The 230,686-nt window shown below is 38.4% G+C and carries 202 protein-coding genes, 4 pseudogenes and 2 riboswitches (2 of these 208 running past the window's edge); of the genes and pseudogenes, 123 read left to right on the plus strand and 83 right to left on the minus strand.

Annotation, left to right across the window (positions count from 1 at the left end; translation table 11 throughout):
• The 3 genes in view from GZH82_RS00760 to GZH82_RS00770 are tightly spaced (at most 13 nt apart) and all read left to right on the plus strand, a layout consistent with a single transcriptional unit that may run on beyond the window.
• Positions 1-1,038: the 3' portion of a BglG family transcription antiterminator gene (locus GZH82_RS00760; RefSeq protein ID WP_162682964.1), read on the plus strand. It extends 987 nt beyond the left edge of the window; the window shows 1,038 of its 2,025 coding nt (coding positions 988-2,025); its start codon lies off the left edge, out of view; it ends in the stop codon at positions 1,036-1,038.
• A gap of 13 nt (positions 1,039-1,051) precedes the next feature.
• Complete coding sequence (locus tag GZH82_RS00765; RefSeq protein ID WP_162680875.1) at positions 1,052-1,486, plus strand: PTS mannitol transporter subunit IIA; 435 nt, start codon at positions 1,052-1,054, stop codon at positions 1,484-1,486.
• Entirely contained in the window at positions 1,486-2,598 is a 1,113-nt protein-coding gene (locus tag GZH82_RS00770; RefSeq protein ID WP_162680876.1) for a mannitol-1-phosphate 5-dehydrogenase, read from the plus strand. The genes GZH82_RS00765 and GZH82_RS00770 overlap by 1 nt, the downstream gene beginning before the upstream one ends.
• Before the next feature lie 217 nt (positions 2,599-2,815).
• Here GZH82_RS00770 and GZH82_RS00775 read toward each other — a convergent pair whose 3' ends face one another.
• From GZH82_RS00775 to arcA, 5 genes are all read right to left on the minus strand, one after another.
• A complete protein-coding gene (locus GZH82_RS00775) occupies positions 2,816-3,529 on the minus strand; it encodes a Crp/Fnr family transcriptional regulator (RefSeq protein WP_162680877.1) in 714 nt (237 codons plus the stop codon).
• Between the two features lie 18 nt (positions 3,530-3,547).
• Entirely contained in the window at positions 3,548-4,489 is a 942-nt protein-coding gene (gene arcC, locus GZH82_RS00780) for a carbamate kinase (RefSeq protein WP_162680878.1), read from the minus strand.
• A 16-nt stretch (positions 4,490-4,505) separates the two neighbouring features.
• Entirely contained in the window at positions 4,506-5,936 is a 1,431-nt protein-coding gene (gene arcD / locus GZH82_RS00785) for an arginine-ornithine antiporter (protein ID WP_162680879.1), read from the minus strand.
• Positions 5,937-6,056: 120 nt separating this feature from the next.
• The gene (gene argF, locus GZH82_RS00790) at positions 6,057-7,064 is read right to left on the minus strand and encodes an ornithine carbamoyltransferase (protein ID WP_162680880.1); all 1,008 of its coding nucleotides are present in this window, start codon (positions 7,062-7,064) and stop codon (positions 6,057-6,059) included.
• 37 nt (positions 7,065-7,101) lie between these two features.
• A complete protein-coding gene (arcA, locus tag GZH82_RS00795; protein WP_162680881.1) occupies positions 7,102-8,337 on the minus strand; it encodes an arginine deiminase in 1,236 nt (411 codons plus the stop codon).
• A gap of 389 nt (positions 8,338-8,726) precedes the next feature.
• On the opposite strand from arcA, the gene GZH82_RS00800 reads away from it, so the two are divergent.
• Both GZH82_RS00800 and GZH82_RS00805 read left to right on the plus strand, forming a co-directional pair.
• Entirely contained in the window at positions 8,727-9,206 is a 480-nt protein-coding gene (locus GZH82_RS00800) for an arginine repressor (protein WP_162680882.1), read from the plus strand.
• A 117-nt stretch (positions 9,207-9,323) separates the two neighbouring features.
• The gene (locus GZH82_RS00805; protein ID WP_162680883.1) at positions 9,324-10,190 is read left to right on the plus strand and encodes an alpha/beta hydrolase; all 867 of its coding nucleotides are present in this window, start codon (positions 9,324-9,326) and stop codon (positions 10,188-10,190) included.
• 133 nt (positions 10,191-10,323) lie between these two features.
• On the opposite strand, the gene GZH82_RS00810 is transcribed toward GZH82_RS00805, so the two are convergent.
• The 7 genes from GZH82_RS00810 to tnpB (GZH82_RS00840) all read right to left on the minus strand — a co-directional run bounded on the left by GZH82_RS00810 (position 10,324) and on the right by tnpB (GZH82_RS00840) (position 17,668).
• A complete protein-coding gene (locus tag GZH82_RS00810; RefSeq protein ID WP_162680884.1) occupies positions 10,324-10,926 on the minus strand; it encodes a response regulator transcription factor in 603 nt (200 codons plus the stop codon).
• Positions 10,926-12,023 carry a sensor histidine kinase gene (locus tag GZH82_RS00815; protein WP_162680885.1) on the minus strand — a complete coding sequence of 366 codons (1,098 nt, stop codon included), beginning with the start codon at positions 12,021-12,023 and terminating at the stop codon, positions 10,926-10,928. Before GZH82_RS00815 ends, GZH82_RS00810 begins: the two co-directional genes overlap by 1 nt.
• Entirely contained in the window at positions 12,020-12,751 is a 732-nt protein-coding gene (locus GZH82_RS00820) for an ABC transporter permease (protein WP_162680886.1), read from the minus strand. Before GZH82_RS00820 ends, GZH82_RS00815 begins: the two co-directional genes overlap by 4 nt.
• Positions 12,748-13,620 carry an ABC transporter ATP-binding protein gene (locus GZH82_RS00825; protein WP_162680887.1) on the minus strand — a complete coding sequence of 291 codons (873 nt, stop codon included), beginning with the start codon at positions 13,618-13,620 and terminating at the stop codon, positions 12,748-12,750. The genes GZH82_RS00820 and GZH82_RS00825 overlap by 4 nt, the downstream gene beginning before the upstream one ends.
• A gap of 801 nt (positions 13,621-14,421) precedes the next feature.
• A complete protein-coding gene (locus GZH82_RS00830) occupies positions 14,422-15,621 on the minus strand; it encodes an IS110 family RNA-guided transposase (RefSeq protein ID WP_343236280.1) in 1,200 nt (399 codons plus the stop codon).
• 312 nt (positions 15,622-15,933) lie between these two features.
• A complete protein-coding gene (locus GZH82_RS00835) occupies positions 15,934-16,257 on the minus strand; it encodes a magnetosome magnetite crystal formation protein family (protein WP_162680889.1) in 324 nt (107 codons plus the stop codon).
• A gap of 268 nt (positions 16,258-16,525) precedes the next feature.
• On the minus strand, positions 16,526-17,668 hold the full coding sequence (tnpB, locus tag GZH82_RS00840; protein ID WP_162680890.1) for an IS200/IS605 family element RNA-guided endonuclease TnpB: 1,143 nt from the start codon (positions 17,666-17,668) through the stop codon (positions 16,526-16,528).
• A gap of 391 nt (positions 17,669-18,059) precedes the next feature.
• On the opposite strand from tnpB (GZH82_RS00840), the gene GZH82_RS00845 reads away from it, so the two are divergent.
• The 3 genes from GZH82_RS00845 to GZH82_RS00855 all read left to right on the plus strand — a co-directional run bounded on the left by GZH82_RS00845 (position 18,060) and on the right by GZH82_RS00855 (position 21,491).
• The gene (locus GZH82_RS00845; protein ID WP_162680891.1) at positions 18,060-19,031 is read left to right on the plus strand and encodes a chitosanase; all 972 of its coding nucleotides are present in this window, start codon (positions 18,060-18,062) and stop codon (positions 19,029-19,031) included.
• A 22-nt stretch (positions 19,032-19,053) separates the two neighbouring features.
• Positions 19,054-20,319: a glycoside hydrolase family 5 protein gene (locus GZH82_RS00850; RefSeq protein ID WP_162680892.1), complete on the plus strand. Its 1,266-nt coding sequence runs from the start codon at positions 19,054-19,056 to the stop codon at positions 20,317-20,319.
• Positions 20,320-20,657: 338 nt separating this feature from the next.
• Complete coding sequence (locus GZH82_RS00855) at positions 20,658-21,491, plus strand: peptidoglycan recognition protein family protein (RefSeq protein WP_162680893.1); 834 nt, start codon at positions 20,658-20,660, stop codon at positions 21,489-21,491.
• A 52-nt stretch (positions 21,492-21,543) separates the two neighbouring features.
• Here the strand turns inward: GZH82_RS00855 and GZH82_RS00860 are convergent, their stop codons facing one another.
• Positions 21,544-22,023 carry a YagU family protein gene (locus GZH82_RS00860; RefSeq protein ID WP_162682965.1) on the minus strand — a complete coding sequence of 160 codons (480 nt, stop codon included), beginning with the start codon at positions 22,021-22,023 and terminating at the stop codon, positions 21,544-21,546.
• Between the two features lie 335 nt (positions 22,024-22,358).
• Between GZH82_RS00860 and GZH82_RS00865 the strand changes: the two genes are divergently transcribed.
• The 5 genes and pseudogenes from GZH82_RS00865 to GZH82_RS00885 all read left to right on the plus strand — a co-directional run bounded on the left by GZH82_RS00865 (position 22,359) and on the right by GZH82_RS00885 (position 36,533).
• Positions 22,359-22,916, plus strand: a complete 558-nt coding sequence (locus tag GZH82_RS00865) for an NADPH-dependent FMN reductase (RefSeq protein ID WP_162680894.1) — start codon at positions 22,359-22,361, stop codon at positions 22,914-22,916.
• A 1,310-nt stretch (positions 22,917-24,226) separates the two neighbouring features.
• Entirely contained in the window at positions 24,227-31,747 is a 7,521-nt protein-coding gene (locus tag GZH82_RS14405; protein ID WP_162680895.1) for a Rib/alpha-like domain-containing protein, read from the plus strand.
• Between the two features lie 228 nt (positions 31,748-31,975).
• Positions 31,976-32,257: a hypothetical protein gene (locus GZH82_RS00875; RefSeq protein ID WP_162680896.1), complete on the plus strand. Its 282-nt coding sequence runs from the start codon at positions 31,976-31,978 to the stop codon at positions 32,255-32,257.
• A 287-nt stretch (positions 32,258-32,544) separates the two neighbouring features.
• Positions 32,545-35,676: a DEAD/DEAH box helicase gene (locus tag GZH82_RS00880; protein WP_162680897.1), complete on the plus strand. Its 3,132-nt coding sequence runs from the start codon at positions 32,545-32,547 to the stop codon at positions 35,674-35,676.
• Positions 35,677-35,822: 146 nt separating this feature from the next.
• Positions 35,823-36,533, plus strand: a pseudogene (locus GZH82_RS00885) (methyltransferase domain-containing protein).
• Positions 36,534-36,616: 83 nt separating this feature from the next.
• Here the strand turns inward: GZH82_RS00885 and GZH82_RS14090 are convergent.
• From GZH82_RS14090 to GZH82_RS00895, 3 genes are all read right to left on the minus strand, one after another.
• A complete protein-coding gene (locus GZH82_RS14090; protein ID WP_343236281.1) occupies positions 36,617-36,955 on the minus strand; it encodes an MFS transporter in 339 nt (112 codons plus the stop codon).
• On the minus strand, positions 36,940-37,857 hold the full coding sequence (locus tag GZH82_RS00890; RefSeq protein ID WP_238989604.1) for an MFS transporter: 918 nt from the start codon (positions 37,855-37,857) through the stop codon (positions 36,940-36,942). The genes GZH82_RS14090 and GZH82_RS00890 overlap by 16 nt, the downstream gene beginning before the upstream one ends.
• A 109-nt stretch (positions 37,858-37,966) precedes the next feature.
• The gene (locus GZH82_RS00895; RefSeq protein ID WP_162680898.1) at positions 37,967-39,574 is read right to left on the minus strand and encodes a PucR family transcriptional regulator; all 1,608 of its coding nucleotides are present in this window, start codon (positions 39,572-39,574) and stop codon (positions 37,967-37,969) included.
• 142 nt (positions 39,575-39,716) lie between these two features.
• Between GZH82_RS00895 and allW the strand changes: the two genes are divergently transcribed.
• Together allW and allB are read left to right on the plus strand one after the other, a co-directional pair.
• A complete protein-coding gene (allW, locus tag GZH82_RS00900; RefSeq protein ID WP_162680899.1) occupies positions 39,717-41,174 on the plus strand; it encodes an allantoin permease in 1,458 nt (485 codons plus the stop codon).
• Entirely contained in the window at positions 41,164-42,528 is a 1,365-nt protein-coding gene (allB, locus tag GZH82_RS00905) for an allantoinase AllB (protein ID WP_162680900.1), read from the plus strand. The genes allW and allB overlap by 11 nt, the downstream gene beginning before the upstream one ends.
• A gap of 94 nt (positions 42,529-42,622) precedes the next feature.
• Here allB and GZH82_RS00910 read toward each other — a convergent pair whose 3' ends face one another.
• Both GZH82_RS00910 and GZH82_RS00915 read right to left on the minus strand, forming a co-directional pair.
• The gene (locus tag GZH82_RS00910; RefSeq protein ID WP_162680901.1) at positions 42,623-43,867 is read right to left on the minus strand and encodes a M20 family metallo-hydrolase; all 1,245 of its coding nucleotides are present in this window, start codon (positions 43,865-43,867) and stop codon (positions 42,623-42,625) included.
• A gap of 12 nt (positions 43,868-43,879) precedes the next feature.
• A complete protein-coding gene (locus GZH82_RS00915) occupies positions 43,880-44,698 on the minus strand; it encodes an alpha/beta hydrolase (protein ID WP_162680902.1) in 819 nt (272 codons plus the stop codon).
• Between the two features lie 172 nt (positions 44,699-44,870).
• Between GZH82_RS00915 and allC the strand changes: the two genes are divergently transcribed.
• The 10 genes from allC to GZH82_RS14095 all read left to right on the plus strand — a co-directional run bounded on the left by allC (position 44,871) and on the right by GZH82_RS14095 (position 56,284).
• Positions 44,871-46,094, plus strand: a complete 1,224-nt coding sequence (gene allC, locus GZH82_RS00920) for an allantoate deiminase (protein WP_162680903.1) — start codon at positions 44,871-44,873, stop codon at positions 46,092-46,094.
• A 25-nt stretch (positions 46,095-46,119) separates the two neighbouring features.
• Complete coding sequence (gene allE, locus GZH82_RS00925) at positions 46,120-46,908, plus strand: (S)-ureidoglycine aminohydrolase (protein ID WP_162680904.1); 789 nt, start codon at positions 46,120-46,122, stop codon at positions 46,906-46,908.
• Positions 46,909-46,923: 15 nt separating this feature from the next.
• Positions 46,924-47,955, plus strand: a complete 1,032-nt coding sequence (allD, locus tag GZH82_RS00930; protein WP_162680905.1) for an ureidoglycolate dehydrogenase — start codon at positions 46,924-46,926, stop codon at positions 47,953-47,955.
• A gap of 17 nt (positions 47,956-47,972) precedes the next feature.
• Positions 47,973-49,022: an ureidoglycolate dehydrogenase gene (gene allD, locus GZH82_RS00935; RefSeq protein WP_162680906.1), complete on the plus strand. Its 1,050-nt coding sequence runs from the start codon at positions 47,973-47,975 to the stop codon at positions 49,020-49,022.
• A 26-nt stretch (positions 49,023-49,048) separates the two neighbouring features.
• Positions 49,049-50,803: an acyl-CoA synthetase FdrA gene (gene fdrA, locus GZH82_RS00940; protein WP_162680907.1), complete on the plus strand. Its 1,755-nt coding sequence runs from the start codon at positions 49,049-49,051 to the stop codon at positions 50,801-50,803.
• The gene (locus tag GZH82_RS00945) at positions 50,803-52,068 is read left to right on the plus strand and encodes a YlbE family protein (RefSeq protein WP_162680908.1); all 1,266 of its coding nucleotides are present in this window, start codon (positions 50,803-50,805) and stop codon (positions 52,066-52,068) included. The genes fdrA and GZH82_RS00945 overlap by 1 nt, the downstream gene beginning before the upstream one ends.
• Complete coding sequence (locus GZH82_RS00950; protein ID WP_162680909.1) at positions 52,065-52,844, plus strand: oxamate carbamoyltransferase subunit AllH family protein; 780 nt, start codon at positions 52,065-52,067, stop codon at positions 52,842-52,844. The genes GZH82_RS00945 and GZH82_RS00950 overlap by 4 nt, the downstream gene beginning before the upstream one ends.
• Positions 52,844-53,779, plus strand: coding sequence for a carbamate kinase (gene arcC / locus GZH82_RS00955; RefSeq protein ID WP_162682966.1), 936 nt, complete (start codon positions 52,844-52,846; stop codon positions 53,777-53,779). Before GZH82_RS00950 ends, arcC (GZH82_RS00955) begins: the two co-directional genes overlap by 1 nt.
• 120 nt (positions 53,780-53,899) lie before the next feature.
• A complete protein-coding gene (locus GZH82_RS00960; protein ID WP_162680910.1) occupies positions 53,900-55,117 on the plus strand; it encodes a CynX/NimT family MFS transporter in 1,218 nt (405 codons plus the stop codon).
• Between the two features lie 945 nt (positions 55,118-56,062).
• Positions 56,063-56,284 (plus strand): DUF418 domain-containing protein, encoded by a 222-nt coding sequence (locus tag GZH82_RS14095; RefSeq protein WP_238989605.1) that lies wholly within the window; start codon positions 56,063-56,065, stop codon positions 56,282-56,284.
• Between the two features lie 204 nt (positions 56,285-56,488).
• On the opposite strand, the gene GZH82_RS00970 is transcribed toward GZH82_RS14095, so the two are convergent.
• Entirely contained in the window at positions 56,489-56,845 is a 357-nt protein-coding gene (locus GZH82_RS00970) for a cupin domain-containing protein (protein WP_162680911.1), read from the minus strand.
• Between the two features lie 11 nt (positions 56,846-56,856).
• On the minus strand, positions 56,857-57,813 hold the full coding sequence (locus GZH82_RS00975; RefSeq protein WP_162680912.1) for an NAD(P)-dependent oxidoreductase: 957 nt from the start codon (positions 57,811-57,813) through the stop codon (positions 56,857-56,859).
• Positions 57,814-58,312: 499 nt separating this feature from the next.
• Between GZH82_RS00975 and GZH82_RS00980 the strand changes: the two genes are divergently transcribed.
• Together GZH82_RS00980 and GZH82_RS00985 are read left to right on the plus strand one after the other, a co-directional pair.
• On the plus strand, positions 58,313-59,119 hold the full coding sequence (locus GZH82_RS00980; protein WP_162680913.1) for an arylamine N-acetyltransferase family protein: 807 nt from the start codon (positions 58,313-58,315) through the stop codon (positions 59,117-59,119).
• A 21-nt stretch (positions 59,120-59,140) separates the two neighbouring features.
• Positions 59,141-60,094 carry an alpha/beta hydrolase gene (locus GZH82_RS00985; RefSeq protein ID WP_162680914.1) on the plus strand — a complete coding sequence of 318 codons (954 nt, stop codon included), beginning with the start codon at positions 59,141-59,143 and terminating at the stop codon, positions 60,092-60,094.
• Between the two features lie 370 nt (positions 60,095-60,464).
• Here the strand turns inward: GZH82_RS00985 and GZH82_RS00990 are convergent, their stop codons facing one another.
• Positions 60,465-61,706, minus strand: a complete 1,242-nt coding sequence (locus tag GZH82_RS00990) for an aminoacyltransferase (protein WP_162680915.1) — start codon at positions 61,704-61,706, stop codon at positions 60,465-60,467.
• A 301-nt stretch (positions 61,707-62,007) separates the two neighbouring features.
• On the opposite strand from GZH82_RS00990, the gene GZH82_RS00995 reads away from it, so the two are divergent.
• The 6 genes from GZH82_RS00995 to GZH82_RS01020 all read left to right on the plus strand — a co-directional run bounded on the left by GZH82_RS00995 (position 62,008) and on the right by GZH82_RS01020 (position 68,510).
• The gene (locus tag GZH82_RS00995) at positions 62,008-62,988 is read left to right on the plus strand and encodes a LacI family DNA-binding transcriptional regulator (RefSeq protein ID WP_162680916.1); all 981 of its coding nucleotides are present in this window, start codon (positions 62,008-62,010) and stop codon (positions 62,986-62,988) included.
• A gap of 184 nt (positions 62,989-63,172) precedes the next feature.
• The gene (locus GZH82_RS01000; RefSeq protein WP_162680917.1) at positions 63,173-64,249 is read left to right on the plus strand and encodes a Gfo/Idh/MocA family protein; all 1,077 of its coding nucleotides are present in this window, start codon (positions 63,173-63,175) and stop codon (positions 64,247-64,249) included.
• Between the two features lie 21 nt (positions 64,250-64,270).
• Positions 64,271-65,311: a Gfo/Idh/MocA family protein gene (locus tag GZH82_RS01005; protein ID WP_162680918.1), complete on the plus strand. Its 1,041-nt coding sequence runs from the start codon at positions 64,271-64,273 to the stop codon at positions 65,309-65,311.
• A gap of 15 nt (positions 65,312-65,326) precedes the next feature.
• On the plus strand, positions 65,327-66,295 hold the full coding sequence (locus GZH82_RS01010) for a sugar phosphate isomerase/epimerase family protein (protein ID WP_162680919.1): 969 nt from the start codon (positions 65,327-65,329) through the stop codon (positions 66,293-66,295).
• Positions 66,296-66,341: 46 nt separating this feature from the next.
• Positions 66,342-67,988 carry a glycoside hydrolase family 13 protein gene (locus GZH82_RS01015; RefSeq protein ID WP_203232864.1) on the plus strand — a complete coding sequence of 549 codons (1,647 nt, stop codon included), beginning with the start codon at positions 66,342-66,344 and terminating at the stop codon, positions 67,986-67,988.
• A 147-nt stretch (positions 67,989-68,135) separates the two neighbouring features.
• The gene (locus GZH82_RS01020; RefSeq protein ID WP_162682967.1) at positions 68,136-68,510 is read left to right on the plus strand and encodes a hypothetical protein; all 375 of its coding nucleotides are present in this window, start codon (positions 68,136-68,138) and stop codon (positions 68,508-68,510) included.
• A gap of 50 nt (positions 68,511-68,560) precedes the next feature.
• Here GZH82_RS01020 and GZH82_RS01025 read toward each other — a convergent pair whose 3' ends face one another.
• The 6 genes from GZH82_RS01025 to GZH82_RS01050 form a co-directional block, all read right to left on the minus strand.
• Complete coding sequence (locus GZH82_RS01025) at positions 68,561-69,400, minus strand: sugar ABC transporter permease (protein WP_162680921.1); 840 nt, start codon at positions 69,398-69,400, stop codon at positions 68,561-68,563.
• Position 69,401: 1 nt separating this feature from the next.
• Positions 69,402-70,670: a sugar ABC transporter permease gene (locus GZH82_RS01030; RefSeq protein WP_162680922.1), complete on the minus strand. Its 1,269-nt coding sequence runs from the start codon at positions 70,668-70,670 to the stop codon at positions 69,402-69,404.
• A 14-nt stretch (positions 70,671-70,684) separates the two neighbouring features.
• Positions 70,685-71,944: an extracellular solute-binding protein gene (locus GZH82_RS01035; protein WP_162680923.1), complete on the minus strand. Its 1,260-nt coding sequence runs from the start codon at positions 71,942-71,944 to the stop codon at positions 70,685-70,687.
• 12 nt (positions 71,945-71,956) lie between these two features.
• Positions 71,957-73,054, minus strand: coding sequence for an ABC transporter ATP-binding protein (locus GZH82_RS01040; protein WP_162680924.1), 1,098 nt, complete (start codon positions 73,052-73,054; stop codon positions 71,957-71,959).
• A gap of 793 nt (positions 73,055-73,847) precedes the next feature.
• Complete coding sequence (locus GZH82_RS01045; protein WP_238989606.1) at positions 73,848-75,008, minus strand: cation:proton antiporter; 1,161 nt, start codon at positions 75,006-75,008, stop codon at positions 73,848-73,850.
• A gap of 20 nt (positions 75,009-75,028) precedes the next feature.
• A complete protein-coding gene (locus tag GZH82_RS01050; RefSeq protein ID WP_162680926.1) occupies positions 75,029-75,514 on the minus strand; it encodes a cation:proton antiporter regulatory subunit in 486 nt (161 codons plus the stop codon).
• Positions 75,515-75,663: 149 nt separating this feature from the next.
• Here GZH82_RS01050 and GZH82_RS01055 point away from each other — a divergent pair, with 149 nt between their 5' ends.
• The 3 genes from GZH82_RS01055 (at position 75,664) to GZH82_RS01065 (ending at position 78,428) form a co-directional block, all read left to right on the plus strand.
• A complete protein-coding gene (locus tag GZH82_RS01055; RefSeq protein WP_162680927.1) occupies positions 75,664-76,107 on the plus strand; it encodes a (4Fe-4S)-binding protein in 444 nt (147 codons plus the stop codon).
• Positions 76,108-76,122: 15 nt separating this feature from the next.
• Positions 76,123-77,013, plus strand: a complete 891-nt coding sequence (locus tag GZH82_RS01060) for a VOC family protein (protein ID WP_162680928.1) — start codon at positions 76,123-76,125, stop codon at positions 77,011-77,013.
• Between the two features lie 224 nt (positions 77,014-77,237).
• Positions 77,238-78,428 carry an MFS transporter gene (locus tag GZH82_RS01065; RefSeq protein ID WP_162680929.1) on the plus strand — a complete coding sequence of 397 codons (1,191 nt, stop codon included), beginning with the start codon at positions 77,238-77,240 and terminating at the stop codon, positions 78,426-78,428.
• 871 nt (positions 78,429-79,299) lie between these two features.
• Here GZH82_RS01065 and GZH82_RS01070 read toward each other — a convergent pair.
• Positions 79,300-83,865: an endo-alpha-N-acetylgalactosaminidase family protein gene (locus GZH82_RS01070; protein WP_162680930.1), complete on the minus strand. Its 4,566-nt coding sequence runs from the start codon at positions 83,863-83,865 to the stop codon at positions 79,300-79,302.
• 439 nt (positions 83,866-84,304) lie between these two features.
• On the opposite strand from GZH82_RS01070, the gene GZH82_RS01075 reads away from it, so the two are divergent.
• The 10 genes from GZH82_RS01075 to nagA are packed head-to-tail and all read left to right on the plus strand — an operon-like array spanning position 84,305 to position 93,719.
• Positions 84,305-85,015, plus strand: coding sequence for a GntR family transcriptional regulator (locus GZH82_RS01075; RefSeq protein ID WP_162680931.1), 711 nt, complete (start codon positions 84,305-84,307; stop codon positions 85,013-85,015).
• Positions 85,016-85,043: 28 nt separating this feature from the next.
• Positions 85,044-86,159, plus strand: coding sequence for an SIS domain-containing protein (locus GZH82_RS01080; RefSeq protein WP_162680932.1), 1,116 nt, complete (start codon positions 85,044-85,046; stop codon positions 86,157-86,159).
• Between the two features lie 6 nt (positions 86,160-86,165).
• A complete protein-coding gene (locus GZH82_RS01085) occupies positions 86,166-87,104 on the plus strand; it encodes a 1-phosphofructokinase family hexose kinase (protein ID WP_162680933.1) in 939 nt (312 codons plus the stop codon).
• Entirely contained in the window at positions 87,098-88,039 is a 942-nt protein-coding gene (locus tag GZH82_RS01090; RefSeq protein ID WP_162680934.1) for a tagatose 1,6-diphosphate aldolase, read from the plus strand. Before GZH82_RS01085 ends, GZH82_RS01090 begins: the two co-directional genes overlap by 7 nt.
• Before the next feature lie 12 nt (positions 88,040-88,051).
• Positions 88,052-89,824: a glycoside hydrolase family 35 protein gene (locus GZH82_RS01095; RefSeq protein ID WP_162680935.1), complete on the plus strand. Its 1,773-nt coding sequence runs from the start codon at positions 88,052-88,054 to the stop codon at positions 89,822-89,824.
• 14 nt (positions 89,825-89,838) lie between these two features.
• Complete coding sequence (locus tag GZH82_RS01100) at positions 89,839-90,318, plus strand: PTS sugar transporter subunit IIB (protein ID WP_162680936.1); 480 nt, start codon at positions 89,839-89,841, stop codon at positions 90,316-90,318.
• Positions 90,319-90,339: 21 nt separating this feature from the next.
• Positions 90,340-91,239 carry a PTS mannose/fructose/sorbose/N-acetylgalactosamine transporter subunit IIC gene (locus GZH82_RS01105; RefSeq protein WP_019166807.1) on the plus strand — a complete coding sequence of 300 codons (900 nt, stop codon included), beginning with the start codon at positions 90,340-90,342 and terminating at the stop codon, positions 91,237-91,239.
• Positions 91,226-92,110: a PTS system mannose/fructose/sorbose family transporter subunit IID gene (locus tag GZH82_RS01110; RefSeq protein ID WP_162680937.1), complete on the plus strand. Its 885-nt coding sequence runs from the start codon at positions 91,226-91,228 to the stop codon at positions 92,108-92,110. Before GZH82_RS01105 ends, GZH82_RS01110 begins: the two co-directional genes overlap by 14 nt.
• A 21-nt stretch (positions 92,111-92,131) precedes the next feature.
• The gene (locus GZH82_RS01115; protein ID WP_162680938.1) at positions 92,132-92,530 is read left to right on the plus strand and encodes a PTS sugar transporter subunit IIA; all 399 of its coding nucleotides are present in this window, start codon (positions 92,132-92,134) and stop codon (positions 92,528-92,530) included.
• Between the two features lie 31 nt (positions 92,531-92,561).
• Complete coding sequence (gene nagA, locus GZH82_RS01120) at positions 92,562-93,719, plus strand: N-acetylglucosamine-6-phosphate deacetylase (RefSeq protein ID WP_162680939.1); 1,158 nt, start codon at positions 92,562-92,564, stop codon at positions 93,717-93,719.
• Between the two features lie 901 nt (positions 93,720-94,620).
• Here the strand turns inward: nagA and GZH82_RS01125 are convergent.
• Positions 94,621-95,136, minus strand: coding sequence for a YceI family protein (locus tag GZH82_RS01125; RefSeq protein WP_162680940.1), 516 nt, complete (start codon positions 95,134-95,136; stop codon positions 94,621-94,623).
• Positions 95,137-95,578: 442 nt separating this feature from the next.
• Between GZH82_RS01125 and ptsG the strand changes: the two genes are divergently transcribed.
• From ptsG to GZH82_RS01155, 7 genes are all read left to right on the plus strand, one after another.
• A complete protein-coding gene (ptsG, locus tag GZH82_RS01130; RefSeq protein ID WP_162680941.1) occupies positions 95,579-97,639 on the plus strand; it encodes a glucose-specific PTS transporter subunit IIBC in 2,061 nt (686 codons plus the stop codon).
• Positions 97,640-98,049: 410 nt separating this feature from the next.
• Positions 98,050-98,982 carry a lactate/malate family dehydrogenase gene (locus tag GZH82_RS01135; protein WP_162680942.1) on the plus strand — a complete coding sequence of 311 codons (933 nt, stop codon included), beginning with the start codon at positions 98,050-98,052 and terminating at the stop codon, positions 98,980-98,982.
• A 31-nt stretch (positions 98,983-99,013) separates the two neighbouring features.
• Positions 99,014-100,375 carry a YjiH family protein gene (locus tag GZH82_RS01140; protein ID WP_162680943.1) on the plus strand — a complete coding sequence of 454 codons (1,362 nt, stop codon included), beginning with the start codon at positions 99,014-99,016 and terminating at the stop codon, positions 100,373-100,375.
• Complete coding sequence (locus GZH82_RS14100; protein WP_238989607.1) at positions 100,376-100,648, plus strand: helix-turn-helix domain-containing protein; 273 nt, start codon at positions 100,376-100,378, stop codon at positions 100,646-100,648.
• A gap of 4 nt (positions 100,649-100,652) precedes the next feature.
• A complete protein-coding gene (locus tag GZH82_RS01145) occupies positions 100,653-101,216 on the plus strand; it encodes an IclR family transcriptional regulator (protein WP_238989608.1) in 564 nt (187 codons plus the stop codon).
• A 226-nt stretch (positions 101,217-101,442) separates the two neighbouring features.
• Positions 101,443-101,646: a helix-turn-helix transcriptional regulator gene (locus GZH82_RS01150; RefSeq protein WP_162680944.1), complete on the plus strand. Its 204-nt coding sequence runs from the start codon at positions 101,443-101,445 to the stop codon at positions 101,644-101,646.
• Positions 101,643-102,368 carry a DUF3169 family protein gene (locus GZH82_RS01155; protein WP_162680945.1) on the plus strand — a complete coding sequence of 242 codons (726 nt, stop codon included), beginning with the start codon at positions 101,643-101,645 and terminating at the stop codon, positions 102,366-102,368. The genes GZH82_RS01150 and GZH82_RS01155 overlap by 4 nt, the downstream gene beginning before the upstream one ends.
• Positions 102,369-102,502: 134 nt before the next feature.
• On the opposite strand, the gene GZH82_RS01160 is transcribed toward GZH82_RS01155, so the two are convergent.
• Together GZH82_RS01160 and GZH82_RS01165 are read right to left on the minus strand one after the other, a co-directional pair.
• A complete protein-coding gene (locus tag GZH82_RS01160) occupies positions 102,503-103,546 on the minus strand; it encodes a zinc-dependent alcohol dehydrogenase family protein (protein ID WP_162680946.1) in 1,044 nt (347 codons plus the stop codon).
• 299 nt (positions 103,547-103,845) lie between these two features.
• Positions 103,846-105,450: an L-lactate permease gene (locus GZH82_RS01165; protein WP_162680947.1), complete on the minus strand. Its 1,605-nt coding sequence runs from the start codon at positions 105,448-105,450 to the stop codon at positions 103,846-103,848.
• A gap of 465 nt (positions 105,451-105,915) precedes the next feature.
• On the opposite strand from GZH82_RS01165, the gene bioD reads away from it, so the two are divergent.
• The 4 genes from bioD to GZH82_RS01185 are packed head-to-tail and all read left to right on the plus strand — an operon-like array spanning position 105,916 to position 109,754.
• Entirely contained in the window at positions 105,916-106,593 is a 678-nt protein-coding gene (gene bioD, locus GZH82_RS01170; protein WP_162680948.1) for a dethiobiotin synthase, read from the plus strand.
• Positions 106,583-107,938 (plus strand): adenosylmethionine--8-amino-7-oxononanoate transaminase, encoded by a 1,356-nt coding sequence (gene bioA, locus GZH82_RS01175; protein WP_162680949.1) that lies wholly within the window; start codon positions 106,583-106,585, stop codon positions 107,936-107,938. Before bioD ends, bioA begins: the two co-directional genes overlap by 11 nt.
• Positions 107,935-109,062, plus strand: coding sequence for an aminotransferase class I/II-fold pyridoxal phosphate-dependent enzyme (locus GZH82_RS01180; protein WP_238989609.1), 1,128 nt, complete (start codon positions 107,935-107,937; stop codon positions 109,060-109,062). Before bioA ends, GZH82_RS01180 begins: the two co-directional genes overlap by 4 nt.
• Positions 109,062-109,754: a 6-carboxyhexanoate--CoA ligase gene (locus tag GZH82_RS01185; protein ID WP_162680951.1), complete on the plus strand. Its 693-nt coding sequence runs from the start codon at positions 109,062-109,064 to the stop codon at positions 109,752-109,754. The genes GZH82_RS01180 and GZH82_RS01185 overlap by 1 nt, the downstream gene beginning before the upstream one ends.
• A 209-nt stretch (positions 109,755-109,963) precedes the next feature.
• On the opposite strand, the gene GZH82_RS01190 is transcribed toward GZH82_RS01185, so the two are convergent.
• The 3 genes from GZH82_RS01190 to GZH82_RS01200 form a co-directional block, all read right to left on the minus strand.
• Positions 109,964-110,488 carry a DoxX family protein gene (locus GZH82_RS01190; RefSeq protein WP_162680952.1) on the minus strand — a complete coding sequence of 175 codons (525 nt, stop codon included), beginning with the start codon at positions 110,486-110,488 and terminating at the stop codon, positions 109,964-109,966.
• Positions 110,489-111,013: 525 nt separating this feature from the next.
• Positions 111,014-112,156 (minus strand): IS200/IS605 family element RNA-guided endonuclease TnpB, encoded by a 1,143-nt coding sequence (gene tnpB, locus GZH82_RS01195; RefSeq protein WP_162680811.1) that lies wholly within the window; start codon positions 112,154-112,156, stop codon positions 111,014-111,016.
• A gap of 189 nt (positions 112,157-112,345) precedes the next feature.
• Positions 112,346-112,972 (minus strand): FMN-dependent NADH-azoreductase, encoded by a 627-nt coding sequence (locus tag GZH82_RS01200; protein WP_019166837.1) that lies wholly within the window; start codon positions 112,970-112,972, stop codon positions 112,346-112,348.
• Positions 112,973-113,248: 276 nt separating this feature from the next.
• On the opposite strand from GZH82_RS01200, the gene GZH82_RS14105 reads away from it, so the two are divergent.
• The 3 genes from GZH82_RS14105 (at position 113,249) to GZH82_RS01210 (ending at position 114,636) form a co-directional block, all read left to right on the plus strand.
• Positions 113,249-113,488: a hypothetical protein gene (locus GZH82_RS14105; protein WP_238989610.1), complete on the plus strand. Its 240-nt coding sequence runs from the start codon at positions 113,249-113,251 to the stop codon at positions 113,486-113,488.
• Positions 113,489-113,493: 5 nt separating this feature from the next.
• On the plus strand, positions 113,494-113,916 hold the full coding sequence (locus tag GZH82_RS14110; RefSeq protein ID WP_238989611.1) for a CPBP family intramembrane glutamic endopeptidase: 423 nt from the start codon (positions 113,494-113,496) through the stop codon (positions 113,914-113,916).
• Positions 113,917-113,997: 81 nt separating this feature from the next.
• A complete protein-coding gene (locus GZH82_RS01210; protein ID WP_162680953.1) occupies positions 113,998-114,636 on the plus strand; it encodes an NAD(P)-dependent oxidoreductase in 639 nt (212 codons plus the stop codon).
• 245 nt (positions 114,637-114,881) lie between these two features.
• Here the strand turns inward: GZH82_RS01210 and GZH82_RS01215 are convergent, their stop codons facing one another.
• From GZH82_RS01215 to GZH82_RS01225, 3 genes are all read right to left on the minus strand, one after another.
• Positions 114,882-116,093 carry a putative multidrug effflux MFS transporter TcaB gene (locus GZH82_RS01215; protein WP_162680954.1) on the minus strand — a complete coding sequence of 404 codons (1,212 nt, stop codon included), beginning with the start codon at positions 116,091-116,093 and terminating at the stop codon, positions 114,882-114,884.
• Between the two features lie 100 nt (positions 116,094-116,193).
• A complete protein-coding gene (locus GZH82_RS01220) occupies positions 116,194-116,763 on the minus strand; it encodes an isochorismatase family protein (protein WP_162680955.1) in 570 nt (189 codons plus the stop codon).
• A 31-nt stretch (positions 116,764-116,794) separates the two neighbouring features.
• Positions 116,795-117,358 (minus strand): TetR/AcrR family transcriptional regulator, encoded by a 564-nt coding sequence (locus tag GZH82_RS01225; protein WP_203232827.1) that lies wholly within the window; start codon positions 117,356-117,358, stop codon positions 116,795-116,797.
• A 215-nt stretch (positions 117,359-117,573) separates the two neighbouring features.
• On the opposite strand from GZH82_RS01225, the gene GZH82_RS01230 reads away from it, so the two are divergent.
• Positions 117,574-118,041 (plus strand): Lrp/AsnC family transcriptional regulator, encoded by a 468-nt coding sequence (locus tag GZH82_RS01230; protein WP_238989612.1) that lies wholly within the window; start codon positions 117,574-117,576, stop codon positions 118,039-118,041.
• 259 nt (positions 118,042-118,300) lie between these two features.
• Here the strand turns inward: GZH82_RS01230 and GZH82_RS01235 are convergent, their stop codons facing one another.
• The 3 genes from GZH82_RS01235 to GZH82_RS01245 all read right to left on the minus strand — a co-directional run bounded on the left by GZH82_RS01235 (position 118,301) and on the right by GZH82_RS01245 (position 121,596).
• Entirely contained in the window at positions 118,301-119,716 is a 1,416-nt protein-coding gene (locus tag GZH82_RS01235) for a pyridoxal phosphate-dependent decarboxylase family protein (protein WP_162680956.1), read from the minus strand.
• Positions 119,717-119,984: 268 nt separating this feature from the next.
• Positions 119,985-120,287 carry an SPIN family peroxidase inhibitor gene (gene spn / locus GZH82_RS01240; RefSeq protein WP_162680957.1) on the minus strand — a complete coding sequence of 101 codons (303 nt, stop codon included), beginning with the start codon at positions 120,285-120,287 and terminating at the stop codon, positions 119,985-119,987.
• Positions 120,288-121,161: 874 nt separating this feature from the next.
• Positions 121,162-121,596: an Hsp20/alpha crystallin family protein gene (locus tag GZH82_RS01245; RefSeq protein ID WP_162682970.1), complete on the minus strand. Its 435-nt coding sequence runs from the start codon at positions 121,594-121,596 to the stop codon at positions 121,162-121,164.
• A gap of 326 nt (positions 121,597-121,922) precedes the next feature.
• On the opposite strand from GZH82_RS01245, the gene GZH82_RS01250 reads away from it, so the two are divergent.
• From GZH82_RS01250 to GZH82_RS01280, 7 genes are all read left to right on the plus strand, one after another.
• Positions 121,923-122,453: a YfiT family bacillithiol transferase gene (locus GZH82_RS01250; RefSeq protein ID WP_162680958.1), complete on the plus strand. Its 531-nt coding sequence runs from the start codon at positions 121,923-121,925 to the stop codon at positions 122,451-122,453.
• A 247-nt stretch (positions 122,454-122,700) separates the two neighbouring features.
• The gene (locus GZH82_RS01255; RefSeq protein ID WP_162680959.1) at positions 122,701-124,191 is read left to right on the plus strand and encodes a catalase; all 1,491 of its coding nucleotides are present in this window, start codon (positions 122,701-122,703) and stop codon (positions 124,189-124,191) included.
• Between the two features lie 220 nt (positions 124,192-124,411).
• Positions 124,412-124,735 (plus strand): hypothetical protein, encoded by a 324-nt coding sequence (locus tag GZH82_RS01260; protein WP_162680960.1) that lies wholly within the window; start codon positions 124,412-124,414, stop codon positions 124,733-124,735.
• 121 nt (positions 124,736-124,856) lie between these two features.
• The gene (locus GZH82_RS01265; protein ID WP_019166850.1) at positions 124,857-125,303 is read left to right on the plus strand and encodes a Dps family protein; all 447 of its coding nucleotides are present in this window, start codon (positions 124,857-124,859) and stop codon (positions 125,301-125,303) included.
• Positions 125,304-125,651: 348 nt separating this feature from the next.
• Entirely contained in the window at positions 125,652-125,759 is a 108-nt protein-coding gene (locus GZH82_RS01270; RefSeq protein ID WP_162680961.1) for a putative holin-like toxin, read from the plus strand.
• Between the two features lie 787 nt (positions 125,760-126,546).
• Positions 126,547-127,923, plus strand: a complete 1,377-nt coding sequence (locus GZH82_RS01275; protein ID WP_162680962.1) for a sodium:solute symporter family protein — start codon at positions 126,547-126,549, stop codon at positions 127,921-127,923.
• A 75-nt stretch (positions 127,924-127,998) separates the two neighbouring features.
• On the plus strand, positions 127,999-129,156 hold the full coding sequence (locus tag GZH82_RS01280; RefSeq protein ID WP_162680963.1) for an aminotransferase class I/II-fold pyridoxal phosphate-dependent enzyme: 1,158 nt from the start codon (positions 127,999-128,001) through the stop codon (positions 129,154-129,156).
• 164 nt (positions 129,157-129,320) lie between these two features.
• Here the strand turns inward: GZH82_RS01280 and tnpB (GZH82_RS01285) are convergent, their stop codons facing one another.
• Positions 129,321-130,463, minus strand: a complete 1,143-nt coding sequence (tnpB, locus tag GZH82_RS01285) for an IS200/IS605 family element RNA-guided endonuclease TnpB (protein ID WP_162680964.1) — start codon at positions 130,461-130,463, stop codon at positions 129,321-129,323.
• Positions 130,464-130,478: 15 nt separating this feature from the next.
• Entirely contained in the window at positions 130,479-130,883 is a 405-nt protein-coding gene (gene tnpA / locus GZH82_RS01290; protein WP_162680965.1) for an IS200/IS605 family transposase, read from the minus strand.
• A 293-nt stretch (positions 130,884-131,176) separates the two neighbouring features.
• Here tnpA (GZH82_RS01290) and GZH82_RS14115 point away from each other — a divergent pair.
• Positions 131,177-131,410, plus strand: a pseudogene (locus GZH82_RS14115) (ATPase); the annotation flags it as partial.
• Between the two features lie 207 nt (positions 131,411-131,617).
• Here GZH82_RS14115 and GZH82_RS01300 read toward each other — a convergent pair.
• Complete coding sequence (locus GZH82_RS01300; protein WP_162682971.1) at positions 131,618-131,881, minus strand: type II toxin-antitoxin system RelE family toxin; 264 nt, start codon at positions 131,879-131,881, stop codon at positions 131,618-131,620.
• Entirely contained in the window at positions 131,878-132,099 is a 222-nt protein-coding gene (gene relB / locus GZH82_RS01305; RefSeq protein ID WP_162680966.1) for a type II toxin-antitoxin system RelB family antitoxin, read from the minus strand. Before relB ends, GZH82_RS01300 begins: the two co-directional genes overlap by 4 nt.
• Positions 132,100-132,304: 205 nt before the next feature.
• Here relB and GZH82_RS01310 point away from each other — a divergent pair, with 205 nt between their 5' ends.
• The 8 genes from GZH82_RS01310 (at position 132,305) to merA (ending at position 139,571) form a co-directional block, all read left to right on the plus strand.
• Entirely contained in the window at positions 132,305-132,694 is a 390-nt protein-coding gene (locus GZH82_RS01310; RefSeq protein WP_203232828.1) for a hypothetical protein, read from the plus strand.
• 252 nt (positions 132,695-132,946) lie between these two features.
• Entirely contained in the window at positions 132,947-133,258 is a 312-nt protein-coding gene (locus tag GZH82_RS01315) for a P-loop NTPase family protein (protein ID WP_238989613.1), read from the plus strand.
• 157 nt (positions 133,259-133,415) lie between these two features.
• Positions 133,416-134,525, plus strand: coding sequence for an NAD(P)/FAD-dependent oxidoreductase (locus GZH82_RS01320; RefSeq protein ID WP_162680967.1), 1,110 nt, complete (start codon positions 133,416-133,418; stop codon positions 134,523-134,525).
• Positions 134,519-135,853, plus strand: a complete 1,335-nt coding sequence (locus GZH82_RS01325; RefSeq protein ID WP_162680968.1) for a ferrous iron transporter B — start codon at positions 134,519-134,521, stop codon at positions 135,851-135,853. The genes GZH82_RS01320 and GZH82_RS01325 overlap by 7 nt, the downstream gene beginning before the upstream one ends.
• 155 nt (positions 135,854-136,008) lie before the next feature.
• Entirely contained in the window at positions 136,009-137,058 is a 1,050-nt protein-coding gene (locus tag GZH82_RS01330; RefSeq protein WP_162680969.1) for an ABC transporter permease, read from the plus strand.
• 12 nt (positions 137,059-137,070) lie between these two features.
• Positions 137,071-137,739: an ABC transporter ATP-binding protein gene (locus tag GZH82_RS01335; protein WP_162680970.1), complete on the plus strand. Its 669-nt coding sequence runs from the start codon at positions 137,071-137,073 to the stop codon at positions 137,737-137,739.
• A gap of 80 nt (positions 137,740-137,819) precedes the next feature.
• A complete protein-coding gene (hypR, locus tag GZH82_RS01340; protein ID WP_238989614.1) occupies positions 137,820-138,245 on the plus strand; it encodes a redox-sensitive transcriptional regulator HypR in 426 nt (141 codons plus the stop codon).
• Positions 138,246-139,571: a hypothiocyanous acid reductase MerA gene (gene merA, locus GZH82_RS01345; protein WP_162680971.1), complete on the plus strand. Its 1,326-nt coding sequence runs from the start codon at positions 138,246-138,248 to the stop codon at positions 139,569-139,571.
• 388 nt (positions 139,572-139,959) lie between these two features.
• Here merA and GZH82_RS01350 read toward each other — a convergent pair whose 3' ends face one another.
• The 3 genes from GZH82_RS01350 to GZH82_RS01360 all read right to left on the minus strand — a co-directional run bounded on the left by GZH82_RS01350 (position 139,960) and on the right by GZH82_RS01360 (position 143,075).
• Complete coding sequence (locus GZH82_RS01350; RefSeq protein WP_162680972.1) at positions 139,960-140,064, minus strand: type I toxin-antitoxin system Fst family toxin; 105 nt, start codon at positions 140,062-140,064, stop codon at positions 139,960-139,962.
• A 368-nt stretch (positions 140,065-140,432) separates the two neighbouring features.
• Positions 140,433-141,392, minus strand: a complete 960-nt coding sequence (locus tag GZH82_RS01355) for an amidohydrolase family protein (protein ID WP_162682973.1) — start codon at positions 141,390-141,392, stop codon at positions 140,433-140,435.
• Positions 141,393-141,677: 285 nt separating this feature from the next.
• Positions 141,678-143,075: an MDR family MFS transporter gene (locus GZH82_RS01360; protein ID WP_162680973.1), complete on the minus strand. Its 1,398-nt coding sequence runs from the start codon at positions 143,073-143,075 to the stop codon at positions 141,678-141,680.
• A 125-nt stretch (positions 143,076-143,200) separates the two neighbouring features.
• On the opposite strand from GZH82_RS01360, the gene GZH82_RS01365 reads away from it, so the two are divergent.
• Together GZH82_RS01365 and GZH82_RS01370 are read left to right on the plus strand one after the other, a co-directional pair.
• Positions 143,201-143,992, plus strand: coding sequence for an arylamine N-acetyltransferase (locus tag GZH82_RS01365; RefSeq protein WP_162680974.1), 792 nt, complete (start codon positions 143,201-143,203; stop codon positions 143,990-143,992).
• A gap of 15 nt (positions 143,993-144,007) precedes the next feature.
• A complete protein-coding gene (locus GZH82_RS01370; RefSeq protein WP_162680975.1) occupies positions 144,008-144,583 on the plus strand; it encodes a TetR/AcrR family transcriptional regulator in 576 nt (191 codons plus the stop codon).
• A 126-nt stretch (positions 144,584-144,709) separates the two neighbouring features.
• Here the strand turns inward: GZH82_RS01370 and GZH82_RS01375 are convergent, their stop codons facing one another.
• The 6 genes from GZH82_RS01375 to GZH82_RS01400 all read right to left on the minus strand — a co-directional run bounded on the left by GZH82_RS01375 (position 144,710) and on the right by GZH82_RS01400 (position 149,307).
• Positions 144,710-145,105, minus strand: a complete 396-nt coding sequence (locus GZH82_RS01375; RefSeq protein WP_162680976.1) for an AAA family ATPase — start codon at positions 145,103-145,105, stop codon at positions 144,710-144,712.
• A 208-nt stretch (positions 145,106-145,313) separates the two neighbouring features.
• Entirely contained in the window at positions 145,314-146,456 is a 1,143-nt protein-coding gene (tnpB, locus tag GZH82_RS01380; RefSeq protein WP_162680811.1) for an IS200/IS605 family element RNA-guided endonuclease TnpB, read from the minus strand.
• 15 nt (positions 146,457-146,471) lie between these two features.
• Entirely contained in the window at positions 146,472-146,876 is a 405-nt protein-coding gene (gene tnpA / locus GZH82_RS01385; RefSeq protein ID WP_162680977.1) for an IS200/IS605 family transposase, read from the minus strand.
• Between the two features lie 157 nt (positions 146,877-147,033).
• Entirely contained in the window at positions 147,034-147,777 is a 744-nt protein-coding gene (locus GZH82_RS01390) for a P-loop NTPase family protein (RefSeq protein ID WP_162680978.1), read from the minus strand.
• A 165-nt stretch (positions 147,778-147,942) separates the two neighbouring features.
• On the minus strand, positions 147,943-148,482 hold the full coding sequence (gene ssuE / locus GZH82_RS01395; RefSeq protein WP_162680979.1) for an NADPH-dependent FMN reductase: 540 nt from the start codon (positions 148,480-148,482) through the stop codon (positions 147,943-147,945).
• A 330-nt stretch (positions 148,483-148,812) separates the two neighbouring features.
• Positions 148,813-149,307 (minus strand): isoprenylcysteine carboxylmethyltransferase family protein, encoded by a 495-nt coding sequence (locus GZH82_RS01400; protein WP_162680980.1) that lies wholly within the window; start codon positions 149,305-149,307, stop codon positions 148,813-148,815.
• 264 nt (positions 149,308-149,571) lie between these two features.
• On the opposite strand from GZH82_RS01400, the gene lip reads away from it, so the two are divergent.
• Positions 149,572-151,644, plus strand: coding sequence for a YSIRK-targeted triacylglycerol lipase (gene lip, locus GZH82_RS01405; protein WP_162680981.1), 2,073 nt, complete (start codon positions 149,572-149,574; stop codon positions 151,642-151,644).
• A gap of 55 nt (positions 151,645-151,699) precedes the next feature.
• On the opposite strand, the gene GZH82_RS01410 is transcribed toward lip, so the two are convergent.
• Together GZH82_RS01410 and lqo are read right to left on the minus strand one after the other, a co-directional pair.
• Positions 151,700-151,801, minus strand: a complete 102-nt coding sequence (locus GZH82_RS01410; protein WP_162680982.1) for an SE2200 family small protein — start codon at positions 151,799-151,801, stop codon at positions 151,700-151,702.
• A 13-nt stretch (positions 151,802-151,814) separates the two neighbouring features.
• Complete coding sequence (lqo, locus tag GZH82_RS01415; RefSeq protein ID WP_162680983.1) at positions 151,815-153,308, minus strand: L-lactate dehydrogenase (quinone); 1,494 nt, start codon at positions 153,306-153,308, stop codon at positions 151,815-151,817.
• Between the two features lie 756 nt (positions 153,309-154,064).
• On the opposite strand from lqo, the pseudogene GZH82_RS14555 reads away from it, so the two are divergent.
• A pseudogene (locus tag GZH82_RS14555) lies at positions 154,065-154,154 on the plus strand (KxYKxGKxW signal peptide domain-containing protein); the annotation flags it as partial.
• Positions 154,155-155,635: 1,481 nt separating this feature from the next.
• Here the strand turns inward: GZH82_RS14555 and GZH82_RS14410 are convergent.
• The 14 genes from GZH82_RS14410 to GZH82_RS14130 form a co-directional block, all read right to left on the minus strand.
• Complete coding sequence (locus tag GZH82_RS14410) at positions 155,636-158,965, minus strand: hypothetical protein (RefSeq protein WP_203232829.1); 3,330 nt, start codon at positions 158,963-158,965, stop codon at positions 155,636-155,638.
• Between the two features lie 39 nt (positions 158,966-159,004).
• Positions 159,005-159,283 carry a hypothetical protein gene (locus GZH82_RS01425; RefSeq protein WP_162680984.1) on the minus strand — a complete coding sequence of 93 codons (279 nt, stop codon included), beginning with the start codon at positions 159,281-159,283 and terminating at the stop codon, positions 159,005-159,007.
• Between the two features lie 39 nt (positions 159,284-159,322).
• The gene (locus GZH82_RS01430; RefSeq protein ID WP_203232830.1) at positions 159,323-159,634 is read right to left on the minus strand and encodes a hypothetical protein; all 312 of its coding nucleotides are present in this window, start codon (positions 159,632-159,634) and stop codon (positions 159,323-159,325) included.
• 21 nt (positions 159,635-159,655) lie between these two features.
• Positions 159,656-160,216 (minus strand): hypothetical protein, encoded by a 561-nt coding sequence (locus tag GZH82_RS01435; RefSeq protein ID WP_162680986.1) that lies wholly within the window; start codon positions 160,214-160,216, stop codon positions 159,656-159,658.
• Complete coding sequence (locus GZH82_RS01440; RefSeq protein ID WP_162680987.1) at positions 160,174-160,467, minus strand: hypothetical protein; 294 nt, start codon at positions 160,465-160,467, stop codon at positions 160,174-160,176. The genes GZH82_RS01435 and GZH82_RS01440 overlap by 43 nt, the downstream gene beginning before the upstream one ends.
• Before the next feature lie 88 nt (positions 160,468-160,555).
• A complete protein-coding gene (locus tag GZH82_RS01445; RefSeq protein WP_162680988.1) occupies positions 160,556-161,479 on the minus strand; it encodes a hypothetical protein in 924 nt (307 codons plus the stop codon).
• 234 nt (positions 161,480-161,713) lie between these two features.
• Positions 161,714-162,142: a hypothetical protein gene (locus GZH82_RS01450; RefSeq protein WP_162680989.1), complete on the minus strand. Its 429-nt coding sequence runs from the start codon at positions 162,140-162,142 to the stop codon at positions 161,714-161,716.
• A 39-nt stretch (positions 162,143-162,181) separates the two neighbouring features.
• On the minus strand, positions 162,182-162,334 hold the full coding sequence (locus GZH82_RS13825) for a hypothetical protein (protein ID WP_203232831.1): 153 nt from the start codon (positions 162,332-162,334) through the stop codon (positions 162,182-162,184).
• Between the two features lie 39 nt (positions 162,335-162,373).
• Positions 162,374-162,649, minus strand: coding sequence for a hypothetical protein (locus GZH82_RS13830; protein ID WP_203232832.1), 276 nt, complete (start codon positions 162,647-162,649; stop codon positions 162,374-162,376).
• A gap of 231 nt (positions 162,650-162,880) precedes the next feature.
• Positions 162,881-163,402, minus strand: a complete 522-nt coding sequence (locus GZH82_RS13835; RefSeq protein ID WP_203232833.1) for a hypothetical protein — start codon at positions 163,400-163,402, stop codon at positions 162,881-162,883.
• A 39-nt stretch (positions 163,403-163,441) separates the two neighbouring features.
• Complete coding sequence (locus GZH82_RS14415; RefSeq protein ID WP_203232834.1) at positions 163,442-163,717, minus strand: hypothetical protein; 276 nt, start codon at positions 163,715-163,717, stop codon at positions 163,442-163,444.
• Between the two features lie 39 nt (positions 163,718-163,756).
• Positions 163,757-163,927 (minus strand): hypothetical protein, encoded by a 171-nt coding sequence (locus GZH82_RS14420; RefSeq protein WP_275401866.1) that lies wholly within the window; start codon positions 163,925-163,927, stop codon positions 163,757-163,759.
• A gap of 21 nt (positions 163,928-163,948) precedes the next feature.
• Positions 163,949-164,575, minus strand: a complete 627-nt coding sequence (locus GZH82_RS14425; protein WP_162680991.1) for a hypothetical protein — start codon at positions 164,573-164,575, stop codon at positions 163,949-163,951.
• A 39-nt stretch (positions 164,576-164,614) separates the two neighbouring features.
• Complete coding sequence (locus GZH82_RS14130; protein WP_238989706.1) at positions 164,615-165,136, minus strand: MSCRAMM family adhesin SdrC; 522 nt, start codon at positions 165,134-165,136, stop codon at positions 164,615-164,617.
• On the opposite strand from GZH82_RS14130, the gene GZH82_RS13855 reads away from it, so the two are divergent.
• The 8 genes from GZH82_RS13855 to gtfB all read left to right on the plus strand — a co-directional run bounded on the left by GZH82_RS13855 (position 165,066) and on the right by gtfB (position 178,497).
• Positions 165,066-167,939, plus strand: coding sequence for an LPXTG cell wall anchor domain-containing protein (locus GZH82_RS13855; protein ID WP_238989682.1), 2,874 nt, complete (start codon positions 165,066-165,068; stop codon positions 167,937-167,939). The genes GZH82_RS14130 and GZH82_RS13855 overlap by 71 nt on opposite strands.
• A gap of 111 nt (positions 167,940-168,050) precedes the next feature.
• On the plus strand, positions 168,051-169,250 hold the full coding sequence (secY2, locus tag GZH82_RS01510; RefSeq protein ID WP_238989683.1) for an accessory Sec system protein translocase subunit SecY2: 1,200 nt from the start codon (positions 168,051-168,053) through the stop codon (positions 169,248-169,250).
• A gap of 10 nt (positions 169,251-169,260) precedes the next feature.
• Positions 169,261-170,811 carry an accessory Sec system protein Asp1 gene (gene asp1 / locus GZH82_RS01515; protein ID WP_162680998.1) on the plus strand — a complete coding sequence of 517 codons (1,551 nt, stop codon included), beginning with the start codon at positions 169,261-169,263 and terminating at the stop codon, positions 170,809-170,811.
• On the plus strand, positions 170,801-172,351 hold the full coding sequence (gene asp2, locus GZH82_RS01520; protein ID WP_162680999.1) for an accessory Sec system protein Asp2: 1,551 nt from the start codon (positions 170,801-170,803) through the stop codon (positions 172,349-172,351). The genes asp1 and asp2 overlap by 11 nt, the downstream gene beginning before the upstream one ends.
• Positions 172,335-173,243 carry an accessory Sec system protein Asp3 gene (gene asp3, locus GZH82_RS01525; protein WP_162681000.1) on the plus strand — a complete coding sequence of 303 codons (909 nt, stop codon included), beginning with the start codon at positions 172,335-172,337 and terminating at the stop codon, positions 173,241-173,243. Before asp2 ends, asp3 begins: the two co-directional genes overlap by 17 nt.
• Positions 173,243-175,630: an accessory Sec system translocase SecA2 gene (secA2, locus tag GZH82_RS01530; RefSeq protein WP_162682975.1), complete on the plus strand. Its 2,388-nt coding sequence runs from the start codon at positions 173,243-173,245 to the stop codon at positions 175,628-175,630. The genes asp3 and secA2 overlap by 1 nt, the downstream gene beginning before the upstream one ends.
• Positions 175,631-175,646: 16 nt before the next feature.
• Positions 175,647-177,155: an accessory Sec system glycosyltransferase GtfA gene (gene gtfA, locus GZH82_RS01535; protein WP_162681001.1), complete on the plus strand. Its 1,509-nt coding sequence runs from the start codon at positions 175,647-175,649 to the stop codon at positions 177,153-177,155.
• Positions 177,148-178,497, plus strand: a complete 1,350-nt coding sequence (gene gtfB, locus GZH82_RS01540; protein WP_162681002.1) for an accessory Sec system glycosylation chaperone GtfB — start codon at positions 177,148-177,150, stop codon at positions 178,495-178,497. Before gtfA ends, gtfB begins: the two co-directional genes overlap by 8 nt.
• A gap of 118 nt (positions 178,498-178,615) precedes the next feature.
• Here the strand turns inward: gtfB and GZH82_RS01545 are convergent.
• The 7 genes and pseudogenes from GZH82_RS01545 to GZH82_RS01575 all read right to left on the minus strand — a co-directional run.
• Positions 178,616-179,031, minus strand: a pseudogene (locus tag GZH82_RS01545) (acetyl-CoA C-acyltransferase); the annotation flags it as partial.
• The gene (locus GZH82_RS01550) at positions 179,018-180,178 is read right to left on the minus strand and encodes an MFS transporter (protein ID WP_162681003.1); all 1,161 of its coding nucleotides are present in this window, start codon (positions 180,176-180,178) and stop codon (positions 179,018-179,020) included. The gene GZH82_RS01550 and the pseudogene GZH82_RS01545, both read right to left, overlap by 14 nt.
• Positions 180,179-180,593: 415 nt before the next feature.
• A complete protein-coding gene (locus tag GZH82_RS01555; protein WP_162681004.1) occupies positions 180,594-181,646 on the minus strand; it encodes an acyl-CoA dehydrogenase family protein in 1,053 nt (350 codons plus the stop codon).
• A 19-nt stretch (positions 181,647-181,665) separates the two neighbouring features.
• On the minus strand, positions 181,666-182,430 hold the full coding sequence (locus GZH82_RS01560; protein WP_162681005.1) for an ABC transporter permease: 765 nt from the start codon (positions 182,428-182,430) through the stop codon (positions 181,666-181,668).
• A 5-nt stretch (positions 182,431-182,435) separates the two neighbouring features.
• Entirely contained in the window at positions 182,436-183,380 is a 945-nt protein-coding gene (locus GZH82_RS01565) for an ABC transporter substrate-binding protein (protein ID WP_203232836.1), read from the minus strand.
• A gap of 13 nt (positions 183,381-183,393) precedes the next feature.
• Positions 183,394-184,134: an ABC transporter ATP-binding protein gene (locus tag GZH82_RS01570; protein ID WP_162681006.1), complete on the minus strand. Its 741-nt coding sequence runs from the start codon at positions 184,132-184,134 to the stop codon at positions 183,394-183,396.
• Positions 184,135-184,314: 180 nt separating this feature from the next.
• On the minus strand, positions 184,315-184,827 hold the full coding sequence (locus GZH82_RS01575; protein WP_162681007.1) for a DUF4242 domain-containing protein: 513 nt from the start codon (positions 184,825-184,827) through the stop codon (positions 184,315-184,317).
• Positions 184,828-185,065: 238 nt separating this feature from the next.
• On the opposite strand from GZH82_RS01575, the gene GZH82_RS01580 reads away from it, so the two are divergent.
• Positions 185,066-185,521 (plus strand): P-loop NTPase family protein, encoded by a 456-nt coding sequence (locus tag GZH82_RS01580; protein WP_162681008.1) that lies wholly within the window; start codon positions 185,066-185,068, stop codon positions 185,519-185,521.
• Between the two features lie 500 nt (positions 185,522-186,021).
• On the opposite strand, the gene GZH82_RS01585 is transcribed toward GZH82_RS01580, so the two are convergent.
• On the minus strand, positions 186,022-186,537 hold the full coding sequence (locus tag GZH82_RS01585; protein ID WP_162681009.1) for a peroxiredoxin family protein: 516 nt from the start codon (positions 186,535-186,537) through the stop codon (positions 186,022-186,024).
• A 252-nt stretch (positions 186,538-186,789) separates the two neighbouring features.
• Between GZH82_RS01585 and GZH82_RS01590 the strand changes: the two genes are divergently transcribed.
• The 17 genes from GZH82_RS01590 to GZH82_RS01670 all read left to right on the plus strand — a co-directional run bounded on the left by GZH82_RS01590 (position 186,790) and on the right by GZH82_RS01670 (position 205,860).
• Entirely contained in the window at positions 186,790-187,758 is a 969-nt protein-coding gene (locus tag GZH82_RS01590; protein WP_162681010.1) for a LacI family DNA-binding transcriptional regulator, read from the plus strand.
• A gap of 1 nt (position 187,759) precedes the next feature.
• Positions 187,760-188,644, plus strand: coding sequence for a ribokinase (gene rbsK / locus GZH82_RS01595; protein ID WP_162681011.1), 885 nt, complete (start codon positions 187,760-187,762; stop codon positions 188,642-188,644).
• On the plus strand, positions 188,637-189,026 hold the full coding sequence (gene rbsD, locus GZH82_RS01600) for a D-ribose pyranase (RefSeq protein WP_162681012.1): 390 nt from the start codon (positions 188,637-188,639) through the stop codon (positions 189,024-189,026). Before rbsK ends, rbsD begins: the two co-directional genes overlap by 8 nt.
• A gap of 12 nt (positions 189,027-189,038) precedes the next feature.
• On the plus strand, positions 189,039-190,514 hold the full coding sequence (locus GZH82_RS01605; RefSeq protein ID WP_162681013.1) for a sugar ABC transporter ATP-binding protein: 1,476 nt from the start codon (positions 189,039-189,041) through the stop codon (positions 190,512-190,514).
• Positions 190,515-191,453 carry an ABC transporter permease subunit gene (locus tag GZH82_RS01610; RefSeq protein ID WP_162681014.1) on the plus strand — a complete coding sequence of 313 codons (939 nt, stop codon included), beginning with the start codon at positions 190,515-190,517 and terminating at the stop codon, positions 191,451-191,453.
• 18 nt (positions 191,454-191,471) lie between these two features.
• Complete coding sequence (locus GZH82_RS01615) at positions 191,472-192,383, plus strand: D-ribose ABC transporter substrate-binding protein (RefSeq protein ID WP_162682977.1); 912 nt, start codon at positions 191,472-191,474, stop codon at positions 192,381-192,383.
• 1,907 nt (positions 192,384-194,290) lie between these two features.
• Positions 194,291-196,738, plus strand: a complete 2,448-nt coding sequence (locus GZH82_RS01620; RefSeq protein ID WP_162681015.1) for an MMPL family transporter — start codon at positions 194,291-194,293, stop codon at positions 196,736-196,738.
• Between the two features lie 13 nt (positions 196,739-196,751).
• The gene (locus GZH82_RS01625) at positions 196,752-197,687 is read left to right on the plus strand and encodes a glycine betaine ABC transporter substrate-binding protein (RefSeq protein WP_162681016.1); all 936 of its coding nucleotides are present in this window, start codon (positions 196,752-196,754) and stop codon (positions 197,685-197,687) included.
• 150 nt (positions 197,688-197,837) lie between these two features.
• Positions 197,838-198,371, plus strand: coding sequence for a TetR/AcrR family transcriptional regulator (locus tag GZH82_RS01630; protein ID WP_238989615.1), 534 nt, complete (start codon positions 197,838-197,840; stop codon positions 198,369-198,371).
• A gap of 241 nt (positions 198,372-198,612) precedes the next feature.
• Positions 198,613-199,068 (plus strand): DM13 domain-containing protein, encoded by a 456-nt coding sequence (locus GZH82_RS01635; RefSeq protein WP_162681018.1) that lies wholly within the window; start codon positions 198,613-198,615, stop codon positions 199,066-199,068.
• 39 nt (positions 199,069-199,107) lie between these two features.
• Positions 199,108-199,566, plus strand: coding sequence for a DoxX family membrane protein (locus GZH82_RS01640; RefSeq protein ID WP_162681019.1), 459 nt, complete (start codon positions 199,108-199,110; stop codon positions 199,564-199,566).
• Positions 199,544-200,230 carry a response regulator transcription factor gene (locus GZH82_RS01645; RefSeq protein ID WP_162681020.1) on the plus strand — a complete coding sequence of 229 codons (687 nt, stop codon included), beginning with the start codon at positions 199,544-199,546 and terminating at the stop codon, positions 200,228-200,230. The genes GZH82_RS01640 and GZH82_RS01645 overlap by 23 nt, the downstream gene beginning before the upstream one ends.
• Positions 200,231-201,271 (plus strand): sensor histidine kinase, encoded by a 1,041-nt coding sequence (locus GZH82_RS01650; RefSeq protein ID WP_162681021.1) that lies wholly within the window; start codon positions 200,231-200,233, stop codon positions 201,269-201,271.
• Positions 201,272-201,802: 531 nt separating this feature from the next.
• Positions 201,803-203,737, plus strand: a complete 1,935-nt coding sequence (locus GZH82_RS01655; RefSeq protein ID WP_162681022.1) for a BglG family transcription antiterminator — start codon at positions 201,803-201,805, stop codon at positions 203,735-203,737.
• Between the two features lie 12 nt (positions 203,738-203,749).
• Positions 203,750-204,199 (plus strand): PTS sugar transporter subunit IIA, encoded by a 450-nt coding sequence (locus GZH82_RS01660; RefSeq protein ID WP_162681023.1) that lies wholly within the window; start codon positions 203,750-203,752, stop codon positions 204,197-204,199.
• The gene (locus GZH82_RS01665) at positions 204,196-204,480 is read left to right on the plus strand and encodes a PTS sugar transporter subunit IIB (protein ID WP_162681024.1); all 285 of its coding nucleotides are present in this window, start codon (positions 204,196-204,198) and stop codon (positions 204,478-204,480) included. The genes GZH82_RS01660 and GZH82_RS01665 overlap by 4 nt, the downstream gene beginning before the upstream one ends.
• An 18-nt stretch (positions 204,481-204,498) precedes the next feature.
• Positions 204,499-205,860 carry a PTS ascorbate transporter subunit IIC gene (locus tag GZH82_RS01670; protein ID WP_162681025.1) on the plus strand — a complete coding sequence of 454 codons (1,362 nt, stop codon included), beginning with the start codon at positions 204,499-204,501 and terminating at the stop codon, positions 205,858-205,860.
• A gap of 131 nt (positions 205,861-205,991) precedes the next feature.
• On the opposite strand, the gene GZH82_RS14560 is transcribed toward GZH82_RS01670, so the two are convergent.
• On the minus strand, positions 205,992-206,174 hold the full coding sequence (locus GZH82_RS14560) for a type I toxin-antitoxin system Fst family toxin (RefSeq protein ID WP_457853110.1): 183 nt from the start codon (positions 206,172-206,174) through the stop codon (positions 205,992-205,994).
• Between the two features lie 311 nt (positions 206,175-206,485).
• Positions 206,486-206,599, minus strand: coding sequence for a type I toxin-antitoxin system Fst family toxin (locus GZH82_RS01680; protein ID WP_162681026.1), 114 nt, complete (start codon positions 206,597-206,599; stop codon positions 206,486-206,488).
• A 488-nt stretch (positions 206,600-207,087) separates the two neighbouring features.
• On the opposite strand from GZH82_RS01680, the gene GZH82_RS01685 reads away from it, so the two are divergent.
• Positions 207,088-208,788, plus strand: a complete 1,701-nt coding sequence (locus GZH82_RS01685) for an IS1182 family transposase (protein ID WP_238989616.1) — start codon at positions 207,088-207,090, stop codon at positions 208,786-208,788.
• Positions 208,789-208,872: 84 nt separating this feature from the next.
• Here the strand turns inward: GZH82_RS01685 and GZH82_RS01690 are convergent, their stop codons facing one another.
• Positions 208,873-210,072, minus strand: a complete 1,200-nt coding sequence (locus GZH82_RS01690; protein ID WP_343236280.1) for an IS110 family RNA-guided transposase — start codon at positions 210,070-210,072, stop codon at positions 208,873-208,875.
• Positions 210,073-210,671: 599 nt separating this feature from the next.
• Here GZH82_RS01690 and nrdD point away from each other — a divergent pair.
• The 10 genes from nrdD to adcA all read left to right on the plus strand — a co-directional run bounded on the left by nrdD (position 210,672) and on the right by adcA (position 221,342).
• Positions 210,672-212,489, plus strand: a complete 1,818-nt coding sequence (gene nrdD, locus GZH82_RS01695) for an anaerobic ribonucleoside-triphosphate reductase (RefSeq protein ID WP_457853111.1) — start codon at positions 210,672-210,674, stop codon at positions 212,487-212,489.
• Positions 212,486-213,025 carry an anaerobic ribonucleoside-triphosphate reductase activating protein gene (gene nrdG, locus GZH82_RS01700; protein ID WP_162681028.1) on the plus strand — a complete coding sequence of 180 codons (540 nt, stop codon included), beginning with the start codon at positions 212,486-212,488 and terminating at the stop codon, positions 213,023-213,025. Before nrdD ends, nrdG begins: the two co-directional genes overlap by 4 nt.
• 199 nt (positions 213,026-213,224) lie before the next feature.
• A riboswitch (SAM riboswitch) is annotated at positions 213,225-213,323 on the plus strand.
• Between the two features lie 64 nt (positions 213,324-213,387).
• Positions 213,388-214,665 carry an O-acetylhomoserine aminocarboxypropyltransferase/cysteine synthase family protein gene (locus GZH82_RS01705; protein ID WP_162681029.1) on the plus strand — a complete coding sequence of 426 codons (1,278 nt, stop codon included), beginning with the start codon at positions 213,388-213,390 and terminating at the stop codon, positions 214,663-214,665.
• A gap of 163 nt (positions 214,666-214,828) precedes the next feature.
• Positions 214,829-214,929: riboswitch (SAM riboswitch) on the plus strand.
• A gap of 46 nt (positions 214,930-214,975) precedes the next feature.
• Positions 214,976-216,355, plus strand: a complete 1,380-nt coding sequence (locus GZH82_RS01710; protein ID WP_162681030.1) for an LLM class flavin-dependent oxidoreductase — start codon at positions 214,976-214,978, stop codon at positions 216,353-216,355.
• Positions 216,356-216,365: 10 nt separating this feature from the next.
• A complete protein-coding gene (locus GZH82_RS01715) occupies positions 216,366-217,862 on the plus strand; it encodes a sodium:solute symporter family protein (RefSeq protein ID WP_162681031.1) in 1,497 nt (498 codons plus the stop codon).
• Complete coding sequence (locus tag GZH82_RS14430; protein WP_275401867.1) at positions 217,862-217,990, plus strand: hypothetical protein; 129 nt, start codon at positions 217,862-217,864, stop codon at positions 217,988-217,990. The genes GZH82_RS01715 and GZH82_RS14430 overlap by 1 nt, the downstream gene beginning before the upstream one ends.
• Complete coding sequence (locus GZH82_RS01720) at positions 217,977-218,366, plus strand: tautomerase family protein (protein WP_162681032.1); 390 nt, start codon at positions 217,977-217,979, stop codon at positions 218,364-218,366. The genes GZH82_RS14430 and GZH82_RS01720 overlap by 14 nt, the downstream gene beginning before the upstream one ends.
• 1 nt (position 218,367) lies before the next feature.
• Complete coding sequence (locus tag GZH82_RS01725; protein WP_162681033.1) at positions 218,368-218,550, plus strand: hypothetical protein; 183 nt, start codon at positions 218,368-218,370, stop codon at positions 218,548-218,550.
• 189 nt (positions 218,551-218,739) lie between these two features.
• Positions 218,740-219,432, plus strand: coding sequence for a type 1 glutamine amidotransferase domain-containing protein (locus GZH82_RS01730; protein WP_162681034.1), 693 nt, complete (start codon positions 218,740-218,742; stop codon positions 219,430-219,432).
• A 290-nt stretch (positions 219,433-219,722) separates the two neighbouring features.
• On the plus strand, positions 219,723-221,342 hold the full coding sequence (gene adcA, locus GZH82_RS01735; RefSeq protein WP_162681035.1) for a zinc ABC transporter substrate-binding lipoprotein AdcA: 1,620 nt from the start codon (positions 219,723-219,725) through the stop codon (positions 221,340-221,342).
• A 641-nt stretch (positions 221,343-221,983) separates the two neighbouring features.
• Here the strand turns inward: adcA and GZH82_RS01740 are convergent.
• From GZH82_RS01740 to GZH82_RS01750, 3 genes are all read right to left on the minus strand, one after another.
• Positions 221,984-222,988 carry a M23 family metallopeptidase gene (locus GZH82_RS01740; protein ID WP_162681036.1) on the minus strand — a complete coding sequence of 335 codons (1,005 nt, stop codon included), beginning with the start codon at positions 222,986-222,988 and terminating at the stop codon, positions 221,984-221,986.
• Positions 222,989-223,269: 281 nt separating this feature from the next.
• Positions 223,270-224,160 (minus strand): fructose bisphosphate aldolase, encoded by an 891-nt coding sequence (locus GZH82_RS01745; protein ID WP_162681037.1) that lies wholly within the window; start codon positions 224,158-224,160, stop codon positions 223,270-223,272.
• A 359-nt stretch (positions 224,161-224,519) separates the two neighbouring features.
• Positions 224,520-225,278: a DeoR/GlpR family DNA-binding transcription regulator gene (locus GZH82_RS01750; RefSeq protein WP_162681038.1), complete on the minus strand. Its 759-nt coding sequence runs from the start codon at positions 225,276-225,278 to the stop codon at positions 224,520-224,522.
• A 202-nt stretch (positions 225,279-225,480) separates the two neighbouring features.
• Between GZH82_RS01750 and GZH82_RS01755 the strand changes: the two genes are divergently transcribed.
• The 5 genes in view from GZH82_RS01755 to GZH82_RS01775 are tightly spaced (at most 13 nt apart) and all read left to right on the plus strand, a layout consistent with a single transcriptional unit that may run on beyond the window.
• A complete protein-coding gene (locus GZH82_RS01755; RefSeq protein WP_162681039.1) occupies positions 225,481-226,935 on the plus strand; it encodes a CoA-acylating methylmalonate-semialdehyde dehydrogenase in 1,455 nt (484 codons plus the stop codon).
• 13 nt (positions 226,936-226,948) lie between these two features.
• A complete protein-coding gene (gene iolB, locus GZH82_RS01760; RefSeq protein WP_162681040.1) occupies positions 226,949-227,761 on the plus strand; it encodes a 5-deoxy-glucuronate isomerase in 813 nt (270 codons plus the stop codon).
• A 12-nt stretch (positions 227,762-227,773) separates the two neighbouring features.
• The gene (iolC, locus tag GZH82_RS01765; protein ID WP_162681041.1) at positions 227,774-228,736 is read left to right on the plus strand and encodes a 5-dehydro-2-deoxygluconokinase; all 963 of its coding nucleotides are present in this window, start codon (positions 227,774-227,776) and stop codon (positions 228,734-228,736) included.
• A 10-nt stretch (positions 228,737-228,746) separates the two neighbouring features.
• Positions 228,747-230,660 (plus strand): 3D-(3,5/4)-trihydroxycyclohexane-1,2-dione acylhydrolase (decyclizing), encoded by a 1,914-nt coding sequence (iolD, locus tag GZH82_RS01770; RefSeq protein ID WP_162681042.1) that lies wholly within the window; start codon positions 228,747-228,749, stop codon positions 230,658-230,660.
• A gap of 13 nt (positions 230,661-230,673) precedes the next feature.
• Positions 230,674-230,686, plus strand: partial view of a Gfo/Idh/MocA family oxidoreductase gene (locus tag GZH82_RS01775; protein WP_162681043.1) — the 5' end (the start) only. 1,007 nt of this gene lie beyond the right edge of the window; 13 of the gene's 1,020 nt are visible here — the first part of the coding sequence; its start codon is at positions 230,674-230,676; its stop codon lies off the right edge, out of view.

Here is a 230,686-nt window from a genome sequence, read left to right on the forward strand (position 1 = left end):
AGAGCGAATTTGATTGAAGGTCTCAAACTGCATATTCATCCGGCGATTAATCGATTAAGTTCCAACATTGAGACATACAATCCGCTCACCCAAATGATCCAATACAAGTATCCATTATTATTTAAACAAATTAAGCAGGCGCTAACAATTGTGTGGCCCGAACTGGCATTTCCGGATAGCGAAATTGCATTTATTGTTTTGCACTTTGGCGGCTCCATTAAGAGACACAAAAAAGCACCTTTAAATCTATTGGTGGTGTGTAGCAGTGGTGTAGGGACAAGTCGATTACTAGCAGCACGTCTTAAAAATACATTCAGAGATATTGATCGTATCACCCAAGCGTCGGTAAGTGATTTGAATCATCTCAATTTAGAAAGTTTTGCCGGCATTATTTCAACAGTCAACTTGGATATCAAACAACCTTTTATTACTGTGAATCCATTATTGCCTGAATCTGATATCACGTATGTTTCACACTTTCTAAAGTTAAATGAAACGCATCATTCGAATCATGAGACGCATACAAAAATATTGATGAAAGATAACGAAAATTTAATCAATACGATGCGTGATGCCGTGCATTTGATTGATTCGATGAAAATAGAGCATCGACAAGTCGATCACTGGTCGATGTACATTGCCAACCATTTATTGAATGAACAAGCAATTCAAGATGTGAATCAATTTAGCCAATACTTACAAGAAAAATTAGATAATCATCCGGGATGGCTATTAGCCCCTTATCCTGTCGCAATTCCACATTTGAGGGATTCTATCATCTTGAAACCGGTCATTTTAGTCACCCTTTTAGATACACCGATTAAGATGTCAAACACGCAAGCGGATGATTTCAAAGTGAAGTATATAATCAGCATGTTCATACCGGACAACGAGGAGATGGCGCAGTTAGTTAGTCAATTCATTGAAGAGGTGGGTGAACATCTCGAGGATATTGAAACGTTTATGAAAGAACCAGAAAAATTAAGGACAATTTTAAAATCTAAAATTTCAGAAAAGATAAAAAATAATTTTATGTAGGAGTGTTCGTAAAATGAGTGAATTATTTAGTAATGAGAATATTTTTATTAATGTCGCGGTATCGAGTCAGTCTGAAGCGATTGAATTAGCGGGACAAGCGCTAGTGGACAATGGATTAGTGACGCAAGATTATATTCAATCAATGAAAGAACGCGAAAAAGTAGTGTCTACATTTATGGGAAATGCTTTAGCCATTCCACATGGCACAGATGAAGCAAAAGAAAGTGTCTTACATTCAGGCTTATCTTTACTTCAAATCCCAGACGGTGTCGATTGGGATGACGAGGAAGTTAAAGTCGTCGTTGGGATTGCAGGTAAAGATGGTGAACATTTAGATTTATTATCTAAAATTGCGATTACATTTAGTGAAGAAGCCAATGTCGAACGTATTGTGAATGCCAAATCAGCTAATGAAATTAAAGCGGTTTTTGAGGAGGCAGATGTATAATGAGAGCGGTACATTTTGGCGCAGGAAATATCGGACGTGGTTTTATTGGTAAAATTCTTGCAGATAACGATGTGAAAGTCACGTTTGCAGATGTCAATACAGAAATTATCGACGCTTTAGAGAAAGAACAACAATATCATGTCACCATTGCCGATGAAAATAAAACGACGGAAAAGGTACAAAATATAGATGCGGTCAATTCTTCAGAGCCATCTGAAAAATTGAAGAAAGCGTTGTTAGAAGCGGATATCATTACTACAGCAGTAGGGGTTAATATTTTGCCTATAATCGCAAAAACAATCGCGCCGTACTTAAAAGAGAAGACGAATCATGTTAACATTGTTGCGTGTGAAAATGCGATTATGGCAACGGATATACTTAAGAAAGCGATTTTAGCGCATACAGGTCCTTTAGGTGAGTATATTCATTTTGCTAATTCAGCAGTCGATCGAATTGTCCCTTTACAAAAAAATGAAAATATTTTAGACGTTATGGTAGAACCTTTCTATGAATGGGTGATTGAAAATCAAGCATGGTATGGTGAAAAGTTAAATCATATCAATTATGTAGATGATTTATCCCCATTTATTGAAAGAAAGCTAATGACTGTGAATACCGGTCACGCTTATATTGCTTATGCAGGACAACATGCGCATTTTTCTACTATTTTAGATGCCATCAATGATCCGTCGATTGAAGCTGAACTTAGAACGGTATTATCTGAAACAAGTTTATATATGACTGAAAAGTTCTCACTTAAAGCTTCCGAACAACAAAATTACGTTGAGAAGATTATTCGTCGCTTTAAAAATGCATATCTTTCTGATGAAGTCACACGCGTGGGTCGCGGTACAATCCGTAAAATTGGACCTGAGGACCGAATTATAAAGCCTTTAATCTATTTGCACGACAACCAATTAGAATATAAAGGGCTTGTCCGTGCTGCAGCATTGTTATTGGCTTATGAAGATGATAACGATAAAGAAACATTACAAAAAAACCAATATATCAAAGACTATGGACCGGAGGCATTTTTAAAAGAATATGCACAAGTGAATGAAGCTATTGCGAAAGAAATTGCGCAACAATACAGAGATTTAGTTGTGGATTAGATTGTTTTAAGTTAAGCAGTCCAATTAACGATAAAGGCCTAGACAGATGCAATCCCATTTTGGAAGATTGTACAAGTCTAGGCCTTTTTGCAATAAACAAACCCCTATGAAGCCGGTTGCGTGGGCAATTGTAATTTACACATACTGCTTCAAGAGGCAGTTTATCTCAGTCGCACATCGTTAATATATTCAGTTATTTGGTATGTCTTTCGTCAAACTATTCAAGTATGGCTTTACTGATCATCCAATTCTTCTGATCTTTTAAAAGGAGGTTTTGTGCTTTCAGTTCGTTTACAATGTGTCCTGTTGTTTCTCGGGAAACACTAGCTAAATCGCTCACCATTTGGATCGTTAAAAACTGCTTAATTTCATAAAACTCTTCATGGTCCTCGCCAATCGTATGGCATAAATAAATGAGTACTTTCTCCACACGTGCTTTGGCGCTTTTAGCACTGAGTGCCATGTTATATTCTGTTAATTGTTTTTCATTTTCGCAAAGGTATTTATACATTTGAATAAACACTTTATCGTGATTTCGACATATATATTCAATCAGTTCAATCGGTACGGCCATGACAATACTATCGGTGAGTGCCGTACACATTTCATTTGTGGTTTTATCTTGAAAGAGGTTGTGAAGCGGGTATAAATGTTCACCTTTATTTAACACACGATAGACATCCCCATTCACACTATAATGTTCTCTTAATATATAACCATCGATTAAATAATAGATATGTGTCAGTTCATCAGAAGAATAGTAAATCACTTGGCCTTTATTGTATTGTCTGACGATAAATTCATTCTTATACGGCTGTAATGCAACCGTGGGTATATTGATAAAGGCAGCAAACTGCTCGAGATAGGTATTCACATTGTTTTTGATGAGTGAGTTATCAATTGTTGAGTGATCATACGGGTTTTGCCCCATAAATTCACCCCCTCATAGCTACTTATAAATTTGTGTGCCGACTTCTCCTTTAAAGGCTTCATAGGCTTTATCTAAGTTCGTGATGACCGCACGACGCCCTTCTCCGTTTTCAACAAAATCTATAGCCGCCTCAATTTTAGGCAACATAGAGCCTTCTGCAAATTTACCTTCTTGTGCATAGCGTTTCAGACTTTCGACATCGATGTCAGTAAGTTTTTCTTGGTTAGGTTCATTGAAGTTAATATAAACATTTTCAACGTTTGTTAAAATCATAAGGGTATTGGCATCGATGAGTTGTGCTAAACGTTCGCTTGCAAAATCTTTATCAATAACAGCTTCCACACCTTCATAAGTGTCGCCTCTTTTAACAACAGGAACACCGCCACCACCACAAGCGACAATAATGTTATTATTTTCAACTAAAGTACTAATTAATTCATGCTCTAAAATGGATACAGGTAGGGGAGACGGAACAACTTTACGGTATCCTCTACCGGCGTCTTCTTTATAAACGGAATCAGGGTATTGTGCTTTTTGTTGTTCGGCCTGTGCTTGTGTATAAAATGGGCCAATCGGTTTTGTCGGGTTTGACATTCTTGGATCATTTTCGTCAATTTCTACACGTGTTATCACTGTACCCGCTTTCCGATCACTGTTAACCTCTGCTAAAACACGGTTGACTTCCGTTTCAATCCAAAAGCCAATCATTCCTTGTGTCATCGCACCACAGGCATCTAGTGGCATCGCAGGTGTTTGTGGACTATCAGCAGTCGCTTGTTGAATTAAAAGACTGCCTATTTGAGGCCCATTACCATGCGAAATAACTATGTCATAATCTGTGTTAAATAAAGGTTTTAGTCTTTGCATTGTTGTACGTATCGCTTGTTTTTGTGTTTCTGCAGATCCATCTGTTGTTTGGATGGCATTTCCGCCTAGAGCAATTACAATTTTTTTATGCATATCATTTCACTCCTCATTAAAATACATCGACGGCACCGCTTAATAATCTCAAGATGCCGATAATGGCTAAAATAATAATAATGACAAAGAATAAATAATCGACTCGTTTTAATGGCTTTTGATTATTTCTTTGTACAATCATGTAAACAATGAGCCCTGGAATATAAAGCAGCATCGTTAATAAGAAGTAATCCAATCCCGCTGCGTATACGAGCCAGATTGTGTAAACAGAAGCGATGATACCAATCATCCATTGCTTTGTTGTTGCACGATGTTTCGTTTGAATTGTATATTTCACTTGGTAAAAAGCACTCAACATGTAAGGAATGAGAATGGCACTTGATGCAAGTGAAAAGGCAAATTGATAAGCGCTTTGTGTGAAAAGCATACTGATTAAAAAGATTTGAACTAATATATTAGTAACGAGTAATGAATGGACAGGTGCTTTATTTTCATTTTCTTTGGCAAACCATTTAGGGAATAGGCCATCTTTTGCGACGATAAAAGGTAATTCACCAGCTAAAAGTGTCCAACCTAACCACGCGCCTAATACTGAAATAATGAGACCAATATTAACGAGCACAGATCCCCAATGACCGACAATGTGTTCTAACACTGCTGCCATAGAAGGGTTAGAGAGTTCTGAAATATGATTTTGTTGAATGACGCCTTGTGCTAACACGGTCATTAAGAAATAGATGACCAATACAGAAACTAAACCAATGACGGTTGCGGAACCGACATCTTTTTTATTTTTAGCGCGTCCAGAAAAGACGACAGCGCCTTCAATACCAGTAAAGACCCACACAGTGACGAGCATTGTACTTTTAACTTGAGAAAGCGTGTCCCCCCAACTGAACATATGTGATGGGCCACTTGTCATGCCAAACATACCCGCTTTAAAAGTCTCAAAATTAAAAGCGACAATCATACACACGAGTACAAGTAAAATCGGAATCAATTTCGCGATTGTCACAATGCTATTAATCAATGCGGCTGTTTCGACACCTTTTAAAATAAGATAATGCACGCCCCACAATAAGATTGAGGCAATAATAATAGAAGGTAGGGTATTGCCTCCTTTGAACATTGGGAAAAAGTTACCTACTGCTGACATGAGCAACGTCGCATAAGCCACATTGCCTAAAAAGGCAGCAAACCAATAGCCCCAAGCACTTGAAAAGCCAATAAAGTCACCAAATCCTGCTTGGGCATAACTGTAAATCCCACCATCTAAATCTTGGCGTTCATTGGTTAAGTTCTGAAAGACAAAGGCAAGCGAAATCATGCCGACTGCGGTAATCAACCATCCAATAATGATAGCTAATCCGCCAGCTTCTTTACCCATATCTGAAATGATGTTAAATGCACCGCCGCCAATCATCGAGCCAATGACTAAACCAATTAAGGCGGTTTTATTTAATTTGTTTTCATCTGTTCCACCCATATGTCATGTCTCCTTTAGATAGATTAAAAAGTCCAGCATAAAACTTATTTTAAAATATTTTAATAGTATTTTATTGTGATAAGAATCACTGGACTTTTGTATCATATCATATCTATTGAATTAACCTAATGTAGCGGCCATTACAGCTTTAATTGTATGCATGCGGTTTTCAGCTTGATCAAAGATTTTCGCGTGTTTACTTCTAAAGATTTCGTCTGTCACTTCCATTTCAGATAAGCCATATTCATCTTTAATTTTTTGACTATATTCAGTATTTGTATCGTGGAAAGCAGGTAAGCAGTGTAAGAAAATCGTGCTGTCTTTACCTGTTTTATCAAATAATGCTTTGTTCACTTGATAGTCTTTTAATAATTTAATACGAGATTCAAATTCACTTTCTTCACCCATTGAAACCCATACGTCTGTATAAATGACATCCGCACCTTTAACACCTTCATCAATATTGTTAGTAATTTTAATTGAACCGCCGTCATGTTTAGCACGACGTTCAGCGATATCAATGTAGTCTTGCGCAGGGAATAAAGATTTCGGTGTACAAATCGTCACGTCGACACCTAACATAGGTCCAGCCACTAACAGTGAATTTGCGACATTGTTACGGCCATCGCCGACGTATGTGAGTTTAATACCATCTAAATGACCAAAGTTTTCTTTGATTGTCATATAATCCGCTAACATTTGCGTTGGGTGCCAAGCGTCAGTGAGTCCGTTCCACACAGGGACACCAGAATGTTGTGCTAATGCTTCTACAGTATCTTGTGAAAAACCACGGAACTCAATACCGTCGAACATGCGACCTAATACTTTTGCTGTATCTTCTACAGATTCTTTTTTGCCTAATTGGATGTCGTTTTTACCTAAAAATTCAGGATGTGCACCTAAATCGATAGAAGCCACTGTAAAAGCAGCGCGTGTTCGTGTCGATGTTTTTTCGAATAATAAAGCAATGTTTTTACCTTCTAAATAGCGGTGTGGGATGCCTTGTTGTTTATAAGATTTTAAAGTTATCGCAAAATCAATTAAGTCTGAAAATTCTTTTTTAGTAAAATCATCTTCTTTTAATAAATGTCTACCTTTTAAATTTAATGGTTTTTGAATGTCTGTCATTTTAAAAATCCTTTCTATATTTAAGATGATGAAGTATTTATATGTCTTCTCTGTATAAAGGTTGACTCATACATCTTGGGCCGCCACGACCACGCACCAATTCACTGCCTGTAATTTCTATCACTTTGACCCCTTTATCTCTTAACAATTGGTTTGAAACGTAGTTACGGTCATATGTTACGACGACACCAGGACGAATGGTTAATGTGTTTGAGCCGTCGTTCCATTGTTCGCGTGCACCATCAATAACATCGCCGTTGCCTGTTGGGATAAATTCAATATGATCCACATGTAAAGCATCTTCTAACGTCGCTTTAAGTTGGCTTGAATGTGAGATTTTAATATCGTTTGTTACTTCATCTTTTTCGATTGTAAAAATATTCATATGATTTTCTTCTTTAAAGATAGCCGCATGCATTGTGAATTTGTCATAATCAATCATGGTAAAAACTGTGTCTAAATGCATGAAACTTCGACTATTTGGTATTTCAATCGCTAATACTTTTGTAAAAGTGGATTGCTCATCAAACAAAATTTGACGTGCTAAGCGTTCGATGGCTTGTGCTGAAGTCCGTTCTGATATACCAATAGCCAAGACTTCTTTTGAAAGCACTAACTCGTCTCCACCTTCGATATTGAATGGTGAATTTCGATCCAACCAAACAGGGACATCTGCATCTTTGAAACGTGGGTGATGTTTAAGAATGTAGGTCATAAAGATAGATTCTCTACGACGTGCTCTCCAATACATACGATTAATTGTCACGCCACGTCCGATTGAAGCTTGAGGATCTCTCGTGAAATAAAGGTTTGGCATAGGGTCTAAATAAAATGGATATCTGTCATCCATATATTCAACAAGATGGTTGGTTTCGAGTTGGATTTCTTCTTTACGTACACCTGCCATGATTCTATCTACGAGGTCTTGATCACTTAATGTTTCAAAGAGTGCTTTAATTTCTTTTTCATGACCAAGTACTGTTTTTTGAGATTCAGATAAAATATCATCAATAAATTGATCACGTACCGCTTTATCTGCAATCGCTTCTGCGGCTAATTTTTCGAGGTAAACAACTTCAACGCCTTCATCTCTTAAAACTTGGGCAAACTTGTCGTGTTCTTCTTGTGCGACTTTCAAGTAAGGAATATCGTCAAATAATAAGCCACTGAGATGATCAGGCACAAGATTTTCTAATTCTTTGCCTGGTCGCTTGAGTAAAACGGTTTTTAATCTGCCAATTTCACTATTCACTTGGATGGGTCCTTTTTCCATTGTTATGCCTCCTTTAATTGATTACACCCAGATTATAAAGCGCTTTCAGTTATTGAGTTGTGAATGTTTTCTCAATTGATATGTCTAAAACTTCATGTAAATGATTTATTCAATACATAAAATTGATAGATTATGCATGCCGAGTACTAGAATAGTTCATACGGATGAATAATCATTGAATATGACACGAAGTACGCAATGAAAGATGGTGCTTCATTCAATATGATGTATGGATATCCAGTCGACTAGGTGGGTGCGTCTGATGAACAAGAAAAAGGGGGTTTTGAGAGGTGCCAAAAAGTTCACATCTGAGAATAAAATATTTTGTTATGATAATGATGTGTATGGTTGTCTGACTGACCTATCATCAGATTAAGGAGTTTAAAAGTATGAAGAAGAGTAAGAGATTAGACTTAGTATCGATGGTTGTAAAGGAACACGATATTCATACGAAAGCAGAAATTGTAGATTATATTGAACAGCATTTTGGAATCCGATATAGTCTTGCCACGATTAGTCGAGATTTAAATGAGTTGAAGATTTATAAAATGCCATCAGAAAACCAACAACGATGCTACAGACAATATAACGAAAATGCACAAAAAGAAGCGAAAGCAAGACTCATTGATTTGTATCAAGAGGAGATTATTTCGCTTAGTATTAAAGATACGTACTTAATTATTAAAACGTCACCTGGCTTTGCGCAAACGGTGAATTTTTACATCGATCAAATGAATTTAAAAGAAGTGATTGGTACGGTAGGCGGTAATGATACCATCTTAGTGATTACGCATTCGAATGAACTTTCGAAATTTGTACATTACAAATTGTTCAACCAAACGTATGAAGCGTCGCATGCGAAACACTAACCTTAATATATAGAAAAGTTGTGCAATATTGACTTTTCATGGATTTTACAATAGAATCAGGTAAATTTAGTAAACATCGATGAGACTGCATCGAGGGCGTATAAAGAGGTGACATCCATGAAAAAGTTTTGGAAATGGAGTATTGGCATAGTGGTGCTATTGATTGTCGGGTGGGTAACGTATTTAGGCATTTACCGTAATACATCTATCGCCAATAATCCAAAACATGTCAAGTATATTGATAGCGCAACACCCACGTTATTTTTGCACGGTTACGGCGGGACTGTGAACTCTGAACGGTTTTTAGTAAAACAAGCGGAAAATCAAGGTGTCACGCAAGATGTCATTACCGCGCACGTGGACGAAGCGGGTGAAGTGAAATTAAAAGGACATTTGGATAGTGACACGATTAACCCTATCGTACAAGTCGTATTGAAAGAGAATAAAGAAGAAGAGCCAGATGTGAATGCAGAATGGTTTAAAAATGTATTAGTCGCATTGCAAACAGAGTATCATATTAAAAAATTTAACTTTGTCGGACATTCAATGGCGAATATGACTTTTGCACAATATATGGCGACATACGGTAAAGATACCGCATTACCACAGTTGCAACGTCAAGTGAATATCGCAGGGACGTTTAACGGTGTGTTGCATATGAATGAAGAAGTGAATGAAATTACGCTTGATGCGGAGGGTAAGCCAAGTCGCATGAACCCGCCATACCAAGATTTACGCGTATTGAAAGAGGTCTACAAAGGGAAAAATATTGATGTACTGAATATTTACGGAGACTTAAAAGACGGGACGCACTCTGACGGCAGTGTATCGAATACGTCTTCTCGTTCATTAAAGTATCTACTCGGGGACAGTGCGAAGATGTATCGTGAATCCGAATATGTCGGTCCAAGTGCACAGCATAGTGAATTACATGATAATGAAAAAGTCGCACGTGAACTGATTCAATTTTTGTGGGGCAAATAACTGTGAGACACATTTAGAAACGATGACAACTGAATTAACATGAAACGACCACCGCATGCGTATCAAGCTGTGCATGGTCGTTTTTTAGGATATGTGGATGTATGGAAGGTATGCGCAAAAGGCAGTTCTCGCGCTATATCCATCCTTTGTCATGAGCTTTTTTCCATGCATCGAAGCGGTTGTCTGCTTGGAGTTTGTCAATAATAGTCGACGTATAATTGCGTATTGTTCCATCCGATAAATAAAGGGTTTGTGCAATTTCTTTACTGGTGAGCCCTTTTCCAATTTCTTTCAATACCCATTGTTCTTTATCAGTGAGAGGGTTGCGCTCTGTCACAAGCGAGGTCATTAATGCGTCACTGTATTCTTTTTGACCTGCCATAACACGATGTATCGTCTGAACGAGCTCATCGACAGAACGTTCCTTTAATACATATGCATCGACATCGTGTGCCACCGCTGTTTCAAAGTATCCTGGACGTTTAAATGTAGTGACAATAATGACCTTCACGTCGATGGCTTGTTCACGAATGTGTTGTAATACTTCAAGACCAGTCAATCCAGGCATTTCGACATCTAATATGACAACATCGACAGGCTCTGTTTGGACGGTTTCTAAAGCAGCTTGTCCATTGCCCACATCAGCAACAACATGAATATCGTCGTGAAGTTGCATCAGTTGGATCATTGCTTGACGTAACATCGTTTGATCTTCGGCTAAAACGATACGAATCATCATTGTCCACTCCTCGGTATTAGAATTTGTATGTGTAGTCCCTCATTATTTTCTACATATAATTGCCCTTTTAATACATCGACACGGGCTTGTATGCTTTGTAGATGTATAGGGGACTCGTCTTGAATGCCGCAACCATTATCTTGAATGTCGAGTTGCAAGCCGGTTGTCGTTTCGGATAAAGTCGCGTGAACGGTTGTCGCATCGGCGTGTTTAATAATATTGTTAATCGCTTCACGTAGCACCATGGCGAGTAATGCTTGTTTCGCTGGATTCAACGCGTGTGCGACATGTGCCCCTTCAAAGTGAAATTGTAAATTGGCATCTTGTAACAATGCTTCTACAGATGCGACTTCTTCCGCAAAGGACGCGATTTTCAAGTCGTTAATAATGACACGTATTTGATTGAGTGTCTCCTTTGAAATATCGTTTAGGCTTTGTATTTCAACTTTTGCACGGTTCGGTTCAGTATCAATCAACTTCAGTGCAAGCTCGGATTTTAAGCTTAACGCCGCAAAAACGTGTCCGAGCGTATCATGCAAATCTTGTCCGATTCGGTTACGCTCTTGTTCAGCAATTAAAAAGTTCAACTGCTTATTTTTAGTTTCGAGTTCATGTTGATAATGTGCTTGCTCAATCTTTTTAAAGTTTGCAAACATCATTAAATGAATGGCAGTGAAAAAAATTAACAAGGTGATGATATAGTAAATTTCTGGATAATAAATAAGCGTCACAATGATACAAAGCACCATCGTAGCGATGAAAGTGACATATTCTTTGGACCATAACTTTGCTTTAAAGACGTAAGGAATTGCAAAGGCACTATAAAACAAAAACAGTGCAGTCATAGGATTTAGCGCATATACGAAATAAATCATACCCGCATATTGAAAGACGAGTAACGTATACATCAGACCGTATGACAGTAATGGATGACCCACTACAAGAGCCGTATAGACAATGACAAAGAGACAAGTCACGACGACTAAAATATCGTGACGTCCAAGATGATATGGATTCCATAAGTTAAGTATCGGAAAGAGTAAATAAAGTAAACTGGATAAATTCAGATAATGTAAATCTAATTTTTTAATCATATCGTTTCACTTCTTTGTCGAATATAGAGTGCAAGTGTTAAGAAAATTATACTATATACCAACAATACGATTAAAGATGTCAGTGGAAAAGATTGATGCAAACTCACCGCGTAGGACAACTGTTTAAGGTGATAGGTCGGTGTTGCCAGTGCGAGATGCTGCATCAAGGTCGGAAATTGTGACACTGGAAACCACAGACCACCGAGAATGGCCAGTGCTAAATACAAAATGTTGCCAATACCACTCGCTTTTTGGACATCATTCACCTGTGCAAGTAGTGCCCCCATACTCAACATGAGACTCGCGCCACACCAGATTAAAACCCCTGAACCAACCCATTGCGTCCATTGCATTTGTACGCCTTTAAACTGTGCAGCTACCGTAAAAATAATGACAATCGACAACGCAAATTGACACATCGTTTTACCCATTTTTACACTGATGTAGTGCGCTGGCGTGAGTGGCGTACGCATGAGTCGCTTATACCAGCCACGTTTACGTTCGTCAATGATGTCAAAAGGGAAAGAAAACAAGCAAAAACTCATTAAACTAAATGTCGTCATACTGTACATATATTCTTGATTAAACTTTGCCATGATAGGTTGAGGTAGGTCAAGAATGGATGTAAATATTAAATAGAATGCGACTGGCAGTAGAACGGCAAGTACAAAGCGTGTTTTGTGTCGTGTGAGTAGGCGGAGTTCTGTCAAAAAATAATGCTTAATCATTGTGATGCCCCTCCTTTGTGTTGATTAAATATGATATCGAGCAGTGAATGGTGATGTATTTCGATATGCTGCAAAGGAATATTGAGTGCGAGTAACTCGATTAACGTTTGTTGCACATCTGCTGTTTCCATTTGAAGTTGCCCATCGTGAATCGGCATGATTTTGACATCAGTTAATTGTGATATGACTGCTTCGGCTGGTGGTGTCGGTAATGTGATGATGGAATGTCCTTGTTCACGTTTAATGTTTTGAGGTGTATCGTCCATCACTAAACGTCCTTGATTAAGGACAATGACACAATCAGCCATTTGTTCTACTTCTTCAATGTAATGAGACGTATACAAAATCGTACGTCCATCCGCTTTCAACTTGCTAATCATAGACCAAAAGTGTTGACGCATTTCGACATCCATTGCACTCGTCGGTTCGTCTAAAATAAGACATTGCGGTTGGCCGACAAGTGTTAACGCAAAGTCGAGAATGCGTTGTTGTCCCCCTGAAAGTTGAGTCGCAAATTGTTGGAGCTGTTTTTCTGTAAACTGTGTGATGGCTACCCATTCCTCAAAAGGGAGTGGCGATGGATAACAATGTGCAAACAAGTGATACAGTTCAATGACTTTCATGCGCTCTGGAAAACGACTTTGTTGAAACAATACGCCTAACCGTTCAGAGGTTAAAAGATGGTCAGGATCTTCAATCGTGCCTTGTACAGGATGACGGTCACCGATGATCATATCAATAAGCGTGGTTTTTCCAGAGCCATTCGGACCAATAAGCGCTGTACATTGGCCGGCATGAATTTGAAAAGAAACGTCATTCACAACAGGTTTTTGGTGATATGTTTGGGTTAAGTGGGCTATGCGAATCATACAAGTCACATCCTTTAGTCAGGTTATGTTTATTGTATGTCTGTAGTTGATAGCGTAGTAGTGAAGTTTGTCACGAGATTCATATGACATTTGTCACTATTTTGGAGTGAAAGCGAGGTTCAAATAATAAGGACAAATCGTAGGAAAGGAGATGGGACACAAAAATTTTTGATGCTATTGATGTAGTATTTTTGTTTAACTTGCTCTCCCTATGATTTGTGTGTGTTTTTGATTGCCCTCATGGCTGCCCTTTCTAGGGGCTAACTCTCCAACTCAATTCGTCTTGATTGAAGCATACATGAGATGGAAGACGAATTGGATTTTAGGCGCAATACAGAAATCTCATGTGCAACAAAGATTTCGTAGTACTGCCCCCGCAAGACTGACTAGACTTCTCAAAAGCATCCGTATTGAGAAGTCAGACAGCTACTGCGATAAACAGGAGCCACTATCAAAGTGACTAGATGTGATGTGGTATTTTCACTTTCCCCTTAGGAGTGTCAGCCTTCTGGGCAATCTTACATTCAATATAGTGAAACTGAGGGCAAGTTGATAAAATCAAGAAAACAATAGCATCGATTTTTTGTATCCCATTCACCCTCATTTTCGGACTGCTTTAAAATCATTAATGAATCATAAATCTATGAATGAATGGATTGAGGCTGGGAAAACTTAATGTCCCAGCCCCATTCCTACGATTTGTCAAGGGTTCAATAAGTGAAATTGACATTACTGAACTAGACCGTCCAATTTTTACTTTTTTGAATAAGGTGTTATGATGTATATGATTATGTGGTTTCGTTAGTGTGGTGCTTTCTGATAATCATATAATTTATCATTGACTATCAAGTAGTGAATGGTCTTTAATAAGCGATTGATACTCGCTATTACGGCAGTCTTGTGGGGTTTCCCATGAGGCTGCTCTCTTAATTTATAATAATAATCCACAATATGGCTTTGATAATGATTTCTTCCCCTAAGAATGTTCATAGTGATTAAATACAATAAACGCCTTGCTTTTTTATTTCCTCTTTTATTAATCGTATCTCGACTCTTTGAAGTTCCTGATTGGTAACGTTTAATATCAATGCCTACAAATGCATTCAGTTGTTTATTTGTTTTGAATTCTCTAATATCTCCAAGTTCCCCAATAAGCAATGTAGCTGTGAGTTCTCCGATGCCAGGAATTGAAATAATATTTTCAAACTCAGTTGTATTTTTAGCTAAATCAATCATTTCCTGATTAAATGCTTTCATTTCTTCTATCCCAATAAGCAGTTTGTCGCATAAGTATTGGACTTTTTGTAGGAGGAAAGAAGACTTGCGCACATTCGGAAAACTATTATTCTTTATTTCAATTAATTTTTTGGCATACTTGTGCGCTTTTTTAATTGAAATGCCTTTATCAGTTGAATGAAGTACTTTTTCCACCAATTCATCATGAGTCAAAATACTTACATAATCAGGATGAGGAAATGCTTTAGCTATATTTAATGCGATTTTTGAATATCTGTTAGTAAATAACTTTTCTAACCCTGGAAATGTTTGATGTAGTGTTTCGACTAACTCAACTTTGAGACAATTTTGGTTGATCTCCATTTCTAAGTGAAAGCGCGCACGTTCTCTCAGTTCAAAGTAGATCTCTTCAGGATGACGTTGTACCTTTGAATCTTTCATTCTAAAGGCAAGAAGTGCGAGTTTATGTGCGTCTGACTTATCTGTTTTCCATGATCTTAACGAATTTGTTTTAAACTTGGCTTCTAGGGGGTTCATTTCTAAGTAATTTATTTTGTGAATTTCACAAAAGTGTTTCATACCTCTTGAATAAACACCTGTTGATTCAAAGAGGATAAACAGGGAATCAAGATGCTTGATATAATTTTTAAGATAACGATAGCCATTTTGATTATTTTGAATGACCAATTCTTTAACGAAAACTTCATCCTTATAATGTGCGACCACACTTTCTGACTTACTGATATCAATACCAAAACAGTTAATAAAAATCATACCTTTCTCTATTGAATTGAGAAGATTTTAACTTTACTTAGCCTTTTTCATTTCATTTTCCTATACACGGTTTCTAAAACCCAACATACTTCAATCGAATTTCAAAAGGAGAGTAAAGCTGATCAGTTTACATTACGGATTCAAAGATCCAAGGGACTGCGCGATCTACTTCTCTCTACAACTATAAAAAATAGCTGTGAAGAAATCTATCGTCATAAATTTCTTCACAGCTAATCTTAGTATGTTTGAAATGAGGTCATGTCTCAATCATTGTCGCAAATAGAAATGGGATGTAGAGATCAATTAAAGTTGATCGACAACTAATACTTTAATACCAGAGTACAAGTTATACACTAAGTAATAAAGAGAGCCTACAATTGTAATAATGATGACAATCACGAGTAAAGTTGTCAGCAACGCACCGTTTGTATTGACAATCGCGATGAAACAAGCGAAAGCGATGATGGAAAACACAGTTGGCAAAATGTGATACATCAATGCTTTTTTACCATGTGTTGACACAGGCTGTGGCGCGGCCAACCATACGATAAGTGGAAATAATACCGGCGCAAAAAATACGCTGAAATATGAAAGACAAGCTAATAATTTTTCTGTTGTAGTTGACATTGTGTCAGCCTCCTTTTTGTCATTATAATCATAACTTTCTTTGAATTGAAATGATTATTTTAGAAATCAGAAAAATATAATCATTTTTATTTTCCTCAATATCATGCTAAGTGAACTACTCACCACTTAGCTAAAAACTAAAGGTTCTTAACGCTTGAAGTGGGAGCTTCTTGGGAATAGAGCGTACTTGTAAGTGTATTTCTTTACTAACAGAGGTTTCTCTTATTGACCAAGCTATCCCCGTAGACCCTACGGTTATCGGTCTTTTCTAAGCTAATGTTTGCATTCGTAGCCCTTCGGTCAAAATATTGATGCTCGCGTTTATATCTCGGTCATGGTGAGCATGGCAAATAGGACAAGACCATTCTCGAATTTTGAGATTTTTCTTGCCATCATTATGTCCGCACTCTGAACAGACTTGACTTGATGGAAACCATTTATCAATCTTGACTATTTCACGTCCATACCAGTCAGCTTTGTATTGTAGCTTAATCACAAAGCTAGACCATGACACATCAGAAATGCTTTTAGCCAGTTTATGATTTCGCAACATACCTTTTGTGTTTAAGTCTTCAATACAGATAATATCGTGATTTTTGATAATCTCTGTACTCAACTTGTTTAGAAAGTCAGTGCGTTGATTCATTACCTTTTCATGTAGTCGTGCAACTTTCTGTTTTTGTTTCTGGTAGTTTTTGGCTTCAAAGAGATTGATACCCTTCTTTTTGGCTAACAGGGCACGTCTCGACAACTTACGTTGTTCACGTTTTAGTTTCTGTGCCATTTTCGAAGTGAACTTATTATTATCAATCTTTTGACCGTCAGAAAAAATGGCAAAATGAGTGATTCCAAGGTCAATTCCAATTGCAGAATTAGTTTTAGGAAACTCGACAACTTCTTCTTTGCACAATAAAGAAACATAGTATTTACCGCTTGAACGGCGTGATATTGTAGCTGATTTGATAATACCTTTAGGTTGTCTATGAAGCTTTATTTTAACTGATGACTTCAACTTAGGAACTTTGATGAATTTATTATCAATCAAGGATATTGTGCCATTTTGATTATTAGTGGTATAGCTTTGAACGGGATTCTTCTTACTTTTGAACCGAGGAAATCCAACAGATTTATCTCTAAAGAAATTCTTATATGCCTTGTCTAAATTGAGTTGTGCATTAGCCAAGGCAAGGCTATCTACTTCCTTCAAAAATGGAAATTCATTCTTATATTTAGCTGGTGTCGGGAACTTCATTTTTTTAGAAGAAACATTCTTAGCTTCTTCATAAGCTTTCATTCGTTCATCAAGCATTAGATTGTAGACCTTACGGACACAACCGAAAGACTTAGCGAAGAAAATTTTTTGTTCTTCAGTTGGATAGATTCTAAATTTATATGCTTTGAGTCGTTCCATAAGCTATGCACCTCTCTATTTATGATTATAACCCTCATACCGAACGGCATTCATCACCCACCTATAGAGGATGGGAGACTTCTGCCTGAATTAAGTTAAATTTCTCCTCAAACTCTAATCTTCTCTTATGTTGAAATACATCCAAAGTTGTTTGCTGTTTTTTAAATATGTAAAAAAATATTTGTGATGATATGAAGAGTTTATTCTCAGTTTAAAGTTTCAATTAATAATGCACTTGAAAGCGTTTACTGCCATGGCGGAAATCATTGAAAAGGATTATGCTCTATTTGTTAGCTAGACTAACCTTATTAAGATGGATGTTGCACAGTTTTGATTGGGAATCGTAATTAATTGTGTAATGAACAGTTCAGTGATGCATAGGAGGAGAAAAATGAAAAACACAGTTAAGGTCATTTTATCTGGGGCAGTCGTCGCATCAAGTTTAGCGACTTACGGAAATGTAGCACAAGCAGCCACTCAAGAAGGTCAAGATGTGACAACACAAATTTCACAAAAAGCGAGTGATATTAATCCAGATCATTATATGGACAGTAATTATCATTTACGTAAAACGATTATGGCGTTAGTAGGTGCGGCCGAAAATACTGACAGCAACTACTCTCATAACTATGAATATATTGAAGATATTGGTGATGGAAGGGGCTACACAGCAGGGGTTATCGGTTTTACAACGGGTACGGATGATATGGTCCATCTTGTAGCACATTACAACAAGCTGAATCCCAATAACCCATTGAAACCATATGAAAGTGCATTGAAAAAACTTGCGCAAGAAGGGTCGGACTCTCATGAAGGATTAGACGGCTTTGAGGAAGCTTGGAAAGATGCAAATCAAAATGACAGAGATAACTTTGTGAAAGCGCAAAATTACGTTTTGAAAAAGGACTATATGGATAAGGCTGTGAGTGCGGCTAAAGAGGATGGATTATCACAATTAGGTCAATACATTTATTTTGATGCCATTGTTAAACACGGTCCAGGTGAATTCAAAAAAGGCGGTTATCATGAAAAAGACCCTGCTGAATGGAGCTTTGATGAATTACGTGAAAAGGCTATTGAAGAAAGTGGGGACAAATCGCCAAAACAAGGTGCAGATGAAGCGGACTTTTTAAACCACTTTATAGATGGACGTTTCACAGCGACACAAAAAGAAAATGAAGACAACAATAGTGATGATACGAATGTATTCGATCGCTTGAAAGTACAACAACAGTTCATTAAAGATCAAAACTTCGACTTAAACCTACCATTAGATTTCAAGATGAACGAAGAATCATTCCATTTAGATGAAGATGCAATCAGTCACTACAATGACCAAGACGTAGATTTTGAGCATGCATAATGAATGAAGGAAAGGTGATTGGATGAAAAAACGTGTAATCAGTTCAATTTTAGCCGCAACGACATTGATGACGCTTGCTTTACCAACACATCACGCCAATGCTGAAGAGATGAGTCAGCTTAAAACGGCAGGTAAAGCGATTCAAAAAGATGGAAAAGCGTTTCAACTTAAAGGTGTGAATGCAGGAAATGCGTTTACGACTGAAGGTTATTTAGGTGGTATTACAGGTGACCAGTATAAGGATTTTCCGAAACCCTATCAACATTTATCGTATAAAGCATTGAAAGATAAAATGGATGATGAATTTGGTCCTGATGAAGCGAGAAAAAAACTGAATACTTATGCAGACAATCATTGGAAAGATGAAGATTTTCAACGCGTAAAAGATATGGGAATGAATACAATTCGTTTGCCTTTGAACTATATTAACATCACTAATTATCAAAAAGGGATGAACCCAGACGATGTAAAAGTCGAAGCGGATTCATTTGATACGGTGGATAAATTTGTAAAAAAAGCGAAAGCACACGGGTTGTACGTTATCCTCGACTTCCACGGTGTACCTCAATCTCAAAATGCAGCGGAACACTCAGCTGATACGAACGGTGGCAACGAAGGCTATGGCGGCTTTTGGGAAGATAATAATGCACAAGGTAAAGCAAAAGAAATTTTATATCAAATGGCAGATCACTACAAAAATGAAAGTGCGATTGCCGGTTATGACATTTTAAATGAACCTAAAGGCGTGACACCTAAAAATAAGGATGATGGTAAGAGTGATGACCAAGTTCACGCATTTTATAAAGATGCCATTCAGTCGATTCGTGATACAGGTGACAAACATATTATCTTTTTAGAAGCGGTGTGGGACCCTCAAAATATGAAAGAGCCTTCTTATTATCATGATTCAGCCGACAGTCTTGTCTATGAATACCACAATTACGCGACTCAATTTGATGAAAGTGTCCAAGCATCATTTGATAAGAAGTTAGATAGTATCGAAAACAGTGATTTTGATGTACCAAGTTATTTAGGTGAATTCAACATTCAATCTATGGACGGTGGACCTGGCGTTAAACCGGGTGACCTTGAATATATTATGAATAAAGTGAACCATAATCATTTATCGTGGACATTTTGGAACAATGATGCACAAGGTGATGGTAATTGGGGCGTCTTCAATTATGACCATATGAATGAAGACCCAAACAGTCCAGACTTTGGTGAAAAAGAGGACGTGCAAAAAAATGGTGATATTTACAACACTTTAAAAGACGCTGCACAGTAAGAAAAGTACACGCCAATTCAATCAGCTAAGCAAGACACATGGGGCTAGGGCATGAAGTTGTCCAGCCTCTTATTTGGTGTAAGGATAAAGGGCGCATACCTAACCTCAAACGTGCAAATGAACAATAATATTTCAAATGCATATACATAAAACAGCGAAAAAAATAACCTAGAAACTGTTTTAAGAAAGGAAATTAAGCCACACCTAAATATAAAACAATACGTTGATTAACGATAGGAGCTTGACTTTAACAAGGAACGGCGTAATATCTATTGTATAAAAGTATTATAGCATACGTTATTATTTAATTAATAAAAAGGGAGAAAGGTGTGGTTAAAATGCTTAAAGGTATGACGACTATGGCACTGTCTGCTGTGATGACACTCACTTCATTATGCTTTGCAACTTCGAGTTACGCAAGTACTTTATTGGGAACAACGACTTTAGCTGCTTCATCTACCGCCCCTACTGCAATACAACAACCTCAACATGTACCGACTCATAAAAGTTTGATGTCCCAAAGTCAGCAAGAGCCACCTCAGTCATTATCACAAGACAGGGCACCCATTCCTTATCCTGATGTGAATCAATATATTATCAAAAACCATATTCAACATTCCCCAGTTGTCAAAGATACACGAATGAATACACTCCCTAAAATTCCGTATAAATATGGCACGTATATCGGTATCGTCATTCATGAAGTCGGTGAAGATTATCGTACGTTACAACAATGGGTCGATCGAATGTACGCCACCTATAATACTGCTTTTGTCCACGCGTTTGTAGATGCAAATCAAATTCATATTACAGCGCCATCGAACTATATCGCTTGGGGTGCAGGTAAACAAGCCAACCCTTACTTCTATCATATTGAACTCGTCCGGCTGTATAGCTTTGATGACTTTGCAAGGTCGGTAAATAACCAAGCATGGCTCGCAGCATACATGTTGAAACAGCAAAATATTGAACCAACACTCGCCGACGATCAAGAAGGGGTAGGTTCGATTATTAGTCATAACGCCGTTTCGAGATATTGGGGTGGCACAACGCATACAGATCCTATCGCTTATTTTAATAGATGGAATTACAACATGGAAAAATTCTTTGAGTTAGTGAAATATCATTATGATCAAATGGAAGATTACGAAGTTGTGACTGACAAAGAATAATGAGAATAAGAAGAGTGGGCTAGGAAAACGTAATGGTGTCCTAGCCCATGTTTCATTGAAGTTCGGATTGATGTTTATAAAAGTAAAGTTGACGGGCACCTTCAATCGTCATCATCCAAACGATATGTCCGAATAACTCAGATAAATGCTCATGGAAAGGTTGATTCCATGGTGCAGGAACGGTGTGCGTCAGTGGCATTAAAATCAAATGGAAGAACACCCAAACGACCACCCCGAAAACAGCCCCATACCCCATAGCGACAGCTGCGTACTTTTTCACTAACATGCAGTAAATGACAGCAATAACAATAGAAAAACTAAAATGTACGATAAAACTTACCCAAGGCATCGTCATTTGTGAAAATGTATAAGTTTGATGTGTAAAGTCATGACTAAATCCGAATTGTTGTAATAGCTCTTGTGGTGGATTTGTCGCATTTCTTTCTGGCGTACGCGGTGGAAACATGACTTCCCAACCGAGTTTAACGATTCCAGATAATATACCTCCAATAATACCTGTAAAGAGTAACATGCCCCATTGTCGTTGTCTCAATATCAGGACCTCCTTGTTGTATCAGATATTCAAAGTATAGTTGTATGTGAAAAATTTATCAATATATTATTTAAGAATACTTTTGAACATTTGATGGCGAAAAATGGCGTGAAATGCAGGATTCAATTGAGTTTGTGACCAGGAACTATAACGAGAAAGTATGGAGATAACTGCAGTGCTGTGTGATTCGCATTAGGGGATTTTACCTTTAGAGCTCATCGATATTGTTGGACTATACAACGCAAACAAGACGGAGCCCTGAACGAATGTGTTGTAAGTAGATTGGAAAAATGACTATCTAAAGGAGAATTAAGATGAAAAATATGGTATTTATATGTGGTAGCTTGAGGAAAAATTCTTACAATCGTATTTATATGGAGAAAATGATGCAACAAGTCCCTGAAAATTGGAATATTAAGGAAGTATCATTTAAAGATGTTCCCGTATACAACTTTGACCTTGAAGGCGATCAAGAGCCAGCAGCTGTAACAGAATTTCGTGATGCATTAGGCGAAGCAGACGGAATTGTCATCGTTACACCAGAGTACAATACAGGTACACCAGGTCCATTGAAAAATGCGATTGATTGGGCATCTCGTATTAAAAATAAAGGGGACCGTTCACCATTAATCGACCGTCCATTTGCGATTGCAGGTTGTTCACCAGGTGCAACAGGTTCTGCATTGTCTCAAGCACAATTAAGACAAACATTAACTGCGATGAATGCGCATATTATGCCAGGACCCAAATTGATTGTTGGACGCGTGCATGAATTGATTACAGATGCAGGGACAATTGAAGACGAGCGTACAATTTCTTATATGAAACGTTTTGTAAATGCGTTCGATGCGTATATTGATCGTTTAAATTAATATATATAAAAGTTCATGGTAGTGATGGCTATCATGAGCTTTTTTATTGATGTTCGTAGTTATAAGGAAAGAAAAGTGAACAGGTTATACATACCACAGATGCGTACAGGGCGATTTTTATCACATTTGATAGTTACATATTCTATAAAAAGAGTAAATTAACTTAACCAAACGTTTACAGTTTCATTACAAAATGATTGATTTTCTGTATAGAGTCAATAAATGCACAATGAGTTAGTTAGCAAAACTTATCAAAATAGGTCGCAAACAAGCGCTATGACCCATTAAAACGGACATAGTCAACTATTTTGACTATTAAATTTTTAAAGAAGAAAGGAACATATTCAACTATATGTATCATTTGAATGAAGAATAGCGTTGTACCAATGTTTATGCTATTTTTTCACCTAAAAACAAGTGGTATAAAAATGATACCACTTTGTTCAACAGTACAATCTATATGTTTTCATGATTTTTCATAGTGATTTTACGCAACGCTTGTCCTGATTGAGTTGGTCAGACCAATTCACTGAATGGGAGAGGCGTTTTTCGTTGTGAACTAGTGAAAACGTTTATCAAATATTTATGACATTTGTAGTTTCGGTGTTAGAATGGCGAAAGTTGTATGAAAGCTTTTCAAATATTTAAGGTTGATTATATTGTGAATGGGTCCATTCAGTGATCTATAGAGAGTAAACTTGGTAATTTGTGTTTGAGCAAATTAACAAAGATATCACTTTTTTAGAGAAAATAATATTTTTTTGTTACTTCGGTTTCATTTCCGTATGAATATGAAAAGATATTAAATTTAATTGCACAATCTTCTCTGTTTGTATTTGCAATTTGTTGGTACGTATATGCGCTTATGTTCAAATGGTTTGTCATAAACATAGTGTATTTACGTTCGTATAAAAAAGGATTTAAAACTACTGCGATATACTGTGCACGCATATATTCTCCTATTTATGAAAGTTAAGCATAATAAAGACTATAAATGTTAAAAGATTTTTTTAGATTTTATACATATAAATTATTTTTTGTAAATAATACACTCTTAAAAATAATTTATATTGTTTATCACTAGAGTTTGAAAAATATAAAGTGATAAAAGTCTATTTATGTTTAAAGTTTTATATTAATATTTTGAAAACCATACATTTTTAAAATTACAAACCAAAATAAAATACTATATTTAAAATATAGTAACACCTTAGTGAAAATTTTAAAAAATCTTTAGTTGTACAAAGTAATAGTTTGTTATATCGTTTAGCTGCAAGTGAATTTAAAATATTTTAGGAGTTGATAATTTCATGAACAAATCAAAAGAAAAACATTTTAACTTTTTGTCAAAACGTCAAAATCGGTATGCCATTCGTCGCTTTTCAGCTGGTATCGCTTCAGTGCTTGTCGGTACTGCTTTATTTTTCGGTGCCCATACGAGTGAAGCATCTGCTGCGGAACAAGATCAAACATCTGAAGCAAAGCAAACACCCCTTGATGCTTCCGATACTTCGGACACTTTAACAGAGACGAACGAAAAGGCAGCACAAGCTCCGACAACAGAAACAAATCCTTCAGTTGAAGAAATGAATCATAAAGAAGCAACTGTAAATGGACAATCAATAGCATCATCACAAACCGCAGAACAAAGTAATGAAGCAAAACCAACAGAAATGCCTACCAATGACACAGAAAACACAACCGAAGCCCCTGTGAAAGAACAAACGAAAGACGCACAAGCCACTGACGAAAATATCGATGTCACTCCGAAAAATGATACTGAACTACAAGCAAATAATGAAACATCAACTCGTAACTCTAAAACAGCAGAAGAAACGACAACTGAAGAATCAAAAACCGAAGCATCTACAAAAGAAAATGTAACCGAAGAAAAAACTACAAAAGAAACACCTCAAGAAGATACATCTCATAGCGAAGAAGTGTCTAAAAATGAAAAGCGCACAATAGAAAAGCAGGCAACAGAATCTTCGGCAAGTGAAAAGTCTACAACAGAAATGCCTACGCATCAACTAGAATCTCCATCTACAGAAATTCCAATAGATCAAACTCAAATGAATACAAAACAACCACAAACAACAGAACAACAATTTGAAAAGATATTAAAAGAAACAAATTTCGACAATATGGATCCAGCTACAAAAACACTTTATTTAGAACTTCTTAAAGATTATGCTGACAAACAAGATACGCTCAAAACAGCCGCAACAGTGAGTACGAGAAATAGACCTGAGAAAATCGCTGCACCTAAAAAGAGAACATGGTCAAGTGATGTCGTTCCAGAAAATGAAGTAGAGATACTTGCAGATGCAATCGCAAACGGTTATATCGGTTCTGCCACAGATGCGACGAATGCGGCACATACGTTGTCAGGTCGTGCATGGGTGTTCGGTCACGGTACACCGGCAACAATGGCAAACGGTTTAAAACCTGTTCCAGAAGGCACAAAAGTTCACCTACAATGGATAGATACAGATGGTGCAACTTCACCCATTTATACTGCGAAAACAACGAACAGACTCAGTTCTGTAGACGGCAGTCAAATGGGACCTGGCGCGTATGCATTTGATTTACGTGATGGTTGGACAGATGCAAATGGAAAACACCACTTATACAGTGCGGTAAAAGGTCAACGTTATAAATTGTGGATTGACGACTTCGAAACTAAAGATGGCAATGTCAATACGATGTTACGTGTATCAGGAGGCTTTCGCCCAGGAACGTTTGTTGATTCAGTAACGTATAATAATATGGGGCAATTCCCGTTAATTGGTACGAATATGCAACGTACAGGTATCTTTATGACAACGATTCCTTCAAAAAAATATTTAACTGCAAAACACGTCGTTACTGATACAAAAGGTGCGACTGCTAATCCAGCGGTGACAATGATTGAAGACGATTTTGTCAGTGGTAAAATTTGGGTTGAAACAGGTTATGGGGACTATGCCAACTCTGCAACAGGTCCAAACTATAATATGAAAGATGTTGCTGCAAATGGATACAAAGTGGTTATGACATCATTAACAGACCAAGGTGCTAAAGCGTATGATACGCAAGTGAATCATTTGCCAGAAAAAGATCGAGCAGAAGCAGCACGCAAATTATTAACGGCACATCCGGAATATATGTCAGTGACTGTGGAAGGGACAACCAATAAACGTGGTGAATACACATTACGTTTCCCTAAAGGTACATTGAATAAAGACCATCTTTACGGTTACGTGTTAAGTCCAGACGGTGAAATTGTAACAAGTTATTCAGGCTTTACTTCACCAGAGTTTCGTAGACCGAATTATGATTTAGCAACTGCACCACAAACGGCACCGTATTACAGACCGATTCGAAACGCTTGGAACAATGTCAACTTTGCGGTTGTTGAAACGACACAAACGCAAATCAATATTACAAATTTTGACGTGACATCTAACCCTGCACATCGTGGCCAAACAGCATACGTTAATATCACAGATATGCCTAACACTTCATTACTGACACGAGTACAATGGAAAGATTCATCAGGCAAAGTTGTTCAAGATAGTGGACCTGTGACTTCGGAAAAAGCAGCTGAAAGTAAAGCGAGATTTGTGATTCCGACTAACGCAAAATCAGGTGAAGTGTATACTGTACAAATGGTGGTAGGTGGCCATGTTATAGCTACGGATTCACTTATTGTACATGTCAATGAAGATGCAGCGAAATATCATCCAGTCTATCCATCGACAACAGTGGAACCGGGTCAAAAGGTAACCATTCCAACACCTAAAAATGCAAACGGTCGTCGATTACCGAACGGCACAACTTTTGAAAAAGGTCATCATGTCCCTAAATGGGTAACAGTGAATCATGACGGTTCGATGATAGTAAAACCTGGAGAAAAAGTAGAAGAAGGTGATTATGATATTCCAGTGATTGTGACTTATCCAGACGGTTCTAAAAATACAATTCTTGCACCTGTGACAGTTCAAGAAAAAGAACCAATGGCATCGGAATACGAACCAACAAGTGAAGGCGTAACGAAAAAATACGGCACACCAGTAACATCGGATGACGTGACAAATTCAATTCACGTTCCGAACTTCCCGGCAGAAGGGGAGCAACCAGTCGCAACGGTAGACGACGAAACACAATTACCGGACGGCACAACAGAAGGTCAAGTAGATGTCGGCGTAACGGTCACATACCCAGATGGAACAACAGACCATATTACAGTGCCGGTAGTAACACAGAAGCAACCAGATGGGGATAAATACGAACCAACAAGTGAAGGTGTAACGAAAAAATACGGCACGCCAGTAACATCAACTGATGTAACAGATTCAATTCACGTGCCGAACTTCCCGGCAGAAGGGGAGCAACCAGTCGCAACAGTGGACGATGAAACACAATTACCGGATGGCACAACAGAAGGTCAAGTGGATGTCGGTGTAACAGTCACATATCCAGATGGAACAACGGACCATATCACAGTGCCGGTAGTAACACAGAAGCAACCAGATGGGGATAAATACGAACCAACAAGTGAAGGTGTAACGAAAAAATACGGCACGCCAGTAACATCAACTGATGTAACAGATTCAATTCACGTGCCGAACTTCCCGGCAGAAGGGGAGCAACCAGTCGCAACAGTGGACGATGAAACACAATTACCGGATGGCACAACAGAAGGTCAAGTGGATGTCGGTGTAACAGTCACATATCCAGATGGAACAACGGACCATATCACAGTGCCGGTAGTAACGCAAAAACAACCGGATGGAGATAAATACGACCCGACAACAGGTGGAGTAACGAAACCATTCGGCACGCCAGTAACATCGGATGACGTGACAAATTCAATTCACATCCCGAACTTCCCGGTAGAAGGGGAGCAACCTGTGGCAACGGTAGACGACGAAACACAATTACCGGATGGCACAGTAGAAGGTCAAGTAGATGTCGGCGTAACGGTCACATACCCAGATGGAACAACAGACCATATTACAGTGCCGGTAGTAACGCAAAAACAACCGGATGGAGATAAATACGAGCCGACAACAGGTGGAGTAACGAAAAAATACGGAGAGCCAGTAACATCAACTGATGTAACAGATTCAATTCACGTGCCGAACTTCCCGGTAGAAGGTCAACAACCAGTCGCAACAGTGGACGATGAAACACAATTACCGGATGGCACAACAGAAGGTCAAGTGGATGTCGGTGTAACAGTCACATATCCAGATGGAACAACGGACCATATCACAGTGCCGGTAGTAACGCAAAAACAACCGGATGGAGATAAATACGAGCCGACAACAGGTGGAGTAACGAAACCATTCGGCACGCCAGTAACATCGGATGACGTGACAGACTCAGTGAAAATCCCGAACTTCCCGGTAGAAGGTCAACAACCAGTCGCAACAGTGGATGACGAAACACAATTACCAGACGGAACAGTAGAAGGTCAAGTAGATGTAGGTGTAACGGTCACATATCCAGATGGAACAACGGACCATATCACAGTGCCGGTAGTAACACAGAATCAACCTGATAATGAAAAATATGATCCAGTGGCAACGGGTATCTTGAAACAATTTGGTGATCCAACGACAGCGGAAGACGTTACGAAATTAGTGGAAGTTCCATACTATCCGGAAGATAAAGAACAGCCTAAGGTCACAGTAACTGACCCAACCACTTTGCCAGATGGACAAACACCAGGTAAAGCGGATGTTGATGTAACAGTGACATATCCAGATGGAACAACCGATCATATTCAAGTTCCTGTTTGGACGAATAAACAACTAGATAAACACAAATACGAGCCAACAACAGGTGGAGTAACGAAAAAATATGGTGTGCCAGTAACATCGGATGACGTGACAGACTCAGTGAAAATCCCGAACTTCCCGGTAGAAGGGGAGCAACCTGTGGCAACAGTGGATGACGAAACACAACTACCGGATGGCACAACAGAAGGTCAAGTAGATGTAGGTGTAACGGTCACATATCCAGATGGAACAACAGACCACATCACTGTGCCGGTAGTAACGCAAAAACAACCGGATGGAGATAAATACGAGCCGACAACAGGTGGAGTAACGAAAGCATTCGGCACACCAGCAACATCGGATGACGTGACAAATTCAATTCACGTTCCGAACTTCCCGGCAGAAGGGGAGCAACCTGTGGCAACGGTAGACGACGAAACACAATTACCGGATGGCACAACAGAAGGTCAAGTAGATGTCGGTGTAACGGTCACATATCCAGATGGAACAACGGACCACATCACTGTGCCGGTAGTAACGCAAAAACAACCGGATGGAGACAAATATGAGCCGACAACAGGTGGAGTAACGAAACCATTCGGCACGCCAGTAACATCGGATGACGTGACAAATTCAATTCACGTTCCGAACTTCCCGGTAGAAGGTCAACAACCGGTGGCAACAGTGGATGACGAAACACAATTACCGGATGGCACAACAGAAGGTCAAGTGGATGTCGGTGTAACGGTCACATATCCAGATGGAACAACGGACCATATCACAGTGCCGGTAGTAACACAAAAACAACCAGATAATGAAAAATATGAGCCAACTACAACAGGTATTACAAAAGCTTATGGCGTCCCAACGACAGCAGCTGAAGTAACAGGTTCAGTTCAAATCCCACATTTCCCAGTGGATGGAAAGCAACCTGTTGTGACAGTGAATGATCCAAGACAATTGCCAAATGGTAAAAAAGAAGGTCAAATCAATGTTCCTGTTACAGTGACATATCCAGATGGTACAAAAGATCTCATGACAGTACCGGTTATTACAGGTAAACAAGCAGAAAATGAAAAATACGAACCAATCACATTAGGCGTAACCAAAGATTATGGTGACCCTACAACTGCAGCTGATGTGACAGATTCAATCCAAATACCAACATATCCAGTAGGTGGACAACAACCAGTCGCAACAGTGGATGATGAAAATCAATTACCAGATGGAACAACAGAAGGTGAAGTGGATATTCCTGTCACAGTGACGTATCCGGATGGTACTCAGGATCATATCACTGTCCCAGTATTTACAAATCAACAACGAGATAATCAGAAGTATGAACCGACAAGTGAAGGTGTGACCAAAGATTATGGCGTTCCAACAGGTGTGGATGATGTGCTAGATACAGTCACAGTACCGAATTACCCAGCTGATCGCGAGGAACGTCCTGTGAAAACTGTAGATGCGCCAGACCGATTACCAGATGGTACGACAGAAGGCCAAGTCCTTGTCGGTGTGACAGTGACATATCCAGACGGTTCAAAAGATTATATTAAAGTGCCAGTCGTGACAAACCCACCGACAGATAACGTAAGATATGAACCTACAACTCAAGGTATTACAAAGCCATTTGGTGAACCAACAACAGCAGATGATGTGACAGGGGCGGTTAAAATACCAAACTTCCCAACAGATGGCGAGCAACCTGTTGTCACAGTCATTGATCCAAGACAATTGCCTAATGGTAAAAAAGAAGGCCAAACGAATGTCGGTGTAACCGTGAAATACCCAGACGGCACAACAGACTACTTTACAGTTCCAGTTGTGACAAATAAGCAATCAGATAGCGATAAATATACACCAACAACTGAAGGTATTACGAAATCATTCGGCATGCCGACAAATGCAGATGAAGTGGAAGATGCTATACAGATTCCAGGCTATCCAGAAGATGCGGAACCGCCTGTTGTGACAGTAAAAGACCCAATGCAATTACCAGATGGCAGTGTAGGTGCAACAGTAGATGTCGATGTGACAGTGACATATCCAGACGGTACAACAGATGAAATAAGTGTTCCAGTCACAACAGCAAGTTCAGATGATGGTGGTGGTAACGGTTCAAGCGGTTCATCAGCGGGAGGATCAGTGCCAGGCTCTAATGGTCCAACAGTTAGACCCTCTATCCAATTGACGGGGTTGAAAGGCTTTGTACCGCATTTCGCAGGACCAACAGACCATCATCAACAAGCAGATAGTGATAAGTACAGTCCAACAAGTGAAGGTGTAACGAAAGCACACGGCACACCAGTTACAGTGAGTGATGTGGAAGATTCTGTGTCCATTCCGAACTATCCAACTGACGATGCACAGCCTACTGTTACAGTAAAAGATGCATCACAATTACCAGGTGGCACAACAGATGGGACAGTAGATGTCGATGTTGAAGTGCACTATCCTGATGGCTCAACAACAGCGCTCACAGTACCCGTGACGATTGGAAGCGCACCGACGATTCAATTAGAAACAACTGATTCAAGTGGTGTTAAATCAACGCTAACAACGGTTGACGGAGTAGATACGCAAACAGAAAAAATATCAACAACGAAAGATGACACACCATCAGCAGACGACGTAACGACAGTCGCTCAAGGTCATGAAACAGATGCATCAGCAACGAAATATCAACGACCAGTGCGTGATAAAGTAGTCACAATCCCAACAGTTGCTCATGGCTCAAAACAAGCAAATCATGATGATGAAAATACATCACATGCATCAAACCAAACAAATGAGATGACTGAAAAAGTTACGCCTGTGACTACAACAGCAGCAAGTGTGGCAAATGGCGATGTTGTTCCAACGCATCTCGCTGCTGCACCACATACTCAAGTAACGCAAGCTGTAAGAACTTCAACTGAAACAACAGCTAAAGAAGAGGTGAAGCAATTACCAGAAACAGGTGAAAACAAGAAACAAGCAGGTGCATTATTAGGTGGATTCATTGCAGTGATTGGTGGTTTACTAATATTCGGTAGACGTCGTAACGAAAAGAAAGACTAATCCTTTGATTCACGTATATTTATTGATAAAGGCTTGTCCTCGTTCGTGAGGGCAGGTCTTTTTTTAAATCAGTATCATCACTCTGGATATTTTAAATGATAATATATGCATAAGTTAGTAGTTTTATGAAATATAGTTTACTTATTACATTTATTTTATTTATAATAGTTTTGATAGAGATGATTTCATTCAGCCAAATAGAGAAAAAGAGAGATTGGAGTGTATGAAATGAGTTATGCTGTAGGTATTAGTTTTACAATTTTAATTTTATTAACAGGTCTATGGTTTATTATTTTTAACCGCCATCAACCTATTATTTTCTTTTTTCCAGAAAAGGCACGTACGAATATATTAACAGGAAGATCTTTTCTAGTTTTAAGTTTGGTTTATTTTATCATTGTCATCATTTTACCCGTACGCATCTCGACCATGTTGTTACTTTACATAGGTTTGACGGCGTTGGATTTAATTGTCATGTACATATTATTGAAACTAGAAGTGATTGAATAATGAGCAATATGTGAGACGGCTTTGTGTGAAACAAGGTCGTTTTTTGTGTGATGTTTCACGTGAAAACTTACGGGTGAAGTAAAAGAAAGAATAAGTGATTTACACAAATGAGGTCATATGAATGAAATCGGATGTGTGGCATACATTAACAAGTGTGAGAGATACATGAAAGATATAAAGTGGTGACGCCATATGACTGGTTATATGATTCCAATAAAAAGTATAAAACCCCTAGTATTATTGATAAAATATAAGTGAATATTAAGACAATTTTGGAGGTTTATATAATGGTCGAATTAGTGAAGAATACACTGTCAGCTTGGTCATTATTAGAGACGTTACAACCTGGCACCATTGAAGATATCAAAACGTATTTAAATAAAGATATTTTTGTGCAAAATGAACAACAAAAGAAAGTTCACGATTTCACTTCATATTATACAATTTGGGAAGATCAAAGGTTTCAATTAAAGGAAGATTTGAAAAGTAAAAGTAAAATACAGTTTCAAATGTACCGCTTTAACTTTAAATTTGGGGAAGTTGAAAAGCTATTGCGAAGTATGTTCAATGATGAAGAAGTATATAATGTCGATCAAACAGACTGTTATGGTTATACGTTTATGGTAGATGATAAAGGAAACGTGCTCATTGAAACATTACATGTGCCGATGCTGATGAGCGCACTTGCACAAATTAAACAAAACAAAGGTGCAGATATTGAAGCGATATACTTTGATCATTTTGAGAAATTTAAACATAAATGTGAAGAAGTGCTTGGCAACAATCCATTAGATAAGGAAAAGATATTACAGTTAGATGAATTATATCGTCATTATTTTGAAGTTTTGATATCCGAACGTTCAGGATATTTCAATCATGCGATTGCAGTACACCACATTGAAAATGACAAACAGAATAATGAATTGAACAGTTTTTATATTTCGGATTTAGAAATGGCAAAAAATAATCCAAATGAGACACTCAAACAGTATATCCACGGTTTAAATGATAATGATAGAAATGTCATTGATGAAAATAGAGCGTTGATAGAACAGTATTTAGAACCTCAGAATTATCCTGATGGACGATGGCCGTCATTAGTTGAACACAGACTGTCACTGATGCAACAAGTAGCCGTCAATCAAATTACAAGTGATGCTGATCAGGTGAGCTCTGTGAATGGTCCTCCTGGTACGGGGAAGACGACATTGCTTAAAGATATTTTTGCGCATCATATTGTTGAAAGAGCGAAAACTTTTGCTGAATTGTCACGTCCTACTGATGCTTTTGTATACAAAAAAATTCATGAAACAGACCAATATGCGACTGCTTTTCTGAATCATCAACATACACTGTTCAAAATGGTTGTAGCATCAAGCAATAATGGAGCGGTCGAAAATATTTCTAAAGACTTGCCAAAGTTGTCCGAAATGATTAGGGATGGAGAAAATACACAATTTCCGCATTATGAAGCGGCATATCAAGAAGTTGCACATCAATTAGAATTGTTTAAAGACATAGCTGAAAGACTGATAGGAGAACCAGCTTGGGGATTGTTCTCAGGTGTATTCGGTAAAAAGGCAAATATTGATAAAGTAATGGCACAGATGATATCAGATAGCGAAAGTCAACCATTGAACAAGTTGTTAATTAAAACTTTGAATCCGACTGAAATAAATAAAGAATGGAAAGAAGCTAAAGCAGCATTCGAAAAAACATTAGCAAAAGTCACATCGTTGAAGGAAGAAATTTCGCAAGGTGTCCAACTTTATAAAAATATGCAGCAGCAAGCGAGGCAGTGTCAAAATGATATTATTTTACGTGATGAATATCAAACAAAAATCAATCAATTTGAAAGTGTTGAAAATCTTGAAAATGACAGGAATGATGTCGTCAAACAGATTGAGAAGATTGAAAGCGATAAAGCGGATATTGAACAGTTGATTCAAGCGATGAAGGCAAACATGTCTTTAATGGAAAAGGTTAAAAATAAATTTTCTGGTAATGAACAAGTTGAAGCTTATCGAACTGAAATTGAAGCGTTATTAATGAAAAAAGTAGCATTGAACAAACAGAAAACAGCTATAGATGAAGCTATCAATGAGTCTAAACAGCTGTTTAAAAGTTTACAAGAAGAGAAAAATCAAGTTGACGCACGACTGAAAGATTATGAATTGTCTCAAGAGGCTTATTCGACATTTGTAGAAAAACATCCTGATATTCATACGCCAAGTGATGACTTTTGGGAAGATACCAACGATGCATACCAAGCAAGACAAGAAAAAGTTTTATGGACTTCTGATGCATTACAATTTCATCGAGGCATGTTGTTTTTAAACGCGATGGTATTACATAAGTTGATTTTAGTAGGCAATGCAAAACAAATTCAATCCGGTCTTTATGATTTTCAAAGACGTTTTGAATATATGGTGTCATCGCCTAGTAAAGTAGAAAATGCATGGAATGTGATTCATCTTGTTTTTCCTGTGATTAGTACGACTTTTGCGAGCTTTAGAATGATGTATCAAACGATGCCTAAAGATTTTATTGACTATCTTTTTATCGATGAAGCGGGTCAAGCCGTTCCTCAGGCTGCAGTGGGCGCAGTTCAACGTTCAAGGCATATTGTAGCAGTAGGTGATCCTATACAAATTGAACCGGTAGTCACGCTCGACAAAAATTTAGTTGATTTAGTGAGAAAAGCTTATGATGTGCCAGAAAGACTTGTAAGTGTAGAGGCTTCTGTACAGACACTTGCTGATTATGCCAATCGTTATGGCTATTGGAAAGAAACGCAAAGCCATAAACAATGGATAGGGATACCCTTATGGGTGCATAGAAGATGTTTAAATCCTATGTTCACAATTTGTAACAAAATTGCATATGAAGAAAAAATGGTGCTCCCTCAGTATATTAAAAATAATGAGCAAAAAGGCGTGATAGGCAAAGTATCGTGGTTAGATGTAAAAGGTAAAGCGAATCCAAAGCAATATGTCAAAACGCAAGGGGAAGCAGTCGTTTCTGCGCTGTATCGAGATTGGGAAGAAGCATTAAAGAAAAATCAATATCCACCGAGTGTTTTTGTCATATCGCCATTTACTCAAGTGAAAAATGAAGTGATTAAATTAGCTCGAATCAAATTAGCAGAACAAATGCCTAAAGAGATAGGTCTTTCGGAATGGTTGACGTCATCCATTGGGACAGTGCATACTTTTCAAGGTAAAGAAGCGGCTAAAGTGTATTTTGTGACGGGGACAGATGAAACACAAAATGGTGCGATTAAATGGTCATGTCAAAAACCAAATTTAATTAATGTGGCGGTAACACGTGCAAAAAAGGAATTTATTATTGTAGGGGATAAAGCTCGTATCAGTGAATTTGATTATTATAAGACAATCGATGAAGAGAAAAACGCATAAGTCAACGAAATAAACAGTCGTAGCTTCAAATGTTGCGACTGTTTATTGATGCTTACCTATGAATGAGGTTGTCCATCACCATCATTCGAGAATGTCTGCTATAATATGGAGCGTTAAGAAAAGTATCGAAATCAGGGGATAAGAGAATGCAAGGGCGTAATGATTTTATCGAGAGATTGCTTGAAAATGCGGGTGTTACAACAGGTATGCGACGGATGAAGTGACGCAAATGGTGGCGAAAATCGTTGGTGAGACAGGTGAGGTCATTGGTGTAGATATGAATCGAAATTTATTGGATATTGCTGAAAATAACAATTACGCGCCCCATGTTCAATTTATAAAGGCAGGATCTTTATCAAGTTCCTGAATCACTCGGTCAGTTTGATGTGATATTGGGACGTCGTATTTTAATGTATTTGCCAGATGTTCCCAAAATATTAACTCTATTGAAATCGCGATTAAACTCGAAAGGTATTATGTGTTTTCAAGAAAGTGACACGATCAATGGGGATGTTGGTGCGGAATCATTACCGGAACATCAACAGGCGATTCAACGTGTGTGGTCAACGATTCAACAGGGAGGTAGCGATATGCATATCGGTCAAAAATTGTACTATCTGTTTCTACAAGCTGGTTTGACAGACGTCCATGTGCATGCGGAAGCCCTCATTCAAACGTCTGACAACAACGTTTTACAGTGGTTGACAGAAATGATGTTGCCAAGAATGGTTCAGCATAACATCGTGAGCGAAGACTTCTCCCTAGATCAATGGAAGCAAGCGATGGATAGAGATGCAAGACAGCATCAGGCAGCCTTTATTCGTGACATGCCTTATGGAATTTTTGGAAGAAAATGATTTCATGCTATATCAACCTAATCTAACTAATGAAAAACGAGCATCGATCTAATGACGGGTCTGAATGCTCGTTTTTAATATTATTACGCATGTGTCTGTTGTTCATCCTTACGCAAAAGAACTACAAAAATAAAGAGAAGTGCAGCAACAACTAATAAAATAGCTGAAATGTAAAATGCGATAACCTTTGAACCTGTCATATCTCCAATGAGACCTGTTAACCAAGGCGCAACAACAGACGAAGACATGCCAAAAAAGTTAAACATTCCAAGTGCTTTTGCAACAACGTCTTCTTTGACAGAATCAGATACGTACGTTATTAGCACAGGATCAATCGCCAATTTGCCAAGTAATCCATAAAGAATAAGTGCGATATAGAGAACGATTGGTGTAGGTGAAAAGACTGTTAAGCTAATTGTAATCGCAGCTGCAAATAGTAAAAAACGATCAAATTAAGACGTTGGTGTGCATTTTTGTCAATATACTTTGAAAAGATTAATGCGCCAGGTACAGCTGTAATAGCTACGATAGCTGCAACATAACCAACAGACGATTGTTCAAAGTTCTTTTCGGCGACTAAAAATGACGGTAACCAAGTGACAATCATGTAATAGCCGTAACAAGTTGCAAAATAAACGAAATAGATGACGAGTTGTTTCGGTGCAAACAAACTCACCTGTTGGGTTTCTGTTGATACAGTATGATGTGTCTCTTTTGCCTGTTGAGTTGATGTTTGTGATTTATCGCTTTTGATAAATAAAACGAAAACGCATGTGACTGCTAAAATAATGATGCTAGTCATGTATAGCATATAGTTCCATTGGATATTTAGTCCACCCACTAATACAGATGACCCTACTAAACCGATAATCATACCTAAAGCAGAACCGCTGTTAATGATGGCGTTGGAGAAGCTCTTTTTATCTTTCGGTGTATATTTGGCTGAAAGTGAGAAAGCTGCGCCATAATATGAACCTGTAGAAATCCCTGCAACTAACGCCCCTAAATAAACTTGTGTAAGTGTATGTGCAGTTCCGATGATAAAAGCTGCAATCGCAAATCCTAAGAATGCTGGAATTAACACTCTTTTTTGACCGAATTTATCGACAAGTGCGCCAGATGGAATTTGCATTCCGGTGTAAGCAAAGAAATATATACTTGCGACGAGCCCAATCTGAGAGTCGCTTACATTGCCGAGATCACTCTGGATTTGCGGATAAATTGGTGTTAAGACAGTACGATAAATCCATATCGCAATCCAACCGAGGACAAGAGCTATAATAATTTTTTTATAATAGTTAGCGTCTGTCATCTGCTTATTCATAATGATTCCCTCCTGATTTTTCTTTAATTCTAGTTTACTAGTATCTTAGGAGAGAAAAATTGTTGGAAACTATAAAAAACACTTTTCTTTTTGTGAAATTCAACAAATTTTACATGGTAATATGTTCAGAAGTGTAAATTGCAATGCGGATATCTAATGAATTTTTAGGGTGTGTGACATCCATATTAAGCAATTCTTCACATTTCTTGATGCGATATTTAACTGTATTCCGATGAATAAATAAAATATTAGCCGTCTGTGTAATGTCGCATTGATGTTCTACAAATGTTTTCAAAGTTTTTTTCAATTCTTGATCTTTAGGGTTATCTGGATAGGCTAATGGACCTAAAGTATACGTGACAAATGGACGTAGCTTATCTGTTGGTATCAGTTGGAGTAGCTCTTCAACATTTTTCGATTTGTAAGTATTTAAAAACTCTTTTTCTTCTTTTTCTACGTACGTATCATAAATGTCATTGGCTTCTACAAAAGACATAGGGATTTGTTTGAAGTCTGTTACCTCATGTCCAATACCGAATGAAATGGTACTGTTGAAGTGCTTTTGATATTCCTTTTGTAAAAAGCGACAATAGTCTAAATAGTATGTGTGCCTTTTTTGTAGTAAAATGGCGTATTTATTTTGATCATTGAGACCAAAGACACTAATATCGTTATCTAAATCTGTCAACATACTGTAAAGCCAATCAAAAGTGAGTTGATGACGCTCCGATAAATAAATACTATTTTCGACACCTTCTTCTTTGTCGACACCACAAATAATGACTTGATAATAATTAGAATGCTTTAAATTATAACGTTTGAAAAACTCTGGGTTCATTCTCATATCAATAGGTGCAGGATCTTTACTGTACATTAAAGAAGTGAAAAATTGGCTGCTTTCATGTTGCTCTGTTGCTCGAATCTTACTGTTTTTATAAATTGCAAAACTGAGTGTATTGATTGCTTGTTCCAAAGCTAAATGGCTAAAAGGATAACTTAACGTATAAGCTTTTGAGATTAGTAAATAGTATGGAAAATATTTGAAAGCAGGAACTTCTAAAACGACATAATCACGTTGGAAGTCATGCTCATTCTCTAATTTTTGCTCAAGATACGTATTATGAAAGAATTTTAGTGCTTGCTGTGTGGCTTTCTGATCATTCTCAAAATGTCCACCTTTTGATTCAACTAAATGAAACGGATTAATTAACAGGACAGGGACTTTTAACATTTTTGCCATTTGATGAATCATGGTAGAAACAGGATACTCATTGATAAGCATGCGATTCATTTTTTGTTGAATATCTAAAGCATAGTATAGCTTTTCTGTCTCTTCATCAAGTATAAAAGATGAAATATGATGCGTGAGCGGTCCGAGTTTCCAATGTGAAGGAATCTCAATCAATGGAAAATTTAATTCATTCGCAAAATCTATGACCTCTTGATCTAATTTTTGTAAAAAGCGAGACAATTTTATTGCGAGCCCTGCTATAGGAACGTTATGAAGTTCACGGATAAAGTCAATGAGTGCACGTTGATTGTTTTGAAAAATCATCCCTGTTGTTAAGAGTAACGCATTTGCTGTTGTATAGTTCATGACGTCAGGCGTTTCAGTAATATCCACACTTTCTACAATACGATTTAAATCAGCCTCATCATTCAAAACGGATAACCCCGAAAATTGCTCCACCTGTAAAATGTCCTCTAAAGTTGCCATTGAGACACCACCTTTGTATAAAATAACTAAAAAAATATTTGTTTATGTCAAAAGTGACAAAGAATATTCATTGCTTCAATAGTACACTAATTTTTGAAAGATTTGTATACAATCTTGAAAACTTCATAAAAGGGGGATCATCATGGCTTTGCATCAGTATGACCCAACATTCTATGAGCAACGTGGTTACAATAAAGATATTATGCCCAAAGGCCCCGAGCAAAGAGATACTTCAGCCTTTAACTTTTTCACATTGTGGATGGGTGCTGTGCATAATATTCCGAACTATGCAGCTGTAGGTGGTTTTTTAATACTCGGTCTTTCGCCGTTACAAGTCATGTTTGCACTCGTTATTAGTTCGCTATTAATTGGGATTTTACTTGCGGTGAATGGGTATGCAGGTTCCAAATATGGAATTCCATTTGCGATTCACTTGCGGTTAACATACGGTGACATCGGTGCAAAATTACCTGGTATTTTACGTGGTGTTATTGCAGGGATAGCGTGGTTTGGTTTACAAACTTTTGCAGGTTCTGTTGCATTGATTATCGTATTAAACAAAATTTTTCCTGGTTTTTCTGACATTGGCGGTGGACATAAATTTTTAGGTATTACTGTATCAGGGTTTATCGCATTCATGCTCTTCTGGCTAATTAATTTTGCAATTGGATTTGGTGGCGGAAAAATTCTCAACAAATTCACAGCAGTGTTAAATCCACTCATTTATATCATTTTTGGTGGAATGACGATTTGGGGAATCAAAGCAGGTGGAGGATTTTCCAACATTTTAAATTATGAGTTGTCAACAAACGGTAGTACAGCTTATCCGGTATTGTTAGGATTTTTTATCGTATTTAACTCATTACTTGCTGTATGGGCAGCACCTGGTGCGAGTGTTGCAGACTTTACTCAACGTGCAAAATCAACAAAAGCACAAATTATTGGCCAAATTTCGGGTGTCATTGTGGCACATGTGTTATTCGCGTTTTCAAGTATTTGTATTCTTATCGGTGGTTCGATTTTTTATGGCAAACAAGAATGGAATATTTTAAACATTATTGAACGATGGGATAGTAACATTGCAATTGTATTTGCTGTAGGGATTTTATTGATGACAACGATTTCTACCAATGCGACAAGTAATATTATTCCAGCTGGTTATCAAATTAGTGCACTTTTCCCTAAGAAAATTTCATACCGTAAAGGTGTTGTGATCGCAGGGATTGTTAGTATATTAATTATGCCGTGGAAGATGATGGAAAATAATGATAGTATTTTTCTCTTCTTAAATATGATTGGCGCTATTTTAGGTCCAGTCGCAGGGGTTATGGTTTTTCATTTCTATGTTGTCGCTAAGCAGAAAATCAACTTAGAGAAATTGTATTTTGATATGAATGATGTTTCAAAGAGTGTTCAACGTTTTAATATGAGCGCTTATGTTGCAACGATTATCGGTGTGATTGTTTCATCTTTGGGATTCATACCACAACTTGGGATTATCGGACAATTATCATGGTTTATAGGTTTCTTTATTGCAGGTCTTTGTTATCTTGCACTTAATCAAATGTTAAGAAGAAAAGGTGATTATGATGAAATTTGATTCAATTATTAAAAATGGTCGTGTTATTTTACAAGATGGAGAAGCAAATGTAGAAATTGGAGTTAAAGACGGTGTGATTGCGGCGATTGGTCAGGAATTGGGAGATGCTGATACAATTATCGATGCTCAAGGTCATATCGTATCACCAGGTATGGTAGATGCGCATGTTCACATTACAGAACCAGGTGGTGGCTATCGTGACGAATGGGAAGGCTATGAAACAGGCACACGTGCATCTGCAAAAGGTGGTGTGACAACAATTGTCGAAATGCCACTCAACCAAGTCCCTGCGACAGTGGACCACGAATCTATTCAAGCTAAATTTGAGGCTGGAAAAGGTAAGTTGTCTGTCGATGTTGCAAGTTATGGTGGTTTAGTACCGTTTAATCTAAATGGTGGAATTCAAGAGTTAGATCAAGACGGTGTTGTTGCATATAAGTGTTTTGTAGCAACATGTGGCGATCGTTCAATTGATGGTGACTTTATGAATGTGGATGACTATTCACTATATGAAGGTATGAAACAAATCGCTAAAACGGGTAAAATTTTATCTATTCATGCTGAAAATGCAGCGATTACAGATGCGTTAGGCCAACAAGCTTATGAAAATGGGGAAACAACTATGGCAGCTTATGTTGACTCACGTCCTGTATTTACAGAAGTTGAGCCAATTCGTAAAATTATTTTATTCGCGAAAGAAACAGGTTGTCGCGTACACATTGTACATGTTGCTTGTGAAGAAGGTGTGGAAGAAGTGAAAAAAGCACAGGCAGAAGGTGTAGACATCACTTGTGAAACATGTACACATTACCTTTATTTTTACAAAGAAGAATTAGATGAGATAGGACCGGTTGTGAAATGTTCACCGCCAATTCGTGAAAAATCGCGTTTAGAAGGTATGTGGCAACGTGTGCTAAATGGTGATATCTCGTTTGTAACATCTGACCATTCTCCATGTACACCTGACCTTAAAGATAAAGACAATGCATTTGAAGCGTGGGGAGGAATCGCCGGCGTACAAAACAATGTAGATGTGCTCTTTGATGAAGGTGTCAATAAACGTCAAATGTCATTGCAACGTTTTGCAGAAATCATTGCACACAATCCAGCAAAACGCTTTGGCTTAACAAATAAAGGAACAATTCAAGTTGGTAAAGATGCGGACTTTGTATTTATAGCACCGAATACATCTTACACGTTACAAGCTCAAGATTTGGCGTATAGACACCAAATCAGTCCTTATATCGGTCGCGAAATTGGTGCACGTGTTGTGAAAACAATCTTAAAAGGTCATGTGATTTATGACATTGAAACAGGTTTGAGTGACGAAAAACATGGTGCATTCATTTCATAATTAAGTTGTAGGAAATAAAAAATAGCACGGTGAGTTATCTGTTGAAACGTCAAATGTAGAGAGGTTTCAATTGGATGGGCTCACCGCGCTTTTGTTAAGAATTCAATTGTGTTGTTTTATAGCTTAACTGAAGTGCTGTTTGTATAAGTACTTCAACACCTATTCGTATCTGGTCATCTGTCACACTTTCATCTGGTGAATGACTAATGCCTTTTTCACAGGGGATAAAAATCATACTTGTAGGACAACATTTTGCTAATTGCATAGCATCATGTCCAGCACCGCTAAATAAATATTGATATGTTATCTCATTTGTTTGACAAATAGACTCAATCATCTGGCCGATAGGTTGTGATAGATGTGTTGGTGTCTCCTCGGTTAATGTAGTTAAAGTGTAAGTGATATCGCGTTGTTGTGTCGTAGTTGCAATTGCTTGTTCAATAGCAGTAGCTGCTTCATCACGTGCTGTCGTATCAATACTACGTAAATCAACGAACAAGGTTGCTTCACCTGGAATAGCGTTCATCGTATTAGGGCGAATGTCTATATGTCCCACAGTTGAAACTAGTCCGCTTTCTTGGTAGTGCTGACCAATTGATTCAATTTGTGTAATGATTTCAGCTGCGCAAGTGAGTGCATCTTGTCGCATCATCATAGGTGTTGCCCCCGAATGACTGGTTACGCCTTGAAGTGTCAGTTTAAATCTTTGAGGTGCTGCAATATGTGTGACTATGCCAATATCAGTTACCGTTTTTTCAAGAACAGGACCTTGTTCAATGTGAAGTTCAACATAAGCTTTCGGTTGAGGTGTTGTTGAGAAATCAGCAGCTTGAGTCGTGACAGTTTCTTGTACCGCTTCATATAAAGTCTTTCCATCTTGATCAGATAACTTTTCCATTTCTTCTTTTGAGAGATTCCCACAATAATAACGACTTCCAAGTGTTGCTACATTAAAGCGTGCAGACTCTTCACAAGTGAATGCCACAATCTCAATGGGATGATCGGTTTCAATTTGTTGATCATTTAAGTAACGTACAAATTCTAATGCCCCTACAATACCTAGTAATCCGTCGTAACGTCCACCTTCTGGAACGGTATCGATATGTGAGCCGATAAGAACCGGCGGCAAGTCTGGATAGCGTCCCTCACGTCTTGCGATAACATTGCCGATCCCGTCAAAATGCACCTTTAGGCCTTCTTCTTGGCAATACATGGAAAATTTAAGAGCTGCTAAACGCTCATTGTGAGTAAAAGCAAGTCGATTAATGCCTTTTAAAGAGGTGCTCAAACCTAAATTGTTAAAACTATTAAGCGTTTTTAATACACGAGTTAATTTCATATCAACACTCCTTTATTGTGATTGTTGTTGCCATAAAAAATTTGTAGCTTTTCGGTAAAGATTAATATTGTCTTCAGTTACTAGACGATCAAAATCATGAGCGTGCTTCGAAATGGCCTCTAGATGATGTTGTGGAATATAATGCGCCATTGTTTGGCTGTATTCAAAAGGGACATCTGGATCGAATGTACAGTGTGCAAGAAAAGTTGGTGGTAGCGTCTTAAGGTCCGAATGTTGAAGTTCATACGAATCAATGTGCTTACCCATTCGAGTCAACCAAATGTCGCGATGTCTGTAATAAAGATAGATCAAGTAGCGAATAGGTGTTTCTTTATTAGTTATAGGTTCATTGTGGGTCAATTCAGTTTCAAGTTTATCGTTAAGCATTGAAGCAATATGTTGTTGGTCCGTCGGTAAACGCTGAAATGCAGCATGTTTAAAATCGTAATATCCATAGAATAAAATGAGTCCTTGTACTGAACGAAGTGTCGCGAGTAGGCAAGCGAGATAAGCTCCAGATGAACGCCCCATTACGTAAATGGGACTGTCTTGTTGTTTGGCTATGTGATCATAGGCCGCTGTAACATCTTCAACAATATGTGTGAGTTTTGCTTCTGGAATAAAACGATAAGGTACAGTAAAGACATTGAATGAACGTCTTAAAACATTCATATAAGGTTCCGGTAAATCGTCCACTTTTCCAAACACGAGACCACCACCGTGAATATAAAGAAGTGTGCCAAGAGGGGCGTCGGTATTTGTTGTGGGGTACCAACGGCCTGTAAGTTTAAAAGTTGAACCAAATGTCTCAAGCATAGATTTTTCAGTCATGTGTGATGCTCCTTTTAAGTAAAAGTCTCCTAAATATATAGTAACTTACCAAATGCTGCTTGTATTTGTATGAAGTGCATAAAATAGAGGTGAGATATTGTCTGTTACGTCAATGAAGAGTCAGCATAATCTTTTTATAATGGAACATATAGATGACTAAGGAGGACGTACAATGAACATACTTAGCGAGTTTGAAAAAATGGACAAACTTTTTACTTCTTTTGGAGGTCTTGAACAAGGTGGTATTACGCGTCTTTTATATTCAAAAGAATGGAAAGCAGCAGTCGATCAATTAATACAAATTTTCGAACAAGAAGGTTTTGAAGTTCAAAAAGATGCTGTCGGAAACATTTCAGGTCGTTTGGTAGGTACGACGTATCCTGGAGAGACAGTAATGTCAGGTTCACACATTGATACTGTAGTTGAAGGCGGCCATTTGGACGGTCAATTCGGTATTTTAGCAGCGTTAATCGCAACAAAGTATTTGAAAGGAAAATATGGTCAGCCGAAACGTTCAATCGAAGTGCTGTCATTAGCTGAAGAAGAAGGAAGTCGTTTTCCATTTACATTTTGGGGAAGTAAAAACTTCTTTAATTTAGCAGATAAAAAAGATGTTGAAGATATTGCAGATGCGGAAGGTGTACGTTTTGTAGATGCAATGCATGAAGCTGGATTTGATTTCCGTAAAGATAATAAAGTACGTGATGATATTAAAGCTTTTGTGGAAATTCATATTGAACAAGGAAAAGTGCTTGAAGTCGAAGGTAAACAAATCGGTGTGGTTAATGGAATTGTAGGTCAAAAACGATACACAATTCGTTTGAAAGGTGAGGCTAATCATGCTGGTACAACACCCATGGGCTTACGTCGAGATGCTGTTGTTGCATTTAGTGAAATTGTTCAAACACTTACAGCACGTGCGGAAGAAATTGGAGATCCGCTCGTTTTAACATTTGGGCATGTCACACCAACGCCAAATACAGTTAATGTTGTTCCAGGAGAAGTGGAATTTTCAGTAGATACACGTCACGTTGATCAAAAAGTATTAAACACATTTGCTGATGAAATTGAGAAAACAATTCGAAGTGTTGCAGAACGAAATTATATGGATGTCGACATTAACTTGTGGATGGATGAAGCGCCAACACTAATGAACGACACGATTATTGAAAAAGTACGCAATGCGGCAGAAAAGTTAGCTAGTGATAATTATAAAGTCATGCCATCAGGTGCTGGTCATGATTCACAAATCTTTGCTAAATATGTACCGACTGGCATGATTTTTGTACCGTCTATTGATGGTATATCACATAATACTTCAGAAGAAACAAAAACAGAGGATTTAATTAAAGGTATCGAAGTTTTAGCTGAGGTTTTATACCAGCTTGCATATTAAAAACAATTATAAAGGAGTGTCATGAATGGGTTACTTAAACCATAATCAAGGATATAGAGAAGGTTTATTAGAAACAAGATCAGTTATTAAAAAGGATAATTATGCTGTTATTACACCAGATGGCGTTGTAAACAATGTAGTTCCAGGGTTTGAAGATTGTGATGTCACGATTTTAGGATCACCAAGACTTGGTGCGCGTTTTGTTGATTATCTCGTAACAGTTAAAAATAATGGTGGCAACAAACACGGCTTTGCAGGTGACGGTGTACAGTCATTTGTATATGTCGTATATGGCGAAATTAAAGCTTACGCTGGAGAACAAGTATATACATTAAAACAAGGCGGTTATCTCTATGTTCCACCTCATTTAAAATTAACATTTGAGAACAATAACAATGGTGAAGATAGCCGATTGTTCTTATATAAAAAACGTTATCAACCTCTTGAAGGTCATTCACCAGAAATTGTATTTGGCAATGTTAATGACTTGAAACAAACGCCATATGAAGGTATGGATGAAGTTTTAATTCAAGATTTACTACCTGCAGACATTGCATATGATATGAATATTCACATTCTATCATTCAAACCAGGTGCTTCACATGGCTATATTGAAACACATGTACAAGAACATGGTGCTTATGTATTAAGTGGTCGTGGCATGTACAACTTAGACAATGATTGGTTACCTGTCGATAAAGGCGATTATATTTTTATGGGAGCATATGTACCACAAGCGACATATGCCATTGGACTAGAGGAACCATTTGCGTATATTTATTCAAAAGATGCCAACAGAGATGTTGAAATTTAAGTAGGTGTGACTGATATGGAAATTGAAAATTTGACCTATATAGAAGGTAGGCAGTTACGTCAATTAATGAAAGAAAAGCTTGTCACAGCGGGTCTTCCCGTTGCCCAAGCTGAAAAGTCAGCAGATTTATTAATTTTTGCGGATGAAAGAGGAATTCATTCGCACGGTGCTGTTCGAATGCGTTATTATGCAGAACGCATTGTGAAAAAAGGATACAATTTGGAACCTCAAATGAAGTTTGAAAAGACGGGACCAAGCACAGGTGTCTTTCATGGCGACAATGCCTTGGGACACTTTGTTGCTTATGAAGCAATGCAACATGCGATAGATTTAGCAAAAGAGAGCGGTATAGGTGCTGTAGGTATATACGAAATGGGACATAGTGGTGCAATTGGCTATTTTGCTAAACAAGCTGCTGAAGCTGGAATGGTGGCATTAACGATGTGCCAATCTGATCCAATGGTAGTGCCTTATGGTGGGACAAAGCCATATTATGGTACGAATCCAATTGCATTTGCAGCGCCGAGGTTAGGTGAGACACCGATTTTATTCGATATGGCGACAACTGTTCAAGCATGGGGCAAAATTCTAGATGCACAAAGTAAAGGGCGTACAATTCCAGATACTTGGGCAGTCGACGAGAAAGGACATCCGACAACAGATCCGAATCAAGTGAGTGCGCTTTTACCAATGGCAGGGGCTAAAGGTTACGGATTAATGATGATGGTCGATATACTGGCTGGAAGTTTGTTAGGTTTGCCTCATGGTATGCATGTCACTTCAATGTATAAAGATTTGTCTGAATATCGTCGATTAGGTCAATTTCATTTAGTAATTAACTCAAGCTTCTTTGGAGAACAAGATGCCTTTTTAAATAAAGTGGAACAAATGGTTAAAGAATTACATCAAATTCAGCCGGCAAGCGGTTTTGAAAACGTTTGTTATCCGGGTGAAATTCAAGAAACTGTGGCAAAAACATATGCACAATCAGGTATTCCAATTCCAACTGACATCGTGCAATATCTTGAGTCACCAACGCTATATTAAGCAATGGAGGAGATTGTATGAAAGTCACGAAACAAGCACTATTTGATTTAATACAGAATAAATTGATGAAAGCTGGATTACCAGAAGAAGCATCCTATGATGTGGCTGACGTTTTAACGTTTGCAGATCATCGTGGAATACACTCGCATGGTGCAGTGCGTGTGGAGTATTACGCGGAACGTATTGCAAAAGGTGGAATAACAATACACCCTCATTATCAATTTAAGAAAACAGGTCCATCAACAGCTGTATTAGATGGGGATAACGGTCCTGGACATCAAGTTGCAAAGATAGGTATGCAACATGCAATTGATATGGCACGTGAGTCTGGCATTGCAGTTGTCGGAATGAAACACCTTTCTCATAGTGGCGCATTGGGATACTTTGTAGAACAGGCAGCAAAGGAAGGTATGGTTGCCTTGAGTATGTGCCAGTCTGATCCAATGGTAGTCCCATTTGGAGGAACAGAACCGTATTTTGGAACAAACCCTATTGCATTTAGTGCACCGACAAGTGATGAGCGGATTATTACATTTGATATGGCGACAACTGTTCAAGCATGGGGCAAAGTTTTAGATGCGCGAAGTAAAGGCGAGTCTATACCAGATACTTGGGCGGTGAATGCCAAAGGAGAGCCTACGACAGACTCAAGAGATGTACATGCATTGTTGCCTGTTGCCGGACCTAAAGGATATGGATTAATGATGATGGTCGACATTCTAGCCGGAAGTCTATTGGGTGTTCCACATGGGATGCACGTATCTTCAATGTATGAAGATTTAACTAAAGGACGCGACTTAGGTCAACTCCATATTGTGATTAATCCGTCTTATTTTACAGATGCAGATCAATTTAAACGTCAAGTTGCGCAAATGTTAGATGAACTTAAAGCTCAACCGGCAGCACCAGGTTTTAGTGAGATCTATTTCCCTGGTGAACGAGGTCGCTTGCGTAGTAAAAAATATGACCAAGAAGGAATCGAAATTGTAGATACGATATACGATTATCTTGTATCAGATGATGTGCATTATGATCGATATCATGGAAAAAACAGATTTGCAGAATGAAGTCGAAATAAAAATGGAGGAAGAACATGTTATATACAATCATAAAAGAAAATACGTATCAAGATTCAATTGTATTAATGTTATTGTCAAACAAACTGAATTCGATTGATGGCGTGAAAAAAGTATCAGTGATGATGGGGACACCTGCCAATAAAGATATTTTTAGAGCATCTGGATTAGGTTCAGATGAATTGGATCAAGCGAACCCGAATGACATTGTTGTTGTCATTGATACTGAAGATGAAGCAAAAGTGACTGAAGTTGATGAAATGGTTGAAGCGACATTGAAAGGTGAAAACAGTGTAGATGCATCGTCTAGTGAACAAGAAGCGCACAATTGGAAACGTGCAATGGAACTAGCGAACAACCCTAATATGGCGTTGATTTCAATTCCTGGACAATATGCAGCAATGGAAGCGGAAAATGCACTTAATGAAGGATTACATGTTTTCATGTTTAGCGATAACGTTTCTAAGGCAGATGAGTTACGTTTAAAAGAGATGGCACATGAAAAAGGCTTACTCGTAATGGGACCAGATTGCGGAACAGGTATCATTCATTCTGTACCACTTGCATTTACGAATATTGTCAAAGAAGGAAACATCGGATTAGTAGGAGCGTCAGGTACAGGTATCCAAGAAGTCACAACGATTATTGATAGAGAAGGAACAGGTGTTACAAATGCCATCGGAACAGGTGGACGCGACTTGTCGACTGAAATGGGTGCGATAACAATGTTAGATAGCATTAAAGCGTTAAATCAAGATCCAAAAGTTAAAGTGATTACGGTGATTTCTAAGCCACCTGCAAAAGAAGTAAAAGATAAGGTGCTCAACGTATTAAGGAATATCGAAAAACCAGTTGTAACACTTTTCTTAGGAGATATGCCTATGTATCATGAACCAGGTATTTATCATGCATACACATTAGAAGAAGCGGCACGTGTGTCTGTACAGTTATCGAATGGTGAGACACCTAATTTCAAGCCGTCTATTTTAACAGATATTGATGTGAACTTTGCTGAAGGTCAGGTCGGAATTAAGGGTTTTTATTCAGGCGGAACACTTGCATATGAAGCTGCAATGTTGATTAATCATACGTTAAAGAATACAAAATCAGAAAAACAAGAAGGTTACATGTTGAAAACTGAATCACATGCAGTGATTGACTTAGGTGATGACATTTATACGCAAGGTAAGCCACATCCGATGATTGATCCAGAAAAACGTATCGAAATGTTGGAAGCGTCTATTGAAGATGAAACAACTGCGGTGATTTTACTAGATGATGTGATTGGTAATGGTAGCCATGACGATATGGCATCTAAACTTGCACCAACCATTTCAAAAGTCATTCAACATGCGAAAGACCGAGGTCGTAACATTGTTGTATTAGCGACTGTTGTCGGTACGGAACAAGACCATCAAGGTTATCAGCAACAAATTGATATTTTAAAACGTGCGGGTGCTGTGATTTGCGAAACAAACGATCAAATGGTGCGTACAGCGATCCACCTGTTAGGTCATGATGTACAACAACCAGGACGTGAAGAAAAAGTGTTTGATAAAGAAGTAGTGGATTTAACAGTGAGTGATGAGATTGTTCAATTACTCAATGTTAAACCAAGCATTATTAATATCGGTTTAAAAAGTTTTTCAGAAGCCATTCGTGACAGTGGTGCAGAATGCGTACAATTCAACTGGAAGCCTATTGCAGGTGGCGATGAAAAACTAATGAAAGTCTTACAATTTTTAAATCATTTAGAAAGGGAGACAGTCTAATGGCATTTAAAACAATTGATGAAGCAAATGATGCAGTAATTGAAAAGATGATTGCAGCAGCGCCATTTTTAACGGATGTCGTTCCTGCAAAATCAGTTATTCCAGAGTTGAAAGAACATGTCCTTTTACACGCAGGGCCGCCAATTAAATATGAGAATATGACAGATCCAATGCAAGGTTCGTGTGTAGGTGCAATTCTTTTCGAAGGTTGGGCAAATGATGAAGCAAGTGCACGTGAATTATTGGAAAATAACCGCATTACTTTTATTCCTTGTCACCACGTAAACGCAGTAGGACCTATGGGAGGTATTACATCACCTAACATGCCAGTACTTGTTGTTGTGAATAAAGAAAATGGTAATGAAGCTTATTGTCAGATGAACGAAGGTATTGGAGCGGTGTTACGTTTTGGTGCATACAATACACAAGTTATTGAGCGATTGGAATGGATGAGAGATGTTCTTGGTCCAGTGTTAAGCAAAGCGTTGAAGTCATTTGAAGAAGGATTAAATGTGAATGTCATGATTGCAAAAGCCATTGCGATGGGTGATGAGTTTCATCAACGTAATATTGCTGCATCGTTAGCGTTTTTAAAAGAAGTTTCACCAGCAATTACAGAATTAGAAAATGTTTCAAGCAGTGAAAAAACTGAAGTCATTCAATTTTTAGCTGATACGAATCAATTTTTCTTAAATATAGCTATGGCAACTGGTAAAGCAATGATGGATGCGGCACGTACGATTCAACATGGTACAGTAGTCACTGCAATGTGCCGTAATGGTGAAAATTTTGGTATTCGTATTGCAGGTATGGGAGACGAATGGTTCACAGCACCAGTGAATACGCCACAAGGATTGTACTTCACAGGATATTCAGCTGATGATGCGAATCCAGATATTGGTGACTCTGCTATTACAGAAACGATTGGTGTAGGTGGTATGGCTATGATTGCAGCACCAGCTGTTACACGATTTGTTGGATCAGGCGGTTTTCAAGATGCCTTAGAAACAAGTAATCAAATGATGGAAATCTGTGTTGGTGAAAATCCAAACCTTATCATCCCAACTTGGGATTTTAAAGGTGCATGTTTAGGTATAGATGCACGTAAAGTAGTGGAAACAGGTATTACTCCAGTGATTAATACAGGTATTGCACATAAAGTTGCTGGCTATGGTCAAATCGGTGCAGGGACTGTGCATCCACCTATCGCATGTTTTGAAAAAGCAATTGTGGCATACGCTAAAAAATTAGGGTTTGAATCATGATTTATTACGCAAGTGCGGTCGGTTCGGTCGTACTTGCTTTATTAAAAGAGACAACAACTTGGCACGTACACAGCCTATTTAAAAAAGGATTTAATTTAATGAATCAAAACGGGGCCATTATTTTTATTGGCACGAATGAAAATGGCTTGTTTCCATTTGGTATATCGGTAGATGAACAAACTAAGCAAAAGATGATGTCACATATTCAGCATAATGATGAATTTTGTGCAAATCGACTCAAATTGCGGCATGCACAGTTTTCTATAGACTTAAACACGACCATCGTAGAACCACGGCGGAACTTTCATGATGCTGATGTAGAGGCATTAAGGATGTGTTTGATGGCGTATGATTTTTCGGATTATGTGGATAGTGATTTTTCATTATCACGCATGACAGCATTGAAACGTTCTCTTTCAGATGCTGACGAAATGGTTTTAACTCAATTAGAGTTTCTTGTAGGGCGAGGGAACGGTTTAACACCAACTGGTGATGATATTCTTGTCGGCTTGCTTTATAGCCATTTTATTCAACCATTTATCGTGCCAGTACATTTTCAATCAATAAAGACAGTGATAGCGCAAGAACGTACAACAATCATTAGTGAAAACTTTATTAACCTTGCAATTCAAGGGATTTTTAGTTCGAGAATCAGTCAGTTAAACGATACTGTTTCTGATGAGGCGATTCAATCACTTGCTGAAGTGGGATCGAGTTCAGGTAAAGACACACTATACGGTATATACATTGGTTTAATTAAAGGAGTGAATGAATGATGGGAAAAAAAGTAGTGATTGCACTAGGGGGGAATGCGATTTTACAACCGAAGCAAACACCTACCTTTGAAAATCAATATCGTAATATAGAAAATGCGACACGTCATATGGTAGAAATTAAAGAAGCTGGTCATCAGATTATTGTGACGCATGGCAATGGTCCACAAGTCGGTAATATTATTGCACAAAATGAAGCTGCTAAAGAGACAGTACCGCCATCACCAATTGATGCTTGTAACGCACAATCACAAGGGCTTATTGGTTATATGATGGAGCAATGTCTCAAAAATCATTTGCAAAAGCGCCATATGACAGATAATGTTGTGAGTTTATTGACAATGGTAGAGGTTGATCCAAAAGATCCGGCATTTGAATCACCAACAAAACCGATTGGCGTCTTTTTCAATGAAGCAGAAGCTAAACAAATGGAAGCTCAAGGTTTTCCAATGGTTGAAGATGCGGGACGTGGTTATCGACGCGTTGTTCCTTCACCAGAACCGATGCGCATTCATGGTGTGGACGAAATCAAACAAATTCTTGACCGTACGATTGCCATATCATCTGGCGGTGGGGGAATTCCTGTGTATAAAGATGAAGAACAGCAACTTCATGGGTTGGAAGCTGTTATTGATAAAGATCGCTCAGGTCTTAAATTGGCGGAACAAATAGAAGCAGATGTTTTTATGATGTTGACGGATGTACCGAATGTTTATATTAACTATGGTCAACCTAACCAAGCTACGTTACATGAAGTGTCTGTTCAAGAAATTGAACAATATATTCAAGAAAATCAATTTCCAAAAGGGAGTATGCTTCCCAAAATAGAAGCTGCACTTCAATTTGCGAAGTCAGGTAAAGAAGCGATTATTTGTGCTTTAGATGAGGCTGTGGATGCATTAGCAGGAAAAGCAGGTACTCGAATTGTATTAAAATAATATAGGTTGTCAATCGCTAGCATGAGAACGAACGCACACACGGAGAATTGTACAGCCGTGAACGTTCGTTTTTCTCATCAAATGTTATCAATATGAAGTTGAAATGGCGGGGTGTGAAATATGGAAAAGAAAACGCGTATTTTTAGAATCCAGGATCGCTGGTGGGTTGTCATTGGAATAGTTCTGGTTGCTTCGACACTTCGAGCACCATTAACAGCAGTAGGTCCTGTCATTGATGATATTAAGAATGGGCTACACATTAATAATTCACTAGCCGGCTTGTTGACAACGATTCCTCTAGCCATTTTTGGTATTGTATCACTCTTCGTAGCGAGAACAATGGCACACATTTCGATGGCAACTTTAGTAACATGTGCCATGCTATTTTTACTCGTAGGTTTGATTGTGCGTATTTTGGGTACAATTGAATTTTTTATCATCGGTACTATGATTATTGGTGTTGCGATAGCTTATGGTAACGTCATATTGCCAAGTTATGCAAAATGGCTTTTTCCAGCACAAATTGGGATGATTACTGGAATTTACAGTGCGACAATGAATTTTACGGCTGGACTTGGGGGAGGTCTCAGTTACCCATTATCTCAAATCGCTTCATTTGGATACAAGGGTTCATTAGGTTTTTGGATTTTGCTTTGTATATGTGCGCTTATTGTTTGGCGTAAGCATAATAGTCGTTTATCTATAGAACAGTTTACACCAGCAAAAGATGAAACGAAAAAGCAAAATGTTCAGCGTTTGAAAGTCTCACGGACGTCGCTTGCTTGGGCGATTGCATTGACAATGGGTTTTCAGTCTATGATTTTTTATGTAATCGTCGCTTGGTTACCTTCAATCGTTATTGATAGGGGTCTGTCACCAAGCGCAGCAGGTTATTACTTTATGTTAAATCAATTTGCGCAAGTGCCAATGACATTTATTTTTCCAATCATTGCGTCAAAAATGAAATCTCAAAGCACGCTTGTTTGGATCATTTTCGTGCTATATATGGCAGGATTAATTACATTATTGACGTTACCGGTATCGCTGTTATTTTTATCAATGATTATTTTAGGCTTGTCATTAGGTGCAGCATTTAGTATTTGTATGACATTCTTTTCAATCCGTGCGAATACAAGTGATGGAAGTGTTGCTTTATCGGGATTTGGTCAGTCTATTGGTTATATTGTTGCGGCTTCTGGTCCGTTTGTGATTGGTACTATTCATGATATTGCAAATGGATGGCGTATTCCTTTGATTTTAGTCATGATTATGGCGTGCGGTTTTCTTTTCGTTGGACTGATTTCATCTAAAGATCGTTATATAGAAGAATATTTATAATATGGTCGAAACCGAGAAATTCGTTATCAATTACGGAAGGCTCGGTTTTTGTTGTATCACAGAAAATCCGGCGCTGGACTTATTGAATGTTTGGAACTTCAAATGTAATATAAATCTCATAAATTTGTTAAGGAGATTTTTATGAATTCCGATAAAAAAGAGAATTGAAGTTTTAGATTATTTAAGAGGTTTGGCACTATTCGGTATTATTTTTGCCAATATTTTATCTATCCTTGAAAATTTTTCATATCATCATGGACTCCTCTCGGTGATGTATGAAAGTCATGTTGATGTGCTTTACAACAAATATTTGAATATTTTTGTGGAAGCGAAGTTTTTTCTATTTTTTCATTATTATTTGGTATAGGATTTTTTCAAATCTTTTTCCATAATGCGAAAAATAAAAATGCCAATCCTTTTACTTTATACGTTAGACGTAGCGTGGTGTTACTGTTAATCGGTATCGTTCACCAAATTTTCCAACCCGGAGAAGCACTTCTTTTTTATTCCATCATAGGTCTATTCATACTCCCTCTTACATTCGTGAAAAGACGCATTAATTATTGATAGTGCTCATTTTATTAGTTTTAGGGGTGCTTAGTGGCAACAAACAGCATTATTTGTATTAGGTTATATGATCGGACAATATCACCTTCATCAAACGATTTATCAGCATAAGAAAGCATCGCGAATGACGTTTGTCTTTTCATTGATAGGCTTTGTCATCTTTTTAGTACGCTTACACTATTTCTAAATACCACCTACGTTTGATCTAGCGAAAGATCAAATGAATATCAAAGTTTACGCCGAGCGAAATAATTTTTATTCTGACCTTACCGTCTATACAGCACCGTTCATCTCGCTATTCTATATTTTATTCTTCGTAACGATATTAGAAAGTCCCGTAATGAAGCGCATTTTGCTTCCTTTTAATATTATGGTCAAATGGCTTTAACGAACTATTTATTAAATACTGCATTGATTTTAGTGGTCGGCCAATTGATTTCTGTAGGTATCGCAGTGTCAGGTGTCGTATCATTATTGATTATTCTGTTCCAAATGCTGTTTTCTATGTTATGGCTGCGATTCTTTAGATACGGCCTACTTGAATATATTTGGAGATTGTTAACGTATTTACAATTTTTCGGCATTAGAAGAACGTCATGAAATAAAAAATTATGAGTATGATAGAAAGATGTGTGTTGGTTAACTTCACAACTACATTAAAGTTTAAATGTATTGAGTGAATAGAGGCTAGGAACCCTAGCCCCTAAATTTTTTGGATGTTATTTATTCGAATACACATGGTTCAATTGAATTTGATTTTTAAGTAACCTCTTGAATTTGCACTTAGTTTAATAATTTTTAATCTTATTCATAAGGAATGAAATCAAGTGGCATTGGCGTCGCAAAACCTAGCATGACAAAATCTTTATCTCCTGTGTTAGTCATACCATGTGCATCTCCTGGTAATGACACGAAAATGTCGCCCGCTTTTATCGTTTTCTTTTCATGATTGTTTGTATAAAATGTACCTTCTCCTTTAATTGCAATCCATACATCGTCTGCGTTTTGATGTGTATGACAAGGTAATGTTTGGCCAGGTTTTAAACACCAAATTGCACCAGCTGAGTGCTCAGATTGATAGAAAATCGTCTTTTTAGCTGCTTCATCAGAAAAAGTTTCTAATTCTTTCATTTTAAAGAAACGCTGCTTGGCTTGTGACATGTTAAGGCCTCCTATGCATTGACAATATATTTCGGTTTTTGATCAGTGAGTGCTAATACAACATTGTTTGCGGCAATATTAGCCATCATATCTCTCGCTTCAAATGTTGCGTTACCGATATGTGGTGTAATGACAACATTTTTCATAGTTTTTAATTCTTCAGTAATTTCGGGCTCAAATTCGAAAACATCGAGTGCTGCACCTTCTATTAATTTATCTTCAAGTGCACGAACTAACTCACTTTCATGTACGATAGGTCCTCGTGAAGCATTAATTAAATAAGAAGTTGATTTCATTTTTTTAATGGCTTCATAGTTAATCATATGTTTAAGAGAATCATTATATGCACTATTAATAGTGATGAAATCAGATTCAGCGAGCAACTCATCTAAAGTTACATAACGTGCATTTAACTCGGCTTCTTTGTCTTCATAACGTGTAGGACCTGTATATAAAATTTCCATATCGAAACCTTTGGCACGTCTAGCCACAGCTGTTCCAATAGAGCCAAGTCCTATGATACCAATTTTTTTGCCAGATACTTCTCGTCCTCTGAAGAAAAGTGGAGACCAACCATTAAATCCAGTTGTACGACAAAGCTGATCGCCCTCAGGTATACGACGTGCAACAGCTAGTAAAATACCCATTGTTAAATCTGCAGTAGCATTAGTTGAAGCAATAGGTGTATTTGTTACGTCAATTCCATGTTCACGTGCAGCTTCGATGTCGATGTTATTAAAACCTGCACCATAATTGGCAATAATCTTTAAATCTGGTGCAGCTTCAATCACTTCACGTGTAACTTGTGTGGATAATAAACTGATTAAAGCATCAGCATCACGTACTTTTTCAAGTAATGCTTCATGAGAAATGAGTTTTTCTCCTGTATACATTTCTACTTGGAACTGTGCTTGAAGTTGTTCCAGTCCAACCTCAGGAATGGCTCCCGCAATGAACACTTTTTTCATAAATGATCTACTCCTTTATGTGAAAAAAATCACAATTTATAGCTTAAGTGTATCATTTTCAGTCTGAATAAATATGGCAAAAATGACAAATAAGAGTATGTTATTTATTCGATATAGACAAATTAAAAGTATGAAAATTGATGTTGTGTTTTAAATTTTTGAACTTAATATCAAATCGAAAGAGAAGTTCTGTCTTATTTGAAATACAATATGAAAATAATGGTTTGAAGAGATTCGCATGTGCAAGTGTGAGTCTCTTTTTAAGTCTGAAAAGCCTGATGTTAAAAGGGTTTCGTTATATGGAATGCATTCCGTTTGTAAAAATAAATACAGAGGTTTATCATGTTCGTATAATGATTTATTGTTTAATTGCACTTTTCAATTAAGTGGAATGGAGTATGGATTAAGATAGGTTTAATTGTCATAAACGGGAGACTAACTGTAGCACGTTTTTTATAAATAAAAGTAAGACGATTTTATTGAAGAAAGGGAGAGCGACATGAACTTTAAAGATCTTGAAAATTATATCGATATTAATCAAGAAGATATGGAAAAGCATTCATATGAAGAGCTACAAAAATTTATTTATCATTTTATGCTGAACATTCCTTTCGAGGCGATTGATGTGTTCAATGGTGACAAAATTACGATGGATGTTGAAAAAAATATAGATAAATTTGTCAATGAACAGCGCGGTGGACTTTGCTATGAAAATAACCTTGTAACGAATGCGTATCTCAAAGACCGTGGTTTTGATACGAAACTGCTTTCTGGTTATGTGAAGCCACCTAATAAAGATTGGAAAGAAATGGATACGCACTTAACAACACTCGTGACAATTGATGGTAAAGATTATATTGCGGATACAGGTTTCGGTCATTTTCCAAGTCAACCGATTCCGTTAGATGGTACGTATGTTTATGACGAAGATGATATTTATCGTATTATTCCTGCTGAAGATCAAGACAATGCGTACTATGTGCAAACGATTAAAAATAATGGTGAAAGTACTGAGTGGACGGACTTACTCTTTTTCGAAAATGTCGATCGAGAACTCGGTTACTTCGATGCACGTTATGATTTTACGATTAATCATCCGAAATATGCGTTCAAAAAAATGTTGATGATTAATAAAAAAACACCGCATGGTCATAATACGATGTCACTCAATAACGTGACGATTACGACTGAAGATGGTAAAGAAAAAATTCCGGTGACTGCGGATAATTATCGTGAATTATTGAAAAAATATTTTGGTTTAGATGTACGCATTCCAAAATTAGAAAATCAAAAACAAGAACAATAAGGGTTGAAGGGAAGGCTTAATATGGAACGGAAATATCTGAATGGTGTAGATGTGGATTTACAGCATGTCGCAAAATCGATGCCACATCTAAAGTTAACACGGGATAATTTGGAAGACTATCGGGCAAATGTCCTCAGCCACGCGAAAACGACGATTGACCCGCAGCTTGACGTAACGATTGAAGATGTGGATGTGCCTTATGAAGACGAGATGATTCATGTGATAATGTTTCGACCAAACAAAGCGTTAACTGAGATGCCGGGCTATTTGTATATGCATGGCGGTGGTATGGTGTCTGGTGGTGCACATTTGGATAATAGCGACAATGCATTGATTGCACATGAACTTGGATGTGTCGTTGTATCAGTTGATTATCATTTGGCACCTGAAACGATATTTCCCGGGCAATTAGAAGCGTGTTATGCAGTGTTAAAATGGATGCATGATAATGCGGATACTCTTCATATCGACCGTTCGAAACTGGCTGTTGGTGGTAACAGTGCAGGTGGCATGCTTGCGGCAAGTCTTGCGCAACTCGCTTTAGATCGTGGTGAAGTGGACATTATTTTTCAAAACTTGCATATCCCGATGCTAAATGATCAGACTGTGTTGGCAGAGCCGTCGAATCCTTATGCAGGCAATGTAGGTTGGAACCGTGATATGAATCGTTTTGCATGGGAAATGTATCTCGGTCATCCAGTCGATGGACGCACACCCGAACCGTATGCCGTACCAGCGCGTCGTCAAAATTTTGAAGGGCTTCCGGCGACATTCATCACGATTGGTAGTTTAGATTTGTTTGTCGATGAAGTGATGGATTATGCCAAAAACTTATTGCATGCAGGTGTCTCGACTGAGTTGCATATTTATCCTGGCCTCTATCATTTAGGTGAACTTGTGCCAGGTGCGCGAGTACGAGACCAAATTTTAAACGATCGACTCAATGCGATGCGCCGTGCTTTTGAAGATAAATAACGGTTTCTATAATACCTCGGTAAGTTGAATGATGACAATCGCTTATCGGGGTATTTTTTATACAATTGCCGTGATTTTGTCTATTTTCAAACAGTCTTTCAAACATTTTTAAATTATTATCTCATTGATTCGCAACATTTAAATTCAAATTGCTAAAATGGGCGAGACTCCTGAGGGATCAGACGCAGCCGAAAATCCAATTCGGCTTCCATTCAGTGTATCTTTAATAAAGCCGAATTGAGTTGAGGCAAGTCCCCTAGGAAAGGGAGCCCATGGTGGCAATTGTGAAATCTAAAAAGGTTGTCCAATGAAGACAATTTGATTAATATATATTAATTATGACAATCAAAAACTTTTAAATTCAGCCCCTCTATCGTTTCAACAACTGTGATAATCGGTACATCGTTGGCATAATCGGTTTGACAAAATCACCGACATATTCTTCCACGTGTATGCCGAAACCTTCTTTAAAGCGTTGCACACCATAGTCTTCCGCATGTTTCGTAAAATCACCGGTAATGCCGTAAAAATTATAACGGTCAATGCCTTGCTGTTTGGCGAATTGAATCATTTCCCACTGTAATCGAAAGGCGCCCATATACGCATTGTACTTAGGATTCGATCCACTCGATAAATAATACACTTCATGATTGTTGTATATATAAATCGCTGCAGCTAAATCTAATATTTCACCATCTTCAGCTATGAATTGACGCGTTTTTTCAATTTTACGTTCTTGCGCTTGCAGTTGTTGTTCGGTTTGTTTTAATTTAGTTTTGTTTTTCTTAGAGTTAGGATGACTTTCTAACGCTTCTTGAGTTTCCGCAATTGTTGTTTTTAATGTGTCTAATTTCTCAGTTTGCTTCTTCAAAAGGTCATTTAAATCAATATAAGCCAACTTGAGCATACTATTTTTAGCATACATTTTCTGCATTTCTTCAAAATAAGGTAAGTCTCTAAAAGTAAAGCCGTGTTTTTCTTCAGCCATTTGAAAAAGTTTGAAAAAGCGGTCCGTTTCTTCGATAGGTAAAGTTTTGACTTGGACATCCATTTCATATGTCTTTTTAATGTTACGTCGTGTTTGGTAATCCATGTCTTCTAAAAGTTGTTGTTCGGACTTATCTTTCAGGTCGAGCACGGAAAGCCAGCGAATTTGACTCATGCTCGAATAACCAATAGGAAAGCCTTGATGTTTGTATCCGAGACGGCCTAACGTTTTGAAAAGTTGTGAGTAATCGAAATGTTGCGTAATATTCCCTTTTGCGTCACGACTATGGTTGTGCACGTATGGATCGACTAACACATAAAGACAGCGTTGTTGTTTTAAGTATTGTGTGAGGTGCTCAAAAAAGAATTGGACCAGTTCGAGGTTGTTGTAATCTAATACTGGACCGCGATGTGTATAAAAATATTTGAAAAATTTAAGTGCGCGCGCTTCGGTTAATAAACAAGCCGCAATCACTTCATCTTGATCATTTTTAACACCGACTAAATGGACATCATTTTTATATTTGTTTCTATACTGGTAGTGACCTGCGTCTTGCGTATAATGCGAAAAATGGTTTGTTACAAAGTCGTCAAAAGCTTCAACACTCAATTGCGTAAAGTACATGGTAACCCTGCTTTCTTAGTTTTGTTTCATACATTATTAAATATACTAGAGTAGTCAGACATTTTCAAAGTATTTTTATACTGTGTAATATCATATGTTGTACGTTATTTTAGTCTTTACAAATAGTAAAAATGATGAAGCATCGGATGAGGGCATACAAGTTGAAGTGTGAGAAAGGTTTAAGATATAGCACGCTTTAAAAAAGGGATGACAGCGATAAAAGTGAACTAGAAGAAACAAGCGATAGTGTATTTTTTGTGTTATATTTAATTTATTATGAAGACATAAAAGGGGAAGGACTATGGTAAGTGTAAAGGATGTCGCAAAGTTAGCAAATGTATCGACAGCAACGGTTTCACGGGTGCTCAGTAATACGGGGAAGGTCAAGCCGAAAAATCAACAACGTGTGTTAGAAGCCGCAAAAGCGCTCGGTTATCATCCGAATAATATTGGGAGACAACTGCGTAAAATGGAAACGATGACGATTCTTGTCGTCGTACCGGATATTACAAATTCATTTTTCTCAGCGATACTCAGAAACATTGAAAATATTGCACGAGAACATGGCTATGAAGTGATTCTCGGAGATACTCAAAATAAACAAGGTGATACATATTTTTCTTATTTGTATGAAAAGAAAGTCGATGGCATGATTGTGCTCACGTCCTATCTTGATCTTGAAAATTTAGAAAAAGTCAGTGCGCAATACCCTCTTGTGCTCGCTTGTGAACAAATTACAGAAATCGATGTGCCTTCTGTCTCAATTAATCATATTGAAGCATCTGCATTGATGACGCGTCATTTAATAGAAGTTGGACATACGAAAGTGGGACATATTACTGGCCCATTGGATGGTATTTTAGGTCAATACCGCTTGCAAGGCTTTCGTGAAGAGATGGACAACCATGGTTTAACGGTACGCGATGATTGGATTATAGAAGGGGACTTTTCTTTAGAGTCGGGTTATCGCATTGGCAAGCAATTACTTGAACAAGCTGAGATGCCGACTGCGTTATTTGTCGCAAATGATGAAATGGCGATTGGGATTATGAAAGAATTGAAAAAGCATGGGAAACGTGTACCTGAAGATATGGCGATAGTGGGATTTGATAATATTATTTTGTCAGAAATTGTCGACCCAGGTTTGACGACCTACGCACAACCTGCAACTGAAATTGGTATACGTGCGATGGAAAAATTGTTAGTGCTATTAAAAGGAGAAGATTTGGAAGAACGCGATACTTTACTTGAAGGTGAGTTGTTAATACGCCAATCGACTTAAAACAGTTCAAATATATCTGATTAAAGTGCGTTGATGATAGCAAAATAAGTTGATGCATCCTGTGTGAATCCGTTTACAATAGGGTGCATTTTTGTTATATTTTAAAATGTAATCGATTACAAAAAGTAGAAACAGGATCGAACTTAAAGAGACGGAAATATCATCAAAGATAGGAGTGTATTGTATGGGGATTAAAGTAGGCATCATTGGTTGTGGTGGCATCGCGAATGGTAAACATTTACCGAGTCTAGCGCAAATCGATGACGTAGAAATAGTGGCATTTTGTGATATTGACATCGAAAAAGCAGAGACAGCAGCAACAACGTTCGGAACGGTTGATGCAAAAGTGTATCAAAATTATCAAGAATTATTAAAAGATCAAGCTATTGATGTCGTACATATTTGTACACCGAACTATCTTCATTGTGACATGACGGTACATGCACTTGAAGCAAATAAACACGTCATGTGTGAAAAACCAATGGCCAAAACAACTGCCGAGGCTCAGCAAATGTTAGATGCAGCAAAACGGACAGGTAAAAAACTGACGATTGGTTACCAAAATCGTTTTCGTGCCGACAGTCAATTTTTGTATCAAGTGACTGAGCGTGGAGATTTAGGAGACATTTATTTTGGTAAAGCGCATGCCATTCGACGTCGTGCCGTGCCGAACTGGGGCGTCTTTTTAGATGAAGAGGCACAAGGTGGAGGTCCGTTAATTGACATTGGGACACATGCGTTAGATCTCACGCTTTGGATGATGAATAATTATGAGCCAGTAGCTGTTATGGGGTCTACATTCCATCAATTGAGCCAGCAAGAAAATGCCGCAAATGCTTGGGGACCATGGGATCCGAAAGATTTTACTGTAGAAGATTCAGCATTCGGATTTATTAAAATGAAAAATGGCGCCACAATTATTTTAGAGTCCGCGTGGGCACTCAACTCTTTAGACGTAGATGAGGCGAAATGTTCGCTATCGGGAACAAAAGGCGGTGCGGACATGAAAGAAGGGTTACGTATTCATGGCGAAGAGTTTGGTGCATTGTATACGAAACATATCGAACTGGACAATAAAGGAGTCGATTTTTACGAAGGCGAGACAGTGGATGAAGCGTTGGAAGAAGCAAAGGCATGGATAGACTGTGTTCAAAACAATACATCGCCTCGTGTAAAACCTGAAGAAGCGCTTGTCGTTACACAAATATTAGAAGCGATTTATGAGTCGGCCCGTACTGGGAAAGCGGTTTATTTTGATTAATACAACGAAGGAGACATCACGATGAAACCATTGAAAATAGGTGTGATTGGCACTGGAGGTATTGCTAGAGATCGACATATTCCACTCATTCAGCAACATGAACGTGCAGTACTTACGGGTGTATATGATGTGAATGGAGCACTCGCGCGAGAAGTTGCGACACAATTTGAGATAGATTACGTTGCACCCACATTAGAAGCATTGTTAGCACAAGTAGAAGCAGTGATTATTTGTACGCCAAATACGTTTCATGCTGACTTGACGATTGCTGCGCTCGATGCAGGTGTACATGTGCTATGTGAAAAACCAATGGCGATGACGACTGCAGAATGTGATGCGATGATTGCAGCTGCACAACGCAATGCGCGCATATTAACGATTGCATACCATTACCGTTTTACGGATGTAGCACAAGCAGCAAAACAAGCCGTCGAGCAGGGTGCGGTCGGTGTGCCGGTAGTCTCCCGTGTGCAAGCGTTGCGTCGTCGAAAAGTGCCTGGATGGGGCGTGTTTACTAATAAAGCATTGCAAGGTGGCGGTTGTTTAATCGACTATGGTTGTCACGTGCTCGACCTCGTGTTGTGGCTGTTAAATGACATACAACCTACAGAAGTTTTAGGACGTACATACAATGCTTTAAGTCGTCAGCCGCAGCAATTGAATGATTGGGGGACATTTGACCATAAGACTTTTGATGTGGAAGACCATGCGTCAAGTTATGTGACATTTGAAAATGATGCGAGTATGCAATTTGAATGCTCTTGGGCAGCCAATATTCATAATGACATGTTAGATGTGAGCATTTCAGGTGATACGGGTGGATTACAATTATTCCCATTTGAAGTATATGCATCAAGACCAGACGGTTACCATATTTTGGAACAGGATGTCAGCTTAAATGAAGATGTTGCCGCATCCCGTCAGATGGATCATTTCATTCGCAGTTGCTTTGGAGAGGTAGAACCATTAGTCAAACCTGAAGAGGCAAGACGTGTGACACAATTGATTGATGCGATTTATCAAAGTGATAGAGAACGACAAAGTATCGCAATAAAAAGATAGGAAGGTGTGTTCAATATGAAATTAGGTGTATTTTCAGTATTATTTTATGATCGTGATTTTGACCAGATGTTAGATGATGTTGCTGCAGCAGGCCTCGATATGATTGAAGTCGGTACAGGGGGCAATCCAGGGAATAAGTTTTGTGACCTTGATGCACTGCTAGCAGATGAAAATGAGCGACAAACATTTATGGACAAAATTCAACAACGCGGACTAGAGATTAGTGCTTTCAGTTGCCATAACAATCCTATTTCTCCGGATGCAGCAGAAGCTAAAGAAGCAGATGAAACGTTGCGCAAAACCATTCAACTCGCGGCGTTACTTGGTGTCCCTGTCGTTAATACTTTCTCAGGTATTGCAGGTTCTGATGACAGTGCGAAATATCCAAACTGGCCGGTAACGCCTTGGCCAACAGCTTATTCTGAAATTTATGATTATCAATGGAATCAAAAACTCATTCCGTATTGGCAAGATTTAGCAGCATTTGCGAAAGCACACGATGTCAAAATTGCGATAGAACTGCATGCTGGTTTTCTCGTACATACGCCATACACACTTTTGAAACTACGAGAAGCAACGAATGAATATATCGGTGCGAACTTAGACCCGAGTCATTTATGGTGGCAAGGTATTGATCCTATTGCAGCGATCCGCATTTTAGGTCAAGCGAATGCGATTCATCATTTCCATGCGAAAGACACATACATTAACCAAGACAACGTGAATATGTATGGTTTAACAGATATGCAGCCGTATCAACAAGTTGCAACACGTGCTTGGACATTCCGTACAGTCGGTTATGGTCATAGTCCTTATGAATGGGGCGAGATGATCAGCCAATTAAGAATTCATGGCTACGATGATGTGCTCAGTATTGAACATGAAGATCCGATTATGTCAGTAGAAGAAGGGTTTCATAAAGCTGTAGAAAATTTAAAATCAGTCAATGTTTACGATCAAGCACCCAATATGTGGTGGGCATAGTGAGCACAAATTGGGAAGTGAAGGAGGTCTCAAAATGAGCGAAACAATAGCCAGACAATGGTGGAAGGAAGCGGTGGCGTACCAAGTATATCCCCGCAGTTTTAATGATTCGAATGGGGATGGAATAGGTGACTTAAGAGGCCTCATTGAAAAGCTAGATTATTTACAAGAACTCGGTATTGATGTCATTTGGTTAAGTCCGATGTTTCCATCACCGAATGCGGATAATGGTTATGATATTAGTGATTATCAAGCAATTAGTGAAACGTACGGGACGATGGCAGATTTTGATGAATTGCTTGAAAAAGTTCATGTACGCGGTATGAGATTGATTTTAGATCTTGTAGTCAATCATACATCTGATGAGCATCCGTGGTTTATCGAGTCTAAGCAAAGTCGTAACAACCCAAAACGTGATTGGTACATTTGGTGTGATCCAGCAACGGATGGGTCTGAACCGAATAATTGGGAGAGCATTTTTAACGGCTCGACTTGGAAATATGACGAGACAACGGATCAATACTATTTCCATTTATTTAGTGAGAAGCAACCGGATTTGAACTGGGAAAACCCAGCAGTTCGCGATGAAGTGTATAACATGATGAATTGGTGGTTTGATAAAGGGATTGACGGTTTTCGTGTCGATGCCATTACACATATTAAAAAATCATTTGAAGCGGGTCACCTTCCTGTACAAGAAGGCCAACAGTATGCACCTGCATTTGATGTGGCCATGAATCAACCAGGTATTTTAACGTGGTTACGTGAAATGAAGGCCAAATCACTGTCGCAATATGACATTATGACAGTCGGTGAAGCAAACGGTGTAAACCCAGATGATGCTGAAAACTGGGTCGGTAGTGACAAAGGTGTTTTTAACATGATTTTCCAATTTGAACATCTTGGGTTATGGGATAATATGGCATCACGACTGGATATTAAAGCGTACAAACAAGTACTCAATCGCTGGCAAAAGCAGTTGGAAAACATTGGGTGGAATGCGCTGTTTATTGAAAATCACGACCAACCGCGACGTGTGTCGACTTGGGGAGATGATCAACAATATTGGTATGCTTCAGCGACTAGTCATGCGCTTGTCTACTTTTTACAACAAGGTACGCCATTTATCTATCAAGGACAAGAAATAGGGATGACAAACTATCCGTTTACATCTATTGAACAATTCGATGATGTGTCCGTTAAAAATGAATACCGTATTGTGCAAGAAGCGGGCGGCAATGTTGACGCATTACTTGAAAAATTGAGAATGGACAGTCGTGATAACTCAAGAACACCAATGCAGTGGAATACGAGTGATCATGCAGGTTTTACGACAGGTACACCGTGGTTTCCAGTGAATCCAAACTATGTGGATATCAACGTAACACAACAAGAACAGGATCCGAAGTCGATTTTGAACTTTTATAAAGACCTCATTCGGTTGAAGAAATCAGATGATATTTATACGTATGGGCAATTTGATTTGGTCGATGCTGATAATGATCAGTTGTTTGCTTATACACGATGTTTGAAAGGTCGCACTGTAGTGGTTATTGGCAATTTATCGGAGGAAGTCGCAAGTTTGAATACAGATTTGAAGTTGAATGAAGGAGAAGTGCTACTCCATAATCATGGAGGCGCGGTGGACTTTAATGCCATTCGTCCTTATGAAGCATGTGTCGTTGCACTTTAATATTAGCATTTGATTGAGGCTGGGAAAGTGAATTTCCTGGCCTTTTTTCATACACTCTCGCTAAGCAAGTTTAAATAAGATTAATCGGTGTTAAGTATATATTGTGAATCTTCTTTATGGGGGCGTAATTTTAATGAGGTGATGATGTTGTTAAAAGATAAAGAAAGTTTTAGACTGCTATACCAAGCCATCAGTGAAATAGCAGATCGACTTGGAGATAACCAGTTAGAGACGGTTTCTGTAAGCTTATTGTTACTTGATTTTGATTTTGAACATGAAACTTTCGATAAACTCTATTTAGCATTATTGAAGTATTTGGATAAAGTGAATTCAGATCATATGAATCATAAGGAAATTTTAGATTTGATAGATCACACGATTCCAGAAGATAGAGAAATGAGCCTTTTTGTGAAAAATAAATTGATTATTGGTTTTGCTCATACGTACTTCCCGAAATTACAAGAGTTAGCAAATGAGATTAAGTCAGATATGGCAACTTCAATGGTGAAAAATCTTGAATGATGTTAAAAAAACAAGCAGAGTATACGCGCTCTGCCTGTTTTTGTAAATGTTTAGCCTTTTGTTGCCCCAGCTGTTAAACCTGAAACTAAAAACTTTTGTAAGAATAGGAACACGATTGAGATAGGTAATGCAATCATAATCGCCCCAGCTGCAAAGACTGTGAAATTGTTGGCATATTGATGGTTAATAAAGTTAAACAATCCGACTGCCAACGTATATTTTTCAGGGCTACGTAAGAGGATCTTCGGTAAGATGAAGTCCATGAAAGGCCCCATGAAATTAAATAATGCAACGACTGCTAAAATCGGTTTTGCGAGTGGTAACATAATTTGAAAGAAAATACGCATATGACTCGCACCGTCAATTTTAGCCGATTCGTCAAGTTCTTTCGGTATGGTGTCGAAATAACCTTTAACTAGGAAGGCATTCATCGGAATAGAACCACCGATGTACACTAATGTTAAGCCGAGTAAAGAATCGAGCAGACCGATAGTATTGAGCAAGATATAAATCGCCACCATCGCCATGAGTACAGGGAACATTTGTAAGATAAGAAAGGTGATTAAACCGTATTTTCGTCCTACAAAACGATATCTAGAAAATGCATAAGATGTCAGTGTGACAAAAATCACGCTAAATAATGCATTAGCTGAAGCGACGAGTAAAGTGTTTTTATACCAAGTTAAATATTGGCTATTTTCATCTGTCAGTAAATAAATATAATTGGCAAAGGTCGCGTTGTCTGGAATCATTTTGGCGCCATAAAGTGTTGTGCCCGGATTGAGCGAGATGCCGAACGTCCAAAGCAGTGGGTATAAAATGATGACAAACATGAACGCAATAAAGCCATAGATACCGATTGCTTTCCAAACTTTTTTATTTTGGTTCATACTAAATCCCTCCCTCGTCCTTGAATGTGCTTGTACGTCTGAATTGTAAAAATGCGATAATCGCGACGATAAAGCCGATAATGAGTGATACAACGGCACCCATATTAAAATTGTTGAATTCGAAAGTTAAGCTGTAAACCCAAGAAATCAGGATGTCTGTGCTACCTGCATTTTGTCCTGGTACAGGCGGTCCCCCTTCATTAAAGAGGTAAATTAAGTTGAAGTTATTAAAGTTTCCAGCATATTGCATAATAAGTAATGGCGCTGTCGCAAATAAGACGTGTGGCAATGTAATGTGACGGAATTTTTGCCAACTTGATGCCCCATCGATGTCTGCTGCCTCATACCAGTCTGGCGAAATACTTTGTAATACACCTGTGAAAAGGGCGAAAACAAATGGGAAGCCGAGCCATGTTTGAATTGCGATTAAAGCGACTTTTGTCCAAAACGGATCATTCAACCAAGCAGGTGCAACACCTAATAATGGTTGCAAAATGGTATTGTTAATCGCACCAAATTCATCATTAAATAATGCTGCAAAAATTAAGATTGTGACGAATGCCGGAACAGCCCACGGTAAAATTAATACTGTACGAATGAAGCGTTTGAATTTCACGAGTGGGTGGTTCACAATAATGGCTAAAAAGAGTCCTAATGCAATTTGTAATGTCGTTGCGACAAGAGTCCACACAATCGTCCAAGTGATGACGCTAAAAAATGTATGGCGCCAAATGTCGATAGTGAATAAAGTTTTAAAGTTTTCAAGACCGACCCATTCTAATGTGTGACGCGGGGGTGCATTGTATAAGTTGTAATTCGTGAATGCGACCGCACCCATAAACAATAATGGGAAGACAACAATAAAGACGAGTAAAAACATGCCTGGTGAAATTAACAAGTATGGAAATGTTTTGTCCCACGCTGCAATACGACGTGCTTTCGAGTCTTTAATTTCTTCACCACGATTAAAGCGTTCAGCTGTGCGATAAGCGTCGGTGATGTTCACAATATAAAGCGTTAACGCAAAAGCGATGAGTAATACTGAAATAATCCCTTGTGCTAATAACACGCGTGAATCATCTAATTTAGGGATAGTTCCGAGTGTGAAGAGCCCCCAAAAGCCAATGTTGAAAAATTGATAGAATACAGAAATAAAGCTGATGAAAAAGATGATGCAACAGAGCCCTTTGACAAATTGACGATTATAGCATTGTCCGAGGCCTGGAATGATGGATAGTATTGCCGCTAATTTAGCATTTCGTTGATTCATAGGGCGACTCCTTTCTATTCGTTATCGTTCGGTTGCAAAATTTTGATATTTTGTTGAATGTCTCGGTTAGCATCTTCTAATGCTTGCTTTGGATCTTGGCCTTCTGAAATGAACGTACTTGCATTTGCCATTGGTGTCCACACTTGTCTCATTTCAGGAATATTTGGCATCGGTTCAGCATTTCTCGCTTGTTCTTCAAAAGCCTTTAAGTTTGGATTAGACGATTTCACATCGAGACGACCTGTAATTTCATTGCGTTCATCTGTATATTTTTGAAGTGTATCCTGACTTGTTAAATACAACATCAAATCTTTAGCCCAATATTTAGATGCGCTATATTCAGATAAATACCAACCACGCACGCCGAGATAAGGTCTCATCTTCATCCCATTATCAGAAGGCAACGTTGTTACACCGAGGTCATCACCCAATGTTTGTTGAAATTCTGTAAGGTTCCACGGCCCTGTCACAAACTGGCCGACTTGTCCATCTTTGAATAAACCAATCATAATGTTATGTGTAGCCGCTTTAGGTAAGTAACCTTTCTCGTACCATTTTTGTAGTCGTTTACCGTTTTTAATGACTTGTGGATCATTAATGCCAGTTTGGTGAACATCATACTGGTCGCCATTTTTCTTAAATACGTAATTATTGCTGTTAAACATGAATGGATAGTTAAAATACGGATCACGGCCATCAAATAAAAAGCCGTATTGATGGTCATCAGGCTTATTAATACGGTCGGCATTCGCTTCGACTTCTTGAATCGTCTTAGGTGCCGTTTTGACATACTTCTTGTTATAGAGTAATGCTGTTGACTCAACAATAGACGGTAAAGCGAGTTGTTTATTGTCATAATTGAGTGCGCGTAATGCTTGTTTGTTAAAGCCCTCCAATTGTTTATCCGTAAAGTCCAGTTCGGCAGCAAGCCCTTGCAAATATGCACTACCTGTATTGTCATGCGCGAGGAAAAAGAGGTCAGGTCCTTTACCAGCTGGCGCATCCAAGGATAAATTTTCTAACTGATCATTTTGTGCGACATTAACGAGACGAACTGGAATGCCTGTCTTTTTCGTATAGGCAGCAGTAATTTTTTTGTAAAAGGCCATTTGCGCATCACCATCGACCCACATAGTGAGTTGCTCCGGTTTTTCTTTCGTATTATCACGATTCAATGCTGCTTCTATGTCTTTTTGTGAACGGTTAGGACCACAAGCCGTTAAGACGACAAGCACGGTGATGAGTAAGAGTGCTGCTTTTAACATCTTGTTCATGTGAATCCCCCCTTATACGATGCGATTTCCATTAGCTGGATTAAAGAAGTGACATTTGTTCATATCAAAAGCGAGTGTAAGTGTTTCACCTGCTGACACTTTTGTCCGTGCGTCGAGTTTAGCGATGATTTCATGCTGTTCAAATTGTGTGTGCACCATAATTTCAGAACCTAATAATTCAGAGACAATGACTTTAGATGCGAAAGCTGTTTCTGGTGACGCTTGAATAAAAATAGGTTCTTCATGAATGTCTTCAGGACGGATACCTAATGTGACAGTTTGATTTTCAAAGCCTTTTTCTTTTAACTTTTCGAATTTTTTGTGCGCTAATTTAAATCGTTTTGTGCCGATTTGAATCCCTTGAGCAGTGACTGTCACATCAATCATATTCATGGCAGGTGAGCCGATAAATTGTGCGACGAAAATATTGTCAGGTGCATCGTAAATTTCACGTGGTGTACCGATTTGCATAATATGCCCATCTTTTAATACGACGATACGTGTGGCCATTGTTAAAGCTTCAGTCTGATCATGTGTGACATAAATCGTTGTTGTGTTCAGACGATGATGTAGTTTTAAAATTTCTGTGCGCATTTGAACACGTAATTTGGCATCTAGATTTGATAACGGCTCGTCCATTAAAAAGACTTTGGCATCTCGCACAATCGCACGACCCAATGCGACACGTTGACGTTGCCCACCAGAAAGTGCTTTCGGTTTACGGTTCAAATAATCTGTAAGTCCTAAAATCTCTGCTGCTTCTTTGACACGTTTGTCGATTTCAGCTTTGTCGAATTTACGCAGTTTGAGGCCGAATGCCATATTTTCATAAACCGTCATGTGCGGATAAAGTGCATAGTTTTGAAACACCATCGCAATGTCACGGTTTTTAGGTTCAACATCATTCATACGTTGTCCATCAATATAAAAATCTCCCCCTGTAATGGATTCAAGTCCCGCAATCATACGTAATGTTGTTGATTTACCGCAACCAGATGGCCCAACAAAGACGATGAACTCCTTATCAGAAATATCTAGATTGAAATCTTTAACGACTGTGTTGTTGTTATCGTAAACCTTTTTGATATGTGACAATTTTAACTCAGGCATAGCTATACCCCCTGTGAAGATTAAATTTTGTAATCGTTTACAAATAGTTTATAATTCCGTTCTGTTCCTGTCAATTTAAATTTGAAAACGATTACATTTTAAAGTGGAAATGTATGGATGATTAAAGAAAAGTCCGTGTGAAGTTTTTAATGAAAGAAGGGCGATGAAATAGAAAGCGCATGTGACGATTAAAAAAAGAGGAGGGGAATAAAGTGATATGAGCCACCATACTAACACTTTGACACAAATTGAAAAAAGCTAGGACAGCGCGTTATCCTAGCTATTCTTGCCTATGATAAGTGGAAATCAGATTAGTGAAATCTAAAATCAATTGAGGTTAATGGGGTCAAAAAAACTAATGCTTTAGATCCTTTTCAGTCCAAAAATTTGCCCTCATTCATTCACTGTCTTTGAAATTTAATTGCTAAAATGGGCGAGATTCCTGGGAAAGCATGATAAAGTCAAAATATTGTCATCTAACTTTAAAAGTGGCTACTGTTTAATGCAGTAGCTGTCTGACTTCGCAATGCTCCGGCTTTTGAGAAGTCTAGTCAGCCTTGCGGGGGCAGTACTACGAAATTTTTGTTGCACATAAGATTTCTGTACTGCTCCCAAAATCTGCCAACGCTTCCTTTACACATGTAACAGTAAAATTAGAGCGTTGGTGAGTTGAAGGGGCAGCCTAGGAACGCGAGCTCATGATAGCAATTGTTGAAATTTAGAAAGGGACGCGGGTCATTTTATTAAAATATATCATGTAAGACAATCAAACTTTTTAAAGCATATGACAGATTTACGCACTACCTGGAAGGGATGCTTTTTTCTGCTTTTTAAATACACGTTTTGCAATTTTCGGTGCGAATTGGAACAGTGTCACACCGATAATGGCAGAGATAAGGATGAATATCCCGCTTAATGTTTTAATTTGTGTCGAGGCAAATCCTGCGATAATCATTGAAAATTCACCGCGCTGTGTGAAGGACAATCCCGCTCGTAATGCAGGGACGTTGTTGAGCCCAAATTGTTTGCCACCCACATAGCCGACAATGAGTTTTGATAAGACCGACCAGACGACAAGGACGATTAAAACGTTGACCATTGAAATACCCGCAGTGAGTTCAATCGACAACCCAAAGTTAATAAAGAAAATCGGCATTAAGAGGTCACGTAAGTTGCGCACAGTTTGTTGTAACATCGATGTTTTGCGTATTTCAGCTAACATCATTCCGGCCAAAAAGGCACCGAATACTTCTGATAGGCCGAGCTGAATCGCAATACCGGCATAAGTTAAGCTAATTCCGACCATAAATAAAATAAAGAAATCTTCGTTGACATATTTTTCGACAAAAGTCCCAAGCTTTCTGAAAATAAATTGTCCGATGAGAATCGCCCCAGCGAGCAATACGATAATTTTAACGAGTACGAGTGACAAACCGCTTGCTGTTAATGCTTGACTCATGAACAGACTAGCAATGATGGTCACGAGTAATGGAGAAACAATATCTTCAAAAACGAGTAAGCCTAAGATGAAGTTAGAATCTTTTGTTGTCATTCGATTGTTTTTCTCCAGGAGTTTAACGGTAATCGATGAACTTGTTGCATAAACGACGCCGCCTAATAATAAAGCAATCTCAATAGGTTGTTTCATGAAAAGGAGTAAAGCAACAGTCACGCCGAATGATAAGAAGAGGTCTAATAATCCAGCTTTGTAAATATTTAATGCGAGTTTTTTGAGTTGATTGACAGGGAATTCCATACCGAGCATGAAAAACATCAACACAATACCTACTTCTGCAGCAAACGCTAATATTTCAGAATGGCTCACAAAGAACGCGAGCCCGATACCGATAAGTAAAAAGATAATAATATCAGGTGCTTTAATTCGATTGGCAAGGTAAGCGCTAATAAAAAGCAGTGAAATTAAGAGCCCGCTCAGTAGTAGGACTTCAGACATGTTAGAAAAGTCCATAAGCGCTATCCTTGTGGTCGACAAGCGGCTTCGAATTCTGAAACTGCATCGTTATACCCAATGACGAGTAAGATATCCCCTTCATGTATCAGTTCGCTTGAATCAGGTTTTGGAATGATGTCTGAACCACGACTAATGCCGACGATGTTCACGCCATTTGGCACACGGTGTTCAGCTTGTTCAATATTAATGCCTTTTAATGGAGAAAGTTGGCCCACCTTAATCCAGTCCACGAGCATTTGTTTACGCAATAATGTAAAACGTTCGAAAGCTTGCTTTTCCATTGTGTCATGGTTAACGTCCATGAGCTTTAATGCAATTTCGCGTGCTTCACTTTCATTTAATCCAATATTTGCGATGACATCTTCATCATCGTCAGTAATGTAAATTTCTCGTTTACCATTATAATGTAAAATCACGTGCACAATTTCGTTGTTAGCGGTAGTGAGACTGTACTTTGTCCCTACGCCAGGAATGATTTGTCCTTCCATGTTAAAGCCTCCTTGTTGAAAAAGGTTGTTTACTTTACTCTTTCGGGTCATTAGTAGTATAATATTTATACTGATATCATTAGATTATAGACGTTAATGTATTAATAGTCAAACTCATCTATTACAGTATTGAGAATGGAGTGGGGAACATGGCAAAGCAGTATACGGGCGAAAAAATTAATGTTTATTTCGAGTCTAAACGCTGCGTGCATGCAACGGAATGTGTACGTGGTTTAGGTGAAGTGTTTGATGTGGAGAAAAGACCCTGGGTACAACCCGATAACGCATCAGTAGAGGACGTCATCAAGGTGGTTGAACGATGTCCGAGTGGTGCGTTAACATATGAACTCCCATCAAACGAACAAGAAACGCATGCTGAAACGAGAGTCGCGTATGGGGACGACGGTGAGATTTTTATTTATGGGGACTTTGACTTAGTACACAACGGTGAAGTGATGCATTTAAATCGCGCCATCTTAACGAGTGACGAATCGAATACGGACAATCCACCATTTTATAGTAAAAGTTTCAGCGAACAAGGTGACAAAGAGCAGTATTACAAACCAATTCAAGATGAACAATTCGAAAAATAGAAGGAGGCAGAGAGTATGGAACCAATTAAACATATCCATCATATCTCAGCAATTGTAGGACATCCTAAAGAAAACAAAGACTTTTATGAAAAAGTGCTTAACTTACGTTTAGTTAAAAAAACAGTGAACTTTGACGATCCAGGTACGTATCATTTATATTTCTCAAATGATAATGTAGATCCAGGTACAATTATGACTTTCTTCCCATGGGTGAACGCTTATGACGGTCGAGTTGGTAGTGGTCAAGTGGGCCGTATCGCATTCAGAATTCCTAAAAACTCTAAAGACTACTGGATTCAACGTTTAAACGATAACAATGTTGAAACGACAGAAACAGAACTTTTTCGTCGTCCAACAATCGAGTTTGAAGATATTCATGGTCTTGACCTCGCATTAGTTGAAAGTGACGAAGAAAGTGACACAAACAAAATTCTTGGTTTCCACGGTTCTGTATTATTATCATTACGTCCTGTAGAAACTTTAAAAGAACTTGTGGATGATTTAGGTTTAACAGAACTTGAACACGATCCAGACTACTTCCACTTTGAAACAGCGGGTGAGTTGAAACATCATATCATCATCCCTAAAACACCACTTCCAGAAGGTCGTTGGGGTGTCGGTACAGTACACCATATCGCATGGTCTGTAGATAATGATGAACAACATCTTGCATGGCAAAAATATTTAATGTCACAAGGTTATCACGTGACAGAAGTGAAAGATCGTAACTACTTCAAAGCGATTTACACTAAAGAACGTGGTCACATTATTTTTGAAATTGCGACAATTCCTCCAGGTTTTGATCGTGACGAACCAAAAGATCAATTAGGTCAAAAAATGATGTTACCACCTCAATATGAAAGTCAAAGAGAACAATTATTAGCGAACCTTCCTGAATTAGACTAGTTGAAGGCGAGCAGTATATTGAAATCAATATAAAAGCCAATGAAAATCAACGTACGTTATGATTTTTGTTGGCTTTTTACTATGCGCTCAAAGTCATTTACTTTCCAATCGTATAAAAATAGAATAATAAATTTTACTAAATCAAATTTTAATTTTTACACTTTTGACAAAATTCGAGGGCTGTGGGATAAATAGTATAAGGTTTTAGCGAGGAGAGAAACACCATGAGTATTAAAACAGCGAGCTTGCTCTTATTCAATAGCGTCTCATCTGTAGGTTCGCGCATATTTAGTTTCGCGTGCGCATTTTACATATTACAACATACGGACAGTACAGCGAGTTTTACCCTTTATTTAACAGCAATTGTCATTTCTACACTTGTGACGGCACCATTGCTAGGCCTCTTTGCTGGTCGCTATCATAATAAAATGATGGTCATAATTTTAAAATTGCTCAATGTGATTTTTCTATTTGTATTCACTATCGTATTTGACATGTTCTTTAACTACATCATCATTTTAGGCATTATGCTCAATATGACCGATGCGACTATCCGAATGTTCATCGATGCCAACGTCAATCATATTATCAAAATAGACGTTGAGCGTTATACATCATTAACGTTAACAATTAAAACGGCGATTCATTTTCTAGCACCGATGATGGGTGGTATCATGATTGCTTTCTTTAACATCGAAACTTTAGCACTGCTCAACCTTATCACAGAAGGCCTGGCGCTCCTCTTTGTCTTAAACTTGCCATTAGATAAAGAAGTGAAATTTGAAAATAAGCATATGAAGGAAAGTTTGCGAGAAGGTTATCGTTATTTAAAACAGCAGAAATCGTTGAAACATTTCTTCATCATCATGGTGGCCTTGTACTTTTTAGCCACTATCTTTTCAATTGGTATGCCGATCGCAGCAGTGCAATTCATGCAATTGTCAGCACTACAATATGGTGTAGTTGTTTCTGGCTTTACAGTCGGGATGTTAGCTGTTTCTGTATGGCTAACACTGAATCCTGAAAAGGACAATTTGAAGTCGACTTATCAACGTGCCATGTTATTACAATGCGTCACAGTGTTGATTTTAGGCATCATGGTGGCATTTCAAATGAATGCAGTGGTTGCAATGCTGTTTTTGTTCATATTGAATGGCTTGATGGGCTTATCTCAACCATTAGCAACGATACCGACATCAACATACTTGCAAGAGGCTATTGAAGATAAGTATCAAGGGCATGTCATGACATTCAAACAGATACTACTGGACATGTCATCCCCGGTGGCATTGTTGCTTTTCGGAGTCGCGTTGAATCATCATCAGGCTGTCGTTTATTTGATTGTTGCGGTATTGATAATGGCACTCTATATCTATTTTAGTTTCATTATGAAAAAAGGTTTTCGATTTGAATAGAAGCGGAACAAGTTGATACATTTACTATGTCTATATTTGGGATTGCTGAACCGTGCTGTGCTTCTCCTTACTTTTTTAATAATAATCTGTTAACTTAATGGCTAACAAAACAAAAATTGGTAGCTATATGTTAAGATACAATTAACAATTTGCTATCATTAATAAACGGTAGGTGTTCAATATTGAAAAAAAGCAAAAAAACGAAAAATTTTTTGACACAGAAAATAAATTTAACTTTTTTTGTCTATTCCTGATTTCTTTGTAACTATATTAAAAATTATAAAAAGCTTCTTTATATGAAAAATCAGATCTGAAGTTACAGATCTGATTTTTATAATAATTTATTTTCGGCGTGTACTTCCAGATAACGGAAGAACCCATCCAATTAAAAAGCGTAATAAAGGACCCATCCCATTCATTCCTTCCTCTTCTAATTATTATCTTCTCCAAGAACGAGTTACAAATTGAACACCAGCCCAAAGCCACTTTGCAAGACCAATCATACAAGTTTCCCCTCCTTACAATATTATAATTAACATGGTTTTCCAAAATATAAAACACTTTAATACATTGAAACAAAATTATCATATAAAGATAGTTATTGAGTATAAAATTACAATAGTGCTTATTAAAAAAATAAAAAGTCGAAACCAAATTTAATATATGATTTCGACTTTTAATCTGAAATTAGAGAATATAATTGGAATTACTCAAAATGTTACATCTACAACTCAATATTAAGAAAACAATTTTACGTTTCCTGAGTGATGTAACTCACCAATGCTTCAAAAAGATGACGCATTATAATATGGGCATTGGTGAGTTGGAGGTTAAGCATCCTTTCCTACATAATCAAATTGTGTCGTGCATTCTATTTCTCTTTACGTTGGCGTCTGAATCCGAATGCTGTTAAGACTGCGCCAACCATCATCGCCATTAAAGCCCCACGTGTATTTTGAGTCATATCCCCAGTTTTTGGTAATTCAGTCAAATGGTCATCTGGTAATGATTGTGCTGCGACATTTTCAACTTGTACGGGTGCTTGTTCTGTTGGTGCATTGTCCATACCGTGTTGCATTGGTGCTGCCGTTGGATGCATAGGTGGCAACACTTGGTTCGTTGGTGTTGTAGTGATAGGATTTGACGCGCCTTCATCCCCCGTCGTTGCTTCAGGTAGTGTAACAGTTGGCGCATCTGTTCCATTTGTTGTCATGACGCCTTTGACTTCTGTATTGTCTGTCGTTGCACTGACATTCACATCAGTGGTATCGCTATTATTGTCTGGTGCATTGCTTGGATTGGCGTTACTGTCATCTGTTCCATTCATTGGTGCGCTATCACCGTTTTCTTGAGTGGTATCAGGCTTTGGTGCTTCAACTTCACGGATAGAAAGGTTGTCTAGAATGAAATCTTTCGTCCCTTCGAAGTTGATTTGATTGCCTTCTTTCACACCTCTTGGATCATTTGGTGTTTTCGTTGAGTAAATACCAATCCAAGTTTGACCGTTTTCATCACCTGTCACTTTAAATGTCACGCGTTTTGCTTTGCCGCCATCGACTGTGTTTTTCAATGGTGTCTGCTCAAAGTTACGATTTTTTGAAATGTCTCCGCTTCCTGTGGCAAAGGCATACGTATCGTCAGAACCCGCTTCATAATCAAATGACACTTCATATGTTTTTCCAGGCTCGAAGTAGAAGTTTTGCGGAACCGTTTGGATAACCATTTTATCTTTACCTGTTTGACCGTTTACCTTAAGCGACCATTTGCCATCAATGACATCATCGACACGTTTATTGTTCCAACCGCGTTGTGTATACGGTGCATTTTTTTCAGATAAGTGAACACGATTATCTTCAACGCCTTCAACTTCTGACACGACGAATGGGAATAACCCTTGTGGTACATTTTCAAAGTCTTGGTTAAATGTGCCGTTTTGAAGGAGATTCGCGTTACTTTCTAACACACGAATATCATCGAAATAAGTGGCACCTTCACCTGGGTCACGTTGAATCGTAAAATCTGCTTTGCCGTCTTCCGGTGCAACGAAGTACACGTACATGTTTTGGAAGTAACTACCGCCATTTTTAAACGTCGCAGCATTGTTATTATGTGCATCTGCTTTCACATAGTTTTTCGCGATCGATTGACCCGTTTCGTTACTTGCGAGCGTTTCACCATGATGTGTCACTGCAATGTGCGCCGCTGCGTTACTACGGTTATCGACGCCAACATAGACAGCGTAACGTTGACCCGGTACTAAACCTGTCAATTGTTGCGTTAATTTCGTTGTTTTTGTTGGACTATCGATTTTTAGCATTTCATTCGATGTTGTAGACTTTTCGATGCTCACTTTATCTTGATTGCCCTCGATTGTCCAAGGTGTGAGTTGTTGTGAGTTAAAGCCGGCATCTTTCACGTGCATGTCTTCGCTCCAGTTCACATCTGTGTTGTCTGGTTGTGCGACTTTATAAATGACATATGGTGTGTCTGCTTTGATGTTATCGAGTGTCACTTGATGGTCCTTCACTGCTACTGTACGTGGTGACTTACGACCTGTTTCGGTTAATTCGTAAAGCACGACTTGGTCTGTATCCCATGATTCAGGTAGTGTCCAAGTAGTTGAACCGCCATTTTTATTCCAGTGATACAATTTTTCGTTATCGCCAGTTAATGGTTGGCCGTTTGAATCCCAATCCCATGGCAATAAATAGGAATCACCATCGAGTACAGTGCGACCGTTCAACTCCATTGTACGTGAGCGGTAATTATCAATGTCGTTTTGATAGTCGTTAGATTTGCGTTTAACAGTGACTTTATCACCGGCCTCATTTTGTAAATCAACTTGCATTTCTGGTGTCCAGTCAATCGTTTGACCATTGGCAGTCATTTTAACAGGGTCACCATCGACGATACGCATCACTTTATAATGCTGTAAAAACTTCGTCGGTAAGTCGACGTTGAAAATGTTTTTAATATAAGCCGAATAATCGTTTCGACCTTGCCAACCTTCAAAGTCTTTCATATCATAGCCGCCAAGAAGTGGGAAGTCGGCTGCACCTGAATATTTTGGATAGTGACCCACCCATGAATCTTTTTGATGGTTACGCAAAAAGCGTGCCACTTCTGAATTAATCCCTTTATTTTGATACGTACCATAAGTTAAATCCGCTGCCCAGTGTTGGAATGTTGAGTCATATTCCATACCGTGACCCCATTCAACGCCGACGCGCCAACCTAAGTCATTGATTTCTTTCGCTAATTGGTGTGATGGCCAAGCACTGTTATCACCAGATTGTCCGTTACCCCATACATCGACGTAAATAAAGTCGAGATCATCACCGACAATTCGTTTAAGTGCTTCGAAACGTGCTTTACGTCCGTGTGTTAAGTCATAGTCGGCATCGATGTTAAAGCCTTGATCGAGCCAGTTCCAACCATACATATAAGTGCCATCTTCATTTTTTCTTAAAAGGTCAGGATCAAACGCTTTAGATTCTGGATATGTTTCAGAAGCGTTAATGTGGAGACCGAAACGTGCCCCATAATTTGCGCCTTTTTGAAGTAACGTTTTAAAGTCTTTAACGCCCCCCATACGTTGACCGATATTGTCATAATCTAAATGGCTAGAGTCGTGTCCTTCACTGTTATAGCCTTTTAATAAAATCGATTGTCCTAAACCATCTGTGTTGAGATAGAATTTTTTCACACCATCTAACGTTTTTAAAAATGGATTTTGCGCTTGAGAACCAAAGTTCATCGCGATACGGTACCCAACAAGGTCAGGTACTTCTTCTGCACCATATGGATTGTTCATAATGCTACGGTAAGCAATCGCACCATCTTGCCAGTTGATTTCGCCATCTTTGTTTTCATCTTCCGCAATCGCTATTTTCACATGTGGTAATAGTCCTTGATCTTTCGCATCTGGATGTTCAGCGTCTTTTTGGATAAACCAAGGCATTGAACCTAAACCGACAGCCACACCGTTATCTGTTTCTGTAGACTGGGCATTGACACGTAAAAAGTCTTGATCACCACCAAAGCCGATTTGTGCGTTACTCCATAACCCTGCGCTGTAGTCATCATTTGATACGAAACCATACATCATAAAGTCATTAAAATTATTTTTGAAATTCTCATCAATGTTATACGACTTATCGCCACTTTGCATCGTATTTGTAGACATTTTCGTTGTTTGTAGTTTGGCATTTTTTTGTTGATTATTCACTGATACGAGCGATTGACTCACAAAGCCAAAGTTGCGAATGACGTTTTGTGGATCTGTGTTGTTGTTCGTGTAATCTGTCATTTGTAAATCGACGGTCTGACCTTCAACTGATAAACGGAATTTGAAATTGGCATCAATCGAACGTGAATCATTTTGTGCTGTTAAGTCATATTCAGCCGTATGATCATCAATTTTGTTGTATTTGACCGTTGGCGTAATCACTTCACCGTTGACGATGATTTGACGTGCATCAGTCACTTGCGCATCGACTTTTTTACCATTTTTCAACGTGTAATATTTAACAGCAGGAAAACTTTTATCAATCGTTGCTGTCATCTCTTTTGACGTCAACGTATCGACGGCATCATCTTGTTGCGTGGCTGCTGCACGAGTCATCGTTTTGTTCGGATCAGCTGTCTTGGCGTTGTCACGTGGTGGTGTCGCAACAGTTGCTTTGTCAGCTGTGTTGGCATCTTCAGGTTGGTCTTGTGCAGGAGATGACGGCTGTGCGTTACTGTCGACACTTTTTATTGTGACATCAGTCGTTGCTTTGTCAGCTTGTTGTGCGTAAGGTGTCGGTGCCGTTGACTTATTCGTGTGTTGTTCTTGTTTTGTTGAAGCAGCACCCACATTTTTAGGTTGCACTTCAGTTGATGCGTTTTGTTGTGGTGTTGCATCCTCAACTGTTGCTTGTTGTTGCACTTCTTGAGATGCTTCTGACTGAGGAGGTTGTTGCGCTTGTGGTGTATTGTCAGCAGTCGGTGCTGTCTGAGTATCTTCTTTCTTTGCTACAGTTGCAGATTCTGGATGCGTTGTATCATCATTGGCTTTTGGCGCGTCTGTAACAGGAGGTGCGGTTGTTGAATCTGCTGTTTGAGTTTGATTGATATCTGATGTGTCTTTGGGTGCTGTTTGGTCCGCTTTAGGTTGCGTTTGTTCTTGAGGTGATGTCGTTTGATCTGTTTGTTGTGTTGTCTCTTTAGTTGTCGTTGAAGCATTCGTGTCTGCGTTAGGTTGTGTGACGTCGGTTGGCGAAGTATGAGAAGAAGTTGTTTCTGCTTGATTTGTCTCTGTTTTTGCAGGTGTATTGTTTTCAGTTGCAGATGCAGTTGCGTCATGTGTTATAAATAATGTCACGCCTAATAATACTGATGAAGTTCCAATTGCATATTTCCGGATACCATAGTGTTGTTTCTGTTGATTAAACATTTGTCTATGCACTCCTCAAAAGATTAATTGAATAGAATATATAATTTTTATACTTTTTTGTAAACCCTTACAACTCCGCTGTTATGGTATTTTTGTCAGGTTGTAGGATGGGAAATAATACCACTTTTTTAACGCAATTCAGCTCTTTTGGAATGACAAAAAATGTATACAGCGACATTGTTTGTTGCGATTGTTCAATAATGCGCAAACTAAAAAAATATTAGAGTGGTTATAACCAGAAAAATGATAGAAAAAATTTTTTTGAGCAATGATTTTGATAGGGTTTTCTAAAAGTGCAACAATAGGGTTGCAATTTGCTATAGAGAATATTGTAAACGCTTTATTTAAAAAGGCGAAAATTAATATTAAAGCCTTTACAAAAATAGTAAGAGTCTTTATAATTTAAGGTGGTTATAACCAGTAGGCGGTGAACAATGTCATGTCTGAAAAATTACTATTGTACTATCAAGTGTACAAAGGCATTCATAGTCGTATTAAGGCTGGTGAGTATAAAGAAGGCGATAAAATACCATCAGAACGTAAGCTGTGTGAGCAGTTTGGTGTAAGTCGAATTACTGTGCGTGAAGCTTTAGATCGCTTAGAAAAAGATCATGTCATTAAACGCGAACACGGCAAAGGATCCTTTGTGCTTGGTAGTCAATATACACAGTTTTTGAACGAACTTTATAGTTTTAAAGATGAAATAGAAAAGAATGGTGATGAGGCGAGTACAAAAATGTTAAGCATTAAACTCATTCCATCTACCACGTTTTTGCAAGAAAAAATGAATTTGAAACCCTATCAATATGTTTATGAATTAAAGCGCTTACGACTTTCGAATGATGTTCCGCTCATATACGAGGTGAGTTATTTGCCAATGCGTTTTTGCGAAGGGCTCGAGCAATTTGATTTTAATCGTGTCTCTCTCTATGAAACGCTCAATCGTCATTACGGTTTGCAAATAACGAATGCTTGTGAGAATTTGACGGCGAGTAAGTTGAGTAAAGAACATGCGAAATTGTTGAATGGTGTAGTTGATGACAGTTGTATGTTTATTGAACGCTTTAGTTATGTAGATGAAGATTTGATTGAGTTTACACAAAGTATTGCAAGTGGACATAAATATAAATACACCGTGCAATTGATGTAATCATAAAAATGATATGGGAGGTAGTATTGTGTTACATGAAACAGATACTTATCGCGAAATAAAGCAACAACCACAAACTTTGAAAAAAACGTTTGATATTGTTCAAGGACAACAAGAGGCATTCAACCAATTTGTGAATCAAATCGAACAAGAACATGCAGGGAAAAAATTAAAAGTGCTTTTCACAGGCGCAGGATCAAGTGCCTATGTCGGTGATGTCGCACGTATGGCACGCAACACGTCTGTGATGCCAAACTTTGAATTTGAATCTGTACCGACAACGCATTTTGTGACAGACCCACAACTTTATATCGATGAACAAACGGCCTATCTTGTTGTGTCATTTGCGCGTTCAGGTAACAGTCCAGAAACGAAAGCGACAGTCGAATTTGTGAATGAACTTTCTCAAAGTGTGTATCACTTATTCATTACAAATAATAAAGACGGTTTCTTAGGGACATACGAAGCGGATAAAGACAATGTGTTCAAAGTGATCTTGCCTGAAGAAACAAACGACAAGTCACTCGCAATGACATCAAGCTTTTCATCAATGTTATTTGCAAGTTACTTACTCTTTGGTGGTAAAGTGAGTCCACAATTTTTCGAGATTGCAGAATCAAACTTTGAGTGGCTCGAACAACAAGCTCAAGCTGTGAATGCAATGACATTTTCAAAAGTGTTCTACGTAGCGACAGGCTTGATTGGTGAGTTAACAAAAGAAGTGAGCTTAAAACTGAACGAATTAACTGCAGGACAAACAGAAATCGCGCGTGAAACAACGTTAGGTTTCAGACACGGTCCTAAAGCAGGCTTAGGCAAAGATGCCATATTTATTATGATGCGTAGTAATGGTGCATATCACCGTCAATACGAAGATGACTTGATTAAAGAAGTTGGCCAAGTGAAAGATCGTTACAAAATGTACATTTTAGACGGTCAAAGTGAAGCAGGTGAGCATACTGTCCAATTGCCACAATCTGAATCATTATCAGATATAGAACTTGCATTGCAATATTTGATGTTTGGGCAGTTACTCGCTGCACAACGTTCTGATGCATTAGGTTTAAATCCGGATAACCCAAGTCCAGACGGCTTTATTAACCGTGTTGTTAAAGGGGTAACGATTTATCCAGTTAAAGGGTGATGAATAATGATTGCAACACATACGTTTAATCCATCTGTAGACATCACGTACGAAATTGACCCGCTCGTGGTCGGTGAAGTCCATCGTGTCAAACAGAAAATTGAAAATCCAGGTGGTAAAGGGATTAATGTGACGAAAGTGCTCAATCAATTAGGCGCGACGCACTGTGCTTTTGGCTATCTCGGAGGTGCCAATGGTCAGTGGATGGCTGACACGTTGAAAGGGATGGGCATTACAAGTGCGTTTACGTTAATCAAAGGACAGACAAGGCAAAGTTTAGCGTTGAATGATGGCCAAGCCCAAACAGAAGTACTTGAGCAAGGTCCAACGATTTCAGAAAGCGAACAACAAGCTTATTTTGAAAACGTCACACAACATGCTGCAGATGCGAAAGTGATGACGATTAGCGGAAGTTCACCGCAGTTCGAAACGCATTCGAAGTTTGACCATATGGCACGCATTTTAAAAGCGTTCCCACATACGTATAATATTGTCGATACACATGCGGGCGAGTTAAAAGCGTTGTTAGAAGCTCAGTTGCCGATTCACTGTATTAAACCGAACCAATCTGAATTTGAAATGTTAGTCGGTGAAACACAGTTAACGATTGATGATTGTGCACGTTTGTTACAAACACATGCGTATTTTAAAAATTGCGATGTCTTTTTAACGCTAGGTGGAGACGGTGCGCTTGTGAAGTGGAAGCAAGACATTTATCGTGCGACATTGCCACATAAGGACATTGTCAATCCAGTCGGTTCGGGTGATTCAACTGTGGCAGGCATTGCTTACGGTGTGGATCAAGATTTAGCGCCTGAAGCGTTAATTCGTCAAGCTTTAGCATGTGGGACATCGAATGCTTTACAAGAAAAAACAGGCTTTATTGATGTCAATCAAGTCGCTGAAATTAAAAATGAAATAGAAGTGGAGAGATTTGAATGGTAAAAGATTTAAGTCGTTTAGTAGATGAAAATGGAATTTATGCAGCAGTGGCAGTAGACCAACGTGGCGCATTAAGAAAATTGCTAGGTGACACAGGCACACCTGAAAACTTGTCATTATTTAAAAAATTGGTGGCAGAAGTGTTAACGTCACACGGTTCTAGCTTTTTAGTAGACCCTGAATATGGTTTAGATGCTGCAAAAGCGAAAGATGCAAAAGCAGGCTTAATCTTATCTTATGAACAAACAGGTTATGATAAGTCTCGTCCTGGACGTTTACCACGTTTAATTGAAGATCAAAGCGTACGTCGTCTTGTTGAAGCGGGTGCAGACGCAGTGAAGTTCTTGCTATACTATGATGTAGATGAATCAGACGAAATCAACCAAAAGAAACAGGCGTTGATCGAACGTGTAGGAACAGAGTGTCAAGCTGAAAACGTCCCATTTTTACTTGAAATCTTAACTTACGATGACAGCATTGGTGACGAAAAAGGTGAAGCATTTGCAAAAGTTCGTCCACACAAAGTTAACGAAGCAATGCGTGTATTTAGTGAACCACGTTTTCAAGTAGACACATTGAAAGTGGAAATTCCAGTAAACATGAACTTTGTTGAAGGATTTGGAGACAAAGCAGTGATGACACAAGCAGAAGCGGCAGAAGCGTTTAAAGCGCAAGATGCAGCAACAAACATCCCTTATATTTACTTAAGTGGTGGCGTATCTGCACAATTATTTATGGATTCACTCCAATTTGCAGCTGACAATGGTGCACATTTCAACGGTATTTTATGTGGTCGTGCAACATGGAAAGGTGCAACTACAGCACTTGTAGACGCAGGTGAACAAGAAGCAAAAGCATGGTTGGAAAGTGAAGGTCTTGATAACTTGAAAGCGCTTAATGAAGTGAATGTAAAAACAGCAACACCAATTCAATCTTAATGAGGTGATTATGTGAGTCGTTTCAAAATAAGCGATACATTTTTATTAGATGACAAACCAATCAAGATATTGTCCGGTGCCATCCATTACTTTAGAATACCAAAGGATGACTGGGAAGATTCATTATACAATTTGAAAGCACTCGGATTTAATACAGTGGAAACTTATGTCCCTTGGAACTTTCATGAAACGATTGAAAATGCATACGACTTCAAAGGACATAAAGATTTAAAACATTTTATTGAACTTGCAGCAACGCTTGGACTTTACGTCATCGTACGACCATCTCCGTATATTTGTGCGGAGTGGGAGTTCGGTGGATTTCCAGCGTGGTTACTTAATGACCGTACAATGCGTATCCGTTCGAGAGATGAGAAATATTTAGAAAAAGTGAAAAAATATTATCATGAACTGTTTAAAATCTTAACGCCATTACAAATTGATCAAGGCGGCCCGATTATCATGATGCAAGTCGAAAATGAATACGGTTCATTCGGTCAAGATCACGCGTATTTACGTGCACTTGCTAACATGATGCGTGAAGAAGGTGTCACTGTACCTTTCTTCACATCAGACGGTGCTTGGGATCAATGTTTAAGAGCGGGTAGTCTCATTGAGGATGATATTTTACCGACAGGCAATTTTGGTTCTCGTACAGTTCAAAATTTTGAAAACTTAAAGACGTTCCAACAAGAATTCAGTAAAAAGTGGCCGTTAATGTGTATGGAATTTTGGGATGGCTGGTTTAATCGCTGGGGTGAACCTGTGATTAAACGAGACAGTGATGATTTGTCTGAAGAAGTGCGCGATGCAGTGAAATTAGGCTCACTTAATTTATATATGTTCCATGGCGGGACAAACTTTGGTTTTTGGAACGGTTGCTCTGCACGTGGTACGAAAGATTTACCACAAGTCACATCTTATGACTATCATGCGCCGTTAGATGAAGCAGGTAATCCAACAGAAAAATACTTCGCTTTACAAGAGATGCTCAAAGAAGAAATTCCTGACATTGAGCAACATAAACCAAGAACGAAAACATTTATGTCAATGAAAGATATTCCATTGGCAGACAAAGTGAATTTATTCGAAGTACTTGAAGACATTTCGACAAAAACGACAAGCTTCTACCCACAAACGATGGAAGAAGCGGGTTCTGGCTATGGTTATATGGTGTATCGTACACGTATCCATAAAGCGACAGAACAAGAAAAATTACGCATTGTAGACGCAAGAGACCGTGTCCACTGTTTTGTAGACCAACAGCATGTCTACACAGCGTATCAAGAAGAAATTGGAGGTCAATTTGAAGTCACATTAACTTCTGACCAACCACAAATCGATGTGCTCGTTGAAAATATGGGGCGTGTCAACTACGGCTACAAATTATTAGCACCGACACAACGTAAAGGTTTAGGTCAAGGACTCATGCAAGATCTTCATTTCGTACAAGAGTGGGAACAATTTGATATCGACTTCGACCGTTTAACGGCAGATCATTTTAAACGCGAATGGTCTGAACAACAACCTGCTTTTTACAAATACACATTTGACTTAGCAGAGCCGAACAATACGCACATTGATGTAAGCGATTTCGGCAAAGGTGTTGTACTCGTCAACGGATTCAACATCGGTCGTTATTGGGAAATTGGACCGTCACAGTCGCTCTACATTCCTAAAGCATTTTTGAAACAAGGACAAAATGAAATTATCGCGTTTGACTCAGAAGGAAAACATTCAGAAAGTATCCAACTGATTGAAACACCAAAATTTTCTGAAGTATAAGGAGAGGATTTATAATGGCAATTATTGGAAGCAGAATCGATGGTAGATTAATTCACGGACAAGTGGCAAACTTATGGGCAACAAAATTAAACATTGGACGTTTTATCGTTATTGATAATGAAGTCGCTCAAAGCGATATCGACAAACAAGCATTAAAACTTGCGACACCAGCAGGGATTAAATTAAGTGTATTACCAGTTGAAAAAGCAGCTAACAACATCAACAATGGTAAATATGATTCACAACGTGTGATGGTGATCGCAAAACGTCCTGATCGCTTTGTTGAACTTGTGAACAATGGCGTAAAAATTGAAGAATTGAACGTAGGGAACATGTCACAAACAAATGAAACACGTTCAGTAACAAACTCAATCAACATTACTGACGAAGATGTAGACAACTTCAAATTTTTACAAGAAAAAGGTGTCAATATCATTTCACAAATGGTACCAAACGATAAATCAGTTGACTTTATGTCATTAATCAAAAAATAGAACTATCAGGAGGCGTTTCTATTGGACATTTTATGGTGGCAAGTATTGCTCTTAACGCTGTACGCAGGTTATCAAATTTTAGATGATTTGCAATTTAATATTTTTGGACATCCTGTATTTGCAGGGATTATTTCAGGTTTAATCATGGGCGATATTACTACCGGTTTAATTATCGGTGGGGGTATGCAGTTAACAATTCTAGGGGTAGGTACATTCGGTGGTGCATCAAGAATCGATGCGAACTCAGGTACGGTATTAGCGGTTGCATTCTCAGTAGCACTCGGAATGAACCCACAACAAGCCCTTGCGACACTTGCTGTACCTGTAGCGAGCTTAATGATTCAAACAGATATTTTAGCGCGTTTCACAAACACATTCTTTGCACATCGTATTGATAAAAAAATTGAACAAATGGATTACAAAGGTATTGAACGTAACTACTTATACGGTGCAATTCCATGGGCGTTATCTCGTGCGATCCCAGTATTTTTAGCACTTGTATTCGGTGGTAGCGTTGTAGGTAAAATCGTTGACTACTTAAACGGTGACTTAAAATGGTTAGGTGACGGTTTAACAGTTGCAGGTGCGGTATTACCAGCAGTCGGTTTCGCTATTTTATTACGTTACTTACCTTTGAAAAAACATTATCCTTACTTTATTTTAGGTTTTATCATTACAGCATTAATGGTAACAGTCTTTAACGGTTTATCAGGTTTAGGTACATCAGTTGCAGGTTTAGACAAAAACTTTACAATGTCATTCTCATCATTACCAATGTTAGCGATTGCAGCGATTGGTTTTGCTTTAGCGGCAATGGAGTATAGTCGAAGTTCACAATCTAAAACAATAGCTGCAAATCATGGCGGAAACCAAGCAACAGATGCGGACGATGAAGGAGAGATTGACGATGACGAATTATAATCAAACGGAAACACAAATTTCTCAAAACGCTGATGCAAATTCAAAGTTAACAGGAACAATGCCTCAAACACCTTATAAACTGACTGATAAAGACTTTAGACAAATCAACATACGTAGCTTATTGTTCTTCCAATGGGGTTGGAACTACGAGCGTATGCAAGGGTCTGGTTATTTATTCACGATCCTTCCACAATTACGTAAAATTTATGGTGACGATTCACCTGAATTACAAGAAATGATGCGAACACACGCGCAATTCTTCAATACAAGTAACTTCTTTAACACGATTATTACGGGTATTGATATTGCGATGGAAGAAAAAGAACGCTATGCATCAAAAGAATCTGTCAAAGGGATGAAAGTCGGCTTAATGGGACCATTTGCGGCTGTAGGGGATGCGATTTTCGGTTCATTAGTCCCTACAATTTTCGGTGCCATTGCAGCAAACATGGCGCAAGACGGTAACCCATTCGGTGCATTACTTTGGTTTGTCGCAATGCTTGCTATTATCGTATTCAGATGGAAACAATTGAAATTCGCATACAAAGAAGGGATTTCACTTGTGACAACGATGCAACACCGCTTAGAATCATTAACGAATGCAGCAACATTGCTCGGGGTATTCATGGTCGGTGCACTCGTCGCAACGATGATTCGTGTTCAATTTGCTTGGAAACCAAAAATTGGTGATTTAACAGTCAACATTCAAAACAATGCCGACATGATTTTACCAAGATTATTACCTTTGATTATTGTATTTGCGATTTACTGGTTATTAGGACGTAAAAAAATGAACTCAACACGTGCAATCTTTATTGTGATTATTGTTTCAATTATTTTGTCAGCGTTGGGTGTTATTTCAAAAATTTAATTCGATGGGAGCATTTGGACTATGGAAAAGTTAATCCTTGTGAGTCACGGCGCTTTTTGTGAAGGGCTTAAAGACAGTGTAGAAATGATTCTTGGGCCTCAAGATTACATTCATACTGCAGCATTGACACCAGAAATGGGGCCTGAAGATTTTGAAAAAGCATTAGACACACTCATTGATGAAGGCGATCAAGTGACAGTTTTTGCAGATTTATTAGGCGGTACACCAGCGAATACCGTTTCTAAAAAAATTATGAATGGGGCAGACTTAAACCTTTATGTAGGGATGAGCTTACCAATGGTGATTAGCTATATTAATGGTAAAATGATTGGTGAACAACCTGACTATGTGCAAAAAGCGCAAGAAGGTATCATTTACGTCAACGCGCTGTTAAATCAAGACGATGACGAGGATGAATAAAACAATCAAATTATAGTAAAGAAGGTATACTATGACATATGCAATTACAAATGGCGTCATTTATACAGAAGACGGTGTGATCTCAGACGGCTACCTTATTGTGGAAGACGGCAAAATTAAAGCGATTGAAACGGGTGCGTATACTGGAGACTTAGAAGTTGTAGATGCAAAAGGGCGTCACATCTTACCAGGTTTCATTGACGTGCATATTCACGGTGGTTATGGTGAAGATGCGATGGATGGTTCATACGATGGCTTGAAATATTTAGCTGAACATCTACTGACAGAAGGCACAACAACATTTTTAGCAACAACGATGACACAATCTCAAGAAGCGATTGAAAAAGCACTGCGCAATATTAGTGTTTATCATCAGCAACAAGATGTGACGAATGCTGCTGAAGTGGGTGGTGTGCATTTAGAAGGGCCGTTCATTTCTGAGCATAAAATCGGAGCACAAAATCCAGCATTTATTCAAAGACCGACTGTTGAATTGTTGCGTCATTTCCAAGAGACTGCGACAGGACTCATTAAAATCGTGACGATTGCACCTGAAGTTGAAGGCGCAAGTGAAGTCATTCAAACGTTAAAAGATGAATTTATCTTTTCAATGGGACATACTGAAGTCGACTTTGATCAAGCGAACACAGCAGCAGCAGAAGGTGTCAAACACGTTACACACTTGTACAATGCGGGTGTCGGTTTCCATCATAGAAATCCAGGCATGTTTGGTGCGGCATGGACAAACGAACAATTAAGTACAGAAGTCATTGTCGACGGGGTACATTCACACCCTCAATCAGTCGCAATTGCATACCAACATAAAGGTCCAGAAAAAATGTATTTAATTACGGATGCGATGCGTGCAAAAGGAATGCCAGAAGGTGACTATGAACTAGGTGGTCAGAAAGTGATTGTGAAAGATCATGAGGCACATTTGGAAACAGGCTCTTTAGCAGGAAGCATTTTGAAAATGAATGACGGTTTACGCAATTTGATTCAATTTACGGGCGAGCGTTTAGAAACGTTATGGCCTATTACAAGCTTGAATCAGGCGAAAGCGTTGAAGATTGATGATCGCAAGGGAAGTATTGCGGTAGGTAAGGATGCCGATCTTGTGATTGTAGATGATGAAATTCAAGTATATCAAACGATTAAAATGGGGCGTGTGCATGACATGATGCACTAAAGACGCTTAATGAGGGCGATAGCAATTGGGTATGAATCCAGTTGTTATCGTCTTTTTTATTTTTGGTTTTGGGGAAGAACGGATGGCTCGATAGGTGTACATATCAGATTGGGAATATTGTTTGAGTGAAATAATTCCAAAAAATCATATTTCGTGTTATACTTAATGTAAATGAAAAGGCAATGTGCACGAACACATTGCCAGTAAGCCCGTTATCAAGACGGTGACATTGGTGAAAATAACCATTCCACGTTTAGTCAAAAGTTAGAGGAATGGTTATTTTTTTTGATTATTCAGTGTAACTACGACTAAACCGATGATTGATATCACAATCATGAGCATTTCGTAATCAGACATGCTGCTTTACTCCTTTCTAGGAGCAACAACTATAATCATAGGCATCACCCCTTTTTCAAGAGATTAGCCACCATCTTATCCAACTTGCTTACAAGAGATATTATAGCACATAAAATTTATTACGCTATTTATTATGTAATGAAATTTAGTGTTATAATGAAAATACAATGTGCACGAACACATTGCCAGTAAGCCCGTTATCAAGACGGTGACTTTTGGGGAAATAACCATTCCTTCCTGGTCGAAAGTTGGGAATGGTTATTTTTTTTTGATTATTCAGTGTAACTACGACTAAACCGATGATTGATATCACAAACCGGTGAAAATAACCACCCTACCTTTGTTAAAAGCAATACAGCTAAAATAAGCATAAGTAAAATGGCTATCACATAAAGTATTATGTTAACCTCCTTAAATTAAGATGACATCAAAAAGTGTTGCATATTGAGCATAGCAAGCACTACAAAATGTTATATGTATTACAAAACAAAGCGCACTGAATGGTTCGTCCCATCCAATGCGCTTCTCTTCACAAGCATATCCATTAACCTTCGATAGTAAACTCGCCATGGAATTCGAATTTAACATCTTTACCAAGCATAACGCCACCTGTTTCTAAAGCTTGGTTAAAGTTCATACCATATTTTTCACGGTCGATTGAACCTGTTACTGTGAAACCAGTCACTTGACCACCGCTAAGTGGGTTGTCGCTCACACCGTGTTGTTCAAAGTCAAATGTTTCTTCGTTTGTTTGACCAGCAATGGTTAAATCACCAGTAATTTTGTTTTCTGTAATTGTTTTACTTCTGAAAGTAATTTGTTGATGAGACTCTATATTAAAGAAGTCTGCTGTTTTTAAGTGATTGTCACGATCTGGATTTTTTGTATCGATTGAATCTACATTAATTGTTGTGACTGTTTCTAATGAACTTAAGTCATCAAGGTCACCTTTCACATCAACTGTATAGTCGTTAAAAGTTCCTTTAATTCTTGAAACCATTAAGTGTCTAATTGAAAATTCTAATGAACTGTGTACTGGATCGAATTTAAGGTTAGTCATAGAAATACCCTCCGTAGCAAATAGTTTGATTTTATTCGTGATATAAAAAATATACCATAAAGATAAATGTTTGTAAAGTTAAATAGTTTTTAACTGCTTATCATAATGTTGCAATTATTAATAATGAAGACTAAATATATGTTTCCAAATAGTTGTACGGACATTATGGAAGAATGAAAGAAACGCGTCAAAGAAAAGGACTTGAGTTGATACGGAAATTTTTTCACATAGATAGATAACATGGAGGAGACTGTTCACTTTTTCGGAATAAAAGTAAAAAAAGTTATTGTGAAGTGCACAATCACATTGTATAATGAAAGCGGTTAACTGAATAGCGTGTTACTGGTAAAACAGGCATGAGCAAAATGTAAGCTATTAAAAAATAGTTTTGTTTGCGCATGCCTTTTTTTATATATTATTGATTGATAAGGGGTGTTTTAAAGTGTTTAAGCTCTTTTTTGGACAATTACAAAGAGTTGGGAAGGCGTTAATGCTTCCTGTTGCCATTTTACCGGCTGCGGGGATTTTACTTGCACTAGGGAATGCCATGCACAATGATCAGTTAGTATCGTTGGCGCCATGGTTGAAGCATGAAGTATTTGTCATTCTTTCCACAATTATGGAATCAGCAGGTCAAGTGGTATTTGATAACTTACCATTACTTTTTGCAGTAGGGACAGCGTTAGGTTTAGCAGGTGGCGATGGTGTTGCAGCATTAGCAGCATTGGTCGGTTACTTAATTATGAATGCAACGATAGGTAAAGTAATGCATATCGGAATCGATCAAATCTTTTCTTTTGCTGATGGTGCAAAAACATTAAGTCAAGCGAATAAATTGCCACAACATGCCTTAATTTTAGGTATTCCAACATTACAGACAGGTGTGTTTGGCGGTATCATTATGGGTGCGTTAGCGGCATGGTGTTACAACAAATTTTATAATATTACGTTGCCACAGTTTTTAGGTTTCTTTGCGGGTAAACGTTTTGTACCGATTGTGACATCATTAGTTGCGATTGTAACAGGGGTTGTGTTGGCGTTCGTTTGGCCACCGATTCAAGAAGGGCTTAACGAATTATCGAACTTCTTATTAAACAAAAACCTTGTATTAACGACATTTATTTTTGGAATTATTGAGCGTTCATTGATTCCGTTTGGTTTACATCATATTTTCTATGCGCCGTTCTGGTTTGAATTTGGTTCGTATGTGAATCAAGCGGGTGAATTGGTTCGAGGTGACCAACGTATTTGGATGGCACAAATGAAAGATGGCGTTGCATTTACAGCCGGTGCTTTCACAACTGGTAAATATCCATTCATGATGTTTGGTTTACCAGCTGCAGCATATGCGATTTATCGACAAGCACGTCCAGAGCGTAAAAAGATTGTCGGTGGTTTGATGTTATCCGCAGCATTAACATCATTCTTAACAGGGATTACAGAACCATTAGAGTTCTCATTCTTATTTGTTGCGCCAATTTTATATGCAGTACACGTATTATTAGCAGGTACGTCATTCTTAGTGATGCACTTATTAGACGTTAAAATCGGGATGACATTCTCAGGTGGTTTTATTGACTATATTTTATACGGTTTGCTGAATTGGGATCGTACGCATGCTTTATACGTCATTCCAGTGGGTATCGTTTATGCGATCATTTACTACTTCTTATTTACTTTTGTGATCAAGCATATGAATTTAAAAACACCTGGTCGTGAAGATGAAGTTGCAGAGGCAAGAGATACGTCAGTTGAGCGTTTACCATTTGATGTACTTGATGCGATGGGTGGCAAAGACAACGTGAAACATTTAGACGCATGTATTACGCGTCTCCGTGTGGAAGTACATGATAAAGCGAAAGTCGATGTGAATGCACTGAAAGAATTAGGTGCCGCGGGTGTGCTTGAAGTTGGTAACAACATGCAAGCCATTTTTGGACCGAAATCGGATCAAATTAAGCATGATATGACACTCATTATGAAAGGTGAAATGACGAGTCCGAGCCAAACGACGGTCTCTGAGGAGGATGAAGCCGTGCATATTGATGGCTCGAGAAGTGTGACAATTGTTGCACCGTGTGATGGAGAAGTGATTCCGTTATCAGAAGTGCCCGATCAAGTCTTTTCAGGTGGTATGATGGGTGACGGTGTTGGCCTTATCCCACGTCAGTCTGAAATTGTCGCGCCATTCCATGGTAAAGTGAAAGCCTTATTCCCAACGAAACATGCAATCGGGTTAGAATCAACAGACGGGGTAGAATTGCTGATTCATATCGGTATTGATACAGTGAAATTAAATGGAGAAGGCTTTGAAAGTTTCGTTAAAGTCGGTGATGAAGTTGCTGAAGGTCAATTGTTGATGAAAGTGGATTTAGAGTATCTGCAACAACATGCGCCAAGTATTGTGACGCCGATGATTGTGACAAACTTAGGAGAGCGTAAAATTGAAGTAGAAGATGTTAAGGAAGTTGAGAAAGGTCAAAGGGTGTTCACTGTTTTATAACGGATAGAGTGAACGAAGGTGCTGTATCGGTGTTTGTTTAAATGCTGATATGGCATCTTTTTTATGCATTTTGAATACATATGTTGTAAGTCGAAAATACTTAGATTGCTTTAACCATTTCTCTTTTTTCAAGGAATTTCCCCAACTAAATTTGTCCGAATCTTACCTCAAACTAATCAGCTTGCTTTCAATACGTAACGTCATTCCTTTTTCCATTTACAGCGAAATCAACCGCTTTTAGCCCCCCAAAAAAACTTATAAATACGTAACCTGGTGTGGTCGGCTAGGTTATTTTTTCAAGTTATGACATATTTGTGATTTATTTCACAAAATCATTGTTTCGCCATTAAGTTTGAGGTATGCTTGAATCGAAAAATGAAACACGTTCCATTTTGAAAGGGTGAAATGGTATGAGCAAAGTGAGTATTATTGGTGCGGGTGCGGTAGGTTCGACTGCTGCGTATTTGTTATCTGAAACGCCATGGGTAAGAGAGATTGTGTTGGTGGATGTGGATCAGAATCGAGCTCAAGGTCAAGCGTTAGATATGATGCATGGTGCCGGTGTATCACAAGCGAAACGTGTCATTGCAGGAGATTATGAGGCAACAAAAGGTTCGGATGTCATTATTATTACGATGGGTGTACCAGAAAAGGTAGGGGAGTCTCGCCTTATTCCATTGCAGAAAAATGCGGATATTTTAAAAGAAATTGTGCCGAAAATGACAGGGTATAGTCCGAATGCCAAAATCGTAACAGTAAGTAATCCGGTCGATATATTAGCGTATACGACTTATCAAATGAGTCGAAAGGCACCTTCAGATGTGATAGGTTTAGGGACATTGCTCGATACGTCGCGTCTGAAATATTTGTTGAGTGAATACTTTAACGTCAGTCCAAAAAGTATTGAAGCGACTGTTGTAGGGGAACATGGTGATTCGCAAGTCGTGCTTTGGCGTCATGTCCGTATCGGTGGTCTGTCGTTAGAAGCATTTGCCGCATCTCAAAATATGACGTTACCAGATGACTTTAAAGAAACGATGGCACAACGTGTGAAAGATACTGCCTTTGATGTATGGAAAATGAAAGGACCGAATTGTTATTGTGTAGCGAATGCGATTCAATGTTTGGTAGAAGCACTATTGAGCCCAGAACGACGCGTATTGCCGGTGTCGAACTTATATACGACATCGACAGGTTTGACGGTTTATATTAGTCTGCCAAGTATTGTGAGTGAACAAGGGGTTGAACAAATGCTGCCTGAATTACTGGATGCAGAAGAGGAAGCACAATTGAATGCTTCGTGCGCAGTGATGGATGACTATATTCAACAATTGACTTTGTAATGAAGTAAAGACCAATGACAAGGAAGTTTTGATGATGAAAAATAATTTACAACAACCGACAACTGGCAAAGTAGATATGAAAAACTTGATGAAATTTATTGTTGCGACACTTTTAGGGATTATTATTGTGCTCATTCCATTTTCTTTTGCGAACGGTGTTGATACGATTTTATTTCACGTTATAAAGACTTTTGTTTCAACGTTTCAAGAACCCATCACTCGGTTGATTGCGCTTGTCTTTTGTGTTAGTGCAATGATGGCTGTGATTGACCAAATTTGGAAACCGGATTGGATTCGTAACAATACGATGTTGAAACCACTTTTTTCGACAACGCCATTTTATACGATAAATCGGATACTCGGTACGTTGATTACTTTGATGTGTTTATTTCAAGTCGGGCCATTGTTTTTAACTTCGGAAGAGACAGGGATGACGATGGTGAATTTAGCCGTTCAATTATCTGTCATTGTTCCGATTATGTTACTATTCCAAACATTAATTTTAGAATTTGGTGCGATGGAGTTTATCGGTGAGCTTATTGGATTTTTAATTAAGCCAGTGTTTAAAATCTCTGAAATTTGTGCAGTCAGTGCGATAAGTGCGTGGGTCGGACCAGGGAATGCAGCGATACTGGCTTCGAAGGAATTATTTGAAAAAGGGTACTACACAGTGAAAGAGACAGCGATACTCGGAAGTCAGTTTTCAACATCAAGTATTGGTTGGGTCGTGTTAGTGTGTAGTGTGCTCGGTGTCGTTGATGATTTCGGTATGATTTTCTTAGGAATTACAGTGATGGGTATGATTGTCGCATTTATCAGTGTGCGTATTCCACCCATTTCGCGTTATCCGGATGTGTATGTCGACGGGACCCCATTAAAAGAAGTGCAAACGTCAGCACAACAGTCTAAACTTAAAACGGCGACAACACAAGCGACTGAACGTGCAGCAAAAGTGACAGCACAAAATTTTATCAGTAAAAAAGACAATATGATGTTCTATGTTGTTTGGTTAATGCCAATCATCGTTTGTTGGGGAACATTAGCACTTGCTATTTCCGTTTATACGCCTTTACTTGCTTGGGTTTCTTACCCAGTTCAATGGATTTTACAATTCGCAGGTATACCGGAAGCGGCTGTCACAGCGAGTGCGATCATGTCAGGCTTTGCGGATAATTATTTACCTGTCATTTTAGGAGCGAATTTAACAGAGTCAACAAGTAAAGTGTTGATTGCGATGATGAGTATTTTACAGTTGATCTTTTTATCCGAGATTGCAACGTTGCTCACATCAGCGAATGCGGTTCAAAAGTTTTCGCACATTGTCATTATTTTCTTACAACGAACTTTCATCGCATTACCGTTTGTTATAGTTTTTGTGAAACTTTTCTTTTAAATGAAATCACAGAAACGGTGGGGGATTGATGTGGCCGAATATACGCCTATTAAAACTGTCATTCAAGCATTTGAAATTTTAGATATATTGTCTCAACATCAAAAAATGGGAATCAGTGAGATGGCGAGACTGACGACGTTACCGAAAAGTACGATTTATCGCAGTTTAAGAACTTTAGTGGATTTGAATGTCGTTGCGCAAGATAAAGATGAAAATTATCACCTCGGTTTTGAACCTCTCATGACTAAAGTCACGAGTATTCTCGGCTTTTGATAAAATGTTGAAATATCAAAACCATATGAAGCAAACGGACTCATTGATTCATCACCTCAAACCGTTTATGCGTCGGTTGGTGGAAAAAACCGGAGAAGCTATTAATTTGGGAATATTGGTCAATCAAGAAGTGTGTATTTTGCATACGGAACATGGTGAACAGTATACATTACAAGCTCAACTCGGTCCAACATCGATGTTACATTGTTCATGTATGGGGAAATGGTTTTTAAATATGTTTTCAGATGAGGCGTTAGAAGCTTATTTTAAGACGGCTACATCACGTACCATCCATACGATGACAGAGGTTGGAGCTTTTAAGCATTGTATGGCGACGCGTCCACACCAAGATATTGTGGTCGATCGTGAAGAATATGAATACGGATTGATGTGTATAGCGACACCGATTATAGATGAATCAGGCGTTATTCAGGTTTCGATGAGTATTTCAGGTCCAGTCAGTCGATTAGAACATAAAGGGTTGAATTTGATGCAAGAGGCGCTACTTCAAGAAGCAACAAGAACGAGTGATTACTTGCAAGATATCGGTTATTGGATATCGGGATGAGCGGCTTGAATTTACAATAATGAGATCCGTTCAGCGTGAGACTTGTTTTACGACATTTTAATATTGAAGGGCTAGGACTTTACATGGTCCTAGCTTTTTTGATATGCGTAACGAACTTTTAAGGGAATGTTAGATTTAAAACACATTGAATATTTTCTGATTTGACTAATGTACTTGTCAAAATGACTAATAGCATATATATTGAATGAAGTAAGGAGTTGAAGGCATGAAAAATAGGTTGAAGGAGCTGCGGGCACGTGACGGCTACAACCAGACACAACTCGCGAAAAAGGCAGGTATTTCACGTCAAACGGTCTCATTAATCGAACGCAACGGGTTTACACCTTCGATACTGACGGCGATTAAAATTGCACGTATATTTGGAGAACCGGTAGAGAATGTCTTTATCATAGAGGAGGGAGATTTATGAAAGTATGGCGTTATTTATCGTTTGTACTTCTCGGCGGTGTCGTCGGTGTTTTCGTTTCATTATTGATAAGTGGAATAGACTTTCAACATATCATCCAGCACATCGATTTTATGAATCAACAATTTATGATGATTTCATGTGTCATCGTCACGCTATGTATCGTTGGGCTGACATTATGGCAATATCAAACACAGAAGGCAGCATTAAAACTGAAGTCTTGCGTAGATCATCAGACAGAAATTGAGGAAACCGATACACTGGAAAACCAAGCGAATATGAAGTTTTTAAAAGTCAGTATCATTGTTTACGTACAATATTTCATTAGTTTTATTTACTTTTTCATCCTTGCGTTAGGGAATAAAGGGGATACGGCATTAATAACAGCAGTGATTCCGTTTCTTTTTACAGTTATCCCAGCAATAATGGTAGGTTTTTTCCAAGGAAAGTTTGATCGTCGCTTTCCAAAATTAGGAGAGGCAAAATATACGGAAAAATCTTTTGAAATCATGGATGAAGGGGAACGCCATATTACTGTGGTGTCACTCTACAAGGTGTATCATATGAATTTATCATTAATTATCATTGGTATTGTATTGCTTTCGTTCTTTTCTTTAGTGACAGGTATCAATCAGTTTTTAGGTATTTTGTTTATGATTGTATTGTTTGCTTACAATGCGTTTGGTTATTTATGGAAAGTGAGTCGCTTTTATCGAGAGGGATGAGGGGAGTGTGCGGGATGTCTAACCGAACACTACCGGCATAGTTTTAAAAATGAAAAGAGTAAAGACGTCACATGAAGTGCATGTCCTTACTCTTTTTATTTTGAATGGTCATTTAAATCGATACGAATGTCAGTCTATTTGTCGTTAGAAATAATAACTTTTAATGTTCCTTCTTTAGCGGCATTACCAAACACTTCATAGGCTTCTAACATTTCATCCATTTTAAAGTGGTGTGTAATAAGCTTTTCAGGTTGAACTTTACCAGACTCTACAGTTTTTAATAATAATGGTGTAGAGTATCCACTCACAAGACCTGTTGAAATAGAGATATTTTTAATCCATAATTCTTCAAGGTGTAAATCAACTTTTGTACCGTGAACACCAATGTTAGCAATACGGGCACCAGGGCTAATAATTTTTTGACATAATTCGAATGTTGCTGGGATACCGACTGCTTCCATTGCGACATCGACCCCACGTCCACCTGTTAATTCATGAATGCGCTCTAGGACATTTTCGCTGCCACTGTTAATAGAAGCTGTTGCACCTAAATCTTTAGCGGCTTGTAAACGATTGTCATCAAGGTCAATCATAATAATCTCAGCAGGTGAGTAGAATTGTGCAGTGAGTACAGCCGCTAAACCGATTGGACCAGCGCCTACAATCGCAACAGTGTCGCCAGGGTTAACGTTCGCGCTTAATGTACCAATTTCAAAACTTGTTGGTAAAATATCGCTCAACATTACAAGCGCTTCGTCATTCGCACCTTCTGGCACACGGTGTAAACTGTTGTCTGCATGTGGAATACGCACATACTCAGCTTGCGTACCATCAATCAAGTGACCTAAAATCCAACCACCATCTTCACAGTGCGCATAAAGTTGTTTTTTACAGTAGTAACATGATCCACAAGCTGTTACTGCTGAAATAATGACTTTATCTCCTTTTTTAAATTGCGTAACTGAATCGCCCACTTCTTCAACAATCCCTACACCTTCATGGCCTAAAATACGACCATCAGTAACAGCAGGGACGTCTCCTTTTAAAATGTGTAAGTCAGTTCCGCAAATCGTCGTCTTGACTACTTTGACAATAACATCTGTTGGTTTTTGCAATTGTGGCTTTTCAACTTCGATCCATTCTTTTTTTCCAGGACCACGATAAACAAGTGCTTTCATTTTAACATTCCTCCCCCAATATTTGTCTTTATTTTCTCACTATTCTATAAATCACGTCAACAATAGTTAAAAACATTATATTAAATTTACAAGAATTTATAACTATATTATAAACCTATAAAATGATTATTCAACGTATTTTGAGGATGATATTCATCAGATTCACAGTAATGCCACAGAACGTTCATCAGTCTGAAACACTTAGGCTTGGTGGGGGAATATCATGATTAGTAATCCTTAAACCAAACATCAAAAAAGAGTGCGAAGACCTCCATAGTCCGAGCACTCTTTTTGATATGTTATAAGAAAAATGTTGCGAATACAAATGCACTGATACCTACAAGTGCACAGTATAACAATGCAGGTCCGAGTGTTTTACGAATGACACTGCCTTCTTTGCCTGCCATATTTACGACAGCACAGACTGCAACGACGTTATGCACACAGATCATGTTTCCTGCTGCACCACCGATGACTTGAGCTGCTAAGACAGTATACAGGTCAGCACCAATCGCATCTGCAATGTTCGCTTGGACAGGTGCGAATGTTAATGTTGAAACGGTTGCACTTCCTGTAATGAATGAGCCAAGTGCGCCTAAAAACGGTGCGACGAATAGCCACATATCACCAAATGTATGCGCCATACCGTTTGCGATAAATTCAGGCATGCTGAGTAAATCTTTACTGTTGAGGCCTGAGTTACTGAAGACGTGTACCATCGCTAACGTTGCAATGAGGGTGAAACCTGTCACACTTATTGTTTTGGCAGAATCTTTACATGCTTTTGAAAAGTGACGGAATGGTTTACGTTGGATGATAATCGCAAAAATGGCTGCGATGAATAAAATCGTTCCTGGTGAATAAAGTAATTGCCAACTTGATGAAATCGTGTTATATCCTAAAATTTGATTCCAAGATAAGTCGAGTACAGTTGTTGTAAATGTTTTTACTGGTGCCACAATACGTGTTAATAACAAGAGTACGACAACAATTAAGTAAGGTGACCATGCAGCCAGTAAACTCATTTCGTGTCGCTGTGATAAGTCTGAGGCTTTGTAGTCATCTGTTAGAGCCTCTGTCCATTCATTTTTAGGGACGAGCCAGCCTTTACGCGCAGTTACAACCGCAACGATTAATGTCGTTAATGAACTTAAAATGGAGACGAACTCCGGACCAGTAAGTGAAGCATAGATCCATGCAGCAACCGCATAGACGACGCCAATCAGTAATGTCCATGGCAAGATTTCTAATACGGCTTTCAATTTATTAGATTTCCCGAAGAAAATGATCATTGTTGTCACGATAATCAGTGGAATGAACACACCACTGAATAAATCAATGAATGTAATGTGAATAGCAGTTTCGGAAAATAGTTGTTCATTGGCCCTTTTTAACGTACTTAAGCCGACAATGACAGGTGTTCCGACTGCTCCGAATGAGACGGAAATACTGTCGGCAATTAACGCAGTAGTGACACTCACAAGCGGTCTAAACCCGAGTGCGACCATTAAAGGTGCAGTAACCATGGCAGGTGTTCCAAAACCAGATGCACCCTCGATTAAAGAACCAAATAAAAATGCGACGATAATGACTTGGATACGCATGTCACTGGATACACTTTGGAAACTTGCGTTGATACGTGCAACGGCATTCGTTTCACGTAATGTATTTAAGAGTGTTAATGCGCCAAATAAAATTAAAATAATTGTTAGTGTTTTATGTGCACCTTGTAATAAAGATGCACCGATCACACCTGCTTCAATGCCCCACACTGAAAAGCCGAGTAATGTTACGACGATTGCACTGATAGTCATCCCAACGAGCGCGGACATCCTTAACAAAACAAGACAAATAAATGGTGTGATGACTGCACTTAATGCAACAAGCATCATTAAAGTATTCATTTCTTGACCCCCTAAAAACTTTCTCTTTATAGACATCTAATGACTAGATGACTGTACCGATTGAATTGTAAGCGTTTTTACTATAAATTGCAATCAAATTTTTCACGTATCTTTTTTGTTTGTCACATTTCTATCAAATTTTACTATTTCACATAAATTTTTAATTCGTTTTTTCACAAAAAGGAACAAAAGATAGTGGTCTTATTAAAGGTTAAAACACTGGCTGTGTCATGAATATATATGTGGAAATCAATGTAACACTGCACATATGAAAGTCATTTATTTTTAGAGACTAATAATAATAGAATGTAACTTTTTTGAGAAAAGATACGCCACATCATAGTATGGGTTGGCGTGTGAGAGGCATGAATCTCTAATGTAAACTTAAAATAAAATATGTTTACAATAAACTTTGAAAGCAGTAACATATGAACAGTACGTAACTACAAGAATGAGGTGACAGCGATGAAACTGTTTATAACGAGTACGAATACAGATATCGGAAAAACGTATGTGACGACCCATCTGTATCATTACCTGACACGCCACGGGTTAAAGGTGCACATTATTAAGCCATTTCAAACGGAAGTGTTACCTGATGGCAAGTATCCAGATTTAGAACGTTATCAACAAATGTGTGATTTGCCCTATGCTGACACATCTTTTTATACGTTTGCAGCACCGGTTTCTCCACATTTAGCCTTTAAGTTAGAGCTGCACCAACATCTAGACCGTATGGCGATTAAAGCATGGGTTGAAGCATGGCACGCGCGATGTGATGTACTGCTCATTGAAGGGGCGGGTGGCATTGCAGTACCCATTTATGAAGACGAAGATACATTTTATATGACAGCCGATTTGATTCGTGACGTCGCGGATGGTGTCATCAGCGTTTTACCGTCACAGTTAGGGGCAATCAGTGACGCACTCGTTCATCATCATTATTTGACGACCATGCATCTTCCGCAAGCCATATTTGTGATGAATCGATACACTGATACGCCCATTGAGCAAGATAATCATCAGACGATTGAAACATTGACGGGGCGCCGTGTCGAAATCTTTCCAGAAGAGGGGACCGACAAGGACTTTTCAGCGACGTTTTTCGATCAAATTAAAGGAGTGGTAACGCATGAAGCATGAAACTTTAGTACAAAAGGATCGTGACTATGTTTGGCATCCTTTTACACAAATGGGGATGTACAATCAACAAGATCCAATCATTATTGAGAAAGGCAAGGGGAGCTATTTGTACGATACGAAAGGGCGGAAGTATTTAGATGGCTATGCGTCGTTATGGGTGAATGTCCACGGTCACCAAAATCGACAGCTCAACCGTGCGATACAGCGCCAACTGAATGCGATTGCTCATTCAACGTTACTCGGTTCATCTAACGTGCCTTCCATTTTACTCGCTGAACAATTAGTGACGATGACACCCGAACGTCTCCAAAAGGTGTTTTATTCCGATACAGGAAGTGCCGCAGTGGAAATTGCGATTAAGATGGCCTATCAATATTGGAAAAATTTGGACGCGGAAAAATATGCTAAGAAAAATAAGTTTTTGACGTTACACCAAGCGTATCATGGCGACACAATCGGCTCGGTCAGTGTTGGTGGGATTGATACGTTTCACCGCATTTTCAAAGATTTAATTTTCGAGAATATTCAAGTGCCATGTCCGTCTTTTTACCATAGTGACTATGCGTCTGAAGCGGCAATGATGGACGACATTTTAAAACAAATTGAGTCTATTTTACAAGCGCGTGCAGACGAAATTGTAGGCTTTGTAATTGAACCGCTCATACAAGGTGCGACAGGTCTTTTTGTGCATCCAGCAGGGTTTTTGAAAGCGATCGAACAGCTGTGTAGAAAGTACAATATTTTACTCATTGTGGATGAAGTCGCGGTCGGTTTTGGTCGAACTGGGAAAATGTTTGCATGTGAGCATGAAGATGTCCAACCTGACTTGATGTGTCTAGGCAAAGCGATGACAGGCGGTTATGTCCCGCTTGCGGCAACGTTAACGTCTCAAGCCGTATACGATGCCTTTTTGAGTGATACACATGCGAAACAGACCTTTTTCCACGGCCATACATATACGGGCAATCAAGTCGTTTGTGCTGTCGCGCTTGAAAATATTCGCCTATTTCAAACACGTCATCTCATCAATCATATTAAAAAAACGTCGACCACTTTACGTACATCATTAGAAAATTTGCTTAAACATCCACATGTTGGTGATGTTCGTGGTAGAGGATTGATGTATGCTGTTGAGCTCGTGGAAAGTCGTTCGGATAAGAAGCCGCTTGAAATTGCGCAAGTTGAAGCGATGATTGCGAAATGTAAAGAAGAAGGGCTGATGATTAGAAATTTAGAAAATATTATCACCTTTGTACCTGTGTTAAGTATGTCGAATCGTGAAGTGAAACAGATGGTCCGCATATTTAAAAAGGCGTTGCAGCATGTCTTAAAGGGGCGTCAATGATGGATTTACAGCGTAAGTTAGAGACCATTCAAGCAAAAGGGCAGTTGCGTCAATTGCGTGAAGTGGAAGCGGTCGATGGTAAGTGGATGACAATGCAAGGGCGTCAGTTTTTGAATTTTACGTCGAATGACTATTTAGGATTAGGACAAATGACGCATGCTGAGGTTGTGTCAGAACAGGCACAAAAACATCTCGCAAGTTCACGGTTAGTGAGTGGTAATTCAGCTTTATATACGAAGATCGAAAGGTTGCTAAGCACACACTTTCATTTTGAAGATGCATTGGTCACGACGAGTGGCTATGATGCGAACTTAGCGGTGATGCAAGCCTTTCAAGGTGAAGGGGTAATCGTGTTTTCTGATGCGGCGAACCATGCCAGTATCATTGATGGAATACGATTGAGTCGGCTTAAGAAAGTCATTTATCCGCACAATGATATCACAGCGCTAGAAAAAGTATTGTTTCAATATCCTGAAATGATGACCAAAGTTGTCGTGACAGACAGTGTCTTTTCTACTTATGGCGACTTTGCGAATCTTGATGCACTCGTTCAGTTAAAAGCGAAAATACCGAATATGTGGCTCATTGTGGATGATGCACACGCTTTTGGACTTCACTTGCATACGTATTATTCGAACATTGATATTTTAACGACCAGTTTATCCAAAGGTGTAGGTGCACATGGTGGCGCAATTTTATGTTCATCACTTTTTAAACAAGTGTTAATTAATGTCGCGCGACCAGTCATCTATTCTAATGCATTACCACAACTTCAGTTAGCCCAGTTATACGAAAATTTGAAAATAATGTTGGCACAACCTGAAAAGGCACAAGTATTGCATCAATTAAGTGACACATTCAACCAGTTGTATCATCGTGACTTTGGCGTACCATACGAAGGACCCTCAACGACCCCGATTAAGTGGCTCTCTTTTGATGATGCTCATGAAATCGAACGCGTCTATCAAGCGTTGTTGGCACAAGGAATATGGGTGAGCTATTTCAGATATCCGACTGTCGCTCGGCCGATATTGCGCGTCTCACTTTCTTTATTTCACGAGGTCCATGATTTGGAATATTTATTCGAACAATTATCGTGTGCGCGTCGCAAGGAGGTGCGATAATGTACAGTGTTAAAATGAGGGCGAATCAGGACGGTGTTCATATTAGTGGTGCTGAAACGATTTGTGAAGCACAAAAGATTCCGGCAGTCCTTCAAACATTTTTCGATAAAGGGTTTCAGCATGAAAATGGTGATGTCGACTTTTTGAATTTAAAAATTGAAAAAATTGCAAACCCATTGTATCCGCTTGAGGCTTTACCGATTATCGAAAATACACCGCATACATTAGAGGTGTTGTGTGGGATGCATGGGATTACGAAAGAGGCGCTTGATAAAGGGATGGGCTATATTTTTGATGACACGCAGTATAGAGGTGCGATCATCGTCTCTGCTCAAACAGGAGAACGTTTAGATCAAACAGGCGCAAAAGGTGTTCGCGTGACCCACTTTTGTTTTGAAGATCATGCGCATACGCCACTCGTCAGCTCACGTATTCAAGATGCTTTGACGATAGCGACATGTATCACAGCATTCGCACAAGTGAAAGGGGAATTGTGTGTATCGGATGATTTACATTACACGACAGGCTATTTTGCCTCTGCACAACGCGGTTACCATCGCGTACGCCATCTTAAACCAATCGGAACACGTGATGGCGGGCGTGTCATTTTTGTGGATGAGATGCTACCGATTGACGACTATATCGTATTTTTACAACAGCAACCGAAACAAGTCATTCGCCATGAACAATAGCAATCAGTGGTCACTTTTCTTTTAAAAAAAGGAGGTGACCCCTGTTTTTTTGGACGCAACACGAAGCGACTCATCCGCTTGAGCCTTACACAATGAACAGATAAGGAAGGACGCAAGACTAAGACACAAAAAACCAGGGCGTACTTGTGACACAATGCAGTTGAACTGCCACAAGTGAGCCCTGATTAATTTATAGTCAAAATAATAGTTTAAACGCTTTTATCTTTAGCTTCTGGGTGATAGTTAAAGATGCTGAAAAACTTTTTGCTTAATAGTGAGTTTAAGAAACGGTCTACACCGAAGAAACCACTATTGTATCCGCCGACAAAGATGAAGAATCCGATTAAAATGTAAAGTGGATTCACTGAAACTGTGCCTGCGAATAAGAATAAGAAGTTAAGCACTAAGCCGATCAATGCGCCGACTGGAGTGAAAAGACCTAAAATCAATAATATGCCTGCGATGATTTCAAAAGCAGGGATGATAACATTGATTGTAGGTGTCATTGGAATTACGACGTGCTCTAAAAATGACGTGAATAAAGGATATTGTACGCTGCCGTCTGTTGACATCACAGGTTGTTGAACAGCATGTTGTAAAAATCCGCCTGCATTAAACCCTTTTGGACTTGTTACTTTAGCAATACCTGACATGAGCCAGCCATAACCGAGATAAACACGTAACACCAATAAAATAACACTAGCAATGGTACTTTGCTGGAACCATCTAACCATAAAAACATGCGCCTCCTAATTAAACTGCATCATAAACTGAATCGTCTATTAGTATAATTTATATATCTACAAAGGTATTATATATAAGGATGAGAAATGACACAATACAAATGTGATAACATTCACAAAATAGACAAAAATACTGTCATGACAGCCTTTAAAGACATTTTGAAAATGTTGAAAATCTTCAAAATTTGAAGCGCTTACATGCAAGCAGAATAAGGGTTTAGTCAAAATGAGTATGCGACTGGTAAAGGTATTTTAAATTTTATTTATTTAGAAGTACAAAATAAATAAAAGACAAAAGTTTAAGCATATCAAATTAAACAGAAAATGAAGTGGTTGTTTTGGAGCGTATTTTGGTTGCGTGAACTACTCACCACTTAGCTAAAACATAAAGGTTCTTAACGCTTGAAGTGGGAGCTTCTTGGGAATAGAGCGTACTTGTAAGTGTATTTCTTTACTAACAGAGGTTTCTCTTATTGACCAAGCTATCCCCGTAGACCCTACGGTTATCGGTCTTTTCTAAGCTAATGTTTGCATTCGTAGCCCTTCGGTCAAAATATTGATGCTCGCGTTTATATCTCGGTCATGGTGAGCATGGCAAATAGGACAAGACCATTCTCGAATTTTGAGATTTTTCTTGCCATCATTATGTCCGCAGTCTGAACAGACTTGACTTGATGGAAACCATTTATCAATCTTGACTATTTCACGTCCATACCAGTCAGCTTTGTATTGTAGCTTAATCACAAAGCTAGACCATGACACATCAGAAATGCTTTTAGCCAGTTTATGATTTCGCAACATACCTTTTGTGTTTAAGTCTTCAATACAGATAATATCGTGATTTTTGATAATCTCTGTACTCAACTTGTTTAGAAAGTCAGTGCGTTGATTCATTACCTTTTCATGTAGTCGTGCAACTTTCTGTTTTTGTTTCTGGTAGTTTTTGGCTTCAAAGAGATTGATACCCTTCTTTTTGGCTAACAGGGCACGTCTCGACAACTTACGTTGTTCACGTTTTAGTTTCTGTGCCATTTTCGAAGTGAACTTATTATTATCAATCTTTTGACCGTCAGAAAAAATGGCAAAATGAGTGATTCCAAGGTCAATTCCAATTGCAGAATTAGTTTTAGGAAACTCGACAACTTCTTCTTTGCACAATAAAGAAACATAGTATTTACCGCTTGAACGGCGTGATATTGTAGCTGATTTGATAATACCTTTAGGTTGTCTATGAAGCTTTATTTTAACTGATGACTTCAACTTAGGAACTTTGATGAATTTATTATCAATCAAGGATATTGTGCCATTTTGATTATTAGTGGTATAGCTTTGAACGGGATTCTTCTTACTTTTGAACCGAGGAAATCCAACAGATTTATCTCTAAAGAAATTCTTATATGCCTTGTCTAAATTGAGTTGTGCATTAGCCAAGGCAAGGCTATCTACTTCCTTCAAAAATGGAAATTCATTCTTATATTTAGCTGGTGTCGGGAACTTCATTTTTTTAGAAGAAACATTCTTAGTTTCTTCATAAGCTTTCATTCGATCATCAAGCATTAGATTGTAGACCTTACGGACACAACCGAAAGACTTAGCGAAGAAAATTTTTTGTTCTTCAGTTGGATAGATTCTAAATTTATATGCTTTGAGTCGTTCCATAAGCTACGCACCTCTCTATTTATGATTATAACCCTCATACCGAACGGCATTCATCACCCACCTATAGAGGATGGGAGACTTCTGCCTGAATTAAGTTAAATGGGAGTGTATGATGCATATCGGTATTTAAACTAAAAAAGACCCTTTCCGTGGATATCACAGAAAGGATCTTGAATATCAAAGCCGATATTAGAAGTTACGTCCAAGTTCTTCAGCTTGACGAAGTGAGTGTGCTTTGATTTCTTCGCTACGTTCTGGAGCAGCATGATGACCTTCAACAATGATTGTTTCGTATGAAGGTACTCCGAAGAATGCCATCATTGTTTTGATGTAACGGTCACCGTGTTCTAAGTCAGCGCCAGGACCTTCAGAGTAGAAGCCACCACGAGCTTGGATGTGTAAAGCTTTTTTGTCAGTTAATAAACCAACTGGGCCTTCTGAAGTGTATTTGAATGTTTTACCTGCTACTGCAACAGCATCGATATATGCTTTAAGCACAGGTGGGAATGATAAGTTCCACATTGGTGAAACGAATACATATTTATCTGCGTTAATGAATTCTTCAACGATTTCGCCTAAACGATTTACTTTCTTTTGCTCAGCGTCTGTTAAAGTTTCACCGTTTTGTAATTTACCCCAACCAGAGAATACATCAGCGTCGATTTGTGGAATATCTTCTTTGAATAAGTCGATGTGTACCACTTCATCTTCTGGGTGAGCTTGTTCGTAAGTTTCTTTAAAAGTTTTACCTGCAGCCATTGAAGCTGAAAGTAATTCATCTAGAGGGTGTGCTGTAATATAAAGTAATTTAGCCATAATTAATATTTCCTTCCTTTTTTCAAGAATCGATAGTCTTATTATAACAGGTATAAAAAATATATCAACAAAAAAATCTCGAATTCGTATTTTTTTGAATCACACGATAAAGTTGTATGTTTACACTGTCAAAAGTGCATGATAACAGGATCTCTACAACGATAGTGAAAGATTAATTATAGAACTCAAATTATTAAAAAAGCATCGAAATGGTGTGACATGGTTGGTATGATAAGTTCACCTCATTAACAACAACAATTATAAAGGAGCGCATACATGACAACTTTATCCACTTCAGGGAGGTCGATACAATATCGAGACTTTGTCATCGCCCCTGTATTTATTTTAGTGCAGTACCTTTTTGCGATATTAGCAGAAGAAGTATTTCCGAATCTATTGAAAAGGATTTTTGATGACACATTACAACAATCGGGTCGTACCATTCTGTTTAATATAATGATGTTTTTAGCTCAAATGATCGTCATCATATTATCGCTGCGATTCAAGCGCAGTTAAAAGGCGTGCGTGAACATGGGTGGCGTATCGTCATCATTTATTGCGTGCTCACTGGTTTTATCCTTATTTATCAACGTTTCGCTCTACTGATGGCGATATGGGATGATCGATTCATTACGCTACCATTAAGCTTTGTAACGATTGGTATTTTAACACTAATTGTTGAAGAATTGTTATTTCGTCATCTTATTATTGGCGAACTTAGAAAGATATGGGGCTTTCGATGGATGGCAGTCGTTTCTATTATCGTTTTCGGCGTTTCCCACTTTCTTCATTTTACTTCGATATGGACATTTTTACCTTTTATTGCGGGAGGGATTGCGATGACATATGTCTATATGGCTTCACGACGCAACATTTTAGTCGCAATGACCTTGCACATTATCATTAACTCGATATCTCAAATATTAGGCATGTTAGGGATTTGATGCGAGCGCAAGTTTTTCATTTATCTCATTGCTCGACTATAATGAAAGACATAATAGATAAAGTATAGGGAGGTCACTCATATGAAAGTAGGTATTATTGGTGCGACAGGTAAGGCAGGGCGTTTAATTACTGAAGAAGCGGTGAACAGAGGATTGGACGTCACAGCTATTGTGCGTAATGCATCTAAACTGTCAAATAAAAATGTTAAAGTCATCGAAAAAGATATTTTTGATTTAACAACAGAAGATTTGAGCGCATTTGATGTGGTTGTGAATGCATTTGGAACGCCGATTGGTCAAACACAACCGCATATTGACGCAGGGCGTGTACTCATTCGTGCATTATCCGGTACCGACACACGTTTAATCGTCCTCGGTGGTGCAGGCAGTCTCTATATGGATGAAGAAAGAACGAAAAACAGTTTTGATGTAGGTCGCGTTCCTGATTTTGCGTATGAAATTGCGGTCGGACAAGCGAAAAACTTAGAAGACTTACAAGCAACAACAGATTTAAATTGGACATTTGTGAGCCCTTCCGCATTTTTTGATGCAGACGGTCCACGTACAGGCAACTATCGTATCGGCGGCGATGTGATGTTGTTTAATACGGATGGAGAAAGTTACGTGAGCTATCCAGATATGGCGTTAGCAATAGTAGATGAAGTTGAACGTGGCGATTATCTTAAACAACAAATGACAGTCGTAAGTGAAAAAAATTAATGAATGAATAAAAAGTGTGGGAATGGGACATCATTATTCTTTCAGCTTTGCTATGAAAAACAAAAACATTACATTGAATTATAAAATCAATTTGGACCCCTAAGAACGCGAAGCCATGAAGGCAATCCAAAACACAAATCGTAGGGAGAGGACAAGTTTAACAAGAATATTGCATCAATAGCATCAAAAAATTTTTATGTCCCCTCCCCACACTTTTTTGTGGAAATGTTTCTTCGATCTTAAGTTTATTCTACATGTGTTTGTGATTCATGTCGTGTATTGGCCCAGTAATGATAAAACTGGAGGAACATAATGATAGTCATTGTGACAATCACGACTAAAATGTAAGGTACATAGCTGTATTCACCTTGTAAGCCGACGAGAGGTGTTGAAATTCCACCGATGAAATATTGTAATAAGCCGACTAAACTTGAAGCACTTCCGATTCCTTTTTTCTGACCTTCAACAGCAATCGCAAAAGCTAATGTAGCGATACCAGCGACTGGAGCCATAATGAATAAAAAAGAAGGTAATAAAATCCATAGAGACCAATGATTGATTAACGCGAAAATAGCTAAAATCGCACCGGCTAATTGTATAAATGAAAATGTACGGAAAAGGACGTGTTGATTGATGTATTTAACGAGGCGTCCTGTTAATTGTGCAGTGACGATGAGCCCTAAGCCTGTTAACGCGAAAATGTAGCTATATTGCTGTGCAGTCAAGCCGTATAAGTTTTGCATAATAAACGGAGACGCTGCCATATAGCTGAAGAACATTGCAAAAGTGAATCCTTGAATTAAAATTGGAAGCATAAATGAACGGCGTGTGAGTAACATTTTAAAGTCTTCAGCAATCGCTTTGACACGTGCTGGACGGCGTGAGGATTGCGGTAATGTTTCACCAATTTTAAAGAATACACCGACTAACATGAGTAGTGACAAGAGGGTTAAAATCCAGAAAAGTACGCGGTAGTTCGCTAAACTTAAAATAAAACCACCAAACATCGGTGCTAAGACTGGTGCGGCACCATTAACGAGCATCAACAACGCTAAAAATTGTGTTAACGCTCTTCCTTTATATAAGTCTGTTGCAATCGCTCTTGATAAAACAATCCCTGCACCACCAGAAACCCCTTGAATAAAGCGAAAGACAATCATCACGATGACATTTGGTGCGAGTGCAATCACAATAGAAGCGATGATGTAAGAAATAAGGCTGACGATTAATGGTTTTTTACGACCTGTTGAATCTGACATTGTTCCAGCAACAATATTTCCGACTGCAAGCCCCACCATAAAGAGTGTGAGTGTCAGTTGTGTTAACGCAGTCGTTGTACCGAAGTGATTTTTAACTTCGGGTAAAGCAGGTAAATACATATCAATAGAAAGCGGTCCGAATGCAGCGAGCCCGGCCATAATAATAATAAACAATGGAGACGTACGTTTGTTTTCCATAACTAAATCCCTTTCTTTATATTAGACTCAATACGAAATGGTAAAAAACACGGAAATCATCCATTTGACTTCCGTGCAACCCCTTAAATCAGCGTCCCTCTTATTTTTCAGATTGAAGTCGTGCTATCATTTCTGCTGTTGTTAAAACTTGTCCCATTAGCGGGAAAGTATGCTCAATTGAAAAGTTGTGTAATGATGCCTCAGGTGCTGACATCATATCAGAGAGGAAATATTGATTGTAGGCATGTTGGTACGCATCACGTGCAGTCGTATCGACACCGACATGCGTTGAAATACCACCGAGAATGATATTTTTAATGCCACGACGACGAAGTTGCAAGTCGAGATCTGTCCCGAAAAAGCCACTAAAGCCACGTTTATTCACAATGTAATCATGAGGTTCTGCACCGAGTTCATCTGCAAGTTCCGCAAAGTCAGGAGCAGGTTCGCCGCCAGGTAATGGGCGCATCGCATTCGGTTTTAGCGCATCTTGTCCATCATGAAAATTAACGCGTACAAAAGCGATGAAACCATTATTTTCTTTAAATAACTTCACCATTTGGCTCGCGTTATCTAATACAGTCGAGACACTGTGGGGTGCGGTCTCTCCCATGTTGGCAATGCCTTTTTGTAAATCAACGAGTACTAATGCTGTATTTTCAAAATTCATATTATAACTTCCTTCCATTAATTAACTTAATTTATGATTGAACACCACGAACAAAAATTTTTAAAATCCGATCGACAAACTGTTCGGACGGAATACCTTTGACATAATGTTGATATTCAAACACATCAGCTGAAAATGAATTGATGAGCATATCGCTAAGAAAATCTGGATCTTTCACAATGTTGAGCTGTGTGACACATGCCATCACTTCTTCTTTTAGCTTCACGTAAAAAGGGGTTTGCATCATGACCCGTTTTTGTTTGTCTGTGCGTTCAATTTCTTTTAATAAGTTGACATTGTCTTCCATCAACTTAATCAGTGATAAAAAAATGAAGCGGAGTTGTTCATGTGGATCGTCTATCTTTTGTTTATGGCGATCGATGCGTGCAAACATTTGCGTCACTTCATGTGCGAGCAAAGTTGAACAAATATCGGACTTGTTGGAGAAATGACGATACAGTGTTCCTGTCCCAATTTGAGCTGTTTCCGCAATTTTTTTCATACTTACCTTTTCGACAGTGGCATCATTAAACAATGTTTGTGCTGTCGTAAGAATGTGTTGTTCGTTTCTAAGAGCATCACTACGCTTTGACACAATTTCCAGCTTCTTTCTTTTATAATGATAATACCATTATAAGTGAGATGGGTGTCCGTTTCAAGAAATAAACTCACAAGCATATGATGTGTGCAAATCTTTATTGCGATGTGATTAAAATTGAAGATGACTTGTTTCTACCTATATAATAAAGTGAAATGAATAAACATGGTGACGCAAACTTTGAAGTGTCATTTCCAAGGTGAGAGTTCTTGTTGATAGAGAAAGAAGGCGATGATATGGATGGAATCGATGTACAAATATTAAAACTGTTGAAAACAAATGCGCGCATGAGAGTGAAAACTATTTCTTCTATTGTCATGTTATCCGAACCGAGTGTGAAAAATCGAATTTCAAAAATGATTGAGTCTGGCGTGATTGATGGCTTTCACGTAGATGTCAATTATGAAAAGTTAGGTTATATGATTGGGTTTTTTATGAAAATTACAGAGATTAAAATCGCAATTTCAGAGTTTGAAAAGCGCATTCAACAATTTTCGGATTTTCAAGAGTATTATGCGGTGACAGGGACTGAAAAGTTTATTATTAAAGGGCATACGAAAGATATTGCGAGTTTGAATGCGGTGATAATGAAGATGGAGCATATTGCAGAATTTAATACATCGATTGTCTTGCATAAAATGAAGGTGGATGATTTGGAGCATCCTTTGATAGATGAATGAGACATGTTGCTTTTTTGAACTTTTAGCCTTAATAGATTGCGCTCTTGGGCTCGCTTTCCGAGGCGCCTCACTTCAACTCACTAACGCCTCAACAAATATAACAGTTTAATCAAGCGTTAGTGAGTTGAAGGGCCAGCCCCTAGGAACGCGAAGCCATGAGGGCAATCAAAAACATAAATCTTAGGAATAGGGCGAGTTTAACAAAAATATTGCATCAATAGCATCAAAAATTTTTATGTCCTATCCCCGACACTTCATTTTATGTGGATGCTTCGTGGACATACGTATTCAAACGTTGTAAAGTCCCATCGATATCTGCGTGTGTTGTCTCTGGATGAATGGTGCAAAAGCGAATGACACGACGATGATTTAATTCTGTCGTATACGCTACAGCATAGCCGGATTGCGCAATACGTGAAGCGGCGTATTGCATCACTTTATCATTTTCTTCCGGTGACTTTTGAGGGTCTTCATAACGAAAGTTCACAATGGAAAGTTGCGGCGCTGTGACAATTTTCCAATCAGTCATTTGTTGAATTTGATGTTCGGCATAGCGTGCCATTTCTTGTCCGTGTTCAATGCGACGGCTTATTTCATCTTCACCTAGCACTTGTAATGTCACCCATAATTTCAATCCTCGAGGTGGGCGCGTCAATTCAATACCTAATTTTTCTGGATCGATATTTTCATTTGTTGAAGTAATATCATCTAAATATTCAGCCTCGACACCATAAGTAGAAAGAAGATGGTTTTTATTTTTAACGATCACCATGGCACAACTATACGTTTGAAATAACAGTTTATGGGCATCCCACGTGACACTATCCACCTTATCGATATCTTTTAACAATTGTTGACCTTCTTCAGTGAAAATATGTGATAAACCATAAGCGCCATCTGCATGAACCCACAGTCGATGTTGCTGTGCGATACGTGTAATGTGATTTAAGTCATCAATTGCACCTGTATTCGTAGTACCCGTCGTCGCAACAATTATAATAGGGTGATAGCCTTGCGCAATGTCGAATTCGATTTGATGTTCTAAAGCGGTCACGTCCATCGCATATAAATCATCAGTTGGAATGTAGCGAAGTTGTGATTTTGCAAAACCCGCGATATGCAAAGCTTTTGCGACAGAAAAGTGTGCTTGAGCTGTTAAATAGACGGTCGCTTTAGACATTTGAGAGATTGGAATCATCGCATCTCTTCCAGCAGTAATCGCAGTCAATGTCGCCATCGAACCGCCTGACACAAACACACCGCCTGATAGTATGGGGTCGAATCCTATTTTTTCACTTAAATAACGAATGAGACAATGCTCAATCGCAATAGGAAGCGGGGCATTCGCAAAATTCGATGCATGAATATTATGGGCACTCGTTAAAAGATCAGTCAGCCAAGACAGTTCGGACGCTGGACCAGGAATAAATGAAAAGGCACGTGGATGGTTTGCGCGATAATTATAAGTTAAAATTTCGTTGTGTAGTAAATCCATCACTTCATCTACAGCTTTGCCTTCTTTAGGAATCGACATATGTTGGTATTTGGCAATCATGTATGCTGTGGGTTGAAGTGTCGCGGGTAAATCTTTCATCTCTCTATTTAATAAATGTGCCACTTCATCATAGACGACATGGTTGAATTGAGTATGTGCATTTTTTATATCTATGTTCATATGATGACCTCCACAATATGCTTTTTGATTAATATTGTTATTGTAACGAAACGAAAAGCCATCAGTCTAAGGAAAAGTCAGGCTGAATATGAAAAAGTTAGTGAGTAACAATGACCGAAGTTAAGACCTTATTTTATAAAATGAGGATGACCATACACGTTATAAAATGAATTTAGAAACCAGAAACAAAAATAGCCATCACCTTCATGGTAGCGATAAGGTGATGGCGTTATCTATTAAGCGTTAGAAAGCGTATAAATGTTTAGCGTTAAATTAAATAATCGTATTTTGATGTGTCGAGACCGTCTTGTTTTGCTTTTTGAACGATTTCACTCACTGTATTTAAACCTTGACTTTCAAAGTATGCTTTAAGACGTTCTTTTGTTTGTAGGTTGGTATTTGGATTAATTAAGACGTCTACATATTGTAATTCATGTTCGAGTATTCTTGAGTCGTCGTGTAAAATGATACCATTTTGTGATGTGACTTGTGCGTTTGCCTCGTTACTTACTGCAAAGATACCTGTTGATAATGCGGCTACTGCAAAACCTGTAACTAGCGTTTTTTTCATACTATACAACTCCTTTGTTTTATTAAAACTAATATAACATGTAAATTTTTTAAACATTGCATTATTAAGTGTATTTAATAATAGTTAATATTTATTTAACATTTGAGCATATGAGTTGAATTATTTTATTAATAGATTGATGACATGGGGCATGATTGAGGTTATAAACCAGATTGCTGACTAGGGCTCGCTTTCCGAGGCGCCTCACTTCAACGAATCCACGCTTAGATTGGACTGTTACATTTGTAGTGGAAGCGTTGATGGATTTTCGGGAGCAGTACAGAAATCTCATGTGCAACAAAGATTGCGTAGTACTGCCCCCGCAAGGCTGACTAGACTTCTCAAAAGCGAAAGCATTGAGAAGTTAGACAGCTACTGCGTTAAACAGTAGCCACTATTAAACTCAGATATCGTATTTAAGCCTTTAATTTATGCTACAGGAGTCTCGCCCCGGCTAGCAATCGAGGAAAGCAAAGTAAAAGAAAATGGTCCTCTTATTCATAAGATTCAACTGAGTCGCATCAACTTAAACTGTGTATTGATGGCATGTGAGAGGAGGGTGCAATCAAGCCTTGCCTCACTCAATTTGACTTGATTGAATTGTACACAAGGTGGTAGTTCAATTGGGTTTTCGGCTGCGTCTGATCCCTCGGGAGTCTCGAACTCTTCTTGCAACCACAGGGAGAGCATTAACAAAAGCGTGAACCTTTTATTCCAGTTGTATTAATTTAAACTTATATTGGCGTTGGAGAGTGAGAGTTGTGCGTCATGTATAGCGGTGTGATTTCATCAAAATAAAAAACGCGTACCATGTGCGGGCATGATACGCGAATAATGGAAAGGGGATGGCATTCACATGGCAGATTGTGAATGTTTAGTCGATAGGAATATCAGAGTTTGTAGAACGACCTGGTGTGCGTTTACCTAATGTGACATTTAACATGCCGTTTTGATAAGACGCTTTAATATTGCTTTCGTCTACGTTATTGAAAGTAAATTGTCGTTGCATGTTGCTGAAGTGACGCTCTTGTCGAATGATGCGTCCTTCTTCGTCTTCTTTACGATCTTCTACGGTGTTTTGTGCAGTGATTGTTAAGACGTTGTTTTCAAATTTTAATTGAATGTTTTCTTTATCCATACCTGGTAATTCAGCTTCAACAATATAAGCATCGTCCAGTTCTTTAATATCTGTTCTAATTTGAGAAGTTGTGAATGCGTCGTCTAACATATGACGTCCGAAATCTTTGAAGAAATCACTAGGTTCCATATTGAAAAATGAATGATTGAAAGGTCTCATATCAAAAGCCATCATGCATCTCTCCTTTATTACGTTAGTATTTGAATGTTACTAGCGCTTATAAGATTTTGGCAATCACTTTGACGTTCTGACACCAAAGTGGATTGCTTTATGATTAAAGTATACACCAATAGTCAAAGATAGTCAAGGTCAAAGCGAAACTTGCACTTTTTAATCATGTATTCAATTTAATACAAAAAGAAGAATGATAACGGGTAAAAGATAAACGAGGTGTCGAAAAAGAAGAGTAGAATATATTTTGATTATTCGTATTGAATTACACTTGTGGTGTGAAATGCTATGATGAAAGTGTCTTTTATGATGAAGGAGGGGTCATTATGAATGTAAGATATCCCATTGGAGGATTAGAAATACCAGAAACTATAACACGTGCACACATCGATTCTTGGCTAGAAGAGATTGCGCAATATGTACAGGATTTAAGAAAAACGGTGACGAATTTGAACCAGGGTGATTTGCAAGAGACCTATCGTGAGGGCAGTTTTACGGTACAACAACTTGTCCATCATATTGCGGACTCACAGATGAATATGTTTCAACGGCTAAAATTGGCTTTAACGGATACGCACCCTCAAGTGCCGAACTTTGTGCAAGATGAATGGGTGAAATTGGCAGATTCAGATTTACCTATTGAAGTATCGATTCAAATGCTAGAGGCGATTAATCAACGTGTGGTGGCTATTGGTCAACATTTAACGGAAGCAGAACTGACAAGAGACTTTGTGTTAGAAGACAGTGGTGCAACGACGGTAGGTGAAACCATTGCGAAGTTATCTTGGCATGAACGTCATCATCTTGCACATATTCAAATTGCTTTAGGACAGTTCGATATAGGTCACTCAAATTAAAGTTTTAAAACAATGAAGAAGGACACAGTTGAAAATAGAACAAGGCGAATTGATATTCCAATAATGATACATTAAAATGAGACAAAAAATTGCAACATCATTTTCGATGCTATGATAACGGTGTTTATGGCTAACTTAGCATATCGTACACATTATTTTTTTCAAATTTTTTTGAGAATCACTTTGTAATTAGTTTAAACTAATGGTATACTAAATTAAAATAATTCTAATCTAGAGGTGTGAATATATGAACAGAGATGAATCAAAATTAACGGGCTTATTTGGCCATCCTGTCAGTGACCGTGAAAACTCGATGACTGCGGGTCCACGTGGTCCATTATTGATGCAAGACTGGTACTTTTTAGAACAAATGGCACACTTTGATCGTGAAGTGATTCCTGAGCGTCGTATGCACGCAAAAGGTTCAGGTGCATTTGGTACTTTTACAGTAACGAATGATATCACGCAATATACAAACGCGAAAATCTTTTCAGAAGTAGGTAAACAAACTGAAATGTTCGCACGTTTCTCTACAGTAGCCGGTGAACGTGGTGCTGCAGATGCAGAGCGTGACATTCGTGGTTTTGCATTGAAATTCTACACTGAAGATGGGAACTGGGATCTTGTAGGTAACAACACACCTGTATTCTTCTTCCGTGATCCAAAATTATTTGCAAGTTTAAACCACGCTGTTAAACGTGACCCACGCACAAATATGAGAAGTGCGCAAAATAACTGGGATTTCTGGACGTCATTACCTGAAGCATTACATCAAGTGACAATTTTAATGACAGACCGCGGTATTCCAAAAGGTTATAGACATATGCACGGCTTCGGTTCACATACTTATGGCATGATTAATGCTAATAATGAACGTGTTTGGGTGAAATTCCACTTCAGAACACAACAAGGTATTGAAAACTTACAACCTGATGAAGCTGCAGCAATTATTGCAAATGACCGTGAATCTTCACAACGCGACTTGTACAATGCGATTGAAGAAGGCAACTTCCCGAAATGGAAAATGTACATCCAAGTGATGACTGAAGAACAAGCGAAAAACCATAAAGATAACCCATTTGACTTAACTAAAGTATGGTACAAAGGGGATTATCCTTTAATTGAAGTAGGGGAATTCGAATTAAACCGTAACCCTGAAAACTACTTCATGGATGTTGAACAAGCGGCATTCGCACCTACAAACATTATTCCTGGTTTAGATTTCTCACCAGACAAAATGTTACAAGGTCGTTTATTCGCTTATGGTGATGCACAACGCTATCGTTTAGGTGTGAACCACTGGCAAATTCCAGTTAACCAACCCAAAGGTGTAGGTGTTGAAAACATTTGTCCATTCAGCCGTGACGGTGCAATGCGTTTCTTAGATGGTAACCAAGGTGGTCAAACACACTACTATCCAAACAGTTACGGTGCACATGAAAGTCAACCTGAATACAAACGTCCGCCATTAGAATTAGAAGGTGGCGCGTATGAATATGATTTCAGAGAAGATGATAGCAACTACTTCGAACAACCTGGTAAATTGTTCCGTCTTCAATCACCAGAACAACAAGCACGTATGTTTATTACAACTGCGAATGAAATGGAAGGGACAACGGATGAAGTTAAACGTCGTCACATTAAACATTGTTATCAAGCAGATGTAAACTACGGTACAGGTGTTGCGAAAGCATTAGGTATGGAAGATCAATTAGAAAGCATTATTGCTGAAATCTAATGTCGATCCATTAATCAATAATTAAATAATCAAGCTGTGATAACCCTTGCAGCTCCCGTTTAACACACGGTATCATTTAAGGCGGTTGATTTGATAGCGCACTTACTGCATTTTGAAGACAATCGCCTTTGATGCGTCGTATATGATCAACACTGCACTGTCTCATACACTGTAGATGATATGCGCGATTGCTAAATTTAAAATTCGAGAGGTTTTTGAAATGATATTAGATAGAATCAACCCAGACGACCTATTTCCAACAGAACATATTGAAACGTCTGTATTAGGTATCATGCCTTATCAAATGAAAGACGTGACAAAACGTTTTGAAGCAGCATATGTTGCGACAAATGAACGTCTGATTTTAAATGTGGATATGGACGGACAATTTTATTACCGTAATATCCAATTTAGTGAAATTAAAGCAATTAAAACGACAGATAACGCGTTGGAAATCACATTTGACTACGGCGTGTTCACATTAGAAGAGAGTGACGCTGACAAAGTTAAAACGATGTCGGAGTATTTACATTCTAAAATCTAAATGTGAAGAACACATGAACATTTCGCTGTCCGTGTTTGAGTACATCCTATATCGGTTAAAATATATATGTATGATTCAGTAAAAATATAAACGAATAGAAGCAAGAAAGGTGAGATTATAAATGGCTCAAGGCAGAGAACAAGTCGTTGAAGACTTAAACTTACAATTATCAAACTTCACAGTATTATGGACTAAAATTCACAACTATCATTGGTACGTTAAAGGTCACAATTTCTTCGCGTTACATGAAAAATTTGAAGAACTTTATAACAAAGTGGCTGTCTATGTAGATGAAATTGCTGAGCGTGCACTTGCATTAGAAGGTAAGCCAGTAGGTACAATGAAAGAAGTTTTAGAAGTTTCAAGCATTGAAGAAGCTGAGAAAAATATTTCAGCTGAGCAAATGGTTGCACAATTAGCTGCAGACTTCGAAACAGTGGTTAAAGAATTAAAACAAGCGCAAGGTAACGCAGAAGAAGCTGGCGATGATCGTTCAGCAGATATGTTTATCGAAATTGCGACAGAATTAGAACATAACATTTGGATGTTGAAAGCTTATATTGGTTAATTGGTTTTATGATTTGAGGCTCGAGTCGTCATGAGATAGTGTGACTATTTCAATGATGATTCGAGTCTTTTTTGTTTTATACTCAAATCTTTATTTTATTTTGAATTTGGAAATGAAAGGTTGAAAAATTGAAGAGATGTGCCGTCAGAAAGCTGAGAACTAAGTCTAGATGCTTCCATTTTATAAAAAATAAAATAAAAGTCACATTAAATATAATTGTAGACAAAATTTAAGATGGACTATAAAATGATGGTGTGAGAAAGTGAGATGGATGGTGGCTATCTTAGTATAAAGTGAGGTGATGCCTATGCGCGCATCAACGAAATCTTTAGAAAGGAGAGGCCTTGAATGATAAATGTGATAGACGTGCTTATGCTGATCTTCGCTTTCGGTAATTTTATCGTAGCGCTCATCAGTTTAGTCGTTTTTATTGCTATCAATGTTCAAAAAAAATAACCATTCCTAACTTTGACCGAGTTAAATGGTTATTTTTTACATTTAATGAAGTCACCGTCTTTTTAACGGTCTCACTGAGGCAATGCACATGGTGTGCGTTGCCTTTTATATTTATAAATTAGCACATGAGTCGCTTTTTGTCTAATAAAATATCAAGTCATTTGATTAGGGATATATTAGGCTAAGCATCGAAAAAGAGAAGATTGAGTCAGTACCTTCCGATGAATAGCCTCGGTAACCCTGTCGTAGCGCTCATCAGTTTAGTCGTTTTTATTGCTATCAATGTCAAAAAAAAAAATAACCATTCCTAACTTTGCCCGAGTTAAATGGTTATTTTTTACATTTAATGAAGTTACCGTCTTTTTAACGGTTTTTTCTATATTATAAATTAGCACATGTCTCCCTGTTTGTCTATTTTATATTATACGGATTTCTTTTGTCGAAAACGATTAATACTTTACATTTGATGTATAAAGTTTATAATTTTTAGAAAATAAAGAAATATGACAAAGGGGTAGATTTTAATGTATCAAAGCAAAGGGTCATTGGTGTTAATACGGTGTCTAGATTCACTAGCACCTATAAAGATATTTGACGTAGATGTATTGGAAAAGAAGGGGTTTTGGGGGACGAGGTTGTGGAGCTTAACAATATCCTCAAAATGTATGATTAATAAACTTAAGACAACACTCGCGCGAAGGGTTATGCCGATAATGACGGTGGTTTCGGTAATGCATCACCATGCACAAAAAGGATAAACAACAAAATACAAAGCGAGTTGATTAAAATGAGAACAATAGACTTTTTAGTATTTATCGTTTACTTCGCAGCACTCATTTCAGTAGGTATCATCGGTGTACTAAAAGCAAAATCATCTGAAAAATATATGGTGGCTGACCGTAATCTAGGACTATTGATGTTGTTTGGGTGCTTAACAGCTGTATTTTTAGGTGGTTCTTCTACTATTGGGACTTCACAGTTAGGCTATGAAATGGGGCTTTCAGGTTTCTGGTTTGTATTTTCACTGGGTGTTGGTATTACGATATTTGGCTTGTTTTTGCTTGATCGTATTATGGATTTACAAGTGATCACGATTAGTGAACTGTTATATCGGTTGTTTGGTCATCGTGTGAGAGTGATGGGTGCAGTCGTTACAGCAATGTATACCCTTATGATTTGTGTGACACAAGTGATTGCGATGGGTGCGGTCGTGTCTCAAATTTTTCATTGGCCTATGATGACAGCCATTCTTGTTGGTGGGAGTATTGTCTTTGTATATACGATTCTAGGAGGCATGTGGACGCTCTCGATTACTGACGTCATTCAATTTTTAGTGATGACCATAGGCATGTTTTGTATTATGTTGCCGATGAGTTTACATAGCGTTGGTGGATTGACGATGTTATTTGAACAAATGCCAACGTCACATTTAAGCTTTTTCAATATCGGTTTTGGGGAAATTGTGAATTACTTTGTGACGTATACATTAGGCGTCATGGTCGGACAAGATATTTGGCAACGTTTCTTTACAGGGAAGACGAAGCGTATCTCAAAAACGTCAGGAGTGCTGGTAGGTTTATATAGCGCGCTCTATTCTATTGTGATGGTCATTGTCGGCATGTGTGCGTATGTATTATTTCCAAATATCCAAAATACGCAAAATGTTTTCGCACATATGGCTTTTGAAATATTACCGAACGGCTTGCTAGGGATTGTGTTTGCAGCTTTAATTGCGGCGATTATGTCTACAGCTTCAGGGACATTACTCGCATCAGCAACAATCATTTCAAATGACTTGTTGAAGCCTTATGTTTTCAAAAATATGGAAGATCATCAATTTTTAGGGCTGACACGATTGACTACGTTCATTCTTGCAGTCATTGCCATTGTCATTTCGATTTGGGTGAAAGAAGTTCTCATTGCGATAGATATTGCCTATGCGATTTTGACAGGAGGTATTTTTATGCCGGTCGTTTTAGGATTATTCATGAAGCGCATTACACCGCAAGCGGCATTTTACGCAATCATCGCAAGTGTGATGGTCATTTTTATCGGTATCGGTATTGCAGGACCACAATCTACTGCGACAATATTTTACGCTATACTTGTTAATGCTATAATATTAATCATCATGTCTCAATTTCAGCGTAAAAAAGAAGCATAAAATGTGGCATTTATGTCATCTATATTACACCATACAGCATCCAAGATTGATGATGACAAAGGGGGTATCTATGAAATGGAATTATTAAACAAATATATTAAAGACATTGAAGTACCTGGAACACGTCAGTTTGCGAATAAAGTTGATCAATACCCGAACTGTTTAGATTTAACGCTCGGGCAGTCTGACTTCCCAGTTGCTTCATATGTGCAAGACGCAATGATTCAGGCGATTCAAGAGGGACGATTGAAATATACACACAATAAAGGATTATTGGAGTTACGTACAGCGATTTCAGAATATACAGCCGAACGATTCGGCGTGACATATGATCCTGAAACAGAAATTGTCGTGACTAATGGGGCTTCAGAAGGGATCGATGACATTTTAAGAACGATTTTAAATCCAGGAGAAGAAGTCATCTTGCCGGGACCAACATATTTAGGATATGAGCCGATTGTAAAACTCCAAGGTGCAGAAGTGAAATGGATAGATACATCACATACAGGTTTTGTACCGACTGCTGATGCGATTAAGGGGGCCATCACACCTCAAACGAAAGCGATTATGTTCAATTATCCGACCAATCCAACCGGTACGACATTGTCATATGAAAATATTGCGGAAATTGTAGCAGTATTGAAAGAGACGGATATTTTCATTATTACGGATGAAATTTATAGTGAAAATGTGTTTGAAGGACGTCATCGTTCTTTTATGGAGTTTCCTGAGATTCGCAAGCAACTGTTTGTCGTGAATGGTTTATCGAAATCACATGCGATGACAGGTGCACGTGTCGGTTATGTGCTCTCGACACCTGAATGGATTGAAGAAGTGACGACCGTACATTTATATAATTCAATTTGTGTGGCGACACCAAGTCAATACGGTGCGATTCGTGCATTAAAAGAAGGGGCTGCAGATATTGAAAAGATGAATGCCGCTTATCGTGAACGTCGTGATTATATATATCAACGTTTAACAGCTATGGGATTACCGGTCATGTTGCCACAAGGGACATTTTACATTTTTCCTGATGTGTCGGCGTACGATCAAGATTCGTTTCGTTTTTGCAATCAATTGTTAGAACGTGAACAGTTGGCCATCGTACCAGGCAAGTCATTTTCTGATTTTGCGGAAGGATACGTGCGTTTATCCTTTGCATGTGACATGCCAACAATAGAAGAAGCGTGTAACCGATTGGAACGTTTCTTATCCTATTATCAAGCATAATAATCAGTGAACTACTCACCACTTAGCTAAAACATAAAGGTTCTTAACGCTTGAAGTGGGAGCTTCTTGGGAATAGAGCGTACTTGTAAGTGTATTTCTTTACTAACAGAGGTTTCTCTTATTGACCAAGCTATCCCCGTAGACCCTACGGTTATCGGTCTTTTCTAAGCTAATGTTTGCATTCGTAGCCCTTCGGTCAAAATATTGATGCTCGCGTTTATATCTCGGTCATGGTGAGCATGGCAAATAGGACAAGACCATTCTCGAATTTTGAGATTTTTCTTGCCATCATTATGTCCGCAGTCTGAACAGACTTGACTTGATGGAAACCATTTATCAATCTTGACTATTTCATGTCCATACCAGTCAGCTTTGTATTGTAGCTTAATCACAAAGCTAGACCATGACACATCAGAAATGCTTTTAGCCAGTTTATGATTTCGCAACATACCTTTTGTGTTTAAGTCTTCAATACAGATAATATCGTGATTTTTGATAATCTCTGTACTCAACTTGTTTAGAAAGTCAGTGCGTTGATTCATTACCTTTTCATGTAGTCGTGCAACTTTCTGTTTTTGTTTCTGGTAGTTTTTGGCTTCAAAGAGATTGATACCCTTCTTTTTGGCTAACAGGGCACGTCTCGACAACTTACGTTGTTCACGTTTTAGTTTCTGTGCCATTTTCGAAGTGAACTTATTATTATCAATCTTTTGACCGTCAGAAAAAATGGCAAAATGAGTGATTCCAAGGTCAATTCCAATTGCAGAATTAGTTTTAGGAAACTCGACAACTTCTTCTTTGCACAATAAAGAAACATAGTATTTACCGCTTGAACGGCGTGATATTGTAGCTGATTTGATAATACCTTTAGGTTGTCTATGAAGCTTTATTTTAACTGATGACTTCAACTTAGGAACTTTGATGAATTTATTATCAATCAAGGATATTGTGCCATTTTGATTATTAGTGGTATAGCTTTGAACGGGATTCTTCTTACTTTTGAACCGAGGAAATCCAACAGATTTATCTCTAAAGAAATTCTTATATGCCTTGTCTAAATTGAGTTGTGCATTAGCCAAGGCAAGGCTATCTACTTCCTTCAAAAATGGAAATTCATTCTTATATTTAGCTGGTGTCGGGAACTTCATTTTTTTAGAAGAAACATTCTTAGTTTCTTCATAAGCTTTCATTCGATCATCAAGCATTAGATTGTAGACCTTACGGACACAACCGAAAGACTTAGCGAAGAAAATTTTTTGTTCTTCAGTTGGATAGATTCTAAATTTATATGCTTTGAGTCGTTCCATAAGCTACGCACCTCTCTATTTATGATTATAACCTTGATTCTGAATATATTTTTTTATAACGTCAATTGGTGCGCCACCAGTTGTCAAAAGGCAAAAACTTCTAGACCAAAACATTTCTTTCCAAAGAAACTGTCTTACTTTTGGAAAGTCGCGTTTTATCAAACGCGAACTGGCACTTTTATAGGCATTGATAAATTTTGTCAATTCTGTTTTTGGTTGTGCTTTGAACATAATATGAACATGGTCTTTATCCTGATTCCACTCAACTAGAGTAATATGATAAGACGCTGCAATTCGTACAAAAGTTGTTTTAGCAAATTCAGAAATTTTATCATCAATCACATGTCTACGGTATTTAGTAACCAACACAAGATGATAATAGAGAAGAAACACCGAATGATTATTAGTATCTAATTTCATGTTATATCAACTCACTTCTTATATAGACTGATTATAACATAGAACAAAATAAAAAGGCGATGAGCCTTGCGTGTCGGTTTTCGAGTTACCAACGGTAACCCTCATACCGAACGGCATTCATCACCCACCTATAGAGGATGGGAGACTTCTGCCTGAATTAAGTTAAAAGGCAAGAAGACGAACGAAGTGATAGGATGAATAAGCGAACGACACGTCAATAAATCGAAGCGGGAGACATTTCAGTAGGTATCGAATTAGGTTCGACGCGCATTAAAACAGTCGCCATTGATTCGATGACACGCACGATTGCAACTGGGCATTATGAATGGGAACAACAACTGACTGACGGATATTGGTCCTATGATTTAGATGAAGTTTGGCAAGGGATTCGAGAGAGTTTTCGTTTGATGAACCGGGAAATAAAAGTGACGTATGGGGTGGAATTCACGCACATTGCAAGTTTAGGGATTAGTGGGATGATGCACGGTTATTTAGCATTTGATGCACAAGAAAGACTGCTTGTCCCTTTTCGGACGTGGCGTAATAATACAGCACGTGAAGCCGGAGAACAGTTACGAGAAGCATTTCAGTTAAATATTCCTGAGCGTTGGAGTATTGTGCATTATTATGAAAGTGTATCAAGACAAGAAGAAACTCGTTTCAAAAACCCCCTCAAAAAAGATGCTCTTTTCTCTTTTCAATATATATATTATTATGGCTGGACTGCGCCTTGCCTAATAAATACTTTTTCTGTGTCCAATAGACAAAGCAAGTATTATCAGTTCACTATCTTGTATATCACAGATAATTCGATAATCACCCACTCTATACCGCCATTCTCTGCTTCGGTTTGCCGTAAGTCCTTTGCCCTTTATTCTTGGGTTTTCACAGTTTTCCAAATTGTTCGCTATCCAAGTCAAAATCAGCTTTTGTCTGCCTTTGTCAAGCTTGCTTAATTGTTTTAATACCTTATCACTATACTGTAACGTGTACATCATTCAATACCTAACAGTCTACATACCTCTGCGTGAGAATAGATGACTGGGTTCTTGTTGTATTCTTCTAAAGACTCACGATATACGGCAAGGTCATATTCACCTTCGATTTTTTCAAAAACAGCATTTCTAAACAGTTCGGACAGCGTCATATTGTTTGTTTTTGCATAAGACTTAAATAATTGCTCATCTTGAGTGTTTAATCTTACTGAAATAGCCATAGTAATCGCTCCTTTCTTTGTGTAATACATTGTAATACATTTTTATAAAAACTTCAATCCTTCTTTTCAATGCCCTTATTTGACGTTTCAATGCGTTTTAAGCGCTTATAAGCCTTTTTTATTTGAACACTCTTATACTTTAACGGTAAGTATCATTTTCAATGCGATTTTTACTTTTTTAATCACTGTGATAATGGGCTTATATATGATTCGAAAGTTGATATTGACATTTGGTGACAGTAAAAAAACATACATTTTTGGAGCGATGGGAGGCATTCTGATATTTGGTTTAATCGTATTGAGCACATTTTTAGCACATCATTTTCCATTGTATAAGATTGTTACTTTGAATCAACAGGAAAGTAATATTGTAGGCATTGTCTTGCTCATGCTGGTTACGATGATTTGTTATATATTAAAACAAAAAATCTATGCACTCATTTTATTTTTAGTATGTCTACCTAATATGATTGCTCTAGTCATGACACAAAATGGATCACGAACGGATTATCTCATTATTTCGTTATCGTTATTTATCGTCCTCAATATTGCTTTTATCGTCTATGCCTTCCAAACGTCCGTTTTTTTCCTCTAAAACGTGTTATACGGCTTCTATGACGTTTCTACGACGTTCTAGCACGTAATATCTTAACTCATCTTTCTACTAGCTCAGTTTTCATAGTTTGAAGTTCTACTTCCTGCAGCTCATTTCCCTTTTGCAACTTTTTTATTAACGCTTCATTTGAGATTACAATGTTTTTGTATCGTTTTAAAGAACGCTTTCGTATATATTGCGTAACTGTTAAATTTTCTTTATCAAAAGCCGAAAATACTCGCGACTTTATGTATGAATATTGGTACAGCACTTCAAATTCCAACGTATCATTTAGATCGCTATGCATGGGAAGATGGAGAACTTGTACCGGCAGAAGTGTTGCAACGTCATGTCACTGAAATTGTGAAGACTGAGACATGGTTAATGGATGGCACGTATAAAGAGGCGTTAGACGAAGGGTTAGCACGCGTAGACTTATTGATTTGGCTTAGCGACTCACGTTGGCGATGTATATTATGGGTGATACGCCGCTATGTGATGGGCAAAGTTCGCTCTCAAGCTGGAGACAATCCAGACATCATCAGTCATGAGAGGTTGAAATGATGACGTCAATACTTAATTTCAAGTGTTGGCGTTTTTCTTTTGTGCTTTTTTGATAATGATGACAAGCGCATCGTCAAGTTGTTCATATTGCAATTGCGATTAAGATGTTCTACAATTAATAAATCGTAATTATTTCGATTTAGAAAGAGGGATTGTAATGAAACAACATCACCGAGTCATTATTATTGGTGCAGGCGCTGCAGGTATTGGTATGGCTGTAACGATGAAGACGCTCCGTTTTGAAGATGTTTGCGTGATAGAGGGTGGTTCAATTGGACAATCCTTTAAAAATTGGCCGAAATCGACACGCACGATTACGCCGTCCTTTACTTCAAACGGTTTTGGTATGCCTGACATGAATGCGATTGCCAAAGATACATCACCTGCTTTTACATTTAATGAAGAACATTTATCGGGTGATACATATGCAGAATATTTAACAGTTGTTGCTGAACATTACGACATCGATGTGCGAACAGAAACAAAAGTGGAAGATGTTCAATTTGTCGATAGCGTTTATGAATTAAATACATCTCAAGGTACATTGACAGCAGATTATATTTACGTTGCGACAGGTGACTTTGCCTTTCCAAATCAACCATTTGATCACGGTATTCATTATAGTGAAGTGGATGATTTTAAGGGGTTACCTGGCCATACGTTTACGATTATTGGTGGGAACGAAAGTGCGTTTGATGCGGCGATTCATCTCGCTAAACAAGGTGCACAAGTGTCACTTTATACAAGTTCAACAGGTTTTGACGCAGATGAAGCTGATCCAAGTATTCGTTTGTCACCATATACGCATCAACGTTTAAGAGAAGTGGTACAACAAGGTGCAGAAATTGAAATGAATGTGCATTATCGCGCGGAGTCTATCGTGTTTCGTCACGGCCAATATGAAATCCATTTTGATAATGGTGCCATCGTATACAGTCCGACAGAACCGATTATCGCGACAGGGTTTGATGTGACGAAAAATCCACTCATTCAACAACTTTTTACAGTGAGAGAAGGAGAAGTGCGATTAACGGATTTAGATGAGTCGACACGTTACCCGAATGTCTTTTTAATAGGTGCGAGAGTACGCCATGATGAAGCGATACTTTGCTATATTTATAAATTTAGAGCACGCTTTGCAGTATTAGCACGTACGATGATGCAACGTGAAGGCTTGGCTGTGGACCAAAAAGTGATTGATAGTTATCGCGACAATCAAATGTATTTAGATGATTATAGTTGTTGTGAAGTGGCCTGCTCATGCTAACGGTGACGTATGACTTAGTAACTGCGCAGGTATCCAACATTCCAAATGAGCCGCATCAATTTCGACTACGCGGATTGAAACAACTGACACCACATGAACAGCAAGCATTAAAGCGTTTCGTGATTCAACAACGATTAGCAGTATCACTTAACCGAGCTGTCCATTGTACGAAGGAAGAGACATGTCATCATGTTGCACAGTTACAATCATTTTGGCGCGCACATCAGCATCAGCGCCCGCGCCCTTTACATACGTTATTAGGCTGGTTATGCGTCATTTTAATGTTCGCTGCACCGGTCTATGTCGCGTATCATTTGTCAGATTGGCTACAAAATCAATATGTTGCGCCTTGGATTGATACACTTGCCGAACATGCGCTTTTTCGTCCATCACTGATTCAAGCATTTCTATTTGGCGATTATGGCGTTTTATCACTCGGGACATACTCACTCGTATGGGCATTACCTGTCGTTGTGATGCTCAGTTTGTCGAGTGCAGTCATTGAGCAATCACATCTGAAGCAATATATCATTTGGTCGATTGCGCCGACTATGGGAAAAGTGGGGCTCGAGGGCACAGATATTATTCCATTATTAGAAGGCTTTGGTTGTAACGCTGCCGCTATCGTACAAGCAGGGCATCAATGTCAATTATGCACACGTACACGTTGTATGAGTCTCATCAGTTTTGGGACATCGTGTAGTTATCAAATTGGTGCGACACTTTCGATATTTAACGTCGCACATCAAACGTGGCTCTTTATCCCGTATTTACTACTCGTTTTAATAGGCGGATTACTGCATAACCGATTATGGTACCCGTCAGAGCAACGATTCATAGCAGCGCAAGTCTTGTCACATGAACCTGTCGTATGGCCGTCAATGAAACGTGTGTTGGCGCAAATGTGGGACAGTGTAAAAATGTTTTTATTTCAAGCATTGCCGATATTTATGGCGATTTGCCTCATTGCGAGTGCATTAGCGTTAACCCCGGTACTTGAGATGATTTCAAAACTGTTTATTCCACTCCTCAGTTTGTTACATATTCCACATGAATTATCTCCAGGTCTGTTATTTTCGATGATTCGTAAAGATGGGATGTTGTTATTTAACATGGGAGGCGGACAGTTCATTCAAAGTTTATCAGCATGGCAAGTGTTACTCCTCGTCTTTTTCAGTTCAACATTTACCGCTTGTTCGGTCACGATGACGATGGTGATACGACAATTAGGATTAAAAGAAGGCAGCAAAATGGTCGGACGTCAAATGGTGACCTCACTGGCATGCGTAGCTATTTTAGGCAGCATCACATGGTTGATATTACTTTAGACATATATTTGATTAACGACATATTATAGGGGCTAGGAGACCATGGAGTTTTCCTAGCCCCTATTCCTACGATTTGTCATTTTTCAATATTGAAATCAGGCTTAAACAGTAAAAATTTAGGGAAGATATAACCAACACACCCCCTGGAGGTGCCTATGTTTTTAGCATGGAATGAAATCAAACGTAATCAACTCAAATTCAGTCTCATCATCGGGGTACTCCTCCTCATCAGCTACCTATTATTTTTACTATCTGGACTGGCGAGAGGGCTCATCAATATGAACACGGAAGGCATCAATCGTTGGGATGTAGATGCGATTGTGTTAAACAAAGATGCCAATCAAACGGTTCAACAATCAAGCTTTGACACAGTGCTTGTAAAGGATAATTTTGATAAACAAGCCACATTGAAACAGACAGCGGTCATTGTCTCCAACGGCAAAATTGAAGAAAACGCATTGCTGTATGGTACGCAAAAGGATGCATTTATTGTCCCTAAATTGACAGATGGACGGGCGTTTACTGCAGGTAATGAAGTCATCGCGGATGGCACATTGAAAGAAAAAGGGTTCAAGCTTGGGGATACGTTATCACTCTCTCAATCAGATGAATCACTCAAAATAGTAGGGTTTACTGAATCGGCGAAATACAATGCTTCTCCTGTACTCTTTGGTAATAATCAAACGATTGAAAAGGTGAATCCGCTGTTAACTCAGGACAAAACCAACGCCGTCGTTGTGAAAGATAGTGATTGGCAAAATCAAAAACTAGACAAGTCACTTGAAGCGATTGATATTGATACGTTCATTGAAAATCTGCCAGGCTATCAAGCGCAAAACTTAACGTTAAACTTTATGATTGGCTTTTTATTTATCATTTCGGCTACGGTCATCGGTGTATTTTTATATGTCATCACATTACAAAAGACGCATCTGTTTGGTGTATTGAAAGCACAAGGATTTACAAATGGAGATTTAGTGAAAATCGTATTATCTCAAACGTTTGTATTAGCGCTCATTGGTACAGTCAGTGGCTTAATTTTAACACTCATGACAGGCGCATTTTTACCTTCTGCTGTACCGATTAAGTTTGATATATTGACACTTATCATTTTTGGCATTGTCCTCATTTTAGTGTCATTATTGGGCAGTCTATTTTCAATTGTCACAATACGTAAAATTGATCCACTTAAGGCAATCGGTTAGGAGGTATGAAGCATGTTGAAATTTCAAAATGTCACGAAATCATTTCAAGATGGTCAGCAAGTCATTGAAGCGGTAAAGCCAACAACATTACAGTTTGAACAAGGGGAACTCATCGCAATTGTAGGGCCATCTGGTTCAGGGAAAAGTACATTTTTAACGATGGCAGGTGCACTCCAAACACCGACATCAGGCGACATTACGATTGGTGCACAACAAATCACAAATCTAAGTCAAAAAGCATTGGCACGTGTCCGTATGCAACAAATTGGCTTTATATTACAAACGTCAAATTTAGTGCCATTTTTAACAGTTAAACAACAATTTCAGCTCTTAAAAAAGCGAAAAAGGGATGTTTTGGCACAACAAGACTTTGATGCATTAATCCAACAATTAGGGTTAGACAGTATCATGAATCAATTACCAAGTGAAATATCAGGCGGGCAAAAGCAACGTGTCGCGATAGCCAAAGCGATTTACACGAAGCCGGACATCATTTTAGCAGATGAACCGACCGCTGCATTAGATACGGAAAACGCGATGGCCGTGATGGAAATTTTGAAAAACCAATCTAAACGTCGCAACAAAATGTGTATGATTGTGACACATGATGAACGACTCACTGCATATTGTGACAAAGTATTCGAAATGAAAGATGGCGTGCTTACTGAAAAAGCAAAATAAAATTTTTGAAGCATTAGATTTCCTATTTTGAGACAGTTGCGATTTAATGCAACTATAATCATTACAATTATAGAGGTGCAATGATGAACCTTGAATTTAATATTGCCGTGCACGTACTCGCATTTTTAAATCAACATCACGGAGAAGTATTTAATAGCCAAGCACTTGCAGGAAATGTCTGTGTCAATCCTGTGCAATTAAGACGTGTGATGTCAAAGTTGCAACAAGAAGTTTATGTTAAAGTGGTGCGTGGTCAAAAAGGGGGCTATCTCACTACGGAAGATGGACCAGCGATTAAGTTAGAAGCACTTTTTCGTTTGTTCAATCGCCCTGAGAACTATGGTTGCTTATTTACAGGACATCCTTCAATTCACTGTGAAATCTCACAAAAAATCGAACAAGTTATGTATGGCCACTATTTAACTGAACAAGAAATCATTGCAAACTATTACCAACATCAAACGATAGGTGATATTTTGAACCAAATTAGAGAGGTGAAAGCATAAATGGAAAAATACGATTTAATTGTTGTCGGATTTGGTAAAGCAGGGAAAACGTTGGCGAAATTTGCAGCCCAACAAGGTAAGAAAGTAGCAGTGATTGAAAAATCTGCTGAAATGTATGGGGGCACATGTATCAACATCGGTTGTATTCCATCAAAAGTATTAGTTCACGATGGGATTGAAGCGGCATCATTTAACGACGCAATGCAACGTAAACGCGATGTGGTCAGTGCATTAAACCACAAAAACTATCACAATCTTGCGGATGAAGACACAGTAGACGTCATTAATATGACAGCATCATTCAAATCTGCATATGAAATCGTCTTATTGAATGCACAAGGTGAAACAGTCAAAACGATTGAAGGTACAAATATTGTCATTAATACAGGTGCGAAGTCGGTCATTCCAAACATTAAAGGTGTCGATACATCGCAACGTGTCTATGATTCAAAAGCGATTATGGATTTAACGCAACAACCGAAACGTTTAGTGATTGTCGGTGGCGGCTATATCGCGCTTGAATTTGCATCAATTTTTGCGAATTTCGGTACAGAAGTCACTGTATTAGAACGCGCGGATCAAATCTTAAAAAAAGAAGATGAAGCGATTGCGAAACAAGTGACAGAAGATCTAACACAAAAAGGCATTCAATTCGTTTATCATGCTGAAACTGAAGCGATTCAAGATGAAGCAGATGTGACAAAAGTGGTGACAAGTCAAGGGACATTTGAAGCGGATGCTGTACTTGTGGCAACAGGGCGCAAACCGAATACAGAAGGCTTAAACTTAGAAGGAGCAGGTGTTCAATTAGGAAAACGTGGAGAAGTCGTTGTGAATGACAAACTGCAAACGTCTGTGGATCACATTTATGCAGTCGGTGATGTCAATGGTGGCTTGCAATTTACGTATATTTCATTGGATGACTTTAGAATTGTGAAATCTCAATTGTTCGGCAATGGTCAACGCACACTTGAACAACGTGGTGCCGTTCCTTATACAATGTTTATCGATCCACCGATGTCACGTGTCGGTATGACTGCCGCAGAAGCACGTGAAAAAGGTTATGATGTCCTTGAAAATCAAGTGCCAGTGAACACTATGCCACGTCATAAAATCAATAATGATACGAGAGGCTTGTTCAAAGCGGTGGTAGATGCGAAGTCAGGCCAAGTGTTAGGGGCTACATTGTATGGTCAGCAGTCTGAGGAACTTATCAATATTGTGAAATTAGCGATTGATCAACAGTTGTCGTATGCAGTGTTGAGAGATAATATTTATACACATCCAACAATGGCGGAGTCGTTTAACGATTTGTTTAATGTCTAGTGATGTGTTGAGACACGTGTCTTTTTTTGTTTCGTTATTTAGCATTTTTGAACATGTTTCAGCATTATTGATACATGGGAATGGGTTTTGGCAATCAATGTAAAGTGCCTCCCAGTATTGATAAGTAAATGAATGGGAAAAGTCAGTTACTTCATACACAGAGACGGTCGCAATTCGCTATGGGGGATGAGCAGATAGACGGTTTTTGGGAATGTGAATACCAAATTAAACTTAAATTGGCAATGCAGTATTGATTTTATATATAATAATTTTACCATTGCATTTTGTAGATATGGATGCTATAATGATGACATAAAGTCTAGCATATAAACACCAATCCCCTCACTATTGCGAGTAGTGAGGGGATTTCTAATGGTGTGGTTATTTGTCACTTTTTCTTTTTATCGTTGCGTTTACTTAACCAATATGTAAAATACACAACGATGCAGCCGCTAATGCTAGGGGCCACTATACTTACTAGAAAGTCTAGCATATGAAACACCTCCTCTCTACGTCAAGTTTAGACGGCTGAGGGATAAGTGACAGAAATATTATACCATGCACGGTGAAATGTTTTTCTATTATTAATGGTATATGAATACAAATGTGGAAAATATATATATTTATGGAATAATATGTTAATAGTTGCGAGTTATTAAAATAAGTGTCATTTATTTAATATATAATGGAGTGCTAGAGTTAAAAATAGAGTGTTTAGAGAAGTGTAAAAAAGAAATGATCGAAATGTATAAATTTATAGGCTCAAAACAGTTTATTAAACGTATTTAAATAAAAATCACCCCACTGTGTGTAGTAGGGGTGATTTTTTAACATCTAACTAACCCGAAATGATTGTTGGGATTAATGGTCGTGTTCAATCTCAAAGAATTCGACTGCATTGCCATACAAAATGCCGTCAATTTTCTCAGGGTCAATGCCTGAATCTTTAATGTAAGTAACTGCGCGTGTGTATTTCTCGTCTTGGAAATAAGGGAAGTCACTCCCCATCATAACGTGATCAATGCCAAATGAATCAATCGTATTTTTAAGAGATGGGCCGTGGAAGTTCGCTGTGTCGTAATAGAATTGACGGTTTAAAATATCCCAAGGGCTGTCATCAAATGCGTTCCAATCTTCATAGTTGTCTTCAATACGTTGGATGAAGAATGGTAAAGCGCCACCTAAGTGTGAGATGTGGAATTTAATGTTTGGATATTTTTGTGGAATTCTATTTTTCATTAAATGTAAGGCGACGAATGTTGATTCTAATGGCGCCCCGATAACCCAGTGTAATTGATAGTCATTGATCATGGGGGATTGTGCGCCACAACCTGTTGGATGAATGTAAAGTGTTGCGTTCAGTTCATTCATCGCTTCGAAAAATTCTTCAAATTGTAAATCTGCAATAGAAACTTTATCTTTAACGAGTGTTGGAATGGCAATGCCGATAAATTCATCTTTAGCTAAAAGTTCGCGTGCTTCTTCAATCGCTTGGTCAAGATACGGTAAAGATACAGCACCGTATGCTAAAAAGCGATCGGGATAATTTTTTACGAGAGATTCATATAAATCGTTAATTATACGTGCAGACTCTTTTGCTTCTTTTTTTGTACCCCATTGCGGTGATTGTGGTGTCGCGGAGATAATTTGTTTGCCAACCCCTGCATCGTCCATCATTTTAAAGCGTTTTTTTAAATCTTCTTCTGAGTCAGACTGGTTGATACCTTTTGCGACCTCTGTTCCTTGACTACCTAATTTACCTAGTCTTTCAAGATATGCTTCACTCCATAAATGTGCGTGTGTATCAATTGCTTTTGCCATCATATGTCTCAACTCCAATCAGAATTTTAATTAGTGTATTAAAGGTGATGTAGCAAGTATGCAGTGTTATCCAATTTTAAGCGCTTTCAATAAGAATTCAATTGATACGTTTTGATACATGGGATGTCACGTCAACTGGCATCATTGCGATACCACCCTATAAGATGTTATTGCCCAATTTTAATTTTTGAAACGCGCAATTCCCTTATCACTATTTTTAAGATAAGTAATGATGAAAATAGCTACTCTAGACTTTATTGAAGAGTAGCTATTTATTTATAGCGTTTAAGCTTGTTTTTTAGAAATACGTGTAGCAATGATAATACCAAAGATGACAATCACTGCGACGATACGGTAAGTCCATTGTAAACCGAAAATGTTACGCATCACTGGGTCGCCACCGTGTGCCATAGCCAATTGAGACATCACTGTAACGAGTAAACCTGTACCGATAGCAGCTGAAATTTGACGTAACGTATTATTCATAGCTGTCCCGTGTGGAATGAGTGATTTTGGTAAGGCGTTCATTGCTTCAGTTGTCATCGGTACCATGATGCCAGAGTTACCAAATGTGAGGATGACAAAGGATAAGATGATATACCATAGTGGCGATGTTTCATTTAAGAACGAAATCATGACTGCCCCAATAAAAATAAATGTCATCCCTGCGACCGCTAAAATACGACCGCCCATTTTATCGTAAAGTCTGCCGTTAATCGGTGCGAGTAAGCCCATCACAAGACCACCCGGTAATAATGTCAGACCTGATTGTAATGGTGACATGCCTCTCATAGATTGCATATAAATCGGTAACATCGTCATTGTCCCAATAAAAATCAAGAACATGAGTACGACTAAAGCAATCGGTACTGTAAATGAACGATGTTGAAATACGCGCATTTCGAGCATAGGTGTTTCGAGTTTGAGTTGACGTAAGACGAATGCGATTAAAATGATGACAGCGACGATGATCGTAACGTAGCTGAGTGGATTGCGCCAACCATATTGTCCTGCTGAACTAAAGCCGAAGAGTAAACCCCCAAAACCTAAAGTAGATAAAATGACAGATAAAACGTCGAGTGAGGGTTTGCTCAATTCAGTTGCGTTTGTCATTTTAAATAAACCTAAGACGAGCACGACAATCGAAATGATTAAAATGATTAAGAACAGGTAACGCCAATTGAACATGTTGACGAACCAACCGGATGCAGTCGGTCCAATCGCTGGCGCAAATCCGATAACTAAACCAAATAAGCCCATTGCCATACCGCGTTTTTCAAGTGGGAAGACAAGGAATAAAAATGTTTGCGTTAAAGGCATTAAAATCCCTGCCCCCATCGCTTGTATCGCGCGTCCAACAAGAATGAAAATATATTGTGGCGCGAGCATTCCTAATAATGAACCAAAAAGAAATAGCGTTAATGCTGTGAAAAATAAATGTCTTAAACTAAAACGTTGCGATAAATAAGCTGTCACTGGAATCATAATCCCATTAACCAGCATAAAAATCGTTGTGACCCATTGAGCGACTGAACTTGTTAAATGGAAGTCCGCCATAAATTCGGGTAAAACGGTTGTAAATAAAGTTTGATTAAGAACGGCTATAAAAGCACCAGAAATCATGATGATAATAGCCGGTAAATGTTGTTTAATTGAATGATTATCACCTACACTACTAGACATTTCCGTGTTTCTCCTTTCTAAACAGAAGTGACTATCATTTATTCTAAGCGGAATGCATTCCATTTGTCAAATGGATGAATTCTCGATATGATAGGACCATGAAAAGCAATTTAAGGAGGGCCATAATGGATACACAAAAAGTAGACAGAAAATTAGAGGTAGATGAACAAAAACAATTTCATCATCGTGTAGAGGCACTCGATTATTATACGCAGCAATTTATGCAACATGTCCCATTTGAAAATTTGGATGTCCAAAATGGCGTGCCAATTTCTACAGATTTAGATGATTTATATCACAAAATTATTGAACAAGGCCGTGGAGGATATTGCTATGAAGTGAACACGTTTTATGCCGCATATTTAGAGTCAAAAGGATATGAAACACATTTTCTTCCTGCAACGATTCACACTCCCAATGGCGGTCGTAGTTTAGAAGACTCACATGTGACACTCGCTGTCGTTATTGATGGAGAAACATATATTGCGGATGTCGGATTTGGCGGCTTACCTGTGAAATCGATTCATGTCACTGATGATGGGCATGATACAGTACAAGACATTAGCGGGGAATATCGTGCTGTGAGAGAAAATGATATGATTGCGATTCAAAAATGGGTGGATGATGCATGGCAAACAAAATTTGTAGCCAAAGCACAGCCACAAGAGATAAACTATTTCGATGATGTACTCGAACATAACCAACACGACCCTAAGTCACCATTTGTACACAGTGTCATCGTGACAATGCCAACTGCAACAGGGCGCGTAACAATGACACAAAATCATTTAACAGTGACAGATGAAGACGGTAAGCATAAAACGCTCGTGACGCCAGACAACTATCAACAATTATTACAACAGCACTTTGGAATCGACTTGACAGTACCTCGTTTAGAGAAAACTGAAAAAGAATAAAAAAGGATGTAATCTATGGCAAATCAAGACAAGACAAAGCGATTAGATGCACGACGCAATCAAGATAAGATTTTAACGACGGTAGCTCAAATGATTCGTGAAAATGATGACGTAGAAGCCATGAAGATGACAACAATCGCCAAACGTGCAGAAGTCGGCGTCGGCACACTGTATCGTCATTTCGCAAACAAATCGATACTTTGCCAAGCTGTCATTGATAATCAAATTGATGAAATGTTAGAAGATATCAGTACATTTTTGTCAGAACATGCGGACGCGTCGTTATATGACAGAATTCATGGGATACTCGAAATTTTTCTCACATTAAAAGAAAATAACTTAAACTTATTGAATTTTATTGAAAAGAATGGCTTAAAAATAAATGCTATTAGCGGTGCACCTTTTTATAATGATTTGTATCAGCATATTCAGCACGAGATGGAGAAAGAATCAGCAATTGTAGATATTGAGTTGAAAATAGACATGCTATTAAATGCATTTTCTTCAGATATGTATATGTTTGAACGTTTTACTCGTGGTTATTCCAAAGAAGCATATTTAAAAAAGTTACTCAATATCTACTTAAAATAGCATAATAGGTTGCTCTAAGATGTAAGCATAGGACTTAAGAGACTTTGAGGTGTCTGGGTTCTATGCTTTTATATGGGGATTTTTTCAGTTTTTCCTTCAACGATACATGCAACCAAATCATTGTTGTTAATTCTTTTCATGCGTGTCACCTTTTTGTAGCAAGGCAGCAATAATATTTTTTGTGCCTCTATAACTTTGGTATGTTGGCATAGTGTCGATAATACCACTTAAAAATAAATCACTTTTCTTTTTATCGTTTCGGTCTTTATCACCTAATAAATCAGAAAATCTGTTTATTTCTGACTTAGGTTTTTTCTGAGTTACATATATAGCGTCACTGCGGTCTATCGTATCAAGTACTTCAACGTAATGTGTACTAAATATCAGAGTGGCGCCATTAACATTTAATTCTCCAGTGAAAAATTCGATAATGAGTTGAATGATTCTTTTATTTAAATGGTTTTCTATTTCATCAATAATAAGGTAACCTCCTGTATAAAGGTCGTGTATAATATTGCTCAATATGTTTAAGGTTCTGATTGTTCCGGAAGATAAATCATTTTCTAATTCCAGTGAACTACTCACCACTTAGCTAAAACATAAAGGTTCTTAACGCTTGAAGTGGGAGCTTCTTGGGAATAGAGCGTACTTGTAAGTGTATTTCTTTACTAACAGAGGTTTCTCTTATTGACCAAGCTATCCCCGTAGACCCTACGGTTATCGGTCTTTTCTAAGCTAATGTTTGCATTCGTAGCCCTTCGGTCAAAATATTGATGCTCGCGTTTATATCTCGGTCATGGTGAGCATGGCAAATAGGACAAGACCATTCTCGAATTTTGAGATTTTTCTTGCCATCATTATGTCCGCAGTCTGAACAGACTTGACTTGATGGAAACCATTTATCAATCTTGACTATTTCACGTCCATACCAGTCAGCTTTGTATTGTAGCTTAATCACAAAGCTAGACCATGACACATCAGAAATGCTTTTAGCCAGTTTATGATTTCGCAACATACCTTTTGTGTTTAAGTCTTCAATACAGATAATATCGTGATTTTTGATAATCTCTGTACTCAACTTGTTTAGAAAGTCAGTGCGTTGATTCATTACCTTTTCATGTAGTCGTGCAACTTTCTGTTTTTGTTTCTGGTAGTTTTTGGCTTCAAAGAGATTGATACCCTTCTTTTTGGCTAACAGGGCACGTCTCGACAACTTACGTTGTTCACGTTTTAGTTTCTGTGCCATTTTCGAAGTGAACTTATTATTATCAATCTTTTGACCGTCAGAAAAAATGGCAAAATGAGTGATTCCAAGGTCAATTCCAATTGCAGAATTAGTTTTAGGAAACTCGACAACTTCTTCTTTGCACAATAAAGAAACATAGTATTTACCGCTTGAACGGCGTGATATTGTAGCTGATTTGATAATACCTTTAGGTTGTCTATGAAGCTTTATTTTAACTGATGACTTCAACTTAGGAACTTTGATGAATTTATTATCAATCAAGGATATTGTGCCATTTTGATTATTAGTGGTATAGCTTTGAACGGGATTCTTCTTACTTTTGAACCGAGGAAATCCAACAGATTTATCTCTAAAGAAATTCTTATATGCCTTGTCTAAATTGAGTTGTGCATTAGCCAAGGCAAGGCTATCTACTTCCTTCAAAAATGGAAATTCATTCTTATATTTAGCTGGTGTCGGGAACTTCATTTTTTTAGAAGAAACATTCTTAGTTTCTTCATAAGCTTTCATTCGATCATCAAGCATTAGATTGTAGACCTTACGGACACAACCGAAAGACTTAGCGAAGAAAATTTTTTGTTCTTCAGTTGGATAGATTCTAAATTTATATGCTTTGAGTCGTTCCATAAGCTACGCACCTCTCTATTTATGATTATAACCTTGATTCTGAATATATTTTTTTATAACGTCAATTGGTGCGCCACCAGTTGTCAAAAGGCAAAAACTTCTAGACCAAAACATTTCTTTCCAAAGAAACTGTCTTACTTTTGGAAAGTCGCGTTTTATCAAACGCGAACTGGCACTTTTATAGGCATTGATGAATTTTGTCAATTCTGTTTTTGGTTGTGCTTTGAACATAATATGAACATGGTCTTTATCATGATTCCACTCAACTAGAGTAATATGATAAGACGCTGCAATTCGTACAAAAGTTGTTTTAGCAAATTCAGAAATTTTATCATCAATCACATGTCTACGGTATTTAGTAACCAACACAAGATGATAATAGAGAAGAAACACCGAATGATTATTAGTATCTAATTTCATGTTATATCAACTCACTTCTTATATAGACTGATTATAACATAGAACAAAATAAAAAGGCGATGAGCCTTGCGTGTCGGTTTTCGAGTTACCAACGGTAATCCTCATACCGAACGGCATTCATCACCCACCTATAGAGGATGGGAGACTTCTGCCTGAATTAAGTTAAATCGCAATGAATGGTTTCTTGATTACCTTTAAATTTAATTTTAAACTTAGGCATTTTATCATTTTCACTCATATCTGATTGTCTTGTAAATTCCTCAATACCTGAATCCAATAATTTCACCATATCCTCTGACATACTTTCGCTATAATATGATAGGAAATTGAAGTTAGTATGCATGATTAAGTCATACGATTTATTTAACGCTTCTTTTTGATTTAATATCCCTGAAAAGATGGAATCTTCCTTTTTTAGATAATCAGTATCCAGTTTTTTTCTAGATAAGAAACTTTCATAGTTACGTTCATCATCATATAATTTCTTATTAAACTTACTTGTTACTTTTAATCGGTTAATGATTTCATTTTCAAAATATACGTCATCTTTACTGTTAATCACATGAGATTGAATTGAATAAATATAAGCTTCATCAAAAATTTTGACGTGAATGGTTGCAGTTGGTTTGAGATATCTCACTAAACTATTGTCAGTCGTTAAACTTTCGTTATTTAAATAAATGTCTTGTATTCCCTTAATAATATTTAATACGGTTGTTTTTCCAGAAGCATTTTTACCCGTTATGGCAATCGTATTTAATTTATACAAAGAATTTTTAATCCTTGTGACATTTTCACCGACTTCTTCTGCACTCACTCTTTTATTGGTTGTATAGTTTATTTCAAACGTATCATTTTCAAAATTCTTAATCCCTTCTACTTTGGCGTACAGTATATACATCCCTACCACCTCACTTTAATTAATAGATTATTCTGCTATTACCTTCACTATTATACTATATTTTTCGAATTTCCGATTTTTATTTACGGAAAAACCGTAGATAGCATTAAATTAGATATAAAAAAAGACCCAACCATCAAAGTTGAGTCTCCTTTTTAATTTGGATTAATCCGTAACTTGTGATTTATCGTTAACAAATTTTTTCAATGTTTTATTTAATGCGTCGTCAGCTTCTTGATCGAATGCATATGTGCCGTCTTCGTTATATGTGATGTGTTGGTCTAAGATGAAGCGACCTTTATGAATCGTATCGGCACCGAGTTCTTTAATGACAGGGTCTAAACTGTATTGGAGTGCCAACACGTGCGCAAATGAACCTCCGACAGCTAAAGGCAATACAGTTTTGCCAGCGAAAGCGCTACGAGGTAGTAAATCGAGATATGTTTTTAAAATACCTGAATAAGCGGCTTTAAATACAGGAGATACGATGATAATGCCATCTGATGCTTCAATAGCTTGATGTGTGGCATGAATAGATTCATTCGTAAAGTCAGCAGTCATCAATGCTTTTGCGTCGAGTTGATGGACTTGGATCACTTCCGTATCAATACCCGCTTGATTGAGATAACGTTCTGCATAATGGATGACACCTGTCAGACGTGATGCCACTTTTTGACCGCCTGCAATAATGGTTACTTTTGCCATAAAAAATCCTCCTTCGTTTCAACAAGATAGATGATTAACTTTCTTCCTATTATAACAAGTCAACATAGAAATGTATTTCAGAGTGTTTAGTGTTGTTTTGCTTGAGAAACTGGAGTAATCTTGAAATTTAAATACAACCAATAAATTCTAATAAAATAAAAGATTGATTAAAATAAATGGTATGATGTGTTTACCCTGTTTATAAAAAATGCACTATATAATGGTAAGAATACGGTGTGATCAAAGTGGGCACCAGTTCAGAAAGATATCTTGAAAAATAAAAAACACATGTCGAAATGGAGCATGAAAGCCTTCAACATGTGCTAATTATTATAGTGACATGAGCTTTTCTTCTTGGCGAATACGAACGAACAAGAAGTAAGCGTACGGAATCAATAAGATAGATGTGTATGTCGCATGAGTAAGCAACAGAACACCGATTAATTCTGGAATAATATTCAAATAGTAGTTCGGATGTTTCGTAATGCGGTATAAGCCTGAACGAATGATAGGGTGGTCTGGCAAAATATACAATTTCAATGTCCAAATCGGTCCTAAAGTTTTAATAACGTGGAATAAAACAAGGTAAGCCAGTATAAGGATAATCAGACCTACAGTATTCATCAAACGCCATGTGTCATGGTTCAATAACGTCTCAATTGCTGCACCGACATAAATTAAAATATGTGTGATTGCTAGCCATTTCGAGTTTTTTTCGCCGTAAGCTTGCGCGCCTTGTTGAACAAGTTGCTTCGAATGCTTGATAGAAATAGCAAGGCTAAACAGACGAATAATAAAGAAAATCAGTAAAATAATAAAAGCCATGGTGTGCCTCCCAATTAAATCAAATCAATTTATTCTTATATTTTATAGTTTGCCATTTCCAATTGCTATTAACTAATTATTAAATATATAGAAACTAACAACATTTTTGGCGTATTGAAAGGGTTTTATATAACTAATATGTAAAACATAATATAAATTAACAGTTAAGCATAAGAATAATACAGTTAGGCAAAAGTTGAATATTTTGATATGTTCATTTGGTATATTAATAACATGGTAAATCCAATTTAAGGGGGAATAAAATTGCAGAAATTCAATAAACGTAACACTTTTGCACTTAGAAAACGATCCATGGGTGTTTCTTCCGTTATGATTGCCACGGGGTTGTTTATCATCGCGGGGCAAGATGGACAAGCAGCTGAAAATGCACAATCGAATGACGCACAAGTAGTAGATGTCCAACAACAAGACATCACTCAAAAGCCACAAGAATCGAATGATACACCAACTACTAACGACTCAGCCTCGTTGGAAGTACAACTTAAAAGTCAACCCGTCACATCTGGCGACAGCGATACGTCTGCATCGGAAACAACCAGCAATGATCAAACATTTCCTCAAATCTCCTCACCTACAGAATTAGAAGATAGTCCTACTGAATCAACACCAAACGTATCGCAACCAGAGTCACAGCAGGAAGTAGATCCGGAATATTCAGTCGTGAAGCGAGATGATGAAAAACAAAAACCAGAAATAGACCCGGAATATTCAGTCGTAAACCGAGATGATGAAAAACAAAAACCAGAAATAGACCCGGAATACTCGGTCGTGAAGCGAGATGGTGAAAAGCCAAAACCAGAAGTAGACCCGGAATATTCAGTCGTGAAGCGAGATGATGAAAAGCCAAAACCAGAAGTAGACCCGGAATATTCAGTCGTGAAGCGAGATGGTGAAAAGCCAAAACCAGAAATAGACCCGGAATATTCAGTCGTGAAGCGAGATGATGAAAAGCAAAAACCAGAAGTAGACCCAGAATACTCGGTAGTCGATCGACAAGGCAAAGATAAAGCAACAGCGCAGAAGCCTCAAACAAAATCAGCAGACAAAGATAAAAAGATCGTTGCGCCAAAGTCAAAGGTGACGACACCGCCTGCAAGACAAGCGACATCGGAAGGACAGACTCAAGCGCAAGCTGCACCGACGCTTGCTGAACAAGTCAAATCTATCGTTAAGGGCGACTATTTAAATGCAGACCCGATTATTTTTGTGCATGGTTTTAATGGTTTTACCGGTGACAATGCGCCTGAAAGTTCGAACTACTGGGGTGGATCGAAATACAAAATGATTGAAGACTTGCGCAATGCGGGTTACAACGTGTTTGAAGCGAGTGTCAGTGCTTATGGTAGTAACTGGGACCGTGCTGCTGAACTTTATGCTTACATTAAAGGTGGCGTGGTGGACTACGGAGCCGCACATGCTAAAAAATATGGACACGCGCGTTATGGTAGAACGTATGAAGGGATTTTACCAGATTGGGCACCAGGTCAAAAAATTCACTTGGTCGGTCATAGTATGGGGGGGATGACGATTCGTTTGTTTGAAGATTTAATCAGAAATGGGGATCAAGAAGAGCGAGATGACTATGAAAAACATGGTGGGACGCTAAGTGATTTGTTTATGGGTAACCACAAAGACATGATTACTTCGATTACGACGATTGCGACACCACTTAGAGGCACAGTGGCTGCTGATGATTTAGGTAATACGGACTTCGTTAAACGTCTCTTATACCAAATGAATATGATGCGCGGTAGTACAAACAAAGAAATTGATTATGGTTTGAGACAATGGGGTTTAATACAAAGAGAAGGCGAGACGTACAGTGAATATGTAAAACGCGCGAGTCAAAGCCCACTGTTCACTTCAACAGATACAGCACTTTATGACCTCACACGTGAAGGTGCAAGAACATTGAATGCGCGTGTAGATTTGAATCCTGACATTTATTACAAGTCGTATACTGGCGCAGCGACAAATGGCACGATATTCGATACACAAATAGCCGATGCATATTTGTATGGCTTATATTGGATTACTGCTGACCTTATTGGTGCGACAGCTGATCCGGAGTGGCGAGTGAATGATGGTCTCGTTTCAGTCATTTCCTCACAATTCCCTGGAGATGAAGCGTATCAGTATATTAACTTTGATTCAGATATTATGAAAGGTGTTTGGCAAGTGACACCGATTTTGGATGGTTGGGATCATGTCGATTTCATTGGTGGAGACACACTTGATTGGCATCATCCAGGTGTAGAATTACAAAAATTTTATCATGACTTAGTGGAAGACTTAGTACGTAAAGAGGACGAATAGCACATAAGAAAAGCCCAACATCTCTGTCATAGAAATGTCGGGCTTTTTGCATGCTTTAGTATTCAATATTTGGTGCTTTATTCACGTGTTGTTGATAACGTTTTAAAGCGTAAAATGCTGCAGTGAGTACAGTTGCAACGATAACTAATTTTTTCATATTGGCAACTCCTTTACTCGTAATAGTTTAATTCTAAGTCTTTAGAAGTTTGTTGACGTGTTTTTCTCATTAAGTCAACATCTTCAATTAATGATTTACCATAAGATGGAATCATTTTTTGTAACTTAGGTTTCCATTCAGCTTCGTAGTCAGCAAAGTTTCTTTCTAACACTTCAAGTGCGACAGAAACAGATGTAGAAGCCCCTGGCGATTCGCCAAGTAAAGCGATAACAGTATGGTCTTCAGAGTTCACCACTTCAGTACCAAATTGGATGAATCCTTTTCCGTATTCTTTAGTGTCTTTAATGACTTGAACACGTTTACCTGCTGTGTATAATTCCCAATCTTGATCTTTTGCTTCTGGGTAGAAAGTACGTAAGTGGTTCATACAACCTTCTTTTGTCATTAAGATTTGATCGATTGAGTATTTAATTAATGGTAAGTTTTTCGCAGCTGCAGCAAGTAAAGTTGTGATGTTGTATGGTTTAACTGATTTGAATAAATCTAAGTTTGAACCATTTTTCAAGAATTTAGGGCCGATGCTTGCGAAAGGTCCGAATAATAATGCTTTTTGACCGTTAATGTAACGTGTATCTAAATGCGGTACAGTCATTGGTGGTGTACCAGGGGGTTCTTTACCGTAAACTTTCACCCCATGTTCTTCGATAACATCTGGGTTTGTACACATTAAGAATTGACCTGTAATAGGGAAACCACCTAAGTGTTTACTTTCAGGGATACCTGTTTTTTGTAATAAAGGAATCGCACCGCCACCAGCACCAATGAAGATGTAGTCAGCAAGTTGAACTTGTTTTTCTCCAGTATTGCGGTTAACAATCGTTACTTCCCATTTGCCATCTAAACGACGGTTGAAGTCTTTAACTTCGTGGTTGTAGTGTACGTCCGCATGGTCATGATTTTCGATACTTTTTGCCATTTTGCGTGTTAATTCACCAAAGTTAACGTCAGTACCTTCATCAATTTTACTTGCAGCCATGATGTCACTAGCATTGCGACCTTGCATCATCAGTGGCATCCATTTTCTCATGACTTCAATATCTTCAGTGTATTCGATATTGTCGAACATTGGGAATGCCTTCATTTTGTTGTAACGATCTTTTAAGAATTGAACGTTATTTTTCCCTCTTACAAAACTAATGTGAGGAAGTGGGTTGATGAAATCTCTTGGTGTATCAATGTTTTTACTTTTAACAAGATAGCTCCAGAATTGTTTAGAAATTTCAAACTCTTCGTTAATCTCTTTTGCTTTTTCGATGTCAATTGAACCGTCTGGTTGTTTTACAGTGTAGTTCAATTCACAAAGTGCAGCGTGACCTGTACCGGCATTGTGGCGTTCGTTTGAACTTTCCACACCTGGACGATCTAAACGCTCATATAATTTAAGATTCCAATGCGGCTCTAAATCTTTAATCATTGAGGCGAATGTCGTACTAAGTACACCGGCACCAATAATGACGATGTCTTTTGAATCTGATTGAGTTGGCATACATAATCACCTTTCATTGTTTGTATAGTAAGGAATACACATCATATTCCTGAGTAAATATGATTGATGTCACAGTCCTTAAAATGACTCCATACTTTATTATAATACATTTTTATACATAACGAAAACGAATCACACACATATAAAACATCCATTAAAGTATAAAGTCATCATAAGTTTGAGCCATCTTTTTTGAATCGTTAATTCAATAATAAGGCTAATAAAGGTATGAATCAATGCTTTTTCTATTCATTTGAGGTAATTTCAAAATTTTACTATATAAATGCGCAATATGCCCTAACAAAAAATAGAAGTTCCGTATGATTTGTGAGGTTGTGAAAATTAATGTCATCCAACACGTGACAAAGGTTAAGTATGATGACGAAAGCGTTTTTTTAAATAATTTAGTAGTCAATTGTACGTTTTAATGGTATAAATTTAATATTTTATTAGACGTCGTTTATATAATCGTAGTCTATATAAACACAACTTACGTAAGTTAAACATCAATGAAGTCTTTTATTTTTCTATATTTTTTCAAAGACGATTCCCTAAAATTTACAAATACAAATTTCCATACAAAGAAATAAAAAGTATTTATATATATCTAGATTTTCAAATCAAGAATTAGATTATATTCTAAATTAGATAACGATTAATATTCTATTGCGCGATGAAATGAAAGGTATTATTATCTTATATAGGCTGCGATGACAAGTTCTAGTTTTATGGAAATTATTTAATGGGAGTTTTGCAATGACAAGAAAATTTAGGGAATTTAAAAAAAGTTTAGGACAAGAAAAAGCAAGAGTGAAACTTTACAAATCTGGAAAGGAATGGGTAAAAGCCGGTATTAAAGAGGTACAACTCTTAAAAGCCTTGGGTTTACCCTTTTTGAGTCGAGATATTGTAAAAAATGAAAAGGGCGAAGTCACAACGCGCTTTGGTGAAAAAGTTAAAAAGCATGCGATGCAAACCACTGCCATCGCTGGGGGTATGTTTACTGTTAACATGTTGCATGACCAACAAGCGTTCGCCGCATCAGATGCACCTATGACTTCTGAATTAGCAACAAAGAGTCAAACAATCGGGGACCAAACATCTATTGCTATAGATAATTCGGTCTCTAGTGAAAGTGGTAGCTCAAGTGTTGCTGAAAGTAGCAGTGAGGTCACATCTGAAAGTGAAAATAGTCAGAAAGATGTAGAAAGTGTTTCAGCCTCAACATCATTATCAACATCTGAATCTATCTCTGTGAGTACATCCGTATCGCAGTCAACAGAACTTGATCAAAAGCCATCTGCTGATAAACAGCTTTCTCATTCTGATCAACATGACCATTCAACAATAGAAGGTTCAAAATCTGCTTCACAAGAAAGTACATCTCACCGTGATAGCAAAACTTCTACGTCAATGAATCAGAAAATTCAAAATTCAGCATCATCTACAAGCACATCTCAAGTAGAGCGCCAATCAGTATCTGAATCGTCATCACAGTCGTTATCAGTAGCACCCACATCTGAATTACCAGTCTTAAATTCAGTTGTTTCACCAGTCAACCCGGTAGCTACAGAAATGGGAGACACTGCGTTTAGAGTTGCACTTGCACAGAAACATGAAAAGATAAGACACCATGGTAAGGGTAAGGATCCGCGTAATAGTACGGTTATTGCCGGTGATATATACGTCTATTATGAATTACAAGTGGAAAGTGATGGTCATAACGCTATCTTCAAATACACGGTATCTTATGATGACCCAACGACAGCGTCTACTGAGTCATATCAACATTTACGATATAACAATACTGTACTTAAGAATACGACTGAAAATTTCACTAGTATGTTGAAGCTTGGACCAGGTTATGGAAAACCAACTCATGTTACACAAGGTTTAACAGGTCAAGGATATCAAAGCGAATTTGTTACTAAACCTAATACACATCCTGAAAGACTTCCAATACAAGGGAATCCAAAACAGGGTTATCATTGGACTACGGGTAAAATGGCCCCAGGGGATCTTAGGGATGGTTATGGTTTAACGGCTGTCATTGAAGTACCTATCTTAAACCCAGATGGTAACTTACGTTATGAATTCACACCATATGGTACATATGATAAAGCTGTTGGTAGTGGAACAGGGAAAAACTATTTTACAGATGTTATTAAAGATACGGATCCATTTAAGAAGTATCACCCTAGAGAAGCAAAATCAATTTCGCAAAGTCGTGTTGCATCGACATCATTGAAAAAAGCACAATCGACGAGTCTGATTGAGAGTCAATCTGCGGCTGAATCTCAAAGGGTATCTCAATCGATAGCGAAGAGTCAATCTACTGAAGCATCGAAATCAGCATCGATAGCGAAGAGTGTATCAGAATCGATAAGCACTATAGCGTCTAAATCAGCATCGGTAGCGAAGAAAGAGTCGGAATCGAGAAGTACAGCGAAATCGAATTCAGAACGCTTAGCAAGTGAGTCAGCGTCTAGAAGCACAGCGAAGTCGAATTCAGAACGTATAGCAAGAGAGTCAGCGTCTAGAAGTACAGCGAAGTCAAACTCAGAACGTATAGCAAGAGAGTCAGCGTCTAGAAGTACAGCGAAATCGAATTCAGAACGTATAGCAAGAGAGTCAGCGTCTAGAAGCACAGCGAAGTCGAACTCCGAACGTATAGCAAGAGAGTCAGCGTCGAGAAGTACAGCGAAGTCGAATTCAGAACGTATAGCAAGAGAGTCAGCGTCTAGAAGCACAGCGAAATCGAACTCCGAACGTATAGCAAGAGAGTCAGCGTCTAGAAGTACAGCGAAGTCGAATTCAGAACGTATAGCAAGAGAGTCAGCGTCTAGAAGCACAGCGAAGTCGAACTCCGAACGATTAGCGAGCGAGTCAGCGTCGAGAAGTACAGCGAAGTCAAACTCAGAACGTATAGCAAGAGAGTCAGCGTCTAGAAGCACAGCGAAATCGAACTCCGAACGTATAGCAAGAGAGTCAGCGTCTAGAAGTACAGCGAAGTCGAATTCAGAACGTATAGCAAGAGAGTCAGCGTCTAGAAGTACAGCGAAGTCGAACTCAGAACGCTTAGCAAGTGAGTCAGCATCGACAAGCACAGCGAAATCGAACTCAGAACGATTAGCGAGCGAGTCAGCATCGACAAGTACAGCGAAGTCAAACTCGGAACGTTTAGCGAGCGAGTCAGCATCGACAAGTACAGCGAAGTCAAACTCGGAACGTTTAGCGAGCGAGTCAGCATCGACAGCGGCATCGACATCAAAATCGATAGCAGATAGTGAGTCAATGTCAACAGTGGCATCGACATCGGAATCAAACTCAGTATCGACAGAGGAGAGCGAATTGGTTTCGACAAGCGAATCGTTATCGAACTCAGAAAGCTTAGAAAGTGAGTCAGCGTCGACAAGTACTTCTGACTCTATGAGTACATCAACATCAGAGAGCACGTCAACATCAACAAGTCTTTTAGCGTCAGGATCTGTTAGTACGTCAGTATCGACAAGTGAGTCAGCGTCGACAGCAGCATCGACATCAGCGAGTGAATCAGCATCAACAGCAGCAAGTGAGTCAGTGTCAACAAGCGAATCACAAGCTAAGAGTGAATCAGCGTCGACAGTAGCATCGACATCAGCGAGTGAATCAGCGTCAACAGCAGCATCGACAGCAGCGAGTGAATCAGCGTCAACAGTGGCATCGACATCAGCAAGTGAATCGGCGTCAACAGCGGCATCGACATCAGCGAGTGAGTCAGCATCGACATCAGCAAGTGAATCAGCGTCAACAGCAGCATCGACAGCAGCGAGTGAATCAGCGTCGACAGTAGCATCGACAGCAGCGAGTGAATCAGCGTCAACAGCAGCATCGACATCAGCGAGTGAATCAGCGTCGACAGTAGCATCGGCATCAGCAAGTGAGTCAGTGTCAACAGCAGCATCAACAGCAGCAAGTGAGTCAGTGTCAACAAGCGAATCACAAGCTAAGAGTGAATCAGCGTCGACAGCAGCATCAACAGCAGCATCAACAGCAGCAAGTGAATCTGCGTCAACAGCAGCATCAACAGCAGCAAGTGAGTCAGTGTCAACAAACGAATCACAAGCTAAGAGTGAATCAGCGTCAACAGCAGCATCGACAGCAGCGAGTGAATCTGCGTCGACAGTGGCATCGACATCAGCAAGTGAGTCAGTGTCGACAGTAGCATCGACATCAGCAAGTGAATCAGCGTCGACAGCAGCATCGACATCAGCGAGTGAATCAGTGTCAACAGTGGCATCGACATCAGCAAGTGAGTCAGTGTCAACAAGCGAATCACAAGCTAAGAGTGAGTCAGCGTCGACAGCGGCATCGACATCAGCAAGTGAATCGGCGTCGACAGCGGCATCGACATCAGCAAGTGAGTCAGTGTCGACAGCAGCATCAACATCAGCAAGTGAATCAGTGTCGACAGCAGCATCAACATCAGCAAGTGACTCGGCGTCAACAGCAGCATCGACAGCAGCAAGTGAATCGGCGTCGACAGCAGCATCAACATCAGCAAGTGAATCAGCGTCAACAGTGGCATCGACATCAGCAAGTGAGTCAGTGTCAACAAGCGAATCACAAGCTAAGAGTGAATCAGCGTCGACAGTAGCATCGACATCAGCAAGTGAATCGGCGTCGACAGCGGCATCGACAGCAGCGAGTGAGTCAGCGTCGACAGCAGCATCGACATCAGCAAGTGAATCTGCGTCAACAGCAGCATCGACAGCAGCATCGACAGCAGCGAGTGAATCAGCGTCGACAGTGGCATCGACATCAGCAAGTGAGTCAGCGTCGACAGTGGCATCGACATCAGCAAGTGAATCAGCGTCGACAGCAGCATCGACATCAGCGAGTGAATCTGCGTCAACAGCAGCATCGACATCAGCAAGTGAGTCAATGTCAACAAGCGAATCACAAGCAAAGAGTGAATCAGCGTCGACAGTAGCATCGACATCAGCAAGTGAATCGGCGTCAACAGCAGCATCAACAGCAGCAAGTGAATCGGCGTCAACAGCGGCATCAACATCAGCAAGTGAATCAGCGTCGACAGCGGCATCGACATCAGCAAGTGAATCAGTGTCGACAGCAGCATCAACAGCAGCAAGTGAGTCAGCGTCGACAGCAGCATCGACATCAGCAAGTGACTCGGCGTCAACAGCAGCATCGACAGCAGCAAGTGAGTCAGTGTCAACAGTGGCATCGACATCAGCAAGTGAGTCAGTGTCAACAAGCGAATCACAAGCTAAGAGTGAATCAGCGTCGACAGCAGCATCGACATCAGCGAGTGAGTCAGCGTCGACAGCAGCAAGTGAATCAGTGTCGACAAGCGAATCACAAGCAAAGAGTGAATCAGCATCGACAAGCACATCAGTATCTGGAAGCGAGTCAACATCAGTAAGTGGCTCAACATCAGAATCGTTGGCAAAAGCAAGTGAGTCTGCATCAACAAGCGAGTCACAAGCTAAGAGTGCATCAGCATCGACAAGCACATCAGTATCTGAAAGCGAGTCAACATCAGTAAGTGGTTCAACATCTGAATCGTTAGCAAAAGCGAGCGAATCAGCATCAACAAGCGAGTCACAAGCTAAGAGTACGTCGACATCAACAAGCACGTCACAATCAGAAAGCACATCAGTATCTGAAAGTACATCAGCATCAGATTCAGCACGTCAAGCGAGCGAATCAGTATCGACAAGCGCATCAGTTTCTGAATCGCAACGATCATTGAGCGAGTCAGCATCACAAAGTGAGTCGACATCAAATAGCGAGTCTGTATCGAACTCAGCATCAGCAGAGAAGAGTGCATCAGCGTCAACAAGTGAATCACAAGCAAAGAGTGAATCAATGTCAACTAGTATCTCTGACTCTATGAGCACATCGGCGTCAACAAGTGAATTACAAGCAAAGAGTGAATCATTATCGACAAGCACGTCACAATCAGAAAGCACATCAGTATCTGAAAGTACATCAGCATCAGATTCAGCACGTCAAGCGAGCGAATCAACGTCAACGAGTGCATCAGTATCTGGAAGCGAGTCAACATCAGTAAGTGGCTCAACATCAGAGTCGTTGGCAAAAGCAAGTGAGTCGGCATCAGTAAGCGAGTCACAAGCTAAGAGTGCATCGACATCGACAAGCACGTCACAATCAGAAAGCACATCGGTATCTGAAAGTACTTCAACATCAGTAAGTGGATCAACATCAGAATCGTTGGCAAAAGCAAGTGAGTCGGCATCAACGAGCGAGTCACAAGCTAAGAGCGCTTCAACATCAACAAGCACGTCGCAATCAGAAAGCACATCAGCATCAGATTCAGCACGTCAAGCGAGCGAATCAGTATCGACAAGCGCATCAGTATCTGAAAGCGAGTCAACATCAGTAAGTGGCTCAACATCAGAGTCGTTGGCAAAAGCAAGTGAATCAGCATCAACAAGCGAATCACAAGCTAAGAGTGCGTCAACATCGACAAGTGCATCAGTTTCTGAATCGCAACGATTAGTGAGTGAATCAACATCAGTGAATGATTCAATTATCAATAGTGCATCGGTTTCAGCAAGTACTTCGAAATCAACAAGTACTTCAACGTCTGCGTCAGTGAGCCATGAAAGTGAATCTAATGTGAAGAGTGCGTCCGCATCAGTGAGTACGTCAAGCTCGACGAGCCTATCAACATCTGATGTAGCAGCACAAGCAAGCACGTCAGCATCAACAAGTACTTCAACAGTGGTGAGCGAGTCGACATCGATGAGTACATCAACATCAACAAGTGCGTCTGCTTCGGCATCGACAGCAGGTTCAACAACAAGTGGACCGAATAGCGCAAGTGAATCAGCGTCAATTAGTGATTCAATGTCAACAGTGGCATCAGCATCTGTAAGCACATCAATGACAGATTCAACAAACCAAGCAAGTGCGTCAACGTCAGTGAGTGAATCCGTTGAAAATAGTACGTCAGAATCAATGCAGGCGTCAGTATCAACGAGCGAATCAGCATTAAATTCAGTTGATAGCGCAAGTACGTCGGCATCAGTAAGTGATGTTGCGTCAGCAAGTACATCTGCATCAGTGAGTACATCTGAATCGACTGAAATGAGCAGTCAAACATCAGTGACACCAACAGAAAGTCAATCATTGTCAGTGAGCACATCAGATTCAGAAAAAGCATCACAATCTGTATCAGCAAGTGCAAGTGATTCAACGAATCAATCAACATCAGTGCGTCAATCAACGTCAGTGAGTGCATCAACAAGTGAATCAGAAAACAGTGTAAGTGCATCAACGTCGAAAGCAGATTCAGTATCGGCAAGTACATCACAATCAACAGTTGAGTTAGCAAGCGCAACAAGTGCAAGTACATCAGCGAGCACATCAAAATCAATAAGTCTTTTAGCGTCAGAATCTGTGAGCAATGCAGATAGCTCAACATCGACAACTGAGTCAACATCAACAGGCGAATCAGAAACTAAGAATACGTCAGTATCGACAAGTGCGTCACAATCTGAGAGCACATCAGTATCTGAAAGCGAGTCAACATCAGTAAGTGGTTCAACATCTGAATCGTTAGCAAAAGCAAGTGAGTCGGCATCAGTAAGCGAGTCACAAGCTAAGAGTGCATCGACATCGACAAGCACGTCACAATCAGAAAGCACATCCGCATCTGATAGCAGCAAAAATGGTTCAACGATGAATAGTGCATCAATTTCAGCAAGTACTTCGAAATCAACAAGTACATCGATGTCCGCATCAGTAAGCCATGAAAGTGAATCAAATGTGAAGAGTGCGTCAGCGTCAGTGAGTACGTCAAGCTCGACGAGCCTATCAACATCTGATGTAGCAGCACAAGCAAGCACGTCAGCATCAACAAGTACTTCAACAGTGGCGAGCGAGTCGACATCGATGAGTACATCAACATCAACAAGTGCGTCTGCTTCAGCATCGACAACAGGTTCGACAACAAGTGAAACAGGTCCGAATAGCGCAAGTGAATCAGCGTCAATCAGTGATTCAATGTCAACAGTGGCATCGGCATCTGTAAGCACATCAATGACAGATTCAACAAACCAAGCAAGTACATCAACATCAATCAGTGAGTCTGTTGAAAATAGTACTTCAGAATCAATGAAGGCGTCAGTATCAACGAGCACATCGGCATTAAATTCAGTAGAAAGCGCAAGTACGTCCGCATCTGTAAGTGATATTGCGTCAACAAGTACATCTGCATCAGTGAGTGCATCTGAATCGACTGAAATGAGCAGTCAAACATCAGTGACACCAGCAGAAAGTCAATCATTGTCAGTGAGCACATCAGATTCAGAAAAAGCATCACAATCTGTATCAGCAAGTGCAAGTGATTCAACGAATCAATCAACATCAGTTCGTCAATCAGCGTCAGTGATGACATCAACAAGTGAATCAGAAAACAGTGTAAGTACATCAACGTCGAAAGCCAACTCAGTATCGGCAAGTACATCACAATCAACAGTTGAGTTAGCAAGCGCAACAAGTGCAAGTACATCAGCGAGCACATCAAAATCAATAAGTCTTTTAGCGTCAGAATCTGTGAGCAATGCAGATAGCTCAACATCGACAACTGAGTCAACATCAACAGGCGAATCACAAGCTAAGAGCGTGTCAGCATCGACAAGTGCATCAGTATCTGAAAGTACGTCAACATCAGTAAGTGGCTCAACATCAGAATCGTTGGCAAAAGCAAGCGAGTCGGCATCAACAAGCGAATCACAAGCTAAGAGCGCTTCAACATCAACAAGCGAATCACAAGCTAAGAGCGCTTCAACATCGACAAGCACGTCACAATCTGAAAGTACATCAGCATCAGATTCAGCACGTCAAGCGAGCGAATCAACGTCAACGAGCCCATCAGTATCTGGAAGCGAGTCAACATCAGTAAGTGGCTCAACATCAGAATCGTTGGCAAAAGCAAGTGAATCAGCATCAACAAGCGAATCACAAGCTAAGAGCGTGTCAGCATCGACAAGCACGTCACAATCTGAAAGTACATCAGCATCAGATTCAGCACGTCAAGCGAGCGAGTCAGCATCGACAAGTGCATCAGTATCTGAAAGTATGTCAACATCAGTAAGTGGATCAACATCAGAGTCGTTGGCAAAAGCAAGTGAGTCTGCATCAACAAGCGAATCACAAGCTAAGAGCGCTTCAACATCGACAAGTGCATCAGTATCTGAAAGCGAGTCAACATCAGTAAGTGGCTCAACATCAGAATCATTAGCGAAAGCAAGCGAGTCTGCATCAACAAGCGAATCACAAGCTAAGAGCGCTTCAACATCGACAAGCACATCACAATCTGAAAGTACATCAGCATCAGATTCAGCACGTCAAGCGAGCGAATCAACGTCAACGAGCCCATCAGTATCTGGAAGCGAGTCAACATCAGTAAGTGGCTCAACATCAGAATCGTTGGCAAAAGCAAGCGAGTCGGCATCAACAAGCGAATCACAAGCTAAGAGTGTATCAGCATCGACAAGTACTTCAACATCTGAAAGTACATCAGCATCAGATTCAGCACGTCAAGCGAGCGAATCAACGTCAACGAGCCCATCAGTATCTGGAAGCGAGTCAACATCAGTAAGTGGATCAACATCAGAATCATTAGCAAAAGCAAGTGAGTCTGCATCAACAAGCGAATCACAAGCTAAGAGTGCGTCAGTATCGACAAGTGCATCAGTATCTGAAAGCGAGTCAGTATCGACAAGCGCATCAGTATCTGGAAGCGAGTCAACATCAGTAAGTGGTTCAACATCTGAATCGTTGGCAAAAGCAAGTGAGTCTGCATCAACAAGCGAATCAGAAGCTAAGAGTGCGTCAGCATCGACAAGTGCATCAGTATCTGAAAGCGAGTCAACATCAGTAAGTGGTTCAACATCTGAATCGTTAGCAAAAGCGAGCGAATCAACGTCAACGAGCGCATCAGTATCTGAAAGTACGTCAACGTCAGTGAGTGGCTCAACATCAGAGTCGTTGTCAAAAGCAAGTGAGTCGGCATCAGTAAGCGAGTCACAAGCTAAGAGTGCGTCAGTATCGACAAGCACGTCACAATCTGAAAGTACATCAGCATCAGATTCAGCACGTCAAGCGAGCGAATCAGCATCGACAAGCGCATCAGTATCTGAAAGTACGTCAACATCAGTAAGTGGCTCAACATCAGAATCGTTGGCAAAAGCAAGTGAGTCGGCATCAACAAGCGAATCACAAGCTAAGAGTGCGTCAGCATCGACAAGTGCATCAGTATCTGAAAGCGAGTCAACATCAGTAAGTGGCTCAACATCAGAATCGTTGGCAAAAGCAAGTGAGTCTGCATCAACAAGCGAATCACAAGCTAAGAGTGTGTCAGTATCGACAAGCACGTCGCAATCTGAAAGCACATCAGCATCAGATTCAGCACGTCAAGCAAGCGAATCAGCATCGACAAGCGCATCAGTATCTGAAAGCGAGTCAACATCAGTAAGTGGCTCAACATCAGAGTCGTTGTCAAAAGCAAGCGAGTCTGCATCAACAAGTGAATCACAAGCTAAGAGTGTGTCAGTATCGACAAGCACGTCACAATCAGAAAGCACATCAGTATCAGATTCAGCACGTCAAGCGAGCGAATCAGCATCGACAAGCACGTCACAATCTGACAGCGCATCAGTATCTGAAAGTACGTCAACGTCAGTGAGTGGCTCAACATCAGAGTCGTTGGCAAAAGCAAGTGAGTCGGCATCAACGAGCGAGTCCCAAGCTAAGAGTGCGTCAGTATCGACAAGCGCATCAGTATCTGGAAGCGAGTCAACATCAGTAAGTGGATCAACATCAGAATCGTTGGCAAAAGCAAGTGAGTCTGCATCAACAAGCGAATCACAAGCTAAGAGCGAGTCAGCATCGACAAGTGCATCAGTATCTGGAAGCGAGTCAACGTCAGTGAGTGGCTCAACATCAGAGTCGTTGGCAAAAGCAAGTGAGTCGGCATCAACGAGCGAGTCCCAAGCTAAGAGTGCGTCAGTATCGACAAGCGCATCAGTATCTGGAAGCGAGTCAACATCAGTAAGTGGCTCAACATCAGAGTCGTTAGCAAAAGCAAGCGAATCAGCATCGACAAGTGCATCAGTATCTGAAAGCGAGTCAACATCAGTAAGTGGCTCAACATCAGAATCATTAGCGAAAGCAAGTGAATCAGCATCAGTAAGCGAATCACAAGCTAAGAGCACTTCAACATCGACAAGCACATCACAATCTGAAAGTACATCAGCATCAGATTCAGCACGTCAAGCGAGCGAATCAACGTCAACGAGTGCATCAGTATCTGGAAGCGAGTCAACGTCAGTGAGTGGTTCAACATCAGAGTCGTTAGCAAAAGCAAGCGAATCAGCATCGACAAGTGCATCAGTATCTGAAAGCGAGTCAACATCAGTAAGTGGCTCAACATCAGAGTCGTTGGCAAAAGCGAGTGAGTCTGCATCAACAAGCGAATCAGAAGCTAAGAGTGCGTCAGTATCGACAAGCACATCAGTATCTGAAAGTACGTCAACGTCAGTGAGTGGTTCAACATCAGAGTCGTTGGCAAAAGCAAGCGAGTCAGCATCAACAAGCGAATCACAAGCTAAGAGTGCGTCAGTATCGACAAGTGCATCAGTATCTGAAAGCGAGTCAACATCGACAAGCGCATCAGTATCTGGAAGCGAGTCAACATCAGTAAGTGGCTCAACATCAGAATCGTTGGCAAAAGCAAGTGAGTCAGCATCAACAAGCGAATCACAAGCTAAGAGCGCTTCAACATCGACAAGCACGTCGCAATCTGAAAGCACATCAGCATCAGATTCAGCACGTCAAGCAAGCGAATCAGCATCGACAAGTGCATCAGTATCTGGAAGCGAGTCAACATCAGTAAGTGGCTCAACATCAGAATCGTTGGCAAAAGCAAGTGAGTCAGCGTCAACAAGCACGTCGCAATCTGAAAGTACATCAGCATCAGATTCAGCACGTCAAGCGAGCGAATCAGCATCGACAAGTGCATCAGTATCTGAAAGTACGTCAACATCAGTAAGTGGCTCAACATCAGAGTCGTTAGCAAAAGCAAGCGAATCAGCATCGACAAGTGCATCAGTATCTGGAAGCGAGTCAACATCAGTAAGTGGATCAACATCAGAGTCATTAGCGAAAGCAAGTGAATCAGCGTCAACAAGCACGTCGCAATCTGAAAGCACATCAGCATCAGATTCAGCACGTCAAGCAAGCGAATCAGCATCGACAAGTGCATCAGTATCTGAAAGCGAGTCAACATCAGTAAGTGGCTCAACATCTGAATCGTTGGCAAAAGCAAGTGAGTCTGCATCAACAAGCGAATCACAAGCTAAGAGCGCTTCAACATCAACAAGCACGTCACAATCTGAAAGTACATCAGCATCAGATTCAGCACGTCAAGCGAGCGAATCAGCATCAACAAGTGATTCTATGTCAACAAGTCAATCTAATTCGGCAAGTCAATTGGCATCAATGTCGGAAAGTGTGACAAGTGCTTCAACATCAGCAAGTACATCAACATCAATGAGCACGTCAACAAGTCAGTCAGAATCAGCGAAAGTAACATCAACAGGTCAACCACCAACATCAGATTTACCAAGTGCGGTAATTAGTGGATCGATGAGTATGTCCAATTCGTACAAAGTGCCTACAAATGTTTCTGAATTGTTGAGTGAATCCGTGAGTGCGTCTACGAGTTATTCTCAAGTTACGCAATCAACAAGTGCTGCAAGTGTAAGTGCGAAAGAGAGTCAATCTATTTCTACTTCACAAGTGATGAGTGAATCGATGCAAGTTCAAAGCAGTACATCTATGAGCACAGCTGTTTCAAATGCGCAATCAGTAAAAGCGTCAGATTCGACATCGGTACAATCATCTGTACAAGCAAGTGAATCAGCAAAAGCATCAACAAGTACATCAATGAGTACTGCAATCAGCAATTCTCAATCAATGAGCTTATCAGCTGATCAATCAAACACAGATGCTTCAACGATGAGTGCTTCTGAAAGTGCAAGTGTAAGTACATCTATCAGTACTTCTCAAAGTGATGCATCATCTCAACACGCTGTAGAAAGTGCATCAGCATCTGCTTCTACATCAGCGAGCGATATGATGAATGATAAACATAGCGAATCATTATCGACAAGTACATCTACGCAACAGTCATTAAGTATGTCTAAAGTAGATTCAGCATCGGCAAGTGACTCTACTTCAACTTCTAAAGTCGAGAGCGTTAAGTCGAGCGTATCAACAAGCATTTCTAATAATAACTCAACAAATCAGTCATTATCAGTAAGTGCTTCGACAAGCTTATCGTTATTGTTTAATGACATCAGAAGTCAATCAGCAAGCGCATCAATGAGTACATCATTGTCAACGAGTGCGATTTCGAGTATGACAACGCATCAATCACCAAGCACAGTTGCATCAGAATCAGTGTCGGCAAGTACTTCATCAAGTGATTCAACAGTTGCATCAGCATCAGTAAGTACTTCATCAAGTCAATCAGGATTATTGAGCCAATCTACTCAAACATCAAATAATCAAGTGATTTCTGAAAGTACTTCAACGAAAGTGTCACAATCTCAATCAGAAGTTGCATCGACATCAGCAAGTGCATCAATGTCTAAAGCGGCAGAACAATCTGTACAGCATTCATTAAGTGATTCGGCATCAACTTCTAAGTCAAACAGCTTATCAAGTTTTGATAAAGCATCACAACAAGCAGTTGAAAGTGCTTCAACATCAACATCTGTGGGTGAAAAAGCATCAACAAGTGCGTCAATGAGTACATCGGCAAGTGCATCTGCTTCAGCGTCTATGTCAACAACTGCATCTGAAAACAAAGCATCAACTGCATCGAATGTAAACAGTCAATCAGTAAGTGCTTCAAACAGTGCTATGGCAAGTGAAAAAGCATCATTGTCGAATCATGAATCGTTGTCGACAAGTGCATCTGCTTCATTAACTGAGGTAGAAAAAGCATCAGCAAGTGCGTCAACAAGCGTATCAACAAGCGCATCAGCATCAACATCAATGTCAGTTCACGCTGCTGAAAGTACATCATTATCAGCGACTAACTCAATGAGCGCATCAACAAGCATGTCAACAAGTACATCAAACAGCTTATCGACATATGAAAGCTTATCTGTAAGTCTTTCTGTTAAGGATTCTCAATCAATGCGTACATCGACAAGTGCGTCAACAAGTGCGTCAACGAGTGCGTCAACGAGTGCTTCGACAAGCACATCAACAAGTACGTCAATGAGTACATCAGCAAGTGCATCAATGCGTACATCAACAAGTGCGTCGACAAGTGCATCAGCATCTATGAATGAGAACACGAGTCATTCAATGACGTCTTCTGAATCAATGCAGTTACCAAGTCACAATACAGCGCAATCAACTGACAAACAGGCACAAGTGACAAAAGAAACTTTACCAGACACAGGTCAAGCTACGAGTCAAAGTGGATTGTTTGGCGCAGTTGCAGCAATGTTAGCTGGAATTGGATTGATCAAAAAGTCTCGAAAAGACAAAAAGGATGATCATTCATCATCTGAACAATAAGAAGTTCAAACATGGTAAAAGGGGCTAACATGATACAGGTCAAAGCTAGCCCCTTTGACCCCATGTTTTATTTAAAAGAGGGTTAATGTGAAAAATAATATATTTCAACGTATTTTCCAACAATACGAATACAAAATTTTACACAAAAGAATATTATTCACAATTTTTGTTTTATTGATATACATATTAGGTAGCCACGTTCCCATCATCCCTGCGCAAGCAATGCGACACCATGATAATGGGTTTTATAGGCTTGCTGTGTCTAATATGGGAGGAGATGTGTCTATACTCAATGTTTTTTCTCTTGGATTAGGTCCTTGGTTAACAGCCATGCTGATTATTAGTTTATGGTCTTATAAAAATATTGAAAAATCTATGAGACAAACGCGGGCGGAAAAGCATTTTAAAGAAAAGTTTCTGACTTTGGCATTGAGTGTGATTCAAGGTGTCTTCGTCTTAAATCAATTCGTTTACCATAGTCAATTAAAGCAGTTCAATATGCTACTTTTATTACTTATTTTAATAGCGGGTGCAATGATGATGGTCTGGTTAGCTGATCAAAATGTGAGGAACGGCATTGCAGGGCCGATGCCAATCGTAATGTTGAGTATTGTGAGATCTATTTTTAATCAGCAAGGTCCCAAATTGAAGATAGAAACGTATGAATTAATCATCGTGGTGGTGTTAATTATTTTGGCACTGTTTACTTTATTATTGATTGAGTTGGTTGAATACCGTACAGATTATCTAGACATCATGGATATTTCAAATAACAGTACAGTCAATTATTTAGCCTGGAAAATTAATCCAGGTGGAAGTTTGTCCATTATGATTAGTTTGTCTGTTTTTTTCCTATTAAATAGTATAGTGAATTTGATTTTAAAGTTTACTTTAGGACATCCACATCATATTAGAATATTTTCCTTCGATCATTATATAGGAATCAGTGCCTACTTATTATTACAGATGATTTTAGGTTACTTTTTGTCACGCTTATTAATCAACACAAAGCAGAATACGAAAAAATTTTTAAAGAATGGAAACTATTTTGTGGATGTGAGACCGGGTAAAGAGACCGCTGCTTATCTCGATAAAATGGCTAGAAGGGTATGCTGGTTCGGAACGTTAATTGTTGGAGTAATTATTGGTATTCCATTGTATAGTTCATTATTTATCCCACATTTATCACAACAAATCTATTTAGCAGTTCAATTGATAATTTTAGTTTATATCGCTATTAATATCGCTGATACATTTAAAACATATCTCTATTTCGATAAGTATCAGCGCTTTTTAAAAAAATATTGGTGAGGCGTTTATTATGAAGTTTTTTATACCAGCTTGGTATAGCGAAGGGCATTGGTGGCAAAGTAATGCAAAACCAGCTTTTTTTAAAAAATCGAAAACAGAATTTGATGATTTGATTAGTTTGATGGGGATGCACGTTAAAAATAAACGTCCTTTTGAAATGTTGATATTGAATTACAGTCCAGATTTACGTACATTTTTACACCGATACGATTTGTTTGATGCAGGTTATTGGTCGGTGTTTGATGCGATTCAAGGTTTCACACATCAAACACCACAATCTGTAGATTATCGTACATTAGACTGGCCTGAAGATACCGAATTTATTTATGCAACATCCTATATACGCGCTTTTACAGCGGAGCATCAATATTCAAATATACATTTTAGTCAGGACGGTTATCTTGTTTGGATTGAATCTTTTGAGAATCATATACAACGCTATCGTTATATTTTTGATGATAGGGGTTATCTTTCAAGTGTGATGACCTACAATCAACAAGGCGAAGCAGAACGACATTTTTATATGACGCTTGATGGAGATTGGGTGATGCAAGAGGATTTGATTTCAGGAGAAGTTAAAATTCATCGCAACTATTATCATCTTTTCAACAATCAGGTGTATTTGAGCATGGATGAAGTGATAGATGAATGGCTTTCACGTTATTTTAAACAGCGCGCTGATGATTTTGAGACGGTAATCGCTGCGTCTGATATTCGTCATAATGCGATGATTGCGAATCATGTTGCATCTGAACAGTTATGCTTCTCAATTTTTCAGCAAAGAAAAACATCTCTTGAGGAAAATGGTATGTCAGCAATAGAAAAAGCTAAGTACTGGCTTGTCGATACGATAGAAAATACTGAAAAGCTGTCACGATATCAAAAACAATCTCACAGCGAAAATCAGCTTTTACGTATTACACCCTTTGACGTCCAAGTGAATGCGAATATGAGTAGTCAGTTATATGAGATGAATATAGGCGTGTGGGTTGACGGTATGTGTCAAGACACATTCAGAAATGTGATGAGCCAACTTGAGCAAGAGATGCAGCAACATTCACAAGTACGCGTGGTGTTATTAAGCAAGCAGACGGATATTTTACCACAATGGGTTTCTGAAACGATGAAAAGCATGAATGAAGTATTAAATCAAAAGCAACAAGCACCTGAAATGATTCGAGACATTATGTATAAAGAAGAAACAACATATGTTGACTTAAAGTCGGTGCCATTTGAAAATCAATTAGTCGAGGTCGTGCGAACTTTAAGGCTTATTATCGATTTAAATCATGAACCAGATCTTTTTCTTCAAATTTGTTCGATTGGTGCGGGATTACCTCAAATTAACCGGAATCCAACTGACTACGTGCAACATAACATGAATGGTTATTTAATTAATGATATTAATGATTTGTCTATTGCGACAGATTACTTTTTAAATCATTTGAAAAACTGGAATCAAGCATTTTCTTATTCAATGAAACTTGCAAAACATTATTCATCCAGTCAAATCTTAACACAATTAGATGAAAGGAGGTTGCGGGATAAAAATGGCGCGTAAATATAAAGTGTTACAAATTGGAGGCACAGACTATTCTCATCATTTTGCTTCAAGAAATGAGGTGGACTTTCAATATTTGAATTTTCCATTGACTGAGGCAGATGAATTGTATATGCGAGAAAGTAATAAACCAAAAGAATTTGAACTTATTTTTGTACAAACGGCTTATTCTCTTCCTTTGATGACATTATTACAACATATAAGCACACCCTATAGTACTTACATTGATCAACAATTTTGGGATACTCAGTTTCAAAATGATCCGCTCGTTCGACAACGGATGATTCGACCTTTTCAATACCGTAATCCCGATGATAGATTGTATAAGTTACTCGCGTTATCATTTCCTGGGCAATATGGTGATAAAATCCCGCCATCTTGTTGTGTTGTAAATCCAAGGTTTAACGGCGATGCCTATTATGATGGGAACAATGCATTAGTACTCACAGGGGACTTTGGTGTGGACTTTAAACCCATTTTAACATGGCAAAAATATTTATTTTACGATCATGATAAAGTGATTCAAATATGGCCAGAATTCTCTGTGACTGGAAATGTTGAGGTTTCATTTACATTTCGTTTATTAGAATTTGGTACGAGAGACACGTTTAATAGAACGTTTGTATTAACACATAAGCAACTCACTAAGCCATTAGAAATACCTGTTGACGATAAATCTGCATATATCTTGATTAGTGCTAAGGCAAAAGGAACGGGCACACTACGTATCGGTGCGATTCACAAAAGATGGTCTCGCCTTGAAATGGGACAATGTATTTTAGGAGGAGAACGCTACGTAGATGAAACGCGTGAAGAGTTCATACATTACTTTGATCCCGGAGATTTAAAACCACCCCTCAATGTCTATTTTAGTGGTTATCGTACTGCTGAAGGATTTGAAGGGTTTTACATGATGCGTAAATTAAAAACGCCCTTTCTTTTAATTGGAGATCCGAGAATAGAAGGAGGCGCCTTTTATTTAGGGTCAAAATCTTTTGAAAATCATATTGTTCAAGTCATAAAAGACAAGTTAGATTTTCTTGGATTCAAAGATGACGATCTTATTTTGTCTGGACTGTCAATGGGTTCATTCGGTGCATTGTATTATGGTGCACAGTTGAAACCGGCGGCTATTGTGGTAGGTAAACCGTTGATCAACATTGGAAGTATTGCAAAAAATATGCGTTTAAGACGTCCTGAGGAATTTGGCACAGCACTGGATTTACTCATGAAAAATGAAAAAGCAATGGATGACGCTGCAATAGAGCGACTCAATCAAAAATTTTGGCATACTTTAGAACAATCCGATTTGAAAAACACGACAGTAGCAGTTTCATATATGGAAGATGATGACTATGATTTGCATGCATTTAGTATGTTGCTTCCTGTGTTGTCTCGTCAACATGTTCGTGTGATGAGTCGAAGTATCCCTGGGCGACATAATGATGATACACCCACAATTACGAATTGGTTTGTTAATTTTTACAATATGATTCTCGAGAGTCGATTTGGGAGAGTGACACATGAAAGAGGGAAATAACTTTAACATTCGATGGACACAAATTACAGACTCAACCTTTATGTATGGGACGCAGTTTCGATTTAATCATTCAGATACCGTGTTTCACAATGCACTCATGCCCTCTGGTATTGTCATACATGAATGGAAAATGATGACAAACTTTGAAAAAGATAAAACAATCCCAACGTTACCCATTTTAAAGAAAGGGCAACTGTATCACTTTTATTTTGATTATGATGTCGTCCCTGAAAATGGTATTTATTTTAAAATTATTTTTAAACGTCGGGACAATACGATTTGTGATTTTCAAATTGTTAAGGGGCATGAAGCTGACGTAATCTTACCGGAGAGTGCTTTTAATTATGAGGTCCAAATGATTAACGCTGCCTCAGAGTCTGTGACATTTCGTCAAATTTCCATTAGTGAGGGGCAAGCTCGATCGGCACAAACCCATCTTGTCGTAAGTGACATCTATCATCAAAATCATCGTATCTCTTTGCTCAATGTGCTATTTGTCGAAAACCGTGAGATAAGCCAACATGCCATTCGCCATATTAAAAACTGTGTGATGGTACACCATTGGGATACATCAACGGATACAGAGACTGCTTTAAAGTTGGTCAAATTATTAAAACCTTTAGCTGAAAATCGTCAACTGCATTTTATAGGCTATGATGCACGTTCTAATGCGATAGCGTGTTTGATGGCAAAGCAGATGAAGGGCAAAGCATTTGTGACATCTCATAATGTGCGTATTGAGGATATACCTCATCAGTCGGAGGAGGTTGTAATATACGGTACGCGTGAAGATGAACTTACAGAAGCATTAGCGCTCGTCCAAACGTTACGAAATCCGAGTCATCGATTATACGATTTGGATTTTGCATGGACGAACGGAGGTGAACAATGATGGTGAATCAGATCCACAATACAATTAATGAAATACGTTTAAAACGACTTAAAATAATATTGGGACGTATCAATAGTTATCGAGAGACTTATCGAAAATTACCAGATAGTGTGATACAACAAAAAACATATGAATTTAAAAAGAAGTTACAACAAGGAGAGGTCACGTTAGATGACTTATTACCCGAAGCCTATGCAGTTGTAAGAGAGGCGAGTTGGCGTGTTTTAGGTATGTTTCCGAAAGATGTGCAAGTACTCGGTGGGATTGTATTACATCAAGGCAACATTGCTGAGATGCAAACAGGTGAAGGCAAGACGTTAACTGCTACAATGCCGCTATATCTCAACGCATTGTCTGGTCAAGGGGCCTATCTGATTACGACGAATGATTATCTTGCTAAACGTGATTTTTTGGAAATGAAGCCACTTTTTGAATGGCTTGGTTTGACGATTGCCTTAGGGTTTGTAGAAGATCCGAACCATGAATATCAGCGTGGTGAAAAACAAGCTATCTACAAACATGACATTATTTATACTACAGGCGGTCGTCTCGGTTTTGATTATCTCATTGATAATTTGGCGGATAGTCAAGAAGCGAAATTTTTACCTCAACTCAATTATGGAATTATTGATGAGGTCGACTCTATTATTTTAGATTCTGCACAAACACCACTCGTCATCTCTGGGGCGCCACGTTTGCAATCTAACTTGTTTAGTGTGGTTAAAACTTTTGTAGAAACACTTGAAGAAAAAACACACTTTGAAATGAAAAAGACTAAAAAAGAGATATGGCTTACGGATAAAGGGATTGATGCCGCGAATGCGTATTTCGGTGTAGCCAACATTTATGAAGCGCCTTATTTTGATTTAGTGCGAAATATCAACCTTGCATTACGGGCAAGACACTTATTTGAAGATAACTTTGATTATTTTGTACATCAAGGTGAGATTATTTTGATTGATCGCATTACAGGACGCATGATGCCCGGTACTAAACTTCAATCAGGATTACATCAATCATTAGAAGCAAAAGAAAACGTTGAAATAACGTCGGATATGAGTGTGATGGCGACGATTACTTTTCAAAATTTATTTAAGCAGTTTAATATTTTTTCTGGAATGTCCGCTACGAGTAAGTTAGGGGAAAGAGAGTTCTTAGATTTATATACTAAGATTGTGGTACAAATCCCTACAGACAAGCCGATTCGACGGCAAGATTTTCCGGATCGCGTTTTTAGAAATGCTGAAGATAAAAATATTGCCATCATTGAGCGTGTCCAAACGTTATATAAGGAACAACGACCGGTACTTGTGATTACACGTACTGCAGAAATGGCGGAATACTTTTCAAATGCGCTCTTTGAGTTAGATATCCCAAATAATTTATTGATAGCACAAAATGTGGCTAAGGAAGCACAAATGATAGCGGAAGCGGGACAATTGAAGGCTGTTACTGTAGCGACGAGTATGGCAGGACGCGGTACAGATATTAAATTGGCAGAAGGTGCGAAAGCATTAGGGGGACTAGCTGTCATTATCAGTGAACATATGGAGAATAGTCGTGTTGACCGCCAGTTAAGAGGACGATCCGGTCGACAAGGGGATCCAGGTACTTCTCAAATTTATATTTCAATTGAAGATTATCTCGTCAAACGTTGGGGTGATACGAAGTCGATGAATATGAAACGACTTAATCAAATTGACTCAAATACACTCCAAAATAGCCTTGTGTTTCAACGCCGTGTTAAGAAAATTGTTCAACGGGCGCAACGTGTATCAGAAGAACAAGGCATGCAGACACGTGAAACATCAAATGAATATGAAAAAAGTATTAGTGCACAGCGCGAATTAATCTATGCAGAGCGAAATCGCGTTTTAACGTTGGAGAAGGTAGACACGCATCAGCTTGAGATGATAGCACAAGATGTATTCACAGCACTTGTAAAGGAAAACAAAGTGACTGAAGCTTGGTTGATTGAGTATATTTATAAAAATTTAAGCTTTCACTTTACAACAGAACTCTCATCGCTCCCTTTCAATGATCGTGCAGCGATAGTTCAATATTTAATGCAATTATTTAAAGCGCAATTGGTGTACCAACAATCCAAATTAAATCCTTTTTTATATATGCATTTTGTCCAAAAAGCGATTTTAAAGGCAATAGATAGCAACTGGATTAAACAAGTAGACCATTTACAAAAATTAAAAGCAAGCGTAAATTCACGTCAAAATGGGAAACGTAACCCTATTTTTGAGTATCATCGTGTTGCTTTAGAGTCGTTTGAAACAATGACCGACACGATTAAAAGAGATATTGTGAAGTATCTTTGTCAAAGTATTACAAGTTTTGATAAAAATGATCGTTTGATCGTACATTTTCCAAATTAGATGAGGTGATTTCAAGTTGACAATTTATAATATTAATTTTGGGATTGGATGGGCGAGTAGTGGTGTTGAATACGCACAAATGTATCGGGCCAAGTTGTTACGTGGTTTAAATACGCCATTAAAGTTTGTCTTTTTAGAGTTTATGAGTTCTGAAAATATTCAAACATTGACTGAGAATATCGGATTTCATGATGAGGAGGTCATCTGGCTCTATCAATATTTTACAGATATTAAAATCGCGCCGACAACATATACTGTTGATGATATTAAAGCCACGGTACATGAACCGATTATTGAAGAAACGCAGTCAGGAAAAGTCAGATGGTTAACGATGAACGAGAATGAAAGTTTTATTACGTGTTACTTAAAAAATGAAAATACGGACATTGTTGATTATGCGGAATTTGTCATCGATGGAAAGCTCGTACGCAAAGACTATTATAGTTATGTTCGAACATTCTCTGAGTATTATGCACCGTTTGAGAATAAAGCCAAACTTTATATGCGTCAATTTTATAATGAAGACGGGTCGGTAGCATATACAGAATATATCGATGAAGAGACGCATGTATATGCGATGAAAGATGCCAAACTTTATACAAGAGAAGATTTTGTCGCTTATTTCTTTCAAAAACTTAAATTAACGGCTGATGATATTGTCATATTTGATCGTGCAACGGAAGTCGGACAAGCGATGTTGCAAAACAGTGGAGAAAGTCGAGTGGGCGTGGTGGTCCATGCAGAACACTTCAGTGAGAATGCGACGGATGACCATCACATTTTATGGAATAACTATTACGAGTATCAGTTTACCAATCATCAAGAGATAGATTTTTATATCACTGCAACGGATCGACAAAATCAAATTTTAGCATCACAATTTAAAAAGTATTTGAATGCGACACCTAAAATCTATACGATCCCTGTAGGAAGTTTAGAGGTGTTGAAGCATCCAAAACGAAAGCGGAAGCCTTTTTCAATCATTACTGCTTCAAGGTTAGCGAGTGAAAAGCATATTGACTGGCTTGTTCGTGCTGCAATCAGTGCTAAAAAAGAAGTGCCACAACTCACTTTTGATATCTACGGTGAAGGTGGCGAAAGAGAAAAAATACAAGAAATTATTGATGAGAACCAAGCAGACAATTATATTCAGTTATTAGGTCACGTCAAATTAGATGAGATTTATACACAATATGAATTGTTTGCGGCTGCTTCGACAAGTGAAGGATTTGGATTAACATTGATGGAAGCAGTCGGTTCAGGATTAGGGATGCTCGGGTTTGATGTTAATTATGGCAATCCTACATTTATCCAAGATGGAGAGAATGGGTATTTGATTCCGATTGATATTAAAGAAGAAGGTAATGACGTCATCATTGCACGTCTTGCAAAAGCGATGGTGCAATATTTTAAAGATGGACCTAAAAAACCACACGAGACCTCGTATCAAATTGCACGTCCGTATTTATTAAAAAATATTCAACAAAAGTGGAAAGACTTAATAGAAGAGGTGCTACATGGTTAACTTATTTGAACATTTTGATAGAGAGACAAGTATATTATATGATTCTTTAAATTTAGCGGATCAAAAAGCACCCACAATCGTCCTCGTTGATGATGGCTTTTTACCAGAAGAGGTCATCACACCTTATCGTTTTTTTGCACAATATCAAGCACCTAAAAATGGGCGACCATTATATTTTAATGAGGTCGTTGTACCGAGATTTTGGGAAATTGAAGGGAATAACGAATCGGCATGGGTTAAGGACATGAGTCATAAGCGTGCGGAGATACAATTTCGCCCTGGAGAAAAGCGCCGACATGTGAGCGATGTTGAATGGTTTAACCAACAAGGACAATTACAATATGTTGATCATTATACGCAGCATGGTGTGCTTTTTGCGCAGACGGTTTATGATTTAAGAGGAGAAATGATTTTACGACGTTACTTTGATCAAGAGGGTAAAGATGTCATTTATCAAAACTTTTTAGCGGGCGCCGTTGTGTTGAATTGGCAAGGACAACAGTATCATTTTGAGAGTAATATTGAGTTTTTCACATTTTTTATAGAAGCTTTAGAAATTGATTTGAGTCATTTTGTCATTAATTCTTTAGGTGTACCATTCTCAATTTTATATCGTTTTAAACATAAGGGACATGATATCCTCTATTGGCAAGAAGATTGTCGAGGGCATATCCCTGGAAATATGGAATTGATTTTGAACAAAGAGACAGGATTACGTGAAATGAATATTATCATACCGGATAAAGAAGAGTATCAAGTGATTACGAATCAATTGGATGATGACCAACACGCTGTGGTTCGTGAAGGGGGTTATGTGTACAAATACGTTGGCAAGAATACGCATCAACCACAAATTGTGACAATGACGAATACAGATCAAATTCATCACGTTGCTTCGATTATAGAAGATTGTCCATTTGCGCAATTTCATATTGGCGCAGTGACTGAAATGTCATCAGAATTAACACAATTAGAACGTTATAAGAATGTGAAATTGTATCAAGCGATTGAATTAAGTACAGTCGAAAAGTTGTATCAAAAGTGCGACATTTATTTAGATATCAATGAAGCGGGTGAAATCATCGACGCTGTTCGTAAAGCTTTTGAATACGATATGTTGATTTTAGGTTATGACGCGATTGCACATAATCGTACTTATACAGCACCGCAAAATCTATTCTCAAAAGATAATGAGGCTGCTGATTTGAAACAAGCACTTCGGGACGTCCATCTTAAAAAACGTTGTTTCAAAGTGCGACAACAATATCAAAAGACACATGCGAATGAAATAACAAGAAAGCAGTTTAAAGCCATTCATCAATTGGCATACGTGCAAAAGTAATCGCTTATGCACATGCATTAAACAAACGGAGTCAGACTTTATGCGATTGAGACGCATAAAGTCTGACTCCGTTTCATTTTGTGTTTTAGGCTTTCTCCAATGCTAGTCATGTACTTTATCAATCATGTACCATTTCAAAGATACCGGCAGCCCCCATGCCAACACTAATACATATGGTCACCATACCATAGCGTGTGTTTGGTCTTTTTTTCATTTCAGAGAGTAAACGTGCAGTAAGCATTGCCCCGTTGCACCGAGTGGGTGGCCTAATGCAATTGCACCACCATTGACATTCGTCTTATCTGCACTGAGTCCTGTTCCTCGCATAGAAGCTAACGTTTGGGCTGCAAAAGCTTCATTCAATTCAACTAAATCAAAATCATCAATTGTTAAGTTGGCAGATTTTAACACTTGAGGAATGGCGTAAATGGGACCGATACCCATGAGTTTTGGATCTACGCTGACTGCTTTTAAGCTGACAAAACGTGCGATAGGCTTGACGTTGAGTGCTTTTACTTTTTCACCAGACATGACGTCCGTGTACGAAATAATAGAGTGCGAGTGCGATGAGGGATAATACTGCCATCGCAACGTAAAGTGCACGGAAACCCCACATTGTAATGATATAACCTAACAAAAATGGGCCGAAACCTGCACCGAAGTCTAAAAAAATATAAAATGTTGATGTCGCAAGCCCAACATGATGACGTGGCGCTTGCTGAACAACAATAGCTTGACCACTTGGCACGATTGTTCCGTATCCAATACCAATAAATATAGCGGATAATGCGATGAGCCATGAGCCTTGTGCGCCGCTTAATATAACGAGACCTATCGCGAAAATTATGATGACAGGATACATAATCGCATTGGGGCCGTGTTGGTCAAAGATTCTTCCGGTAAAGGGCCGTGTCACAAATGTACTGATGGCATACACGATAAAGAAGAAACTTGCAGCAGTCGGCAAATGAATCGTTTCTGTATACACAGATAAAAATGACAACACACTGGAATATGCAACGCCAATCACTGCTAATACGAAAGATATCGGAATGGCATCTTTTTGGATAAAGGCTTGAAGTCCTTTGGGAGGCGAACTTTCAACTGACATTTCGACTTTAGGCAACGGTTGAATCGTAAGTGCAAGGATAAACGCTAATATAATTACACCTAAACTAAGTGAGAAGATAGAGCGGAAACCGAATGATTGGTTGAATAAAATACCGAAAAACGGTCCGGCAGCAGAAGCGGTTGTCACACTTAAAGCATAATAACCGATCCCTTCCCCTTTACGTGCTTCCGGTACAATGCGAGACGAAATGGTACCTGTCGCAGTAGAAGAAAAGCCAAATGCGACGCCATGTATAAAACGCACAATTAATAATGTCACTAATGTTTGCATTACAAAATAGAGTGCAACTGTGATAATTGAAAAAATAATGCCGTAAACGAGCACTTTTTTAGGTTGGAGCGAATCCACTATACGTCCAGAAGCGAGACGTCCTAATAGCATGCCAATAATGAAAATTCCTGAAGCGAGGCCACCGATACTCTCAGAGGCATGGAACTCATTAATTGTGAAGACCGTCACTGTCACGATTAACATATAGTGAATCATGTACATTAAAAAGTTGGTCAACGTGATAAAAATAAAGTCTTTAGACCAAAGTTTTTCTTGCATAAACAGGACCACCTTTTGTTGGCAATAGAAGTAAGTTTGATATGTATTTAGTATAGAACATAGTATGCGACATGTATAACAAGAGGCTTTGTAGGAGGATGTGTGGAGAACATGAAAACGCACTTTGTTACTCGAAAACGGTAGAATTGTAGATTGCTGAACCATTTTCGGTTTTGGGCTTGTCTGAATGATACTAAGGGTTGACCAACGTACTCAACCAGTGAATTTTGTAACAGATGTTACATTTTCGGTATGATAGCGAAGTGTGACGAGTATCATGATGACACTACATCAATGATAAAAAACAACGTTACTTTCAAACAGTAGCGTTGCTTTTTTTATTGATTGACATGTGGGTCGGAACTTTGACAGGTGAGATGTTGTCAGAAATTTATCTCTCAATATGACGCGTTACTTACTGAAACGATGTCGTCTGAAATGTTTCTTCAATTTTACCTAAATGCCGCAATGTAGGTGTCAATGCCGCAAAGAAAAAGCCTTCTTTCAACTTACGCGCTTGAGGGGCTTTGGGTGAATAGGCGCGAGATCCACCATTGACCATCGACGCTTGGTTCACTTCAAGTAACAAATAACCTAACGCTTTTTTCAATTGAACGACTTTGAGTAAATGATCGCTTAAGTCACCTTGTGCTTTGTCCAGCAACGTATAATATTGTTCGCGTAATGCTGCAAACTGCTTTTTGTAACTATTGACATCATATTCCAAATACGCGTTAATACCGTTTTGCGCGTTTGAAAATTGGTCGATTAAATCGAGTGAACTTTGAATGGCACCTAATGCGATAGGAATTTGTAATGTGACGAACTGTGGGCGAATGGTCGCCGCAAATTGTTCGGCATCTTTCGTAATGATGTGTGATTCAGGCACTGTCACATTATCGAATGCAATGCTGTAAGTGGCTGAACCGTTGACCCCTAAGAAGTTGGATTTTTCTTCAAGTGTGAGACCAACTGTATTGGCTTTTAAAATAAACATCACGAGTTCGTTTGTCTCTGTATTTTGTGAGATGGCACCGAAATAGTGGTCATAGTCGATGTTGCTCACTGCCGGAAGTTGGCCATTCACAATCAGTTGTTCGCCCTCGTAATGATGCGTTAAGTTGAATGTTTCCAAGGCATTGAAGGACTTCATCGGATTGGATAAACCTGTTGCCCCTAGCGCTTGACCGGATAAAATTTGTTGTTGTAAATCATTGTGTAATGCCGGTTGCGTAGCTTGCTTTAAATACGTTGAAAAGGCGAGTTGGCACCATAAACAAAAGGCTGTTGTCAGGCATGAATAGGCAACCTTTTCAACAACTAAGGCATTTTGTTTCAAGTCATCTTTTGAAAAATGGCCGTTTTCAAATAAATGTTGAATAAATGTTTGTGCATAATACTGTCCGTTATCAATTTCGACTAAGTAAGGGTTTAATTCTTGTTCAATTAAAGTTTCAATCGTTGTCATCCTATCACTCCTTTATGGATTAAGATTCTCCAAAACGTTTTAAAATCAGACTTTCTAAATAACTAATGATACGGTCGATGAGAAAACCGAAAATACCAATGAAAAAGATGGCCGAGAGTACATCTTCTAAATTCAACATGTTGCGGGAATCGACAATGAGAAAACCGAGTCCGGATTGTGCGCCGATCATTTCACCAGAGACTAAGAAAATCCAACTTGTTCCGACTGCAACATGAATGCCCGACATGATGTGTTTAAATGCGCCAGGAAAAATAATGTCACGGTATAGAGCCCAGCCACGTAAGTTCAAATTGTCAGCGATTTTCAAATAGTGATCATCAATGGTGCGCACGCCTTTAATCGTGTTGAAAACGATAGGGAAAAAGGCTGCGATAAAGATGATGAAAATGGCTGGTAAACTGCCAATACCGAACCATAAAACGATAAACGGTGACCATGCAATCGGTGAAATCGGTCGAATCGTTTGAAGTAAAGGTTCAATGGCTTGGTAGAGTAGACGGTTGCGACCTAAAAGAATCCCGAGTGGAATAGCGAACAATACAGCAATCAAAAAGCCGACGATAAAACGGTAAAGACTGATGCCAAGGTGCACGAATATTTCCCCGGTAATGATGAATTGACCAATGCTTTGTGCGACTTGTACAGGGCCAGGTAAGAGTACGGGTTCATAGTGGCCAATCCAAATAACGCATTGCCAAAGTAATAAGAACAGCACAAAAGTGTAGAAAGGGAGTAAGTATTTTTTGAATATGGAACCTATCAAGTGAATCACCCTTTCTTGTATAATGTGTCATCTACAAATTGATTGTAAGATGGTGCCTCAAATAAATGGTGGGACTGAACGAGTTGTACAATGTTATCGTAGCCCTCTTGTTGAATCGTCAAATCACCATAAGACGTCCATTGGGCAGATTGTTCAAGAATTTTGCGATCTTGTTTAAAATATTTGGTCATAATGTCGACGCTTTGTTGCTTATTATCTAATTGGTAACCCGCTTTTTTGTAGTCACTCACAAACTGTTGTGCAGCTTGATGATGGTGATTGATGACATCTTCTTGTAAAACAAGGACACAACAATATGCATCAGGCATAATGTCGCTCCCATGCTGCAACAAATGCCCTTTACCGAGTTTTTCACCGAGTGCGCCAAACGGTTCTGCGACGGAATAGCCATCAATCCGTTGTTCACTAAGTGCGGCAGGCATTTCAGCGGGTGCCATTTCGTGATAATGAAAATGCCCATCGTGAATATCGAGCTGTTTGCGCATTTCTTCTAATAGTAAATAATGCGTCGAATAACGGTGTGGAATCGCAAATGAGTAATCGTGACTATTGTTAAAGTCATGCAGGTCATGGCCGTTTTGTCCGAGTACGACATTGCCTTCATGATGTCCGAGCGCAACTGCTTTAATCGGTGAACCTTTGGATTTCGCCTTCATCGCGAGTTCAATCAAAGTTGAAGCGCCGTCAATCCGTCCACTGTTCAGCGCATCCATCAAATCGGGCCAATTGTTAAAACGAACCAATTCGATGTCGTAATAGGGATGACTTTGCTTTATTTCTTTGGTCATCATCAAATTAGCGGCGTGCGTAATCGGCAAGTAACCAATCTTGAGCACTTTTTTATCCCCATGCACGTCACTTTGAGAATTTGGGCTGCAGCCGGTGACAATGAAAAGCGTGATGATGAATAAAATGAATAGTCGTTTCATAATGCGCACTCCTTTACAAATGATATTCTGGTTCAGCCATATGATGATTGAGCGCAAAATCTTCCATAATTTGACGACGAATGGATAACAATGCCTCATCACTACGATTTCTCGGATGGGATTGATGAACGGTGTATTGGTTGAGAATTTGAGCCCCATCACCCAAAAGGACGATTTCATCTGACAAGTAGAGCGCTTCGTCAATATCATGTGTCACGAGAATAAGTGTCGCATCAGTATGCGTACGCAATTTGATTAATTCGTCTTGTAATTTATAACGTGTGAAAGCATCGAGTGCGCCGAGTGGTTCGTCTAATAGCACCACGCGCGGTTGATGAATGAGTGCACGACAAATAGCGACACGTTGCTGCATCCCACCCGACAGCTCAGCAGGAAAATGAGCCCCTTTGTTAGCTAAGCCTACAGTAGATAAATATGTATCAATATCAGCATTGGATACATGTTTCGTTAACCCGAGCTTAATATTGTCGTTAATCGTTTTCCAAGGTAACAAGTTATGATGTTGAAATAACATTAAACAATCAGAAGAAGGGGCTGTTTTGTATGATTGATCAATGATGACCTCACCCGATGTCGGCGTTAAAAAGCCACCAATAATATTGAGTAAAGTCGATTTTCCACAACCACTCTTTCCGATAAAACTAATGATTTTTCCGGTAGGTACCGTTAAATTAAAATCTTGAATCACATGTTGTTCGCCAAAACAATGATGCAGTGTTTTAATTTCAATCACCTCATCGCCTCCTAAACCTTATTGAAATACTAGGAATTATAGTGATAAAAAAGAGCGAGAAAGAGGTAGTGACAGTTTTGTGATATATCAAAATCAAATCGTTGACTGGCTACACAGTTCTCGCTCTCAATGTGTCGGATTGATATGTGCGCATTTGTATAGGTTGGGAAAGTGTTGGCATTAAATTTTTTCGATACCGTCGATGGGTGTATTCACAGCTTCACGTGCACGACGAACCGCATCTTCATCTGGTGCGTTGTAGAGGCATACACATTTTGTCATATCTTCGCAAACATAAGTTCTTTGGAATTGTACTTCAGGCACTTCTTCATAATGTACGGAATTTTTCTTTTTACGCTCTAAATATTGATCCATTGTAATACCTTCAGGAATGTTCCAAGTGACTAAATAGTCGATAGCAACGTCACCTTGTTTGACCTCATCTAAATCTTTGCCAACAAGACGAACTTCTTTTACTAGGTTCACTTCGATAGATGCATCTTCTAAAAATTGTTTCGCTTCTTCTTCACTATTGCCTTCCACAATGAAATAACCGTGTGATAAATCTTCAGTAACTTGTACTTCAATCAGTTCTGGACCTGCTTGTTCAGAAAGGGATTGTACTTTTTCTTCTAATTCCGTTGATGTTTTTGCGAAAGATAAATCTTGAGTTTCCAATAAGAATAAAGACATAAAATACCTCCAACAAATTTGATATGGACATATTACCTTAATTCCTATCAGAATACAAGGGATTATTAGAAAACAAATCAGAATTTCTTGATAAATAAAATGCAAAAGAATAAAATGGAGTCGTGTTGAATACTTTTATTAATAATGAAAAAGTTATTGGAGAAATTAAAAATTAGACAGTGTCATGGCTTTGAAAGTGAATGATAATTGTAACAACATCAGTAGAGGGGGGAACTTCATGTATCGACGTATCGTTATTTTAGGTATGCCGGGCTCAGGAAAATCGACTTTATGTATGAAGATTGGTAAAGCACTTCAAATTCCAACGTATCATTTAGATCGCTATGCATGGGAAGATGGCGAACTTGTACCGGCAGAAGTGTTGCAACGTCATGTCACTGAAATTGTGAAGACTGAGACATGGGTAATGGATGGCACGTATGAAGGGACGTTAGATGAAAGATTAGCACGCGCAGACTTATTGATTTGGCTTAGTGACTCACGTTGGCGATGTATATTACGGGTGATACGTCGCTATGTGATAGGCAAAGTTCGCCCTCAAGCTGGAGACAATCCAGATATCATCAGTTGGGAGTTCATACGATATATTTGGCGATATGAGCGAGATAAAACAGAGAGTATATTGCATATTTATCGCCCCCACGCCAACCATTGTGAACTGTGGCGAAGATGAAGAATCCAATGATAAAATGATAATAAAAAAGGTGATAAAGTAGCTACAGAAAATAGATACGTAGAAGGTGTGTTAGCAAGAATTGCCGCTAATGGAGTTAATTCAGTAACCTATACAGTAGGAGCCATACTTGTTGGATTAGCCGCAACTTTATCATATTATGGGTAAAATGAAAAACTATCAATGAGCAACAATAGCATCTCTCATATTAATAATAGCAAAAACGTTAGGAATAATAGGCATTACAACAACAAGCACAATAATAATAACAATAATCAGCTTTATAATATCTCTAATTATTTTCAATGCTTTGCTTAAATCCAAATAGTTGTTATTCCAATTTCCATTTCGAACAAAAACGTTAAGCTATATGATATTTCAACTTGCTGAAATATCATATAGCTTTTTTTTAAATGTTTTCTCGGCATCATTGTACCCATATTCTTATTCGCCATTCAAACGACATGCTTCTAAAATTTGAGTTAAGGGTTCTTTTTCTACTATTCAGCCTTTTTATAACTATTTTGGATATATTGAATCATTTTTCTTAATTCAATCATTGTTGGACGTCCGAATGGGTTCGTTTGTTTTTGCTGATAAAGCAAACGATTGTCCTCAGAAATTAAGAAATATGCTGGTTCATTGTGCGTACCGTGGTCATCATAAATGGAATCGTCCGGATGACTATAAACGCCATAAGTATTCGCAAAATCACTGCTTTCATCAACAAGGACTGGGTATGGGACTTGTTTTTCCTCCACCATTTGACGAAGGTTTTCTGCTGTATCATTTGACGTTAAAATGATTTTAATATTTTTCTTTTCAAAGTAATCTACATTTTTAATTAAACTATCGAGTTCCTCCATACAAACAGGGCACCAAGAACCGCGGAAATTAATCACAAAATACCATTGATCCGGATGCGCTTGTTGGAATTGGTGAAAATCGAATGTTGTTCCATCTGTTGCGTTCAGTTTAACGTTTGGCATTTGATCACCTAATGTAAATTCTGTCATTATCATTCTCTCCTTTTTTTGATGAAATATTGACTTACTGTTGATTCAAATATAGCACTGTTGTTATATAGGGTGAAATATAGTGCTTATAACATGAAAAAATGTAGTGATAATGGCCTGGAAATTAACTTTTATACTACCCGTAGTGTGCGGGAGGTCTGAGTTGTGACAAGGGATTAGGCATTTTGTGTTGCACGTTAAGGAAAGTCATGTTAATTTATATGTAAACGTTTCCACAAAGGGAGGTTTGCGATGGCTACGATTAAAGAAGTCGCTGCGTTAGCGGGAGTGTCAGTCGCCACAGTATCTCGAGCGATGAATCAAAGTGGCTATGTTAAAGCAGAGACGAAAGAGAAAATTGAAGCGGCCATTCAGCAGTTGGACTATGCACCGAATGAAGTCGCACGCACTTTGAACATGAAACAATCTAAAGTCCTCGGTTTGCTGTTGCCAGATATGAGTAATCCATTTTTTACACATGTCGCACGTGGTGTAGAAGATACAGCAATGGCACGCGGTTATCACATCATGATTGGCAACGGTGCGATGAATGAACATAAAGAACTCAATTACTTAGCGACTTTTAAAGCAAACCATTGTAGTGGTATTATTGCTTCTCAACTGTCTACGCAACATGCTTTTGAACAACTACAAAATGATGATAGACCACATGTGCTCATTGACAGAGTAACGGCTAATGACTATTGTGTGGAAGCCGATCATCGACAAGGTGGGCGTTTACAAGCTGAAGTGGTGCTTCGAGGACAGGGTCAGCGTGTGTTAATTGTATATCAAGATCAAAGTTACCAATCTTTTCAACAACGTTATCAAATGGCGCGACACGTTTTACAAAAAGCGGGTTGTACCGTATTTGAATTGTCAGATTTAGCTATGACAGAGGCACAGTTTTTAACTTTAATACATGAAAATCGTATTGATAGTGTCATTTGTAGTCATGATGTGGCGGCATTTCGTGTATTAAAGTGGCTATGTTATGACGGACAGCACGTACCGGAAGATGTACAAGTTGTCGGTTATGATGATATGCCACTAGCAGAATGGTTTGTGCCTGGATTAACGACTGTGCGACAACCGGCGTACACGTTAGGTGAGCAAGCTGCAGAAAAACTGATTGCTCAAATTGAAGGACAAGCTGATATAGAACGTAAGACGATGCTAGATGTCACATTAATAGAAAGAGAAACGACAAGGAGGAAGTAAAATGCGTCAAATTTATGTTATTGGAAGTATGTCTATGGATTTAGTTGTATCTTCACAAGTAGTGCCTGAACAAGGTGAAACCGTATTAGGTGACGACTTCTTTACAACACCTGGAGGAAAAGGTGCGAACCAAGCTGTTGCAGCTGCACGTCTCGGTGAACATGTTCATATGATTGGCTGTGTCGGTGAAGATACATTTGGTCAGCAAATTCAACAAAACTTTAAAGATAATGGAGTCCAAGTGGATGGCATTCAAGTGATTGAAGGTGAACCATCAGGAACGGCACATATTACGTTATCACAACAAGACAACCGCATTATCGTCGTGCCATCAGCGAATGGATATGTCACACCAGAGCGCATTCAACCTTATTTAGAACGTATTGAAGCGGGAGACATTGTTCTTATTCAACAAGAAATCCCTGCAGATACTGTGACACATGTGATCAATTACTGTGCGCAACATGATATTGTGTCGATTTTAAATCCAGCACCTTACCGTGAAGTACCTGCAGAAGTCATTACACAAGCGAATTATATTACACCGAATGAAACGGAAAGTGCGCATCTCTTTGAAGGGAAAGACATTAAAGAAGCTGCAGCACAATATCCAAATCAACTCATTGTGACACTCGGTTCAGAAGGCGCGATGTATCACAATGGCGAAGAAATCGTCAAAGTCCCAAGCTTCAAAAGAGAGGTTAAAGATACGACAGGTGCAGGCGATACATTTAACGGCGCATTGGCAGTTGGGTTGCAAAAAGACTATCCATTAACGAAAGCAATTGAGTTTGCGAACTTAGCAGCAAGTCATTCAGTAACAGGTATGGGCGCACAAGGTGGCATGCCGTACTTGGCAGATTTGGAAGGTGAGTTTGATGTATAGATATGGAACATTAAATAGTGAGATTTCTCGAGTGTTAAGTACGTTAGGTCATACAGATGAAATTGTCATTGCGGATTGTGGACTACCGATTCCAGACGGGGTCAAACGGATTGATTTAGCATTAAAAAAAGGTATGCCGTCATTTGAAGAAGTGTATGAAGAGCTCATGCATCATATGGTCGTGGAACAAGTCGTTGTAGCTCGAGAAATGACAGCGCAAAATGAGGTGTTGTATCAAAAGATTAAAAAAGATTTTCCAACGCTTGAAAGGGTCTCACACGAAGATTTTAAGAAGCAAACACGTCATGCAAAAGCGATTATTCGAACAGGTGAGGCCACACCATATGCCAATATTATTTTACAAAGTGGTGTGATTTTCTAAGGGGTGACAGCAATGATTCAAATGACGAATATTCATAAATCATTTGGCACAAACAAAGTATTACAAGGGGTAGATTTTACATTGAAAGAAGGTACCGTACATGCGTTAATGGGTGAAAACGGTGCTGGAAAATCGACATTAATGAAAGTGTTAGTCGGCATTCATCAAAAAGATCAAGGTACATTAACGTACTTCGATCAGCCGATGACATTTGATAATCCAAAGCAAGCAGAGGCTGAAGGGATTACCTTTATTCATCAAGAACTCAATATTTGGCCGGAGTTGACGGTGTTGGAAAATTTATTTGTCGGGAAAGAAAAACGAAATGCTTTAGGCCTTTTAAATCCAAAAGCGATGCGTGATCAAGCACAACAAATATTTGATACATTGGATTTTCATATTCCGTTTAATAAGTTGGCTAAACATTGTTCTATTGGTGAACAACAGATGATAGAAATTGCAAAAGCACTGATGACCGATGCCAAAATGATTATTATGGATGAACCGACTGCAACATTGACGGATACCGAAATTCAAGCATTATTTAAGTTGATGCGTCGTTTGAAATCACAAGGGGTGGCGTTTGTTTATATTTCACATCGAATGGCTGAAATTTTTGAAATATCGGATGAAATTACAGTGATGCGTGATGGTAAGACCGTATTGTATCGTTCGACTGAGGCCACTTCTTATCCGGAAATTGTGAAGGCAATGGTGGGAAGAGATATTGATGAACAGTATCCAACGCGTCATTATGTTGAACAAGCACCTGTGTTAGAGGTGGAAGATTTAAACCATCAAGATTATCGCATTGAACATGTTGCGTTTCACTTGAAAGAAGGTGAAATTTTAGGGGTCAGTGGATTGATGGGAGCAGGACGTACCGAAATGATGCGGAGTTTATTTGGCATAGACAAAAATGAAAACGCTATCAAAATCAGAGGCAAAACGGTGCGAATCAATTCTCCGCAAGATGCAATGGCAAATGGACTTGCAATGATTACCGAACGTCGTAAAGATGAAGGACTCATATTAGATTTCTCGATACGGGACAATATGGTTTTGCCGTCACTTAAAAGTTTTGCCAAGTATGGTTTTGTCGATACGAATAGCATGAAAGCTTTTGTGAAAACAATGCAAGACCGTTTAAACATTAAGGGTAATGTTGAAAGACCGGTTGCAGCGTTGTCTGGTGGAAATCAACAAAAAGTCGTCTTAGCGAAGTGGATTGGGACAGGTCCGAATATTATTATTTTCGATGAGCCTACTCGAGGAATCGATGTCGGTGCAAAGCGTGAAATTTATCAACTCATGAATGAACTGACTGAACGTGGCGTGTCGATTATTATGATTTCCTCGGAGTTACCAGAAGTGATTGGCATGAGTGATCGCGTCATGGTCGTTCATGAAGGTAAAGTCGCAGGACACTTAAAAGGCGATTTAATTACAGAAGAGAACATTATGACGTTAGCAACAGGGGGACTTTAAATGAAACAGTTAACAGCTAAAGCACCGTTTTTCGAAAAAGTATTACCATTTGTCGGCCTAATTTTACTTGTCGTCATTATTAGCATACTGAATACAGCATTTTTAGATTTATCGAACTTACTTAATTTGTTAAGACAAGTTTCTATTAACGGACTCATTGCTTTTGGGATGACTTTCGTTATTTTAACAGGCGGTATCGATTTATCGGTAGGGTCGATTTTAGCGTTGTCATCAGCCTTTATTGCTTTGATGATTACGAGTGGACTTGATCCGATTTTTGCGATAATTATGGGTGTGCTTATGGGTTTTGTTTTAGGTGTTGTTAATGGCTTATTCGTCACAAAAGGAAAAATGGCACCGTTTATCGCAACATTAGCAACGATGACGATTTTTCGTGGTTTGACACTAGTCGTGACTGACGGGAATCCGATTACGAACTTAGGAGCGCATTATCTTTTCCAATTGTTCGGAAAAGGTTATTTCTTCGGCATTCCTGTACCAGCAGTTACAATGACAATCATGTTTATTGTCCTGTTTATCATTTTGCACCGCACAACGCTTGGACGCCATACATATGCCATTGGGGGTAATGAAACGGCTGCATTGATTTCAGGTATTAAAGTCGATCGCATTAAAATTCTCATTTATGGGATTTCGGGTTTAATGTCAGCATTAGCCGGTGCCATTCTTACATCACGTTTGAATTCTGCGCAACCGACAGCAGGGACAGCTTATGAACTGGACGCTATCGCCGCAGTTGTGTTGGGCGGTACATCATTAACAGGTGGTAAAGGGCGCATTGTAGGGACATTAATTGGTGTGCTTATCATTGGTGTATTGAACAACGGTTTGAATTTATTAGGCGTATCGTCATTCTATCAACAAGTCGTTAAAGGGATTGTCATTCTCATTGCAGTGTTAATTGATAGAAAAAAATAAGCGAAAGAGGCAAAAATGATGAAAAGACTAGCAATATTTTTACTTACTGTCGTCGTATTTTTAGCAGCATGTTCATTGGAGTCTCCGGTGAAAAAAGATCAATCTGGTAAAACGAATAAGAAAAAATCAGATATGACCATTGGTGTCAGCATTTCAACATTGAATAACCCATTCTTCGTGTCTATCAAAAATGGCATTGAAAAACAAGCGAAAAAAAATGGAATGAAGGTGAAAATCGTTGATGCACGTGATGATTCAGCAAAACAAACGAATGACATTGAAGACTTAGTACAACAACAAGTCGATTATTTAATCGTCAATCCAACTGATTCAAGTGCCATTTCAAGTGCAGTGGAATCAGCGAATCATGAAGGCATTCCAGTCATTACATTAGACCGTTCTGTTGATAAAGGGAAAGTGGCGACATTTATCGCTTCTGATAACGTAGAAGGTGGTAAAATGGGTGCAAACTTTATAGTGGATCAACTCGGTGAAAAAGCAAAAGTAGCAGAATTAGAAGGGGTACCTGGCGCAAGTGCAACGCGTGAACGTGGAAAAGGATTCCATGAAGTGGCGGATCAAAAACTCGAAGTCGTTTCAAAACAAAGTGCGAAATTTGATCGAGCTGAAGGTTTGAACGTCGCACAAAACATGATTCAAGCACATCCAGACATTCAAGCCATCTTTGCGCATAACGATGAAATGGCGTTGGGCGCAATCGAAGCTATTGGAGATAAAGATATTTTAGTCGTTGGTTTTGACGGTAACGAAGATGCGATGAAGTCGATTAAAAATAAACAGTTAAATGCGACAGTTGCACAACAACCTGACGTAATGGGACAAAAAGCGGTGACATCAATACTTCAGCTGATGGATGGTAAAAAAGTCGATGCATCTATTAAAATCCCATTGAAATTAGTATCGCAGTAGAGGTTCGAAGTGAATAGAAAATACAGTTACAGATTTATCAAAAAGCAGACGTATGTTTGGGAGAAATCTCACATACGTCTGTTTTTTTTATGTTGAGACTGCAACTTTTATGGATGCATCACATTTTAAAGGGAAGAAAATTTAAACTGGTGCTTTGCTGTCCTTCATCTCCACACACGGCATGTATGGTGGCTGAGTGTGACAAGAAATGAAGTATTTACACATGTTCAACAAAAAGTGATGTCCCGAGGCAAGCAACCATCCATGCGACACTCCTGAGGGAGCAAGACGCATCCGAAAATCCAATGCGGTAATCATCAAGTATCCACTACGATTAAATCATATTGAGGTGAGGCATGTTTTCGGAAGGGTTAATTGATTGCCAATGTTGGGCTTCATCACTTTTACCAGTATCACATTTCAAAGGAAAGAAAATTAAAACTGGTGCTTTGCTGTCCTTCATCTCCACACACGGCATGTAGGGTGACTGAATGTAACAGAGGGTGAAATGAGCAAATGTTCCACAAAGAGGAATGTCCCGAGGCAAGCAACCATCCATGCGACACTCCTGAGGGATCAGCTGGCCCGGAAAATCCAATTCGGCATCAATCAAGTGTTCATTTCAATCAAGCCGAATTTAGTTGAAGGGTCAGCCCTAGGAAAGGGAGACATGGTGGGCGTAGCCAACGGTTTAAAACAACGTCTGTATCACCAAATGCTCAAAACCAACGCGACATCCCCCACACCATAAAAAATGCCCCTGATGTGAGATGAAGCACATCAGGGGGCTAAAGGTTTTAGATTTTAAGATGATTTTTTTAATGATCTAGAGTTGTAAAAATTATACAAGATGTCAGTTTGTTGCTATAGATGAAAGGGAGTGTATCACTATACCAACAACCTTAACTATAGAATCAAGTTGTAATTTTTGGAGGCGTTACGCAATTTTAGGGGTAAAACGTAACTGCCCAATACATATCACGATATCAAGGGCTAATTAATATCGTGGCATCTGTCAACATGTTACAGTCGATATCGGTTCACCCTATGTACTAGAGGGATAACATAGGCGTGCCTTCAACTGTTCAATAGGATTCATACCTGCTGTTCAATCTTACTTTAGTTATGGAGGATAAACATTTCCGTTGCAACAATCTGCTATCAACTATGCTGAGATCGTCCAACTTGGCTTTTACTTACTAAGGGAAATATGAATGCTTGCTTACTGTAGTCTTTTTAGGAATGACTGATATGTGTATGATTCTTGACCCTTGGATTTAAGTAACGGATTTGATTGAAATGCGAACAATGTTGAGATAGGTATCAGCATTGTTACTTTGTAATGCAAAACATGAATATCAGTGTGCGCACAATAACAAATATCATGTAAGATTACGTGTTACCACCATCAATTAAGACAGGTTCTGCAGGGCTAATGCGACGTTGCCTTAATTGAATTGTTCAATGATAAAACGATGATATCAGAGGCTCATTCATATCGTTCATGCGGTCATCACAGTGTACGCATAGGGCTCTAGTTATGCCTTTGAGACCAGATGAATCACTATGAAAAAGCAAAGCCATTACAGAGAATGACATGTGATATACGTTTATCGGATTGAACAATTATAAGATAGCACATCGGATAGGTTTTGTAAATAAAAATGTTAGGCGAACCTAAAAATATTATTCAAATATATGTATATACAAGTGTTTGGATACCTTGAGATGCGTGCTTGTTTAAGGATGAGAAATAAAAGGGTAAAACATGTCGATATACATAAGCGACAATTTTGTCGATATGTTGCAATTTTCAACGCTTGGAAGGTATTGTTGGTTGGAACAAGCAGACTTGAGATGTAAAGTGTTCATTATACTGAATTAAAATGTCTTAAGGAGGAAAAATCGTGTCGAAATGGTTGTACAAGTTTGGTAAGTGGATTGCTGAACATAAATGGTTAGGAATTTTAGGTTGGCTGATTGCGCTCGTCGTTATTATGACACCGATGATTATCAATGCGCCTAAATTTCAAAGCGATTTAACGATGAATGGTCTGAAGTCGTTAGATACGAATGATAAAATTAACGAAGCTTTTCATCAAGATAGTGAAAAGGCATCGATGCGAATTGTCTTTCACACAGATAAAGATGATGGTATCAATGATAAAGGGCTTAAGGCAGATATTGAAAAGGCTTTGACAAATATTGAACACCAAGACGATGAAATTCAACATGTGTCGAGTCCGTATGAAACGAAACAAATCAATGACGAAAGTAATACAGCCATTGCGGATATCAATTATGTTGTACCGCAAACGGATTTAAAAGATCGTTCTAAACAAATCATTAATCAAGAATTAGATGATTTGAAAGATAAACATAACATCCAAACAGAAACGACAGATCGAATGGCAGCGAACCCTGAAGTTGGTGGTGCCTCTGAATTGATTGGGATTGTCGTTGCATTTGTCATACTATTAATCACTTTCGGTAGTGTGGTGGCTGCAGGTTTACCGATTATTAGTGCGCTCATCGGTTTAGGGACAGGTGTAGGTATCATTTCGCTCCTTACATTTGTCTTTGATATTCCTAATATTACTTTAACGTTAGCGGTGATGATTGGTTTAGCGGTAGGGATTGACTATGCGCTCTTCATCTTGTTCCGTTATCGCGAAATACGTAAAACGGAGTCCAGTTATACGAAAGCTGTAGGTCTTGCGGTAGGTACTGCAGGTAGCGCGGTCATCTTTGCTGGAATAACAGTTATCATTGCAGTTTGTGGGCTTTCGCTTGTAGGTATTGATTTCCTTGCAGTGATGGGTTTTGCATCGGCGGTGAGTGTCTTACTTGCTGTGATCAGTGCGCTGACATTACTTCCTGCATTGATTAGTATTTTCCATAAGAAGATAAAAGTACGTTCTCAAGAAAGTGTATCAGAAAAGCCAAATACGTTTTGGTCCAATTTTGTAGTTGGGAAGCCTGTACTTGCGACGATTTTAAGTATTGTCATTTTAGGCTTAGCAATATTACCGGTATTTCATATGCGTCTAGGTATGCCAGATGATAGTACACAACCGCTAGATTCGTCTCAGCACCGTGCATATGAATGGGTGTCAGATGAATTTGGTGAAGGTTATAATGGGCAAATTGTGATGTTAGTCAATACGAAAGATGATGACAGTGAAGACAATATTAAAAATGACCTCAATCAAGTGAAACGTGATATTGAAAAATTTGATAATGTTGAAACGGTGAGCCCGCCTCAATTGAACGATAACCATCGTTATGCATTGTTATCTATTATTCCTAAAAAGGGACCTAATACAGTATCAACGAATGACCTCGTATATGATTTACGTGATTATCGTGATGTGGCGAAAGATCGTTACCACTTTGATACAGAGATTTCAGGACAAAGTGTGATCAACATCGATATGTCTCAAAAATTAAATGACGCCATTCCTGTATTCGCAGGTTCTATTGTCGTTTTAGCGTTTATTTTACTGACAATCGTTTTCCGTTCACTCTTAATTCCATTAAAGGCAGTAGGTGGTTTCGTCTTATCATTAGCCGCAACGTTAGGTTTTACGACGTTTGTCATGCAAGATGGTTTCTTAAATCAATTGCTCGGTGTGAGTCAAACGGGTCCGTTACTAGCCTTCTTACCGGTGATTACGATTGCTCTCTTGTTCGGCTTGGCGATTGATTATGAGATTTTCCTGATGTCTCGAATTCATGAAGAGTATGTTAGAACGAAAGATAATACACATTCAATTAAAGTAGGTATTAAAGAAAGTGGCCCAGTCATCGTCGCCGCAGCATTAATTATGTTCAGTGTGTTCATCGCATTTGCATTCCAAGATGATATGGCGATTAAATCAATGGGAATGTCACTCGGTTTTGGTGTGCTATTTGACGCTTTTGTCGTAAGAATGACACTGATTCCAGCATTAACGAAATTATTCGGTCGTGCGTCTTGGTACATGCCGAAATGGTTGGATCGAATCTTGCCAAATGTCGATGTAGAAGGGACAGCGTTACAACAATTATTACAACAAGAGCGAGTGTCATACGAACATGATGTACCACATAGCACACATAATGAAGTAGATGAAGTGAAACAGAGTTCAGCAACGCCGCACGTTCAATCTGCACCAAAGACAGAAGAAAATCAAGAGCACGTAACGGCATTAGTACAACTTTACCGAGAACTTGTGCATGAACATCAAGACCCTGATTTCTTGTACCATGCATTACTCGAATATGCAGAAAAACATAATCGTTCAGCGTATCAACGTCATCAGATGCACATGGCAAAACAGCACCCGAACGAAACGAATGACGATAGAGACTAAAGGAGGACCGTCTATGTTTAAAAGAAGAAGCGTGCGATGGATAGGGATGGCTTTCATTTTCATCATGAGCATTGCTTTGACGGCATGTGGTCAAAGTGACTCTGACTCAGATGAAAAGGCGATGGAAATGGGCGGTAAAGAAATCGAAATCCCATATACGAGTGATGGCTCTACTGCACGTTCACTTGTCATTGCAGAAGTATTGAAAGAAGCGGGCTACGACGTCATTACGACGCCTGTACCGTCAAGTGGTCCAATGTATGCATCTGTTGCACAAAATTCAGATGCGTTTCATGCGAGCGGACGTTTTCCAGATGTGGACGACAGCTATATGCAGAAATACGGTAAAGATTTAATGGTTTATGACGAGGAACATTTAATTGACAATGCACCTGTAGGTCTTGCTGTACCGAAATATATGTCGATTAAAAGTATTGCGCAACTGGATGATGAAGTAAATATGGCGAAAGAAGTAGGTCACAAAATTCAAGGCACAGATCCGCGTAATGGTGTCATGAAACAAACAAATGCAGTGCTTGATGATTATGACTTAGACGATTGGCAATTAGAAGAAGCATCAGATGAAGAAATGTTAAAAACACTTGAAGAGAAGTATAAAAAACAAGAACCTATCATCATTACAGGTTGGCAGCCGCATTGGTTATTCGATACATTTAAAATGAAAATGTTGGATGATCCGAACAAAGCTTATGGTAATGAAAAGAAACATATCGATCTAGTGTTCAACAAAGATTTTAAAGATGAGCACCCAGCTGCATACACCATTGCGACACGTATTGCGAAAGATTGGGATAAAAAAGATGAAGATGACTTGATGAAACAAATCTTTATTGACAAGAAAAATGCAGAACAAGTCGCGCAAGATTATGTCGATGACCACGACCGTCAAGTAGACGACTGGATTAGTGGTGTTAACAGCAACAAATAAACGAATAGGGCAGGCAAAATATCACTAACACTTCACACACACGGTATTCAGAATGGTGGAAAGGGTTACGCAATATGTGATAAATTACATCCGTATACTAGTAAAGAGAAAGAGGCGTGATTTCGGATGTATTCTGCCACCCAAAAACGAATGCAACAACACATTATTGCGACAATGCTCGAATTATTGAATGAAAAACAGTTTAATGCGATTACGATACAAATGATATGCGACCTTGCAGAAATTAATAGAAGTACGTTTTATCGCTATTTTGAAGATAAATATGACTTACTCTATTACGTGAGTCTTGAAATTTCTGAGAGAGTGGATAATTATGCGCATAGCAAAGCACAAGGACCCTTCTTTTATAATATGTTGAAATTTATGGGTGAAAACAAAAAGTTGTTCAAAAATATTGTAACGACAGACAATCGCGTGGACATTTTTGGTGATTTGGTCAAACTTGTTAGTCGCATGATGCAAGATGATGCCCAACAAAATGTGGAAAACAACGACCCGATTATACGTCAAATTAGAGAATCCAAACATCCTATGCTGATTAGTGATTTTTATAGTAGCGGACTGATTGAAGTGTTGAAGCGGTGGCTAGAAAATGATTATCAAATAGACATAGAAGAAATGGCAGCATCGTTAGAAATTATTTTTAATACTGAATGTAATTAGAATCGAATAATAAGTATAAGGCTGATGGACGAATAGCGGCGTCTCATCAGTCTTATTTATTGTCATTAAGCGACTTATAGTGACCATTGACGCTATCTAAAAAGCACTTTCAAATAATAAAACTATTAATAAGCGGATGTTAATATTTAGTTAAGAATTATTAATACCTAGTTTATGTCAATTGCACCTTTAAGGCTTTATCATGATACTTGTAATCCAAAATGGAAAGAAGGAATTTGTTATGAACATGAAAATGGCATTAGTTTCAGGTGCGTTAGCGACAACATTCTTGCTAGGTGCTTGTGGTAACGACAACATGGATAAAGCTAAAGAAGATAACAAAGCTGAAACATCTATGAAAGACAACAAAAAGGATGAGTCTAAAGCATCAGATAACGCAAAAGTGATGAAGAAAGGCACATTCAAAGGCGAAAACAAAGAAATGGTAAAAGGTAACGCTGAGATTAAAGATGGTAAGTTAATGTTAACAGACTACAAATCATCAAAAGGTCCAGACTTACACGTTTACTTAACAAAAGGTAACGACATCAAAAAAGGTGTTAAGTTAGATGAAGTTAAATATGATGAAGCAACACAAACTTTCGATCTTAAAGACGTTAATTTAGAAGATTATGACACAGTGACAATTTACTGTGACAAAGCACACGTTATTTTCGGATCAGCAGCACTTAAATAATCAACGAGAGAAAACATCACGAAGAAAGGAGTGTGACATATGGCGATCGCTTATAAAGTCTTAATTCTCCTTATTCGCTTAGGTTCAGGCTTTTATATACTGATGCAAGGATTTGAAAAATTGACAGGTGGCTTTGCGATTGATGGACTCGTTTCAGTCATTCGTGACAACCAAGATTCCCCACAATGGTATAAGTCATTTTTTGAATTTGCAGTTGCCAATCATCTGGAAATTTTCAAATGGATGGTCCAAATTGGCGAGATTGCAATCGGTTTAGGTCTCATTTTAGGTGTATTATCTTACACTGCGAGTTTCTTTGGCTTGTTCATTATGTTAAATTATATTTTAGCTGATATGATTTTTACTTATCCAGTGCAACTTTTATTCTTTGTCATTTTATTAATGAATAAAGAGACATTAGCAGCAATCAGTTTAAATCATTTCATCAAACGTAAGAACATAAGGAATGATGAACATGACGCACATACTCATAGTTGATGACGAGCAAGACATCAGAGAAATATGTAAAACCTATTTTGAATACGAAGGCTATCACGTTTCAACCGCATCTAATGGTGTAGAAGCAATGGAATTGTTGGATACCCATGTGGATGTCATGATAATTGATATCATGATGCCCGAGATGAATGGTTACGAAGTGGTCCGTGAGATGAAAAATAGAGGACTCGAAATCCCATATGTTTATTTAACAGCAAAAACAAGCGAACATGACACCATATTCGGTTTAATGTTAGGGGCAGATGATTACGTCAAGAAACCCTTCAGTCCTCGAGAGTTAGTCATACGTGTTAAAAATCTATTACATCGTGTCAACGTCACCAGTCCTTCCACACAAGACACGATTCGTTGTGGTAGACTCGTATTGAATAACTTAAACAAAACCGCAGAATTAGAAGGGGAAGTGATCCCTTTTCGCATCAAAGAGTTCGAATTGTTATGGCACTTTGCGAGTAATGAATCTGTCGCTTTGTCAAAAACAGATTTGTTAGAACAAGTTTGGGGTTACGAGTATTACGAAGACATGAATACGTTAAATGTTCATGTCCACCGTATACGTGAAAAATTAGAAAAATATGGCTATGACGACTATATCATTGCAACGGTATGGGGGCTTGGCTATAAATTTCAGAGGCAATTTTAAATGACGATACGTAAGCAACTCATATATACGTTTATCGTTACAATTATCATAACGACATTTTTATTTTACACGCTATACAAATTGATGTGGTTTGACGGACCGCTTACAATTCTTTTGACACTATGTTCGTTTCTTTCCGGTATGATGACACTGATTATCGGTATCTTTTTCACAGTCCCCATGATAAAAAAGATAGAAAAGTTAAACGAAAAAACTCAAAAAATAGCGAATGGCCAATTTGAAACAGAAAAGACGAAGATACATGCCCCTAAAGAAATACAACAATTGAGCGAGTCTTTTGATCAAATGGTCGACAAGATTCAAGAGCAGATGAATCTCATTAAAGAAGAGCAAGAAGAAAAAATGAATATGGTGCAAAATCTCGCACACGACTTAAAAACGCCCTTAGCGAGTATTAAATCCTATTCAGAGGGATTGCGAGACGGCATTATTCATAGTGAATGTGATACGCAAAGAGCATACAGCATTCTCATTAGTCAGTCTGATCGGCTGTCGAGAATGTTTGACGATCTAACGGACGTCATCACAGTCAACCACCAAGAAAGCGAACAGGCGCTCATTCACATGGATCAATTGCTTATCCCAATATTTGAAATATATTCACAGAAATTACACCATGAAAATAGACAGCTTGATGTAGAAATAGAGCCAAATATCAAACCTTTCATTCAAGACCAACGCGCGATAGAACGTATCCTCATGAACTTTATCGACAACGCGCTTAAATTTTCCGACCACGGTTCGCCCATAGTCGTGAAAGTCTTTGAAGATAATGACGAAATAGCCATCTCCGTCATTGATCAAGGTATGGGTATTATGGAATCTGATATTAAAAATATATTTGAACGAACTTTTCGTGTAGAAAGTTCTCGACATAAAGATACAGGTGGTTCCGGCCTTGGATTATATATCGCCAAAACTCTAGCACATCAAATCGGTGGGCATATCGAAGTGAGTAGCACATATGGCCAAGGTACGACAATCACATTACGCTTCCCTCCAAAAGTATATTCAGTATAGATAATAATTCTCAAACTCAGTACTTCTCAACCCTTTCATACAGTTATAGATAGATAAACGTTAGGATTCTCCACAAGTCCTAGCGTTTTTTTGGTGCGGTTGGAAGGGCTAAACATTTAGAAATGTAGCATTCCCTCTTCACGACACCTCCATTCACTTTCATGTTTCACCTCACACACCGTCTCCCTTTTGTTGCAAATGCACATCTCTCTCATGATGTTTTTTCACTTTATATCTGTATTTTAAGTGTCGTTGTTTCTTGGTGATTTCTTTCTTTATTTCAATTTCCTATATGTTCAAATTTCTTCATTTCCATTTTAATTATGTTTTTATGTTTTTGAAATGACTTTGATTATAAATCGTTTAAGGTTTTAATGAATACAACTGCAATGTAGGATGGAGGTTGATGTGTCTTGATACTAAAGATTTCCTGCCAGCTACATATGCAAAATTTCGTTTTGAAAACTGAAGTGAATTGCACATCTATGACACTTCTTGAACTATTACAATAATGACATAGGAGGTTGAACGTTGTTAACGAACAGACAATATGAAATTTTAGACAAAGTCATCAAAGCTAAAAGTTTCGTTTCCATTGCTGAATTGGCGAATGAATTTGAGCGCTCCGAAAGAACCATTCAATACGATATTGAGTACATTGAGTTTATGAAGGAATCGTTGCATTTACAAATTCAAAGGAGTAAGAGTAACGGAATTAAAATTGACTGTGAAGATTTGAGTGCGATTCAGCAAATGAATAAAGCGACTTTTCCAGAAGTGCATTTTACGAAAAGTGAGCGGCATTTGCAGATTTTGCTACATCTGTTTGAAGCGAAGGCACCTGTCAATTCGCGAATGTTATCTGCTTTGGTCAATGTTTCTAGACGTACGATTGTAGATGATTTGAAAGATGTGACAGAGTGGCTTCAAGAGCAAATGTTAACTTTGCAATATGTGAAAAATAAAGGGTTTGTCATCAATGGCGACGAGGTGAGCTATCGAAAAGCTTATGGTCTGATCACCCAAGAATATGTGAAGTCAACGAATGAATTAGTACGTAAGACGTTATTTGAGGATGAAGATATGCAATGGATGCGCCAAATTGTTCTCAATACGTTAGAAGACAAACAATATCCTCTCTTTCAAATTGCGATTGATGGATTGGTCATTCATTTGTTGATTGCGATACAGCGTGTTAAAAAGCATTTTACTATCGAGCCACCTGTAGAAGCACTCACAGCACTAATGGAGACGGATGCATTTCAGATTGCTCAGGCAATTCAAGTGGAAGTCGAACGTCATTATGACATTGATTTTCCGACGTCAGAAACAATGTTCATCGCATTACATTTATTGGGAGCTAAAAAGTTAAAGGTTGGTAATGATCATGTTGGGACTGAGGAGCTGAAAATACTCATTCATCAATTTATGGAAAGAATGAGTGCGAGCTTAGGTATCGATTTGATTAAAGATACGAAATTGCTCAATAATCTATATCTTCATTTAGCACCCGCATTAAATCGTTTAACGTATCGTTTCGTTCAACAAAATCCTATTAAACAAGATATTTATGCACAGTACATGGAAATAACTGAAGTGATTACCGACAATATTTGGATTTTTGAAGAATTGTATCATGTTGATTTTACCGATGATGAAATCGCTTATTTAACACTACACGTGGCTTCAGCGATTGAAAGATTAACACAACATAAAGGTCGAAAAATCAAAATTGTATTATTGTGTGGTTCTGGTATTGGAACATCCCAATTATTAAAGGAGAGATTGCGAAAAATATATCCAGAGTTTGATATTTTAGATGCTTATTCGTTATATCAAATTGATGAATCCAAGTTGAAACAACGTTATGTGGATTATGTCATTACGACAGTGCCGATTGAATTGGAAGCTATTAAATGTGTGGAAGTGACACCGTTTTTAGATGAGAAAGATAGAGAGAAGTTAAATCATATCATTAATAAAGAACGAGAACGTATTGCACATCATTTAACACGTAAAGGCTTGCAGTTGAAACAAGTCATGAAGCCGGAATATATGGCGACAATTCAACAAAAAATGTCGCGAAATGAGGCAATAACAGAAGTCATGCGTCCGTTAGAACAAGCGGGCATGATCAATGCACAATTCAAAAAAGAGATTATCAATAAGTTGGATGAGTTTGGTGCGTATATGGTCATCAGTCCTCATATTGCGTTACTTCATGGCAGTACGGAACATGCGTTAAATGGGGTAGGCATGACATTGTTTTATTTTGAACAGGGTGTCTACTTTGATCATGAACGTTTTGATCCAGTAAAGCTGATGATTGGCTTAGCGACGGATGAGCCACAGAAACATTTAACTGCTTTAAAAGAACTAAGCGATATTTTATTGGATGACACTTTACGCGGCCAACTCTTACATGGAGATTTAACGGGATTAAAAAATAAATTAACGTGTTCGTAAAGGAGGCCGAATATGTCTTTAGAAATGTTGACAGAAGATAAGATAAGTGTTAAAGAATGTGTTGTTTCTTGGGAAGAAGCGATTAAAGAGGCGTCACAACCACTCATTGATCAAGCATACTTTAGTCAAAGTTATGTCGACGCGATGATAGACAGTGTATATCGTTACGGACCTTATATCGTGATTGCACCTGAGATTGCGATTGCACATGCAAGACCCAATGGCAATGTGAACAAAGTCGGCGTCAGTTTGTTGAAATTGAATGAGCATATTGATTTTGGTGAAAAGAGTCATTACGCCAGTTTAGTTTTTGTGTTTAGTGCAGTGGACACTCATTCACATTTGGATATTCTACAAAGTCTAGCACGGGTTTTAGGAGATATTGAAACGGTTGAAAGTTTAATTCAAAGTCATGATGAAGCTGAAATATTAGCAATTCTAAAAGGGGTAGAGGCAAAATGAAAATTTTAGTGGTATGTGGTCACGGTTTAGGGAGTAGCTTTATGGTAGAAATGAATGTCCAAGAAGTGTTAAAGCAGTTGACCTTAAAACAAAATATCGATGTTGAACATAGTGACATTATGTCAGCAAGTCCAGAAATGGCAGATTTGTTTATTTGTGGACGTGACTTAGAAGAAAATGCGGCACGACTCGGGAATGTGCTCATTTTAGACAATATTTTAGATAAGGAAGAGTTAGAAAGAAAATTAACAGATAAATTCGAGACGTTAGATGTCATTTAAAAATAAGGAGTGTTGTCTATGCAAACGATACTTGATTTAATAGTTGATGTACTCAGCCAACCTGCGATACTTGTAGCTTTGATTGCATTCATCGGCTTAGTTGTACAGAAAAAGCCAGCGTCAGTTGTGACATCAGGAACAATTAAAACGATTCTAGGATTTCTAGTGTTAAGTGCAGGTGCCGGTGTGGTCGTGCAATCATTAGAACCATTTGGTAAGATTTTCCAACATGCATTCGGGGTACAAGGTGTCGTTCCGAACAATGAAGCGATTATTTCGATAGCTTTAGAAAAATATGGGACGACAGCAGCACTCATTATGGTTTTTGGCATGTTAGTCAACATTTTAATTGCGCGCGTGTCGAATTTAAAGTTTATTTTCTTAACAGGTCACCACACATTTTACATGGCAGCGTTTTTAGCTATCATTTTAACAGTAGATCATATTAAAGGTGTGTTAACAGTAGTGTTAGGTGCATTGATTTTAGGATTGATTATGGCTGTATTTCCAGCATTGGCACAACCGACGATGCGTAAAATTACAGGCAATGATCAAGTCGCATTAGGACATTTTGGGACAGTGAGTTATTGGGCAGCAGGTGAAGTAGGAAAATTGTTTAAAGGCCGTTCTAAATCGACTGAAGAAATCAAGTTTCCTAAAGGATTGAGCTTTTTACGAGAAAGTACGATTAGCATTTCGTTAACGATGATTTTACTATATTTAATTGCGAGTTTGTTTGCAGGTGTAGGATATGTGCAAGATGAAATTAGTAAAGATCAAAACTTCATCGTCTTTTCACTCATTCAAGGCGTTACTTTTGCGGCAGGTGTGTTCATCATTTTAACAGGTGTGCGTTTGATTTTAGCAGAAATTGTACCCGCATTTAAAGGGATTTCAGAAAAGTTGGTCCCACACTCGAAGCCGGCACTGGATTGTCCGATTGTTTTCCCATATGCGCAAAATGCAGTGTTGATTGGTTTCTTTGTCAGCTTTTTAACAGGTGTACTCGGTATGTTTGTTATGTTTTTAATTGGTGGTGTAGTGATTTTACCAGGTGTTGTCCCACACTTCTTCTTAGGTGCGACTTCAGGTGTGTTTGGGAATGCACGTGGCGGCATTAAAGGTGCTATTGCGGGTTCAGCTTTAAATGGTTTGCTTATCACGTTTTTACCTTTACTCTTCTTGCCGCTCTTAGGAGATTTAGGACTCGCTTCAACGACTTTCTCAGATACTGACTTTTTAGTTGTCGGTATTGTATTTGGTAATATCGTCAAATACTTAGGTATTGTGGGTCTTGTAATCGGTATTATCATTACAACCGTCGTTGCGATTGTACTACAAAAACGCGGTCGTACAGTATCAGAACCGACAAAGTCTTAATATGTCTTGCTTTAGAATAAACTTGCACTTTTCTTAAAGAGACGCTATAATAGTGTCATAAAAACTCGTACATTTAGTACTACACCAAACCCCCTCACTTTCGTGGAGTGAGGGGGTTTTTAATGGTGCGGCTACGATCGCCTATTTTTATTACCGTTGTCTTTATTTCGTAGCCAATGGGCAAATAAAGCAACAGTACAGCCACCAAGAACGGTAACTGAAAATTGTGCTAAAAACTCGCACATATTCCTACACCCCCCCTTCATGTCAAGATGACACCTAAAGGATAGGCGATACCCTATTATATTACACATTAAATATAAAAATAAAGTTATAACATATAACAAAGCATTTATTGTTTTTCCGTTATTAAATGTCTCTCAGTTTCTTAAAATATGATAATATTTAACACGTTACCTCATTGACTTCTCTTTTATTTTTTTAATTTAGAGCATTTGGTTATATTGATTGCATGTCATTAAAGGTTTTTAAGTGGTGATTAGTTTTCTTAATTCACTTGCACTTTTCTTAAAGAGAGGCTATAATAGTGTCATAAAACTCGTACATTTAGTACTACACCAAACCCCCTCACTCCTTAACAGTGAGGGGGTTTTTAATGGTGCGGCTACGATCGCCTATTTTTATTACCGTTGTCTTTATTTCGTAGCCAATGGGCAAATAAAGCAACGGTACAGCCACCAAGAACGGTAACTGAAAATTGTGCTAAAAACTCGCACATATTCCTACACCCCCCTTCATGTCAAGATGACACCTAAAGGATAGGCGATACCCTATTATATTACATATTAAATATAAAAATAAAGTTATAACATATAACAAAGCGTTTATTGTTTTTCCGTTATTAAATGGCTCTCGGTTTCTTAAAATATGATAATATTTAACACGGTACCTCATTGACTTCTCTTTTATTTTTTCAATTTAGAGCATTTGGTTATATTGATTGCATGTCATTAAAGGTTTTTAAGTGGTGATTAGTTTTCTTAATTCACTTGCACTTTTCTTAAAGAGAGGCTATAATAGTGTCATAAAACTCGTACATTAAGTACTACACCAAGGGGCTGGGACATAAATCCCGGCTCAAATAAAGAATCGACTAAGTAAGAAATCATTTACTTAATCGATTCTTTTTTAGATATTATTTAAAAAAAATAAAGTCCTCGCGTATAATATTGAATAACCACAAACATAAATACGGAGGAACTTTATATGTATAAAAATTATAACATGTTTCAACTTACACTTCCAATAGAAACTGAGATGTCTTTTCCTGAAAATGATATTGTATTCATTATTAACAAACTTGTAGAATCTGTTCCCCAAGAAGCTTTTAATCCATATTATAGCCAAAGAGGTCCTTCATCTTATCACCCAAAAATGATGTTAAAAATCATACTGTATAGTTATGCCCATTCTGTTTTTTCAGGACGAAGAATCGAGCATCTGTTAAAAGATAGTTGTCGAATGATGTGGCTTGCGCAAGGTCAAACGCCAACTTATAGAACCATCAATCGCTTTAGAGTGAATCCCCACATGATGGAATTTCTACATATTTTATTTGTCGGTTTAAGAGCCCAATTATTAGAAGATAAACTCATTACAGAGGATGTCATTTATATTGATGGCACAAAAATAGAAGCAAATGCGAATAAGTACACATTCCAGTGGCTGGCTAATACGAAGCGTTTTAGTCAGTCTGTCATTGAAAAATCAACGGCTTTATATGAGCAACTCGTTTCTGAAGAGATTATTCCTGAAATCAAACGTGAATCTGGGCATGAATTAACAAGTGAAGAACTGAATCAAATAGAGACGCATTTAGGTCATAAAAATGATGCGCTCACGTCTGAAATTGAAACGACTCAAGATGTAGAGACAAGAAAAACCCTTAGAAAAGAAAGAAGTAAGGTGAGACAAAGTAAGAAAGCCATCCAAGATTTTAAAGACCGTAAAATCAAATATGACAAGCAAATGGAAATTTATGGTGACAGAAAAAGTTATTCAAAGACCGACCACGATGCGACCTTCATGAGAATGAAAGATGATCATATGAGAAACGGCCAATTGAAACCGGGTTATAACCTACAAATCGCAACCCATAATCAATTCGTTTTAGCTTTTGGTGTTTACAGTTATCCAGGTGATACAAGAACGCTCGAACCATTTTTAAAATCCATCCACAATTTATATGGTGACATTCCAGAGTATATTGTGGCAGATGCGGGTTACGGAAGTGAATACAACTATACCATGATACTCGATGAATTTGAGAAAACACCTTTAATCACTTATAGTATGTATCTCAAAGAGAAGCAGCGCAAATATAAAAACAATCCATTGATTACTGCTAACTGGGAATACCGTGAGATAGATGATTACTATATATGTCCTAACAAAAAGGAATTACATTTCCAAAGTTACAGAAAGAAAAGAGATGGATACGGTATTCAAAGAGATTTTAAATTATATGCATGTGAAGCGTGTGTGGGCTGTCCATTACGAAGTCAATGTATGAAGCAAAGTACGAACCCCAACACAAATAAACGCTTATTTAAAAATTTAACTTGGGACTATTTTAAAGCCTTCACAAATCAACAGCTTTCAGATCCAAAGACGAAACACATTTATCAAAAGAGAAAGATAGATGTTGAATCAACTTTTGGAAATCTGAAGGCTAATTTGGGTTTCCAAAGATTATCGGTTCGCACAAAATCAAAGGTTGAGTGTGAACTTGGCATCGCACTCATGGCAGTGAATATACGAAAACTAGCTAAAATAAGTGTTCGTTTTCGTTCGTTAATAAGAAAAAAGCCGTCAAATTCTAAAAAAATGAATTTTGACGTCTTTTTCTTAAAGGAGCTGAAGTCTATGTCCCAGCCCCTTTCCTACGATTTGTCAAGGGTTCAATAAGTGAAATTGACATTACTGAACTAGACCGTCCAATTTTTACTTTTTTGAATAAGGTGTTATGATGTATATGATTATGTGGTTTCGTTAGTGTGGTGCTTTCTGATAATCATATAATTTATCATTGACTATCAAGTAGTGAATGGTCTTTAATAAGCGATTGATACTCGCTATTACGGCAGTCTTGTGGGGTTTCCCATGAGGCTGCTCTCTTAATTTATAATAATAATCCACAATATGGCTTTGATAATGATTTCTTCCCCTAAGAATGTTCATAGTGATTAAATACAATAAACGCCTTGCTTTTTTATTTCCTCTTTTATTAATCGTATCTCGACTCTTTGAAGTTCCTGATTGGTAACGTTTAATATCAATGCCTACAAATGCATTCAGTTGTTTATTTGTTTTGAATTCTCTAATATCTCCAAGTTCCCCAATAAGCAATGTAGCTGTGAGTTCTCCGATGCCAGGAATTGAAATAATATTTTCAAACTCAGTTGTATTTTTAGCTAAATCAATCATTTCCTGATTAAATGCTTTCATTTCTTCTATCCCAATAAGCAGTTTGTCGCATAAGTATTGGACTTTTTGTAGGAGGAAAGAAGACTTGCGCACATTCGGAAAACTATTATTCTTTATTTCAATTAATTTTTTGGCATACTTGTGCGCTTTTTTAATTGAAATGCCTTTATCAGTTGAATGAAGTACTTTTTCCACCAATTCATCATGAGTCAAAATACTTACATAATCAGGATGAGGAAATGCTTTAGCTATATTTAATGCGATTTTTGAATATCTGTTAGTAAATAACTTTTCTAACCCTGGAAATGTTTGATGTAGTGTTTCGACTAACTCAACTTTGAGACAATTTTGGTTGATCTCCATTTCTAAGTGAAAGCGCGCACGTTCTCTCAGTTCAAAGTAGATCTCTTCAGGATGACGTTGTACCTTTGAATCTTTCATTCTAAAGGCAAGAAGTGCGAGTTTATGTGCGTCTGACTTATCTGTTTTCCATGATCTTAACGAATTTGTTTTAAACTTGGCTTCTAGGGGGTTCATTTCTAAGTAATTTATTTTGTGAATTTCACAAAAGTGTTTCATACCTCTTGAATAAACACCTGTTGATTCAAAGAGGATAAACAGGGAATCAAGATGCTTGATATAATTTTTAAGATAACGATAGCCATTTTGATTATTTTGAATGACCAATTCTTTAACGAAAACTTCATCCTTATAATGTGCGACCACACTTTCTGACTTACTGATATCAATACCAAAACAGTTAATAAAAATCATACCTTTCTCTATTGAATTGAGAAGATTTTAACTTTACTTAGCCTTTTTCATTTCATTTTCCTATACACGGTTTCTAAAACCCAACATACTTCAATCGAATTTCAAAAGGAGAGTAAAGCTGATCAGTTTACATTACGGATTCAAAGATCCAAGGGACTGCGCGATCTACTTCTCTCTACAACTATAAAAAATAGCTGTGAAGAAATCTATCGTCATAAATTTCTTCACAGCTAATCTTAGTATGTTTTAATGGTGCGGCTACGACTACTTTCAATTTGTCTTAGCTTTTTAAAATGAGATCATACTGAGTGACATCCTCTATATACCTACCATATTTTAAAATTCACCCAAAACATATCCAAAGATAATACACACTATTTAACTAAAATCAGTGGTACGATGAAGTTATTTTTGACACCTTCTATCTCACAATACTTTGTTCACATAATGTTTGAAAAGAACTGACAAATTCGTAAATCTGTCAGTTATCATTTGAAAACACTATATATGGTGTTTATGATTGTGTATAGATACTATATATAGAAAAGAGTGATATTTTGACACAACTAGAAAAAGAATTAACTGGTTTAATGACAAAAGATCCTACAATAGTAAATGAAAATGCAAACAAGGATAGTGAAACGTTTTCAACAATGCGTGATTTGACTGCAGGGGTAGTCTCAAAATCGTATGCTTTAGATTATTTATTGCCCAAACATGTGGCAGAGGCACATCGAAAAGGGGAAATACATTTTCATGATTTAGATTATCACCCATTTCAGCCATTGACGAATTGTTGTTTAATCGATGCCAAAGGAATGTTGGCGCAAGGCTTTCAAATTGGTAACGCGCAAGTCACATCTCCTAAATCGATACAAACAGCAGCCGCACAACTCGTTCAAATTATTGCGAACGTATCAAGTAGCCAATACGGGGGGTGCACGATTGATCGAGTGGACGAATTATTAAGTACATATGCGAAATATAACGAGCAAAAACATCGTGGTATTGCGCAACAATTTGTAGACGAAGCGCACATTGAAACTTATGTCGATCAACGTGTGACACAAGATATTAGTGATGCGATTGAAAGTCTAGAATATGAAATTAACACATTATATACTTCAAATGGTCAGACTCCTTTTGTAACTTTAGGATTTGGTTTGGGTACGGATAAACTCAGCCGTAAAGTTCAAACAGCCATTTTAAAAACACGTATTAAAGGTTTAGGTAAAGATCGAATCACTGCAATTTTTCCTAAACTTGTCTTCTCAATTAAAAAAGGAACGAATCTGTCACCGTCAGATCCTAACTATGACATTAAGCAGCTCGCATTAAAATGTTCGATGAAGCGCATGTATCCAGATATTTTAAATTACGACAAAACCGTAGAATTGTTAGGTGACTTTAAAGCACCTATGGGATGTCGCTCATTTTTACCGGCTTGGCAAAATGAAAAGGGTGAATATGAAAATAGTGGCCGCTGTAATTTAGGTGTCGTTACTTTAAACGTACCACGCATTGCGATTGAATCAGAAGGCGATATTGAACATTTTTGGATTTTATTTGACGAACGCATGCAAGTGCTCCACGATGCTTTAGCTTATCGTATTGAACGTGTCAAGGAGGCAGTGCCAAATAATGCACCAATTTTATACAAACGCGGTGCTTTTAAATATCGTCTTGATGAAAACGATTCGGTGGATGCTTTATTTAATAAGCAACGTGCGACAGTCTCTATGGGTTATATTGGACTTTATGAAGCGGCTACAGTATTTTTCGGACCAAATTGGGAAACAAATCCTGATGCCAAAGCGTTCACACTTGAAATCTTAAAACGCATGCAAGCTTATCAATATAGTTGGACTGAAGCCCATGACATTTGGTTTAGTATTTATAGCACGCCAAGTGAGTCTTTGACAGATCGTTTTTGTCGTTTAGACTATGAGGCGTTTGGTTCGATTCCTGACATTACAGATAAAGGTTATTATCAAAACTCTTTTCATTACGATGTGCGTAAAGACGTGACACCGTTCGAAAAATTAGATTTTGAAAAAGATTATCCGTATTTTGCAAGTGGGGGATACATTCATTATTGTGAATACCCTAAATTAGATCATAATGTGAAAGCGCTTGAAGCAGTGTGGGATTACGCATACAACCGCGTAAGTTATCTAGGTACAAATATTCCAATTGATCGTTGCTATGAATGTGGTTTTGAAGGCGACTTTGAAACGACTGAAAAAGGTTATAGTTGCCCACATTGCGGAAACCATAATCCTGAAACAGTCGATGTTGTTAAACGGACATGCGGTTATTTAGGTAATCCTGTGCAACGTCCTATGATTGAAGGGCGTCATAAAGAAATGTGCGCGCGTGTGAAACATATGAAAGCGAATCCCTCATGATTGCACAAAAAATTAAAAAAGGTGCAGGTTATATCGCTAAAATCGAATACCAAAGCTTCGTCGATGGAGAAGGCGTACGTTGTAGCGTTTATGTTTCAGGATGTCCATTTTTATGTGAAGGTTGCTATAATGTTGCAGCCCAGAACTTTCGATATGGTGAACGGGCAACGGAAACATTGATATCGGAAGTGTTAGATGCGTGTGCGCCGGAATACATTTCAGGATTAAGTATTTTAGGAGGCGAACCTTTTTGTAACTTAGATATCGTTATCCCATTAGTACATGCTTTTCGAGAACGCTACGGCAGCCGGAAATCAATTTGGGTTTGGACAGGCTTTTTATTTGAGTATTTATGGTTTGCACATGATGAACGGACCGCGTTATTAAAACAAGTTGATGTCATTGTAGACGGCATGTTCATTCAAAAATTATATCAACCTAATTTGCCCTATAAAGGGTCATTAAATCAACGTGTCATTGATGTCCATCAATTTATTAAAACCGAGATGATGAGCCAGTCGATTTACATTGAATAAACAGGTTGCGTGTTGATTCCCACAAATATGATTTTTTCAAATTTTTGCAATTTGCAAGAAAATTCGGATTTGTGTATTGACATCGCTAGGAATGTTAGATAGACTTGTTGTATCATTAAAAGCCAATAAAACACCCGCACGGTTATTGCATTGGCCGTTCTATTTGCGCGATACATCTTGCATTTTAACAATTGAATCATACTTATCAAGATTGGTGGAGGGACAGGCCCTTTGAAACCAGGCAACCTATTCAGTTAGGTGCTAATTCCTGCAGGTGATTTTACCTGAGAGATAAGTCTTCTAGTAAAAGTCTATCTTTATCAGGTAGGCTTTTATTTTTTTATTATTAGGGGGAATGTCAAATGACAAGTGATTTTAAATTTGAAACGTTGCAATTGCACTCAGGACAAGAAGTCGACGAAAGTAGCCATTCACGTGCTTTACCGATTTACCAAACGACATCTTTTACTTTTGATGATACGGCACATGCGGCGAATTTATTCGGCTTAGATGAACTTGGAAATATTTATACACGTCTGATGAATCCTACGACGAACGTTCTTGAAACACGTGTGGCTGAACTTGAAGGGGGTGTCGCTGGTGTAGCGGTTGCTTCAGGTATGGCAGCTATCACGTATGCGATTCAAGCTGTCGCGCAGAAGGGTGATCATATCGTAGCAAGTTCTACATTATATGGCGGGACACATACACTTTTCACACATACGTTACCGAAATATGGGATTGATGTCACATTAGTAGATACGAAAGAAGTCAGTCATATAAAAAATGCGCTTCAAGACAATACGAAGGCATTATTTGTAGAAACCATTGGGAATCCAGAAGGCAATATTGAGGATTTCGATGCACTTGTAGCAATTACAAAAGCACAAGGTATACCACTTATTGTTGATAATACATTCGCGACGCCTTATCTTTTTCGTCCGATTGAATATGGGGCGAACATTGTTGTTCACTCTGCGACCAAATTTATTGGTGGGCACGGAACTTCAATGGGTGGTGTCATTGTTGATGCAGGTAACTTTAATTGGGATAATGGCAAGTTTCCAGGATTAAGTGAACCCGATCCGTCTTATCACGGTTTAGTGTTCAGTGAAAAATTTGGAGAAGCCGCACTTGCTTTTAAAATTCGTACAACAATTTTAAGAGATACAGGAGCAGCGATCTCACCGTTCAATGCATTTTTACTAACGCAAGGCTTAGAGACGCTTTCATTACGGTTAGAACGTCATGTGGAAAATGCTGAAAAAGTTGCACAATATCTTGAAAAGCATGACAAAGTCGCATGGGTTAAATATGCTGGCTTACCGACGAGTGAATATTACGACTTGAAAGAGAAGTATTTACCAAAAGGCGCAAGTTCCATCTTTACCTTTGGTGTCAAAGGTGGATACGAAGCCGGCAAAAAATTTATTGAAGGCTTAGAATTATTTTCTTTATTAGCGAATGTAGGAGACGCAAAGTCACTTGTTATTCATCCCGCATCCACGACGCATCAACAATTGACGGAATCAGAACAAACAGCAGCAGGTATTGCCCCTGAGACGATTCGTCTTTCGATCGGCCTTGAGCATATCGATGATATTATTGCGGATTTGGAAAAAGGCTTTGCCAAAATTTAACTTGTAAGCGTCACACAAAATGAAAATAAAGGGAAATTCATGATCCGATAGATTGAAATGAACGCTTTTAAATCGTAAAACATCATATGAAAAATGTAGTTGTTCTATCGGTCATTGTTTTACCTTTCATTAATTAAAAAACACCCCATGAATGTACATCATCGTCTTATCAAGAGAGATGGAGGGACTGGCCCGATGAAATCTCGGCAACAGGAATTAATTCACTGTGCCAATTCCAGTAGCGCAATTGCTAGAAGATAAGTCAACTTTCACTATGCCTTATCTTCCTATTTTTTAGGAGGTAATGTTCATGACACGAAAACAAATTCATTTTAACGGATTCGTCCAAAATTCTCCCTCTCCGCATGCTTCAGGTTTATGGAAACACCCAAAAGATAAAGGAGCGACACACCACAATTTAAAATATTGGACGGATATTGCTCAAACTTTAGAGCGTGGTTTATTTGATGGTATTTTTATTGCTGATGTGTTGGGGACTTATAGTGTTTACAACCAGTCCCATGACGCCGCAGTGAAACATGCCGTTCAACTCCCCGCACACGATCCTATTCCGCTCGTTTCTGCCATTGCAGCGGTAACTGAGCATATTGGTATTGCACCTACTGTCTCTACTACCTATGCACAGCCATATAAATTGGCACGTCAATTATCTACACTCGATCATCTGACCAATGGCCGATTAGGTTGGAATGTTGTAACGTCTTATTTAGAAAGCGAGGCAGTGAACTTAGGCTTAAAAGAGCGCTTGCCTAAAGCGTTGCGTTACAACCGTGCAGACGAATTTTTGCAAGTGAGCTATCAGTTGTGGGAAGACAGTTGGGAAGACGATGCGGTTGTTAAAGCACGTGAGATAGACACGTATGCTGATCCTTCTAAAGTTCATGCGATTCATCATAAAGGTACATTTTTCGATATACCCGGACCGCATCTTGTAGAGCCTTCTCCTCAAAGAACGCCTGTCTTATTTCAAGCAGGTGCCTCCGAAAAAGGCAAAACATTTGCTGCAAAGCATGCAGAGGCTGTGTTTACAAAACATACCTCTATTGAATCGTTGCGAGCGTATGTCACAGACATTCGGACAAGGGCACAACAATTTGGCCGTAATGGAGAAGATATACTTGTTTTTCCAATGGTTTTACCTATTATCGGTGAAACTGAAGCAGAGGCTTATGAAAAATATGAAGCGCTTCAAAATGAAGTCAGCTATGAAGGTTCAGTCGCATTGTTAAGTGGACATACGGGTATTGATTTTTCTCAATATGATCCAGATGAATATATCGAAAATATCGAGACAGAAGCGATGCAAGGCAATCTCAATTTATATACAAAAGACCCACATCGAAAATGGACATTGCGAGAAGCGGTGAAAAACCACGGGCTAGGTAATGGAACGGCTAAATTCATCGGCACACCCAAAAAAATTGCTGATCAATTGGAATTGTGGGCGAATGAAGGCGGTGCGGACGGTTTTAATATTGCACAAGCCTATTCTCCAGGTACATTTGAAGAATTTGTCGACTTAATCATTCCTGAATTACAAAAAAGAGGCATATATCGTACAGAATATGAAGGTGAAACTTTACGTGAAAATATGTTTGGCAAAGGCCATACGAAAGTGAAACCGACACATCCCGCACGAAATAAAAAAGCCAATTTAGTACAGATATAGGGGGATGATTATGAATGATGTTAAAGTGTATACATGGATAGGCTTTATTGTCTTTATGGTGCTTATGATTACGGTAGGCTTTGTCAGTTCTAGAAGGATGAACAGTATTTCAGATTTTGCGACTGGCTTTGGAAGGATTGGACCACGCACGCTAGGGTTGTCTTTTGCGGCGACGTATTTAAGTGCTGCAACCTTTCTAGGTTATCCGGGATGGTCGTATGCGTGGGGGCTTAATAATTTATGGTTGTTTTTAGCGATGTTTATCGGTGGTCCTACAGGTGTTTTAATGGTCGCTAAAAGAGTCAGATCATTAAACACAACACAGCAATCCCTCTCACTACCAGATTGGTTGGGCGATTTTTATGACAGTCCTATATTACGTGTTGGGACGGCTTTGATCTTATTATTTAATATTTTCTATATCGCAAGTCAGCTTGTCGCAGGCGCTTTAATTTTCAAACATTTACTCGGTATGAGTTACTTTTCAAGTTTAATTGTTATCACAGTCATTGTTGTGCTTTATGTTTACGTAGGTGGTGCACTTGCAGATATTTATACAGACGCGATACAAGTGATTATTATGGCAGTAGCTGGAATTGTCATTTTTATCTCTGGCATTGTGCTGTTTTGGAAGGGGAGTATCCATGATACGTTTTCGGGTATTGCGCAAAACTTAAACCATCAAAATCATCACTTAGTCCAAGTTTTTAATCCTGAATCCGTTCACTTTCATTCTTTTACAATGATTATCGGTGCGATTATTATTCAATGGGCTTTTGCGTCAGCACCGCACTTATTTAATAAAATTTTAGGTTTAAAAAGTGAAAAAGATTTAGGCCGCATGATTCGAACTTATATTTTTGTGATGTCACTCTGTTTACTTGTTCTTTTTGGCGGTATTTATAGCCGCGTAGCAATAGGTGGACAAGTCGCAAGTTCAGATTTAGCCTTACTACAATATATAGAATGGGCGTTTCCTGCTGCCATTGTTGCTTTATTCGGTGTCGTTATATTGGCAGCGGCTATGTCAACGACAGATGGTTTGTTTGTGTCTATTTCTACAGTGTTTGCGAATGATTTATTTTTAAAACTGATTGTCAAACAAAAGTGGGTGGATGTTGAAGAACAGAAAGCCAATCGAATTGCTTTTCGTATTAGTCGTGTTTCTGTACCGATTGTAGGGCTTTTATCGTTTTTATTAGTTTTGAAGCCACCGCTTTATATGAGTGACCTCATGTGGATTGGGATTTCGGGTATTGCAGCCGGTACAATGGGCCCTATTTTGCACGCGGTATATGCGAAACGAAAAGCACCCGCCCGTGCAGCAGAACTTTCGATGGTTGTTGGTTTAGTGTCTTATCTTGTCATTTATTTTGGCGGTGTGATTCCAAGTACAATGTCTGCCGGTGCTGTTGCGACTGTTTTTGGCATACTGACCATTACCGTGACTTCTTATGTCATGCATCATCGAGCACGCCAACTCTCTGTAGATAAGGGGGAAGCATAATGTTTGTAAATGAAATGTTATCCATCTGGATTTATGGTTTTATAGGAACATTTGTTGGACTACTTCTTGCATTAAAATGGGGTTACTCAAATCATGATGAAAAGGAGAATGATAATGCCAATCATTAAAATTGACCTGATTAAAGGGAAAGACGAAGCTTATATTAAGGAAGTTTTAGATATCTCATATGAAGTGATGCTAGAAGCCTTTCATGCGCCGGTGGGGGATCGCTATCAAATTGTGACACAACACGAAGCGTATGAGATGCAAATTTTAGATACAGGTTTAGGCGTAGAGCGGACGACGGATGTATTAGTTTTTACGCTTATCTCGCGTCCAAGAACGGAAGAACAAAAAACGATTTTTTATCGCAAATTGGTAGAAAGATTACATCAAAAATTAGGGATTCGAAAAGAAGATGTACTGATTAGCCTTGTAGAAAATACTGATGCGAATTGGAGCTTTTTCAATGGGGAGGCGCAATTCTTGAATGGAGACTTATAATATGACAACAAAAATATCACCTGAAATCTCTCTGCTCTCTTTAGCTGTATTGATTGAGAAAAGAGCGGAGTGGGAAGCATATAAACCGGTCAATACTGCAGCTTATATGATTAAGCAAGAAAAATTAGCAGCCTACAACCAAGCGATCGCTAAATGCCAACAAACACATCCAGACAACACATAGCGATGAACGGTAAAATCTGGTGATTAGAAAAAGATTTTACCGTTCTTTTTTGTGCTAAACCAATATTTATTGTGGTTATCACTGTCTGAGGGCGTTCTAATATCAAATTGCACAATTGTTAAGCAACTCATTAAGTGTATCGAGAAATGTTCGTTATAATGGTGGAAAAAGACGAAAGATGTGTTCAAAATGAAAAAGATAATGATTGTGAATACGAGTTATGACCAATTTGATGGCTTTGATTTATCAACAGGTTTATGGTTGAGCGAACTGGTGCATTTTTATGATGTATTTCAAAATAATCCGAATTACCAATTGGATATATACAATATCAATGGAGGCGAAACACCACTAGATCCCGTGAGTATGAATAAAGTGACGTTAGATCGTTTGACCAAAAAATATTATGAAGATGAAACTTTTATGCGCAAATTACACCATTCACCATCCATCGATGAAGCTGATGTGACACAGTATGGTGCGATTTATTTTACCGGTGGCCATGGTGTGATGTATGACTTCCGAGGACATGATACGATTGCCCGTGCGGTAAACGACATTTATGATCGTGGGGGTGTTATTTCTTCAGTTTGTCACGGTGCAAGCGCTTTACTTGAAGTTAAGCGTCCGAACAATCATTTTCTTATAGAAGGTCAACAGTTGACAGGTTTCTCAAATCGAGAAGAAGGTTTAGCACGCCGTAAAAAACAAGTGCCGTATCAGTTAGAAACCGCATTAAAAGATAAAGGCGCACTATATCAAAAAAGTTTAATCCCATTAAAAAGTTTTGTCGTTGAATCGGAACAATTAATTACAGGACAAAATCCAGCTTCAGCACGAGCTGTAGGTGAAGCGGTCAAACTCAGACTCGATACAAAATGAAAGCAAGATAGAGAGAATTAGACATAAAGTGTAAGGTGAATAGAGTAGAGGCGGTACAGGACATCAAATTAATTTCTGTTTCGCCTCTTTTTTTATGATTTTGTCAAAAAAACAAGGTTATTCTTTACAATAATGATAAAAGTGAAGCATTTCGGCGCATTAAAAGTAATAGATCTTGAAATTTCTCATTTTTAGAAAATAATGATTTTAAAAATGCATATTGCGCTTATGAAATGTTTAGCGTATAATTTTAAATCGAAATCATTACTATTTTAGGAGGAGACCACATCATGAAAAAAAGTTTCAAATTATTAGCGACTGTGGTATTGTCGGGTTCTGTGTTAGCGGCTTGTGGTCAAGGTGACGATAAAACATCATCAAACGACCAATTAAAAGTAACAACTACGGTTTTCCCATTGCAATCGTTTGTTAAGCAAATTGGTGGTAAACATGTTGAAGTAGATTCTATTTATCCGAAAGGGACGGATTTACATAGCTTCGAACCATCACAAAAAGATATTATAGATGCAAGTAAATCGGATTTATTTATTTATACGGGCGATAATTTAGATCCAGTATCTAAAAAAATAGCCGGGGCGATTAAAAAAGATGACCATAAACTTTCGTTAGAGGATTATTTAGATAAAGCAACTTTATTAACGGATCAACATGAACACGGGGAACATGATGAGCATGAGCATGGTGATCACGATGAACATGGTGAAGAAGGACACGACCATGAGCACGGCGAAGAAGGTCACGAACATGAAGGCCACGATCATGAACACGGTGAAGCACATCATCATCATGGTGGCTATGACCCACACGTATGGTTAGATCCACAATTAGATAAAAAATTCGTATCTGCAATTCGTGATGATTTAGTAAAACGCGACCCAGATCATAAAGACGAATATAAGAAAAATGCTGATAAATTATTAAAAGATTTAGATGGTATCGATCAAGATATGAAAGATATTACAAAAGATCACCAAGGCAATGCGGTCTTTATTTCACATGAATCATTAGGTTACTTAGCTGACCGTTATGGTTTCGTTCAAAAAGGAATTCAAAGCTTAAACGCTGAAGACCCATCACAAAAAGAACTGACTGAAATTGTGAAAGAAATTAATGATACGGGTGCAAAATATATTCTTTATGAAGAGAATATTTCACATAAAGTAACAGACACTATTCGCAAAGAAACAAATGCGAAACCATTGAAATTTAACAATATGGAATCTGTAACAGACGATCAATCGAAAGATGCGACATACCAATCATTAATGAAAGAAAATGTGAAAAGCATTGAAAAAGCACTCAACGACAAAATTAAAGTTGAAGATGATAAAGCGGCGAACAAACATAGTAAAGCAATCCAAGACGGCTACTTCAAAGATGACCAAGTGAAAGACCGTAATTTATCGGATTATGCTGGTGAATGGCAATCTGTTTACCCATTATTGAAAGACGGTACACTGGATGAAGTGTTCGAACATAAAGCAGAAGACAAAGGTGACAAATCTGCAAAAGAATACAAAGCATACTATGACAAAGGTTACAAAACGGATGTAGAAAAGATTAAAATTACAGATAACCAAATTACCTTTACGAAAAATGGTAAGTCTATGACAGGTACGTACACTTATGATGGTAAAGACATTTTGAAATATGATGGTGGTCATCGCGGTGTACGTTATACATTCAAACTTGAAGGTGACGCGTCAGAAGGTTTACCAAAATATGTACAATTTAGCGATCATAATATTGCACCTACGAAAACAGGACATTTCCATATCTTTACAGGAAATGACCGTGATAAAGTATTGAAAGAATTAGAAAACTGGCCAACGTACTATCCAGCTAATCTTTCAAAAGAAGAAGTTAAAGATGAAATGTTAGAGCATTAATATTCCTAATTAAAAGAACCGGACATAAAAGTTTTTGATGCTATTGTTACAGTATTTTGTTTAACTTGTCCTCTCCCTACGATTTGTGTTTTGGATTGCCTTCATGGATTCGCGTTCTTAGGGGCTGGTCCTTCAACTCACTAACGCTTGTTACATTGGTAGAGAAAGCGTTGGTGGATTTTGGGAGCAGTACAGGAATCTCATGTGTCACAAAGATTTCGTAGTACTATCCCCGCAAGGCTGACTAGACTTCTCAAAAGCATGCCCATTGAGAAGTCAGACAGCTACTGCGATAAACAGTAATCGCTATTTAAAGTAAAGACGTGAGTGTTAACAGTATGCACTCATTCCCTCAGGAGTCTCAGCCTTCTGGGCAATCTTAGACCTAATACAGCGAAACTGAGGGCAAGTTTATGAAATCAAGAAAAACAATAGCATCAATTTTTTATGTCCCATTTATCCTCATCTTTCGACTGTTTTATAATTATAAATGAATCATAAACCCGTGAGTAGTAGAGGCTAGGATAATTTAATATCCCGGCCTTTTTTGCGTTTTGAGTTGGTTTGGATGCTTGGACATTTGGCAACAAAAAAGGCTGAGATACGTTTATCCCGGCCTTTCTTTCTATCATTTGAATTTATCAAGATTTTTGGTTTAAATAGTTTGTTGGATCGACTGCGTATTGATTGCCAACGCCGCCATCCATGCGTTGGAAGTGAAGGTGAGGGGCAGTTGAATTCCCTGTACTTCCTGATAATCCGATTTGGTCACCGGCTTTCACTTGGTCGCCCGCTTGCACATTTAATTTGTTCATATGCATATACCATTGATATTTATCACTGTTGGCTTCTTGAATTGTGACTTGGTTACCGCCACCATAGTTACTCCAACCACTTTGAATGACTTTACCGTCTGTGAGTGAATAGACAGGTGTATTTTCATCCATCGCGTAGTCTACACCATAGTGCGCGCCACTGCCGTGATAGTGGCCGTATGGTTGTAATTGTTGATGACGTGTTAACCAATCCGCTGATTCGGCATGACCTGAACTTTGTTGTGATGAAGCAGGTTGTGTCGAATTGTCAGTTTGCGGTGCTTGAACTTGTTGTGGTGACTGAGATTGATCCGTTTGACGTGTGTCATTAGCTTGTTGTGATGAAGCAACACTATATTGTCCAGTACTAGCTTGATTGTTTGATTGAGCAGCTGTATTTGGTTGTTGATTGTATACATGTGTCCCTTGTTGATTTGTAGTGTTTTGAGCTGTATTGCTTTGAGCTGTATTGCTATGTTGTTGCACGTTGTCATGACTTTGACTTGCTGTGTAGTCGTTGTCATCGTATGAACCTTGTTGAATGTATTGAATAGGGAAATAATAATAGTGAATATGTCCTTCGTTATCGATACGTGTGAAATAGTACGTTTTATTGTCAAACATGCTTTGCTCCCATTTGCCATCGAGTGTGTGATGGAAGTTGCCTTGCATATCTTTAGTTATATAGCCATATGAGAAAATGTCTAGCGATGACTGAGATGTTGTGGCTTGTGTTTGTTGTGGTTGTTCAGCAGCATCTGCAGTGTGACCCGCAGCTCCCAAAATACTTGCTGAGACAGCCAAAGTCGAAATGCTTATCCATTTTTTCATTATTAAAACATCCTCCTATTTTATATCTGCATGTACTGTATCAAATTCTAAAAACGAAAGGAAGAGGTGTAAAATGATTTTAATATAGCAGTAATCTTTTAAAATGGATGTCATACACTGAGAATGTGATAGAAGAGCGCGTTAATGTATGTGTGTATATTTTAAGTTGTCGTCGCTTTGTAAAATAAAAAATATGGATAACGTCATGATTTCACCATTAAGTCAAATCAGCGTTATCCATACTTGAAATTGATTGATTAGTTAAAAGTTAGTGATGCAACTTAGATTTTGTTGACTGACGCATCGTAAATCGCATCAATCGTTTGACCTAATAAACGATCAAATTCTTCGTCAGATTGGCTCACGCGTAAGTCGTTAATTAATGCACGTGAGAAACTTGCGATTAAGCCGTGATTTGTTTTTAAGAATTCATTTGCTTTTTCAAGACTATAACCACCTGATAATGCAACAACACGTACGACATTTGGATGGTTAATTAATGATTGATATTGATTTTTTTGAGTTGGAATTGTAATTTTTAACATCACATAGTCTTCAGAACCAAGTTTGTCTAGATGTTTTTGAATTGATTCAGCTAAATATGCTTCAATTTCAGCTTTTTGTTCTGCATCAATATTCACTTCAGGCTCGATAATAGGCACGAGGCCTTTTGAAATGATTTGGCGTGCAATACCAAATTGTTGTTCAACAACTGCATCGATACCTTCTTTGTTGAATTCTAAAATGTTAGAACGCATTTTTGTACCGAAGATTTTGTGTTCATTCGCACGATCTAATAAACTGTCTAACTCAGGAATAGGTTTCATGAGTTGAACGCCATTTTCTTTATCTTCAAGACCTTTATCTACTTTTAAGAAAGGTACAATACCTTTTTCAGCTAAATATTCACCAGTGTGCTTCCCTTCTACTTCACGATCCATCGTTTGTTCGAACAAAATCGCTCCAAGCACTTTATCTGCAGTAAATGACGGAGAAGTCACAATACGCGTACGCATGTCATGAACGAGTTTGAACATTTCGTCATCATTAGTGTATTGATCTTCTGAAACACCGTAGCCACGTAACGCTTTAGGTGTACTACCACCACTTTGGTCAAGGGCTGCGATAAATCCATCTCCATTTTTAACTTTATCAAATTGTTCTTGATTCATACTGACTTTCCTCCTCGAAACATTTTTCTATGTCTAGTATGCCGAATTATGATAACAGATTCAAATAAAATGGAATATTTAAAAATTGAAAAAGCAGTGATAAAATGCTGTCATAACAGGCATTAACACATTTTGTCTATAAAGTGAACATTTTGAAATAAGGAGAAGGGGATATTCATTTGAAGAAATTCCTAAAAACGCATAAAAGTGAGTATTAATAGGGAAGTAATAAAATTTGTGAAAAAGCGTGGAATTGATTGAAAGTTGGATAGTTATCATTGAAAAGCGGGAGAATGAAATATAGTAATACAGTATATAAAAATTTCAATCCCGCTAATCATTGACAGTCTAGAATAAAATTAATAGTTAACTTCGATGCCATTTTTTTCAGCGAAGTCAGAAATGTTTTCTGGTAAAGGCTGATTTGTAATGATTGAATGAACACTATCAAGAGGGGCATAAGTTAACAGAGTACTTTTATTCATCTTACTTGAGTCTACACAAATATATTTTTGTTTGCTTTTTTTCATAACAAGTTGTTTGATATAATTTTCTTCTACCTCTGAATTACTTAAACCATTTGGGACATTGATTCCTGTTGCTGCCATAAAAGCCTTTTGAATATTCATCTTATTTAATAAGGAGTGACGATCTACGCCTATAAAAGATCGGGTTGTCTTTTTAAATTGTTCGCCGATGATAAATAAATCTATACTTTCTAATTGTACTGCCTTATTCATCACATCTAGGCTATTGGTAATAACTGTTAAAGGTAAAGATTTATCGATATAGTCAAGGATGTGCATTGTAGTCGTCCCAGTATCTATATACACTACATCTCCAGCTTCTAATTTTTGAGCTGCTAATTTTCCTATATGTCTTTTGTCTTCCGAGTGTTCAATGTTACGGTCATTAAAATCAGTTGCGATTGAATGAGAAATATTTACAGATTCAACGCCTCCATAAACTTTCTTAACTTTATCCATTTTCACTAATTGGTTGATATCTCTTCTTATAGTATTAATTGAGACATTAAAATTTTTACTAAGTTCCTCTAAAGTGACGGCATTTTTAATATTTATGAAATGTTCAATTTCAACAATACGTTTGGCTTTCATTAAAATTCCTCCGTTAATATGAATATACCTAAAAATTGAAAAAATAACAATATACAGCAAAAGTTAATCAATAAGTTGACAGATAATTGTGACTCATATAGAATAAAAATCAATATATGGTCAACATTTAATCAAAAGTTACTCATATATTCATTTTTTTATCTCGCTATGAAAGCGCTTACTAATTAAGGAGGTAAAGTTTATGGCTGAACTTTTAAAAAATTATATTGGTGGCAAATGGGTTGAATCAAAATCCGAAGAAAAGATTGAAGTTTTGAATCCTGCAACAAAAGAAGTGATTGCATATGTACCGGTTTCAACGAGAGAAGAACTCGATGAAGCAGCAAAAATAGCACAAGAAGCTTTCTTAAAATGGAAAGAGGTAGCTGTACCTAAGAGAGCACGTATCTTATTTAAGTTTCAACAGCTACTTATGGAAAATAAAGAAACATTAGCGAATATTATCACCAAAGAAAATGGTAAAAATACGCAAGAAGCACTTGGTGAAGTACAACGTGGAATTGAAAACGTTGAATTTGCATGTGCTGCACCAACATTAATGATGGGTGACTCTTTATCAAGCATTGCTACAAATATTGAAGGAACAAGCTATAAATACCCAGTAGGTGTTGTAGGAGGTATTACACCGTTCAACTTCCCAATGATGGTTCCTTGTTGGATGTTCCCAATGGCTATCGCATTAGGTAATTCATTTATTATTAAACCTTCTGAGCGCACACCATTATTAGTCAACAAACTCGTGGAATTATTAGAAGAAGCAGGCTTACCAGCAGGTGTATTTAATGTTGTACATGGCACAGTAGAAGTTGTGAATGGCATATGTGAAAACGAAAATATTAAGGCCATCTCATTTGTTGGATCAAAAACTGTCGGTGAAATTGTATATAAAAAAGGAACTGCAAACTTAAAAAGAGTGCAGTGCTTAACTGGAGCTAAAAACCATACGATTGTTTTAGATGATGCAGATATCGATACCGCGGTTAAAGATGTCATTGGTGCAGCTTTTGGTTCTGCGGGTGAAAGATGTATGGCAGCGGCGGTAGTTGCAGTACAAGAAGGCGTTTATGACACATTTAAAGAAAAGCTTGTACAAGCAGCCAAAGATATCGTTATTGGTAATGGTATTGAAGATAATGTCTTTTTAGGTCCTGTTATTAGAGAAGAAAATAAAGTAAGAACGTTGAAATATGTAGATATCGGTGTTGAAGAAGGTGCCACACTTGTATTAGATGGTCGAGAAAATAACAACGAAGAAGGCTATTTTGTTAAGCCTACTATTTTTGAAAATATCACGACTGATATGACAATTTGGAAAGATGAAATATTTGCTCCAGTACTTTCATTAGTAAAAGTTAAATCACTTAAAGAAGGTATTCAATTAGCAAACCAATCTGAATTTGCTAACGGCGCATGTTTATTTACGGATAGTGCTTCTTCAATCAGATACTTTAGAGAAAATATTGACGCTGGAATGTTAGGAATTAATCTAGGTGTACCTGCACCTATGGCAATTTTCCCGTTCTCTGGTTGGAAATCTTCATTCTTTGGATCGCTCCACTGTAATGGTAAAGATAGTGTTGAATTCTACACACATCGAAAGGTTGTTACAGCACGCCAAGGTGAACCAAGATTTTAAAGGAGGCACGTCAATGTCTTATTTACTCAAAAAGGCTAGACATTCAGAGCATGAAATATCATTTGTCCATCAACATCAAATGAGTGATTTGGATCTAGATTATATTGGATTTGAAGTACTTGATCTTGTAAAAGGGTCGGAACATGTTTTTGAGACGAAACAACTTGAAGTCTGTGTCGTTGTTCACACAGGTAAAGTGAATATTAAAGTAGATAATCAAGATTTCGAAAGCTTAGGACGTAGAAAAACAGCTTTTGATAGAGTGCCAACTGATAGTGTTTATGCATCAAAAGAACGGACTCTATCAGTAACGGCTATAGATGATGCAACAATCATATTATGTTATTCAAAATGTAGTGTGCAAAGACCGACGCAATTAATTAAAGCAGAAGATAATACGGTAGAAGATCGTGGTAAATATGCAAATCAAAGACATGTACACAACATATTGCCTGATTCTCATGAAGCGAGTGAAAATCTATTAGTTGTTGAAGTGTATACAAATCAAGGAAACTGGTCGAGCTATCCTCCACATAAACACGATGTTGATAATTTACCAAATGAATCTCTTCTAGAAGAGGTTTACTATCATGAAATGAACCCTCAGCAAGGTTTTGTGTTCCAACGTGTTTATACCGATGATAGAAGTATTGACGAAACAATGACCGTTGAAAATCGAGATGTCGTAGTTGTTCCTAAAGGTTATCATCCTGTAGGTGTGCCTGATGGATATGATAGTTATTACTTAAACGTAATGGCTGGTCCTCAGAAAATTTGGAAGTTTAATAATGCAAAAGAACATGAATGGATCATTGATAGAGATTAGGAGGAAAGTAGCATGAGCGAAAAAAAGCATATTGTTGCGATAGGTCGAGCGGCCATTGATCTCAATTCTGTTGAAATCAATAGACCAATGGAAGAAACGAAAACCTTTAGCAAGTATGTAGGAGGTTCTCCAACAAATATTGTGATAGGCGCATCAAAATTAGGACTTAATGTGGGTTTGATTGCTAACGTGTCGGATGATCAACATGGGCGTTTTATTACTCATTATTTACAAGAAGTTGGCGTAGATACGTCACAAATTTCTATTGATAAAAATGGGCATAAATCTGGATTAACATTTACTGAAATTCTGAGTCCTGAAGAATCTAATATTTTGATGTATAGAGAAAATGTAGCAGATCTTAACTTGAAACCTGAAAATGTTGATGAGAATTACATTAAGAATAGTCAATATTTATTGATTTCTGGTGTTGCGTTATCACAATCTCCTTCACGTGAAGCTGTGATCAAAGCATTGCTTATTGCTAAAAAACATCAAGTAAAGACCATTTTTGAGTTGGATTATAGACCATACTCATGGAGAAATGAAGAAGAAACATCACTTTATTATGAATTGTTAGTTCAGCAAGTGGATATCGTGATTGGTACTAGAGATGAATTTAACAAAATACTGTCGTTCCAATCATTATCAGATGTTGAAATCAGCGAGAGGATTTTTAAGAATGGCAACGCAGAGTTAGTTGTAATTAAACATGGTGTGCAAGGTTCTAATGCTTATACAAGTACGGGCGACTTTTACACTGGTAAAGCGTATAAAGCTAATGTTCTTAAGACTTTCGGAGCAGGAGATTCATATGCAGCGGCATTTTTATATGGATTAATTAAAACACAGAATATCCAAACGGCTTTACAATATGGTGCGGCGTCTGCAGCAATTGTGGTGAGTAGTCACAGTTCAAGTGAAGCGATGCCTACAATTGAGAAAATAGAAGCGCTCATTCAAGAGCAAAGTTAGGAGTGTTAAGATGTCGAACACAATTCAACTAACAACAGGTGAAGCAATCGCTAAATTTTTAACACAGCAATATATATCAGTCGATGGTCATGAATCTCGATTTGTAGAAGGCGTTATCAACATTTTTGGTCATGGGAATGTATTAGGACTTGGTGAAGCATTGTATCAATATCAAGACAAGTTGAATATGATACAGGGGAAAAATGAACAGGGAATGGCCCATATTGCGACGGCATTTAGCAAACAAAAGTTAAGAAGAAAAATTTATGCTGTCACAACTTCTGTTGGTCCAGGTTCAGCTAATTTAGTGACTGCTGCAGGAACGGCATTAGCGAATCATATTCCCGTACTATTTTTACCTGGAGATACTTTTGCTACAAGACAACCAGATCCTGTACTTCAACAAATAGAACAATCTTATAGTATCGGTGTCACAACTAATGATGCATTGAAGCCTGTATCAAGGTACTTTGATCGCATTACACGTCCAGAACAAATTATGAGCGCACTTCTAAGAGCTTTTGAAGTCATGACGAATCCCGCTACTGCTGGTCCAGTTACAATTGCGTTAAGTCAAGATGTTCAAGGAGAATCGTATGCATTTCCAGTTTCGTTTTTCAAAAAAAGAGTACATTATATAGATCGTTTAAAGCCTAGCAAACGCTCGGTTGAAAAAGCGATTGAGCTGATTAATCATGCTAAAAAACCTTTATTCGTCGTTGGAGGAGGAGCAAAGTACTCTGAAGCGCAGAAAATTATTAAACAGTTAAGCGAAAACCATCATATCGGAATTGTTGAAACACAAGCCGGTAAGTCCACAGTTGAAGCGAATTTTAAATTTAACTTAGGTGGCGTTGGTGTTACTGGCAATTTGGCAGCAAATGAATATGCTAAGGATGCCGATGTTGTCATAGGTGTAGGTACAAGATATTCAGATTTTACTACAGGTTCAAAAACAGCTTTTAATTTTGAAAATGCATCGTTTATCAATATAAACGTCAATCGTAGTGATGCGCTGAAATTAGATGGCGTAGATGTTTTAGGTGATGCTAAATGTGCACTAGAAGAGATCGTCGAGGGATTAACAAGGACATCTCGGCAAAATGCTAATGAAATTGAAATGCTGAAAGAAAAGTGGCAAGAAGAGCGTCGTCGTTTGGCAGAAGTTGATATCAATCATGACACATATCGACCTGAAATAGAAGATGATTTTGAAGAAGAAAAATTTCAAAAGTATGTATCTCAGCTCAATACACAACTTCCACAAACAAACGCACTCATCCATTTAAATCATTTAATTGAAGAAGATGCCATTATTGTTGCAGCTGCCGGCTCACTCCCTGGTGATTTGGAAAGATTGTGGGAATCTCAGAAGTTTAATACTTATCACATGGAGTATGGCTATTCGACTATGGGATATGAAATTGCTGGGGCATTAGGTGCTAAATTAGCTGAACCAGAGAAAGAAGTTTATGCATTTGTTGGAGATGGTAGCTTTTTAATGCTACATTCAGAGCTTGTAACCGCATTACAATATCATCAAAAAATAAATGTGGTGTTATTTGATAATAGTGGCTTTGGCTGTATTAATAATTTACAAATGGGGAACGGCGGTCATAGCTTCTGTACTGAATTCTCGATGCCCAATGGTGATGTTCTAAATGTGGATTATCAAAAAGTGGCAGAAGGATATGGTGCAAAAGGTTATAAAGTGAATCATTTAAATACACTAGAAAAAGCAATAAAAGAGGCAACATTACAAAAAAATAGTACGTTATTTGAAATTAAAACGTTGCCTAAGACGATGACTAAAGGTTATCAATCATTCTGGAATGTTGGCGTTTCAGAAGTGAGCGAAAATCCAAAAATTCTTAAGGCATTTGAAGAAAAGAAACAAAAAATGATGAAAGCTAAGAAATATTGACGGAGGCTACGATATGACAGCTATTA

Origin of the sequence: Staphylococcus sp. MI 10-1553 (assembly GCF_010365305.1) — a bacterium.
Lineage (GTDB): Bacteria > Bacillota > Bacilli > Staphylococcales > Staphylococcaceae > Staphylococcus.

Excerpts from the sequence above, each read along its gene's own strand:
- GZH82_RS01210 (WP_162680953.1), top strand. The coding sequence starts at position 113,998 with ATGAAAGTAGGTATTATTGGTGCGACAGGTAAGGCAGGGCGTTTAATT.
- GZH82_RS01390 (WP_162680978.1), bottom strand. The coding sequence starts at position 147,777 with ATGTATATACTGTACGCCAAAGTAGAAGGGATTAAGAATTTTGAAAAT.
- GZH82_RS14095 (WP_238989605.1), top strand. The coding sequence starts at position 56,063 with ATGGCTTTAACGAACTATTTATTAAATACTGCATTGATTTTAGTGGTC.
- GZH82_RS01005 (WP_162680918.1), top strand. The coding sequence starts at position 64,271 with ATGAAACCATTGAAAATAGGTGTGATTGGCACTGGAGGTATTGCTAGA.
- GZH82_RS01155 (WP_162680945.1), top strand. The coding sequence starts at position 101,643 with ATGAAAGTATGGCGTTATTTATCGTTTGTACTTCTCGGCGGTGTCGTC.
- GZH82_RS00820 (WP_162680886.1), bottom strand. The coding sequence starts at position 12,751 with ATGATTAAGCATTATTTTTTGACAGAACTCCGCCTACTCACACGACAC.
- GZH82_RS01575 (WP_162681007.1), bottom strand. The coding sequence starts at position 184,827 with ATGTCTTTATTCTTATTGGAAACTCAAGATTTATCTTTCGCAAAAACA.
- nrdD (WP_457853111.1), top strand. The coding sequence starts at position 210,672 with ATGACAAAAGATCCTACAATAGTAAATGAAAATGCAAACAAGGATAGT.
- rbsK (WP_162681011.1), top strand. The coding sequence starts at position 187,760 with ATGCGTCAAATTTATGTTATTGGAAGTATGTCTATGGATTTAGTTGTA.
- iolB (WP_162681040.1), top strand. The coding sequence starts at position 226,949 with ATGTCTTATTTACTCAAAAAGGCTAGACATTCAGAGCATGAAATATCA.
- arcD (WP_162680879.1), bottom strand. The coding sequence starts at position 5,936 with ATGGGTGGAACAGATGAAAACAAATTAAATAAAACCGCCTTAATTGGT.
- arcA (WP_162680881.1), bottom strand. The coding sequence starts at position 8,337 with ATGGAAAAAGGACCCATCCAAGTGAATAGTGAAATTGGCAGATTAAAA.
- GZH82_RS01705 (WP_162681029.1), top strand. The coding sequence starts at position 213,388 with ATGACAAGTGATTTTAAATTTGAAACGTTGCAATTGCACTCAGGACAA.
- GZH82_RS01145 (WP_238989608.1), top strand. The coding sequence starts at position 100,653 with ATGTTGAAATATCAAAACCATATGAAGCAAACGGACTCATTGATTCAT.
- GZH82_RS00850 (WP_162680892.1), top strand. The coding sequence starts at position 19,054 with ATGAAAAAACGTGTAATCAGTTCAATTTTAGCCGCAACGACATTGATG.
- allD (WP_162680906.1), top strand. The coding sequence starts at position 47,973 with ATGAAAGTCACGAAACAAGCACTATTTGATTTAATACAGAATAAATTG.
- GZH82_RS00815 (WP_162680885.1), bottom strand. The coding sequence starts at position 12,023 with ATGATTAAAAAATTAGATTTACATTATCTGAATTTATCCAGTTTACTT.
- GZH82_RS01725 (WP_162681033.1), top strand. The coding sequence starts at position 218,368 with ATGACAACAAAAATATCACCTGAAATCTCTCTGCTCTCTTTAGCTGTA.
- GZH82_RS01075 (WP_162680931.1), top strand. The coding sequence starts at position 84,305 with ATGTCTGAAAAATTACTATTGTACTATCAAGTGTACAAAGGCATTCAT.
- secA2 (WP_162682975.1), top strand. The coding sequence starts at position 173,243 with ATGGTGAATCAGATCCACAATACAATTAATGAAATACGTTTAAAACGA.
- tnpB (WP_162680811.1), bottom strand. The coding sequence starts at position 146,456 with ATGGAACGACTCAAAGCATATAAATTTAGAATCTATCCAACTGAAGAA.
- GZH82_RS00845 (WP_162680891.1), top strand. The coding sequence starts at position 18,060 with ATGAAAAACACAGTTAAGGTCATTTTATCTGGGGCAGTCGTCGCATCA.
- GZH82_RS00895 (WP_162680898.1), bottom strand. The coding sequence starts at position 39,574 with ATGGCAACTTTAGAGGACATTTTACAGGTGGAGCAATTTTCGGGGTTA.
- GZH82_RS01625 (WP_162681016.1), top strand. The coding sequence starts at position 196,752 with ATGTTTAAAAGAAGAAGCGTGCGATGGATAGGGATGGCTTTCATTTTC.
- GZH82_RS01215 (WP_162680954.1), bottom strand. The coding sequence starts at position 116,093 with ATGGAAAACAAACGTACGTCTCCATTGTTTATTATTATTATGGCCGGG.
- GZH82_RS01185 (WP_162680951.1), top strand. The coding sequence starts at position 109,062 with ATGTACAGTGTTAAAATGAGGGCGAATCAGGACGGTGTTCATATTAGT.
- GZH82_RS00995 (WP_162680916.1), top strand. The coding sequence starts at position 62,008 with ATGGTAAGTGTAAAGGATGTCGCAAAGTTAGCAAATGTATCGACAGCA.
- GZH82_RS01555 (WP_162681004.1), bottom strand. The coding sequence starts at position 181,646 with ATGACAACGATTGAAACTTTAATTGAACAAGAATTAAACCCTTACTTA.
- GZH82_RS01135 (WP_162680942.1), top strand. The coding sequence starts at position 98,050 with ATGAGCAAAGTGAGTATTATTGGTGCGGGTGCGGTAGGTTCGACTGCT.
- GZH82_RS01055 (WP_162680927.1), top strand. The coding sequence starts at position 75,664 with ATGGCAAAGCAGTATACGGGCGAAAAAATTAATGTTTATTTCGAGTCT.
- rbsD (WP_162681012.1), top strand. The coding sequence starts at position 188,637 with ATGTATAGATATGGAACATTAAATAGTGAGATTTCTCGAGTGTTAAGT.
- GZH82_RS00860 (WP_162682965.1), bottom strand. The coding sequence starts at position 22,023 with ATGTTACTCTTTACAGGTATTATTGGAGGTATATTATCTGGAATCGTT.
- GZH82_RS01745 (WP_162681037.1), bottom strand. The coding sequence starts at position 224,160 with ATGAATCAAGAACAATTTGATAAAGTTAAAAATGGAGATGGATTTATC.
- merA (WP_162680971.1), top strand. The coding sequence starts at position 138,246 with ATGGAAAAATACGATTTAATTGTTGTCGGATTTGGTAAAGCAGGGAAA.
- asp2 (WP_162680999.1), top strand. The coding sequence starts at position 170,801 with ATGGCGCGTAAATATAAAGTGTTACAAATTGGAGGCACAGACTATTCT.
- fdrA (WP_162680907.1), top strand. The coding sequence starts at position 49,049 with ATGTTATATACAATCATAAAAGAAAATACGTATCAAGATTCAATTGTA.
- adcA (WP_162681035.1), top strand. The coding sequence starts at position 219,723 with ATGAAAAAAAGTTTCAAATTATTAGCGACTGTGGTATTGTCGGGTTCT.
- GZH82_RS01755 (WP_162681039.1), top strand. The coding sequence starts at position 225,481 with ATGGCTGAACTTTTAAAAAATTATATTGGTGGCAAATGGGTTGAATCA.
- GZH82_RS01590 (WP_162681010.1), top strand. The coding sequence starts at position 186,790 with ATGGCTACGATTAAAGAAGTCGCTGCGTTAGCGGGAGTGTCAGTCGCC.
- iolD (WP_162681042.1), top strand. The coding sequence starts at position 228,747 with ATGTCGAACACAATTCAACTAACAACAGGTGAAGCAATCGCTAAATTT.
- GZH82_RS00945 (WP_162680908.1), top strand. The coding sequence starts at position 50,803 with ATGGCATTTAAAACAATTGATGAAGCAAATGATGCAGTAATTGAAAAG.
- GZH82_RS01310 (WP_203232828.1), top strand. The coding sequence starts at position 132,305 with ATGATTCGAAAGTTGATATTGACATTTGGTGACAGTAAAAAAACATAC.
- GZH82_RS00875 (WP_162680896.1), top strand. The coding sequence starts at position 31,976 with ATGAGTTATGCTGTAGGTATTAGTTTTACAATTTTAATTTTATTAACA.
- tnpB (WP_162680964.1), bottom strand. The coding sequence starts at position 130,463 with ATGGAACGACTCAAAGCATATAAATTTAGAATCTATCCAACTGAAGAA.
- GZH82_RS01065 (WP_162680929.1), top strand. The coding sequence starts at position 77,238 with ATGAGTATTAAAACAGCGAGCTTGCTCTTATTCAATAGCGTCTCATCT.
- GZH82_RS01010 (WP_162680919.1), top strand. The coding sequence starts at position 65,327 with ATGAAATTAGGTGTATTTTCAGTATTATTTTATGATCGTGATTTTGAC.
- GZH82_RS01260 (WP_162680960.1), top strand. The coding sequence starts at position 124,412 with ATGATATTAGATAGAATCAACCCAGACGACCTATTTCCAACAGAACAT.
- GZH82_RS01220 (WP_162680955.1), bottom strand. The coding sequence starts at position 116,763 with ATGAATTTTGAAAATACAGCATTAGTACTCGTTGATTTACAAAAAGGC.
- GZH82_RS01650 (WP_162681021.1), top strand. The coding sequence starts at position 200,231 with ATGACGATACGTAAGCAACTCATATATACGTTTATCGTTACAATTATC.
- GZH82_RS00915 (WP_162680902.1), bottom strand. The coding sequence starts at position 44,698 with ATGACTGAAAAATCTATGCTTGAGACATTTGGTTCAACTTTTAAACTT.
- GZH82_RS01125 (WP_162680940.1), bottom strand. The coding sequence starts at position 95,136 with ATGACTAACCTTAAATTCGATCCAGTACACAGTTCATTAGAATTTTCA.
- ssuE (WP_162680979.1), bottom strand. The coding sequence starts at position 148,482 with ATGGCAAAAGTAACCATTATTGCAGGCGGTCAAAAAGTGGCATCACGT.
- GZH82_RS00910 (WP_162680901.1), bottom strand. The coding sequence starts at position 43,867 with ATGAAATTAACTCGTGTATTAAAAACGCTTAATAGTTTTAACAATTTA.
- GZH82_RS00825 (WP_162680887.1), bottom strand. The coding sequence starts at position 13,620 with ATGATTCGCATAGCCCACTTAACCCAAACATATCACCAAAAACCTGTT.
- GZH82_RS01615 (WP_162682977.1), top strand. The coding sequence starts at position 191,472 with ATGAAAAGACTAGCAATATTTTTACTTACTGTCGTCGTATTTTTAGCA.
- GZH82_RS01580 (WP_162681008.1), top strand. The coding sequence starts at position 185,066 with ATGTATCGACGTATCGTTATTTTAGGTATGCCGGGCTCAGGAAAATCG.
- GZH82_RS01730 (WP_162681034.1), top strand. The coding sequence starts at position 218,740 with ATGAAAAAGATAATGATTGTGAATACGAGTTATGACCAATTTGATGGC.
- GZH82_RS01045 (WP_238989606.1), bottom strand. The coding sequence starts at position 75,008 with ATGTCTGAAGTCCTACTACTGAGCGGGCTCTTAATTTCACTGCTTTTT.
- GZH82_RS01325 (WP_162680968.1), top strand. The coding sequence starts at position 134,519 with ATGCTAACGGTGACGTATGACTTAGTAACTGCGCAGGTATCCAACATT.
- GZH82_RS01070 (WP_162680930.1), bottom strand. The coding sequence starts at position 83,865 with ATGTTTAATCAACAGAAACAACACTATGGTATCCGGAAATATGCAATT.
- GZH82_RS01160 (WP_162680946.1), bottom strand. The coding sequence starts at position 103,546 with ATGAAAGCACTTGTTTATCGTGGTCCTGGAAAAAAAGAATGGATCGAA.
- nrdG (WP_162681028.1), top strand. The coding sequence starts at position 212,486 with ATGATTGCACAAAAAATTAAAAAAGGTGCAGGTTATATCGCTAAAATC.
- GZH82_RS01565 (WP_203232836.1), bottom strand. The coding sequence starts at position 183,380 with ATGAAACGACTATTCATTTTATTCATCATCACGCTTTTCATTGTCACC.
- GZH82_RS01400 (WP_162680980.1), bottom strand. The coding sequence starts at position 149,307 with ATGGCTTTTATTATTTTACTGATTTTCTTTATTATTCGTCTGTTTAGC.
- GZH82_RS01090 (WP_162680934.1), top strand. The coding sequence starts at position 87,098 with ATGGTAAAAGATTTAAGTCGTTTAGTAGATGAAAATGGAATTTATGCA.
- GZH82_RS01280 (WP_162680963.1), top strand. The coding sequence starts at position 127,999 with ATGGAATTATTAAACAAATATATTAAAGACATTGAAGTACCTGGAACA.
- tnpB (WP_162680890.1), bottom strand. The coding sequence starts at position 17,668 with ATGGAACGACTCAAAGCATATAAATTTAGAATCTATCCAACTGAAGAA.
- GZH82_RS00805 (WP_162680883.1), top strand. The coding sequence starts at position 9,324 with ATGAAAAAGTTTTGGAAATGGAGTATTGGCATAGTGGTGCTATTGATT.
- nagA (WP_162680939.1), top strand. The coding sequence starts at position 92,562 with ATGACATATGCAATTACAAATGGCGTCATTTATACAGAAGACGGTGTG.
- GZH82_RS01200 (WP_019166837.1), bottom strand. The coding sequence starts at position 112,972 with ATGGCTAAATTACTTTATATTACAGCACACCCTCTAGATGAATTACTT.
- GZH82_RS00975 (WP_162680912.1), bottom strand. The coding sequence starts at position 57,813 with ATGAAAAAAGTGTTCATTGCGGGAGCCATTCCTGAGGTTGGACTGGAA.
- GZH82_RS00970 (WP_162680911.1), bottom strand. The coding sequence starts at position 56,845 with ATGTCACAAGCCAAGCAGCGTTTCTTTAAAATGAAAGAATTAGAAACT.
- GZH82_RS01050 (WP_162680926.1), bottom strand. The coding sequence starts at position 75,514 with ATGGAAGGACAAATCATTCCTGGCGTAGGGACAAAGTACAGTCTCACT.
- spn (WP_162680957.1), bottom strand. The coding sequence starts at position 120,287 with ATGAAAAAAACGCTAGTTACAGGTTTTGCAGTAGCCGCATTATCAACA.
- GZH82_RS14560 (WP_457853110.1), bottom strand. The coding sequence starts at position 206,174 with ATGTGTAATATAATAGGGTATCGCCTATCCTTTAGGTGTCATCTTGAC.
- GZH82_RS00765 (WP_162680875.1), top strand. The coding sequence starts at position 1,052 with ATGAGTGAATTATTTAGTAATGAGAATATTTTTATTAATGTCGCGGTA.
- GZH82_RS01110 (WP_162680937.1), top strand. The coding sequence starts at position 91,226 with ATGACGAATTATAATCAAACGGAAACACAAATTTCTCAAAACGCTGAT.
- GZH82_RS01640 (WP_162681019.1), top strand. The coding sequence starts at position 199,108 with ATGGCGATCGCTTATAAAGTCTTAATTCTCCTTATTCGCTTAGGTTCA.
- GZH82_RS01180 (WP_238989609.1), top strand. The coding sequence starts at position 107,935 with ATGATGGATTTACAGCGTAAGTTAGAGACCATTCAAGCAAAAGGGCAG.
- GZH82_RS01060 (WP_162680928.1), top strand. The coding sequence starts at position 76,123 with ATGGAACCAATTAAACATATCCATCATATCTCAGCAATTGTAGGACAT.
- GZH82_RS01670 (WP_162681025.1), top strand. The coding sequence starts at position 204,499 with ATGCAAACGATACTTGATTTAATAGTTGATGTACTCAGCCAACCTGCG.
- relB (WP_162680966.1), bottom strand. The coding sequence starts at position 132,099 with ATGGCTATTTCAGTAAGATTAAACACTCAAGATGAGCAATTATTTAAG.
- GZH82_RS14105 (WP_238989610.1), top strand. The coding sequence starts at position 113,249 with ATGACAACTTTATCCACTTCAGGGAGGTCGATACAATATCGAGACTTT.
- GZH82_RS01635 (WP_162681018.1), top strand. The coding sequence starts at position 198,613 with ATGAACATGAAAATGGCATTAGTTTCAGGTGCGTTAGCGACAACATTC.
- GZH82_RS00990 (WP_162680915.1), bottom strand. The coding sequence starts at position 61,706 with ATGTACTTTACGCAATTGAGTGTTGAAGCTTTTGACGACTTTGTAACA.
- GZH82_RS00890 (WP_238989604.1), bottom strand. The coding sequence starts at position 37,857 with ATGAATAAGCAGATGACAGACGCTAACTATTATAAAAAAATTATTATA.
- GZH82_RS01315 (WP_238989613.1), top strand. The coding sequence starts at position 132,947 with ATGAATATTGGTACAGCACTTCAAATTCCAACGTATCATTTAGATCGC.
- GZH82_RS01300 (WP_162682971.1), bottom strand. The coding sequence starts at position 131,881 with ATGATGTACACGTTACAGTATAGTGATAAGGTATTAAAACAATTAAGC.
- tnpB (WP_162680811.1), bottom strand. The coding sequence starts at position 112,156 with ATGGAACGACTCAAAGCATATAAATTTAGAATCTATCCAACTGAAGAA.
- GZH82_RS01265 (WP_019166850.1), top strand. The coding sequence starts at position 124,857 with ATGGCTCAAGGCAGAGAACAAGTCGTTGAAGACTTAAACTTACAATTA.
- GZH82_RS00800 (WP_162680882.1), top strand. The coding sequence starts at position 8,727 with ATGAAGAAGAGTAAGAGATTAGACTTAGTATCGATGGTTGTAAAGGAA.
- GZH82_RS01330 (WP_162680969.1), top strand. The coding sequence starts at position 136,009 with ATGTTTTTAGCATGGAATGAAATCAAACGTAATCAACTCAAATTCAGT.
- GZH82_RS01140 (WP_162680943.1), top strand. The coding sequence starts at position 99,014 with ATGATGAAAAATAATTTACAACAACCGACAACTGGCAAAGTAGATATG.
- GZH82_RS01665 (WP_162681024.1), top strand. The coding sequence starts at position 204,196 with ATGAAAATTTTAGTGGTATGTGGTCACGGTTTAGGGAGTAGCTTTATG.
- GZH82_RS01165 (WP_162680947.1), bottom strand. The coding sequence starts at position 105,450 with ATGAATACTTTAATGATGCTTGTTGCATTAAGTGCAGTCATCACACCA.
- GZH82_RS01710 (WP_162681030.1), top strand. The coding sequence starts at position 214,976 with ATGACACGAAAACAAATTCATTTTAACGGATTCGTCCAAAATTCTCCC.
- GZH82_RS01410 (WP_162680982.1), bottom strand. The coding sequence starts at position 151,801 with ATGAAAAAATTAGTTATCGTTGCAACTGTACTCACTGCAGCATTTTAC.
- bioA (WP_162680949.1), top strand. The coding sequence starts at position 106,583 with ATGAAGCATGAAACTTTAGTACAAAAGGATCGTGACTATGTTTGGCAT.
- arcC (WP_162682966.1), top strand. The coding sequence starts at position 52,844 with ATGGGAAAAAAAGTAGTGATTGCACTAGGGGGGAATGCGATTTTACAA.
- GZH82_RS01150 (WP_162680944.1), top strand. The coding sequence starts at position 101,443 with ATGAAAAATAGGTTGAAGGAGCTGCGGGCACGTGACGGCTACAACCAG.
- argF (WP_162680880.1), bottom strand. The coding sequence starts at position 7,064 with ATGACAGACATTCAAAAACCATTAAATTTAAAAGGTAGACATTTATTA.
- GZH82_RS01610 (WP_162681014.1), top strand. The coding sequence starts at position 190,515 with ATGAAACAGTTAACAGCTAAAGCACCGTTTTTCGAAAAAGTATTACCA.
- hypR (WP_238989614.1), top strand. The coding sequence starts at position 137,820 with ATGATGAACCTTGAATTTAATATTGCCGTGCACGTACTCGCATTTTTA.
- tnpA (WP_162680977.1), bottom strand. The coding sequence starts at position 146,876 with ATGAAATTAGATACTAATAATCATTCGGTGTTTCTTCTCTATTATCAT.
- GZH82_RS01190 (WP_162680952.1), bottom strand. The coding sequence starts at position 110,488 with ATGGTTAGATGGTTCCAGCAAAGTACCATTGCTAGTGTTATTTTATTG.
- GZH82_RS00865 (WP_162680894.1), top strand. The coding sequence starts at position 22,359 with ATGAAAAATATGGTATTTATATGTGGTAGCTTGAGGAAAAATTCTTAC.
- gtfB (WP_162681002.1), top strand. The coding sequence starts at position 177,148 with ATGGTTAACTTATTTGAACATTTTGATAGAGAGACAAGTATATTATAT.
- arcC (WP_162680878.1), bottom strand. The coding sequence starts at position 4,489 with ATGCATAAAAAAATTGTAATTGCTCTAGGCGGAAATGCCATCCAAACA.
- GZH82_RS01585 (WP_162681009.1), bottom strand. The coding sequence starts at position 186,537 with ATGACAGAATTTACATTAGGTGATCAAATGCCAAACGTTAAACTGAAC.
- allC (WP_162680903.1), top strand. The coding sequence starts at position 44,871 with ATGAACATACTTAGCGAGTTTGAAAAAATGGACAAACTTTTTACTTCT.
- GZH82_RS01085 (WP_162680933.1), top strand. The coding sequence starts at position 86,166 with ATGATTGCAACACATACGTTTAATCCATCTGTAGACATCACGTACGAA.
- GZH82_RS14405 (WP_162680895.1), top strand. The coding sequence starts at position 24,227 with ATGAACAAATCAAAAGAAAAACATTTTAACTTTTTGTCAAAACGTCAA.
- GZH82_RS01035 (WP_162680923.1), bottom strand. The coding sequence starts at position 71,944 with ATGAACAAGATGTTAAAAGCAGCACTCTTACTCATCACCGTGCTTGTC.
- GZH82_RS01605 (WP_162681013.1), top strand. The coding sequence starts at position 189,039 with ATGATTCAAATGACGAATATTCATAAATCATTTGGCACAAACAAAGTA.
- GZH82_RS00960 (WP_162680910.1), top strand. The coding sequence starts at position 53,900 with ATGGAAAAGAAAACGCGTATTTTTAGAATCCAGGATCGCTGGTGGGTT.
- GZH82_RS01040 (WP_162680924.1), bottom strand. The coding sequence starts at position 73,054 with ATGCCTGAGTTAAAATTGTCACATATCAAAAAGGTTTACGATAACAAC.
- GZH82_RS01720 (WP_162681032.1), top strand. The coding sequence starts at position 217,977 with ATGCCAATCATTAAAATTGACCTGATTAAAGGGAAAGACGAAGCTTAT.
- iolC (WP_162681041.1), top strand. The coding sequence starts at position 227,774 with ATGAGCGAAAAAAAGCATATTGTTGCGATAGGTCGAGCGGCCATTGAT.
- GZH82_RS01275 (WP_162680962.1), top strand. The coding sequence starts at position 126,547 with ATGAGAACAATAGACTTTTTAGTATTTATCGTTTACTTCGCAGCACTC.
- GZH82_RS01320 (WP_162680967.1), top strand. The coding sequence starts at position 133,416 with ATGAAACAACATCACCGAGTCATTATTATTGGTGCAGGCGCTGCAGGT.
- GZH82_RS01365 (WP_162680974.1), top strand. The coding sequence starts at position 143,201 with ATGGATACACAAAAAGTAGACAGAAAATTAGAGGTAGATGAACAAAAA.
- bioD (WP_162680948.1), top strand. The coding sequence starts at position 105,916 with ATGAAACTGTTTATAACGAGTACGAATACAGATATCGGAAAAACGTAT.
- GZH82_RS01630 (WP_238989615.1), top strand. The coding sequence starts at position 197,838 with ATGCAACAACACATTATTGCGACAATGCTCGAATTATTGAATGAAAAA.
- GZH82_RS01370 (WP_162680975.1), top strand. The coding sequence starts at position 144,008 with ATGGCAAATCAAGACAAGACAAAGCGATTAGATGCACGACGCAATCAA.
- GZH82_RS01350 (WP_162680972.1), bottom strand. The coding sequence starts at position 140,064 with ATGCTAGACTTTCTAGTAAGTATAGTGGCCCCTAGCATTAGCGGCTGC.
- GZH82_RS01740 (WP_162681036.1), bottom strand. The coding sequence starts at position 222,988 with ATGAAAAAATGGATAAGCATTTCGACTTTGGCTGTCTCAGCAAGTATT.
- GZH82_RS01660 (WP_162681023.1), top strand. The coding sequence starts at position 203,750 with ATGTCTTTAGAAATGTTGACAGAAGATAAGATAAGTGTTAAAGAATGT.
- allW (WP_162680899.1), top strand. The coding sequence starts at position 39,717 with ATGGCTTTGCATCAGTATGACCCAACATTCTATGAGCAACGTGGTTAC.
- allE (WP_162680904.1), top strand. The coding sequence starts at position 46,120 with ATGGGTTACTTAAACCATAATCAAGGATATAGAGAAGGTTTATTAGAA.
- GZH82_RS01000 (WP_162680917.1), top strand. The coding sequence starts at position 63,173 with ATGGGGATTAAAGTAGGCATCATTGGTTGTGGTGGCATCGCGAATGGT.
- GZH82_RS01100 (WP_162680936.1), top strand. The coding sequence starts at position 89,839 with ATGGCAATTATTGGAAGCAGAATCGATGGTAGATTAATTCACGGACAA.
- GZH82_RS01715 (WP_162681031.1), top strand. The coding sequence starts at position 216,366 with ATGAATGATGTTAAAGTGTATACATGGATAGGCTTTATTGTCTTTATG.
- GZH82_RS01685 (WP_238989616.1), top strand. The coding sequence starts at position 207,088 with ATGTATAAAAATTATAACATGTTTCAACTTACACTTCCAATAGAAACT.
- GZH82_RS00980 (WP_162680913.1), top strand. The coding sequence starts at position 58,313 with ATGAACTTTAAAGATCTTGAAAATTATATCGATATTAATCAAGAAGAT.
- GZH82_RS00770 (WP_162680876.1), top strand. The coding sequence starts at position 1,486 with ATGAGAGCGGTACATTTTGGCGCAGGAAATATCGGACGTGGTTTTATT.
- GZH82_RS00855 (WP_162680893.1), top strand. The coding sequence starts at position 20,658 with ATGCTTAAAGGTATGACGACTATGGCACTGTCTGCTGTGATGACACTC.
- GZH82_RS01245 (WP_162682970.1), bottom strand. The coding sequence starts at position 121,596 with ATGGCTTTTGATATGAGACCTTTCAATCATTCATTTTTCAATATGGAA.
- GZH82_RS01235 (WP_162680956.1), bottom strand. The coding sequence starts at position 119,716 with ATGAACATAGATATAAAAAATGCACATACTCAATTCAACCATGTCGTC.
- GZH82_RS00985 (WP_162680914.1), top strand. The coding sequence starts at position 59,141 with ATGGAACGGAAATATCTGAATGGTGTAGATGTGGATTTACAGCATGTC.
- GZH82_RS01335 (WP_162680970.1), top strand. The coding sequence starts at position 137,071 with ATGTTGAAATTTCAAAATGTCACGAAATCATTTCAAGATGGTCAGCAA.
- GZH82_RS01680 (WP_162681026.1), bottom strand. The coding sequence starts at position 206,599 with ATGTGCGAGTTTTTAGCACAATTTTCAGTTACCGTTCTTGGTGGCTGT.
- GZH82_RS00950 (WP_162680909.1), top strand. The coding sequence starts at position 52,065 with ATGATTTATTACGCAAGTGCGGTCGGTTCGGTCGTACTTGCTTTATTA.
- asp1 (WP_162680998.1), top strand. The coding sequence starts at position 169,261 with ATGAAGTTTTTTATACCAGCTTGGTATAGCGAAGGGCATTGGTGGCAA.
- GZH82_RS01440 (WP_162680987.1), bottom strand. The coding sequence starts at position 160,467 with ATGATTGACTTTCTGTTGGTGTCACTGATGTTTGACTGCTCATTTCAG.
- tnpA (WP_162680965.1), bottom strand. The coding sequence starts at position 130,883 with ATGAAATTAGATACTAATAATCATTCGGTGTTTCTTCTCTATTATCAT.
- GZH82_RS01750 (WP_162681038.1), bottom strand. The coding sequence starts at position 225,278 with ATGAAAGCCAAACGTATTGTTGAAATTGAACATTTCATAAATATTAAA.
- GZH82_RS00880 (WP_162680897.1), top strand. The coding sequence starts at position 32,545 with ATGGTCGAATTAGTGAAGAATACACTGTCAGCTTGGTCATTATTAGAG.
- GZH82_RS01360 (WP_162680973.1), bottom strand. The coding sequence starts at position 143,075 with ATGTCTAGTAGTGTAGGTGATAATCATTCAATTAAACAACATTTACCG.
- GZH82_RS00775 (WP_162680877.1), bottom strand. The coding sequence starts at position 3,529 with ATGGGGCAAAACCCGTATGATCACTCAACAATTGATAACTCACTCATC.
- asp3 (WP_162681000.1), top strand. The coding sequence starts at position 172,335 with ATGAAAGAGGGAAATAACTTTAACATTCGATGGACACAAATTACAGAC.
- GZH82_RS14100 (WP_238989607.1), top strand. The coding sequence starts at position 100,376 with ATGAAATCACAGAAACGGTGGGGGATTGATGTGGCCGAATATACGCCT.
- GZH82_RS01270 (WP_162680961.1), top strand. The coding sequence starts at position 125,652 with ATGATAAATGTGATAGACGTGCTTATGCTGATCTTCGCTTTCGGTAAT.
- GZH82_RS01255 (WP_162680959.1), top strand. The coding sequence starts at position 122,701 with ATGAACAGAGATGAATCAAAATTAACGGGCTTATTTGGCCATCCTGTC.
- allD (WP_162680905.1), top strand. The coding sequence starts at position 46,924 with ATGGAAATTGAAAATTTGACCTATATAGAAGGTAGGCAGTTACGTCAA.
- GZH82_RS01030 (WP_162680922.1), bottom strand. The coding sequence starts at position 70,670 with ATGAATCAACGAAATGCTAAATTAGCGGCAATACTATCCATCATTCCA.
- GZH82_RS14430 (WP_275401867.1), top strand. The coding sequence starts at position 217,862 with ATGTTTGTAAATGAAATGTTATCCATCTGGATTTATGGTTTTATAGGA.
- GZH82_RS01025 (WP_162680921.1), bottom strand. The coding sequence starts at position 69,400 with ATGAACCAAAATAAAAAAGTTTGGAAAGCAATCGGTATCTATGGCTTT.
- GZH82_RS01115 (WP_162680938.1), top strand. The coding sequence starts at position 92,132 with ATGGAAAAGTTAATCCTTGTGAGTCACGGCGCTTTTTGTGAAGGGCTT.
- allB (WP_162680900.1), top strand. The coding sequence starts at position 41,164 with ATGAAATTTGATTCAATTATTAAAAATGGTCGTGTTATTTTACAAGAT.
- lqo (WP_162680983.1), bottom strand. The coding sequence starts at position 153,308 with ATGCCAACTCAATCAGATTCAAAAGACATCGTCATTATTGGTGCCGGT.
- GZH82_RS01645 (WP_162681020.1), top strand. The coding sequence starts at position 199,544 with ATGACGCACATACTCATAGTTGATGACGAGCAAGACATCAGAGAAATA.
- GZH82_RS00810 (WP_162680884.1), bottom strand. The coding sequence starts at position 10,926 with ATGATTCGTATCGTTTTAGCCGAAGATCAAACGATGTTACGTCAAGCA.
- GZH82_RS01250 (WP_162680958.1), top strand. The coding sequence starts at position 121,923 with ATGAATGTAAGATATCCCATTGGAGGATTAGAAATACCAGAAACTATA.
- GZH82_RS01550 (WP_162681003.1), bottom strand. The coding sequence starts at position 180,178 with ATGCAAGAAAAACTTTGGTCTAAAGACTTTATTTTTATCACGTTGACC.
- GZH82_RS01355 (WP_162682973.1), bottom strand. The coding sequence starts at position 141,392 with ATGGCAAAAGCAATTGATACACACGCACATTTATGGAGTGAAGCATAT.
- GZH82_RS00835 (WP_162680889.1), bottom strand. The coding sequence starts at position 16,257 with ATGTCAACTACAACAGAAAAATTATTAGCTTGTCTTTCATATTTCAGC.